Raw genomic sequence first — 192589 nt, 5'->3', positions numbered from 1 at the left:
AGCGAACATCATGTGTTCAATGGCTGCTGATTTTGAGGCTGCAAACGCAACCTACAGCAACGGACTAGAGGGTACTGCATGTGAGATCTCAGGAGAGATCGAAGCGGTAGTTGTTAAGGACTACGATGCTTGTGGCGGAACAATCACGATCACTTACAACGGTAAGGACGAGTGTGATAGAGACCTAGAGGCAGGACCATTTGTGATTACTGTGGACCCAGCACCAGAGGCTGAGGTAACGGCTCCTCAATTCCCATTGGATATTGAGTGTGTTGATGCCGAAGGATTCGAGGCTGCAAATGCAACCTATAGCAACGGTCTAGAGGAAACTGCATGTGAGATCTCAGGAGAGATTGAAGCGGTAGTTGTTAAGGACTACGATGCTTGTGGCGGAACGATCACGATCACTTACAACGGTAAGGACGAATGTGAGAGAGACTTGGAGGCAGGACCTTATACTATTGAGGTGAAGCCAGCACCAGCTCCAGTATTCGATGAAATCGATGATGATAGTATTGCATGTGAGGACCTAGCGTCTTACGTACCAGAATTCTTAGGATATTCTAACGGAATTGAAGGACCATGTGGTATTAACGGTGAAGTTCAAGGTGTGGCAGAACCATTTGATGGAAGCTGTGGTACTTTTGAAGTGAACTTCTCATATGTATCTTGTGGTGTTGAAATTACAGCTAAGCAAATTATTACTGTAATTGATGAAACTGCTCCAATGTTATTAGAGCCAGGTTCATTACCTCAAGGATTATCTGATGTTAATGCATGTTTAGCAGATGCACCAGCTCCTCCAACAGAAGAGGAAATAGAAGCATTGTATTCTGATAACTGTGGAAACGTAAATGCAACTTTAGAAATCGTTTCTCCTCAAGAGAATACAGATTGTCTATGGGCAGTATTATACAGATTTACAATTCAAGATGACTGCGGTAATTTTGCAGCACCTGTTAAGATTTACCATAATGGTGGAGACCAATCTGCACCTGAATTAGTTGGTGAATTACCAGAAGGTGTTAGTGGATTACAATGTTTAAGTGAAAACCCAGGAGCACCATCATTAGATGCTATCCAAGCGGCTTACACTGATAACTGTGGTGATGTGATTATTACGCCATACGAACCAGTTATTGAAGGTGACGATTGTGGTTGGACTGCTACTTATGAGTATGAAATTAAAGACTCTTGTGGTAATAAATTGCCTAACCTAGTAATCGAGAACAGTGGTGCAGATACTATGCCTCCAACATTAGATGGAGAAATCCCAATGGGACAAAATAGTGTTAATGCTTGTATTGATTCTGATTTAGGAGAGCCTACTGAAGAAGAAATCGCTGAGTTGTTCTCTGATAACTGTACTGAAATCACAGCTGATAATGTAACCAAAGTTGAAAAACTTGCTATTGGATCAGATTGTGAGTGGATTAGAGTATTTGAATATACTGTTGCTGATGACTGTGGTAATGAATACCCAGTATTCAAAGTGAACTATCAAGGTGGAGATACTGAAGCGCCTACGTTTGAAGTATTCCCAGAGGATATCACTATTGAGTGTTCTGAAGTTGAAAACTTAGAATTGTTCACAATCCTTCAGTATTTAGATGCAAATGAAGTACCATTCCCTGTGGCTGTAGATAACTGTTCTGTTACGTTAGAATACATGCCAGACGTAGTTGAAGGTCCACAAGAATGTCCTACTGTAGCTGTATGTACTAAGAAGTTCATTGCTACTGATGGATGTGGAAACTCTACTGAGAGAACATTAACAGTTACTATTATTGATACTGAAGGACCAATCATTGAATGTCCAGAAGATATTGACTTTGGTATTGTTGATGAAGCTCCAACTGAATTTGCTGACAAAGCAACTTGGGTAGATTGCCAAGGTTCAGGAGAAACTGCTGATTACTCAGACAGTGAAATTACTGAAACTGTAGCGTCTTCTACATCAGGTGAGTACTTGTTTACTTTTGAAGAAGGTTACATCCTTAACTTAGGAAATGGACCTACTGGAATGATGAATGATTATCCAGTATACGAAGGTGTGATTACTAGCTTAGGTGGTGATTTATTACCACAGTATGGTACATTCCAAGTGGTTTATAACCCAGGTGAAGGTCACTATGAAGTACTTCAAGACTTTGGAGACGGACCATTTGTAGCTGGTATTGCAAGTGCTGATGCATTTGAAAATTGTGATGCTCAAGGATTTGAATTCTATTCAACTGATGGTCATAACAAAGCGTTTACTTTACAGTGTCCTGTAACTTCTACAACTACAACGTATACATTTATACGTGAGTTCACTGCTACAGATGCTTGTGGAAACTCAAGTAAGTGTGATGTTACTTATACTTGGACTATTGAAGAAGGATGTGATGATGATGCTCCAGTATTAGATTGTCCTGCTGATGAAGACTTTGGAATGGTTTACTATGATCCAACATCATTTGCAACTTCTGTATCATATACAGATAATGAAGGTAGTGGTGTGACAGGAGATTACACAGATAGTGCAATCACTGAAACATATACTACATACTATGATGGAACATTGACTATCGAATGCTGGTATGCTGGTTCTGTTTTCAGTACTTGGACATATTCTAAAGTTGGAGTAGACAATGATGGATATGCTATTTACGAAGGTACCAATAGTAATACAGGATCAACTCTTTATACGATATCTTACGATAGTAATTTAGGTAGATTCTGGGGTGTTGCTAATCTTAGTTCAGGAGAGTACTTCTATGTTGAAACAACAGAGTTGGATGCTCCATGTGATGGATGGGTTGAAGAAACAACTTGTGATTCAATCAGCACTTACTGTGGTGGTATTGATGCCGTTACTAGAAGTTTCACTAGAACCTTTACTGCAGAAGATAGCTGTGGTAACGTAGGAAGCTGTTCAGTAACTTATACTTGGCATTTACCAATTCTATATAGAAACCAAGGTTCATCTATATCTGAATCAACTCCAAGTGTAAGCAACGCTGAAGAGAAAATCGACTTCAAAGCGTATCCAGTACCATTTGATACTGAAGTAACAATCTCTTACGAGTTTGACTACAGAACAGATGTAACAATCGAATTGTTCGATACTAAAGGCCTAATGGTTTCTAGTGTAACTAACGATAGATATGTTGCAGGTTCAACAGGAAGAACTAAAATAGATCTTTCTAAAACACCTAGTCAAGTATTGTATGTGAAGTTAACTACTAGTAGAGGTACGGTTACTAAGAAGATTGTGTCTTCTGGTAGATAGACTGATAAATAATTAGGGTTTTCCCTAAGGGTAATAAACAAAAGGCAGCTAGAAATAGCTGCCTTTTTTATATGTAATAAAACTTGTTTATGGCCACCAGTTATAAAAGGATTGAATGTCTAAAACTTTTACTCGAATAAAAATTGTTGGGATGTGAATAGTCTAATTAGGTTTATCCAATAATAAATCTAAACTAAAATGAGGAAATTTGTTGAGCCCAAGCTGTAGCATCCTCAATAGTATTGAAAATCTCAAAAGGTTTGTTTAGAAAGAGTTTTTCAATCTCAGCATTGCGCTTAGCTTTGTAATCTGAAGAGACTACACAAAAGCCTGCTAGATTATTAATTTTAGAAGTTTCTCTGTAAACCGCAGGATCTACGGCATAGGAATTAATGCGGTGTGTAATGTATACAAAGTCCTTGTTCTTGTAATAAGTATCAGCAACATTCAATAAAACATCGTTGTGTTTTGGAGTAACAGTGACACCTTCGTTAATAACAACTATCATATAGTTGTCATAAATATGCATAGTGCAAAAATCATATTTTAACACATCAGTCATATCTAAAGTTAATCAATAGTGCAATGAAATCAAAAAAAAGAGCCTTGAAACTTTTCAAGGCTCTTTTTTAATTCTCAAAAATGATTATGATTCTGAGTGCTTTTTAGGCTTTTCAATCTTTATGGATAACTCATTGTTTTTAGAATCTAAATCCATAATAATAGTGTCACCTTCGTGCAATTTCGAGTTAATGATTTCTTCAGCTAAAGCATCTTCAATGTATTTCTGTATAGCCCGTTTTAAAGGTCTAGCGCCATACTGTTGATCAAAACCTTTGTCAGCAATATAATCTTTCGCCTTCGATGTTAATTTGAGCTCATAGCCAAGATCCTTGATGCGGAGGATAAGTTGCTTCAATTCAATATCAATAATTTTGTTGATATCCTCTTTCTCTAAAACATTGAATACCATTACATCATCAATTCTATTTAAGAATTCTGGAGCAAATGCTTTTTTAAGAGCATTCTCAATAATACTTCTTGAATTGTCGTTAGCTTGAGCTGTTTTGGCTGCCGTTCCGAATCCAACACCTTGTCCGAAGTCCTTCAATTTTCTGGCTCCAATATTAGAGGTCATGATTATGATCGTATTTCTGAAATCGATCTTTCGTCCTAAGCTATCAGTAAGATAACCATCGTCTAAAACCTGAAGCAACATATTGAAAACATCTGGATGCGCTTTCTCAATTTCATCAAGCAATACAACTGCATAAGGCTTGCGTCTCACTTTTTCTGTAAGTTGACCACCTTCCTCATAACCAACATATCCTGGAGGTGCACCAATAAGTCTAGAGATAGCGAATTTTTCCATGTATTCACTCATGTCTATTCTTACCAAGGCATCTTCACTGTCAAATAATTCACGAGCCAACACTTTGGCTAACTGTGTTTTACCAACACCTGTTTGACCCAAAAATATAAATGAACCAATAGGTTTGTTCGGATCTTTAAGTCCGGCACGATTACGTTGGATTGCCTTAACGACTTTTGCTACTGCTTCATCTTGACCAATAACCTTACCTTTAATAAGTTCAGGTAATTGAGCCAATTTATTACTTTCAGTCTGTGCAATTTTATTCACAGGAATTCCTGTCATCATAGAAACCACATCGGCAACATTATCTTCAGTAACAACTTCACGGTGTTGTTTGGTTTCTTCTTCCCATTTTTCTTGAGCTACAGCAAGTTCTTTTTCCAAACGTTTTTCATCATCTCTTAACTTGGCTGCCTCTTCGTACTTTTGCTTTTTAACAACAGTATTTTTAGTTTCCTTAACCTTCTCAAGCTTATTTTCTAGTTCTAAAATCTGTTTTGGGACATCTATATTGGTAATGTGAACCCTTGATCCAGCTTCATCTAAAGCATCGATAGCCTTGTCTGGTAAAAAGCGTTCCGTCATATACCTACTGGTTAATTTCACACAAGCCTCAATAGCTTCTGGAGTGTAATCAACGTTGTGATGTTCTTCGTATTTTCCTTTAATATTATTAAGGATTTCTATGGTTTCCTCAATAGAAGTAGGTTCTATAATGACTTTTTGGAATCGACGCTCTAAGGCACCATCCTTTTCAATATGTTGTCTGTACTCGTCAAGAGTGGTGGCACCAATACATTGAATTTCACCTCTCGCCAACGCTGGTTTGAACATATTGGAAGCATCTAAACTACCTGTAGCACCACCAGCACCAACAATGGTGTGGATTTCATCTATGAACAAAATAATGTCATCATTCTTTTCAAGTTCGTTCATGACCGCTTTCATACGCTCTTCAAATTGACCTCTATATTTTGTGCCAGCCACCAAACTAGCCAAATCAAGAGTCACAACACGTTTGTTGAAAAGAATACGGGACACTTTTCGCTTTACAATCCTAAGTGCTAAACCTTCAGCAATGGCAGATTTACCAACACCTGGTTCACCAATTAGTAGAGGGTTGTTCTTTTTTCGTCGACTTAAAATTTGAGATACACGTTGTATTTCCTTTTCTCGTCCAACAACAGGGTCAAGCTTCCCTTCTTCGGCTAAAACCGTTAAATCCCTTCCAAAATTATCTAAAACAGGTGTTTTGGACTTTTTTGTAGGTTTAGAGCCTGATTGTCCGAAAGGATTTTGTTTTGCATCACCTTCATCGGTAGTTTCATCATCTGAAAAAGATTCAGCTTTCGGTGTATCTAGAAAATCATCTTCGTTTGTTATCATAAATTTGAATTGTTCTTTAACATTATCATAATCTACCTTTAGCTTATTTAAAAGCTTAGTTGTTGGGTCATTTTCATTTCTTAATATGCACAACAACAAATGCGCAGTGTTAATTGAAGAGCTTTGAAACAATTTAGCTTCTAAGAAAGTAGTCTTCAAAGCACGCTCAGCCTGTCTTGTTAAATGTAGGTTTTTCTTTTCGTTGGATGAGACGGTAATGTTTGGATTAGCTGGGCTCAGAATTTCTACCTTTCGTCTCAAATGGTTCAAGTCGATTTCCAGAGCACTAAGAATATCAATGGCTTTTCCGCTACCATCACGAAGTAAACCCAGCATCAAATGTTCAGTGCCAATAAAATCATGACCTAAACGCAAGGCTTCTTCTTTGCTAAAAGCAATTACATCTTTTACTCTAGGGGAAAAATTATCATCCATAAATAAACTCTTTCTGCATTAAAAATAATAAAAACTACTATACAACGACAAAAACTATACCTTAAATATATAATTACGACAATAGACAAAAAAAACTTTACAAAATCAAAATGTTTTGCAATGAACTTATTAAAAAAAACGGTTAAATCTTGTTAATAAAAAAAACTAAAAAACGATTTAAACTCATTATAAACACTAAGGAATTGGTTATCTTAGCATGTTTTGAAAACCTACAAAAAATCAAATTATTTATTTTATGGCAGAAGGAGAAAAACTGATTCCAATTAACATTGAAGATGAAATGAAATCGGCTTACATTGATTATTCAATGTCGGTCATTGTGTCACGAGCACTTCCAGATGTACGAGATGGATTAAAACCGGTTCATAGACGTGTATTGTTTGGAATGCATGAACTTGGAGTAAGGTCTAATACAGCATATAAGAAATCAGCTAGAATTGTTGGTGAGGTACTTGGAAAATATCATCCACATGGTGATACTTCAGTATACGATACAATGGTTCGTATGGCTCAAGAATGGAGTTTGCGATACATGTTGGTTGACGGTCAAGGAAACTTTGGTTCAGTTGATGGTGATAGTCCTGCAGCAATGCGTTATACAGAAGCGAGAATGCAAAAGATTTCTGAGGAAATGCTTGCCGATATTGACAAGGAAACAGTTGACCATAAATTAAATTTTGACGATACTTTACAGGAGCCTACGGTTTTACCTACTAGAATTCCAGGTTTATTGGTTAATGGTGCTTCAGGTATTGCTGTTGGTATGGCAACCAATATGCCTCCTCATAATCTTACTGAAGTTGTTAATGGAACCATTGCTTACATTGATAACAACGATATTGAGATTGATGAGTTAATGCAACATGTCAAAGCGCCAGATTTCCCAACAGGTGGAACAATCTATGGTTATGATGGCGTGAAAGAGGCTTTTCATACAGGGCGTGGACGTATAGTGATGCGAGGTAAGGCCAATGTCGAGGAAGTAGACGGAAGGGAGTGTATTATCGTGAACGAGATTCCATATCAAGTCAATAAAGCAGATATGATTAAAAAGACTGCAGACTTGATTAATGACAAAAAATTGGATGGTATTGCTTCTATACGTGATGAATCCGATAGAAATGGAATGCGAATAGTATACGTTCTGAAACGTGATGCCATCCCAAACATAGTATTAAATAAGCTTTATAAATACACTGCGCTACAATCGTCTTTCAGTGTTAATAATATTGCTTTAGTCAACGGAAGACCTCAGTTATTGAATCTTAAAGATTTGATACTTCACTTTGTTGATCACAGACATGAGGTGGTTGTGAGACGTACAACATACGAATTGCGTAAAGCTGAAGAACGCGCACATATTTTAGAAGGTCTTATTATTGCTTCAGATAATATTGATGAAGTGATTGCTTTGATCAGAGCGTCTTCAAATGCTGAAGAAGCTAGGGAAAAGTTAATTGAACGTTTTGAGCTTTCAGAGATTCAAGCGAAAGCTATTGTAGAAATGCGTCTACGTCAATTAACAGGACTGGAGCAAGATAAATTGCGTTCTGAATATGACGATTTGATGAAGACCATTGAAGACCTTAAAGACATTCTCGATAAAAAAGAACGTCGAATGGATATTATTAAAGAGGAGCTTGAGGTTGTTAAGGAAAAATACGGTGATGAAAGACGATCGGTTATAGAATATGCAGGTGGTGACTTAAGTATAGAAGATATGATTCCAGATGAAAAGGTAGTTATTACTATTTCTCATGCTGGTTATATCAAGCGTACGTCTCTTACCGAATACAAAACCCAAAATAGAGGAGGTGTTGGACAAAAAGCTTCTACTACAAGAAATGAGGATTTCTTAGAAGATCTGTTTGTAGGAACAAACCACCAATACATGCTATTCTTTACTCAAAAAGGAAAATGTTTCTGGATGCGTGTTTATGAAATTCCAGAAGGCAGTAAGACGTCTAAAGGTAGAGCCATACAGAATTTGATCAATATTGAACAAGATGATAAGGTGATGGCTTTTATCTGTACCCAAGACTTAAAAGATGAGGACTACATCAACAGTCATTTTGTCATAATGGCTACTAAGAATGGACAGGTTAAGAAAACATCTTTAGAACAGTATTCACGTCCGAGAACCAATGGAATCAATGCGATTACCATTAAAGAAAATGATGAGTTGTTGGAAGCAAAGCTTACAACTGGAGACAGCCAGGTAATGTTGGCTCTAAAATCAGGAAAGGCCATTAGATTCGAAGAAGCCAAAACGCGCCCAATGGGACGAAATGCTTCAGGTGTTAGAGGTATCACATTAGCTGATGATAAGGATGAGGTCGTTGGTATGATTGCCATTGAGAATCCACAAGAAGAATCAGTATTGGTTGTTTCTGAAAAGGGCTATGGTAAACGTACCTATATAGATGATCCTGAAGATGGAGAAGCTGTTTATAGAATTACCAATCGAGGTGGTAAAGGAGTAAAAACAATTTCCATTACAGACAAAACAGGACATTTAGTTGCCATAAAATCGGTTACAGATGAAGATGATTTGATGATTATCAATAAATCTGGTATTGCGATTAGAATGGCTGTCAATAGCTTAAGAGTTATGGGACGTGCGACCCAAGGTGTCAAACTGATTAACCTCAAAGGGAATGATTCTATCGCTGCGGTTGCTAAAGTAACTAAGGGAGAAGAAGACGATGAGGATACAATGGGTGAATCAACTGAGATTCAAAATGAAAATGAGGATGGCACAACTATTGATAACAATAACAACGAATAAAACAATTTAACACTAAAAACACTTTAAACTAATGAAAAAACAAATTGTAGTTGCTTTAGCACTTTTAGTGAGTACGTTTTCGTTTTCCCAAAAAGATGAACTAAAGGATGCTGAAAAAGCACTAAGAGACAACAATTTTGCCGATGCCAAAGCTGCTTTAAAATTAGCGGAACCTCTAATGGGTTCTGCTGACGAAAAGATGCAAGCAAAATATTACTTTTTGAAAGGACAAGCTTTATATGCTAATGGAGCTGGAAACAATGATGATGTAAATAATGCCATCAGTAACTTTAACAAAGTATTGGAAGTTGAAAAGGCTTCAGGTAAATCGAAGTACACGTCTGAGGTTGAAACGTTAAAAGAAAAAATGCTTGGTGATTTTTTAACGCAAGCACAAACTGACTTGAAAGAGAAACGTTATATCAAGTCTTCAGATGGTTTTAACAAAGCCTATCGTATGTCGCCTAAGGATACATTGTATCTTTATTATGCTGCCTCAACTGCGGTTACAGGTCAAGACTATCAAACATCTCTGAAATACTATGAAGAGTTAAGGGATCTTGGTTATAATGGTGTTCAAACAGAATACACAGCTATAAACAAAGAAACGAATGAAGAAGAGCAGTTTCCTAGTGAACAACTTAGAGATATTGCTGTTAGAGGAGGAACCCACATTGCTCCAAAAGAGACGAAAACAGATTCTAAATCTGCTGAAATCGTAAAGAATATCGCTCTTATCTACATAAGTAATGGAGAAGACGAAAAAGCGACTGAGGCTATTAAGGAAGCTCGAGCACAAAATCCTGATGATGTATCCTTGATTATTTCTGAAGCTAACATTGCTTTGAAACTAGAAGATAATGCTAGATTCAAGACCTTAATGGAAGAAGCGACTCTTAAAGATCCAAACAATCCATCATTGCGTTATAATATTGGAGTAATGACGATGAAGGAAGGGCAATACGAAGCGGCTAGAAAGTCGTTCAATAAAGCTTTAGAACTTGATCCAACTATGAGAGATGCCGCATTGAATGTTTCAACAACTTACATTGAAGAGGGCAATATGTTGGTAGAACAAATGAACAACTTAGGAACTTCAGATGCTGATTTTAAGAAGTATGATGAATTGAAAGCTCAGAAAGAAGAATTCTTTAGAATGGGAGCTAAAGTACTTGAAGACTTTTTAGTGAATAACCCAAATGGAAGCAATGATGTGTTCCAACAACTTAACAATATCTATTTGGCAATAGGAGAAGTAGATAAAGCTAAAAAGTATAAAGCGAGAATAAAAGAGTAATATGCTCTTCAAATAATTTAAATAAAAAAGCCACTTTAGAAAAAGTGGCTTTTTTTATATGATCTTTTTAATGACCCGAAGTTTATGGGTATGCATTTTTTTATCGACATTATAAATTCCACTATGGTCAATTCTATCTATACGAACTTTTCCATGTGCATGAATGATATAATTGTTTTCCATCATCAAACCTACATGAATGATATCGCCTTCACTGTTGTCAAAAAAAGCAAGATCTCCAGGTTCACTTTCTTCAATAAAACTTAATGCTTCACCTTGTGTAGCTTGTTGTGAAGCATCTCTCAATAATTCGTGACCGTTGAGTTTATAGACCATTTGTGTCAAACCAGAACAATCGATTCCAAAAGGCGTTTTTCCACCCCATAGATAGGGAGCATTAAGATAGGTGTAAGCTGTTTTTATAAGTTGATCTTTAGGTTGTTTTCCAGAAATGGAATGGCCATCAAAATCATGCTTTAATAAATTTAAAGCATTTAATGAAGCTCCCAAGGGAATGGTAAGCAATTGCTCATTTTGATCTTTAACGAATTCTACCAAATCACCGGATAGTAATCGTTCCTCTTTTGTTAATGTTTTGTAATCGTCTTCAGAGATTTCTAAATATTGCTTATTGTCAATCCAGCCTTCGTAATTGTCATAAGCCAATCGTATTCTGCTCCATGACTTACGCTGTTCCAATACCTTAAACAACTCACCGTATAATACTTGCGAAACAAGCTCAGTAGAATCACTCGGTTCAGCTCTAAGAGGAACAATGCTTAAATTACAAATTCCGTATTGCATTAAAACAGTTTAATTACGTTCAATAACCATCGCTGAAGCTCCACCACCACCATTACAAATAGCGGCTGCGCCAATTTTGGCATTGTTTTGTTCAAGAACGTTCAATAAAGTTATCAGTATTCGTACACCTGAACAGCCTAGTGGGTGCCCAAGAGATACGGCACCTCCATTGACATTAACGTTAGAATCTTTAAGACCTAATATCTTCATGTTGGCAAGTCCTACAACCGAAAACGCTTCGTTAAATTCAAAATAATCAACGTCTTCAATAGCAACACCAGCTTTATTCAAAGCTTTTGGTAAGGCTTTGGCAGGAGCCGTTGTAAACCATTTAGGTTCTTGTGCAGCATCGGCATAACTTTTTATTGTAGCTAAAGGTTTTAGACCTAATGACTCTGCTTTTTCCTTACTCATTAAAACCATAGCGCCTGCACCATCATTTATAGTTGAGGCATTAGCGGCAGTAACGGTTCCGTCTTTAGTAAATGCTGGTCTTAACGACGGAATTTTTTCCATTCTCACATTAGAGTATTCCTCATCTTTTGAAACCACAATGGCATCTCCACGTCTCTGTGGCACTTCAACAGGAACAACTTCGTTGTCAAATTTTCCAGCTTCCCAAGCAGCAGCAGAACGGTTGTAAGATTGTATAGCAAAAGCATCCTGATCTTCACGTGAGAAATTGTATTCTACAGCACAAGCATCAGCACAAACTCCCATGGCATTGTTATCATAAGCATCTACAAGTCCATCTTTTTGCATGCCATCTTCCAATGTAGCTGGACCGAATTTGGTTGCGCTTCTTGCGTGGTAATAATGAGGGATCAAACTCATGTTCTCCATTCCACCAGCAACTATAATTTCAGCATCACCTAAAGCAATAGCTTGAGCAGCTTGCATGACAGCTTTCATACCAGAAGAACATACTTTATTTACGGTAGTACATGGAACAGTGTCTGGAATCCCAGCATAAATTGCTGCTTGTCTCGCAGGAGCTTGACCAGTTCCCGCCTGAACAACATTTCCCATCAATACTTCTTCAACAAGTTCTGGATTTAGATTGATTTTATCTAATGCACCTTTAATTGCTACAGCGCCTAATCGAGGTGCTGGAACCGTTGATAAGGCACCTAAAAAACTTCCTATTGGAGTTCTTGCAGCAGATACAATAACTACTTCTTTGCTCATTTTATTTTCTTTTGGTTTACTTTCTGCAAAACTAATCATTTTTAATAGATTTTTTGCTATCAAATCAATAGTATCAAAACTTTAATCTATTATATTTTCTTACTTTTGAAAGGAATAACAATCGGTGTTAGTACATTTATAAAAGCTCACATAGGAAAACTGCAAAATGGAAGATTTAATCAATAAGTGGTATAAAAACCATTCACTTTTATATAAAGTGTTGTTGTTCTTAAGCACCACTTTTTTGATTGTTTATATGTTCCCTAAAAGTGGCAAATTCAAATATGATTTTGATAAAGGGAAACCATGGCAATCTGAAAATCTTTTAGCACCATTTGATTTTGCCATTCAAAAATCTGAGGCAGAAATCAATCAGGAAAAATTAGAGATAAAAAATGCCAGTGCTATTTATTTTGATGTTAATACGAGCGTAAAACCAGAGGTTTTATCAGCTTATGAGACGAAATTTAGTAGTGTTTTTTCTGATACGATTCAAAAGAGAAACATGGTTTTTGAATTGGGTAAATCTGCACTTCAAAACATATATGAATATGGTGTCTTAGATGAAAACTACAAATATCCTGAAGATAAAACGGTCGTCCTGTTAGAAAACCAAACACAAATAGCAAGAATTTCTTATGGTGATTTGACAAAGATAGACGGATTTAGGACCATCATTGAAGAGTCATTGAATAGTAATGCTTTACCGATTTATAAAACCAAATTTGTTTCTCTTTTCTTCGATATAGTAAAGCCTAATATAAGTTTGAATTCTTCATTAACCAATAATGCATTGCAGGAAGAACTGAATGCTATCTCGCAGGTTAGGGGAAGTATTGAAAAAGGGACTTTGATCATTTCCAAAGGAGAAATTGTTGAGGGCAGTAAGTATGATGTTTTAAGATCTTTAGAGTCTGAATACGAGTCCCAGGTTTGGAATGCCTCAGATTATACCTTGGTTATTTTTGCTTATGCTTTATTGGTTGCTTTGGCACTACTAATGTTATTGTTGTTCTTAAGAAAGTATAGAATTGAAGTTTTTTTAGACAATACTAAAGTCACTTTTATTTTTTTCAATATTCTTTTGATGATTTTATTGACCACATTAATCATCAATTACAATGCAAAGTACGTTTATGTAATACCACTTTGTATTCTTCCATTGGTTCTTAAAGCATTTTTTGATGCTAGGTTAGGTCTGTTCGCACACGTACTTACCGTTTTGCTTTTAGGTTTTATTGTACCCAATAGCTATGAGTACATGTTTTTGCAGATTATAGCTGGTATCGTAACCATTTTGACCGTTTCTGAATTGTACAAACGTGCTAATTTGTTTATCTCAGTTGGACAAATTACACTGATTTACATTATAGCCTACTTTGCTTTTTTTGTTATTCATGAAGGTAATATTTCGAATTTGAAATGGGAGACTTTCGGACTTTTCATTTTGTGTGGACTTGCAACATTGTTTGTACAACCACTCATTTATATTTATGAAAAGTTATTCGGTTTGGTTTCTGATGTCTCGTTGTTAGAGCTTTCAGACACCAATACAAAGTTACTTAAAGAGCTTTCCAATAAAGCACCAGGAACGTTTCACCACTCGCTTAATGTGGCAAATCTTGCGGAAGCTTCAGCCAATGAAGTAGGAGCAAATGCTATGTTGGTTCGGGTTGGAGCATTATACCATGACATAGGCAAAATGAAATCGCCAACGTATTTCACCGAAAACCAAGCCACTGGCATCAATCCACATGATGAATTGTCTCCAATAGAAAGCGCAAAGATCATCATTAACCATGTCATTGATGGAATTGAAATAGCCAAAAAGTATAATCTTCCAGATCGAGTCATAGATTTTATAAGATCACATCATGGCACGAGTATGGTCTATTATTTTTACAGAAAGGAACAGGAAGTCAATCAATCGGTTTCTGAAGATGAATTTAGGTATCCTGGACCAAAACCATTTAGCAAGGAAACGGCTATCTTGATGATGTGTGATAGTGTTGAAGCGGCTTCAAAAAGTTTGAAAGAACCTTCGTCAACTAAGATTGATGCATTTGTAGAATCGATTATTACCAAACAAATGGACGATGGCCAATTTTTGAATGCAAATATTACATTTAAGGAAATCCAATTAATAAAGAAAATTCTTAAAAATAAGCTGGCTAACATATTCCACCTCAGAATAGAATATCCAGAATAGCAAAATCCTTCGGAAAAAGTTATAAAAATAGTTGCGTTCTTGCTAATGAAAAGTTACATTTGCATCCGATTTTAAAAGAACGTTCTTTAAAGATAAATAGGAGAGGTGCCAGAGTGGTAATGGAGCAGATTGCTAATCTGTCAACGCGTAAGTGTTGCCCGGGTTCGAGTCCCGGTCTCTCCGCTTTTTTTATCAATTTTTTCGGAGTGTAGCGTAGCCCGGTTATCGCGCCGCGTTTGGGACGCGGAGGTCGCAGGTTCGAATCCTGCCACTCCGACTTTTATGGTCGCGTAGCTCAGCTGGATAGAGCATCTGCCTTCTAAGCAGACGGTCACAGGTTCGAATCCTGTCGCGATCACAAGAAGCCATTTCTTAACAGAAGTGGCTTTTTTGTTTTGATTAACTTATGTTTATTAAATGATTAAAAATGTATTTCGTCGAATTAAAATATCATTTAATCGATGTTTTTATTTGTTTTTATTAAATATTAATCTACATTTGTACCATAATTTTCATTAAACCCCAAAACGATGAAAAACCTACTTAAAGCATTTGCTTTTGCAATTGCGCTATCTACATGTTATAATTGTTCTGTTGAATCAGCAGAAACAAATCAAGAAAACTTAAGTGATAATACAATTGAGGAAGTGACTTCAATTACTGATACCGCTCAAACCAATTGTGTTAGTCAAGACCCACAAGCAAGACTTATAAATAATAGCCTTGTATCTGTCGATTTTGAAGTCTTTGATCAATTTGGAATTCTTATGACTCATGCTTACGGTGTGCCAGCTGGAAATGATTCTGCTACTTTGACATTTCCTGATGGGATAACGACTTTTGTTATTAGTACGTCAACAAATTCAAAATCTATTGATATTGATATGGGTGACTGTATGGTTTATGAAGTTGAAATTAACGAAAACAATCAGTTAAACACTGATGTTCCTATTCAACTTTAGAGCATAGAACTACAATTTTATTATTTTCAATACTAGTTGTAAAGAAAAGGTAAGTATTGCCACCATCTTTTATGCTGAACTTTTTTCGCAAAACCTGAACGTTTTCGGGAAAATTCCTAGTTGTGAGATTTGCCTTATTTGGTAAATTCTTTTTTAAGATTTTCTTTTGGTAAGGTAAGACAGATTCTATTTTGAATCGTCTTCCAGGGAAATCTATTAATTCATTTGAAGTATATAAATGACTATTTGGATGCAACTTGCATAAGTTGAACCTTTCAGAAATGCTTTTGAATGCTCCTGATTTGTATATAGCGACATTTGGCTCGTATAAGTAGGTTTTAGGTTCACTATATGATACTTTAGCTGAAGCCTCAGATGAAAGGTCAAATTGAAAATGATCCTGTTCTTTGTTAGTGATGTTAACGGCATGAACTGTAATTTTTTTTGTATTTTCTTTATTCAGTATCCACAAGACTTCTTTGAGTTCATTTTTAATAGCCACTATGTGTATAGTTTCTACATGCTTTAATTCAGATAAACCTGCACTGATATCCAATAGAGGAGCAGTTTTAATCATGATTTGATCGGCTTTCTCAAAAAGCAGGTCAAGATGTTGCGGAACATTCGGTTCACAATCTTTTAAGAAGAACACTTTTCCTTTGACATCATGTCTTCTCGAAGGATCGATATAAATCCAATCAAAATATTCTTCAGAATTTTTTAAAACCTCAATTCCATTGCTAGAAATAAAGTCAATATTATTGACATTTAATTGCTTGGCGTTATACTCTGCAATTTCAGAGAGATGAGGATTTTGCTCAATATGTATGACTTCAGGAGTGGTCTTTGCAAAATAATAACTATCAACTCCTAAACCTCCAGTAAGATCAATCAAACGATTACCTGAAACCAGTTTTGCTTTATAATATGCAGCTATTTCAGATGAGGTTTGCTCTATATTAAGTTTATTGGGATAATAAATTCCTTTCGTTTTAAACCAAGTAGGAAGTTTTTCCTTACACTTTCTCTTAGCTTCAATTTGCTCAACAATAACCTGTGTAGGAATTCCTTCAATGGTTTCATGACTAAGCAATAAAGAATGGATATCAGAATCTAAATGGGAATTGATAAAGGCTTGTATATCTGTATTTAGAACTTTTAAATTCAAACGAATCAAAGGTCTTTTGTCAGTCGTTTCACTACTTTGTTATCTGATAAGAATTCCTTTAGAATGACTTTTATGGCAGTATAGCTAGGAACAGCTACAATCATACCTATAATACCAAATAGCAATCCAGCAATTATAATGATGAGAAATATTTCTAAGGGATGCGATTTTACACTTTTGGAAAAAATGATAGGCTGGCTGAAAAAATTATCTACCAATTGTGCTATCACAAAACCGATCATTACATATATGGTTTTAGGTAGAATCACATCACTGAAACTTTCTCCAAGATTGCTTGACATTGACAGTACGATCATAAGTGCGCCACTAACCAACGGACCAACATAGGGAATCAAGTTTAGTAAGGCACATAAAAAAGCGATGACTATGGCATTGTCAATTCCAAAAATTAAAAGAACAATAGTATAAATCACAAATAAAATCAAGATCTGAAATATGAGTCCGACAAAATATCGTGATAATAAATCTTTGATTTTTTCTGAGGAAGCTTTCCAACGAGATTCCTTATTATCTGGTATGAAAGTCAGAATGCCGTTTTCAAAAAGTCGGCTATCCTTCAAAAAGAAAAAAGAAATAAATAAGACAGAAAACAACCCAATTATTGAACTGCCAATACCACCTAAGAACGAATTCAAAAAGTTGGGAAGTATAGAATAATCTAGCTTTGATAGCAAGCCCGAGTCTTTAATCGATTGTTCAACATCAAGTTGGCTTAAGTCAAAATACCTGATGATTTCAATGTACAGGTCTTCAGCGTTTTCCTGTAATTTATTGATATCTAAAAGTGATAAATTTTGTCCTTGCTCCACAACCAAAGGAATAAACATCCAAATAAGACCAAGAAAAAGTCCTATAAATAAAGACATGGTCATAATGACCGCAACCGTATTATTAAATTTTAGTTTTCGTCTTAAAAAAAGAACGATTGGTCTTCCTATGAGTGAAATAACCGCAGCGATGGCTATATAAACTAAAACCGATTGAATTCTGTAAAGAAAGTAGAGTATGAGCGCAACTCCCAATAGGATGGCAACTGCTCTTATAATTCCGTTGGCAATAGTTTTAGAATTCATGTTCTAAAGATATAAAAACTGTTATAACAACTGACGTGTAATTTCATATAATGCCACAGTGGTTGCCTGTACGACATTCATGCTACTATTTTGCCCATACATGTCAATGTGTATTATGGTGTCGGAAACACGCAACAAAGGTTCTGAAACACCAAAATTTTCATCACCTATTAACAATGCTACAGGTTTATTTTTAGAAATCTGAAATGTATGTATAGGTATGCTATTGTTTGTAATTTCAAGCGCCAAGATTTCATAGCCTATAGCTTTTAGGCTAGACACAACCGCTAAAGCATCATCAACAATCTCAAAATTCACAGATTTTTCAGTAGCTCTAGAAGTTTTGATCATTTTTCGACCCATTGGAATATTTTGTCCGCATAAAACTAGCTTTTCAATTCCGAAAGCATCTGCAGTTCTAAACAAGCTACCAATGTTTGGAGCATTGGATACATTTTCACACACTAATGTAATAGGAAAGGTCCGTTTTGAAAATGGTGATGAATAATGGTCGAGTTGCATCATCTAATTCTCGAAAGCAAACTTAACAATATTAGCTCCCATTTTTAAGGCTTTTTCTCTTACAGCTGGAGGATCGTTGTGAATTTCTGGGTCTTCCCAGCCATCTCCTAAATCACTTTCAAAAGTAAATAGTAGAACGAGCCTGTTCTCATGGAAAAGTCCGAAAGCTTGCGGACGTTTTCCGTCATGCTCATGTATTTTTGGAAGTCCGTCAGGAAAATCAAAGGCAGTATTAAATATTGGATGTGAAGCTGGTAACTCGATAAGTTCCTGATTGGGAAATACTTTTTTGAGTTCTTTTGTGATGTAAGGTTCCATTCCATAGTTGTCATCAATATGAATAAAACCACCGGAAATTAAATAATTTCTCAAATTTTCAGCATCCTCATCGCTAAAGAACACATTGCCATGTCCTGTCATGTGTAACATTGGAAATTGAAAAATATCAATACTTCCAATATCGACGATTTCAGGTTTTGTGTTGATTTTCGTATTGATATTTTCATTGCAATAAGCAATTAGGTTTGGTAATGCCGTCGGATTACTATACCAATCGCCACCACCTCTATATTTGGCTATTGCCAAGTCCTGTGCTGATAAAGTGTAGCAAGAGATCATGGCACAGATGGAAACTATTGATAGTATTTTTAAATGCTTTTGCATACTTCAAATGTAATCAAATGATTATTTGGGAAGAAGGTTTTAACGTTAGTTTAGATTTTTTCGAAATGTTTTTCTTCTTCTGAAAACCTCAGGTTTGAAATGCTTCCAAATCTTTTGGATGGCCTCATTCTCTTCAAGTTCAGGTGTTCTGTAGCAGTTTTCTATTTTTTTGGCTTCAAATACATCATAGTATTCATTAAAAATAACGGCATGAATTCCTTTGTTTTGGTACTCTGGATGAATTCCAATAAGGTAAAAAATAACGTCACGACTGTGTTTCTTTGCTTTTAGTATATGACTGAAACCAAAGGGAAATAGTTTGCCCTTGGCTTTTTGAAGCGCTTTTGCAAATGATGGCATAACGATAGCAAAACCAATTAAATCGTCATTTTTATCAAGTACAAATTTGATGTATTCAGGGTTGACAAAACTTACAAACTTACTTTTGAAATACTCTTTTTGTTTGTCTGTTATTTTAACAAAAGAGGCAAGAGATGCATAACTTTCATTAAACAAATCAAACATCCTATCGGCATAAGGCATGACCTCTTCGGTTTTCGTAAAACGGAGTGCTTTAAGTCCGTAACGACGTTTAATCAGTTCTTGAGCTTTTGCAAAAGACTCTGGATTTACATTTGAAAACTTAAAAGTGCTTTCTATGTAAGCTTTTTCAGGACTATAACCCAAAGCGTTGTAATGATCTACATAATAAGGATGATTATACCAAGTAATCATTGGAGCAATATGGTCATAACCTTCCGTAATGACACCTACTTTATCTAGATTGGAAAACCCAACAGGTCCTTCAGAAAACTCAAGACCTTGATCTTTGCCAATTTTTTCTACTTCTTCAATAAGTGCTTTTGAAACCGATTTGTCATCAATAAAATCAAACCATCCAAAACGCATTTTTTTGATGCCTTGTTCTTTGACTTCAAGCCAATTGATAATGGCTGCAATACGACCAACAATTTCCCCATCTTTATAAGCTAAGAAAAAATAGGCATCAGCATCATTGAAAATAGGGTTCTTGTCTTTATCGAATGTTTGTAGTTCTTGATTGATTATTGGTGGCACCCAATATTGAGAGCCTTTATAGATCTTAAACGGAAATTTCACAAATTCCTTTAAATCCTTTTTTGAATGTATTTCCCTAACTGTTACCATAAGTATAGAGCTTAAAGACTTCCATCATCATCAAAATCGATTTCATCCTTTTTCTTTTTTTTCCGTTTCTTCTTTTTTGATTTCTTTTTGCCATCATTAGCAGAATTTCCATTGTCAATTTCTTTGTCTTTATGGAAATCAAAACGATAAGAGGCTCCCAAATTTAAACTAAATACAGATGGCGTATCTTTAGTGTTTAAGGTTACCGCAGTATCTAGCTGAAAATCCTTGGTCCATAAATAAGCACCACCAAATCGGAAGAGGTTATCAGCATAATAGTCACTTTTAATGCCTTGCGTTTCAGCGAAAATAACCCATTGCGGATTAAAAGAATGGGTCAAGGTCAATATGTACTGAAAATCAGAATAGTCAGTTCCAATGCGATCTTTTATAAGGTTCATGACAAAAACCCAACCTCCAGCAAAATTATTTTGAGTGGCAATCATGATTTTCGGACTAAACCCTTCAATGCCTGGAGGTAAAAAAGAATTGTCTTTAGAATCAAAATTAGCACCAGCATAGATTGCTACTGCAGGAATAAGTGATTTTAATTTAAAGCTTCTGTTAGCGTGATAACTGTATAGGTTTGGTTTTTCATCTTCAGCATTCTTGTAAGGATCATAAACCAAATACTTAGCTCCAATAGCAAAATTCTTGAAATTTGATCGTTTGCCTTCCAACGGAACAAAACCTCTGTTATCGGTTATTTTATCGTTTTGATAAATTCCTTCGATATTGATTTCCAATTCTTCAAGTAATAGACCATACCTGGCAGAAAAATCAGCTCCAAAACCAGAAACTTCATACTTTAAAGGCGTATGTTTCTCTTTTATAATATATGGGCCAACCTCAAATTGTAACACATTGGTTCCAACAGAAAAAGCACTTCTTGAGACACCAGGTCTATTCGAATTGATTACTTCCGTGTACTGTGAAAAAGCATGATGTGAAGTCAATGCCATGAGTAACAATAAAGTAGTTTTAATAAGTTTCATAGGGTTTGTATTTGAATCAAATATAGAGATTTTATATTTTTTTTAAGTAACTATAACCGTATTTAAATACATATAATTGTATTTTTGTTTAAATATTTATTTATGCTACAAACAGCCTCATTTGTCGGTTTTGTAAGAACGATTCTAATCATCCTCTTGATCTATTATGGAATCAAGATTCTGTCGCGCATTTTTGCTCCTTATCTTCTACGATACATGTCTAGAAAAATGCAAGAAAAATACGGAGGACAGTTTTATCAGCAGAAAAATGAACCTAAGCACAAAGAAGGGGAAACGGTTATAGATAAGGTTCCTAAACGTGAGAATTCTTCAGACAAAAGTATAGGTGAGTACGTAGATTACGAAGAAATTGAGTAAATTTCGACTTCATTGATAATTTGTTTTCATGGCATTTTCTTTTAAAAAAGTACTTCCACATTTACTGATAATTGTTGGTTTTGTGGCAGTTTCCCTAGCATATTTCAGTCCGGTTCTTCAAGGTAAAAAAATCTTTCAAAGTGACATCATGCACTACATTGGGATGTCTAAACAGCAAAAGGATTTTAAGGCACAGACAGGCGAGGAAACCTATTGGACCAACAGTGCCTTTGGAGGCATGCCAACTTATCAATTAGGGGCTAAATATCCTCATAATTATATTAAAAAATTAGACCTTTCCTTACGGTTTTTACCACGACCAGCAGACTATCTGTTTATCTATTTACTTGGGTTTTATATTTTACTCTTAGCCTTAAAAGTTGAATTTAGGTTAGCGGCTTTAGGTGCCTTGGCTTTTGGCTTTTCAACCTATCTTATTATCATTCTTGGTGTTGGCCATAATAGTAAAGCTCATGCCATTGCCTATATGCCATTAGTGTTAAGTGGTATTATACTAACGTTTCAGAAACGATATATTCTCGGATTTATCTTGACCACAGTGGCTCTCGGTTTAGAGATATGTGCCAATCATTTTCAAATGACGTATTATCTATTGTTATTGGTGATCGTTCTTGGAATCGCTTATCTCATTGATGCTTATAGAAAACAGGAATTACCTCAGTTTTTTAAGGTTGTTGGTATTTTATCTATTGCAGCCATACTTTCTGTTGGATTAAATGCCACAAATGTTTTGGCAACCCAAGAATATGTAAAAGAGAGTAGTCGTGGTCCAAGTGAGTTGACCATCAATCCTGATGGGTCTGCTAGAGCGGTTACTAACGGACTTAGTAAAGACTATATCACAGAGTATAGCTACGGAATTCTGGAAACTTTCAATCTCTATATTCCACGATTTTTAGGTGGAGGAAGTGGAGAAGATGTTGGAAAGGATTCTGCGCTTTTTGAGTTCTATACAAGCTTGGGAGCCAGTCCTATTGAGGCTTTGAATGAAGCGAAGAATGTCCCGACATATTGGGGCGAGCAAACCATTGTAGAAGCGCCAGCTTATATTGGAGCAGTCGTGTTATTCTTGTTTGTCTTTGCGCTTTTTATGGTTAAAGGACGTCTAAAATGGTGGCTTGTTGGCGGAAGTTTATTGTCTTTGATTTTATCGTATGGCGATAGCCAACCTTTTGCGTTTATAACCAACTTCTTTATTGATTATGTGCCACTTTACAATAAGTTTAGAGCTGTAAGTTCTATTCAGGTTATTCTCGAATTATGTGTTCCTGTGTTAGCAATTTTCGGATTGGTAAAATTATTTGAAAGCACACAAACGGAAGATGCCAAAATTAAAACGTTAAAATACACGACGATTATTACTGGTGGTTTGGCATTAGGATTTTTAGTGTTCAGTGGTTCATTTGATTTTGTAGGTGTGAATGATGGGTATTACAGACAGGTGTATGGTCAATTTGGAGAAGCTTTTGTTGACGCTCTACGAGAAGATAGAAAATCTTTTTTCATTCAGGATACTTTGAGAACATTGATCCTTGTACTTATTTCTGCAGGAACAATTTTTATCTTTTTGAAAAGTAAGATATCCCAAAATCTAACGATTGGAGTGTTTGCTATTTTGATTCTTTTCGATTTGGTAGCTGTCGATAGACGCTATGTCAATAATGACGATTTTGTATCTGCTCTAAAGGTTGATAAGCCTTACCAGCCGAACGCAGCAGATAAGGAAATCTTAAATGATAAAGACTATTTTAGAGTTTGGGACATTTCCAATGAAGGAAGTCGAGCGCCAGCTCGTGCTGCCTATTTCCATAATTCATTAAATGGTTATCACGCAGCTAAATTGAAGCGTTTTGATGAACTTTATGATTTTCATATAGCTAAAAACAATATGAACGTTATCAACATGCTGAATTCCAAATACATTATAGCAGAGGAAGAAGGTCAAGTATTTCCATACCTGAACCAAGATGCTAATGGGAATGCATGGTTTGTTGAAGATTTAGAGAAATTAGATTCTGCTAATAATGAGATTTTAGCTTTAGATAGTTTAAATACGAAGAAGAAAGCTGTCACAACAGAAGATGTGTTATTATCTAAAAAGTTTCAGGTTGATTCAACAGCTTCCATAGAATTAACAGAATATAAGCCGAATAATTTAAAATATAAATCGGTAAATCCTAATGATGGCTTTGCTGTGTTTTCTGAAATGTATTATAGTCATGGATGGGTCGCGACCATTGATGGAAAAGCAGTTCCAATACATCGAGTGAATTACGTTTTGCGAGGTTTGGAAGTGCCATCTGGTCAGCATGATATTGAGTTTAAATTTGAACCTCAGGTTGTAAAGACAGGAAGCACTATCGCTCTGGCAAGTTCAATTCTTTTTGGTTTGATATTACTTGGCGGATTGTTCATGGAGTTTAGAAAAAACAAAGATTAAATTCGTTTTAACGCTAATCTTTTTGATGCATGGATAAAGTTCTCATCATTACGTATTATTGGCCACCAGCTGGAGGTCCAGGTGTACAACGATGGTTGAAGTTTACCAAATATTTACCAGAAAATGGCTTTGAACCGATTGTGTATTGTCCTGAAAATCCGAATTATCCTATCGTAGATGAAACACTCTTAAATGAGGTTCCAAAGGAAACAACAGTTATAAAACAACCTATCAAAGAGCCTTATCGTTTTGCAAATTTATTGTCAAAGAAAAACACAAAAGATATTAGTTCTGGTGTGATTCCTGAGCAAAAAAAACAAACCATTGCTCAAAAATTACTGCTGTATATTCGAGGAAATTTTTTCATTCCAGATGCTCGTAAAAATTGGGTCAAACCTTCGGTGAAATTTCTTTCAGAATATATTTCAGAAAACAATATAAAAACTCTTGTCACAACTGGTCCGCCACACAGTTTACATCTTATCGGACTTCAGTTAAAACAAGATTTAGGAATCAAATGGATTTCTGATTTTAGAGATCCGTGGACCACCATAGGATATCATAAAACACTGAAACTAACGAAGTCCTCAAAACAAAAACATAGTGCCTTAGAGACTAAAGTTTTAAATGCATCAGATCATATTATAGTTACTAGTAACAACACAAAAACAGAATTTTCAAATAAAACCAACAGACCAATTTCGGTAATTACCAATGGTTATGATGTCCACCACATTCAACGACCAGATAAAGATTCTAAATTTACCATGTCGCATATTGGATCGCTCTTATCGGAAAGAAACCCGAAGGCTTTGTGGCATGTGCTAAAAGAGTTAATTGATGAAGATACTTCTTTTGCAGAGCAATTTCAGCTTAACCTGATAGGTGTTGTCAGTGATGTTGTCATGCAAACCATTAGAGATCTCGGACTTTCAGATTATGTGAATTTTCAAGGTTATGTGAGTCATGAAGCGGCTGTAAAAGCCCAGATGCAATCACAAGTTTTACTATTGATTGAGATTGATTCCGAAGATACTAAAGCTATAATTCCAGGAAAACTTTTTGAGTATATGGTTTCGCAAACACCTATTTTAGGAATTGGACCAAAAGATTCAGATGTTGAATCTATTTTGAAAACCACAAATACGGGAACCTATTTTAGCTACACGGAAAAGCAAGCTCTAAAATCACAGATTTTATTGTATTTTGAAGCGTTTAAATCCGATTCATTATCAGTAAATGGTATTGGTTTGCAACAATACAGTAGAAAAGCGCTTACCAAATCTCTTGCTGAGCTACTAAAAGATTAGTTTAAATAGAAGAGGGAACTATGGGAATCGTCATTAACCAGTCATTTAAAAACACCATAACAACCTATTTGGGGTTTGGTTTAGGTGCCATAAATACACTTTTCCTTTACACCGAATTTATGAGTGACACCTATTACGGATTGGTTGCTTATATCTTATCTACTGCTAATATTATGATGCCATTGATGGCTTTCGGAGCACATAATACCTTGGTAAAATACTATTCCTCGTTTAAGTCTAAAAATTCATTGAATAGTTTTTTAACCTTGATGCTCTTTTTGCCCTTGGCATTAGCTGTTCCGGTAGGTGTACTTGGTTATTTGGGTTACGATACGATTGCATCATTGCTCTCTCAAAAAAATCCTATTGTAGGCGATTATCTTTGGTATATCTTCATTACGGCTTTATGTATGGCCTATTTTGAAGTTTTCTATGCTTGGGTAAAGGTTCAAATGCAAACGGTTTATGGAAATTTCCTTAAAGAGGTTTTTCATCGGGTTGGTGCCATGTGTTTATTATTTGCATTGTTTTTTCAGTGGATTACAATTGATCAATTTTTGATTGGACTTGTTGGCGTTTATGTTTTAAGAATGTTGCTCATGCTAACTAATGCATTTTACATCAGGCTTCCAGTGTTTAGGTTTGAAAGGATTGGAAATATAGGTTCTATTCTAAAATATTCAAGTTTAATCATTATTGCAGGTTCAATAGCGACCATGATTTTGGATATTGATAAATTTATGTTGAACAACTATATTGCTATTGAAAAAGTAGCCTATTACAGTGTAGCTGTTTTTATTGCGACTGTCATTGCGGTTCCGCAACGTGCTATGCATCAAATTATGTTGCCATTGACCGCAACCTTCATAAATGATAAAAATACAACTGAACTTAGAGATTTATATCAGCGTAGCTCTTTGACTTTGTTTGTAATTAGTGGTTTTGTTTTCTTGCTTATTGTTGTCAATATAAATCAACTTTATGAAATCATCCCATCGGAGTTTTCTGGCGGATTGGTAGTGGTGTTTTTGATAAGTATAGCAAAGCTCTATGATAATGTATTGGGAAATAATAATGCCATTCTTTTTAATAGTGATTATTATAGAATGATTTTGGTTTTTGGCGTTATCCTAGCCGTTACTGCTGTTGTTCTCAATATGATCCTGATTCCTTTGTATGGCATTAACGGATCGGCTCTTGCTACGATGATAGCCGTAGTGATTTACAATACCATAAAAATCATTTTTGTGAAGCAGAAGTTTGGAATGCTTCCTTTTACGATACAAAGTCTGAAAATCTTATTACTTATAATCCTTTGCGTGTTGGCATTTTACTTTTGGGAATTTTCATTTCATCCTATAGTGAATATTGGTTTGAAATCACTTTTATTAGGAATTATCTATGCTTTTTTGGTTACTAAGCTTAGGATTTCTGACGATATTTCAGAAGTCATTAAAAGATATACCAAGTTATTTAAAAGCTAAGGTATAAAATGGGAAAATCCCATAAGGTGCTTTGAGGCATACTGCTTATGGGAAATTCCAACTAACCAACCAAAAAATTATATATCTAAATTATCGTGTTCTTGTTCTTGATGTTCTTGAAGTCGAAGGTCTACTTGTACTTCTTGAACTTTTGCTTTTTACATTAGAGCTTTTTCTGTTGCTCTTCATTTGCTGCATCGATTTTGACGACTTTACTGTTGCTCTTTTACTAGATATACGAGTATCGGAACGGTTTGGTTTTCTAATCGATGTATTTTTTCTAACTGAACTTCTATTATTAGACACAGAAGTATTGCTTCTGGTCACATTTCTAGTTGTTGTAGCTCTATCATTGCTTCTTGAGCTTAATGCACTGGTGTTACTTCTAGTTGTATTTGATCTATTAGTACGTGCTGAGCTATTTCTATTTGTGTTTGATCTATTGATACTAGCATTAGAACGCGTGTTGTTATTTCTAGAGGTTACTGCTCTTGAATTAGAGCGTGTTGTATGAGTATTATTACCTCTAAGTGTCGCTTCCTGACGATATCTTGTATTAATACTGGTGCCTCTACGTCCATTACTAGCCACCACATCTCGTCTGCTATTAACTCTAACTGGTTGTCTTACATTGTTTCTGTAAGGTCTGTAGTAAGTATGTCTAACAGGTGTATAATACTGTCTGTAAGGTCTATTGTAAACCACACAATAACTTGCCGAAGGAATCACATAGAATCGATGCCATGGTCTGTATACATAATAACGGTTGTAAACATTGATGTATCCAGTAAAGTGAGTAAACACTCTGTTTCTGTTATAGTATACAAATAAACCTCCTACACGTGCTACTCGACCAAAGTTATTATAGTGTATGTTGATATTACCTATTTGCGTAACACGACCATAATAATCGTAAAATATAGGTGTGTTCTCTATCTGAATGATAGCTCCAAAGTCGTCATATTGTACATAAGGATTGTAATCGTATCCTGAGTTGAAACTTATAGAAACTCCAGGTGTATTGACCGCAACATTTACATTTGGACCATAGTTTTGCATATAAAAATCAAACTGTCCGTCAGCAAACACTGAAAATTCAATACCATTCTCAACAAAAATGAAAGAATTACCATAACCTCTAACATAATTGCTGGTCGTGTTGGTTAAAGCTGATACTGCATTTCCTGAAAGGAAGACTACAGATAATAAAAGAATTAATTTTTTCATAATTGTCAAGGTTTTTATTGTTACAACACATACAAATCAATTAGCGTGCCAAAAACTCAATTGTTGTTATAATAAGCTGTAATACAGTTAGTTAAATTTAGTCTTTAATCAATTTCAATAAAGGTTAAGTTTTTACTTTGTTAAAAAACAGTATTTTAGTAAATGTTAACCAACCAATCATTAACCTAATGAGTACAGCAATTTCTGAGCCGCTAGATTTACGTAATATCTTTTCATTTAAATCCATACTCTTAAAACTATTAGGCGTTATATGTGCCGTTGTAGCCATTAAAGGTTTTATGATTCCTAATCATTTTCTGGATGGTGGCTTGCTTGGGATTTCAATTTTACTACATGAGTTTTATCACATAGATGTTTGGATTCCTTTATTGCTTTTAAACATTCCTTTTGTGATTATCGGCTTTAAAAAAATAGGGAAGAACTTTGCTTTGCACTCGTTATTATCTTTAATATTTTTAGGAATAGCCCTTATTTTTTTACCGATTCCGGAAGTCACCAAAGATCATTTCTTGGTCGCTGCTTTTGGAGGTGTTTTTGTCGGACTAGGAATTGGCTTTGTTATTCGTGGTGGAGGTGTAATTGACGGTTTGGAAATTATTGCTGAGTTCACTAATAAGAAGTTTGGTTTAACAACCTCAGAAATCATCATGGCTATTAATACATCAATATTCCTAATTATAGCCATATTTCTAGGATTGGAAAAAGCGATGTATTCTATTTTGACATTTTTTACTGCTGTTAAGGTGTCTGATTATGTTGTTGATGGATTTGAAAAATTGATTTCCTTAACCATTATTTCACCGAACTCAGAATTGGTAAAATCCATGATCGTGAACGACTTCAATAAAGCCATCACAGTATATAAAGGAGAACGCGGAAACTTACCTGGTTCCTTTGGTGTGAAGCACGATTGCGATATTGTTGTTGCTGTAGTCACCAGATTGGAAGTCCATAAAATCAAAAAGGCTATAGCTGAAAAAGATCCCAAGGCATTTATGTTTGTTCAAAATATTAATGAAGTAGGAGGTGGACTGCTTAGTAAAAAACATGGGCATTGATGCGAGAGAACTTCAAAAGCATAAAAAAGCATATTCTTACAGTTCTATCTTCAGAATTACCGGAATATTTAACCTATCATAGTGTCGAGCATACCAAATATGTTTTGGAAAAAGTAATATATATTGCTTCCAAAGAAGCGGTTTCAAGACATGAATTATTTTTGCTGAAAGTTGCTGCTTTATATCATGATGTCGGATTTATCCAAACACATAACGAGCATGAAAAAATAGGTTGCGATATAGCAAGAAAAGAGTTGCCCAAGTTCGGGATTTCGAAAGAAGACGTTGAAGCTATTTGTGGAATGATCATGGCAACTAAAATTCCACAACGACCAAATACACACTTAGAGGAAATAATAGCGGATGCTGATTTGGAATATCTCGGAACAAAACATTTTGAAGCTGTGAGTGAATTATTATATGAGGAACTAAAGTATTTTAATCCCAAACTCACTAGAAAAGAATGGCATGCCATTCAAATTGATTTCATGGAAAGCCATCAGTACCATACAAAATTCTGTAAGCACTATAAGGCTTATAGAAAGAAACAACATTTGAATCATTTGAGAGAGGTATAAAAAAATCCCAAAGGCTTGGGGAAGCTCTTTGGGATTGTGTAAGCTCATGTTAGTATTTTGGGGGTGAGCTTATAATCGATTTCTTTTTTTACTTTTTTTGATTTTTCCATTCTTTCTATAGTAATAGTAGTTTTCGTCATAACTATCAATATCATTGAACCCTACGGAGTTGTGACCTCCAAATCCAGTATCTACACCACAGTTAAGTTCGGTATTATATTGGTTTACAAAACCAGACGTATGAACGATTTGTCCCCAACGATTGTAGTTAACTCGTAAACCACCAACTTGTCTTAGCATGCCATTTCTTTGGTAGCTCATATAAACAGAGCCTGCACGCTTAATTCGACCCATTCTATCATAGTTGATAAACACATTGCCTATTCGTCTCACTTTTCCAGAAGCATCATGGGTAATAATGACACCAGCTGTTTGTGGCGTGTAGTAATGTCCTCTACTGATGGTTCCCGGAGCTCCATAAGTGGTGTTAACAGAACGACTTAGTGTGTTACTTCTGTAGTAGACCTGTGAAACATTATTCGCGATTTCAGTATTGAAATCAAAACTTCCATCAGGAAAAATTAAAAATTCCACACCTCGTTCAATAAACACTACTGGTTCAGCAAAACGAAAATCGTTCATATTAAAATCTTCCCCATGTGAAACAGCATATCCTGCTGTTGTTGCTGTTGCAGATGTCAATCCTATTAACACCATCGCAATAAAAAGTACTTGCTTTTTCATAATTATAGGTTTTTAGATTTTACCGCGCTTTCAACTCGTTTGAAAACATTTCGGTTTTGTTATTTGACCTATCATAAACAATTTGCATGCCAAAACATTCAACTATTTGTTTTTCAATTAATTACATGTTTTGCAAGTAGCCTTTTGAACTAAGATTGTCATTGTTTTTATTTCAGAAATACAGATTTTGATATATAATTTTTATTACTTTTATACAAGAATAGATGCGTATGGCTAACCAATCCTTAATTCCCGAAGACGCACCTTTACAGTGTCAAAATTGTGAAAAAGAGCTCGATCAGAATTTTGAGTTTTGTCCTCATTGCGGACAAAAAACAAACGATGACCTTACCATAGGTGTGCTTTTTTATAATACGATTAGCAATTATTTCTCCTTTGACGCTAGGTTCCTAAAGAGTTTTATTCCTTTAATGATCAAGCCTGGTTACTTAGCCAAAAAGTTTTTAGAAGGGAAACGACTCCTTTATTTACATCCTGCTCAAATGTACTTGTTCGTTTCGGTGATATTCTTTTTTGTGATTTCCTTTAGCGCTAGGGAATTGGTTCAAAAAGCCGATAAGATTAATCGTGATGTGGTTCAAGCTGAGGTTGATAACGATAACCAAATACTTACTGCAACAACATTGGATTCCACAGAAGTGAATGAAGTGATGTCGCACTTGAAAGAGAATCAAAAAGCTATAGGGTTGAAAGATGAAGATTTAAAAAAAACAGATTCTATTTTAAAGACACAAGGATCTAAATCTAAAAACATTAAATCCAGTTGGGACTTCAATAAAAAGAAAGTTGATTCCTTAGTTGCAAGTGGTGCAGAAGATAGTGTAATCTATAAAGAAATGGGTATGTCTGAAGATGCTGGTTTTATAGAACGCCGTTTTTTTACTAAGATGCTTAGTTTGATAAAAGGTCAAGGAGCGGGTTCTATCATTCAAGCGTTTTTTGATAGTATTCCAATCTCTATGTTTTTTCTTTTACCCCTTTTTGCCTTGATATTAAAACTGTTTTATTACAATAAAGGCGCATATGCACATCACTTGGTGTTCAGTTTTTATTATTTTTCATTTTTGTTTACCGTTTTTTCCATTCTCTTTGCAGTGAACAGGTTTCTTTTTGAAATTCCAGATTGGCTCGATTGGCTAATTGCGTTGTCGACCTATTTCTATTTCTTGATTGCCTTGATACGTTTTTACAAGCAACACTGGTTGCTAACTTGGATTAAAAGTGGTGTGATAACTTTTGTATTCTTGCTTTTTGTAATTCCAACGGCATTTGGAATTTTATTGGCTTTCTCCTTTTTAGGAAGCTAAAGTTTTCCTTTTAAAAAGGTTCCAGTAATTGAGTTTTTATTTTCAACAATGGCTTCAGGTGTGCCAAACGCTACCAGTTCACCACCTCGTTCACCACCTTCTGGACCTAAATCGATGATGTGGTCGGCACATTTTATCAAATCAATATTGTGTTCAATCACAATTATGGAATGTCCTTTTTCAATGAGCGCTTCAAAGGAAGTTAGTAGTTTTTTGATATCATGGAAATGCAAACCAGTTGTTGGTTCATCAAAAATAAATAAAGCATTGTCACTTTTTGTTCCTTTTCCTAAGAAGGAAGCTAACTTGATACGTTGTGCTTCACCTCCTGAAAGAGTAGACGAACTTTGACCTAAGGTAACATATCCCAAACCAACATCCTGTAATGGTTGTAATTTGTTTTGAATCTTGGTTTGCTTGTGTTCTTCAAAAAACGTAATGGCATCATCAATGGTTAAATTCAAGATGTCATCAATGTTTTTTCCATTGAAATTAACTTCCAGAACCTCCTTTTTGAACCGTTTACCATTACAGGTTTCACAGGTCAAATGAACATCTGCCATGAATTGCATTTCAATGGTCACTTCACCTTCGCCTTTACAGGTTTCACAACGTCCGCCATCAACATTAAAACTAAAATGTTTGGCTTTAAAGTTCCTAATCTTACTCAGCTTTTGGTTGGCATACAAAGCGCGAATATCATCATAAGCTTTGATATAAGTTACAGGATTGGAACGTGATGAGCGACCAATAGGATTTTGATCGACAAATTCTATATGTTTGATGTTATTGAAATTCCCTTTCAATTCTGTAAACTGACCGGGCTTATCTCCAAAATCGGTAAGTTCTTTTTGAAGTGCAGGATATAGGATTTTTTTAACCAATGTACTCTTTCCGCTTCCTGAAACACCAGTAATTACGGTAAGCATATTTAAAGGAAAACTAACGTCAATATTTTTAAGATTGTTTTCACGGGCACCTACGATATCTACATGATATTTTGAAGTTCTACGTTTTTTTGGAACTTCAATTTCATATTCACCATTGAGATATTTTGCAGTTAACGAGGTTGAGGTTAAGATATCCTTATAACTTCCAGTAGCTACAACTTCACCACCAAACGTACCAGCTTCTGGACCTATATCGATGATTTCATCGGCAGCTTCCATAATATCTTGGTCGTGTTCAACAACAATTACAGTGTTGCCTAAATCACGTAATGCTTTAAGTACTTTGATAAGTTTTTCAGTATCCTTAGGATGTAATCCAATACTTGGTTCATCTAGAATATACATAGAACCTACTAAGCTGCTACCTAATGAAGTCGCTAAGTTAATACGTTGGCTTTCACCACCAGATAAGGTATTCGATTTTCGGTTAAGCGTAAGATAGTCCAAACCAACATTGGTCAAGAATGTTAATCTATTGGTGATTTCCTTTAGTAATCGCTTTGCAATGCTATAATCGTGTTCACTCAATTCGAGTTGTTTAAAGAAGCTTACTAATTTAATCAATGGCATTTCCACGAGTTCAGTAATGGTGGTATTGGCGATCTTTACATAATTGGCTTCTTTTCTTAAACGCTTTCCTTGACAAACATTACATTTGGTTTTTCCTCTATAACGTGATAGCATGACCCGATTTTGAATCTTGTAGGCTTTGGATTCGAGTTCGGCAAAGAAAGAGTCCAATCCATCAAAATGGGCATTACCTTCCCATATCAACTGCTTTTGCTCTGGAGTTAATTGAAAATAAGGTTTGTGTATTGGAAAATCAAACTTATGCGAGTTGTTTACCAATTGATCTCTATACCAACTCATGCTTTCACCTCGCCATGGAAAAATAGCATTGTCATAAACTGAAAGTCCCGTATTTGGTATCACCAAATCTTCATCAATACCTATAACATCGCCATAACCTTCACATTTAGGACAAGCGCCATAAGGATTGTTGAAACTGAATAAATGCACGTTAGGTTCTAAAAAAGTCATGCCATCAAGCTCAAACCTGTTGTTGAATTCTGTACGTTCAGTGTTGGAAAGATTTTCGATAATGCAGGTCCCTTTTCCTTCAAAAAAAGCCGTTTCAATGGCATCTGCCAGACGATTATAAAAATCTTCTTCGTGCTTTACAATGATTCTATCAACTACAAGAAAGACTTCTTTTTTAAATGTTTGTTGAAGCGCTTCATCAATTCTAAATACCTTTTCGTCATGCTGGATTCTAGAATAACCTTGTTGTTTAAGTACATTGAGCTTATCTTCCATGGTTCTGCCTTCTTCCAAAATAATGGGAGATAGCAGGAGTAATTTCTCTTTATCATCAAACGATTTCACTAAATCGAGAACATCTTTAGTGCGATGCTTTTTTACTTGATTACCAGAAATAGGAGAGTAGGTTCTCCCAATTCTAGCAAAGAGCAATTTTAAGTAATCATAAATTTCAGTAGAGGTACCAACGGTAGATCTCGGATTTGTAGAATTTACTTTTTGTTCGATTGCAATAGCTGGAGCAATGCCTTTTATGAAATCGACCTTAGGTTTGTTTAACCTGCCCATGAACTGTCTAGCGTAGCTCGAAAGGCTTTCAACATAACGTCTTTGACCTTCTGCATATAAGGTGTCAAATGCTAAGCTTGACTTTCCAGAACCCGATAATCCAGTAACGACAACGAGTTTTTGTCTAGAAATCACAACATCAATATTTTTAAGGTTATGGAGTTTTGCTCCCTTTATGATGATGTTTTCTTTAGGATTAACGTCTGAAATATTAGTATTCATAGGAGTTTGAGCAAATTAAGATGTGCAAAGATACTATAAGTATTCCATCCATTAAAATGGATTATTGTACATAAAAATGTTAAAGTTTGCTATGTTTTTTTGGATTTTCGGAATGATTGTTGTTATATTTGGAACGTAACCTATTAAAACAGAGGCGCCTATTTCATAAGATTACTTTATAAATTTTAACCCCAAGCTAAGAATCATTCTTTGCGTTAAAGTAATTATTATGAAACACGAACTTATCACAGACGCTGTTCTAATCAGAAATTATATTGATGGAGACGAGAATGCTTTATCAATTTTAATCCACAGGCACAAACAACGAGTTTACAGCTTTATTTATTCAAAAGTTTTTGATAGAGATATCACTGAAGACATCTTTCAGGACACCTTTATTAAAGTTATTAGAAACTTAAAGCTAGGAAAGTATAACGAAGAAGGTAAATTTTTGCCTTGGGTTATGCGAATAGCACATAATCTGGTAATTGATCACTTTAGAAAAAATAGCCGTATGCCTAAGTTTGACAACACAGGTGATTTCAATATTTTTTCTGTGTTAGGTGATAGTTCCTTAAATGCTGAAAAGCAACTCATTAAAGATCAGGTAGAATGTGATGTAAGACGTATTATTGAAGAATTGCCTGAAGATCAAAGAGAAGTGCTTATCATGCGTATGTACAAGGACATGAGTTTTAAGGAAATCTCAGAGCGTACAGGTGTTAGTATCAATACAGCTTTGGGAAGAATGCGTTATGCACTGATTAATTTAAGAAAGGTAATTGATAAAAATAATATCATTTTAACAAATTGACACAATAAGTAAAGTTTTATTACGTTAATTGAATTATAACAAGCAAAAAAACGTAAAATGGCAAAACTTTACTCTGAATGTCCTAAAAAGAATGAAACGCTAAACCCCAAAAAAGAAACCATTGACTTTCTTTTAAACTATTCAAAGGCTTTAAGTGTTATTAAGTGTAATAATTTGAAGTTTGAAGCACTTCAAAATTAAACCAAAAAATCCTGATTCGTTAGTCATCAGGATTTTTTCTTTTTATAATAATCATTGATGACCGATTTTCGCCCAATGGTTTTGGTGATAATATCTTTTTCCAAATCCCAACCTCTTGCTGGCGAATAGTCTCTTCCGTACCAAATAATTTGAAGATGCAAGTCATTCCATAGGTCTTTTGGGAATAAACGCTTGGCATCCTTTTCCGTTTGTACCACATTTTTTCCATTAGAAAGATTCCATCGATACATGAGTCGGTGAATATGCGTATCGACAGGAAATGCAGGTATTCCGAAAGCTTGTGACAATACCACTGCTGCGGTTTTATGTCCAACAGCAGGCAAGGCTTCCAGGTCTTCATAAGTTTTAGGGACTTGTCCGTTGTGTTTCTCTATTAAAATTTGTGATAATCCATAAATGCCTTTACTTTTCATAGGAGATAAACCTACGGGTTTAATAATGTCTCTAATCTCATCAACACTAAGTTTAATCATATCATATGGGTTGTCTGCTTTTTCAAAAAGTAATGGCGTGATTTGATTCACACGAACATCTGTACTTTGGGCAGACATTAATACGGCTATCAATAAGGTGTAAGGATCTTTATGGTTTAATGGTATAGGAATGGTTGGATACAGGTCTTTTAACGTATTAATAACAAAATCAACCTTTTCTTGCTTCGTCATATATTGTATTTTTACAAACGATAAAGTTACTAATTATGACACAATTAAAAGTAGGAGATAAAGCTCCTGAATTTTCAGCTAAAGATGAACAAGGAAACACGATTTCCTTAACTGATTATAAAGGAAAAAAACTAGTTGTTTTCTTTTATCCAAAGGCGAGTACGCCAGGTTGTACGGCTGAGGCCTGTAATCTCAATGATAATTATGAACGTTTCCAAAAGCAAGGTTATGAGATTTTAGGTGTAAGTGCCGACAGTGCTAAGCGTCAGTCTAATTTTAAGAAGAAATACGGATTTCAATATCCACTATTAGCAGATGAGGATAAATCGGTTATTGAAGCCTTTGGTGTTTGGGGACCTAAAAAATTTATGGGTAAAGAATACGATGGCATTCACAGAACGACTTTCGTTATTGATGGAAATGGCATTATTGAAGATGTCATTACAAAAGTGAAAACCAAAGCACATGCAGAACAGATTCTGTCAGAATAGAAAATGACAAATTAGATAGACAAAAAAAGCCGCTTTGAAATAAGCGGCTTTTTTGTAGATGAATCTATCGTTGATCTCCTAAATGGACTTGTTCCGATTCACATCCAAAAAGGCTTTTTTCTTTAATTAGTTTAGAAACGCCTTCAGGCAGCATGGTTTCCCAGTCATCATTTCCGCTTGCGATCTTCTTAAGAACGGTTCTAGAAAAAATAGTTAAGATCGAATCATCGTAATCTGTGATATCTACAACCTTACCATTATATTTGAAGAATTTGTATAATTCTTTCATTCTAGGATGAACTTTCAAGTTCTCACTTGTAGTAACTGTACCATCATCGTTCTGCATTGGATACAGATACACGCGAAGGTCTTTGAAGAATAGTTTTCCAAAAGCTTCAAGAATTCCTCCACTTAAATGGCGATAATACTTTTCGTCAAAAATATCAACGAGATTGTTGACACCCATAGCCAATCCCATTCTGTTCTTGGTATATTGTGAGAAGTATTCCACAAGTTTATAATACTCTTGGAAATTGGAAATCAAAACCGTTTGACCAAGTGAACAAAGTAGTCGAGCACGATCCATGAAATCCTGTTCGTCAATTTCACCTTCAGCTCTCAAATTGGATAAGGTAATTTCAAAAATAACTTGGGTATTCTTTTCATCCACTTTATTTTCCTTAATGAACATGTCAAATGATTTCTTGTACATGTCCATATTTACCTTGGTTACAGGTCTGAAGCTTCCACGTAAAGCTAAAATGTTCTTTTTGTAAAGTACTCTTGCTGGCAAGACATTGTTTCCGTCAGGAGCGAACATCACAGCGTCTGTCATGCCATTTTTCACCAGTTGCAAACTCATTAATCGGTTATCGACATCTTCAAAAACTGGACCGGCAAAATTAATGGTATCAATTTCTAGCTGATCTTTATCCAAATGATCATAGAGATAACGTAAGAGCTTTTTTGGCTCATTGTATTTGTAAAAAGCACCATAAATTAAATTCGTGCCTAAGACACCAAGAGTCTCTTGTTGAAGTCTAGCATCATTTTCCTTAAAACGAACATGAAGCACAATTTCGTTGTAATCTTGTTTGGCATCTACTTGATATTTGATACCGACCCAACCATGGCCTTTATATTTTTTTGCAAAATCAATAGTGGCAACCGTATTGGCATAAGCAAAAAACATTTTATTGGGATGTGTTTCGCGAACCAAACGTTCTTCAACCAAATTAATTTCATGGTCTAACATCTTGCGAAGGCGCGCTTCGGTAACATAACGCTTGTCATCTTCAATGCCGTAAATAGCATCACTAAAGGCTTTATCGTAAGCAGACATCGCTTTTGCAATGGTTCCAGAAGCACCACCAGCTCTAAAGAATTGACGTACAGTTTCTTGTCCTGCGCCAATCTCAGCGAAAGTCCCGTAAATATTTTCATTGAGGTTAATTCGTAAGCACTTGGTTCTTAACGAAGGAATCTCTTCAAACTCTCTATCTCCTTTTAAGGTTATTTCCATCTCTTAATCTGGGTTTTGTCAACCACACAAAGGTATTAAATTAGAAAGTATAACTAAAAAAATAAGTTTTATTTTTGCAATAAATTAGCAGTATTGAAGATTACATTTTTAGGAACAGGTACATCTCAAGGTATTCCGGTTATTGGAAGTGATCATCCAGTTTGTCTTAGTTCGAACCCTAAAGATAAGCGACTAAGAGTCTCTGTTTTGGTTGAATGGGACGACTACACTTATGTAGTGGATTGTGGACCTGATTTCCGTCAGCAAATGCTTCGTGCCAATTGCAACAAAATTGATGGTATTGTTTTTACCCATGAACATGCCGACCATACTGCTGGATTAGATGATATTAGACCATTTTATTTCAGGCAAGGAGATATTCCATTTTATGCTCATAAACGTGTGTTGGGAGAACTCAATAAGCGTTTCAATTATATTTTCACAACAGCACCAAAATATCCAGGTGTTCCGAGTGTTATTCAGCATGAAATTAAAAATAAACCTTTTGTGTTAGGAAACTTGGAAGTGATTCCAATTAACGGATACCACCATAAACTTCAGGTTTTTGGATTTCGGTTTGGAGATTTTGCTTATCTGACAGATATGAAAACGGTTGCTGATAAAGAAATCGAGAAATTAAGAGGCATAAAGGTTTTGGTGGTCAATGCTTTGAGGGAAGAAGAGCACATTTCACATTTTAATGTTTCCGAAGCGTTAGCTTTTATTGATAAAGTGAAACCAGAAAAAGCTTATTTAACCCATATTAGCCATTATCTTGGTTTTCATGACGACGTACAACAAAAATTGCCAGATAACGTTTTCTTGGCATATGATACTTTAGAATTACATATTTAAACGATAACTTATGAAACAACGCATATTCATGTACCTTTTTATTTTCACCTTATTATTGGTGTTATTTCAATATGTTAACTCTAAAAACATCATTGAAGATTACGATCAAAAGCTTACCAATTATATGGAGTCCAATACTGCATTGAGAGATTCTATTCAAATGATTAAAGATGAAGAGGTTACGAGTCTTTATACCTTTAAATTTGACACCAATGAAGACGCAATGATATATTGGGAAGATCAAGGTTTTCGTATTTCTGAGTTCGTTCCTTTTATCAAGGATGAATTGATGAGCTTGAATGTTTATGATTCTGAAGACCATCCATTAGTGCCTTATGCATCTATGTCTGGTCAAAAAATGCTAATTGACCAGATAAGAATGCTTAACCATAAATGGATTATAGCCAGCTTCACTGATGGAAAATATTGGGGAGAAATGCTTTTGGGATATGATTTGGAAACTGTTGGAAACGAGAAAAATCTAAAATTCAGAATCATAGAATCCCACTTATATACACCGCGTTAAAACTAAAGTCTTTCGACTAACCAATTTTTAAATTCGTAAAAGTTTTGTGGTGCTACACCATGGCCTACTGGAAATTCAGAATAGGTATTTTTGATGCCCATTGAATTAAGGTATTCTGGTGTTTTTCTAGCCCATTCTACAGGTATTACTTGATCTGCGCTACCATGAGAGCAGTAAAAATCCAGATGGCGATAAGCGTCGTTAGATTGTTGTTCTCCTAACATGTCTTCACTGATATAACCACTTAAAGCAATGATGTTTTTAACTTTTTCAGGATAGGTCAAGGCAACCGCATAACTCAATATAGTTCCTTGGCTGAAACCTAATAAGGTGACATTGTTTTTATCTACAGGATAAGCATTGCAGGCTTCATCTATAAAATCAGCTATAGCATCTCGAGATCCAATGGCTTGTTCAACATCGTTCCATTTGTTTTGGCTTGCATCAAAATTGATAGCATACCATGCATTTCCGAAGGGTTGCATAGCATAAGGAGCTCTCAGGGAAATGATAAATAGTTCTTCTGGAAGTTCTTGAGCAAATGAAAATAAATCATTTTCATCACTGCCATAGCCATGACACATGATAAGCAATGGTGCGTTTTCCTTCAATGAAGAAGGTTTCTTAATGTGAAAGAGCGTAGAATTCATAATGATGCAAATAACTTTTGGAAGAATGGTCCTAATATAGGTACCACATTCATTTTTTTAGTGGCTGCTCCTAAAATTCCATAGATAAACAAAACGATGAAAAATATCCAAAACGAAATGGTAACCATCCAACTGTCAAAGGCTCCTATAAATGACCCTAAAAAAAGTTGTAACAACCAAAGACCCAAAGCTTGTCTAATGTGAAACGAGACTAACGGGTTTTGTTTGTCCTTATTCATAAAGAAAGCGACTAATGTGCCGATAAGGGTTATGTAAGCCACTATGGCTAAGGAATCATTATTTGAGGCTTCAGACATGCTGTTCTAATTTGATAGTAAGATTTTATTATTGGCAATAATTCCATATACTTTTCCGTGTAGTTCGGTTCCTTCAAATATGGAATTTTTAGATCTTGAATGTATGTTTCCTTTAGAGAATACATACGAACCGGTCGGATTGAAAAGGGTTAAATCGGCTTTATTTCCCACAGAAATTGGTATAGATTCAATACCGAAGCGGTCTTTGTTTCTTGTCAATACTTCAACCGTCTTTTTTAACGTGAAAATGGATAGTAATGCACCAAAGGCTGATTCTAAACCAATGGTTCCATTTTTGGCACGATCAAATTCAATTTTTTTGTCTTCTATATCAATCGGATTATGGTCACTTGTTACCATATCAATGGTTCCATCCTTAACGGCAGAAATCAATGCTTCTACATCATTTTTGGTTCGTAGAGGAGGTAAGACCTTAAAATTGGTATTGAAAGTTTTTAAATGGTCATCAGTAAAAAAAAGATTATGTATAGCAACACTGCAGGTCACGTCTAATTTCTTTTGTTTTGCCGCTCTTATCAATTCTACAGATTTAGCGGTTGAGATGGTTGGTATATGAAGTTTACCTTCTGTGTATTCCAAAATAAACAAATCCCTAGCAACTTGAAGTTCTTCGGCTAAGGCAGGATTTCCTTTAAGTCCAAGATACGTACTGGTTACATTTTCATTCATCACGCCAAGTCCGCTAATTTTAGATTCTTGAGGAAAGGAGCAAACCAATCCGCCAAAATTACTTGCATATTGCAAGGCAAGTTTCATGAGATTTGGATTGGAAATGGGTTTTTGGTAATCGTAAAACGCGACCGCACCAGCATTTTTCATATCGAAAAGTTCGGCTAAATCTAAGCCCTCACTTTTACAAGTTAAGGCACCAATAGGATAGAGGTTGACAATATTTTTTTCTGCTTTTGATTTCATAAAGGAAATGTCAGCATTGGTGTCAACGACAGGATGTGTATTGGCATTAACCGCTACTGCTGTAAATCCTGAATACGCAGCTGTTTTAAGACCGTTTTCAATGGTTTCGCGTTCTTCATAGCCAGGTTCTCCAAAACAGACACTACTATCAAACCAGCCTTGTGATACATGAAGTTCATCAAGTTGGATTTCTTTGTAGTTGTTTGGATTACTGATGCGTTTAGAAATGTTTGAAATGACGCCCTTTTCAATTAGGATATCAACCGTCTGATTGTGGAAATCGCTTTTGGAGTCTACAATTGTGGCCGATTTTAAAAGTAAATTCATTTCAGGTATTTTAGAATGAGCATTTCAATACATAAAAAAGCTAGTGCAAAAATAACAAACCATTTCCATAGCTCGTTAACATTCGTTGCACTTTTTATTTCACTGAGTGTTTTGGAAACTGTATCATAAGATGTTACGCCTTCAAAATTGGAAATATCATAATAGTTGAGATTGCTCTCCTCTCTATTGTAATTAAAGCTCAAATGCTTTAGAAAAGTTGCTTTGTTTTGAACCGAAGCAATCCCAGAAACTTTCGGGTAATCACTTACAGTAAGTCTTACCTTATTTGTAAATGTCTGTTGTAAAGGAATCACAGAATTATCATTATAAACCAAAGTCAGAATATCATCCTGTTGAAGCGAGGTTGAAATGTCAATTTTGTTCTCTTCACCAATAGTGTAATAAAGTTGTGGCACCTTCAGACTTTGTTTCCCAATATTATAAATCACAGGAACAATTAAAGGTGAATTTTTAAAGTTGGAATTTACGTCATTTAAAGGCGCGGTAAATCGATAGGTGTTTTGTGATTCAGATAAAAAAGTGGAACCATCTTCAAAATCAAGAATTGAAGTATCAGAATGACTATTGGTTCTGTAAAATGAATTGACTTTTGGATATTGGAAATTCTGTACTTGCTTATCAAATACGTTTGTCAATAATGGATGGGAAAAGTTGATAGCAGTGATCTTCTTTTCTTGATTTACTAGCGTATTAAAATTTGATAAATAATAATTGTTAAAAAATTGATTATAAGAATTTAAGCTAATATTAATTGAAGGAATAATTAAAATGTTGCCACCATCTTTTGAGAACGCATTAAGTGCTGTATTTAAGGCTACGGGTATGTTTTCAAGTTCATTAAGTACGATTAAGTTTTGGTCGTCGATTAGATTGTAATTGAGCGTGTTAAAACTTGAAGAGGTGTAGATAAATTCATCTTCTGTAAAGATCTTTTTCAAAAACGTATCTTCATTTTCATTTATAACTAGAACTTTTATTTTTTCAGGTTTATCAATATTGAAAAAAAGTTCATTGTCATACTGTAGGTTTGGATCATCAATACTCACTTTACCATTGAACATAACATTTGCTGGTATTGTAAATACACTTTTAGCTTCAGAACCAATACTCACAGCACTTTTCGCTATGAGATTTTCATCATTGAATAATGATACTGGTAAAGTTTCAATCTCTTCTCCTTGATTTTTAATGAGAACAGTGAGCTCTAAGTTTTCAATAGTCGATTTAGAAATATAAATACTGTCGATACTAATGTTGCTTCTATTTTCAGGTTGCAACTTAACGAGTTTTAGAGATATAGTACTGTCTGTTGGAAAACCAAGATTGCCACTTTTTTGCTGAAAATCAGATATTAAAACCAAATTCTTTACTGAGCTTTGATCATCAGAAAACATGTTTTGACCTTTTAAAACCGTAGCATTATAATCTAATTGCTTTGAAGCGTATCCCAATTGTATCAGATCGTTTTTTATGGCTTTGATGCTGGTCTTCTTAAAACTCACATCATTGGTAAAAATGGAAATGCTTTCATTTTCATCAATATTTTCGATCAATTCCTGTACAGCTTTATTCAGTAAGGATCCGTTGTTGCCTTGAGCTTGCATACTATAAGAATTATCAAGATAGATAACGGTTTCGCTTTTGGTATTAAAACTTTCAGAATTGGAGATATAGGGTTGTGCAAAAGCTAAAATAATTGCAGTAAGCATCAGTAGACGTGTCAGTAATGTAAGCCATTTCTTTAATTGGGAACTTTTTCGGGTTTGTATGGTAAGTTCTTTTAGAAATTTTACATTCGTAAATGCAACTTTTTTAAATTTTCTAAGTTGGAATAAATGAACAATAATCGGAATGATAAGCAGGAGTAGAGCGTAAAGAATTTCAGGGTGTTTAAACTGCATTCCGAATGAGTGATTTTTATGGCAACGATTTCAAGCTCAAATATAGAAAATGAAAAATGATTAGTAGCTTTTGCTTTTGAGAAATTTAACGTTTGTTACTAACGTTTTAAGGTGAAATGGCCTGTAAATGTTCGTCCATCAGAAAATTTAGCCACATACCAATAATCATCACTAGGTAAGGCTTGTCCGTTTAGTTTGCCTGTCCAACCTTCACTTGTGTTTGTGAGCTGTTTGAGCAATTTTCCGTAGCGATTAAAGATACTGATTTCAATACCTAAGTTTATGCTTGAGTGCCTTCCGAAGATATGCCAGGTGTCATTGAAGCCATCTCCATTAGGTGTGAAAAATTTTGGAAAACCCAAAACTGAAAATTCTTTTTCAACAACACCACAATTATTAAGGTCTCTTACATAAACTGTGTGAACGCCAGGAGGTACGTTATTGAACACATTGCTTTCTTGGTAAACCGTACCAAAAACATCCAAAGCGTATTCATAAACGCCTTCTCCTGTAACTTCTATAACCACTGCGTTGTCTCTATAACCTTCATTTACGATGTTGATAGTATTTATTGAAGCTATATTTGAAGCCGTAACAGTGATGTTTCTGCTTGAGGAGCAGCCATTAGGATGGGTAACAATTACCGAATAATTTCCTGGCGTATTGATATCGATGAAACTTGTATCGATTCCTGTTGGTGAGCCGTTCAGAAGCCATTCGTAATAATAATTGTTAGGAAAATCGTTTAAAACACCACCTGTTAAAGTAATGGTTTCGGGAAACGAGTTTAAGCAATAAATAAGAAACTCATCGTCTTCAAGAATTGGTGTATAAAGCACTTCTAGGTCAATAGCAGCAATGGAGTAGCATTGGTTATTGGCTTCAACCTTGACATAAATGGTTTGGTTGTAAGGTATTGTGTTATTGTAAACTTGATTTAAAGGATTTATATCCAAAAATGCATCTGATTCCGATTCATAAAAATTGATGCTACTGCCATTTGGAACTTGGTTTTCAATGGTTGTAAAAGTTTCGGCTAAATCAAAAGTTGTCAAGCCATCTATAATAGTATCATCACAAGCATAAACTGTTGGTATGTTGAGGCTGTTATTGGATATCTGTAATTCGATTTCGGCTATATCAAAACAACGAAACTGATTCTCAACTCTTGCAAAAACTGTTTGGAAAGAGGTCGTGTTTTCAAAAAAATTAGCACCTGCAATGGCATTTGCATCTTGAATGGCATCGGCTTCATTGAGATAAAAATCCGTAATATAAATGGCATTGTTATTATTGGTCACACTACTTTCAGCATCAAAGAGATTATAGAATGTTAATCCGTCTTGATTTTGATCACATTCTATTAAAATAGTATCAAAAACCGTAAAACTCTCATTATATTCAATGATAATTTCGCCATAAGAGATACAGCCATTGCTTAGTGTGACCTCAACATTGTAAGTTCCAGCTTCAGTTACAGTATATGTGGAATTGGTTTCACCAGTTAATTCCAGTTCGTCTTTAAACCATTTGAAACTCTGGCTATTTGGCTGACTGGCATCCAAATCTAAATTTTCATAATGGCATAAAGCATTGTCGGTAGAAAGTAAGCGATTCGGACCTAAATCGGTAGACAGTTGAAAGCTATTGGCTTCAAGAAATACTGCAGAATCATATCTGAAATTTTGTTCATCGGCAATAACGAGCTTGACATGATAGGTTTGATTGGGAACAACATCAGCGGTTGCTGTCAGTACTTTTGTTTGTCCGTTGAAATTGATTGGTGCGCTAGAATTGTTCCAGCTTTCGAAATAAAATTCATTTTGAGCTTCGCAGCCATTTGGAATTTCAGGATGTACAGTAGTTACTTTTACAGGAGTTTGTGTATCGGGAACTAGTGCGATGTTAGTGTATTCCTGTTCATTGATTGGTCGTATTAAAAAGCCAAATAAGTCCGAAAACTCACAGGTGTTGGGATTATTTTCTTGATATTCTTCCGAAGCAAAGATGTATCTAAAACTGATTTGAGTCGCGACCGATGTGAAATCAAACTCGATAATCGTGGCATTGAGCGTATTGCTTTCATTTAGGGCAATCTCTAAATCATTATCGCCAATCCAATCTGGCGCATTATCGTCGCTCAAAGAAGTGTTTGGGCCAGGCACATTGCCCAAACGGCCAGTACTCAATACAATTCCACTTTGAAAAGGAAAAGAGGTGCCTGTGGCATCAAAATATCCATAGCTCTGGTCAGAGTTGTTGAAATCGCCACCCACGACGTTGGTTACCGATACGTTTTCAATGCAATTGCTATCGATAAGAATATCCTCAATTAATTGTTGGGCAGAAAAAGTTTGGCTATCTACCTGAATGTTTTGAGCATCAAGAGATAGACAAGTTATAAAACAAATAGCTAATATAAGTTGTCTCATTTGCAATTTTTCCGATTGCAAAGATACGTATAGTTAAGGTGTAAATTATCAAAAAAGTGTTAATTCAGAAGTCTTGGAAGCCTACAGACGTAATGTGAAGTGACCTTTGATTTCAAAGGATTCGTTTCCTTTTTTAATTTTAGCGATGTACCAATAATCAGATGCTGGCATAAGATTGCCATTGTAGTATCCATTCCAACCTGGTGTACTTGAGGTCAAGGTTTTAATGAGCTTTCCGTAGCGATCAAAAATATAGATGATGGTTCCGGGTAAATTTTCTACACCTGTAATATGCCATGTATCGAAATGACCATCGTTATTAGGTGTCATAAATTTAGGAGCATCAATCACTACAATGGTTTCTGTAATAAAATCACAACCATTTTGATCATAGATTGTCAAGGTGTGGTAACCTATTCCCACATTTGTAAAAACATTGGAGAACTGTGGTTCTCCGTCATCCAGTTGATATAGGTAATTACCAATTCCTTCAACGGTAACAATAACATTGTTTGGATCTGAAAAGTCAATGCTTTCGGTGACAACAATACTTGCCGATTCAGACTCGGAGACTTCAAAGAATTCAGTTGTTTGGCATCCTTCAGGCGTCGTTACAGTTACGGAGTAGTTGCCGATTTGCGTGATTTCTATCTCAGGTGTTGTTTCACCATTAGACCACAGATAAGAATCGCCCTCAATGTAAGTTTCTACACTTACTACCAATGGAAGGTCATCTAAACATAAGGTCTGGTTATCGATATGGACTTCCGGCTTTGGGTTTATAATTGTTTGGAATGCTGTAAGCGCATAACAATTAGAATTATTACTTTCAACACGAATAAAAATAGTTTCATTGTTACTGGCTAGATAAGAATCTTCTAGATCGTCTATGCCATCAATAGCAGAGGTAATGTTGTTGTGATAGCTAATAGAAAAGAGGTTTGAATTCTGATTTCCAAGAACAGAGGAATCTTGAATCGAAAAATCAAAATTGTAAAAACCGTCATAATCATCATCACAGGTTATTAGATCATTTACAGGATTTGCAACTGGTATCGGATTGACTAACAATGTAAATTCATGGATGTAAAAGCAATGGGTTGTTGTGAATGAGATACGAGCAAAAATCGTATCACTCATCGTTTGATATGCATAATTACTATTTAGCGCATTTGTTTGGTTGAGGGCATCAATTTCTGTAGCATAATAACTGACTATAACATTATTGGTTTGTACTAAAAGTTCAGTGGTTATGTCGTTTAAGTCAATGGCATTCACATTGGTTTCACAAACTTCTATATTTTCTAACGGATCTATCTCTGGTGGAAGATAGGCTTGAAGTTCCAATGGGACATAGGTGAAACAATTTGCTACAGAATTATAAACTTTGATAAAAACAGTTTGATGGTTGAAAAGGTTGGTGTAATTTTCAGGTGTACTGATGGCATTTGAATCGCTTAATAAATCTTCAATAGTTTCAAAATAGGAAATGCTGTTATCGGGATTGATAGTTTCAAAAAGTTCTGCTTCAGCAAGAGTTAAATCAAAGGTTGTGATCCCATCATAATCTGAATCACAGTTTGCCAAAAATGTAGGAACTTCTGGGTGCTCTAAAACAATAAGATTGAATTGAGTCAAACTATAGCATCCTGTAGTATTGTTTTCAACACGAACATAAATTGTTTCGTCTTGTTGTCCTATATGAGTGCTATTCAAAGGATTCACACCAGCCTCAGCAAAGGCTTCTGAAGCATGATAACTAAAAGTGAAAACATTCGGATTCTGATTGCCCAATACAGCACTTTCAACCAATGATAAATTGAATTCAGTAATTTGATCATTCGAACTGTCATCACAAGCTTGCAAGTCATCTGGCTGATTTGCTATAGGCCAAGGATTTACGATAAGTTGAAAAGAATACACATAGAAGCATCCTGTTGTTTGCGACTCAACTCTTGTGTAAATCGTATCATTTGTAGTTGTATAGGTGTAATCTGAGCTCAAAGGATTATTGTTGTCTTGAGCATCAGTAAATGTTTCAAAATAGTTGAGGATAACGTCAGAGGTGTCGTCAACCACAACAGCATTGATTTCATTCAAATCAAAGTAGCTTGAGTTGTTCTCACAAATGTCATAAGTATTGAAATCATTAATTGGAGGAGGTAAATTAACACTAAGGTTAATAGGTGTCAAACTGTAGCAATTAGAGATAGTGTTAAGGATTTTTAAATAGACGGTTTGTGGATTTGATAAGTTGGTGTAATTCTCAGGATCTGCTATCAAGCCCGAATTAGAATCAGCGCTTTCAACCGATTCATGATAGCTAAGACTAATATCATCAATCCTAACATCCAATACTTCGGTTTCAATAACAGTCAGATCAAAATTGGTTAAACCATCATAATCCGTATCGCACATAACGATGTCAGGTGCTGGATTGGCTTCTGGTACTTGAACGATATTCAATTCAAAATCAGCAATAGAATAGCATACTGTTCCATTTTCAATTCTAGCATAGATTTGCTGTGGATTTACAGTATTGGTATATTCAAGAGGAATTTCATTAGTATTGGCATCGGCATCCTCAAAGCTCAAATGAAATGAGATATCAAGATTTTCAGAAATGCCATTGCTTATTTCGGTCACTTTACCGTTAAGGTCAAAGGTGTCTATACCATCATTAGACGAATCGTCACAAACCGTAATATCTGTTGGTGGATTAAAAGTAGGATACTGGGTGACACTTATAACAAAAGGCTCAATTCCAAAGCAATCAATGTCTGTTACGTTTTCAATCCTTACATATACAGTTTGTGGGTTCGATAAATTTTGATAAGCAGAATTTTTATCTATGATATTGGTTCTATCAATCGCATCTTGAGCCGTTTCAAAATAAAGCGCTTCTTTTCCAGGTTGCCCATTAATGATTTCCTCATCCTTTAGATTGAAGAAAAAATCATTGATTTCATCACCATCACTTTCACAGGTTATGAATTCTGATATTGGAATAAAGACAGGCAAGGTGTTTACGATAACATCAAACTCGACGATACTGTGACAGGTGGTTATCAAGCTTTCAACCCTTACAAAGATTGTTTGGGTTGAGGTGCTGTAGCTATTCGGAGTGGTAATGGTATTGTCATTAGTATTGGCGTCTTCAAAACTGGTATGAAATGAAAAGATCAAATCTGTAGTCTCAGTTACGATTTCTGGGATGCGACTTTCTAAATCAACAATTGAAATGGCATCTTGATCATTATCACAAATAATAATATCTGAAGGTTCAGACACTACTGGAGGATCGATAACAGTAATTTCTAGAGCTGCCACATCAAAACAACTTGTTTGTGAATTGGTAACTCTTGTGTAAACCGTTAGCGGATTGGTCGTGTTAAAATAGGTAGGAGGAAGTTGGTTGTCATTATTGATGGCATCTTCTTCAGTTAGATAATACCTTACATTTGGGAAATCGACACCAGTACTTACGTATTCGTTGAAGGTTGCTAATTCTATACCTGTTAAACCATCGAAATCAGTATCGCAATATTCTACAGGATCTAAGTTAATAAGTTCAAATGCAGGATGGATAACCAAATCGATGTCAATATAAGTTTCACAACTTGGAGAATCAATAGCTATAGCAGATACATAAAGTGTTGTTACAATAGATGTAGCTGTAAAAGGTATCCCGGTATTTAAAGCGTTAATATTGTTATCACGATCTGACTCTGTTTCATAAAAACTAAGCTCATATCCTTGATAGTTGTCCAAAATGGCAATTTTCACTAGGTTTAAATTGAAATCAGCTATGCCATCGTTTGTAATATCGTCACAAATGCCATAATTAGTAGTGTCAAAACCTGTTAATACAACATTGGTGTGTAATTCTATTGGAGCAATTGATGTACATCCTGTGACATTATCGGTAACCCTTATGTAGACCATTTGAAAATCTGGTGTGATATTTTGGTAGGCGGTTGGGTTCATAATTGGGTTGATGTTATCTTGAGCATCCATTTGTGTCTCATGATAACTTACGGTTACATTATTCAAGCCTTGTAAAACATCGCCTAGAACTGAAGTGATATCAAAAATTTCAAATCCATCACCATCTGTTTCACATGCGGTAATCCACTGAGTTTCCGGATTGAGTTCTGGATTGTTTAAAATGGTTATTTGTATGGAACTGATTCCTACACAACCTGTATTATTGTCAACGACCCGAATGTAAACAGTACTTATTTGATCAAGAAAAGTGAACGTGTCTCCAGTAATAGGATTGACATACATTTCAGCTTGATTTTGTGTATAGTGAAAACTGACTGTTAGATTGGGATTTGATTCTAAAATTATTTCTTCAGCAAGCGTCAAATCTATTTGTGTATTTTCATCAGTGGCATCTTCACATAAAGAAATGTCTGGTGGATTATCATATATAGGATAATTATTGACAACCAAATCAAATGATGTATATGCTAAACATCCTGTATCAGTATCAACAATTCGCACATAAATTGTTTGAGGATTTGAAACGTTTTCATATGGTGTATTAATGACAGCGGTTTGATTTAGCGCACCTTCACTTGTTAGGTGATAAGAAATATTATAGTTGCCTTCAGGAACTGAATCCAAGGCATCGATATCTTTTGTAGATAAGTCAAAAATTTCAACACCATCATTGCTTGAGTCATCACAAAGAGTGAAATCAGGAATGATGTCAGCACTCTGAACAGAGCTTAAGTTAACAACTACCTCATCGCTAATAGTACAAGAAGAATTGTTTATTTGAAGATTGACAACCACACTATATGTTCCTGATACAGAAGTTTGGAATAGTGGATTTGTGGCACCAGGCAGTAAGGTTCCGTTCAGGTACCATTGATAAGTTGCGGTGTTGTTTTGCACATTGGCATTAAGCAAGGTCGTTTGTGCACAAATGTCAATATCTGGACCAAGATCAACAGCAGCAATGGTACTTGTGTTTTCAATTAAAACAGCAGAATCATAGTTTTGATCAGTTTGATCTGCAATGATTAGTTTGATATGGTATAATTCATAAGGTATGATACTTGCCCTAGCGGTCAAAACAGACGTTCTTCCATTAAAGTTGGTATCGCCAATATTATATCCTTCGAAATACTGTTCGTTTTCAGGTGGACAGAATCCAACAATTTCTTGTCGGATGGAAGTTGTATTTACAGGAGTTGAGGTTCCAGGTACAAGCGCAATGTTGGTGTAAGGATCACTCGTACCAGCTTTCTTAATAAGAAAAGCAAATCCGTCTGAATATTGACAAGGAAAGTTGGAATAGTATTCTTCGGAAGCTAAAACATAATTGAATGCAATTTGATTAGTAGCTGAAATAAAATCAAATTCAATAGACGTTGCATTAAGGGTTCCGGTCAAGCCAAGCGTTGTTTCTAAATCGGCATCGGTAGTCCAACTAGTCGATCCATCGTTGAGCGTTGATGTGTTTTCGGTATTTCCGCTAGAGTAGATGCTTCCTGTAGATAAAATGACACCATCAGTAAAAGGGAAGTTAGAATCAGCTCTATCGAATGTGCCATAACTGTTTATTCCTACAACTTGACCGTTTATTGAAGACGACACATTTGAAATCTCAACACAGCCTTGCCCAAAATTAGCTTGAATCATAGCTTCTAGGGAAGAGGTCTGAGTCGTTATTTGTTGTCCAGTAAGTTTGTAAACTACACTAAAGAATAGAGCAATCCACAACCACTTTATATTCTTCATTACTAGGTTAGTTATAAAAAGCTAAGCAACACTAGTAGATTTGGGTTAGGAATCTTGAATCTGTTAAAATAGAAAAAAATTACAGTTTATGAAGAAATATTAGAGTTAAAGCAAATTTTTAAGACAAAAAGCCAAATTTTACTACCTTCTCAATGCGAAATGGCCTTTAACTTCAAAAGCAATATTGTCTTTTCTAACTTTCGCTAAGAACCAATAATCATTTGCTGGCATGGCATGACCGTTATATGTTCCATCCCAACCGATTGATGATGATGAAAGCTGCGTTAACAATTTGCCATAGCGATCATAAATGTAAACTATCGTTCCAGGAAGTGTCTCAACACCTGTGATATGCCATGTATCAAAATATCCATCATTGTTTGGTGTCATGAATTTAGGCGCATCAATAACGACGATATCTTTAGTCACTTCAGCACAACCATTTAAATCTATAATGGTAATTGTGTGGTAGCCAAGGCTTACATTTTCAAATACATTAGATAGTTGTGGTTCTTCATCATCCAATTGGTATAAGTAATTGCCAATACCACTAATGGTGACTGTAATATTGTTAGGATCTGAAAAATCAATAGTTTCCGTAAGTTCAATAGTTGCTTGTTCCGATTCAGAAACATTGAAAACACGAGTGGTTTCACAACCAAAAGGAGACGTTACCGTAACCGAATAGGTCCCAACTTCAGTAATTTCAATTTCTGGAGTTGTTTCATTAGTTGACCATAAATAAGAGTCGCCAGCTTGCTCTGTATTTGCACTAACCAGTAGTGGTAAATTATTCAAGCAAATGACTTGATCTCCTATGTCAACAATTGGTTTCGGATTTACAAATGTTGAGAATTGTGTCAAAGCATAGCATCCTGTTGCATTATTTTCAACACGCACATATATTGTTTCTCCATCAAAAGCTTCATAATTTGTTGCCAAGGCTTCTGAACCGTTTTCAGCAGAGGTCAGACTATCATGATAGGTGACTGAAAACTGTAGAGGATCTTGTCCGCCAAGAACCGTTGCATTCTGCTGGTTGAATCCGAAGTTTAACAATCCGTCATAGTCATTATCACAATCTTCTAAATCTGATGGTTGATTTGCAATTGGAGAAGGGTTCACCACTAAATTGAATTCATGGATGTAGAAACAATGCGTTGTTGTAAACTCAACTCTTGCGAAAAGTGTATCGTTATTGGACTGATAGTTATAGTTGTCATTCAATGCATTCGTTTGACCTTCAGCATCTGCTAATGTTGCATAATAATTGACATCAACATTGATGGTTTGTTGTAATAGCGAACCATTTATTTCGTTAAGCGATGTAGCATTGCTTTCATTTTCACAAATTACGTATTCAGGAATGTCATTGATAGCAGGAGGAAGGTTGACCTCTAATGGCAACGGAACTGAAACGAAACAATCTGAAATGGTATTTGTAACCCTTACATAAACAGTTTGCGGATTGGAAATGTTTGAATAGTTTTCAGGATTGGCAATAGTATTGGTTTGCAAATAAGAATCTTCCAAAGTTTCATGATAAGAAATTTCAATATTGTCTTGTCGAACATCGAGAATATCAAACTCTGAAAGTGTTAAGTCAAATGTTACAATTCCGTCGTAATCAGTATCACATTGCACTAAGGTTTGCGCATCGTTTACCTCTGGAGCTGCAATGATGTTCAATACAAACGATGTATAGGATTCACAGATGGTTCCGTTGTTGATTCTCACATAAATTTGTTGCGGATTAACCGTATTGCTGAAATTTAAAGGTAAAGGATTGATATTGTTTTCAGCATTTTCAAGTGTGGTGTGAAAACTCACTTCCTGTATGTCTGAAATACCTTGAGTGATTTCAGCAATTTGAACATTGAAATCAAATTCTACAACGCCATCATTAGAAATATCATCACACACAAAAAGATCTGTAGGTTCATTGAATACAGGATTTGTGCCAACTTCTATTGAAAATGACGAAGTACTGTAACAATTAGGATCGGTTGTGTTTTCCACTCTAACATGAATTGTTTGCGGATTTGTTAAGTTGACGTAAATCTCATCTTTATCGATTGGATTGGTATTGTTTTCAGCATCAGAAGCTGTTTCAAAATAAAAGACTTCCTTGCCTGTTTGACCATTAAGGATATCCGCATCCTGTGTTGAAAATAAAAACTCCCCAAATCCATCATCTCCAGGTTCACAAAACTTGTAAAGGTCTATAGGATTGATAATAGGTAAGGTGTTTACAATAATCTCAAAGCTTTGAGTAGAATAACATCCAGTGCTATTGTTTTCAACTCTTGCAAACATCGTTTCCGTTATAGCAGGATATGCTGATGTTGTAGCAATAGGATTTGTCGCATTGTCGGCATCCGCTTGAGAGTTATGAAAAGTAATGGTTTTGTTTATTGGATTTGTAACAAGCTCAGAAATTTTAGCGTTTAAATCAATTATAGAAACACCATCCTGATCGGCATCACAAATAACTACGTCTGTAGGTTCAAAGCTTTCGGGAGCAGGAAGCACTTCAATTTCAAAAGAATTGACATCAGCGCAACCCGTTCCAGAGAATCGAATTCTGGTATAAACTGTAAATGGGTTTGTGGTATTGGTATAAATTAATGGTAATGCGTTCGAATTGGATTCGGCATCTTCCTGTGTCGCAAAATATGAGACATTAAAATCAGGTTGGTTATCTGTTACTTGTTCATCAAACTGACTTAAATCAATTGGTGTAAACCCATCTTGATCTGTGTCACATACTGAAACCGATCCAATAGGAACAAACTCAACAACCGGATTGATAATGAGATCAATTTGTTCTATTTCTTGACATGTCGGACTGGTTATAACCAAATACAATGTTTGTGGAATTGTGGTAGGCTCAAAAGGTTGAGTTACATCCAAGGCATTAATTTGATTGTTCCGGTCGTTTTCAGTAAGGTAAAAATCAATAGTGATATCAATTTCCAAAGCATCTCCAAGATCTCCTATAATAGCTGTTGCAATATTAACAAGATCAAATGCCTCAGTACCATCATTATCGGCATCACAGAGTGCAAAATCTCTAATATTTGTCGCTGTTAGCAATAAGTTGGTATGTAATTCAATAGGAGTAATGCTAGCACATCCAGTAGATTGGTTTTCTACTCTGATAAAGACAATTTGCTCATTACTTATAGTATTTTGATAGTTGGTTTCGTTTGCTATGGCATTAACCCCTAAATCTGCATCTTCCTGTGTCTCATGAAATGTCACATTAACTCCAGTCAAACCATTTAGTACGTCATCGATAATTGAAGTTAGGTCAAAAGACGCAAATCCATCGTGATCACTATCACAGGCATCGATATAATGACTGTCGGTATCGATGGAAGGATTTTCCAAAACTTCAATATCTAACGTTGTTGTTGAAGAACAACCCGTAATTGAATTCGTGACATTGACGAATAAGGTTTCTGTTGGATTGGTATTTACATAAGGTAAAGGAATGGCATTTGTGCCATTGTCAGCATCATTTTGAGTTAAGTGATAAGTTACTACAAGATCAAAATTACCATTGGTGATTTCGTCATCCTTTTGTGACAAATCAATGGTTGTTACATTGTCTGGAGTATTGTCATCACAAACAATCAATGGTGTCGGATCAGAAATGTTTGGTTGCTGATTGACCACTAAATTGAAATTTTGATATGCTAAACAACCATTAACGGTATCTTCAATCCTAACAAAAACTGGTTGCGGATTGATAATATTTTGAATAGGTGTTGTTATAGGATTGGTTCCGTTTAAAGCATCAGCAGAAGAATAGTGATATGTAACGCTATAACTAGAACCTGGTACTGACGCAATAGCTTCAGAGTCTTTTGTTGATAGGTCAAAGGTTTCTATTTGGTCTCCACTAGCATCATCGCATAAATGGTAATCTGAAATACTTTCAGCAGATTGTGTTGAACTCAAGGACACATTTATAGAGTCTTCAATAACACAAGTAGAATTGTTTAGAGGAATTTCTATGGAAACCGTATAGTTTCCAGATTGAGAGACATCTAAAGTTGTTTGGTTTTCACCAGGAATTACCACATCGTTAAATAACCAAGTATAGGTTGCTTGAGGATTCTCAATATTTCCGTCTAAAGTGACATCACTTGCACAGGTTTGAATATCATCACCTAAATCAACATTCGCGTTAAAACTATTTCCTTCAATAAAAACAGCAGAATCATAGTTTTTATCCGTTTGGTCAGCAATAACAATTTTAATAAGGTATTCGGTGTTAGGAATAATGTTAGCCGTAGCTGTTAATACAGTTGTTCTACCATTGTAATTGGTGTTACCAATATTATATCCTTGAAAGTAAGCCTCGTTTGAAGGCGCACAAAAGCCAATGATTTCATCGTGAATGGTATTGGTGTTAACAGGAATGGTTGTATCTGGAATGACAGCAATATTTGTAAATGGGTCACTGGTGCCAGCCTCTTTGATTAAAAACGCAAAACCATCTGAATATTCACAAGGGAAGTTTCCAAAATATTCTTCAGAAGCCAAGATGTAATTAAACGCAATTTGATTGGACACCGAAATAAAGTTAAACTCAATCGAGGTCGCATTCAAGGTATTGGAAATGCCCAATGCTGCTTCAAGATCAGGATCGGTTAACCAATCTGTTTGTCCTTCATTTAAAACTTGGTTGTTTTGTACGTTACCACCAGATAAAGGATTTCCAGTAGATAACATGATTCCATTTTCAAAAGGGAAATTGGATCCATCACGTTCAAAATAAGCAAAACTATTAAAGCCGTTAACAGTTCCGTTTACTGGTGAATTAATGTTTGAAGTTTCAACACATCCTTGTATAAGATGATTTTCAATAAGTTCTTGTTCTGTAAATGAGTTGTTTATACTTATTTGTTGGGCATAGAATATGCTAAAGCATAAGCAAAATAAAACACTGAGGGCAAGTTTTAAAACATTCATTATTAAGCGGTTAAGTTCATGGTACACGCCATGACACATGGGACTTTGGGGTTGTTGATTAATTTCAACAGGCGAAATATAGAACCGAATTAGACGAAATGCAAATATTTACGATGAAATACACAAAATTTTAACAATTTCAATAATTTACATATACCCAACCAACAAATGGTTTGTAGTTGGGATCGTTTAAATTTAAGATGTAGAAATAGGTTCCAACAGGAACTAATTTTCCGTGATTGTTGATGCCTCTATTGGTTCGTCCAGACCATGGCAAATCGTTATCACCTTCAAAAATTAAGGTTCCATAGCGATTGAATATTTTCAATTCGTGATCCTCAAAAATGTCATAAAGACCTTGAATGTTAAACCAATCGTTGGTGTTGTCGTTATTAGGCGAAAAGCCTTGCGGAATATGTGGTGGACAATTTTCTACTGAAAGTTCAAGAGTATAAATAACGTAGCATGGTTGATTTTCAAGTCGGACATAAACGGTTTCAGGAGAATTGGAATTGGTATAGTTGTATGGATTGAAAATATTGTTTGTGAGTGCTTCAAGGTCGGATAAATTGTTATAAAATGTAATTTCCGATGGACTTGTTGTAATGTCGTTGTCTTCTAAAATAGCGTAAAGGTCAAAAGTCGCAGAATTGTTTCCTTCATCGCAAAGTAAAGTAGGAGGTAGGGCAATTGATGGTGGAACAGTCAATAAAGTTATCGTGGTCAAATAGGTATTGTTCTCTTCATTAATTTCGTTAACAGTACCTAAACCTGATCCGTCATCATCAACAACAAGTGTAAGTGTAAAATTATTATTGATTGTTTCAGGAATAAGTAATGTCATACTGCCTGCTTCAGAATCACCAATGTCGATTGTGTTAACAGTTGCGCTTTGACCTACCAGAACATTATCAGCATAAAAAGCGATAGGCGTATTTGAAGGTAATGGATCTGTGCTATTTGAATTGAACACTGTATAGTCTAAATGGATAGCTCTACTAGTACAATCAACAATGGCATTATCTAAGGCAATAGTAGCGTCGGGCAGTTGACTATTGAGAACTGTAATGATGTTGTTGATCACTACAATATCACTTCCGGAAGTTAATTGTATCGTGGCAGTAGTATCACCAATTGAAATGTTATTCTCAATATCATAAACATCGATATCCATATTATACAAATCTGATGCTCCTGTAAAACTATTTGTGCCATTGAAGGCATTGTTAAAAGGATTTAAAGGTGGATTACCTATAAGGTTTCCATTGACGGTTAACTGTTCGTTGACGGCCAGACCTGAATCGCCTTCCCAAGCCACAAAACCAATTTTTGCACCTTCATTATCGAGTACATTTAAATTGTCTAGTGTAATGGTGATGCTATTTGGCACTCTTTGAAATCCGTCATAAACATTCACTTGATTAAGTGGTAAACTATCATCTTGATAAATAATCGTTATAGCCCAACCTCCAAAGTTGATATCTTCGATACAATAAGGTTGTATCACGTCTGAAATATCAAATTCAGAAACCGTGTAATCTGTGTTGCCTTCAGCCTGAATGATATTGGTAACATCAGCAAACGCAGCGAAGTATGAAAAGCCAAAACCAAGCAGTTCTATAAATGTGCGTTCAGCAGTGATGGGAATACCATTAAGTTCAATGTCAAAATCACCTAAACCTGATCCTGCCCAATAAATATAGGCTGCTTCAATAGTTTGATTGGGATTGAGATTTAACGTGGCAGAAGAAGAAGTTAAAATATCACAGGCTGAATCACCTTCATTTTCAACTAAGTTTAAAGTGTTGCCAATAACTGTATAATCGTATCTGCCATTGAACTGCTGAAACAATTCAATGTCCTGACCGAAGCATGTATAGGATAGTATCAGAATTAAAATAAAAACAGTTGATTGCTTAAACCGCATTGCGATAACTTTATTTCAAATTAAGCATTTTAACGCTTTAGAGCAAAATGCCCTTTAAAAACCCTTCCATCCTGGAGTGTCACAGCAAACCAATAATCACTTGAAGGCATATTGAAACCGTTATAAGTGCCATCCCAACCTGGTCCGAGAGGATCGAGTTCAACTAAAAGTTTTCCAAACCGGTCAAAAATGAGAATTTTTGAATTGGGTTGAAATTGAGTTGAAATCCCTTTCACTTGCCAAAACGGATTATACCTGTCACCATTAGGCGTAAAGAATTTTGGAAATCCTATCACCGAAACAGTTTCGTCAACAATACCACAATCGTTCTTGATATCACGAATGTAAACGGTATGGAATCCATAGTCAACATTGGTAAAGACGTTGCTTTCTTGATAAGGGCCATTGATATCATCTAAAGCGTATTCATAAATGCCATCGCCTGAAACAAAAACAGTGATGATGTTGTTAGACGAAGCATCAGTAATTCGTATATCTGTTATCGTTGCGATATCAGAAGGAACTACGGTTATGGTTCGGTCTTTGAAACAACCATCGGTATTGGTAACACGAACAGTGTAAATACCAGGTTCATTGATTTCTATTTCTGAAGTGTCTTCTCCAGTGGACCAATTGAAGTAGTAATTGTTTGGGATATCATCTATAAATCCGCCATCTAATACAATGGTTTCAGGAAAATCATTCAAACAATACAAACGTTCTTCCTCGGTAACAATATTTGGAAGCTCAAATACAGTCAATTCTATGGCGCTAATTCCAAAACAGGCATTGGCATTCTCAACTCTAGCATAAATGGTTTGGTTGTAGGCAATCGTATTGGTGAAATTTGTACTAATCGGATTGTCTTCAATTAACGCCTCTTCATAAGTTTCATAAAATGTCAAGTCTAGGTCAGGCGATAATCCTGAGAGTATGGTAGCGCTTGCTTCAGAGAGATTAAAGTTATAAAAACCATCTTCAATGCCATCATCATCACAGGCTTCCAAAAAGGTGTCATTTGTAGAAGTTAAACTTGCTTCCAAAGTAATTTCAGCAATATTTTGACATCCAGTAACCGTATTCGTAACTAAGGCATAGATGATTTGTGGATTGAAAAAATTATCAAAAGCATCAGCATTGATTTCATCTTCATCATTTTCAAGATCTTCAAGAGATTCGTAATAATTAACATTTCTGTTATTGGCACCTCCAATGATATCGTTTAGTACCTGATTTAAATCAAAAGTGGTAAAACCTTCAGGAATACCATCTTCATCACATTGTATAATGGTAACATCATTGGCTTCAGGAGCATTGTTGACTGTTAATGTAAATGAATCTGTAGTATAGCAGTCGGTATTGTCATTGTTTTCAATTCGTACAAATATTTCCTCAGTATTAGGATTGATATTGGTATACATAAGAGGAAGTGCATTTGCATTAGCATCAGCATCCTCTTGGGAAGAATGATAGCTAATAGTGAACAAGCTTTCATCTTGATTTCCTAGGATACCAGCATTGTATTCGGAAAGATCAAATGTTGTAAGTCCATCCATGCTATCTCCATTAAAGTCAGTATCACAAACGGTTATATCATTTAAAGTATCTATAAAAGGGGTTACAAAAACTTGAATTTCAAATGTCGTTGTATCAAAACAATTAGGATTGTCGTTATTTTGAACTCTTGCAACGATGGTCTGCGGATTTTCAGTATTACTGAAATCACCAAAAATCTCATTTAATCCAGAACTTGCATCATCAAGAGAGGTAAAATATCTTACCGAATAATCGTCTGGGTTTTGTGTGTCCAAAACTTGAGCATCTTGAATTGAAAAATTGAAGGATGAGGTTTCTGAAGTATCGCAAACCACAATATTGTCAGGCTGTGATGCCGTTGGAATATCAAAAATACCAACAACGGCTTCCCCTTCAATTGGGCATTCACCATTGTTTTGCTCGATAAACACTTCGTAAAACCCAGGAGTATCAACAAATAACTGGAATGTTGTTTCTGGAAGTGGATCACCATCTTTGGTCCAAAAGTAATCAGCACCAGGAACGTCTTCAGCCATTAAGGTATATGAATCTCCAGTACAAAGCTTGAGTTCTGTTGTGCTAATGCCGTTTTGAATGATATCGATTTGAGAATTGAATAAGGATTGTATGAATGGAGGTAAGCCTATCCGACTTAAATTTTGGAAATTATTATTGATATCGAGTAGCACACCATTTTCATTATAGTTGGCAGCCATACCATCGGCTTCAGGATTATTGATAACACCAAGGAAGCGACCTGAGGTATTGATGTTGGAAAAATTCACTTGAGCTCTATAAATACGTCTATCAATCCCTAACTGTAAAGCACCAGCATTAAAGGTGTTTGAAGTGTGTACTATTTGCTGGGAAGATAGTATATCTGCAGCTTCCAAGTCCCATTGAACAATGCTGCTGGCACCATTGCCTACGGCTCCTTGATTGATGGAGGCATATACTTTTCTATTTTCTGCAGAGAATTCTACACCATACGGACTGTCTCCTAACTGTGGACCATATAATTCTATTGAGTTGGATATGATTCCAGTATCGTTGTCAAAATCAAATAAATAGACTCCACCAGGCGCATTTCCAGCGGTTTGTGTAGCAAATCCAAAGTGTGCTACAGCAATCTTACTACCATCTGGAGAAGCTTTAATGTAGCCTAGAGAATTTCTTCGGTAGCCTTCCACAGGAACTTCTGGTCCGACAACAGAAACCACAGGTGTTTGGTCTACACCATTGACATCTACTTTGAAAGCATAAAATCGATCCACGAAATGCGTAATTACCCAAAAGGAAGAGCAATCATCAGCACCAACTGCCGTAATCTTTTCTGAACATTTAAAGGCTAGTTGGTTTTGGTTATTTGGATCATAGGTTACTAAAGGAACGTTTTTTTCAATTGGATCTACATCTCCAAGTCCACCATTTAAGGTGATGTCAACCAGTGAATAGGTTAAACCATTGTTGAAACCATCGTCCTGGCCAGGAACCGAGCCACCACTATCGTAGTTGCCAGTAAACTGATTAGGGAATACACTGGCATTATCGTGATGCGGTTCGTCAACCGTAAAAATATAGTATTGTGTAAGGTCTTGAGGTTTTGGAACAATAAGTCCGGAAGAGGTACTAGATGGATCTCCTAATAAACCAGTACCATTGAAATAATCGCCATTGGGCATGATTTGATGGTTTTGGTTCCAAACAGTTCGTCCATCAGTATAAAACACTAGGTTTCCTTCAGTATCTGAAATTGACGTACAGCCTTCCAAAGTATTGATTTGACCATCAGTTACAGCAGTAACAGTTCCGCTAGTAACATCAAATTGTAAACCAGCATTTTGTCCAAAATACCAAAACGACGCTTCTTCTTGGGCATAGCTGAGTAAAGTCCATAGGAAGAGTGATAAAAATAGAAGCGATTTCTTTTTCATTTCTGTAATAGCAATTTAGTCAGCTTACATTAGTATAACAATTAACTATTGAAAACTACTAACAAAACCTTATGTTTTGAAGTATTTAATGTTAAAGTTTTAGCGCAAACTAACGTCAATAAAGATATTACAAATCTCGCTTTTTTAATAATCTGTACGATAAAAAGATAAAAAGAGCGGTCCAGCCCATAACGATGACAAGCTCATACCAATGCACAGCGAAGTCGTACGCAATTTCAGATTTATCAGGCATTTTCGACATCACAATTCTTTGAATTGGTTGATCGATAAGCTTGTACATAGATTCCAAAGGTAGGAATTGTTTGACTTTAAAAGCAGATTCAGCATTATCGAATACTTTATAAGCTCCCCAAAAAACAATCCATTCCAAAATGTACAGGATGAATAAAGAACCTAAGGCAAAAGCCGATCGTTTTACCAACATACCTAAAAACAAACACAAGCTAAAGAATCCTACAAGTTTCAGGAAGTAAGCCAATAAAAACTCGGTTTCCCTAAAAATCAAGTTAAACTGATCGATACTGGAATAATAGAGTCCGATACATAAACAAATCAGGAAAATGATAATGGTAGCTACCGCAGAAAAGAAAACAATTGTATAAAACTTTGACAGTATAAATTCCTTTTTACTAAGTCCGTCAATTAGGTTCTGCTTAATGGTTTTATTACTGTATTCATTGCCAATCATACTTACCACAACGATAGCAAAGAAGAACTTGAATTGTGATGCAAAAAAGGTCGTAATATGCCAGACGATTGGAAAGTTGAAAATACCATAATGCCCTAATTCTAACACGAAAAAACCAAAGAAATTGATTCGTATGGAAGATAGAATAATGACAAAGAAAGGCAGGATAAACGATATGAAAATGAGAACTTTACTTGCCCTGTTGAGCAATAGTTTTTGAAGTTCCAATTGTAAGAGTCTTAACATGATGGGTTGGTTTTATACTGAAAAAATCAGTTGAAAGTGATTGATGATTAGTTGTCTGTTAATTGCAAGAATTGATCTTCTAGGCTTTCCTTGCGTTTCACTAGGTGTGAAAGTATAATGCCTTTATCGAACATCATTTTGTTAAAGGTAGTCGCATCCATGGGCTCGTTCAAAAAAGCGGTAATCAATTGTTCTTCAACCTTGATGTTTTTGAACAATGGATTATTTTCTAAAATTGCATAGAGCTCATCGTGCTTTTCAGCTTTCAATTCAAAGAAACCATGGCTTGAGATCATTTCGTCTACACGACCAGAATACAATTTCTCGCCTTTACGCAGTACCACCACATGAGAGCAAACTTTTTCAACTTCATCCAATAGGTGAGAAGCCAACAAAATGGTCGTGCCTTCACTAGCTATTTTTTTTATGATGGCTCTAATTTGATGAATTCCTTGAGGATCGAGTCCGTTTGTTGGCTCATCCAGAATTAAGATTTCAGGATCATTTAACAATGCAGAAGCTATTGCTAAACGCTGTTTCATTCCTAAGGAATAGGTTTTGAATTTATGCGCTTTTCTATCTAGCAGTCCGACAACCTCAAGCTTTTCATCGACCTTGCTGAAATCGACTCCTTTAATTCTACAGACCAACTTTAGATTTTGTTCTGCAGACATGTAAGGATAAAAATTGGGACGTTCGATAATGGCGCCAACTTTTTTTAGGGCATCATGCGTTGATGTGTTACCATCAAACCAATGAAAGTCTCCGGAAGTTTTATTGACGACATTTAGAACAATGCCTAAGGTTGTTGATTTTCCACTTCCATTTGGGCCTAAAATGCCATAGACATTACCCTTATTAATTGAAAATGACAAATCTTTAACCGCAGTGAGATAGCCAAACTTTTTTGTAAGATTGTTAATGGTTAGAATTGATTCCAAGTTCGAATGATTTTATGTAGACGAAAACATCTACAATGGTTGATTTTAAAGTAAGACGAACGTGAGGAGATTTTGTTACAAGGAAAATAAATTCAAAGAATCAATTCCAATTCTCATCAAAATCTAGATTGTCATAATCATCAACATCAATGTCATCATCAAATTCATCGAAGTCGTTAAAGTCTTCAGCTTCAAAATTCTTTTCTGGAGCTGCATCTGGAACTTGACCATGTACAAACATCAGGTTGGGATAATCGGCACCTTCAGCTTCCTCAACAATTTCAGCTAATTCCACTAAAAAAGTCCACATGTTAAGAAAATCGTAGATATAGATAAGTTTGGTTTGTGCTTCATGCACCACATCGTTTAAGGACGTTTCATTCATCAACCTAACCGAATCTTGACCTTCACTAACGTCAAGCATTGAGATTTCCTCGCCTTGTTCCCATTCGTCATTGCTTACATAAAAGGATGCCATTTCCAATCCGTCGAATCCAAAAGATTGCGTAATGACGTTGTGTAAATCTTCTAAGGAATCTGTTTCACGTATTTCGATATCGCGAAAAACATCTTCGTTAGTATCATTATCAAGTAAGATTCTAAATCTATATATCATAATGCAAATGTATATTATTTACTAAAACGATGCAATGTAAAAGTCATTGCCGAAAGAAGTATAAAAGCACCCACTTGATGCACCACACCCAACCAAACAGGAACGCCATAAACAATAGTTAAAACACCTAAAATAAATTGAATCACTACCATGATCATCAATGCGTTAACGCCGTGTAGTTGGTAGTTGGTTAGTATGGTTCGTTTAGCTTTATACCAAATGTAAAAAATAATGGCGACTACAAAATAGGCTAACATGCGATGAACAAATTGAACGCCGCTTTTACCTTCAATGAAGTTTTTATACAAAGGATTTTGTTCAATGTAAACCGTTTCATGCATAAATTTTCCCTTGCTCATTAATGGCCAATGATTGTGAATAAAACCAGCATCTAATCCAGCTACAAACGCACCATAAATAATTTGTAGCAACAACACTCCAAGTCCGATTCTAATAACATTTCTAACATTTTTGTCAATGTCTTTTTTCATAGGAAACATCAAATCTAAAGCCACCCAAAAGGTGTAGGCAAAAGTGACAAAGGCTGTCGTTAAATGCATCGCCAATCGGTAATGGCTCACATCAGGATTGTCAACTAAACCACTTTTTACCATGTACCAGCCTAAAAAACCTTGAAATCCTCCAAGCAATAATAGAATAATGGATTTTTTGATAGTGGGTTTGCTGAGCTGTTTCCTCACTAAGAAAAAAAGGAAAGGAATGATAAACACCACACCTATAAATCGACCTATGACACGATGGATCCATTCCCAGAAATAAATATCCTTAAAATCCTCTAGTGTGAAATGGGTGTTCAGTTTTTGGTATTCGGGATATTGTTTATATAAATCAAAAGCCTCTTGCCATTCGGTCTCATTCATGGGTGGAATGGTTCCAGAAATCAATTTATAGTTTGAAATAGATAAGCCAGAATGGGTTAATCTAGTGATACCACCAACAATCACCATTATAAAGATCAAGACACATCCCAATAACAGCCAATAAATTACGTTTTTGTTGTCTTTTTTCATTGTTTTCTTTTCTGTAGCAACTTAACTTAAGCCTTAATTTTTTTTAATATATGTCTTGCCCTTGCTTTAAAGCCAGAGCTTTGCATTTGATAGTCTTTTTCAATAATCATGACCAATTCAGGATGAATCCAGTCTAAATCCTTTCCGAATAAAAACAAGGTATTCATCGAATACGCTTTTGGAGCTATTTTTTCATCATTGATCATCCAGTCAAAACAGGTTTCTACAATACGTTCAATATGAACTTTAGTTAAAGTTGTTTTGATGGCGTTGTCTGATTTAGAATAGTAAGCATTAGCAAGGTATTCACAGACTTTAGCAACTGGTCTGACTGCTGAATCTAAATGGACTTTATGTATGTTTTTTGTGAACAGATCTAGATGTGGAATGATAGCTTCAAGTTGTTCACCACACATAAACTCAAAAACCCAAGCAGCACGACAGGAAATCTTATCGTCAACCCTAAATAGAATCTCTAATAGTTTTGGTACAAGCTCTGGTTGGGAAATGACAAGATTAGCGTAATACAAACGTTTTTCACGTGAATGGTTAACGTAATTTAATTCGTCGTAAAGTTGTGCTGTTGTCAATCCTTTTGATTACTTTTAAGACATACAAAAATAACGAAAATGAAACTCTTAAAAAAGATACTTTTAGTCTTACTTGTCCTATTTATTGTGGCTCAGTTTTTTGGTCCTGAAAAGAACCAAGGTGACATCGCATCCATTGAACCATTTCTTGAAGAAACCAAGCCTTCTCCTGAAGTGAAGGGCATTTTAAAGGAAACTTGTTTTGATTGCCACAGTAGTGTTACACGCTATCCTTGGTATAACAATATAACACCTGTGAATTATTGGTTGGCAGACCATGTGAAGCATGGTAAAGGGCATTTTGATGTATCTAAATGGAATGAATATTCAATCAAAAAGAAAGACCATAAACTGGATGAACTGATAGAAATGGTGGAAGCTAAGGAAATGCCATTGAAATCTTATACATGGACACATTCTGAAGCCAATTTAACAGACGAACAGATTAAGGCTGTTGTTGATTGGGCACAGTCGGTTAGAGCTGGCTATGCGTCTCAACTTTCAGAGTAGAATTTTTATAGAGGTTTTTCTTTGGATAAAAAATTGCTCATTATTGGTTTTGTTTGGCCTGAACCTAATAGTTCAGCGGCTGGTAGTAGAATGATGCAGTTGATAGCCTTGTTCCAACAAGAGGATTATGATATCACATTCGCTTCAGCATGTGCTAAAACAGAAAATGCTACCAATTTAAAGGCTTTAAAAATTGCTACAGAAACCATTGCGCTTAATCATTCCAGTTTTGATGATTTTGTAAAGGACTTGCAACCTGACGTGGTCATTTTTGATCGTTTTATGACTGAAGAACAATTTGGTTGGCGTGTTGCAGAGCATTGTCCGAATGCTTTACGAATCCTCGACACCGAAGATTTACATTGTTTGCGGAAAGGAAGAGAGGAAGCGTTTAAATGTAATGATTTGTTTGAAACCAAACATTTATTCAATGACGTCGCCAAAAGAGAAATTGCCAGTATTTTAAGAAGTGATTTGAGTCTGATTATTTCTGAAGCAGAGATGGACATCTTAACTCAGGTGTTTAAGATCGACCACTCGTTATTATACTATTTGCCATTTTTATTGGATGCTATTTCTGAAGATACTATTTCAACCTTACCAAAATTTGATGAACGTCATCATTTTATCACTATTGGAAACTTTTTGCATCCACCCAATTACCAATCGGTTTTATATTTAAAACAATATGTTTGGCCTAAAATCAGACAACAACTACCAAAGGCAGAGTTACATGTGTATGGTGCTTATACTTCCCAAAAAGTAAATCAGCTACACCAGGATAAAGAAGGTTTTTTTATTAAAGGTTATGCTGAAGATGTTGCAAAAGTGATGCAAAAGGCTAGAGTGTGTTTGGCACCATTGCAGTTTGGAGCTGGATTAAAAGGAAAGTTAGTTGATGCCATGCAAAACGGGACTCCTTGTGTTATGAGCTCGATTGCAGCGGAAGGAATGTTTGGTCCTCTAGATACCAACGGATTCATTGTAGACGATATTAAAGAATTTGTGACATCTGCTGTAGATTTATACACCAATGCATCGATATGGAAAGCTTTTCAGGATAACGGATTTAAGGTGATTAACTCACGATTTCAAAGAACCAATTTCCAAGATGATTTTATGCAATTGATTCAAGACTTAAGGTCTATTCTAGATTTGCATCGTCAAGGTAATTTTATGGGACAACTTCTACAGCATCATAGCTTGCAGAGCACAAAATACATGAGCAAATGGATCGAGGAGAAGAATAAAAGCTAGTTTACAGATGTTCTGTTTTGATGTCTTCAATTTCCAATCCCAAAAACAAAAACTTATGAAAAGTTGGCAATTCAGCACCAGTAGATGTTGTGGTCCAATCGCTCCACGAGGCTTCCAATCCGTCTATAGGTAAAATATCAACCCACATTTGAAAGCTTTTTGGTTTTCCATTATCGTCTAAATGCCATAAATACGAATCGCCAGGTGTAGAGCCACCAGAGGTATAGGTAACCAAAAGCGCATGATTGCCATTTTCGGTTTTTACCAAACGCCGTTCCACGCCAGGATCAAAGACTTTGTATGGTGCCACCAACCAAAAGGTATCATTATTGAAATAATCGACAGCTTTTTTGATGTAATCACTTTTCTCAGAATCAGTGTATTCGGTTTCGTTGACAAAAACTTTAGAGTTTTGGTTATTGGATAAGTCCAAATTTACTTTATTGTTTTTCCAAAACACCTCACAGGTGTTTTCTGATTTGTTCCATTTGTAATGGTGTCTGTTTTTGAATGTGAACTCAATGTAATCTGTAGCTTTATAAGCATCATGATTCAATACATTTAGCATTCGAGTTGCCAGAGCATCAGCAGTTTCACCTTGTGTTCCTGTTGGTAAGTCTTCATTGTATTTAAAATACATAAAGGCAAAAAATAGAAGGGAAGGCAAGGTGAGGAAAACAATAGCACCTCCAATGAATTTCAGAATCTTTTTAGGTTTAACGGTCATAACTCAATTTGTTTAAATGTATTTTTACAGCACTAGCTAAAACATTAGCGGCTTCTGGATGGTTTCTGAACCATAGTTCAGGTTCAATAAGTTCTAGTTCCGAAAGTGCAATATGTCCATCATTATCTTCAAAAATATCCACTCTAGCATACAGAGGCAACTCATTACAGGCTTTTACAGCAGCTTCAGCAAAACGGATTTCTTCTTCTGAAGGATTATAGTCATGAACCGTTCCACCAAAATCATCCTGAACCCTAAAATCACCTGATTTTGCTTTTTTCAAAACGGCATGTGTATAAGTTCCATTAAAAACCATCATAGAAACTTCGCCTTTAGTAACGATATTATTCTGAAAGGGTTGTAGCATCATGGCTTCTTCAGCAATCAAATCTTGAAAAATGGACTCATGGTCATCAAGATTTTTAAGGTTTAATTTATAGGTATGTCTGCCAGCTCCAGACACACAAGGTTTTAAAACGGTGTGTTGCCAATTTAAGATATCGTGTAATTGATGAAGACTCACTTTTGCACCCTTTTCAATAAAATGGCTTTCAGCAACATGAATCCCATTTTCTTGAAGATCTAATAAGTAGTGTTTGTCGATATTCCAACGAATAAGCGATTCAGAATTAATCAATGTGGTTTGTTTGGAAACCTGTTCTAGCCATTTCGAAAATTCATCAAAACGATCAAAATAGTCCCAAGTAGTTCGAAAAATAATCGATTTAGTAGTAGACCAATCAAAGAACAGGTCATCCCAAGCCAAGCGCAAGGTTTTGAGTCCGACAGCTTCCAAGGCATGATATAACAACCGATCTTCGTAATAGACATTATGCTTGTAGGCATCTGTTTTAGAATCGTTGAGATATCTATGATCAGTTAATATGATACAATCGTATAATTTCATTTTTTTCAGTTTAAAATCCGATAGCAGTATCATCACCACGATAATCGGCACCACCTTCAAGTTTTCCGTCTTCAAGTACCAAAATGGCTTCAACGCGAGCTGTTATTGGTGCTGCTTCTTCATTAATGTCATAACCTTTGGCTTCTAGTTGTTGCTTTAATTCTTCAGGAAATAAATCCACTTCCATTCTGATATTGTCTGGAAGCCATTGGTGATGCAAACGAGGTGCATCGACAGCTTCCTGTATGGTCATGTCAAATTCTACCACATTTAAAATCACTTGTAAAACCGATGTAATAATGGTCGATCCACCAGGCGTTCCTAATACCATAAAGAGTTCACCATCCTTTTCAATTATGGTTGGCGTCATGGCGCTGAGCATCCGTTTTTCTGGAGCGATACTATTAGCCTCACCACCAATAAGTCCATAAATATTAGGTTCACCAGGTTTGCTGCTAAAGTCATCCATTTCATTATTGAGGAAAAAGCCTAATTCTTCAACATATAGCTTGGAACCATAGCCACTGTTTAAGGTAGTGGTTACTGAAACGGCATTTCCGAAGGAATCTACAATGGAGTAGTGCGTGGTCTCTTCACTTTCATGCCCAAGAATTTCTCCATGGGAAATGGCTTCGGAAGGTGTTGGATGCGAGAAGGAAAAATTTCGCATTCGGTTACTCAGATAGATATCACTCATTAAGGCTTGTGTTGGAATCTTAACAAAATCAGGATCACCCAAAAAGTAGCTTCGGTCAGCATAGGCGCGACGTTCAGCCTCAACCATCACTTGAATACTTTTTAAGGAGTTGTGCCCATACGATTTCAAATCGAAAGGTTCCATCATCTTCATAATCTGTGCTAGACACAATCCGCCACTTGAAGGTGGCGACATCGAGATGATATTATAATCTTTATACTCAAATTCAACTGGATCACGCCATTTGGCCTTATAACGTTCCAAATCTTCCATGGTCATGATACTTTCTTTTTCATTTAGAAACGCAATCAATTTTTTTCCGGTTTCACCTTTATAAAACTCATCACGACCATTTTTAGCGATACGTCTTAATGTATTGGCAAGTGCTGTGTTCTTAATGGAGTCTTGAGGTTGTACATGTTTATTGAAAAGGATTTCCTTTCCATTTACGGCTCTAATAATGCTGTCATAGTCTTGAAGTTTGTCATGTTGCTTTTCAGTAACGGCAAATCCTTTTTCAGCTAAATCGATTACAGGTTGGAGTAAATCTTTAACAGCTAAGGTTCCAAATTTTTCGTGAGCGGCAAATATTCCAGCAATGGTTCCAGGAACGCCAACTGAATGCACTCCAACAGTACTTTTATCTGGAATGACATTACCATCTGCATCTAAATACATGGTTTTAGTGGAAGCCAAAGGTGCTTTTTCACGATAATCCAAAGCTCCAGTTTCGCCATCGGCTAAACGATACACCATAAATCCGCCACCACCTAAATTTCCAGCGTAAGGATAAACGACAGCCAATGCCATTTCTGTAGCAAACATGGCGTCAAAAGCATTTCCTCCCTTTTTTAGAATATCACTTCCAATTTGAGAGGCTTCCTTTCGGGCTGTAACTACCATCGCATGTTCCGTTACGAGTCCGCGTTTGGAAACTGTTTGTGCCTCTGTCTTAGGACTGTCTTTGCATGAAATAAGACCAATAGATATAAGAACAAAAAATACAATCCATCTCATAGTTCGTAAGTTTTCATTAGCTGATTCAATTTTTCATGGGAGGCTTCTTGAAGGACTTCAAAAAATGTCGTGAATTCATTTTCAAATTCATTATAAAATTCTTTTAGCTCGTTGGTCGCAGAATCCATTCCAGATTTGTATTTGGTGCGTTTATTCATACCATTGAGAACCCGTTGAATACCATCAATCTCAGCGTAGCTAAAGAGCCAATTATCAGCAATCATAAAAGGCAATAAACGCTGAAATCGTAAGGGTAGTAGATCGAAATGGTTTTTTAGACTATGATAAAAATTCTCTACATAGCGATCCAAAGGCTCGTTCGAATATTGATTCCAATTTTTTGCCAAAAAATGATCATATAAGATATCGACAATCACACCGCTGTAATGACCGTAATTTTTATGTAAACGCTTTGTGCTTTGCCTTACTATAGGATGTGCATCAGTGAAGGTGTCAATATGACGATGGAGTAGAATTCCAACTTGAAATTCCGGACTGAGTTTTTTATAGGATTTGCCTCTTATAGCATCTGCCACAAAATTACCAATGGTAACCAATTCGTTATCTCCAGAGAGGTAAATATGGGCTAAAAAATTCATTGGTGTAATTTACGAAATGTGAGTTAAGATTTACGGTTTTGAAATAGTATATTTGCTGAAAATATCAACAATCTATGACACTTATAAAATCAATTTCTGGAATACGAGGAACTATTGGAGGTTCGGTAGGAGACAATTTAACGCCTATTGATGCCGTGAAATTTGCTTCGGCTTATGGTACTTGGATCAAACAACAACGCGTAAAGGATAATTACAGAGTTGTGGTTGGTCGTGATGCGCGTATTTCTGGAGAAATGATTCAGAATTTAGTAATGAATACTTTGGTTGGATTAGGAATTCATGTAGTCGATTTAGGTTTATCAACAACACCAACGGTTGAAGTAGCGGTACCTATGGAACATGCCGATGGAGGTATTATTTTAACAGCAAGTCATAACCCAAAACAATGGAATGCTTTAAAATTATTGGACGCTAAAGGTGAATTCTTAAATGCTGAAGAAGGTGCAAAAATCTTGAAAATAGCTGAATCTGATCATATGGATTTTGCCGATGTGGACAGTTTGGGGAAAATAACCATAAACCAAGCTTACATCGATTTACATATTGACGAGGTGTTGGATTTGCCACTGGTAAACAAAAAAGCCATTGAAGATGCTAAATTTAAAGTGGTTGTAGATGGTGTAAATTCTACAGGAGGTATTGCCATTCCTTTATTATTGGAACGTTTAGGAGTTCATGCTGTAAAATTGTACTGTGAGCCGAACGGTCATTTCCCACATAATCCTGAGCCACTTAAAGAACACCTTACCGATTTATCGGAAGCTGTAGTTAAGGAACATGCTGATTTTGGAATCGTAGTTGATCCTGATGTAGATCGATTGGCATTTATGGATGAAAAAGGAAATATGTTTGGAGAGGAATATACTTTGGTCGCTTGTGCCGATTATGTGTTGAGTCAGACGCCTGGAAATACTGTAAGCAATATGAGTTCTACACGTGCTTTGCGTGATATTACTGAAAAGCATGGAGGAAACTATGAAGCTAGTGCTGTAGGAGAAGTGAATGTTGTAGCGTTGATGAAGAAAAACAATGCCATTATTGGTGGTGAAGGAAATGGAGGTATTATTTATCCTGAACTACATTATGGTCGAGATGCACTAGTTGGTGTTGCCTTGTTTTTAAGCCTATTAGCTGAAAAGAAAATGGATGTGAGCGAATTGAGAGCTTCCTATCCTAATTATTTTATGAGCAAGAAGAAAATTCAACTGACACCAGAATTGGATGTTGATGGATTGTTGACTGCTATGGAAAATAAGTATGCCAATGAAAACATCACTACTATTGATGGTGTAAAAATCGATTTTTCTGACTCTTGGGTTCATTTGAGAAAAAGTAATACTGAGCCAATTATTAGAGTCTATACAGAAGCCAAATCACAAAATGAAGCAGATGTACTTGCTGATAGAATTATTTCTGAAATCAAGGCTATTGCAAATATTTAGTAAGATGAAGCTAGTTGTATTTTTTTTGTTGTCTGTTGGATTTGGTTTTTCTCAAAATACATACATTCCAGATGATAATTTTGAACAGGCTATAATTGATTTAGGTTTTGATTCAGGACCACTAGATGATTACGTACCCACTAATGCCATAAGCTCAATTACGTTTTTGGATATAGGCGAAATGAACATTTCAGATTTAACTGGAATTGAAGATTTTACAGATTTAAATCATATTAGATGCCACTTGAATAATTTGAGTGTATTAGATTTCAGCAATAATAGCAATCTAAGAATCATAAAATGTGATCAAAATAACTTAACAGAGCTTATCTTAGGGTCTAATTCCACTTTAGAACAAATTTGGACGTACGATAATGCATTAACTACTATTGATGTAAGTCAGTTACCAAACCTCGAAATCCTTAGTATTTCAGATAATAACTTAACAGGAATCGATGTATCCAATAACCCATCACTAAGAAATTTTTGGTGTTTTAATAATGATATTCCCAGTGTAGATATTAGTAACAATGTAAATCTTGAAATTTTTTGGTGTTCTCAAAATGATTTAATCACTTTGGATGTAACCAATAATCCAAACTTAGAAACCTTTTTGTGCTATCAAAATAGCATAAGCACACTTGATTTGTCAAATAACACAGAATTAGCCTACATCGCTTGCCATTTTAATGACTTAACATATTTAAATGTTAAAAATGGAAATAATACTAATGTCACAAATTTTCAAGCTTATGGTAATGCTCAGTTAAATTGCATAGAAGTTGATGACCCAATGTACAGCGAAGCCAATTGGACTCAAGTGGATTTTGATGTTAGTTTTTATGAAGACTGTGATAATTTAAGTGTACAAGAGGTTGTATTTAATCAGATTAAGATTTTTCCTAATCCGACGTTTGATCAAATAATAATTTCAGGTATTAATGAAAGTCAATTTCATGCGATACTTTACGATATCAATGGTAAGGAAATAATGGACTCAAATTCAAACATTATAGATATATCTAACCTTGATTCAGGGGTTTATTATTTGAAGATTTCCACAAATAACGCTATATTAACAAAGAAAGTAGTAAAGCATTAAAAAAATAGGGCATTGATTATGAATGATGTAGGTGTTTCTAATAAAAAGGAATCTCAACTTGAAAACTATTTTCAACAGTTCAGACAACATATTATTGGTATAGATCAAGAGTTCGATTCGCCTTTTGGGAAACAAAAAATCATATACACCGATTGGACCGCTTCTGGTCGCCTCTACAGACCAATAGAGGAAAAGCTTTGTAATCAATTTGGACCTTTTGTGGCTAACACACATACGGAAACAACAATTTCTGGAACAGCCATGACCAAAGCTTACCATGAAGCGAAGCATATTATTAAAAAACATGTGAATTGCAGTGGTGATGATGTGCTAATTGTTTCGGGAAATGGAATGACAGGAGTCGTTAATAAATTTCAAAGAATCCTTGGGTTGAAAGTTCCTGAAAATTTGAGAAAGTTTTCTGAGATTCCAGATGAAATTCGACCAGTTGTATTTATTTCACACATGGAACATCATTCCAATCAGACTTCTTGGTTGGAAACCATAGCTAAGGTTGAAATTGTTCCTCCAGATGAAGACGGTCTGTTCAGTTTAGATAATCTGAAGACTCTTTTAAATCAGTATGAGGACAGAACCTTAAAAATAGCTTCCGTAGTTGGTGGCTCTAATGTGACAGGAATACAAACACCTTATCACCAAATTGCTGAAATCATGCATGATAATGGAGGTGTCTGTTTTGTAGACTTCGCTTGTTCGGCACCTTATGTCGATATCAATATGCATCCAGAAAACGAGAAGCAATACTTAGATGCCATTTTCTTTTCACCACATAAGTTTTTAGGCGGACCAGGAACTTCGGGTGTTTTGGTTTTCAATAAGAAATTATACCACAATATGATTCCAGATTGTCCTGGAGGTGGAACTGTAAGTTGGACCAATCCTTGGGGCGAACACAAATACATCGATAATATTGAAGATCGTGAAGATGGTGGAACTCCAGGTTTCTTGCAAACCATTAAAACAGCTTTGGCGATTAAGCTGAAGGAAAACATGGGAGTGAACAATATTTTGAAGCGGGAACACGAACTTTTAAATATTGTCTTTAAAGAATTATCTCCTGTTAAAAACATCCATATTTTAGCTGGTCAGCATCAAGATCGATTAGGTGTTGTGTCCTTTTACATAGATGACTTACATTACAATCTAGGCGTAAAGTTATTGAATGATCGTTTTGGGATTCAAACCAGAGGAGGTTGTAGTTGTGCAGGAACTTATGGCCATTTTCTTTTACATGTTGATCAGCAAACCAGTCGTGAATTAACCAGTGAAATTTCCATAGGAGAATTGGTAAGAAAACCAGGTTGGATTCGTATGTCCATACATCCCACAACAACGAATAAGGAAATGCATTTTGTTTGTGAGAGTATCAAAGCATTAGCTTTAAATCATAAGGAGTGGGCCAAAGACTACGAATACATAGGTGCTAATAATGAATTCATTCATCAAGCCTTAAAAGATTGTAAAGCACAAGATACGACTGTAGAATCTTGGTTTGAATTGTAGTTTTTATTGATATTTTTCAGGAACATCGTTTCGGTACTTCCAGCGTTTGTGTGTCCACAAGTAATATTCAGGAGCTTCATTGATTTGATTTTCAACTAGTCTTAAGAACTGCTCTGTGATATCATAATCTTTAAACTCAGTTGGTGTTTTGGTAATAACCTCAAAAGTACCTTCGTAATAACCGCGTTTCACTCGTTTTACTCCAAAGAAGACCACTGCCATATCTAGCTTTTTTGATAACATTTCGGCACCTGTGTGAACAGGAACCTTAATGCCCATAAAATCGGACCAATGGAATGCTTTTCTTCGCCTTGGAGATTGATCAGAAGCAAAACCATTGATGGTTAATTCTCCCTTTCGTTTAGATTCTATCAATGTTGGAATGGCTTCCTTATTGGTAATCAAGTAGCTATTGTATTTTGCTCTGATTCGTTTTACAAGTCGATCAAAATACTTGTTTTCTATGCGTTTGTATATGGCATATCCCTTATGTTTGATGTAAGTTTGCAAAATAAAAATCCATTCCCAACTTCCATAATGAGCCACCATCAAAACAATACTTCTGTTCTCCTTTTCCAAATCGTGAATAACCTCAAGATTTGTAAACTTGTAGTGTTTTTTCATTTCAGCTTCAGAAATAGTCAAAGATTTAATTGACTCAAGAATCATATCGCATAAATGATGGTAAAAACGTTTTGTAATCGTCTTAATCTCAGCTTCGGATTTTTCAGGAAATACCAATCTTAAATTGTTCTTTACCACTTTCTTGCGATATCCAAAAATTCTAAAAAGTAAAATGTATAATCCATCAGAAACAGCATACAGCAATCTGAAAGGTAAGATTGAAATTAACCACAGGAATGGATAAAGTAAGATGTAAATTAGAAATTGCATTAATAAATCTTAGATTTGCAAGAGCAAATATATGTAATAATTACACGTTAACGTATTATGGGTGATCTTAGTTTAGTAACTGTGATCATAATTGCTGCCAATGTCATTATTTCGTACAAAGGCTTCGGTGATTATGGTTTTTTTGAGCGCTATAAGTTCAATGTAGGAAGTATAAGACGAGGCGAACAATTTAGAATGTTCAGTTCTGGGTTTTTGCATGTAGACACAACACATTTGCTTTTGAACATGCTGACGCTTTACTTTTTTGCCGATCGCGTTATTTTTTCAGTTGGTGAGTTCAATTTTATAGTGATATATATCATTAGCCTTATTCTTGGAAGTCTGTTTTCGCTTTACTTTCATCAAGATGAGTATCAATATAGTGCTGTTGGAGCTAGTGGTGCTGTGACCGGAATATTGTATTCTGCTATTCTTTTAGATCCGAGTATGAGTCTGTATTTGTTTTTTATACCTATTCCAATTCCTGCTTATGTGTTTGGTATTGGGTATATGTTGTATTCAATTTATGGAATGAAAAATAGTATAGGAAATATTGGTCACGATGCCCATTTTGGTGGTGCTATTGGAGGCTTGGTCGTGACATTGATAATGGTACCAACATTATTCAAGACAGATTTATTAATGATTGGTTTGCTGATTATTCCAATCGTCATATTGTTTGTCATGCATAAAATGGGTAAAATATAAAATTACTCACCCAAAAGCGCTTCCAGTTTTTGATCAAGTGAGGTTCCCGTTAAGTTTTTGGCAACAATAACACCTTTATCGTCTAGTAAAAAAGAAGCTGGTAACGACTTAATACTGTAGGTTTTCGAAATGGTGTCATAAAAATAGTTGAGATTAGATACCTGAGCCCAAATAAGTTGGTCCTCCTTGATTGCATTTTTCCAATCTGATTTTGGATTTTTTTGGCCTTTATTGCCATCTAAGGACACGCCAATCATCTCAAGACCTTTATCGTGGTATTTGTTATATATTTCTACCAAACGAGCATTTTCACGTCTAGAGGCATCATACCATGACGACCAAAAGTGAACTAGAGTAGCCTTCCCTTTTATATCGCTTAATGAAATCCTTTTACCAGAAGGAGAAGGTGCAGAAAATTCAGGAGCTACCTTTCCTATATGTGTTGCAGCAATAATTTCATATTCTCTTCGTATTTTAGGAATACTTTTTGAAACCCTTTTTCCGAGATTGGTATTGATTAACTCTTCAGGTAAAGCATCAAATGAAGCAACAATTTTACCCTTATCGCCAATATTTCTTCGAATCATATAATTCAAGAGAACCAAACCGTAAGGATTGTTTGTGTGCTTGTCAATGAAATCATGAGGAAGGTCTGAAATAGTAGATTTTAAGTCACTGATTTTATCTGTCATTCCAGTAACTGGCTCTTTATTTATCAATCGCTGTCTGTATAGCTCACTAATGTTTTCTAAGGAATCGTTTAGTCGTATCGAATTGGCATTGTACTCAGCGATAGCATTGTTAAAAGCTGTTCCCTTGATCAAAGAATTCCTAATGTCTTCATTGTTGATTTCTAAATCAATAGACTCATTTGAAATCACTAGAGGGAAGGAGTGATCAAGGCTATTGATATCAAGATACCAAGCTTGAATAGAATCTGTTTTACCTTCAAAAACAAACTGTTCGTTCATGATGATGGCTGTATCTCTATTCTTCAGAAAACCTTTTTCATCTGTCGATTTTAAGTAGGCTCTCAAACCATTCACCAAGCCTTCAGCTTTACCTGTAATGACGTAACCGTCAGGTTTTACCTTTTCAGGTTTTTGCTCTTCCTTACAGGAAAGACATACAATACATAGGATGATGAGGTAGATTTGAGTTTTCATAAGGATTAGTTTAAGTATTCAGCTACTTTTTGTTCAAGAGCATCTCCTCTCAAGTTTTTAGCTACAATGGTTCCATTTTCATCTAAAAGAAATGTTGCAGGAATTGATGTGATATTATACATTTTTGCAACAGGATCATCAAAATAATTCAAATTTGATACATGGCTCCAAGTTAATTTGTCATCTTCAATAGCTTTAATCCATGCCTGTTTTGGTTCTCTTTGTGTTCGAGTGCCATCTAGTGAAACACTAATGATTTCAAGTCCTTTGTCATGGTATTTGTTATATACTTTAACCACATTTGGGTTTTCTCTACGACAAGGCTTACACCACGATGCCCAAAAATCGATTAAGGTTAATTTTCCCTTGACCTCATTTAAAGAAAGTGTTTTTCCTTCTGGAGTTGGTGCAGAGAAATTTGGTGCAACTTTTCCAATTTGCGTAGCATTTAAGGCTTCAATCTCAACTTTTTTTACTTGAAGTTTGGTTTTAAAGATACTTGCAGCTGCAGAGTTTTTAAGGTCCTCGTTCAAACTGTTGAAAGCTGATTCAATACGGGAGATATTAGGAGATTTACCTTCAATGAGGTTTTGAAGTAAGATTACCGAAAAGACATTGTCTTTATTCTTTTCGATGTATTCAAAAGGTAAATCTTCAAATGCTTTATTGATTTTATCCATTTCAGATTGTGCCTCTGTAGGTTTAGGATCATCATCAGAGTTATTTTGGCTTGCTCTTAATTGACCGTTTAATTTCAATCTTTCCCTAGAAAGCTCATCTATTTTTTCTGTGTATGACTTAAATGCAGTATTTGCTTCGGTACCTTCAATTGTGGAATTGGTAATTTGATCCTTATCAATAACAGCAGTCATGGATTTGTTTTCAAGAATCAACGGCTTACTTCCTCTAACGCTATTAACATTTAAATAAACCATTATTGGCGATTCAACCTTGCCTTCAAAAACAAAGGATTCATTCATGACAATGGCTGTATCTAATGCTACAGTTCTTCCTCTATTGGCTCTGGTTTCCAAATAAACTCTTATACCATTATAAACACCAGGAGCAGAGCCTTCAATACGATAGCCATCTTGCTTAACTTCTGTTTTTTTATCAGTATTACAAGAAGTTAGAAGTACAGTAAAAACTAGAAAAGAAATTATATGTCTCATGTTCATTTTTAATTTTATTACTACAAATATATAAAGTTCTGTTACATACAATTATTTCAATTTTATATTTAAACCCTAAAGAAGTTTTCTAAAATGTGTTTAAAAATTAAAAATCCGATATTTTTGTAAAACCAAAAAACGGTTAATGACTCATCAAGATACCATAATAGCTTTAGCAACAGCCTCTGGAAGTGGTGCCATTGCAGTTATCAGATTATCTGGTGCTGATGCCATTAATTTGGTTGATACCCATTTTAAATCGGTTACTAAAGACAAGGCTTTAAAATCACAAAAAAGCCATACCATTCATTTGGGGCACATACTCGAAGGTTCTAGAGTTCTTGACGAGGTTTTGGTTTCAGTGTTTAAGAATCCAAATTCTTACACAGGAGAAGATGTTGTTGAAATCTCTTGTCATGGTTCGAGTTATATCCAGCAGGAAATTATTCAATTGTTTTTAAGGAAAGGTTGCAGAATGGCTGATGCTGGCGAATTTACTTTACGTGCTTTTTTAAACGGAAAATTAGATTTGTCCCAAGCGGAAGCTGTAGCCGATTTGATTGCTAGCGATAATGAGGCGTCGCATCAGGTGGCTATGCAGCAAATGCGTGGCGGATTTTCATCTGAAATAGCCAAGTTAAGGGAAGAATTACTGAATTTTGCTTCCCTTATTGAGTTGGAACTTGATTTTTCTGAAGAGGATGTCGAGTTTGCCGATCGGACACAATTTAAGGAGCTGGTTGATCGTATTTCTTTTGTATTGAAACGTTTAATTGATTCGTTTGCTGTAGGAAATGTGATAAAGAATGGAATTCCTGTAGCAATTGTTGGCGAACCAAACGTAGGAAAGTCAACACTTTTAAATGCACTGCTTAACGAAGAGCGTGCTATTGTTTCTGAAATCGCGGGAACAACAAGGGATACAATAGAGGATGAGATTTCAATAGGAGGTATCGGATTCCGATTTATTGATACCGCAGGAATTCGGGAAACCAAAGACGTGGTGGAATCTATTGGTATCAAGAAAACCTTTGAAAAAATCGATCAAGCCCAAGTAGTGGTTTACTTATTTGACAGTACCCAAAGCTTAGAACAACTCGACCAAGTGAAATTGGAAATTGAAAAAATCAAAAATAAGTATCCTCAAAAACCTTTGTTGGTCATTGCCAATAAAATTGATCGATTAGCGGATACAGATCTAGCAAATTTACAACAAAGTATTGATGGTGTTCATCTCTTGTCTGCTAAAACAGGCTTTGGTGTTGAGCAACTGACCAATGCACTTTTAAAATTGATCAATACTGGAGCACTTCGAAATAACGAAACCATAGTCACCAACTCAAGACATTATAATGCCTTGCTAAAGGCTTTTGAAGAGATTCAAAAAGTGAAGGAAGGTTTGGAAACCGGACTTTCAGGTGATTTGTTGGCCATTGATATCCGACAAGCGTTATATCACTTTGGTGAAATCACTGGAGAGATTACTAACGATGACCTTCTTGGGAACATTTTTGCGAATTTCTGTATAGGGAAGTAACTTGCTTTCTTTTGTTTGTTAATGTGTTGATTTTATTGACTTTATGAGTTTTTATCTTCTCTTTTTTGTTGCTTTTTTGCTCTTTTTTAACTAAATTTGTTGTATATCTGTTGCCTTAAATATGGATTTGTTGCCCAAATCTGTTGGCTAAAAGATTGGCGAAATGATGCGCCATATTGCCCCACGTTGCACCATAACGCTACATAAAGCACCATTTATGAGCAGTAATTTATACATCCCAAAAACCTGTAAGCATTGTGGTAATGCCTTTACAGCACGCACAACAGTAACTAAATACTGTGGTGATACTTGCGCTAAAAAAGCCTATAAGGCGCGTAAGCGTAAAGAAAAAGTACAAGCTACTCTTACAATGGATATACAGCAGCAAAAAGAAGCTGTCCAAATTCCAAACCTCAACACGGTAAATAATAAAGATTTTTTAAGCGTGACAGAAGCTTCACAATTGATTGGTGTAAGTAGATGGACCATTCAAAGAATGATTCAACAAGGACGTTTAAAAGCAGTCCCTTTTGGAAGAAAACGTATTGTAGCCAGATGGCAAATAGAAAACCTCTTTAATTAGCATCCTATGAAAGTAACATTAAGACAACGCAAAAAGAATGATAAAATAAGTCTGTATTTAGATTACTATCATAAAGGAAAACGCAAAACCGAGTATTTGCGATTATACCTTACACCTAATCCTAAAACTAAAACCGAAAGAGAGGTTAACAAGAAAACCAAGCAATTAGCGGAAACCATTTGCGCACAACGTCAAATAGAAATACAAAATGGTATTTATGGCTTTCAGGATATTGAGAAATTAAAAGGAAGCTTTATTACTTATGTTACAGCTTTAGCTGAAAAGAAAAACACCAGCTCTGGCAACTATGGGAATTGGAACAGTATGCTAAAACATTTAAAAACCTTTTGTCCTACGGATGTAAGCTTTCAAGATTTGGATAAATCATTTGTAGAGCGTTTCAAAGAGTATTTGGACAAAGATGCTATGGCAAGAGCAGGTAAAAAACTGTCTCAAAACTCTAAATATTCATACTATGGTAAGTTTTGCGCAGCTTTAAAGCAAGCGGTAAAGGATGGTATTTTAAAAGTCAATCCTGCTAATGGTGTAGATTATTTCAAACAAGGAGAACCTCAACGAGAGTTTTTAACGCTTGATGAATTACAAAAAGCAGTTAACACAGAATGTGAATTACCACTATTAAAAATGCTTTTATATTTTCAGCACTTACAGGATTGCGTTGGTCAGATATTGAAAAATTGTTGTGGTCAGAAATCCAACACTCTAAAGAAATGGGTTATTACATACGCTTTAGACAAAAGAAAACCAAAGGTGCTGAAACTTTACCAATTTCAGAACAAGCAAGAGAATTATTAGGGGACGCGGGAAAACCCGAAGCAAAAGTTTTTGAAGGCTTACATTATAGTGCCTGGTCAAACCTTAAATTGCAACAATGGATGTTAAAAGCAGGCATTACAAAAGATATAACCTTTCATTGTGCGCGTCATACCTATGCCACTTTACAATTAACTTTGGGTACAGATATTTACACAGTATCAAAATTATTAGGACATAAAGAGTTGAGAACAACACAGATTTATGCCAAAGTAATTGATGATAAAAAGAAAGAAGCTGCTAACCGTATTCAATTGGATTTATAATGAAAGGAAATGTATTTGCAAGTTTGGTATCGATTACCAACGGGTTACATAGAGACAATAGATCAGAACGAGAATTTAATTTTTTGGACTCTGAATTAAAGGAACTACCAAAAGCTGATAATGCGGTTTTTAAAGTAAACTTTAAAAGACCTTTAAACAGTAAAAAAGAATATTACTTTAAGCTGATTTCAAATGACACTGAAACTGAATTAGCAGCATTAAAATCCCAATTCCCAAAAGATGCTACGGAACCCGAAAACAAGTATAACTATACCGTACAATTTAATAAGTTCAATAAGTACTTAAAGGATATTGCCACCTACATTAAAAAGCAGTCTATAAGTAACGATTTAGGCAATGATGCCGATTATATCATCAATTACTTAAAAGCATCGGCAATTCGCCTGTACATCGAATTACAAGAGCAATACGGACAATTTTCAGATACTGGGTTATTCTCAATTCAAGAAATAGCAGAAAAGTATTTTAATGATACTGATTTTGATACTTCAGTATTTGTAAAATTAGAAGCAGATAAAAAAGAGGTAGTTAAAAAGCCATCTAAACCGAAAAATAAGCCTAAAACCTCATTTGGATATTTAAAAGATGATTCCGAATGGTTGTCTAAAATATTGAGCAGGCTTCAATTAAGTATTGATTTACTTGATGCAAAAACAGATGTTAAAGACTTGCATAATTTATTAGTGGCTAAAGATTTTAAAGGTTTTCAAAAGAAAATCTATATAGATTGTAAAACAACCGAGTTTAAATATGTTATTAAACGGTTGCAGCCACATTTCAAAAATATGACACCCACTTTAATTGAATCTACGGGTTTATTTTATACAAAATTGGGTAAACCATTGACAGCTCAAAATCTTTATACCAAAAGTAAAGCACCTCTAAAAAAGGAAACCATTGATAATATCTTCAAACAAATACAATAAAAAACAATGAGATTATTTAGAAATCTCATTGTATTCTCACACTCATATAAAACTCTCACACTTTAAAAATCATTGATTTTAAACCTTTGTCCTGTTCTTGAAAACCAAGAATGACATTTGGCCAGATGTCCATTTCTATTTTAAAATTAATTAGTTATGGACGAAATATTAGAACGTCTTAAAATTATCGAAGCACACGTTTTAGACAGAAACATTATTGTTAAAAACGTATTGAGCTTTAACGAAGCCTGTAAATTTTTGGAATTGTCACAATCCCATTTATACAAGCTTACGAGTACCGGAACCATTCCACATTACAAACCGAATGGTAAGAAGATTTATTTCAACAGAGTTGAACTGGAGCAATGGTTATTAACTAACCGTGTTGATTCACAAGATGAAATCGAACAGCAAGCTGCCGATTACTTAATTAAGAAAGGAGCGGTGAAGTTATGACTGAAATAATCGATTTACTCTTGGCACTCTCACAAGAAATAAAGGACTTAAAAGCACGTATCGAGTTGTTACGACATTCGAGAGCAGAAGTACTAAAAGATAAGTGGATAGACAACCAAGACGTATTGCAGACCTTACACATCAGTAAGCGAACCTTACAGACCTTTAGAGACAACGGTACACTGCCTTATAGCAAAGTAAAGGGCAAGTTTTATTATAAGGTGTCCGATGTGGAGCAATTGCTTCAAGATAACTACTACAACCATAATTTCAAGCGAGATGGAAATAAGTAGAGAGGCAATTTTAGACAAAACACATTACGGCTTAAAAATTTATGCCCACGTGTTAAGACAGTATTATCCTGAAACAACAGTCCTTTCTGTAAAAGGAAGGGACTGCGGGATAACCCGAAACCCTTTTAATGGCGGTAAAGAAACCTTACGGATTCATATTGATGGTGTAATAGCAACACATAAAGACACAGAGCTAAAGACCTTTAGCGGTGATGTTTTCGATTTTGCACAATACCATTTCAGAATTACCGATGAAGAAGAATTGTTGCTGAAGATTAACCAAGAGTTACATCTCAATTTAGAACTCAAGGAACAAGACGAATTAGATTGGTTGAATGGTCCAGACGATACCTGGTATGGGTACTGTAGCTTTTTCAAAGCCCCAGTTCGCAATGTGTTTCCTGCGGAAACTATGCGGTTATATCAAGTATTTGCATTAATCATAAGTGATAAATACAAAAGAATTACTGAAGATTTAAGAACAATAACCGATGTAAAAGAAGCACGTAAATTCAAAGCTAATCGCTTTGATTACGTCACCTTTTCAGGAACGTTTGAAAAGCGTAATGATGGCAATTTGTTACAGCATTCCAATCTATTAACTATTGATTTCGACCATTTAGAAAATCTTCAAGAGTTAAAAAAGCAATTGCTAAACGATGAATACTTTGAAACCGAAATGCTATTCACATCACCATCAGGTGATGGCCTAAAATGGATTATCAGAATAGATGTTTCAGAAGTAACACATTCAGAGTATTTCACGGCAGTTGCGAATTACATAAAATACACATATAACATTGAGGTTGACCAGTCAGGTAAAGACGTTTCCAGAGCGTGTTTTTTACCATACGACCCAACAGCCTTTTTACATAAAAGACATCAAGCATTATGACCAAAATATTTAATCCAAAAGAATGGTTGGAAGTTCCAGAAGAACAACCGCAACCAACAAGCAACAACGCAACAACTAATGTTGTTGCTGTTGCTGATAACTACCTTGAAACCTACATTTCAGCAATTGAGCAATCAGGTATAGACATAACAGGTAATTATGCCACTTGGAGAGATTTAGGATTTGCTTTAGCTGAAGAATATGGAGAGGCAGGAAGAGATTATTTCCACAGAATAAGCAAAAACTATGTAGGTTATGATTCAAAAGAATGCGACGAACAATTCAATAAGTGCCTAAATGCAAAAGGGCACGGCATCACCATTGCAACGTTTTATCATTTTGCGCATCAGGCAGGTATAAAACCGATAAAGGAACAACACAACAACGAGGTTGCAACAAATGTTGCAACTGTTGTTGATGTCCCAGAACAAGCAATGCCAACAATACCTGATGAGGTATTTAATAGCTTACCGCAGTTTTTACAACAAGTTGTAAATCCTGCGAGCAGTCAAGAGGAAAAGGACATTTTGTTGTTAGGAGCTTTAACGGCTTTTAGTGCCTGCTTTCCTAAACTCTTTGGCATCTACGACCAACGTAAAGTCTTTGCTAATTTATATCTGTTTGTAACTGCACCTGCATCTGCAGGTAAAGGCAGGCTTAACCAAATTAAAAACTTGGTAGATCCTGTACACAAGTTAAAGCGTGAACAAGCCAAAGTACTAAAGCAACAATTTAATACTGAAATGGCTACTTACAATATGAACAAGGGTAAAGATGAAAACTTGGAGAAACCAGGTAAGCCACCTGAAAGAATGTTGTTTATCCCAGCCAATAATAGCGTAACTGGAGTATATCAACTAATATCCGATAATGAAGGTAAAGGACTGATTTTTGAAACCGAAGGCGATACATTAGCACAAGCCTTTAAAAGCGATTACGGTAATTATAGCGATGGTTTTCGTAAAGCCTTCCATCACGAAACCATTAGTTATTATCGTAGAACAGACAGAGAGTATGTAGATATTGAAAAACCGTGCCTGTCTACTGTATTGTCAGGAACACCCAAACAAGTGGCAACCTTAATACCGAATGCAGAAAATGGTTTATTCAGCCGCTTTATGTTTTATTATATGAATATAAAACCTACTTGGAAAAACGTGTTTTCAAGTAATAATAACGTTGGGTTAGATGATTATTACTCACAATTAGGAAAGGTATTTTTGGACTTGTATAAAACCCTCAAAAACAATCCCGAAATTGAAATAAGGTTAACAACACCTCAACAACAGCAATTCAATACTTTTTTTGAATCCTTACAGACCAAATACATCAACTTACAACCCGAAGAGTATATTGCAACCATTAGACGATTAGGCTTAATTGCATTTAGATTAATGATGTTATTTACAGCATTTCGCATTATGGATGATGGTGATGTTAACCAAGTAAAAGAATGTGAGGATGTCGATTTTCAAAATGCGCTAACTATCATTGCTATTTTAGTAAAGCATAGTAGTAAGGTGTTTAATGATTTGCCAATAGAACAAAAAGCAGTAAAACGCTTAAACCGAAAGGAACGCTTTTTAGAAAGCCTACCCAAGCATTTTAGCAGACAAGACTATTTAGATTTAGCAACCAAACAAAACATCCCACAAAAAACAGCAGAAGGTTACATTACAAAGTTTGTTGATGCAGGGTTAATACATAGAGAAGCTCATAATAACTATTCAAATCCTGCAAAATCATTATAAGGAAATTGAGGAAACAAAGGAATTAAAGTATAGGTTTCCTTAAATCCTTAACTTCCTCACTTTCTGTTAATAACTGTTTATATCTTTTTGGTTTCCTTTAGCTTCCTTTTCTTAAATTAGACAAAATCTGACAAGTCTAATAAATGCTATTATGGAGTTTGGAGAATACATACGCTCATTGCGCGAAAAGCGCAATTTGCTATTAAGGGAAATGGCTGCAAATATCAATATGGATGTGGCTTATTTAAGCAAGATTGAACGAGGAAACCGTATCGCAAGACGAGAGCAGGTAATAGCATTTGCAAAAGAATTAAAAGAAGATGAAAACAAATTAATTAAGCTTTGGATGTCCGAACAGATTGTACAGATGATAAAAAATGAAAAGGACAGTACGGAAATCCTCAAAATAGCTGAAGAAAAAATTAGTAAGATTGGAAAAGGAAAAGAAATCGAATAATGGCAGATTTTATTACTAAAGATCAGTTGAAATCTACTGTTGGTAAAGATGTCTATGGTTTAAAAGGAAGTATGGCTGTTCTTTTGGCTATGTCATCTAAACTTGGAAAAAAAAGAATTGACTTTGATTCAAGTGTATTCATTAGTCACAGTCATAAAAATTCAGATTTAGTAGAATATTTGGTGGCTATTTTAACAAAACTGAAAATAACAGTATACGTTGATTGGATGGATGATGAGTTAACATATCCGCCAGCAGGTAAAACAGCTATGAAAATTAAAAATATGATTTATGCTAATAAGAAGTTTATTCTTTTAGCCACAAATGAGGGTATTGAGTCAAAGTGGTGTAATTGGGAATTGGGTATAGGAGATGTTCACAAATACCTTGAACATATTGCTTTATTGCCTGTTGCTGATAACACTGGTGAATGGATTGGAAATGAGTATTTACAAATATACCCACATATAGAAAAAAAGTATAAATCTTTAGAATGGGATGATGAGTATAATGTTATATATCCCAATGGAAGGAAAGTAAATCTAATAGAGTGGCTAAAAAAGTAATATGAGTTTAATTACTAAAGATTTATTAAGTAGAGTTACAAGTTATCGGAAAGTGAATTTAAGTAAAGGTTTGGGTGCGCCTCAAATCTTAAACGAATCATTTAGTGTTGATAAGGAGTATGATATATTTTTATCACACAGTTATTTAGATAAAGAGGAAATAGCAAGTTTAAAAATTTATTTGGAAGATTTTGGTTTTACTGTTTACATAGATTGGATTGAAGATAATCAGCTTAATCGTAATTCTGTTACTAAAGAAACAGCTGAAAGAATAAGGTATAGAATGCAAAACTGTAAGTCGTTAGTATACGCTTTTTCAAGAAATAGCAGTTTGTCAAAATGGATGCCTTGGGAATTGGGGTATTTTGACGGCATCAAAGGTAGAGTTGCTGTATTGCCTATTTCAGATTATGAATCTGATAGTTTCAATGGAACAGAATATTTGGGTATTTATCCTTACATAACGCAAAATAAAATTGCTAATACTGATAACCTAAAACTGTGGGTTAGAGAAAGTGTAAATAAGTATATAATTATGGATAGTTGGATAAAAGGATATAACCCTTCAGAAAGAAATTAAAATATGAAAGAAATAAGAGTTAAACATTTAGAATTGATTCATAATGTAATTGATAGATTATCTCACAAATCATTTTTGGTTAAAAGTTGGAGTATTACAGCTATAACCGCTTTAATGGCGTTTGGTATTGATAAAGAAGATTATAAAATATTCATTATTGGGTTTCCTGTGGCACTTCTATTTTGGTATTTAGATACTCACTATTTATGGCTTGAAAAAATCTTTAGAGAATTATACAACGCTGTAATTAAAAAAGAAGCTAAATCAATGTCAATGGATATTTCTAATTATAAAAGTAAAATAAATCCTTGGAAAATAGCTTTTAGGCCAACAATATGGCCGATTTATTTATCAGAAATAATTTTACTGATTTTATGTGTAATTTATTTTAAAGCTAAATGTAATGGAATCATTGTCTCGATATAAAAGAATAATCAAGTGGGTGTTTTGGCTAACATTAGCATTAATTGTGTTCCTTACGTTTCAGGCGATATACGAAACTGAAGATTGGAAGTTTTTCGATGTTGATTTTAATACAAGAGATCATATAATTTCTGCTTATGGTTCTCTAATCGGAGGAATATTAGCTTTCCTATCCATTCTTTTTGTTCTTTATCAAGTTTATGAACAAAGAGAACAAATAATTATTGAAAGGGAAGAAGCCGCAAATGATAAGCTTCAAGATTTAAAAGACCGTCTTTTGTTGTTAACCAATTACTTACAAACATTAGAAAAAGATATAGTTAGACACGGAGAAAGAATGGATACATTTTTTAAGGCTGAAAAGGAAAATCCATCTACAATGAATACTATGTATTTTAATACAAATAAAAATTTTGAAAGAGTTATTGAAATGGATATCCTTTCGAACTTTAAGGCGTTTCAAGCATTTTTTAAAGAGGATGAAGAAGATTGGCAAAAGCAATTTGTTAACCTATACGAAATATCAGATTTTTATAATGAGGCATTTAAAGATTTAAAGAAAAAATACGCTTTACACATTGAAGATAAAGTAACAAAACAAAAGCAAATAGCAGCTGATATGATGGAACTATTAAACGCAAATGCAAGATTGGTAGATGACTATAGGATAAAGTTTGGTGTAGCTGACTATTTAACAAAACCTTGGTCAAATTTAATTAATGATTACAACCCAGCCCATTATGAGTATTTGCAAGAGGTTCAAGATGCTGGCGATGTACCTGATTTTAGGCATATATCTGATAACCTGTTATTACCATTTATAGCAGAAGCAATGGATATTAGAAGAGATGAAGGATATGATGATTTAGGTAGTCGTAATATTATAGAGTTAGCTTCTACAATTAGAAAGAAAATATGGGATGTTGAGGTTTACAGCATTCAATATGCGGGTGATATTGAGAAGCAATTCAACAATTATTTCAGTCCAGAAAATGAAAATATAAATGAACTTAAAACTATTAAATCTAAAATTGATGCTAAACTTTAATTAATCACTATATGTAAATACAAAAACACCTCATTATCTATGCAAGAACACTTAAAAACCAACATACTCAATTTTAAATGGCCAAGTAGTACACCTGTCATATATTTATCGTTAGAAGATATAGAAGGTAGCCACCCAATCCATAAATCAAAGTTTTCAAAGCAGATAAAAGAGGCGTTTCCAGATACAGATTTATCAAGTTTAGAGCATATTTTCACCACATTTACTCAAGAAATACCCAATGCCCCAAGTATCAAAATAAATTTAATAAAGGATAAAGAACTACGCATTTACAAGCAATTCCTTAAACACCAATTAAAAACTTATTTTTTAGAAAAGGGTTACATCGTGGTCAAAAACTTTGTACGTGATGTACAAGTATGGATGCCTTCAAAAAAAGGGAATACAGCAGACTATAATTTATACTATAAATTCTCATTCAAAATACAGTTTGCAACACTCACTGACTTACCAGAACTTGTAGTATCGTATGATGGTACGTCAAAAGTCCTCACAAAATCAGTTAAGGATATTGAGGAAACAGAGTATATTAAGCGTTGTGTGTATGGTCAAAAAACCTTCAATTACCAAATGAACCTCGACACAGAGGATAAGGAAGAATTTTACAACAGTATAGAATTTGCTCAAGCCTTTCCAATATTCAATTTACAATTGGCAAGAGCCTTAAACATCCCTATTGAAGAACCAGACAGACCAAAGAACAGATACCAAAAGTATGTAGCACTCATCACTACATTTGCTAAAAACTATTTGTTTACAGAAGAATTTAAAACCTTGTTTCCTTTTAAACAAGATGCCTTTATAGATGTTCCTGGCAATCGCATCAATCACATTAACCCCAACTTGGGTTTATTAGAGTTTGGTAAAGACCAATATGGTAATAAAAGAACCCATTTAGTGCCTAAAAAGGCAATGAACATTCTAAACCCTTACAGACGTCCAAGCAATCAAAATATCAAGATATTTTTCATTTGCCATACCTCTCATAAGGATTCGGTATTGTCTTTCTATCAAAATTTAAAAGAAGGTGTAAATACTGAAAAGAACTATTATAAAGGATTAGAAGCCTATGTAAATATCAAGGCTACAGCATCAAAAGAGCATTTTATTGAGTTCACCAATGAAAATGACCCAATACCTGAAATAGTTGTGCAGCTTGAAAGTTTAACTTTTGACCACGAAAATGTAAAGTATGCAGCCTTTTACATCAGTCCTTTCGATAAGTTTACACCAGATCCTGACGATAGGGAAATTTACATCCGCATTAAAGAACTGTTTTTAAATGAAGGCATTGTAACCCAAGTGGTAGATTACGAAAAGATGATTGTAAACATCCAAGACCAATACAATTTTCAGTTTTCGTTGCAAAATATGGCATTAGCAATTCACGCTAAATTAGGTGGTGCACCTTGGAAACTGGCAGTAACCGATAAGAAAGAATTGGTAATTGGAGTAGGAGCATTTACCAATCAAGGTGAAAACAGACGGTATATAGCAAGTGCATTTAGTTTTCAAAACAATGGTTTGTTTAGAAATTTTGAATATTTCAACCAAAACGAAACAAAACTATTAGCAGGTAGTATATTAAAGGCCATTAGAGATTTTACATCAGTAGCTCAAGCAGACAAAGTAGTGATTCATTTTTATAAAGAAATGAGTTACGAAGAACTTCAGCCTATTGTAGATGGGATGAACAAACTAAAATTAGGAGTGCCTTTATATATTTTGAATATAAACAAAACCGAAGCAGAAGATATGATTGCTTACGATGTAAATTGGGGAGATAAATTAATGCCTGTAAGTGGTACATACATTCGCATAGGTGTAAATAAATTTTTACTATTTAATAATGCACGTTACCCAAATGATATTCATTATGCAGATACAGATGGTTACCCATTTCCTATAAAGATAAAAATAAGCAGTCCGGATGATGATGCTTTTGAAGATGTTGAGGTGATTGAAGAATTGTTAACCCAAGTATATCAGTTCAGTAGATTATATTGGAAATCTTTACGCCAACAAAATGTACCAATTACCATAAAATATCCCGAAATGGTAGCCCAAATAGCACCTCGTTTCGAAAACGGTGTTCCAGAGGACGCTAAAGATACGTTGTGGTTTTTATAAATACTTTGCAACACCATTGCATTAAAATATTTTTATCTTTGTCTCAATGAAAGTTTTAGCACTCATATTATCTATTTATATCTTTGCGCTCAATTTAGTGCCTTGTGAAGATAATGGTATACCTGATAATGAGGTTAAAACTGAAATTTCTCAAGCGTTAGACAACGACCATCAACACCAAGGAGCAGATTTATGCTCACCATTTTGCCAATGCCACTGTTGTCATATTCACGTTACACATTTTAATGTTGTAGATTACAGTTTATCTAATACTGTTATTCCAACTCAATTATTCTACTATTTTGATGGTCTTGAAAAAGACTTCAATACTACCCTTTTACAACCACCACAGGTTTAATGAATACCTGCGTATGCAGGTATCTTATAAATTCAAGTAACCCATTTTTGTAATAGGTTGCTTATCTCTATTTATAAATTCATTATAACCATTCTTATGATTAATAAAATCATTGATTTTTCAATCAATAATAAATTCATTATTGGTTTGCTAACGCTTACCATTATTGGAGCAGGTATCTGGAGTATGACAAAAGTACCCATAGATGCCGTTCCCGATATTACCAACAACCAAGTTCAGGTAATAACGCAATCCCCAAATTTAGGTACAGAAGATATTGAGCAAATAGTTACCTATCCTGTTGAGGTGGCAATGAGCAATTTGCCCAATGTGGAAGAGATTCGCTCAATTTCACGCTTTGGTCTGTCAGTAGTAACTATTGTATTTGATGATGATATGGGTACATATCTTCCGAGACAATTGGTAGCAGAAAAACTCAACGAAGTAAAAGAACAAATTCCTGCGGGTTTTGGAGAACCTACAATGGGGCCTATATCCACAGGTCTGGGAGAGATATACCAATACACATTAAAAGTAAAACCAGAATATCAAGATAAATATTCCATTTCAGATGTGCGTACAATGCAAGACTGGATTGTACAACGCCAAATGGCAATGGTTCCTGGTGTTGTCGAGGTCAACGCTATTGGAGGTAAAATAAAACAATATGAAGTTGCTGTAGACCCTAACGAGCTTAAATCTATTGGGATTACCATTACAGATGTATTTGAAGCCCTCGAAGCCAATAACCAAAATACGGGTGGTGCTTATATCGAAAAAAACCATCAGGCTAATTTTATACGAGGGGAAGGATTGGCAAGAAGTTTAGACGACATTAAAAAAATTACGGTTAAAACCATTAATAATGTGCCTATAACCATTGGCGATATAGGAACGGTTCAATTTGGTTCAGCCATTCGTTATGGAGCATTAACTCAAGACGGAGAAGGAGAAGTTGTCGGTGGCTTGGTGATGATGCTTAAAGGTGCAAATTCCAATGATGTGATTGCCAATGTTAAAGAGCGAATGGTTCAAATTCAAAAATCGCTGCCAGAAGGTGTTATTATTGAACCACTTTTAGACAGAAGTAAGTTAATTGGTGAAACCACTTCTACAGTTGCTACAAACCTTATTGAAGGGGCTTTAATCGTTATTTTCATCCTCATTTTCTTGTTGGGTAATTGGCGAGGTGGCTTAATTGTAGCTTCAACCATTCCATTATCGTTACTGTTTGCATTTATTTTAATGAATGTATTCAACGTATGGGCAAATCTGATGAGTTTAGGAGCTATAGACTTCGGAATTATTGTAGATGGTGCAGTAATTATTGTGGAGTCTACGGTATTTCTTATCGCTTCCCAAGTACTTAAAAAGAAAAAAATAACAAACAAGGAGCGTGATGAGGTTGCTGCATCGGCTTCCAAAAAAATGATGAATGCAGCTTTCTTTGGTCAGTTGATTATACTTATTGTGTTTCTTCCCATTTTAGCCTTACAAGGCATTGAAGGGAAAATGTTCAAACCAATGGCATTGACTTTTATTTTCGCAATGATTGGAGCTATGGTTTTGTGTCTTACCTACGTACCAATGATGTCTGCTTTGGTATTGAGAACACCAAAAAATGATAAATTATCTTATGGTGATAAATTTGTGCATTGGGTTGAAAATAAGTACAAACCTTTATTGGAAAAAGCCCTTCTAAAAGGCAAATTAATTGTAGGAATTGCTGTGGCACTATTTGCGGTAACAGTCTTTATGTTTACCCGAATGGGAGGTGAGTTTATCCCACAACTCGATGAAGGTGATATAGCATTCCACGCCATTTTAAAGCCGGGTAGTTCACTGTCTGAAACCGTAGAAACTACTACCAAAATCGAGCAGATTGTTAAGGCGAAATTTCCTGAAGTCGAAAAAATTGTGAGCCGTATTGGTGTTGCAGAAATACCAACTGATCCAATGCCTATGGATATTGCCGATGTATTCGTCATACTGAAACCTAAAAATGAATGGACTACGGTAGAGACAAAAGATGAGCTTATTGAAGCAATGAAAGAAGCTGTTGAAATTATCCCTGGAGTCAATTATGAATTTACCCAACCCATAGAAATGCGTTTTAACGAGTTGCTTGAAGGAGTGCGCGAAGATATTGCTATTAAATTATATGGCGAAGACATCGAGGTCTTATCTCAAAAGGCAGAAGAAATAACAAAAATAATTGCAGGAACACCAGGTATTGGTGATATGAAAGCCGAAGCCACAACAGGTCTGCCTCAAATGACTATAAACTATAGTAGAGATAAGTTGGCCCAATATGGACTGCAAATCAACACACTTAACAAAATGGTGCAATCGGCATTTGCAGGAGGAAATGCAGGCGTTATTTTTGAAGGCGAAAAGCGGTTTGATTTGGTAGTTCGTTTAAATCAACACAACCGTAAGGATATATCAGATATTCAAAATCTGTTTATCAATTTGCCTTCAGGGGTACAAATTCCACTTCGTGAAGTAGCTGATATATCCTATAAATCAGGCCCGATGCAAATCAGTAGGGACAATACCAACCGCAGAACCTATGTAGGGATCAATGTAAGAGGACGTGATGTAAAGTCGTTGGTAGAAGAAATTAAAACCAAATTAGATGCACAATTGGAATTACCCTCTGGCTATTTTGTACGCTATGGCGGTGCTTTTGAAAATTTGGAACGAGCCAGTAACCGCTTACAAACCGTAGTACCTATTGCCTTACTACTTATTTTCGTACTGATATACTTTGCTTTAAAATCAGTACCACAAACCTTAATGATATACATTGCTATTCCAATGGCTACCATTGGTGGTGTGGTGGCGTTGTGGCTACGAGATATGCCCTTTAGCATTTCGGCAGGTGTTGGTTTTATTGTATTGTTTGGCGTGGCCGTATTAAACGGCTTGGTAATGATAAGTGGCTTAAATGAATTGAAAGAAGAAGGTGTTATCAATTTAAAAGAACGGATTTTGGAAGGCACAAAGCGAAGAATACGCCCCATTATGCTCACTGCTTTTACAGATGTATTGGGCTTTTTACCAATGGCTGTTTCAGCATCGGCAGGTGCAGAAGTACAGCGTCCGTTGGCAACGGTAGTTATTGGCGGATTATTGACTTCTACATTACTCACCTTATTTGTATTGCCTATATTATATCATTGGGTAGAGAATAAGAACTTTAGGTTAAAGCCGAACAAAAAAGTAGTGAGTGCAGCCGCAGTACTGGTTTTAATGTTTGTGTTTTCAACTCGAAGTAATGCACAACAAATCACGGATACCTTGCCTAAAATTTCGTTGAACGATGCTGTTGCTTTATCTAAAAAGAACTATCCACTATTGAAGCAAAAACAATTGGAAGTTACCAAACAAGAAAACCTAAAATCCACAGCATATGATTTTGGTTCTACTCAAATCTTTACAGGAGGTGAAGAAGTGAAAGATGGAACAGGAATCTACACAACGGTCGGTGTTGGACAATCAAATATGGATGTGTTTGGAATCGGAGCAAAACGAAAACTGCAACAACAACGCATTGAGTTGTCTCAAAAAGCATTGCAATTATCTGAATTGGAGGTAGAACTGGAAGTGAAAAAAGCGTGGGCAAAATGTTATCAGTCTATGAGAAACTTTCAGTTGTACAAAGAGCTTGATTCCATCTATGGTAATTTTGAACAAGCAGTTACGCTGAACTTTGAAGTGGAAGCCATTTCTAAATTGGAGTATTCAGCGGCAAAAAATCAAGTGTTTCAAATTCAAAATAAAAAAGTACAGGCATACAGAGATTACCTCATAGCCATACAACAGTTAAATCTTTGGTTATTTGAAGACGAAATTTATACTGTATCAGAAGAATTGGAAAACATTGCAACGATTGAAACTGATAGCTTATCAACAAATGAACATCCAATGGTTACTGTTTCAGAAAATCAATTGAATGTCGCCGAAGCAGAATTGAGGGCAGCAAAAGCTGATAATTTACCAAAATTGAACCTTCAGGGTGGTTTACAAAAAGTTAATGGTAATTCAGGTTTTTATACCTATCAAGCAGGAATTTCCATTCCATTCCTGTCAGGTTCAAACAAAGCCCGAATTAAATCAGCAAAAATTGACAATGCTATTGCAGAAAGTAATTTGTTATTCAAAAAACAAGAATTACAATCACAATATGCACAAGCAAAAGAAAATTATTTAAAATGGAAACTGTCTTGGGAATTTTACGAAACACAAGTGTTACCGTTAACCAAAGACCAGAAATCAGGAGCGTTGTTGGCGTATAAGGAAGGAGAAATAGATTATACCACCTTTACACAATTGGTAAAAGAAGCCGTACAGTCAGAACTGGAAGCTCAAAACGCTTTATTCAATTATTTAGAAAGTGCATTTCAATTACAATATTTCAATCAATAACATTATGAAAAAAACAGCATACAAATACATCGCAGTCATTTTTGCAGCACTTTTTATGGTGTCTTGTGGCAATAAAAAAGACCATTCAGAAAATGATGGACTTTCTCACGATAAAACAGAACAAACCAGTGAAAATGAAGAACACCACGAAGAAGGCGAAGTAACGCTTAATCAGCAACAGTTTGATGCCTTAAAAATGAAAATAGACACCTTGGGCTTACGCAATATGAGTGGCTATGTTGAGGCAAACGGCACATTGGAAGTACCACCCCAAAACGAAGCTGCTATTACTTCTGTTATAGGAGCAAATGTAACATTCATAAAAGTCATTGAAGGCGATAAAGTTGAAAAAGGTCAGGTAGTGGCTTATTTGTCACATCCAAATATTATAGCCTTACAGACCGATTACCTAAACGCTTATAGCAATAGCGAACTTTTAAAGAAAAATTACGAACGCCAAAAAAAATTATACGATGCAGGAGTAGGATCTGGTGCTAATTTCCAAAAGGCAGAAGCAGAATACAAAGGTTCAACTGCATTAGTAAATGGTTTGGCAGCTCAACTGAAAATTTTGAATATCAATACAGCATCAGTTCGTAATGGGAGTATCGCTCAACAAATTCCGCTACGAAGCCCCATTGAAGGTTTTGTGCAAAAAGTCGAGGTTAAGACAGGGCAATATGTAGAACCACAAACTGAACTGTTCGAGATTGTAAACACACACCACGTGCACGCAGATTTAATGGTGTTTGAAAAAGATGTCTATAAAGTAAAACAAGGGCAAAAGGTAACTTTTAGTGTGCAATCCATACCAGATGCAGAACTTACGGCCGAGATTTACTCGGTAAGCAAAACCTTTGAAGACAACCCTAAAGCGGTTCACGTGCACGCCGAAATAGAAAATAAATCAGGTAATCTCATTCCAGGTATGTACATTCAAGGAAGAATACAAACCGATAATGCTTTAACAAAGGCATTGCCTGAAAGTGCCATTGTAAAAGATGGCGATAGATTTTTTGTTTTTACGATAGAAAAAGAAGGTGAAATTTGGGCTTTTAAGCCTGTAGAAGTAATAACTGGAGAAAAAGATGGAGATTGGATTGAAGTTACTTTTTCAGAAGAAGTATCCGCTAATACCAAATTTGCTTACAATAATGCGTATTACCTTATAGCAGAAATGAAAAAAGGAGAAGCAGAACACGCTCATTAATTATGGAAACGATAGAACAAGTATTAGAGTCAAAAGATATTCGCGTAACAGCAATGCGGTTGCTAATTTATAAGTTTCTTGCGGAAAAGAATGTTGCAGTAACCTTAAGTGATATTGAAAATGCTTTTGGAAAAGCAGATAGAACAACGCTTTACAGAACAATAAAAACTTTTGAGGAAAATGATATTGTACATCAAATAGACGATGGCACAGGGATAACAAAATATGCGTTATGCGAAAAGGGATGTAATTGTGATATAAAAACCGATTTACACTTACATTTCCATTGTAACAATTGCAATGAAACGATTTGCCTAACAGAACATAAAATACCGCAAATTAAAGTACCTGATGGTTTTGTGTCAGAGAATGTAAATTTGGTGGTAAAAGGTATTTGCGATAAGTGTAGTGGCTAATAATTGCACTTCCATTGCACTTACTATTAAAGTACATTTATCCAAAATTAGTGGATATGAAGTTTAATACTAAAATACCTAAACATCTGAAACAGGCGTATAACGAAGAATTAAAACTATACAGTTTCTGTTTAGAAAATAAGCATTTTAGCAATGCTTGGTATCATTTAGAACGTAGTCATATAATAGGACAATCTTATCCTATAGAGCATACCTATTCACATTGGCTAATGCTAAAGTTTGGATTTAGACAAAAAGATACTAAAGAAGTATTCGGTCAAATTATTAGATTGCTTGTTGGTGGCTGGAAATCATTTATAAATCACGTTCCTCTTGGTAATACAGGTGGCGCAAACGTACCACCATTAAAACGTATGCCTATTCCAAATGACATTGAAAAAGTATTAGATATAGAATGAAAAATAAATTAGCGGTTACAAGTATCCTAACAGCAATCACAGCTTCATTGTGTTGCATCACACCAGTTTTGGCATTAATTGCAGGAACAAGTGGTGTAGCTTCAACTTTTTCTTGGATAGAACCATTTAGACCTTACTTAATAGGGCTAACTATATTAGTTCTTCTCTTTGCTTGGTATCAAAAATTAAAACCAGAAAAAGAAATCGACTGTGAATGTGAAACGGATAAAAAACCAAAATTTATTCAGTCAAAAACCTTTTTAGGAGTTGTAACAGTATTCGCAATAGTGATGTTGGCATTTCCATACTACTCAAGTATGTTTTATCCAAATTCAGAGAAACAAATTGTTGTCGTTGATAAATCAAATATCAAAACAACAGAGTATAAAATAAGTGGAATGACTTGTCCCAGTTGTGAAGCTCACGTAAACCACGAAGTAAATAAACTTAACGGAATTGTGAACTCAAAAACATCATACAAGAATGGTAACGCAATCATTGAGTATGACCAAACTAAAACTAATGAATTAGAAATTGAGAAAGCAATTAATTCTACAGGTTATAAAGTAACTGATAAAAATTAAAATTGATGCAAACTATATTAAAATCTGAAATCACTTGCCCAACCTGTGGTCATAAAAAGGAAGAAGATATGCCAACAAATGCCTGTCAATTCTTTTACGAGTGTGAGAAATGTAAAACAGTTTTAAAACCAAACAAAGGAGATTGTTGTGTGTATTGTTCTTATGGTACAGTTCCTTGTCCACCAATTCAACAAAACAAAAGTTGTTGTTAAAACTAACTTGATGAAAAAAAAGAAAATCAATTTAAAAGATTTAAAACCAAATTCAGAAGCACAACATTCTCACGATGATGGTCATAATCACGGTAATGGAAGTGCATTCAAAACATACATTCCTGCTATCATAAGTTTTGTTATGTTAATGGTAGGTATCGCTGTAGATTATTTTGATGCGATTCCTCAATTTCAAGGATGGATTCGAGTAGTTTGGTACACTTTAGCATATATTCCAGTTGGATTTCCTGTAATTAAAGAAGGTTGGAAAAGTCTTATAAAAGGCGATGTTTTTACCGAGTTCTTTTTAATGTCTATTGCCACCATTGGTGCGTTTATCATTGGTGAATATCCTGAAGGTGTGGCAGTAATGCTATTTTATGCAGTAGGAGAATTATTTCAAAACGCAGCAGTTAATAGAGCAAAAGGAAATATAAAAGCATTATTGGATGTTCGTCCAAAAGAAGCTAACGTTTTTCGAGATGGTGACTATAAAAGTGTTTCGCCAGATGATGTAAACATAGGAGAGAAAATTCAAATTCGTGTAGGTGAAAAAATTCCTTTAGATGGTATTCTACTATCCGACAAAGCATCACTAAATACCGCAGCATTAACAGGCGAAAGCAAACCAGATTCTATTCAGAAGGAAGCCAAGGTTTATGCAGGTAGTATTAATTTAGAAAGCGTTATTGAAGTTGAGGTAACCAATAAGTTTGAAGATAGTTCTATTGCGAGAATTTTAGACTTGGTTCAAAATGCGACAGAACGCAAATCTAAAACAGAATTATTTATTAGACAGTTTGCTCGTATCTACACACCAATTGTAGTGTTTTTAGCTATAGGTGTTACTTTTATACCTTACTTTTTTGTAGATGATTATGTATTCAGAGATTGGTTATACAGAGCATTAATTTTCTTGGTAATTTCTTGTCCCTGTGCGTTGGTAATTTCAATTCCATTAGGATATTTCGGTGGATTGGGAGCAGCTTCAAAAAATGGAATATTATTCAAAGGTGCTTCATTTTTAGACGCTATGACCAAGATAAATATATTGGTAATGGATAAAACAGGGACAGTTACCAAAGGTGTATTTAAAATCAAGGAAATAAAAACTGTTGGTTGGGATGAATCTGATTTTATGAAGTATTTAATGGCTATGGAAGAACAGTCCACACATCCCATTGCTAAAGCTATTATGGAATACCAGAAAGAAACCAACAATTTTGAAGCAAATAAGGTTTCTGAAGTTGCAGGTAAAGGATTAAAAGGTATTGTAAACGGTAAAACTGTATTAGTAGGTAACAAAGCCTTAATGATTGCCAATAGTATCAATGTTCCAACTGAAACGGAATCTATTGTAGAATCGATAGTATTAGTTGCAATCGATAATCAATTTGCAGGTTATGTAGTCATAGCAGATGAATTAAAGGAGGATGCTAAAGAAACCATATCAAGTTTACATAGGGTAGGGATTAAAAAAATAATGATGCTTTCAGGAGATAAAGATTCCATAACTCAACAAGTGGCAAAGGATTTAAAAATAGAAAATGCCAAGGGAGGTTTATTGCCAGAGGATAAATTAAATGAAGTTGAAGCATTAAAGAAAAATCCACAAAATAAAGTAGCCTTCATTGGTGATGGTATTAATGATGCACCTGTTTTAGCAGCAAGTGATGTAGGTATAGCAATGGGCGGATTAGGTAGCGATGTAGCCATAGAAACAGCCGATGTTATCATTCAAACCGACCAACCTTCAAAAGTAGTGAGAGCTATTAAAATAGGCAGTTCCACTCGAAAAATTGTATGGCAGAATATCATTTTGGCTTTTGGTATTAAAGTAATTGTACTGATTTTGGGAGCAGGAGGTTTGGCAACAATGTGGGAAGCTGTATTTGCAGACGTAGGCGTGGCTTTATTAGCAATTCTAAATGCGGTAAGGTTACAGAAAATGAAATGGAGTTGAGCATTAAACTTCTGTTAATTAAATAAGTATTTGTTAAAATTTCGTAACTTTGCAATTACAATGAAAAAAGTATTGCATAAAATAATGGCTTTCGCAATGGCTTTTGTAGTGTTATTCTCTACATTGTCATTTACGGTCAATATGCATTATTGTGGCGGTACTTTGGTTGAAACAGCATTTCTAAAAAATGTAAAAGGTTGCGGAATGGAAATGGGCAACCCTTCAACAGAAAGCTGTTCAATCACCAAGAAAAATTGTTGTGATAATAAGCAATTATCAATTGAAGGTCAAGATGAGTTACAACTTACCATTGATAAAATTTCTTTTGAGCAACAAGTATTCATTGCATCCTTTGTATATACTTACATCAACCTTTTTGAAGGTTTAGAAAAAAACGTAACGGCTTACGAAGAATACAAACCGCCACTCGTCATAAGGCGTATCTACAAGATTGACGAGACCTATTTAATTTGATTTTTAAACAATAGACTGTGTTATCCTATGACTGCAATGTCGTAAGGATAATTCGCTGTATTCGGTGTTGTCGTAACACCAATGTCTAACTGTTTAATAATCAAAGCCAATGCTCAATAAAAGCATCAAATTTTTAATAGAAAACAAACTCGTAGCAGTTCTGCTACTCGTCCTTTTTATAGGTTGGGGAACTGTTAATGCTCCATTTAATTGGGATACAGGTTTTTTACCAAGTAATCCTGTAGCTGTAGATGCCATACCAGATATAGGTGAAAACCAACAAATTGTATTCACAAAATGGGATGGTCGTTCACCACAAGATATAGAAGACCAAATTACCTATCCATTAACCACATCATTATTGGGTATTCCTGGAGTAAAAACCATTCGTAGTTCCTCTATGTTCGGTTTTTCAAGTATCTATATCATTTTTGAAGAAGACATAGAATTTTACTGGAGTAGAAGTCGTATTCTCGAAAAACTTAATTCCTTACCAAGTGGTTTATTACCAGAGGGTGTTAATCCTGCGTTGGGACCAGATGCTACAGGATTAGGTCAAATATTTTGGTACACACTCGAAGGTCGTGATGAAAATGGAAATGTAACGGGTGGTTGGGATTTGCACGAATTACGTAGTATTCAAGATTACTATGTAAAATATGCATTGTCATCTGCAAGTGGTGTATCTGAAGTTGCATCTATTGGTGGTTACGTGCAAGAATATCAAGTTGATGTAAACCCAGAGTTAATGCGTCAATATAATATTGGCTTGCACCATATTGTAAAAGCAGTTAAAGAAAGTAACCGAGATATTGGAGCACAGACTTTAGAAATCAATCAAGCCGAATATCTGGTACGTGGTTTGGGTTATGTGAAATCCATAGCAGACATCGAAAATGCAGTTGTAACTTCAGAAGATTACACAGCTATCAAAATTAAAGATGTGGCAAAAGTGTCTTTAGGTCCTGCAACAAGACGTGGAATTTTAGACAAAGAAGGTGCAGAAGTGGTTGGTGGTGTTGTAGTAGCACGTTATGGCGCTAACCCAATGGAAGTGATTAATAATGTAAAAGCCAAAATAAACGAATTAAGCGCAGGACTACCTACAAAAACGTTGGCAGATGGTAGAACATCACAAGTAACTATAGTACCATTTTACGACCGTACAGAATTGATTCAAGAAACATTGGGTACACTCAATGAAGCCTTAACTTTAGAAATACTCATTACCATTTTGGTCATTATCATAATGGTATTTAATCTTCGTGCTTCCGTATTGATTTCAGGGCTATTACCTGTTGCGGTGTTAATGGTATTTATAGCAATGAAGCTCTTTGGTGTCGATGCCAATATTGTTGCTTTATCTGGAATCGCAATTGCAATTGGTACAATGGTAGATGTTGGTGTCATACTTTCAGAAAACATTATAAGGCATTTAGACGAAAACGAAAACAAATTACCAATAAACACAGTCGTTTACAACGCAACAGCAGAAGTTTCAGGAGCAATCGTAACCGCAGTAATGACAACCATTATCAGTTTTATTCCTGTATTTACAATGATTGGTGCTGAAGGAAAATTATTTAGACCATTAGCATTCACAAAAACCTTTGCATTAACAGCTTCGATAATTGTAGCCTTATTTCTAATACCACCGTTTGCGGCCTTTTTATTCCGAAAAAAGAGCATTCAAAAACATTTTAAATATGCTTTAAACGGTGTTTTAATAGTATTAGGAATAACTGCTATTTACTTCGGGTATTGGTTAGGAATAATACTCATAGCTTTTGGTGTGACAGCTTTATTGAATCTTCAAAACAAGATTTCAGATAAACAGGCAAACTTTGCCAACATCATCATTTCGGCTTCAGCAATTGTATTCTTATTAGCAGAATATTGGCGACCGTTAGGCGTAAATAAAAGCATCTTCTTAAACCTCATTTTTGTAGCTATTATTTGTTTTGGTTTGTTAGGTGTATTTGGATTATTCATTAAATACTACACACGTATTTTAAGATGGTGTTTAGACAATAAATTATTATTTCTTTCCATACCTACAGCAATTGTCATTGCAGGATTTTTCATAATGAAAAATACAGGTAAAGAGTTTATGCCATCATTAAATGAGGGTTCTTTTCTGTTAATGCCTACCTCAATGCCACATTCGGGTGTAGAAGAAAATAAGCGCGTTTTGCAACAATTGGATATGGCAGTAGCAAGTATTCCAGAGATAAAAACTGTTGTTGGTAAAGCAGGAAGAACTGAATCTGCTTTAGATCCTGCACCATTATCAATGTATGAAAACATCATTCAATACAAACCAGAATATATGCTGAATGATAAAGGAGAACGTCAGCGTTTCAAAGTCAATGAAGACGGTGAATACATATTAAAAAATGGTATGTCATTGCGAGCGGAACACCGTGAAGCGTGGCAATCTCTAAATGCAAAAGAACAACTAATCCCAGACGATGATGGCGAGTTTTACAGAAACTGGCGACCAGAAATACAATCACCAGACGATATTTGGAACGAAATTGTAAAAGTCACCAAATTACCAGGTGTCACATCAGCACCAAAATTACAACCTATTGAAACCCGATTGATAATGCTACAAACAGGAATGCGTGCACCAATGGGAATAAAAATAAAAGGACAAGATTTAAAAGAAATTGAAGCGTTTGGAATGCGATTAGAAGATATTTTAAAACAAGCTGAAGGTGTAAAAGATGAAGCTGTTTTTGCAGACCGTATTGTAGGTAAACCCTATTTGTTAATTGATATTGATAGAGAGAAAATTGCTCGTTATGGCGTAACCATTGAGGAAGTTCAAAATGTTTTGAAAGTGGCTGTTGGTGGTATGGTATTAACACAGACAGTAGAAGGTCGTGAGCGTTATGGTGTTAGAGTTCGTTACCCAAGAGAATTAAGAGCAAATCCAACCGATTTAAAACAAATCTATGTGCCTGTTGAAAAAGGAAGCCCTATTCCTTTAAGTGAATTAGCGACTATAAAATATGAACAAGGTCCACAAGTAATTAAAAGTGAAGACACTTTTTTAGTTGGCTATGTGTTATTTGATAAAATGGATGGTTTTGCAGAAGTCAATGTGGTAGAAAATGCACAAACCTTAATTCAAGAAAAGATAGATAGTGGCGAATTGGTAGTCCCAAAAGGTATCAACTACCAATTTACGGGAACGTATGAAAACCAATTAAGAGCAGAAAAAACCTTGTCGGTTGTTGTGCCTTTAGCGTTGGCAATCATTTTCTTAATTCTGTATTTCCAATTTCGTTCAGTAGGGACATCACTAATGGTATTCACAGGTATTGCAGTTGCTTTTGCTGGTGGTTTTGTAATGATATGGCTCTATGGTCAAGATTGGTTCTTAAACTTCAATGTCTTTGGTGAAAATCTGCGCGATTTATTTCAAATGCACCCCATTAATTTAAGTGTAGCGGTTTGGGTTGGGTTTATTGCACTATTTGGTATCGCAACCGATGATGGAGTTGTAATGGCAACTTATTTAACACAAACATTTGATAGAAATACACCAGAAAATAAAAAAGAAATCAGAGCATCAGTAGTAGAAGCAGGAGAAAAACGTATTAGACCTTGTTTAATGACAACTGCTACTACCATATTGGCATTATTACCAGTATTAACATCTACAGGAAGAGGTAGTGATATTATGATACCTATGGCAATACCAAGTTTTGGTGGAATGTTAATCGCTTTAATAACACTATTTGTAGTCCCTGTTTTATATAGTTGGAAAGCAGAAGTTAAACTTAAAAGAACAGTATAATGAAACATATAAAATCACACATAAAGTCAGTCATTTTTCTTTGTTTTTTAATCTTTGTTCTCAAAGGAAATGCGCAACAATTAGATGTGCTCATTAATGAAGCATTAGATAACAATCCTGAAATTCAAAAATTTGAATTGCAATACAAAAGGGTTTCAGAAAAAGTAAATGAAGTAAATACGGTTCCTAATACAGAATTTGGAGTTGGTTATTTTGTAAGTGAACCAGAAACTCGAACAGGTGCTCAACGCTTTAAGGTGTCTGCAAAACAAATGTTACCGTGGTTTGGTAATATTTCGGCAAGAGAAAATTACGTTAGTTCGTTAGCAGATGTTAAGTATGAAGATATTGTAATTGCGAAGCGAAAACTAATGTCTTCAGTTTCACAATCTTATTATAGACTATATGCTAATAAAGCAAAACAAAAGGTATTAACAGAGAATATCAATCTGTTAGAAACTTATGAAACAATGGCTTTGACTTCTGTTGAGGTTGGTAAAGCATCAGCGGTTGATGTATTGCGTTTACAAATGCGTCAAAACGAAATGCAACAACTCAAAGATGTGTTGCAACAACAATTTTTAGCAGAACAAACTAACTTCAATAATCTATTGAATAGAGGTAATGATGTTACCGTGAATGTGGTAGATAGTTTAATGATACCTTCTGAAGACTTTGATATTACTTTTGAAAAATTAGTATTACATCCTGAATTACTAAAATTTGATAAACTCTATCAATCCATAGAGCAATCAGAATTATTGAATCAAAAAGAAAGCAGTCCAATGATTGGTTTTGGATTAGATTATATCAATGTTGCTGAAAGACCAAATATGGATTTCAGCGATAACGGAAAGGATATTGTAATGCCAATGGTTTCGGTATCTATCCCAATTTTCAATAAGAAATATAAATCCCAAACCAAACAAAATGATTTGCAACAGCAGGAAATTACTGCTCAAAAACAGGAACGTTTAAATGCATTGGAAACGCTTTTAGACAAGGCGATTAACGAACGCATTTCTGCAAGAATAAGTTATGCTACCCAAGCCAAAAACCTAAAACAGGCTAAAGATGCAGAAGACATTTTAATCAAAAGTTACGAAACAGGAACCATTGATTTTAATGATGTTTTGGATATTCAAGAGTTGCAATTAAAGTTTCAAATGAACCAGATAGAATCTGTGAAGACTTACTATGTGCAAAGTACAATCATTAATTATTTAATTAAGTAAACAATGAAAACATTTAACACAATACTTCTCTTATTCTTAACTTCAATGGCATTCGCCCAAGTTGGAACAAATGGTGAAGACAGAAAAGAAGAAGGACGCCCAATTAGAGAATATAACCTTACCATAGAAAAAAATGAAATGACGCTTGGAGGTGTCACCGCAAACGGAATGACCATTAATGATGGAATTCCAGGACCTACATTAGAATTCAAAGAAGGTGACCTCGCTATTATTAATGTAACCAATAAAATGGATGAAGAAACCTCTGTACATTGGCACGGTTTAATACTTCCTAATTTTTATGATGGTGTACCTTATTTAACTACGCCACCTATAAAAGCAAATACTACATTTCAATATAGAATACCTATAAACCAATCTGGCACATATTGGTATCATTCCCACACGATGTTGCAAGAGCAAAAAGGAGTTTATGGCTCAATAGTCATTCATCCTAAAGAAAAGACCTTGGACTATGATAAGGATTTAGTCGTAGTCCTTTCCGATTGGACAAACGAAAAGCCAATGAATGTGTTACGAAACCTTAAACGGGGAAACGAATGGTATCAGGTTAAAAAAGGGACAGCAGTACCATTAAGCAGAGTTATTAAAGAAGGTGCATTAGGCGCACAATTCAAATTTTGGCGCGATAGAATGGAAGGTGCAGACATTGCGGACGTCTATTATCCTGCGTTTTTAGCTAATGGTAAAAAACTTGCAGAATATTCAGAGTTTAAAACAGGTGAAAAAGTACGATTACGTTTTATCAACGCATCTGCTTCATCTTATTATTGGGTGGATTTTGGTGGTGGTAACCCGATGATAGTTGCGAGTGATGGTGTAGATGTAACACCAGAATATAAAAACCGATTTCTTTTTGCAATTGCCGAAACCTATGATGTTATAGTAACTATCCCAGAAGGTACATTAGAAATTACCGCAACAGCCCAAGATGGTTCTGGCAACACCTCAATCCGTTTGGGTAGCGGAAAATTGTATCCAGCTACTGTAATAGACAGACCAGATAAAGTGGCTATGATGAAGCAAATGGCAAAAATGGATATGAAGATGGGTGCACCTGCAATGGTGGGCAATCAAAAGAAAAAAACACCAGAGTTTTTGATGCAGACATATGGAATGAAGATGAAGATGGATATGAAAGACGGACAGATGAAGATGGATAATGATATGAATATGGAAATGAAAAAGGATGCGACGCCAATGAATCATATGATGTCTACAATGCAAAAGGACACCGCTTCATTTAATTATGATACACGTAAAACGTATTTCAATTATGATTTTTTAAAAGCAAAGGAAAACACCACTTTTAAGACAGATGCGCCAGTAAATGAAATTTTACTGAATCTAACTGGTAATATGCAACGCTATGTTTGGAGTATGAATGGTACACCATTGTCCGAAACAGACAAGATTAAAATTAAAAGCGATGAGGTTACAAGGATTACCCTAAATAATCTGACAATGATGCACCACCCAATGCACTTGCACGGGCATTACTTTAGGGTGATTAATGAAAATGGAGAGCGTTCGCCATTAAAACATACCGTAAATGTACCACCGATGAAAAAAGTAATTATAGAGTTCTATAATGAAGAATATGGTGATTGGTTCTTTCATTGTCACGTGCTATATCATATGATGGGTGGTATGGCAAGAGTATTTAGCTATGATACACCACGAGATGAAAGGATGAAACCTTATCCAGTACAAAACCTAATTGACGAGACAGACCATTACTATTCGTGGGGAATGCTTCGTGGAGGTTCAAACTTTAATGAACTTTTATTGATGTCAAGCAGCATCCGTAACGAATTTGCACTACGTGCCGAGTTTGATTATAACCAAAATGCCGAGATAGAAGTAAATTATAACAGATATCTCAATGATTGGGTACGCGTATATGCAGGCGTAAATACTGAAACTTCAACACCAGATTCTTATGATACATTCAATACTGTGGGATTGGTTGGAGTTAAATATTTCACGCCTTACAGATTTAATGTCGATGTGAGTATGGACCATCAACTGCGCCCAAGAATACGTTTAGACAGAGAACTATTGATTTTTCCTAGAATTTTTCTCGAAGGAGAATACGAATACAGAGCAGATTTTGGATGGGTTAATGAGTTAGAAAACAACAAATCTTATGAAGGTGAAACGCAATGGTTAATTGGAGCATCATACATCTTATCTCGAAATTTTTCAATTCAAGGGAATTATAATAACCGATATGGTTGGGGTGGCGGACTATTAGTTCGATTTTAATAATAAATAACAATTTTATATAAACAAATATTAATCTTAAAAGTAAGTCAAAATGAAAAAAGTAAAATTAGTAACAACAATTATGGTAATGGCTTTTATAAGCCTAACAACAATGTCTTGTAAAGACGCAAAAAAAGAACATAACAACGATGAAGGTCATAATACAGAAATGAATCACGACAATAGCGATGGTCATCACGATGGTAAGAAAAAGAAAATGGCAATGAATGGAGATACAAATTCTCAAACAATATTAAATGACTATTTCAACTTAAAGGATGCCTTAGTGGTAGATGATAATGCCAAAGCTAAAGAATTGGGTGCAACCCTCGCAACGTCATTAGGAAAGCTTGACATTTCAAAATTTACAGATGCCCAGCAATCAGAATTAAAGGACATTATCGAAGATGCTACGGAACACGCAGAACATATTTCAGAAAGTCCAATAGCACATCAACGTGAGCACTTTAAAGTTTTAAGTAAGGATATTACTGATATGGTAGCTATTACAGGAACACAAGTAAAACTATATGAGCAATTTTGTCCAATGTACGATGGTGGTTCAGCTTGGTTAAGTATGAGCAAGGATATTAAGAATCCCTATTATGGAAGCAAGATGTTGAACTGTGGAAAAGTCCAAAAGGAAATTAACTAAATGAAGATTTTAAAAATCATAGCAATAGTGTTGTTGGTGGCGTTTGTGGGGATTCAATTTATCCCCACAACGCGCAACCAAAGTGAAGTTGTTCCAAAAACCGACTTTATGTTGGTAAATGATGTCCCAAATGATATCAAGAACAAATTACAAGTCTCTTGCTATGATTGCCACAGTAACAATACAATATATCCTTGGTACAATAAGGTGCAACCGGTAGCCTGGTTTCTTGAAGACCATATCAAAGAAGGCAAGGCAGAATTAAATTTTAATGAATGGGATGATTATTCAAATAGAAGAAAAAACAGTAAACTAAAATCCATCATCAATCAAATTGAAAATGGCGAAATGCCCCTTTGGTCTTATACGCTAATTCACAAAAATGCCCTTTTATCGACAGGTGAAAAAGAACTTATAATTGGTTATATGAAACAAATTAAAGATAGTTTAAATTAAAATTCTGATATAAGTAGAATGGATTAGTTCATTTTTCTTTAAAGAAAAGAAAAAATAAATTCAATGAAACACACATATCACATACACGGAATGACCTGCAACGGTTGTCGCAGTCACGTTGAGGAAACACTTTCTAAAGTAGAAGGCGTTTCAAAAGCAACCGTCGATTTAGAAAAGGCAGAAGCTACCATAGAAATGGAATCGCATATTCCTATAGAAAAGTTTCAAGAAGCCTTAAAAAAGGATGGTGATAGATATAGCATTCATAAACAAGGTGAACAACATCAATATTCAAAAGATAAAAAGAAAGTGCAACCCAAAGGAAAAGGCACAGGCACATTTTATTGTCCTATGCATTGCGAAGGCGATAAAACTTATGACGAACCAGGCGATTGTCCTGTTTGCGGAATGGATTTGGTGGAAGAACAAAATCTATCCACAACTTCAGCAGAACAATGGACGTGTCCTATGCATCCAGAAATCATTAAAGACGAAGCAGGTTCGTGTCCTATTTGTGGGATGGATTTAGTACCAATGGAAGCAGATAGTTCAGCAGAGGAAAAAACGTATAAAAAACTTTTAAAGAAGTTTTGGATTGCAACCGCATTCACCTTACCAATTTTTTTAATTGCAATGAGCGAAATGCTCAATAACAATCCATTGTATGATATAATGGAACAAAAAAATTGGAATTGGATTCAGTTTGTTTTATCCATTCCAGTTGTCTTTTACGCTACGTGGATGTTCTTTGAGCGTGCTTATAGAAGCATAAAAACGTGGAATCTCAATATGTTTACACTTATTGGAATCGGTGCAGGTGTGGCTTGGTTATTTAGTGTATTTGGGATGTTGTTTCCAGATGTATTTCCTGAACAATTTAAAACTGAATCAGGCGCAGTTCACGTCTATTTTGAAGCAGCAACAGTTATTCTAACGTTAGTGCTTTTAGGTCAGTTGTTAGAAGCTCGTGCCCATAGTAAAACCAATTCGGCAGTAAAAGAACTGTTGAAATTAGCACCTAATAAGGCCATAAAAATAGTAGATGGTGAAGAAGTTGAAGTCAGTATTGACGAGATAGAACTTAATGATATTTTAAAAGTAAAACCAGGTGACAAAATTCCTGTAGATGGAATGATAACTGAAGGTGAAACAACCATTGACGAATCTATGATTACGGGAGAACCTATTCCTGTAAACAAATCTCAAGATGATAAAGTAAGTAGCGGAACAATTAATGGGAATCAATCTTTCTTGATGAAAGCGGAAAAAGTAGGAAGTGATACGTTACTCTCACAAATCATTCATATGGTTAATGATGCCAGTAGAAGTCGCGCACCTATTCAAAATTTAGCAGATAAAGTATCAGGTTATTTTGTGCCAGTTGTAGTTCTTATTTCTATTATCACATTTATTGTATGGTCTATTTGGGGACCAGAACCAGTTTATGTGTATGCGTTTGTGAATGCAATAGCAGTACTAATTATTGCGTGTCCTTGTGCTTTAGGTTTAGCAACACCAATGTCTGTAATGGTTGGTGTGGGCAAAGGTGCTCAAAATGGTGTATTGATTAAAAATGCAGAAGCTCTTGAAAAAATGGATAAGGTAAATACACTTATAGTTGATAAAACTGGAACTATTACAGAAGGAAAACCAACGGTAGAAACAGTAGGTGCTTTTAGTGATACTTTAAACAAAAATGAGCTACTTCAATACATCGTTTCATTAAATACCAATAGTGAACATCCTTTGGCAGAAGCGACAGTTAAATATGGAAAGGAACATAACGCAGAAATTTTAAATTCCGAAGATTTTAGTGCTGTCACAGGAAAAGGTGTTGAAGCTATAATAAAAGATAAAAAAGTAGCATTAGGAAATCCTAAAATGATGGAATATGCCAAAGCAGATATTACTTCTAAAATGAAAGACGAAGCAAAATCTTATCAAAAACAGGGTAAAACAGTTTCTTATTTGTCAATAGATGAAACCGTTGTAGGATATGTAGTTATAGGAGATAAAATAAAAGAAACAAGTGCCAAAGCGATTAAAGCACTTCAAGATAAAGGCATTGATGTTATAATGCTTACAGGCGATAATCACGATACTGCAAAAGCAGTAGCATCAGAACTAAATCTTGCAGATTTTAAAGCCAGTATGCTACCAGAAGACAAACTCAAAGAAGTAGAGAAACTACAAAAAAATGGAAAAGTAGTTGCTATGGCAGGTGATGGCATTAATGATGCACCAGCATTGGCAAAAAGTGATGTAGGTATTGCAATGGGTACGGGAACAGATGTAGCGATAGAAAGTGCTATGATAACACTCGTAAAAGGCGATTTACACGGTATTGTAAAAGCAAAAAATTTAAGTAATGCTGTAATGAAGAACATTAAGCAGAACCTATTTTTTGCACTTATTTATAACACTTTAGGTGTGCCTATTGCAGCAGGAGTTTTGTTTCCATTCTTTGGAATATTGCTCTCGCCAATGATAGCAGCTTTAGCAATGAGTTTTAGCTCTGTTTCAGTTATTGGAAATGCACTACGATTAAGAACAATTAAAGTTTAACTATAAAATCAAATAATTATGGAAAATTCAAAAGAACACTCAAACAAAGGAAATTACAAAACCTTCTTTATAATGTTGGCTTGCTCATTTGTAGCAATGTACATCACAATGTATCTAAACACCTATGCAATAGACCACGTGTGGTTTAGCTTAACCCGATTTTATATGACCTGTTTAGGTATTTCAGCAATGGCAGTAATAATGTGGTTTTTTATGCGAAAAATGTATAATGATAGAAAGAAAAACATAGCCATACTTGCAGGTAGTTTTATCCTGTTTGTAGGTGCATTAGGATTAGTAAGAACACAAGCACCAATCATTGGTGACGTACTATGGATGAAAGCAATGATACCACATCATTCTATCGCTATTTTAACAAGTGAAAGAGCAGATATTCAAGACCCAGAAGTTAAAAAATTAGCAGAAGACATTATAAAAGCACAACGTAAAGAAATAGAAGAAATGAAAGCAATGATAAAACGATTAGAGAATGAAAAATAATAAAATAGTCATATATATTGGCATACTCGTAGTAGGTGTGTTATTGGGTTGGTTGCTTTTTGGTGGCTCATCAAATGAAGAAATAGACCATAATCACGATGCGGTTGCAGCAACCAATCAAATGTGGACGTGTTCTATGCATCCACAGATTATGCAACCAGAGCCAGGCGACTGCCCCATTTGTGGTATGGATTTAATTCCTGCGGAAAGCGGAAGTGATGGCTTAATGGCAGACCAATTTAAACTAACAGAAAATGCGATGGCATTAGCCAATATTCAAACAACTGTTGTAGGCAAGGGAAATGTTGAAGGCAACACCATAAAGTTATCTGGTAAAATTGCTGAAAACGAAGAAGCCAATGCAGTACAGGTAAGTTATTTCGCTGGAAGAATTGAACGTTTGAATGTGAGTTTTACAGGCGAAGAAGTTCGTAAAGGTCAATTATTGGCAACCATTTATTCGCCAGAACTCTATGCAGCACAACAAGAATTAATCACAGCAGCTTCTTTAAAAGAATCTCAACCTGCTTTATACAAAGCAGTCCGTAATAAATTGAAATTATGGAAACTCTCTGAAAATCAAATCAACCAGATTGAAGAAACAGGAAAAGTAAAAGAAAACTTTCCTGTTTATGCAACCGTTTCGGGTACTGTTACAGAAAAATTGGTAGAGCAAGGCGATTACATCAAACAAGGACAACCCTTATTAAAAATTGCCAATCTCAACACAGTTTGGGGAAACTTTGATGTGTATGAAAATCAGATTGACCGCTTTAAAAAAGGACAGGAAGTGATGATAACAACCAATGCTTATCCTAATAAAGAGTTTAAAGGTAAAGTTGATTTCATTGACCCAGTTTTAAACACGAAAACAAGAACTGTAACCTTACGTGTTGTTTTAAGCAATAAGGACGATGTATTTAAACCAGGAATGTTTGTAACCGCAAATATTGAAGGCAGTACAGCTAAAAATGATGAAGTATTATCAATTCCTGCATCTTCTGTATTATGGACAGGTGAACGTTCTGTGGTGTACCTTAAAACAAATCCAGACCAACCTATTTTTGAAATGCGTGAAATTAAATTAGGCAATCAAATTGGTAATGAATATGAAGTTGTAGAAGGTTTATTTGTTGGAAATGAAATAGTGACTAACGGAACATTTACGGTTGATGCAGCAGCACAATTACAAGGCAAAAAGTCTATGATGAATAAAGATGGTGGTAAAGTAATGACTGGACACGAAGGTCATTTAGGTATGGATAACAATGCATCTAACAAAGAAAGTGACCACACTAATATGAATGAGCGTTTGGAAGTATCAGAGAAATTTCAACAACAGTTAAATAGTGTTTACAATGCGTATATCAATTTAAAAGATGCTTTAGTAAAAGAAGATTCAATAAGTACTTCAGCAAACGCAACAACTTTATTAAATAAATTGAACAAAGTAGATATGAAATTGTTGTCAGATAATAAGGCGCATAACCATTGGATGTCATTAGAAGGCGAAATAAAATCTTCTGCAACTTCAATTTCTGAAACGTCCGATATAAAATCACAAAGAGACCATTTTAAACATTTATCATCACATCTAATCAATGCTGTACAACTATTTGGTATCAATGAAAAGGTCTATGTAGAATTTTGTCCAATGGCAGATAACAATAATGGTGCTTATTGGTTAAGCAAAGAAGAAAAAGTAATCAATCCATACTTTGGCGAAGCAATGCTAACCTGTGGTGAAGTAAAACAAGTAATAGAATAATAAATCAAGTAATAACAATTAAATTTTAAACAATGAATTTTTCAAAGAAAAATCACGAACACAAAAACAAAAATGTAATCGACGTGAGTAAAAAAGTAATTTTAAGTGTAGCTGTAATAGCAGCATTAGGTTTAACAAGTTGTAAAAACGAAACCAAAAAAGAAACAGAAACCACAACTACTGAAATGTCAAAAGATATGGCAATGACAGACCTGTCTTTTGGTGTAAGAGGAAATTGCGGAATGTGTAAAAACACTATCGAAAAAGCAGCTAACGGTGTTGAAGGTGTTGCAAGTGCTAATTGGGATGTCGATAAAAAGAAGATTGATGTGTCTTTTGATGATACAAAAACCGATGCAATGGCAATCCATAAAGCAATCGCAGCTTCAGGATATGATACCGAAAAAGTAGCAGGTGATGAAGAAGCATATGATGGTTTACCAGGTTGTTGTAAATACGACCACGAAATGATGATGAATCAATCTGGTGAAGAAGAAAGTGATGACCATTCAAATCACGACCATTAAGCAATAATGAAAGAGTCTTTTTCGGAAGGCTCTTTTTTATTCCCCACAACCCAAAACCCAGTTTTTTCGCTTGCCTTGTCTTGAGCCTGTCGAAAGCTCAAAATCCTCTGTCTTTTGTGTTGTTCCGCTCACCTAACAAGTTTAGCGTTTTTTTGTCTTTAAGGTAATAGCATATTACAGCTTTGGTTTTCATAAAATCAAACCAAACTGCAATAAGCTATTCTGTTATTATTATATCATAAAACCCTAAACTCACCCAAGCTATGTTACATAATACAAGTTATAGTAGCAAAAATCCTTTCAAGGGTTTGCTATCGCAGCATTCTTATATTTTCGTAGCTATAACTGGTATTATGTAAAATATCCGAAATTCCAACGCGCACATCGGAACATATAACCACATTTTGAACAAACATTAAACATCTGAATATTTTAAGGGTTACGTTAATTGATAATAATATTCGTTATCTCATTCAAGCTGCACAAAACCATCGTTAAGTCCAAGTATTCCTTACCTCAAGTCTTTGTTTGTTTCATTTCGTTAACAAATTTAAAAGTCCACTTTTCCCCACCACCCAAGTCAGCGGTTATAAAAAAATAGGTTTATAAAGTGTAGTGCTACGCCATAGCATATTGCTTTTTCTCGTGCCTCAAAAAAGCAATAAGCTATTGTCTAAAAGTCCTGTATAAGTAGCTTGTTTAAATGCTGTTTTATCAAACAACTATTTAAAATGCTACCCATACAAACGCTTCACCCAACGCTCAGTACGGTACTAAAACCTATTTTTTTAAGTGTTAATTCCCCAGAAAAGTTAAAGGCATTTTCAATCAAGTTTAACTAATTTGAAAATTTAAAATAAAAAAGATGGCAAATATATGTGGCTACCTCTGCCAACCGCACAAGGCTATAAAGGTCAAGCCCTACGGGTTTTGAATAAAACTTTTTTCAATACCTTTTTTTTTGATTTAGTCATTCAATAAAAAAACTTTTATCCAAAAACCTTGACAGCCTTACCCACGCCACAACAACTATGGCTATCTTTTTTCTTTTCAAAAAAAAATAATGGCGCGAAGCGTAGCGAAGCAATTTTAAATTGGATAGCTATGTCAACTTTTGAACTAAAAACACACCAAGTCGGAAAAGCTTACTCAAACCCTCATTTTTTTATACTAAACAAAGGGCTAAACAGCGGAAAACCACTCTTAAAATCCTGTGCTAACTGTTTCGTTGTCACTACTACAACAGAAGAGGTAAAACACACACTTTTTAACTTATCTATGATGTTACAAATAGGCGGTTTTTACGCTTACCATTTAAAAGGAAGTGTTATTCCGTTTATTTCAATAGATGATTGCAGAAATACTCTAAAAAATAGTTTTATATCATTAATAAATAATGAATTTCAATTGCAAAAGCATATTAATATAGTGTCAGCGATTAGTAAAAAAGAAGCCGAACTTCAAAAAGTCATTTCAAAAATGGCAGATTTGAAAGTATCATACATTCAAAGTTTATTTTCTAAAATGCAAAAAGAAGCAATCTAAAGCAACAAAATCCATATCTAACGAATAGCATAAAACTTGCCATATATTCAGTCGGTAGGTACAACTTCGTGTCAAGTCCGTACCAAGTCCGAAGAAAATTATGTTTCATTAAAATTATTTATGTTATGGGTAAAATTGCTCAAGGTATTTTAGGAGGGCTTTCAGGTAAGGTTGGAAACGTTATCGGTGGAAGCTGGAAAGGAATTGATTACATTAGAATTAAACCTTCAAGTGTAGCCAATCCAAGAACTGTTGGTCAAGTAAACCAAAGAACCAAGTTTACTGCCACTTTAGAATTTTTACAGGCTGTAAAGCCTTTTATTAAGTTAGGTTATAAAGGGTTAGCTGTTAAGAAAACAGAATTTAATGCTGCGATGTCGTATGTGTTGAATAATGCGATTACAGGTACTGAACCTAACTTTGTTGTTGACTATCCGAACGCTTTAGTAAGTCGAGGAGGTTTATCTGGTGCGTTAAACCCAACGACTGATTTAGCAACTGCTGGAGAAGTAACTTTTGGGTGGGATGATAACTCTGCCGAAGGTAACGCAAATGCAACTGATAAAGCGATGTTGTTGGTTTACAACCCCTCAAAAAAGGAATCTATTTCTTTACTTGATGGAGCCGACAGAACTGTTGGTTCTCAAATTGTTCCAATCCCAACAACTTATGCAGGAGATACAGTAGAGCTATTTATGGCGTTTATTACTGCTGATGGTAGTCAAGTATCAAACAGTATTTATTTAGGCTCTGGTACAGCTAATTAATGCTTGGTGTTTTTATTTGGAAACCGCTCTAATCGAGCGGTTTTTTTTGTGCTATATTAGTAGCTCAATTTATTGATGTTTACTCTTTATTTATTCTTTTTATGTATTTTTTGCACCCTATTTGTTGCCCAAATGCCTTAACGTCAATAGACATAAGGATAGTTAAATATTGCATCGGGAAATAAATCAATTATCGAAATTCTTTATTCTTTTAATTCCTTCAAACGCTTTTCTGCATTCTCACACCAATAACAATTTTCAATTGGTCTTAAATCGATTGCCTTTTTAAAACTTAAAATAGCATTTTCCTTGTCCTTTAATAAAAAATAGCCTTCGCCCAATGAATCCCATAGATTTCCATCATTTGGAAACATTACAGTGTTCAATTTTAGGAGTTCAATTCCCCAGAGAGAATCCTTTTTTTGAGAAATTTGCTTATACCCAATTCTATTTAAGATGGCTTTGTCTTTGAAAGGCAAACCTGTTTGATTAATTATAAATTGCGGAAGTTCATTAGAATGATTTAGCTTTTTTCTACTAATAAAATCAAAAACCAATTCATAAGTATTTTTCGGAATTGCTTTAGGTTCATAGTGTTTATCAAATACCATTTTACTAATATGCCATGCGACATTTTCAGATTGACGGTTTAGTCTTACATTGGACAAAACAATAATCACCAAATCGTCTTCAATAAACCTTATGAACTCTGCGAAATAGATTCCATTGCTACCATTGTGGGTGACAATTTTTTTGTTTTGTTTGGAGTTGAATATGGCCCAACCATATCCATAAAATGAGGTGTTTTCTTCATTTTCTGCTACATGAGCTGTTTCCATAAGTAATTTTGTTTCCGCAGTCAAGACCTTGTTCTGCTCAAGAGCTTCATGCCATTTGAACAAATCCTCTGTAGTAGAGTAGAGGTCACCTTTACCTATACTGTACCAGTGATTGTTGTTTTTAGGCAAATGATCTTTGGTAGTTCCCCAATCTTTCCAATCACCATCAGCATCATCGAAATAATAACCATGAGCTAGTTGCTTACTTTCATACTTCACACTTTTATAACCTGTATGATTCATATTTATTGGGTTCCAAAAATAGTCTCTTAGAAAGCTTTCATATTCTTGTTGCGAAACGATCTCAACGATGGCAGCCAATAAAATATAATTCGCATTAGCATAGTTGTGCTTTGTTCCAGGTTTGTATAGTAAATCTGAACGATAAAAATCATTTAAAAACTGCTCTTTAGAAGCTTCATCATATCGAAATCCACCAGCTCTTGGAGATATTCCAGAGGTATGTGTAAGTAGCTGGTGGATTGTAATATCTTGTTTTTCTATAGGAGCTTGTGGAAAGTAATCTTTAAGTTTATTGGAAAGCTCTAACTTTTCAAGTTCCATAAGCTTCAGAATTGCAGCGGCAGTAAATTGTTTGGTCACGGACCCAATATTGAAAACCGTTTGAGGTGTCATTGGAATGTCTTGATCTCTATCTGCTAAACCATAGCCTTTAGACAACAATATTTCACCGTTTTTGGCTATTAATACACTTCCAGAATACCCATTCTTAGTACTGGCATTTAAGTAATTTTCAATCTTTGTTGCAATGTATTCTTCATCGGCAGACTTCTGCTCTGAACATGTATGAAAGAAGAAAATGGATAAGCTTACTATTAAGATTATTTTATTCATGTTTTATTTTTAAAGTTCTTCAATTTCAATAGGACTCCAAATTCCAGTTTTGGCAGTCTCTTCTGCGTATTGCAAGAATGACTTTGCTTTTCTTCCTAAAACCTTTTCAACACCATCTGTGATTTGCTGATTGTTAGGATTTGTAAGAACATGACTAAACAGGTATTCAATCAGCCAAACGACATCATCAGGTATTTGCATTTGCTTCATACCTTCAACATATTGTTGTAAAGAAATGTCATGGAAATTTAGTGATCTGTTACTGGTTTTTGCAATGATTTCAATGATGTCCTTAAAAGTAATCAATTCAGGTCCAGTGATCTCTATGATTTCTCCATTGTATGCATCGTCCAATAAAACCGTTGCTGCAACTTCTGCAATGTCATCGGCATCCACAAAAGGAATTACGACATCAGACATTGGTAATGCTACTTCTCCAGAAATAATGGGATCTAAAAAGAAACTTTCGCTCCAATTTTGATTAAACCATGAGGCTCTTACGATGGTATAATCTACTCCAGAGTTTATGATGATTTTTTCACAAGCTTCTGCTTCGGTTTCTCCTTTTCCTGAAAGTAAAACCAACTTCTCAACACCAAGCTCTTTTGCTAAGTATGTCAGGCTTTCAATAGCTTCTTTAGCACCAGGAACGGCTAAATCTGGATAATAAGTAATGTACATTTTTTTGATGCCTTCTATGGCTTCTATCCATGTGTCTTTGTTGTTCCAATCGAAACTTGGTGAGGCAGATCTTGAACCTAGTCTTGGTTCGATTCCTCTGTTTTGTAATTGTTTTACGACTCGGCTACCCGTTTTTCCGGTTGCTCCGATAACTAAAATGTCTGTTTTCATAATGATTTGATTTAAAATATTCTTTTGATAAAAATTGAGATTAATAATAGTGTGAACGATACCAAATTTGATAGTGTTCGTATGTTGTGATATTGATTCCAGTTGGTTTCGTAGTAAGTTCTGAAACGCTTTAATTTAGAAGCATTCAATTGATTGATATTCAAGGCATCCAATTCGTTGTTTAGAGGTACATTTCCAAAAGCGGTTACTCCAAAAGTGCCAAAGAAATATATCACTGTAGCGATTAGAATGAGCCAAAAAACCGATCTGTTATTAAACTGAAAGCAAGTATTTGCAACTAAAGCGATCAGGCTTCCGAAGAAAACGATGAAGAATACAGGATTCAAGATTTCCCGATTGATACTTTGCATCGCTTCCAAATAGGTTACATCGCCCACTTTTTTTGTCCCTAAAACAACAGAGGCAGACCAAGCAAAGAAGAATCCAGCTGAAAGAGCGTTCAATAAAACGGTGATAAAGTAAACTGTGGTTTTCATTTTTTTGAATTTAGAGTTAGGTGTTTTCCGAAGTAAAAAACAATGAAGTACAATTCGACAAGAATGATATAAAACACAGGATCTGAGAAAAACCCAAGATAGTTACCACCAGAAGGCATGACGAAAAGAGGAACTGTGATCAATGCATCTAACGCAACAGCAGTAATTGCGAAAATTAATGCCAATACTGAAGGTTTCATTTGACCCTTTCTGTAGAACAAATAAGTAGCCAAGCAAGCACTTGGAATAATTCCTAATGCAAGTATTATGTTGGCTTGTCTTTCTGGATTTTCAAGAATAGAGATTGAAAATGACAGTAAATAAAAGCTAACACCTAGTGTCCAAGTTAGGATGGCAGATACAATGCTAAATAGTCGATTGGTTATCACAATTTTTTGGTTTTTAATTATGATACAAATCTATAGCTACTGTAAATCAACAACTTATTGCAAAAGCATTTTGATTTATTCGAAAAGAATTTTATACCTGACTTGGTCTAAAACCAAACTTCTTTTCAAAAGCGTTCGAAAAGGAACCTAAGCTATCATAGCCTACTGCCCAAGCTGCTTCCTGAATGGTTTTCTTTTCATTTTTGATGAGATTGTAGGCTTTTTTCAAACGTTCGTTTTGTAGATATTTAAAGACGGGAACACCAAATTGCGCTTTAAATTCTTTTTTAAGGGTATTGGTATTTGTGCCTATTTTATGAGCGAGTTCGGTAAGGGATGGCGGATTTTCCATGTCGGATAAAAGGATGTCTTGAGCTAGGTTGATTTTTTTAAGTTGAGAGGCATTAATTTCTGTCGATTGCTCTTTAGCTAATTGTCCGAAATAATGCGACAATAGAGCTGACATATGACTTTTATAGAACATCATTTTAATGCCACCTTCATAGGTGTTGCTAAAGAATTGTTCAACCAGCAAAAACATTTCAGGATTCATTTTAAAAACAGGGCCTTCAACATAATGATCTTTGGGATGTACTAATTGGTGTAAAAACTGCTCTAAAAATTCTCCTTCTCCATTAGGCAATCGATCTAACTGTCTAATAGCGGTTGCAATGACTAAACATTGTAAGGGTTTATCTGCTGAAACATGATGTTCAAACGCAACCTGATCATCGGCATAAAACGACAACACCATTCCTTTGGTATGATGAAACTCTTTTGTTTTTCCTTTGTATTTCACTTTAAGGCCTACGTCTCCAGCACCATAAAATGCGATAGCAATAACAGGTTCGTCAAAAAAACAGGAGTCCACTATGGCTTTATCGGTAGACGCTTCTTCCAATAAAATAGTACAATCGTTTATGTCGATCATTTCGCGATTCACGTGATCAATTTATGTTTTTAAAACGCATTATGGGTACACCATCAAATATGAGGTTTAGTTTTCCATCCGCATCAAAACTGTAGGCATTTACTTTTTTCATCATGTCTAAAAAGACGTTTTCTCCTTGTCCACAATACATCATGGTTGTTGGACCAGGCTCTCCAAAGTATAGAGTGCCTTCATCAATCTTAAACTCTGCAGAATAACCATTACAACTATTGGTGCCTTCAACTTTTTTAGTGTCTTTATTAAAAGTTATGGTCGGTTTCTTTTCAGGAAATAAACCCTCAAAGGCAATTCGAGGTCCACTAATGTATTCCAATTCCCAAGTAGCATTGTAAATTAAATCACTTTTTGAGGCTTCTTTGTTAGCACAAGAGTTAATAAAAAAAGTGAGTGTTGCTATGAATACTAGAGCTCGATGTTTCATCTTTCTGTGATAAAAAATGCGGAGATTGACATTGGTAATTATAAATAATAAATAGAAACTTATGTAGTAAGTTTAAACTGTTAGTATAAAACTAGTAAAATATTAGGACTATTACTATTATATTTGTGTAGATGCTCATGAGAACTTTTCTATTTTATATTGCTTCATTTTGGTTTAGTTTCATCTCTGCCCAAGAGATTCCTCCAATAAATGTTTTTTCTGAATCAGAATATGACGCAGAAAGCCAAAACTGGTCCATTAGTCAAGATTCCCAAAAATCAATTTATGTAGCCAATAACAACGGTTTGTTAAAATTTGATGGCGAAAGATGGCATTTATATCCTTCTCCTAACAACACCATTATTCGTTCTGTAAAGGTTTTAAACGAAAGAATTTATACTGGTTGCTACATGGAATTTGGCTATTGGGAACCAAGCCAGTATGGAACTTTAGAGTACACATCACTTTCAAATAAAATTAAGGATCGTTTAATTGAAGATGAGCAGTTTTGGACCATCATAAGTATTGATAATTGGATATTGTTTCAATCTTTAAACCGCATTTATAGCTATAATGAAAAAACGGATGCGTTTAAAATTATTGAGTCAGCTACGAAATTGACTAAAATGTTTAAAGTTGATAATACGATCTATTTCCAAAAATTACATGATGGACTCTATAAAATAGAAAACGGAAAGGGTCAGTTAGTAACGAATCACAAAATTGTTCAAGATAATACAATTGTGAAAGTTTTGGAACATAACGATTTGTTTTTGGTTCAAACTCAAGAAAACGGATTCTTTATCCTTAAGGATGGTAATTTAGAGCCATGGGAGATTTCTGCAAAGTCGCTACTTTTAAAATCTAGTGTATATTCAAGTTTATTGTTGAGTGACAATAGATTTGCGTTAGGAACTATTTCCAATGGTGTTATTTTTCTGAAACCTAATGGAGATCTTGATTATACCATAAATCAGCCTTTGGGATTATCGAACAATACGGTTTTATCAATTTTTGAAGATGCAGAACATAATATATGGCTTGGATTGGACAAGGGAATAAATTGTATAAACACAAAGTCACCTTTTAAGATTTATATTGATAATGATGGAACTCTGGGAACAATTTATACTTCAGCGATTTTCAATGGAAACCTTTTCTTGGGAACCAATCAAGGACTGTTTTTTAAATCGTTTAACTCAAATGATGATTTTAGGTTAATTGAAGGTACCAAAGGTCAAGTTTGGAGTTTAGTTAAGCACGACGGACAATTATTTTGTGGTCATGATAGTGGAACGTTCTTAATCAATAATGGTAAGGCTAAAAGTATTTCCGATGTTCAAGGCACATGGAATATTTTACCTGTAAATGATGTTTTGCTACAGGGTAATTATGACGGACTTTATGTGCTTAAAAAGAAAAATGGGGAATGGCAGATGAGTCATAAAATTAAAGGCTTTGATATTTCATCTAAGCATTTTGATTTTTATAATGACCAAACGCTTTTTGTAAATCATGAATACAAAGGAGTATACAGGCTTAAATTGAATTCTGACTTAACGGAAGTTGTTGAATTAACCAATGACTTTGAAGTTAGAAAGGGCTTAAACTCTTCTCTTGTAAAATATCAAGACCATATTTGGTATGCGTATCAAGAAGGTATTTTTAAATATGATGAACCAACAGATAAATTTGAAAAGGATAGTATTTTAAGCCAAATCTATGATGATGAGTCTTATATAACTGGGAAGTTAATCTTAGATTCCAGTAAAGATGGTAGACTTTGGGGGTTTTCTAAAGACAACATTTGTTATGTGTCACAAGGACAACTTAGTAATACGCTAAAAATCAATAGCCTTTCCCTGCCTCACGAAATAGGAAAGATGATGGTAGGTTATGAGAATATTTTACCAATTGGCAATGATACATATCTATTGGGAACTTCTATGGGCTATATCATTGTTGATTTAGATAAAATTCAGCCTAAAGACTTCAGTGTAACCATAAGTTCTATCAGTAACTATGATTTAAGTTCTGAAAAACAACCTGTAGACAAAAATAATCAAGCCATATTTGAAAACAGTTTCAATAACTTTGAGTTGGTATTCAATGCTCCAGTATACGATAAGTTTAGTAAAGTTGAATATCAGTACCAGTTAGAAGGTTTGTACGATGAATGGAGTGAGTGGTCTAAAGAAGCACATGTATTGTTCAAAAACTTACCTCATGGAGAATACACTTTTAATCTAAAGGCAAGATCAGGCAAAACTCTAGCTCAAAACATGCCTAGTTATTCCTTTACAATAAAAAAACCATGGTATTTGACGAATGTGATGGTGCTCTTTTATACCATCGGTTTCATATTACTTATCATTGCTGTACATAATATTTATAAAGCTTATTATAAAAAACAGAAAAAACAATTGATGCTCCAAAATCAAAAAGATATGGAGCTCAAAGAACTTGAAAGCCAGCAACAACTGATGCATTTAAAAAATGAAAAGTTGCAACAGGATGTCGATAATAAAAACAGGGAGTTGGCGATTTCAACAATGAGTTTGATTAAGAAGAACGAGTTCTTAAGTGGTATTAAAGAGGAGTTGAAAAATGTCAATAAAAATAATACACTTAAACCCGTAATTAAGATTATTGATAAAAATCTAAATAATACAGATGATTGGAAGTTTTTTCAAGAAGCCTTCAACAATGCTGATAAAGATTTCTTAAAAAAGGTTAAGGCAAAGCACCCAAAACTTACGCCAAACGACCTTAAATTATGTGCTTATCTAAGATTAAACCTATCTTCAAAAGAAATCGCTCCACTTTTAAATATTTCCCCTAGAAGTGTAGAGGTGAAACGCTACAGGTTGCGAAAAAAAATGGATTTACCTCACGAATCTAGCTTAACAAATTATATTTTGGAAATATAATTAGCTATACAACCTTCATTTTAAACTTAACATTACCTATACAAAACTGATTTTTTAACAATTTACAACGTTGTAGTGTTAATTTTTAACATCTTGAATTACAGTCTTATTTGTTGTGTTTATTGGTGATTTGTCAAAAAAACATGGGTTTTTTTATGATGTATGTTTTTTGTTGCGGTCTTTTTTGGAATTTTAATAATCGTAAAAACTAAATTTACGATAATAGTAATTTTGACTCAATAATCAATTAGATTTTACAACCTCTTCCTCCTCAAATCTCATCTTATCGTTGTAAAGTTCATTGTTTGAGAACTAAAGTATTCAACTAAAAAGAAATAAAATGAAGAAAAACATCTTAAAATTGGTTCTTTTCTTAATCACTACATCACTTTTTGCACAAGTTGATCAAGTTCAGGTCGTAACCGATGAAAGTGGATCTAAATTAATGGTAAATGGAAAGCCTTTCATGATTAATGGAATGAACTGGGATTATGTACCAATCGGAACTAATGTTGTCAATGCAGAATTTTATAAAAAATCTGATGATATCATTAAAGCCGGTTTAGATGCAGAAATGGCACTGTTACAAAACATGAATGTTAATGTTATTCGCCAATATACTGGTGTTCCAGCAAAATGGGTGAAGTATATCTATGAAAATTATGGTATTTATACCATGTTAAACGATTCATTTGGGCGATATGGATTAACTATTGATGGGGTATGGACACCTATTACAGATTATAATGACCCTCGAACCCAGGAATTGCTGCTTTCTGAAATTACACAAATGGTTACCGAATACAAGAATACACCTGGTATTTTAATGTATCTCTTAGGGAACGAAAACAACTATGGATTGTTTTGGCAAGGTGCTGAGACAGAGGATTTTCCTGATGGCGAAGAAAAAATAAATGCGGTAGGAGAGTTGCGCGGTCGACCAATGTATAAATTGATGAATGAGGCTACTAAGGCCATGAAAGCAATTGATGCTAATCACCCTGTTGCAATTTGTAATGGCGATTTGCTGTTTTTGGAAATCATAGCTGAAGAATGTCCTGATGTTGATATCTATGGAACGAACATGTATCGTGGAGTATCATTTGGTGATGCTTTTGAACGTGTTAAAAATGAATATGGAAAACCGATTATGTTTACTGAATTTGGTTCTGATGCTTACAATGCTATTGAGAATCAAGAGGACCAAAAAATGCAGGCATATTACATGGTCAATAATTGGAAAGAAATATATGAGAATGCTGCTGGGCTAGGAAAAGCAAATAATTCCATAGGTGGTTTTACCTTCCAATTTTCAGATGGTTGGTGGAAAGCTGGTTTTGACGACAGAAAAGATGCCGATACACAACAAACCGAATCCACATGGAATGCTGGAGGATATAAATGGGATGAAGCTTACCCAGGCGCAAATAATATGAATGAGGAATGGTTTGGTATCTGTGCTAAAGGACCAACTAATCCGAGAGGACTTTATACCTTATATCCAAGGGCAGCTTATTATGCTCTAAAGGAAGCGCACCAGTTAAATCCTTATGAAGGAGACGTCGATTTGGAATTTGTTCAAAATTATTTTAAAAATATCAATTTAATGGATGCGGTCCTAAGGGCTAGAGGCGATAAAGCAGCTCTAGGAGGAGGCAGTAGTGAGAAAATTAGATTAAGTCAGCTTAGAGCTGAATTCACAACCTTCAATACTGGTGGTAACCTCATTACAACACCAGATAATCCAGATCCAGATTCAAACCAATACCCTAATCAGTTGGGCTTTGATCACATGCAGTCTTATTTCATTGGAGTAGAAGGAAGGCCAGCGCCTCAAATGAGAGCAAGTGCCACCTTTAATGTCATAGGAAAGGTTGCTGAAAATCCAATAAATGAAATTTTCTATGAGAACAGAGCAAGACCGGTTATATCCCTTGATGCCAACGATCAGCAAATTATTGAAAACGATGTCAATAGGGTAAATGTCTACCAAGCAGAGTTTGAATGGAATGCTAAAGACTTTGATCTGAGAGGATTCTATCGTACTGGTCATTATCATTGGGGCTATGAAGGAGATTTCTTCGGATTATACCCAGAAGCAAATTATGGTCCTAACCTAGATATCTATGGCGGTGAAATCCTTGGTATAGAAGTCGATGGTAAAGGTGCAGCTAAAGGGTTAAAGGCTGCTTTCGGACCGCAATTATGGTGGGGAGCAAACCCAACAATGTTATTCAAATATCGTAAAGAGTTAGGTCACTATACAGTTACAGGTATTTATCATAGAGACATCAATACGGATTTAGAGTTTGATGAATCTGGTCGACGCGTCTTGGATGCTAATCAATTACGAAGTGGTATCATACCACCTTGGCCAACAGAAAGAGCAACATTAGTTGTTGAACGAGATTTTGGCAAATTTGGAATTATGCTTGGAGGTATTTGGGGTGGAAGTCCATTAAATGGAAGTTCGTTCCAGGATATTGATAACGGTCAAGTTGTGGTCGATAAAGTTCAAAGTAAGGATAATTGGGGTGGAAAAGCTAAAATCACTTATGAAGGCGGTAAATTTAATTGGTATGCCCAAGGATCAATTATGGGTATCGTTGCCAATGGTGGCGCTGATGCAACACGTACTTTTACAGGTTGGAAATTATTAGATTCTGGAAGTGGCAATATGTCCAACTTTTTAACTGGTTTTACTTATGGTGTTGGAGATTTTCAAATTGCTCCAAATTTCAGATGGCAAATGCCTTTGGTTGATCCTATGCCTAATGGTGTAGCTTCACCTGGTCGTTTAAGAAATGTTATTGATGATCCTTTCGCTGTTAGAAATGGAAACAGAAAATCGACTTCCGGTGAATTATTGGTCACATACGATCCTACTCCAGGAACATGGATGTATGAATGGGATAATGACAGAGCTGAAGATGCAAAATTCGCGATGAACCTTGGTTTTGTTTATCATCGTATGTCATCGGCAATGGATGCACATATTGGTTTTCAGGCGGATCGTACCTTCTTTGCTTTCCCAAATTCTGCACCTCAAGAGGATTTGTGGGAAATACACTCGAGAATAGTTTCTAAGTTAAGCACTGATTGGGGAATTATTGGAAATTTCTACTATGGAAACGGACAAGGAAATGGTGATAGTGATAGATTGATTAAGCGTTTTGGTGGTGATATCAGAATGATTTATGACAACATAAAAGTTGAAACGCACCTTAAGGTGAATGATTGGGGACCTTTTGATTACCACAGGGATTTTAACTTGACGTTCCCAGTTCAATTAATGCTTGATGTATCAACAACATTAGGTAAACCAGATTGGTTTATTTTACCTAACACCCGAATTGGGATTAGAGGAACATGGAGGTCACTAGATGAATTCTCTCCAAGATACGCACCTACAAATACATTTGCACCAAATACGTTTCCACCTCAGCCATTATTAAGTCCAGAAGGATTTAAAGACGGTAATGAATGGGAAATTAGAACATACATACACATTAATATTGGAAGATAAAAATAGCTAGATATGAAAAATATTAAATTATTCAAATTAAATAAAGCACTTGCATTAGGAATGATTATGGTCCTAGTTTTTGGGTGTGAAAGAGACGTTACAGATGATGCTGTACCAGCGACATTTCCTAATACGGCTGAAGTCTTCACCGATGCTCCTGTAGGGCTTACCGATAATTTCTTTGAATCCTTCAATCCTGCAGAGGGCTATAATACACTAGATACTTTTGAAGTTGTGGATAATGAATCTTACGAAGGAACATCATCTATAAGAATTGACGTCCCGTCTCCTGATAACCCAAATGGTTTTTTAGCAGGAGGGATATTTAGGGACCGAGGAGCTGGTCGTGATTTATCAGGTTATGATGCTTTAACATTTTGGGCTAAGGCCTCAACAACTGCAACTTTGGCGAGTGTTGGCTTTGGTGCAGATTTCGAGCAAGACAAATATCCAGTTGTTGCAAATGGGATTCAACTCACAACAAATTGGACTAAATATGTTATTCCTATTCCTGATCCTTCTGTACTTGTACAAGAAAGAGGTTTGTTTTCATATATCGCGGCTCCTTTCGATGTTTTAGGAGATGGTCCTAATGGCAATGAAATTGGATGGACATTTTGGTTGGATGAAATTCGATTTGAAAACACCGGTACAATTGGTCAAGAACGTCCTCAAATATTTAATGGTCAAGATTTAGTACAAGAAGTATTTGTTGGCTCTGACATTACAATTAGTGGCCTAGGTTATACAGTCAATTTGGCTTCTGGATTGGACCAGACTGTTTTTCCATCAGTGAATTACTTTACGTTCATGTCTTCTGATACTTCCGTAGCCACAGTATCTGAATCTGGAGTGGTATCAGTTGTAGGAAATGGTACGGCAACTATTACGGCTAAGATTGGAGATGTTTCTGCAGAAGGCTCTTTGGAAATCACTGCTGAAGGAGCATTTGTAAATGCAGAAAATCCTACACTTCCTGCTTCCGAAGTTCTCTCTGTGTATAGTGATTCTTATACAAATTTAAGTGGTCTAAATGTTGGCGCATTTAATAATGGCGACATTGCTATTTCTACTCAAGTATTTGACGGGAATGAACATATCGCATACGAAAACCTTCAATTTGTTGGTGTAGGGTGGGACACACCTATTGATATATCTGGCTATACACACGTGCATGTTGATGTTCAATTAGTTTCAGCGGGTTCATCATTTATAGTTGAATTATTGGATTTTGGACCAGATGGAGTCGATAATGGATTTGGTGATGGTTCAGCAGGTGGTTTTAATGCAACAGGTCAACTAATACAAGATCAATGGGTTGGTCTGGATATACCAATAAGTTCTTTTACTAATTCTACAGGTGGAGGAGGTACAGGTTTAACAACTTTCAATAATATTGGTTACGTTATTTTCGTATCAAATAGTGGTGATGTTTTAATTGATAACATCTACTTCTTCAATAATTAAATTAACTAAAATCTTCATTTTAATATTATGGATTTCAAGTATATAAACATAAGAACTAGAACTTTAATGGTCATATGTGTTGGTGCAATTCTTTGTTCACTAAACTGTGATACAGATGAAACTCAGGAAGTAGCTCGACTGACCAATTTAGTGATGGCAGACGAGTTCAATATCGATGGCGCGCCAGATCCTTCATTATGGACATATGAAATTGGAGACGGAACAGCTCAGGGTTTGCCTGCAGGTTGGGGAAATAATGAATTGCAATATTATACAGATAGACCTGAAAATGTCAGAGTTGAAAATGGTGTTCTTATTATGACAGCTAACGAAGAGAGCTTTGCTGGGTCTAATTATACTTCTGCAAGAATAACTACACAAGGTTTATTTGAGCAACAATACGGTCGCTTCGAGGCAAGAATAAGACTGCCTTACGGAAAAGGTATATGGCCTGCATTTTGGTTGTTGGGTAATGATTGTGATCAAAATCCTTGGCCACAATGTGGTGAAATAGATATAATGGAATATTTAGGAAATCAGCCAACAGTTGTCTTCGGAACTGTTCACGGTCCAGGATATAACGCAGGTGATTCTGTTTCAAAGGAATATCAGCTTGAGAATGATAGATTTGACAACGATTTCCACGTTTTCGGAATTGAATGGGGACCTGATTATATAAATTACTACGTTGATGGTGATTTGTATCAGAAAATTACCCCTGAACTTGTTGACGAAGAAGCGGTTAAAGATGGTGATCCTGCAAATGCAGGACAATGGGTATTTAATCGTCCGTTCTATATCATTCTGAATGTTGCTGTTGGTGGGAATTTGCCTGGTGCTCCGAACACTCAGACTGTATTCCCACAGAGTATGTACGTAGATTACGTAAGAGTTTATAACTAATAAAATATTAAATCATGAGATTTTTTCAACATAAAATAAGTTTAGTTGTCGTCGTTCTAATGTCGTTTATTATCAGTAGCTGTGAAAATGATGACGATAATGTAGGTTCTCAAGTTGCCTTAAATGCATTATTTGTAAGCGATGTTAATTTAAGAACAATTACGTTTACCAATATCTCAAGTGGTGCTGAAAGCTACTCTTGGGATTTTGGTAATGGTGACACTTCTACACTAGTCAATCCCACTGTAACATACTCTGAAAATGGAACCTATACAGTTGCTCTCACAGCATTCGATGAAAATGGAAATTCCTCTACATTTGAAAAAGCCTTCATTATTGATGCTCTCATATGTGATGATGAATTGGCTGAAAATATTGATCCAGCCAATGGTGATTTGAATTGGACTTTTTTAACAACCAATGGAGATGCAACATTTGATGCTTTTGGAGATATTAGTGGTGCTATTGTCGACAATCCTGTTTTAGGTGGCGTCAATAACAGTTGTAACGTTTATAAATACGAAAAGCTAGCAGGTTGTCAAACTTGGTCTGGAGTAGGCATAGCTTTGGCATCTTCCATAGACTTTTCAGCGACATCAAACAAGACATTTAAAATGAAAGTTTTAGCCGAAAATCAGCTTACAGATGTTACACTTCGCTTAGAGTTTATGCCATTTCCAAATACAGAACCTTCACAAGAAAGAGTCGCTAGCATTACACAGTTAGGAGAATGGCAAGAGTTAACTTTTGATTTTACGGATGTACCAAGTGGAACATTTCAAAGTGTCATTGTTTACTTTGAACGTAATGCTCCATGCGATGGAGACGTATATTATTTCGACGACATAATTCAACAATAAAATAGTACGGCTTTCGCGTTTTTTATAAATGTGAAGCCGTATTGATTTTTAAGTGAATTGAGAAGCAATCAGACATTTTATTTTATTACAACAACAGTGAATAATACAGTTAATAATTTGGAAACTAATAAGGCAATGCACATTGTAGAAATTGAGAACGAAACTTTTTTTAAGATTTCAAATAGCGATTCTATGCGTCCTTTTTTGATGAGCATTGTTAGTGATTCAAACCATTGGATGTTCATTTCCAGTAATGGTGGATTAACTGCTGGACGAAAAAATAGTGAATACGCTTTCTTTCCGTATTACACTGATGATAAGCTAACAGAATCGGCTGAAATTACGGGAAGCAAATCCATTTTTAGAATTAATTCCGAAGCGCTTTGGGAACCGTTTTCAATTCGTCAGGAAGGGTTGTATAAAACCACAAGAAATCTCTATAAAAACACCTATGGCAATAAAATCATTTTTGAGGAAGTCAATCATGATTTGGAGTTAACCTTCAGGTATCAATGGAATTCCAGTAATGATTTTGGGTTTGTAAAGAAATCAAAACTCATCAATAACTCCAATACAGTTGTAAACGTTTCTGCACTTGATGGATTTCAAAATATCATGCCTTATGGTGTACCATCAGACACACAAACGAGAGTGAGCAACTTGGTCGATGCCTATAAAAAGAGTGAACTGGAAAAGGAAGTCGGATTAGGGATTTTCGCCCTTAGTGCCATTATTGTTGATAAAGCTGAACCAAGTGAAGCTCTTAAAGCGAATATCGCATGGTCGTTGGGATTGGATAATCCAAAATACCTGTTGTCATCACTTCAGTTAAATGATTTTAGAAACGGCCAACCCATAAATGAGGAAGTTGATATTAGAGCTGAGAAGGGTGCTTATTTTGTTAATACGGATTTCAAACTGCCTCCTGAAAGTTTTAAAGAATGGATGTTGATTGGTAATGTGAATCAAGATCACAATGCCGTTGCTGAAATCACTTATAAAATTAAGCACGATAAAAATTTAGCTCATGCTGTATTAGCTGATATTGAAACGGGTACCAAACGCTTGATACAGCTCAATGCTGCTTCAGATGCATTACAGTTTACAGCAGATAAGCAAAGGGATACACGTCATTTTTCAAATACGTTATTCAACATTATGCGCGGTGGCATTTTTGATGACAATTATCAAATTGAAAAATGGGACTTCAAAAATTATTTGTACAAAGCCAACCGAAATGTCTACTCTAAAACATTAGGTGTTTTTGATGATATGCCTGAGACGTTTTCTGTGTTTTATTTAAAAAAGTTAGCTTATTTAAATGAGGACAAGAATTTTAGAAGACTGTGTCTGGAATATATGCCTTTGAAATTCAGTAGGCGACATGGTGATCCTAGTCGACCTTGGAATAAATTCTCCATAAATACGAGAAGTGAGGTCGATGGTTCAAAAATTTTGGATTATGAAGGTAATTGGCGAGATATTTTCCAAAACTGGGAAGCCTTGGCTCATGCCTATCCAGAGTTTATTGAAAGCATGATCCATAAGTTTTTAAATGCGACTACGTTTGATGGTTACAATCCTTATCGGGTAACCAAGGACGGATTTGATTGGGAGACCATTGAGCCTGACGATCCATGGTCTTACATCGGATATTGGGGCGACCATCAAATTATTTATTTACTGAAATTTTTGGAATTCATTGAAGGTCACTATCCAGGACGCTTAAAAACCTATTTCAATAAAGATTTATTTGTATATGCTAATGTGCCTTATCGTATCAAGTCTTATGAGGATATTCTGAAAAATCCAAAGGATACCATCGATTTTGATGAGGCATTAGATCATAGGATCAGAGAAAACCGAAAGGAGATGGGAGCCGATGGAGCACTACTAAGAGATAAGGATGGTTCGATATGTAAGGTCAATTTTATTGAGAAAATTTTGGCTTCAGTATTGGCGAAGGTGTCAAATTTTATTCCCGAAGCAGGTATTTGGATGAATACGCAACGTCCAGAGTGGAATGATGCCAACAATGCCTTGGTTGGAAATGGTGTTTCGATGGTAACCTTATATTATTTAAGACGTTTCCTGAATTTTTTCAAAACATTGATTACAGATACAGAGGAGGAAGTAATAGAAATATCTGAAGAATTACTGCAGTGTTTCAATCAAATGTCGTCGACATTAAAAACTCATACGCATCTGCTCGAAAAATCAATTTCCGATACAGAGAGAAAAACAATTTTAGATGGCTTAGGACAAGCAGCCAGTAATTACCGAAACCACATATACAATAATGCTTTTACTGGAAATAAATCAACATTATCATTGAGTTCATTTAGCGACTTTGTTGAAACAACCTTGAATTTTCTAGAGCATAGCATTAAAGCCAATAAGCGTGCAGATAATCTCTATCATGCTTATAATTTAATGACTGTTGAAAATGAGAATGAGATTTCTATTGATTATCTCGATGAAATGTTGGAAGGACAGGTTGCTGTTTTGAGTTCTGGATACTTAAATGCTTCTGAAGTTTTGGGAGTTTTAGACGCCATGAAACAAAGTAAACTTTTCAGAGAGGATCAGTACAGTTATTTATTGTATCCTAATAAGGAGTTGCCAAGGTTTACTGAAAAAAATACAGTACCTGAAGTGGCGGTTGAAACGTCACAACTGCTTCAGCAAATGTTGAAGGATGGTAATCGTCAAATTATTTCCAAAGACATTGATGGTAATTATCACTTCAACGGAAACTTTAACAATGCCAATAGTTTAAAGACGGCATTATCAAATCTTAAGCAAACCAAATATGCTGAATTGGCAAGTCAAGAGACCAATCAATTATTAGATGTTTTTGAATCGGTATTTAATCACAAAGCCTTTACAGGTAGATCTGGAACTTTTTATGGTTATGAAGGTTTAGGCTCCATTTATTGGCATATGGTCTCGAAATTGCAATTGGCTGTCCAGGAATGTTGTTTGCAGGCTATAGAACAAAATGCTTCAGATGAAGTTATTGGAAGATTATTAGAGCATTATTATGAAATAAATGAAGGTATTGGTGCTCATAAACCTCCAAAACTGTATGGCGCATTTCCAACAGATCCATATTCGCATACTCCAGCTGGAAGAGGTGCTCAACAACCAGGAATGACTGGTCAAGTTAAAGAGGATATTCTATCGCGAATAGGTGAATTAGGAGTCTTTGTTCATGATGGACAAATCACCTTTAATCCATGTATGTTACGTAAGGATGAATTTTTATCAAAATCAGATTCATTTAATTATATCACGTTAGATAATTCACCGAATACACTAGCTCTAGAAAGTGATTCGCTCGCATTCACTTATTGCCAAGTTCCTGTCATTTATAAAATGCATTCGGATAGTCAAATAGATATTTATAAAATGGATGGTTCTGTTGAACATATTGGCGGTTTGACTTTAAACAAGTCATTAAGCTCAGAATTATTTGAGCGCAACAATACTATTGAAAAATTGATTGTTTCTGTAAATAAAACAATTTTAAAATAAGAAGCATGATCTGGAAGATGAACATAGTAGTGATAATGGTTATTTCATTGTTTATGTTGTCTTGTAAGCAAAACCCAAAATCTGATAATGAAATGCAAAAACCTAAACAAGTAACAGCTGAGGATATTTTAGGTAATCCCGATTATTTAGCAATTTCCTATGGTGGTTATCGTGCCAAGTCAAGAGACAGCCAGCCTTCAGTAAAGCAGTTGAAGGAGGATATGAAACTCTTATCAGCAATGGGAATTAAAGTGTTGCGTACTTATAACGTCCAATTGCCACATGCGTCTAATGTTTTAAAAGCAATTACAGAGCTTAAGGAAGAAGATTCTGATTTTGAAATGTATGTGATGCTCGGAGCATGGATCGATTGCTTAAACGCATGGACTGACCAACCTGTAAATCATGATATTGAAAGTCCGCAAAACGCTGGTGAGATTGAACGTGCCGTTAAGTTAGCTAATCAATATCCAGACATTGTAAAAGTGCTTGCGGTTGGTAATGAAGCAATGGTAAAATGGGCTGCGAGTTACTATGTTCAGCCTAAAGTCATCTTGAAATGGGTAAAACATCTTCAGAACTTAAAAAATGAAGGAAAGTTGCCAAAAACATTATGGATTACAAGTTCTGATGACTTTGCATCTTGGGGAGGAGGCGAAGACTCTTATCATGTGAAGGATTTAGAAGAATTGATCAAAGCGGTTGACTATATTTCCATGCATACGTATCCCTATCATAACACACATTACAACCCAGAATTTTGGGGTGTTCCAGAAAGTGAATCGAACTTACCTAACATCGAGAAGATCGATAATGCCATGCATCGTGCTTTGGAGTTTGCTAAAAAGCAATACGATAGCGTGACCAACTACATGAAAAGTTTAGGTGTCAACAAACCAATCCATATAGGAGAAACAGGTTGGGCATCTGTTTCAAAAGGATTTTACGGAGATAACGGATCAAGAGCAACAGACGAATATAAACAAGGTGTTTACTATAAATTAATGCGAGAGTGGACCAATGCCAATGGAATTTCGTGTTTTTATTTTGAAGCCTTTAACGAACAATGGAAAGATGCCGAACATCCAAATGGTTCAGAAAACCACTTCGGTTTGTTCACAATAGATGGACAGGCTAAATATCCTATTTGGAATTTAGTTGACAAAGGAGTTTTTAATGGTCTTTCCAGAGGTGGAAAATCGATTAGAAAAACCTATGGAGGTGATGTAAATGAATTAATGAAAGAAGTAAAAGTGCCACCCGCTTTAAATGAAATTATGGCCAATAGGTAATTATCAAAACTAAAGAATATGAAAACATTACAATATGTGTTCTGTTCCCTGTTTTTATTTATGATGATGAGTTGTACAGAAAAGCAAGAACAATTAAAAGTCAAGGTTGTTGAAACTTCTGCAAGTGGAAATAAGCTTGCTAAAGTTCCTCTACTGCAAACTGATGACTCGTTGATGACAATTAAAATTTCCCCAGAAATAACGTATCAAAAGATTACAGGTTTTGGAGGTGCATTTACGGAATCATCTGCCTATTTGCTGAATAAATTAAGTAAGGAAAACCGAGAAAAAATTCTGAAGGCTTATTTTTCTAAAGATGGTGCCAATTATTCTTTAACGAGAACACACATGAATTCGTGTGACTTTTCTTTGAACCAATATTCTTATGCTCCTGTAGAAGAGGATATGGATCTAGAGCACTTTTCAGTAAATGAAGATAAGGATGATTTAATTCCAATGATCAAGGACGCTATAGCAACTTCAGAAGAAGGGTTTAAAATTTTTGCTTCACCTTGGACTGCACCACCTTGGATGAAGGACAACAAGGAATGGGTAGGAGGAAAGTTATTGCCTAAATACTATGATACCTGGGCATTGTTCTTTTCAAAATACATTGATGCTTACAAATCAGAAGGAATTGATATTTGGGGATTCACTGTTGAAAATGAACCTCACGGTAATGGTAATAACTGGGAAAGTATGCATTTTACTCCAGAGGAAATGACCGATTTTGTACAGCATCATTTAGGTCCGAAATTAGAAAGGGATGGCCATGGTGATAAAATCATTTTGGGATACGATCAGAATAGGGCCGGACTTAAAGAATGGGTAGATGTCATGTATAGGGATGAAGCATCATCTAAATACTTCGATGGAACAGCTATCCATTGGTATGAAAGCACGTATGAGGTGTTTCCAGAGGCTTTACAATACGCACATCATAAAGCACCCAATAAATTTTTGATTGAAACTGAAGGTTGCGTGGATTCTGAAGTGCCAAAATGGAAAGATGATTTATGGTATTGGTCTAAGGAAGCAACAGATTGGGGCTGGGACTGGGCAGCAGAAGACGAAAAATACTTGCATCCAAAATATGCACCTGTAAACCGTTATGCACGTGATATTATAGGTTGTTTGAATAATTGGGTTGATGGTTGGGTCGATTGGAATATGGTTCTAGACCGTCAAGGTGGACCAAATTGGTTTAAGAATTGGTGTGTGGCTCCAGTTATTGTGGACCCAGAAAATGATGAGATTTATTTTACACCGTTGTATTATACAATGGCTCATTTCAGCAAGTATATTCGTCCCAATGCTGAAATTATTGATGTAAATAATCCTGATAAGGAATTATTGGTGTCAGCGGCTAAAAACCCAGACCTATCTATAGCTGTTGTAGTATTCAATGAAGGTCCTAACGAAAAATCCTTCGAGTTGGACATCGACTCAAAAAAAGCGAAAATTAAGATCAGTCCCCAAGCATTACAGACGATAATAATCCCAACTAAAACACAATAATCATGTCACATTACAAAACTGCTGCAAAAGATAAAGTGCCTATTGGACAAAAAGCTGCATTTGGTGCAGGACATTTTATTTTGAATATTCTACCTGGTACATTAGGTGTTTTTATTCAATTCTTTTTGTTAACAGCTTGGGGAGTCGATCCACTATGGGCTGGTCTTTTAGGAGGTTTACCAAGAATATTTGATGCCATCACAGATCCAATTATGGGATTCATTTCTGATAACACCAAATCGAGATGGGGAAGACGAAGACCATATATTTTCTTAGGAGCCATTATAAGCGGAATTTTATTCTTTTTAATGTGGCAACTTGATGATAATGCCTCGCAGACCTATATCATTTGGCATGTCATGATTTTACAAATCCTTTTTCTTGTTGGAAATACAATGTTTGCAACACCACTTGTAGGTTTAGGTTATGAGATGACTTCAGATTATAATGAACGTACAAGATTGATGGCATTTTCAAATACCATGGGACAAATTGCTTGGATGATTGTTCCTTGGCTATATGTTATCATTCCAGATTCTGAAACCTTCAATACGCAAACTGAAGGTGTCCGTACAATGGCGCTTATTGTTGGAGCTATGTGTGTGGTTTTTGGAGTATTACCAGCTTTGTTTTGTAAAGGGATTGATTCCGCACATATGGAAAACAGAAAGGAAATCAATTTTAAGACTTTAGCAGCTAATATGAAAGAATTGTTTTCTGGAATAGTACAAGTTTCAAAAAACAAGCCTTTTATGAAATTATGTGGTGCTACTTTTTTGGTCTTTAACGGATTTCAATTAGTGGCAGCATTTGGTGTATTTATAATCGTTTTTTATATGTATACCGGAAGCTATGAGCTTGCTGGAACTTGGCCTGCTTGGTTTAATACGATTAATGCCATGATTACGGCTTTTATTGTTATCCCTATCATATCTAAAATGGCTAATAAATGGGGAAAAAAGAGAGCGTTTATAATTTCAACAATGTTATCAATAATTGGTTATATACTGAAATGGTGGGGATTTGATAAAGACCTTAATGCCCAGTTTAACCAAACCAGTTTAGGTCAAAGTCTTAATTCAGGAGTTGGTTCAGTATTTGAATCTATTAATCCATTTTTAGATCAAGTTGGAATGTCTTGGTTCAGTATTGAACATGGAAGCGAGATTCCGTGGTTAATCTTTTTACCAATTCCTCTTTTTGCATTTGGAATGGGAGGTTTATTTACCTTAATGATGTCAATGACGGCAGATGTATGTGATTTGGATGAGTTAGAAAATGGCATGCCGAGAAAAGAAGGGACTTTTGGTGCTATCTATTGGTGGATGGTAAAATTGGGTCAAGCTATCGCTTTGGTTTTAGGTGGATTGATCTTAAAAATAGTTGGTTTCGATCCAAATATAACTGAACAGTCCGTTGAAACGATGAATAGATTACGAATAGCAGACATTATAATTCCATCATTTACAGCGGCTTTAGCAATTTGGGTCATGTGGAAATATAGCTTAACAGAAGATAGAGCTAGAAAAATTAAAAAAGAACTTGTTGAAAGACGAGGAGAACTATAAAATCAAAAAGTTAGAACATGTCGTATAGAGATCAAGATTATCATAAACATTCAGGAATCAATTTTGTTGAGCATTCCGGAATTGATTTCAGTGATTACTCATTCGAGGAATTAAAAGCTTTATGGCGTTCAACCTTAAATAAAGGGATGCATGGAATTTGCTTTAGTATGTATGAAGATGGTCAAGAACCAGGTGATGTAATTACTGAAGCTCAAGTAGAGCGTCGCATCAAAATTTTAAAGCCTTATTCAAAATGGGTGCGTTCCTTCTCTTGTATTGAAGGCAATGAACATATTCCAAGAATAGCCCATAAACATGGAATGAAAACTATGGTTGGTGCTTGGTTGGGAGATGATAAAGAGGACAATGAAAAAGAACTTGAAGGATTGATTCAATTAGCTAATGAGGGTGTTGTTGATATTGCAGCAGTAGGTAATGAAGTTTTATATCGCAACGATTTAACCTTGGAAGAACTATTAGATTATATAAGACGTGTTAAAAAGGCTATACCTCATATAGCTGTAGGTTATGTTGATGCATATTATGAATTTTCTAGACACCCAGAATTGGTTGAAGTAAGTGATGTTGTTCTTAGTAATTGTTATCCGTATTGGGAAGGTTGTCATATTGATGGTTCTCTAGCACACATGCAACAAATGTATGGCCAAGCTGTTGATGCAGCTAAAGGAAAGAAGGTTATCATTACTGAAACGGGTTGGCCAAGTCAAGGGAGTAGTCTTAAAGGAGCAGCATCTAACGAGGTCAATGCTATGAGATATTTTATCAATAGCCAAGTATGGTCTGCTAAAGCTAATATTGAAATGTTCTATTTCTCGTCTTTTGATGAATCATGGAAAACAGGTGATGAAGGTGATGTAGGTGCATTTTGGGGACTGTGGGATAAGCATGAGAAATTAAAATTTTAATGGGATGGATTGCAACATCTCATGTAGCAAATGGTTGTGTAAGGCTTTACAGAACCCATAATCAGTATGGTTCAAATTTATATAATGCAATAAAGGTCTTAACAAGTTAAAATTAAACCACAACATTACCTATACACAAGTGTAAATAACACCATTAACGTTATTTTAAGATTTGATATTTAAACCTAAAAAAGTCAGTGATAATGGTATTTTCAAGATGATTTAAATTTTTAGCGTTTTTTTTTAATCTGTATGTTTTTTGTTGAGGTTGATTTGTGGAATTCATACTTTTTTAAACCTATTTTTATGATAATAACAAAAAAACAATTTAATAATCTCTAATTCTATAATTATGAAGAAAATTACTTTTTTATCTTTTCTCTTGACATCTTTTATGATGTTCGGACAAACAACACTTTGGGATTTTGAAGATCCGGGTGTGCTACCGCAATTCCAATTTGGTAATTTAGGCTTTGGAAATATTGTGAATCCTGATACTAATGGGAATGCTTCAGCTCGTGTTCTTGAAGTCAATAAACCAGATTCAGCCGATTGGTTCGGTGGTTTTGGTTTCGAAACGCCAGGATCAGCTTTGATCGACCTTGCTAATGGTACTGAATTCACTATGCAAGTTTGGGCTCCTGTAGCTGGACAGAGTATTCGATTTCAGATTCAAATTGGTTTAAGTGGTGAGCCTACTTATAACAGAGATGTTGTTATTGCAAATGCTGGTGTTTGGACAGATGTAACTTTCGATTTTACTGACCAACCTGGTTTAACCGGTTCCGAGCAATATTCGGTATTGGTAATTCAACCAAATTATGATCCTGCTTGTGAAGGTAATCCAGCATGTACTACAGTTGGTGCTGGAAATGGTGGCATTTGGTATATAGACAATATTGTTCAAGTTGGAGATGTAGTAGATCCAAATGAAGATGCATCACTCTCTGATTTGACTTTAGATGGGATGACCGTTTCAGGCTTTTCTCCAAATACTTTGACATACGATGTTGAGTTACCTAACGGAACAACAATGGCACCAACGGTTGCTGGTGTTGCTACCCAAGCTGGTAATGGGTCTTCTAGTGTTAGTGTTACACAAGCTTCTGGTGTGCCAGGAACTGCTACTCTCGATGTAACGGCTCCTAATGGTGTAAATATGCAAACCTATACAGTTAACTTTACTGAACTTCCAGCGTTACCACCAGCTGCACCAACACCACCAAATCAAGCTGCAATTTCTATTATTAGTGATGTATACTCTAACATAAATGTTCCTCAAGTTGATACATTTGGAGGAGCCTTAACTAATTTTGACTTAAATACGGATGGAAATGATGAAGCACGCTCAATATTAGGCGGTTCTGGATTCCAATTTAACTGGTTCCCTGGAAGTGCTTTTGTCGATATTACTGCTGCAGCTATGATGCATGTTGATATTTATTGTGAAAACCTTGCAGATAACGATGTGCTAAGAATTCGATTGCTTGATCCTGATCCAGGCGCTAATGGTGCTAATATTGCAAGGGTTGAATTAGATGCTGTCGATTCAGGGACTTGGGTATCAGTAGATTTAATGTTACCTAGTGGTGGAAATTTAAACGACTTTGGAGATATTGATAGTGCTGCGTCACCAGTTGATTTATCACAATTGTCATTAGTGCAATTCAATACGCTGGATTTAGGAAGTAGTTTAGGGTCAAAAGAAGTGTTTTTAAGTAATATCTATTTTTATGGAGGTACGCTTTCAACACCAGAATCGGCATCAACCGAATTCAAAGTGTTCCCTAATCCAACACAAAATAATTGGACTGTAGTTTCTAATACAGTGGTTACACAAGTTCAGGTATTTGATATTTTAGGCAAAGAAGTATTGACTGTTAATCCAAATCAATCCGTTAGTAGAATTGATGCAACAGCCTTGAACAAAGGGGTTTACTTCGCAATCATTACTACTGATTCAGGTTCAGATACTGTAAAGTTGGTCAAAAACTAATATTTGTTTTTAAATTAAAATTAAAGAGTGTATTTTTATCAAGTACACTCTTTTTTTATTATGGTTACATTAAAGCATTTGGCAGAACAATTGAACGTCTCGGTTTCAACCGTTTCTAAAGCATTGCATGATAGCGAGGAAATCAGTCCAGAAACTATTGAACGTGTCAAGGCCTTGGCGAAACATCTTAATTATAAACCCAATAAAGTAGCCTTAAGCCTTAAGAGTAGTTCCACCAAAACTATAGGTGTATTAATACCTAATATATTGAACCATTTTTTTGCTAAAGCACTTTTTGCTATTGAAAAAGAAGCGTCCAAAAACGGTTACAATATCATCACTTGCCTCACTAATGAAGAGAAATCAAAAGAAATAAACAGCTTACAACTGCTGTCTGATGGCAGTGTTGATGGATTTATCATGTCGATTGCAGAAGAGTCCCAAAAAGCAAATCAAGTAGAGCATATAAACAGCATACTTAACCACAATATTCCAGTGGTACTTTTTGATAGGGTTTCTGATGATATCGATTGCGATAAAGTCATTATAGATGATTTTGGAGCAGCTTACAATGCTACAAAACAATTATTGTCTGAAGGGAGAAAGCACATTGTTCTTATTGGTGATATTCATAATCTTAGTGTTGGAAAGTTAAGAACCAACGGTTATAGAAAGGCTCTTGAAGAAAGCACATCGTATAAAAACCAGCCTCATATCCTTACGATTGCCAAAGATGATATGGTCGAAGATACCATTCTTACACTTTTTAAACAAAATCCATCAATTGATGGTATTGTGTCTATTGACAATACATCTGGTGTGGTTGCACTTCAGAAAGCTCTGAAGCTAAAGTATAAAATACCAGAGAAACTATCCATAATCGGTTTTTCTGATGATAATGTCCTTCAGTTTACAGATCCAAAATTATCTACAATTTCACAACACACTATTGATATCGGCCAAGCATCGGTTCGGCTTCTGTTGAATCGTTTAAAATCAAAAGATAAAGAAGCTTACCAAACGCAAACTATTAAGACAAAACTAAACTTGCGTCAGACCACAAAATAGTTTTCTCATACAATAAAGGGTTTTCAAAACCATCGAAAAAGAGTTATCTTTATAGAAAACGAAATTGCTGTTGAAACTAGTAAAATTCACAAAAAAAGGAATCTACTGTATTCCTGGTAAATTTTATTTGGATCCTTGGTATCCTGTAGATTACGCAGTTATTTCCCATGCGCATGCAGATCATGCTAAATGGGGAATGAAGCATTATCTCTGTCATGATGATTCCAAAGAAATATTAAAATACCGAATCGGTCCGCAGATTTCTATCGAAAGTTTGCCTTACAACAAATCCAAAACGATCAACGGTGTTAAGGTAAGTTTTTTTCCTGCTGGACATATCATTGGTTCGGCTCAAATCCGATTGGAATGCAAGGGCTATGTAGTGGTTTTTTCAGGTGATTATAAAGTAAAAAATGATCACCTAACAACACCGTTCGAACCTGTTAAATGTCATGAGTTTATTTCCGAAAGCACATTCGGTTTACCTATATATAATTGGTTGCCTGAAGAAACGCTTCAAAAACAAATGCACGATTGGGTCTTAAGTAATCAATCTAAAAACAGAACGAGTGTTTTTATTGGATACTCACTTGGTAAGGCGCAACGCTTAATGAAACTCATGGAAGGGCTTTCAGAAATTTATGTGCATTCAGCAATACATAACACCAATGAAGCTCTAAAGACTTCAGGAATCAAATTACCTGAAACGAGTAAATGGACAGTTGAAACTGATAAGAAAGACATCCAAAATAAAATTGTTATAGTGCCTCCAGCATTGGTAGGCTCCAATATGATTAAACGTATTCCTAATGCAGCTACTGCTATTTGCTCTGGATGGATGCAAATTCGAGGCAATAGACGTTGGCAGTCGGTTGACGCTGGGTTTCCAGTGAGTGATCACGCCGATTGGAGCGGATTGATTTCAGCCGTAAAAGCTACTGAAGCTGAAAAGGTTTATGTGACCCATGGTTCTCAAGCAACTTTTGCCAAATATCTTAATGAAATTGGAATCCATGCACAAGAAGTTAAAACGGAATATGGCAGTAATGAGGATGAAACAGAGGAGTCTTTAAATTCAAAGCAGGCCTCATGAAACACTTTTCAGAACTTATTGGACAATTGGAAACCACGAATAAGACTAACGATAAAATCGATGCTTTGGTTGATTTCTTCACAGTCGCTTCAGATAAAGATAAGCTTTGGCTCATTGCTATTTTTACCGGAAAACGTCCAAAGCGTCCAGTAAAAACTTCATTAATGAAGCAATGGTGTATGGACATGTCAGGTATTCCTGAGTGGTTGTTTTTGGAAAGTTACAGTGCTGTTGGAGACTTAGGAGAAACGATGGCATTATTGCTGCCAAACCCAACGCATCTCATAAAGAAATCTTTTAGTGAATGGATGCAAGATATCATCGATTTACGTTCAAAATCTGATGAAGAAAAAGAAACCTTTGTGCGAGATGCTTGGTCTGGACTGGAAGCTCAGGATCGACTGATTTTAAATAAGCTCATTGGTGGTAGTTTCCGAGTCGGAGTATCTAAAAAAACCTTAGTGAATGCTTTGTCTAAGTTTTCAGGTATTGATCCCAATCAGCTTATGCATAGTATTATCGGACAATGGCAAATTGACGATATAAGTTTTGAGGATTTAATTCAAGGCAAACATGTCAACTATGACAATTCCAAACCGTATCCATTTTGTTTGGCGTATCCTTTAGAAAAGGAATTGGAGGAATTAGGATCCATTTCCGATTGGCAAGCCGAATACAAATGGGATGGGATACGTGGACAAATAGTGAAGCGGAACAATGAAATTTACATTTGGTCGAGAGGCGAGGAATTAGTAACCAAACAGTTTCCTGAGTTAGTCGACGCTATTTCAACGTTGAAGGCTGATTTTGTTATTGATGGCGAAATCTTGGCTATGAAGGATAATGCTATTTTACTTTTCAACGATTTACAAAAGCGATTAAATAGAAAGAATATTTCAAAGAAACTACTTCAGGATATTCCCATTGGGTTTTATATGTATGATCTTATGGAATGGGAAGGTGAAGATGTGAGGGAAAAACCACTATCAATTAGGCGTCAACGTTTAGAAACCTTATTTTCTCAAGTATCTCCATCAAATCATACCTTGTTTCTTTCACAAAAAATAGATGCTAAATCTTGGGAGGACTTGATTCCTATTCGTAAAGAAGCACGATCAAAGGACAGTGAAGGACTCATGCTAAAACAATTAAATTCATCTTATCATACAGGTCGTAAAAAAGGCGATTGGTGGAAATGGAAAGTCGATCCGTTAACCATTGATGCCGTTATGATTTATGCTCAAAAAGGAAGCGGTCGACGCAGTGCGCATTATACCGATTACACTTTTGCGGTTAAAAAAGATGACGGATTGGTAACAGTCGCGAAAGCCTATTCGGGACTGACAAAAGAAGAAATTATAGAAGTAAGCCGCTTTGTAAAGCAAAATGCCATTGAAAAATTCGGTCCAGTGCGAACGGTTAAACCTGAATTGGTTTTTGAAATTGCTTTTGAAGGCATTGCCTTAAGCAATCGTCATAAATCTGGTGTAGCGTTACGATTTCCTAGAATTTCAAGATGGCGAAAAGACAAGCCTGTTGATGAGATTGATACCATAGAAAGTGTAAAACAATTGATCCATTCCCCAAATTGAGCAAGACGTTTTTAAATTCCGAAGGTTATAGTATTATCAAGAACTGGATGGCTTCACAAAACAATGAACCATTTAAGTTTCAAGAACAGACTTGGGCAAAATATGCTAAGGGTTACAGTGGTATGGTTGTAGCACCAACAGGTTTTGGAAAAACATTTTCGGTGTTTTTGGCTGTGGTTATTGATTATTTAAATCATCCCGAAGACTATAAAAAAGGATTGAAACTGCTCTGGGTGAGTCCGTTGCGATCTTTAGCAAAAGACTTGGCAAAAGCTATGTCTGCAGCCGTTGAAGATATCGGATTGGATTGGGAAGTGGCAGTCCGAAATGGAGATACGCCTCAAAATATACGGCGACAACAGGAACGCATGATGCCAGATATCTTAATCACGACGCCTGAAACGCTTCATTTGTTGTTTTCACAGAAAAAGAATTCGAGATGGTTTAAAACACTTAATTGTGTAGCTGTGGATGAATGGCATGAATTGTTGGGAAATAAGCGAGGTGTTTTAGTGGAACTGGCGCTATCGCGATTGTTTATGCTTTCTGAAACCTTAAAAATTTGGGGTGTCACAGCAACCATTGGAAATCTTGAAGAGGCTTTACATGTACTGATTCCATATCCTAAACTTAAAACAATAACTATAAAAGCCAAGGAAAAAAAGAAAATTAAAGTCCACCCAATCTTACCAGATGAAGTGGAGGTTTTGCCTTGGGCTGGTCATTTGGGAAAAAGTATGGCGTCTAAAATTATTCCGATAATTTATGAAAACAAAACCACGCTAATCTTCACGAATACACGTGGCCAATCGGAAATATGGTATCAAACCCTGTTGGAAGAAGATCCAAATCTCGCTGGTCAGATTGCTATTCATCATGGGTCAATAGATAAAACCCTTCGTAATTGGATTGAAGACAGTATTTCTGAAGGCATCCTGAAAGCTGTGGTCTGTACCTCTTCATTAGATTTAGGGGTCGATTTCAAACCTGTAGATTGTGTTATCCAAATTGGATCGGCAAAAGGAATTGCAAGATTCATTCAACGTGCTGGTCGTAGTGGACATTCACCTTACGAAATTTCCAAAATTTATATGGTGCCGACGCATTCTTTGGAATTGGTAGAAGCTTCCGCCTTAAAAGAAGCTGTAAAACTGCATCGTGTTGAAGCAAGGGAACCAATGGTTTTAACGTTTGACGTCATGGTTCAGTTTTTGGTCACTTTGGCAGTAGGAGAGGTTTTTTTTGCTGAAGAGGCATTTCAATTATTAAAGTCCACTCATGCATTTCAAATGCTCACTGAAGAGGAATTTGCTTGGGCGATTCAGTTTATCACTCAAGGAGGAAATACCCTGAAATCGTATGAGGAATTTCATAAAGTGGCTAAGGATGATAACGGATTATACAAAGTAAAAAGTCGTCGCATAAGCATGTTGCATCGCATGAATATTGGAACTATAGTGAGTGATGCCATGTTGCGTGTTAAGTTCATGTCTGGTGGTTATATTGGTATGATAGAAGAGTATTTCATTACAAAATTGAAACCTGGTGAAAGTTTTGTCCTGGCTGGACGTGTTTTAGAATTGGTTAAAATAAAAGAAATGACGGCTTTTGTAAAAAGAAGTCCGTCAAAAAAAGCGATTACACCAAGTTGGTTGGGAGGACGATTGCCATTAACGTCTTATATGAGCCATTTTTTAAGGAAGAAATTATCAGATGCCTTGCATCCAGGAATCAGAGAGCGTGAATTAAAATTTTTGCATCCATTGATTTCAAGGCAAAATGAGTTTTCGCATATTCCTGATGAGGACGAGTTTTTGGTGGAGTTAATTAGTACAAAGGAAGGTTTTCATCTGTTCATGTATCCTTTTGAAGGTCGATTGGTACATGAGGTTGTTTCAGCATTGATTGCTTACAGAATCAGTAAAATAAAACCTTTGACCTTTACCATTGCCATGAATGATTACGGATTTGAATTGATGAGTGATCAAGAAATCCCAATTTCAGAAGACAATATTAAAACGATTTTGAGTAAAAATAATTTAATGGACGATGTCATTGCCAGTATCAATGCTTCTGAAATGGCATCCCGAAAGTTTAGGGATATTGCCGTAATTTCAGGATTGGTTGTGCAATCGTCTCCAGGAACATTTAAAAACAACAAAAGTTTGCAATCCTCTTCAGGTTTGATATTTCGGGTTTTGGAAGATAATGAGCCAAATAATTTATTACTCAGACAAGCTTATACCGAAGTTTTTGATCAACAAATTGAAGAGGCAAGGCTTAGGGCAACCTTTGATAGAATACACAATAGCAACTTGGTTTTGAAGAAATCAAATACATTTACACCTTTAAGTTTTCCAATAAAAGTAGATCGTTTAAGGCAATCGGTTTCATCAGAGAAGTTGGATAAACGAATCCAACGCATGCAAAATGAAATTTTAAAAAGTAAACATCGATGATTTACGCCGAACAGTCTTTAAAATTAAAAGGTGAAGAACTGATTTTAAATAATTTAAGAGCTTTGTTTTGGCAACGTGAACAAGCGCTTATTGTTTCAGACATGCATATTGGAAAAACAGCGCATTTCAGAAAGCATGGCATTCCAGTTTCAGCAGATGTTCAAGATAACGACTTAAAGCGTTTGTCATTTTTATTGAAGCTCTATAAAGTAAAACAGCTAATTGTTGTTGGCGATTTATTTCATGCGGAGCGTAATTCAGATGTTGAGAAGTTTCAAGATTGGCGAAAATCTCATGAGAATATTACTATTGTTTTGGTAAAAGGGAATCACGATAAATTTCGAAACGAGTTGTTTCAACAACTGGATATTAAGGTTATAAAAGACCATTTGAACATTCATCCATTTAAATTTATTCATGAGCCAGAAGAAAAAGACGGTTTTTCAATAAGCGGACATATACATCCTGGTTATGTGGTGAAAAATAAAAATTTGCCTCGAGTAAAACTGCCTTGTTTTCAAGTGTCAAACCACAATCTTATTCTTCCTGCTTTCAGCATGTTTACCGGTTTAAATACGTCTAAAGGAGAGAACGATGTTAGCTATTATGCATTTACAGAAACAGCATTCTACAAATTCATTTAAGAAGATGAAGAACTTATTATGTCGTAAACAATGTCTATATTTAAGGGCGTAAAATTCATACTAATGCTAGAAGAGTTAAGAACATACTATGGCTATTTGTTTGAAGATGAATTGCTTCAGGAAATCAATAGTGTAGCGGTTTATAAAGATGTGCCAGAAGGAGCACAGCTAATTGAAATAGGTGATTACATCAAATCCATACCATTATTGATTAGTGGTGCCATAAAGATTTTGCGTGAAGATGACGATGGCGACGAATTGCTATTGTATTTTATTGAAAGAGGAGATACATGTGCAATGACCTTATCATGTTGTGTTGGCGACTCCAAGAGTGAGATCAGAGCTATAGCAGAAACAGACACAAAATTACTAATGGTTCCAGTTCAAAAAATGGAAGTGTGGTTAGGAAAATACAAATCTTGGCGTCAATTTATTTTGCAAAGTTATCATGATCGCATGACCGAATTGCTACAAGCGGTCGACACCATTGCCTTCTTAAAAATGGATGAGCGTTTATTTAAATACCTTAAAGATAAAGCCATGGTTAATCATGATGATGTTATTCATGTGACTCACAATGAAATAGCTCAAGACTTACACACCTCAAGAGTGGTCATTTCGAGATTGCTCAAAAAGCTCTCTTTAAGTGGTAAAATCGAACTGCATCGAAATAACATCAAGGTAATTGATCTTTAAGCGTAACAATTGTTACCAAACGTCACTTGAATTCGCTTTAGTTTTGGTGAAACAAAAAACACATGGATATTCAACAGGCTTTAGGTTATTTTGGAGCACTTCTTATTGGTATCGTTTTAGGGCTAATTGGAGGAGGAGGTTCTATTTTAACTGTTCCTATTCTTGTGTATCTGATGTATATAAACCCAGTTACGGCTACAGCATATTCTTTATTTGTAGTCGGTGTTTCTGCCTTGGTTGGCGCTTTTCGAAATATGCAAAAGGGTTTGGTAGATTTTAGAACTGCCATTGTTTTTGCTATTCCTGCTTTTATTGCTGTTTATACTACTCGTAAGTTTTTGGTTCCAGCTATTCCTGAGGAATTATTTACTATTGGAAACTTTATGCTAACAAAAAACATTGCCATTATGCTATTCTTTGCTTTGGTGATGCTTTTGGCTTCTGTGTCCATGATTAGAAATAAAAGAGATGAAGCTGATGAAAATATAATAGTAACTTATAATTACCCATTAATTGTTGTTGAAGGTCTCGTTGTTGGTGTCCTAACTGGTATAGTTGGTGCAGGAGGTGGTTTTTTAATTATACCAGCTTTGGTATTATTGGCTAAGCTTCCTATGAAAAAAGCCGTGGCAACTTCGCTTTTAATCATAGCAATCAAATCACTCATTGGTTTCATTGGTGATGTGGAAAATCTAGACATCGATTGGACATTCCTTATGACTTTTACAGCAATTTCAGTTGTTGGAATCTTTTTAGGAATCTACTTCTCAAAATTCATTGAAGGTAAAAAGCTCAAAAAAGGATTTGGTTGGTTTGTCTTGATTATGGGAGTCTACATAATCTATAAAGAATTGACCAAATAACTTCCCTATGTAACTTTGGTTACATCTTTTGCAGATTATTCACTGTATTTTTAACCTGTTTATTTAATTAATGAAATACTTATGAAAGTAGAACAAATTTATACTGGATGCTTGGCTCACGCAGCTTATTATATTGAAAGTAATGGAGAAGCAGCAATTATTGACCCACTTCGTGAGGTAGAGCCTTACATCAAAAGAGCAGAAGATGATAATGCCAAAATCAAATATGTATTCGAAACACATTTTCATGCCGATTTCGTTTCTGGGCATTTAGATTTGAAAAAGAAAACTGGAGCAGATATAGTTTACGGTCCAACCGCAAAACCTGGTTTTGATGCCATTGTTGCTGAAGACGGACAGGTATTCGAGGTTGGTGATTATAAAGTAAAAGTGATTCATACGCCAGGTCATACCATGGAAAGTACCACATACTTATTGATTGATGAAAATGGAAAAGAGCATGGGATTGCTACTGGTGATACTTTGTTTATTGGTGATGTTGGTCGTCCTGATTTAGCGCAAAAAGTGGTTGCTGAATTGACACAGGATAAATTGGCGTCTTTACTATATGATTCGCTTCGAAATAAAATCATGCCTCTAAGCGATGACTTAATTATTTATCCTAATCATGGTGCAGGATCGGCCTGTGGTAAGAATATGAGTAAGGAAACTACAGATACTTTAGGACATCAAAAGGAAGTCAATTATGCTTTAAGAGCAGATATGACCAGAGAAGAATTTATTGAGGAACTTTTAGAAGGTTTAACTGAACCACCAGGATATTTTCCTCAAAATGTCATGATGAATATTAAAGGCTACGAGAGTTTTGATAAGGTCATGACAAAATCGTTAAAACCTTTGTCGGCTAAAGCTTTTGAAGCTGCTGCCAATGAAACGGAAGCCTTGATTTTAGATGTACGTCATCAATCTGAATTTGTAAAAGGTCACATCCCTCGTTCTATTTTTATTGGAATTGATGGTTCTTTCGCGCCTTGGGTTGGAGCATTGATAGTAGATGTTAATCAACCAATTCTTTTGGTGTGTCCTGAGGATCGACTGGAAGAAGTTATTACGAGATTATCACGAGTAGGATTTGATAATGTGATTGGTTACTTAGATGGCGGATTTAACACTTGGAAATCTTCAGGAATGGAATATGATACATTAACGTCTATTTCCGCTGAAGAGTTCGCTAATCGCTATCCAGAAAATACTTCAGAAGTATTCGATGTAAGACGTGCCAGTGAATACCAAGCCGAACATATTGAAGGTGCTCATAACACACCTTTAGATTATCTTAATGATCATTTAAGTGAATTTCCTGATAACAAAACCTTCTATGTGCATTGCGCTGGGGGTTATCGTTCAGTGATTGCAGCTTCAATCTTAAAAAGTAGAGGGATTCATAACTTGATTGATGTTGCTGGCGGATTTTCTGCCATCGCAAATACCAATGTGCCTCGGACAGACTATGTGTGTCCTTCGACATTGAAATAAAAAACATGATTTTTTGGTTGGTAAAAAGCGTGTCCGAAATTTAGTAGGATGCGCTTTTTGTGTAACATAAGTTACTGACAAATGAGGCTAAAACCTGTACTTTTATCAGAAATATTTAAATAGAAAAATCATGTCGTTTATTTCTCTTCTTTTTGGTAGTAAGGCCTCAAAACATGAGGCTATAGTTGTTCTGTCTCCTCAGGAGTTTAAAGAGAAACTTAAAGAAAATCCAAAGCAGTTAATTGACGTAAGAACACCTCAGGAATTTAAATCTGGGCATATAAAAGGCGCCAAGAATATCGATTTCTTTTCGGGTCGTTTTAATTTGGAATTTGAAAAATTAGATAAAGATCAACCTGTGTTTTTGTATTGCAGAAGTGGAAATAGAAGTCGCCAAACTTCAAAACGGCTAGCAATGAATGGGTTCACAAAGATCTATGATCTTCAAGGAGGTATCATGAATTACCAATAAGATGAGATCATTTCTAATAGTACTTGTGGCATTGACTACAATCTTAGGTTGTAAAGAGTCTAAAACTCCAGAATTGATTGTTGTAAAGAGTCAATCGTCTTCAGAATCGCATCCTGGAAAGAAACTGATGGAAACCAATTGCTATGTTTGCCATAACCCAACAACAGATCACGACAGTAGAATTGGTCCTCCAATGATTGCGATTAAAAATCATTATTTCACTGAAGGTATGACTAAAGAGGAATTTGTGTCTTCAATCCAGAATTGGATAGACAACCCAACTGAGGACAATTCCAAAATGCCAGGAGCTGTGAGACGTTTCGGTTTGATGCCAAAGCAAATCTTTCCAAAGGAAACCATTCGACAGATTTCTGAATACATGTATGAAAATGATATTGAGAAACCAGAATGGTTCGATGCACACCATAAATCTGAACATGGAAATCAAAGAGGAAATGGCATGGGACATGGCAAAATGAAACATTCCAAGCAACAAGCTCAGTTAAACTCCGAAGAGAAATCTTATGGAGAACGCGGATTGGAATATGCACTATCAACGAAAGCAGTATTAGGCAAAAACCTAATGGGAACAATCCAAAAGAAAGGAACCGTTACTGCATTGGAGTTTTGTAATGAAAAGGCATATCCATTAACCGATAGCATGGCTATAGTACATAACGCTAGAATCAAGCGTTTTACAGATCAACCTAGAAATCCCGAAAACGAAATTTCTTCAGAAGACTTACAATATTTAACTACTTTTAAGCAGATGCTTAACGACAATATCGAGTTTCAGCCTATTGTTAAGGAAGATTCACAAGAAGTGAATGTCTATTATCCAATCGTGACCAATTCCATGTGCTTGCAATGCCACGGAACACCTAATGAAACCATTGAAAGTGAAACCTTGAAAACCATAGCTCGTTTATATCCAAACGATCAAGCAAAAGGATACAATATAAATCAGTTGCGAGGCATATGGAAAGTTACATTTGAAAAATAATCATGTCAGGTATGAGCAAATTTTCAGAATTAATACAACAAGATTATCCAGTTTTAGTCGATTTCTTTGCGGAATGGTGTGGACCATGCAAAATGATGACACCAATTCTTGAAGAGGTCAAAGCCGAATTAGGAGACCAAGTTAAGATCATCAAGATCGATGTCGATAAAAATCAAGCACTAGCAGCTCGATACCAAATTAGAGGTGTTCCTACTTTTTTGTTATTTTACAAAGGAAACCAGGTTTGGAGACAATCTGGAATGCTAAAGAAAGAGGATTTAGTTGAAATTATCTCAAATGCCAAATGATACATCTGAATGAAAAGTATTGGGATAATCGCTACAGAACTAATGACATTGGTTGGGATTTAGGTGAAGTGTCACCTCCTTTGAAAGCTTATTTTGATCAGCTCACCAATAAAAACCAAAAAATATTGATTCCTGGTGGTGGAAATTCCTATGAAGCCGAATATTTATTTACAAATGGGTTTAAAAATGTGTATGTTTTAGACCTTTCCGAGATAGCTCTTCATAATATAAAACAACGTGTTCCCGATTTTCCAGACGATCAATTGCTTCACATAAACTTCTTCGACTTAGAAATGCAATTTGATCTTATTATTGAACAAACTTTTTTTTGTGCCCTTAATCCAAACTTAAGGCAGAGCTATGTGTTTAAAGCATATAATTCCTTGCATGAAAATGGGAAATTGGTTGGCCTCCTGTTTAATGTACCGCTCAATGAAGATAAACCACCATTTGGAGGATCGAAGAATGAATACAAAAGGCGTTTTAATGGAAAATTTAGTATCTTAACCATGGAAGAATCTTATAACTCTCATGAGGCAAGACAGGGTAGGGAGTTGTTTTTCAGACTACAAAAAAACAGTTAACCATAAATTATTTATTATGAAAGCAAACATGGGAAAAGCTGACCGATTTATCAGAATCGCCTTGGCCATACTAGTTGTTGTATTGTATTGGAATGGGAACATTCAAGGAACTTTAGCATACGTACTTTTGGCTTTTGCGGCCATTTTTCTTCTAACGAGTTTTGTTAGTTTTTGTCCGTTGTATACATTATTGGGTATCAATACCTGTAAAACTAAGTGAATTTTGATGCATTTTGAATGGTTGTGTAACAATTGTTACATAATTTATAAGTTTAGGCTTTTATTTTTATCGAAATAACAATTTACCATTCAAAAAATTATCAAAATGAAATCTCACTATCAAATTTTAGTTATTGGAGGTGGAACAGGTGGCATCATGACCTCTGCGCATCTTCTGGCAAAAGACAAATCTCTTGACATCGGTTTAATTGAGCCATCAGATTGGCATTATTATCAGCCTGCATGGACATTAGTTGGAGCTGGAACTTTTGATTTTGAGAAAACCAAACGTCCAATGTCATCAGTAATGCCTGATGGATTGGATTGGATAAAAGACTACGCAACCGGATTTAAGCCTGAAGCTAATACGGTTTCAACCAAAGAGAATGGCGATATCACCTATGATTATTTGATCGTTTCTCCTGGATTGGTAATGGATACTTCTTTAATTGAGGGCTTGACAGAATCCTTAGGAAAGGGAGTGGTGTGTAGTAATTATACAGATCCTAAACATACTTGGGAGGTTTTAAAGAATTTTAAGGGAGGTAATGCGGTGTTTACGCAACCAACAACTCCAATTAAATGTGGTGGTGCTCCTCAAAAAATCGCCTATTTGGCAGCAGATTATTTTAAGAAAAATGGTCTAAAAAACAACACCAATGTTGTTTTTGCTACACCTGGTTCTGTCATTTTTGGTGTTAAGGAAATCCGTGAAAGTTTGATGCAGGTTATCAGTCGTTATGGCATTCACTTTAAGCCATTTTACGCACCAATAAAAATCGATGGCGAAAACCAAGTCATTACGTTTAAAGGTGTTGGAACAGGAGAGAATAAATGTGTTATTAATGAGGATAATGAACTAAGAGAGATCATGTCTGGAGAATCTATTATTGAAATGCCTTTCGATATGTTGCATTTAGCACCTCCTCAAACAGCACCTAAGTTTGTGAAGGAATCACCTTTGGTAAATGAGGCTGGATGGTTAGATGTTGATAAGCATACCCTTCAACATAATAAATATCCTAATATTTTCGGATTAGGTGATGTAGCTGCACTTCCAACAGCAAAAACTGGCGCAGCAATTAGAAAGCAAGTGCCAATTGTTTCAGATAATGTCAGACAACTCATTGCTCACAATAAAAAAGGCAATAAGTCTTACTATGGATATTCTTCTTGTCCATTGGTAACTGGCTATGGAAAAATGATTTTAGCAGAATTTGATTATGACAATAACTTTATTCCAGATCCAAAACTTAAGCAAATGTTGGTGTTCAATAGTGAAAAAGAACATTGGCGACTTTGGATGCTCAAAAAATATGGATTGCCTTATTTATACTGGAATAAGATGATGAAAGGAAAGGAAGTTTAAGACTTGACTTTTTGATTAATAGCAAGAGTATCCTAGAAATAGGATACTTTTTTTTGTGAACTGATAAATGTCATATTTATTCATGAAACCATATATTACTTTTACATTGTATTAAGGTTTTAAATTACATAGTTATGATAGCCCAAAGCATTACATTATATAACAATACCAATGGTGTTATAATGATTGCTGTTTTCGGAATAGTCTGTTTAGCATTGATAGGCTTTCTGGTAAAATTTATGGTTAGTAGTGACAGAAAGAAAAAGAAACATGACGAGGTTTGATTTTTTATCTGTCTTTATTAAAAAAGGAGTGTATGTTAAATGCGCTCCTTTTTTGATTTGTTGAAGTAATTAAGGAGATAAACGTAAACGAATTCCTACCAAAAATCATTTTGACGAATAAATAATCCGATAAGGTTTTATTTTTTTGCTTTGCTAGTAATCTTACTACATTTAATTGATTAATAGCAACATTTCATCAACCAACTAAATCATTTTAAATGTTGCGTCATTCTCAAAAAGTTAGTCTGCAAACCTTTCTGGTTTCTGTCCTGTTTCTATGTTTTTGTTTTATAGGTTTCGCTCAGTTACCATTAGGATATTCTGCTTCTCAAGTTCAAAGTGGCTATACCAACATTATGGGTGTTGTTTTTAATAATGATGGTACTAAAATGTTTGTTTGGGAAAAACGCGGACATGTGTACGTTTCTAATTGGAACGGATCAACTTATGTAAGGCAATCTACACCAGTTTTGGACATATCAGATGAAGTAGGCGATTGGAGAGATTTTGGGTTTGCAAGCTTTTGTTTGGATCCAGACTTTGATACCAATGGTTTGGTATACATGTATTATATGGTCGATAGGGAACATCTTATGAATTATGGAACTCCGAGTTATAATCCTAATGATAATGATTATTATGAAGCGAGTATCAGTCGCTTAACGCGATACCAATTAAATATTGGTAGTGATCCGTTGACAACAAATTACAGCTCTAGAACAGTATTGTTGGGTGAGTCCGTTTCAACAGGAGTGCCTCTCACACATGAATCACATGCTGGCGGAACCGTAATTTTTGCTAACGATGGCACCTTATTGGTCTCAACAGGAGATAATGCCAGTTACTCATCTACAGATGTTGGAAGCGCTAACGAAACCTATTACCAACAAGCCATTAACGATGGTATCATGCGACCAGAGGAAAATGTTGGAGCCTTTAGAAGTCAAATGATTACATCGTTGTGCGGAAAAGTTTTACGACTGGATCCTAATACTGGAGACGGCATTCCTTCTAATCCATACTACGAATTCTCTAATCCACGTTCAGCTAAATCAAGGGTTTGGGCATTGGGTTTACGCCATCCTTTTAGAATGTCTATTCAACCGAATTCAGGAAGTACTAATCCAACAGATGGAAACCCAGGAATTATTCATGTTGCTGATGTAGGTTGGGGCACTTGGGAAGACCTACACATTTTTGATAAAGGCGGACTCAATGGTGGATGGCCATTGTATGAAGGGTTAACACAACATAATGGGTATTACAATAGTGGCACAACAAATCCAGATGAAGGTGATGTGCCTTTTGTCGATAATTGTCCGCAACCAACCTCTTTTATTGATAATGCCGATCCTGCGTTGCGTCGATTCGTTCACGATAGACCTGAAGTTGCTTGGAAACATGGTGGTCAAAACGAAGCACGTGTGCCATGGTTTAGTGGGACAACACCTACAAATCCTAGAGTTGGAAGTACAGGTGCTCCAACTACTGGTATTGAATTCAGAGGAAATACAGCAATAGCTGGAGTGTATATTCAAGGCGATGCCTTGGGTAGTAGTATGAATGGCAAATATTTGTTTACGGATTATGTGCGTAATTGGATTAATATTGCAACGTTAACTGATGGTTCACAAAACTGGATTAGCGATATTTCAGCTTTGGCTCCTGTTGGATTTGGTTCGGGAATTGTGCATATGATGCAAAATCCTTTGGATGGTTTTATTTACTACGTTAATATTTTTAATGGAACCTTGTTTAAGATTTCCTTTGTTGGTCCTACTTGGACGATTGAGCCTTCAGATTTGACTATCGAATGTGGTTCAGAAGATGTGAATACAGCATATAATAATTGGCTTAATAGCTTTTCTGGAACAGTAACCTGTGGAAATGCAACTTTAACCAATAATGCATCTGGTTTATCTTTTCTCTGTGGAAGTACAGCTTCGGAAACCGTCACTTTTACCTTGTCAGATGAATGCGGAAACGAGATTTCAAAAGAAGTGACGTTTACAGTCGTAGATACACTAGCACCAAGTTTCAATGAAAGTCTTCCGATAGATATAACCGTAGATTGTGAAAATATTCCAACCGCTGAGACATTGACTGCAATTGATGCCTGTGGAAATGCAACAGTGGATTTTGATGAAGCAACAATATTGGGTTCATGTTCTGGCGATTACACCATCACAAGAACATGGACGGCAACAGATGATTGTGGCAACCAAACGTTGCATGTTCAAACTATTACGGTTGAAGATTCTGAAAATCCTGTATGGAGTACTACTCCAGCAGATATGACTGTAATGTGTTCAGGCAATAATCAAACAGAATTTGAAGATTGGTTAAATAGTTTTTCAGGGACCGATAATTGTGGAATAGCTATGGTTTCACACGATGCACCTTTAGTTGTTTCATGTCCTGATAGCATTTTGGTGACATTTGAACTTACAGATGAATGTGGTAATAGTAGTCAAGCAATGGCTACATTCACTATTGAAGATACACTTGGGGTTATTGAAAATGAAAATGCTCTAAATGTTAAAATGTATCCAAATCCAGTAAAAAACACACTTTATTTTTCTGGAATAAATGAAGACTGTAAAGTTACTATTTATAATATTCTAGGGAAGAAAACACTTGAAACCGTGTTGAGTGAATCCAAACCATTGGAAATCAACTTAAATTCAGGAATGTATATAGTGAAACTCGAAGTAGGAAGTACTTCACTAGTAAAAAAACTAATTGTTGATTAAAAAAAAGGAGAACATGATTTTGTTCTCCTTTTTTGTTCTAAAATTTGTATTGAAGAAATATTGAAAAGTTTCTTCCAGGATCTGTAATTGGGACTCTTGTAAAATCACTTTGGTTAGTGAATGAAAAATTCAAGTGATTATTATAGGCTTCATCGAAAGCATTTAGCACAGCAACACCTAAAGTGGTATTTTTTATAGGAATAACGCCCAACCTGAAATCTAAAGTTTGATACCCTTCAGTATAAGTCTCTCCAAAGCTTCTAGAAATATTGCTTTGATGGGATACTATATTATACTGTATATTAGCCCAAAATCGTTCCTTTTCCATACCAATAGCTAAACGTGTCGTTAAAGGAGGTGTTAACGGAAGTGATTCCGATAAGTCCTTATTTTTAGCATATACATAAGCAGTTTCACCTTTAACATAGTAGTCTTTCAGAACAAAGAATTGTGCCATAAGCTCAAAACCTGTTTTATAAGCTTCATCTAAATTTCTAAATACCTTCGGATTTCTTGGTTCTGACATTGGCATAAACTTCCTTGTTTGTGTTTCGTCAACAATGCCCACAATATAATTTTCCAAAAGGGAATAATAGAAAGAAGCTTGATAGTTGAGCTTTGTTATGCCTCTATTATTCGTTGCTATTCCTTTGAAACCAATTTCAAACTGATTATTAACTTCAGCCTTAAGATTAGGATTACCTATATATTCATAAGGATCTTGTCCGACATTAAAGTGATTGATAAAACGTTCAATCATATTTGCAGAGCGAACTCCTCGTCCATAAGCAGCTTCAAATGAGAATTTATCGGAAACCAATGTTTTTATGGAAACAGTTCCGCTTAGGTTATGCTCTGTGCGTTTCTCTAAATCATAGGCTTGTTCAAAATCAGTATCAGGATCTTTAATCTCTGAAACAACTTGATCATAGCGAACACCTCCTGTAATAATGGTTTTGTTGCTCAATGCATATTTTGCTTCACTAAAAACACCAATATCTGTGATGTAGGAATCTTGCCATACTTTGTCATTAAATTCCATAGGAGAAGGCAGTAAGTTGCCATTCATAACTTTCACCAATCGTGTTCTTCCACCATCTCTTGCAATACGAAGTGCATCAAGACCAGTATAAATATTCCAGTTTTTTGAGGGCTTTATATGTAATTCCAATTTGCCTCCCAAAGTTGTGGCATCCACAGCAGAAGCAGCTTCAACCATCATTGACGACGGTCTTAGATTGTTGGTCATTAAATGGTCAACATAACTATAATAGGCTTTTGCAGAGATAGCATGTAATAGTTTTCCATCGCGTTCCAGTTTATAATCTAAGGCTAAGATGCTACTATTGTCATATTCTGTATCCATGGGTAATCCAGCATGTAAAACATCACGACCAAACGATTGTCTCCAATGTGCTTGTATGCGCTGATTCTCACTCAGATTGTAACCAAATTTAACACCATAATCTGTACTTCTAAACGCTGATGGGATTTCTATGGCATTGCCATCTTCATAATTCCCAAAATCGCGATATCCAAAATTTGTCACAAGGTCATATTTTGGTTTGATGTACTGAATTTGTCCTAAGCTAACCAAACTATTCCCATTACTTTCATAACCTGAGGATACTTTCCCATGTAAACCATAATCTTGATAATCTGGTTTTTGGGTTACCAAATTGACAACACCACCAAATGTTGCGCCATACCTAACCGTATATGGTCCTTTAATGATTTCAATTTTATCGATTTCCTCAGGAATGATATGAGTCGTAATAGGATCCATTCGGTTTGGGCAAGCATGCATGGCCTTGGTGCCACCATCATACTGAATATTTAATTGCTCATATTGAGCACCTCTAAACGATGGGTCTATGGCATAGTTTCCTCTTTTAATCACCGAAAATCCATTTATGGAATTAAATAGGTCTGCCACATTTTTGGGTTGAACAATAGTTTTAGCATTGGAATTAGATACTGATGTTAACACAGGATCGGTTTTTTTTCCAGTAACGATGACTTCATCTAATGTAATAGTCTTTGTGCTGTCTTTTTGGGTTTCGTTTTCCTGACCAAAAGACACAAGTGAAATTAGCACACAGCAAAGTGCACTATAAAATGTTTTCATTTATAAGTTTTTAAGTTTAACTGATTTAATTCTGCAGAAATTTGCACTGTATGTAGTTAAACCCATTTAGGAGGATGGAAAAAATTTTGAATACTAAGGAAAGTATATAGGTTATTGTAATTATTTGGTGTAGATATGTTTTTATTTGAATAGGATAGATGGGCAACAGGTTTTTCTTGGTTAATAAAGAGGACAAGTTCTTTAAAATCCAAGATACTTTCTGGTGTTTTTTGTTCCTTGTTTTGTTGCTTGGATACTTTAGCCAAATGACATTTTCCGTTACACTGAAGTTCGGGCTGATCAACATTTTCGCATAAATTTTTGATAAATCCTACAGGATCCAATTTATAATAGGTATACGTTAAAGTGACTCGCGTACTATTATAAAACAAGAGCAGGATTAAAAAGAAGGAAAATATTTGAGAGCCTATTTTCATAGCGCAAAGATACTATTGTACAAATAAAAATTTGCTGATACTTATCATAATTAACACTCATATATCATTTCGGTTTATATGGATTGAAAACCCTTATACTGTCATTCTAAAACAATATGGTTAAGGTGACTTAGGTTACACAATCAGAAAGTGTTGATGTTTAATTTTATAACAAATTAATAAACTACAATTATGGAAAATACACAGCACACAAACACAGTCGAGTCTTCATTTGCAATGCCAAGAATTGGCGATAAGGCTCCAGAATTTAAGGCAGTTACCACACAAGGAGAGATTAACTTTCCTTCAGACTATGATGGTAAATGGGTGATCTTATTTAGTCATCCAGCAGATTTTACACCTGTTTGCACCTCTGAGTTCATGACCTTTGCACATTTAGAAGAGAAATTCAACAAAGCTAATTGTGAACTGGTTGGATTGTCTGTTGACGGGCTTTACAGTCATATTGCTTGGCTGAGAACCATCAAGGATAAAATCAGTTATAAAGGAATGAAAGATATTGAGGTGAAATTTCCTTTGATTGAAGATATTACGATGGAAGTTGCTAAAAAATATGGTATGATTCAACCTGGAGAGCATAAAACACAAGCCGTTAGAGCGGTGTTCTTTATCGATCCTCAGGGTATTGTGAGATCCATTATTTATTACCCATTGAGTTTAGGTCGTAATTTCGATGAAATTTATCGTGCGTTGATAGCCATGCAAACCTCTGATAAATTTAATGTAGCAACTCCAGCCGATTGGGAACCAGGAGATGATGTCATTATTTCGCCAGCAGGTTCTTGTGGTGTCGCTGAAGAACGTATGACAGGAACTGAGGATTTAGACTGTAAGGATTGGTTTTTCTGTACCAAGAAATTGGATAAGGATACTGTTTTAAATGAAGTTTTAAAGTCTTAATCAGTTAGTATTATATAAAGAAAAGAGAGCTATTTGCTCTCTTTTTTATGTAACATTTGTAACTGATTTCAAGGAGATTATTCAAGAAATTTATAGAAAAAAAATCTTTATAATATGAAAACACAACAATTTAGACGACTCGCTAGTGTATTGTTTTTAGCAGTATCACTCGTAATTACAAGCGCTTGTAGTGATGATGATAATAATCCTAATAACAATGGGCCATTACCAGAGCTAACAGCTACAGACGCTGATGCATTATTGTTTATGCTGGAAGAGGAAAAATTAGCAAGAGATACATATACCTCATTGAATAATTTATGGACTCTAAATCAGCTAGCGAATATTAAGGATAGCGAACAATCACACATGAATGCTATTAAGAATTTATTGAATCGCTATGAAATAGATTATGATGTTTTGCCTATAGGTGAGTTTTATAATCAAGATTTACAAGGCTTGTACAATCAGTTTATGAATGATGGTGCCGTAAGTGAAATGAATGCCTTGGTTATTGGAGCAACCATTGAGGATTTAGATATATTGGATTTAGAGGATTTTATAAATGGAACTGAAAACTCAGCATTGATATCTGTTTTTGAAAATTTACAGTGTGGTTCACGCAACCATTTAAGAAGTTTTGTGAGTGGCATTGAAAATAGAGGTGGTACTTACGCACCACAGTTTTTAAGTCAGACACAATACGAAACAATTCTTCAAGGAAACCACGAGCAATGTAATTGAAATATTTTGTAACATTTTCAAAAACCTTGCGTCAAATAGTTGTAAATCAATCAATAATTAAGATACAAGAAAATGAGACAAGATAATCAACTTATTGTTCTAACACATTTAAGTCAGTTGTTGACCTTCATTACAGGTTTTGGTGGACTGTTAGTGCCATTGATTATTTGGGCAACACAACGTCATAACGTGTATGCAATGGATGAACAAGGTAAGCGAATCGTGAACTTTCAAATAAGTATGTTTATTTACAGTTTGATTTGTATTCCGCTTATTTTAGCTCTCGGATTGGGAATCGTCGGACTACTTATTCTGTGTTTGTTATCATTTATATATCCAATTATAAATGCCGTTAGAGCCAGTCATGGTGAAACGCCAAAATATCCTTTATCTCTTAATTTTATTAGTTAGTTATTTTATACAGAGGTAATTAAAACGCGTGCTTTTAGTGCGCGTTTTTTTATGTAATAATGTTAAACCTTTGGAAAAGACAAGCTTGTATTTTATTTTTAAAATAAAAAAAGCATGTTTTCACCAACAGACATTAAAAAAGAATTGCAAAACTTCAAACTTCGGAAGTCTAATCATAAGCAATTCGTAAGTGATTTGCTAACTAGTATTTCTGATACAGTAAAGCAAGAAGAACGAATAGGAGCGTCCCTTAGTATTGGAAATGATCAAGACCAAAATAATTATAATATTGATTTACTAGAGTCTGATAAAATCTTTCATATTGATACGATCAAATCCATTTGTATTGATTTTAGATTACGTTTTTTAGACACGAAGTATTTCAAGAATGATTTTCCAGAAGAAGCAATCGAAAAGATTCGACTATTGGAAAACCAACACCAAACCAAGATTGAAGGTTTTAAAATTATGGCGCCTTCAAAATTGTTCCGTTTGGAAAACCCTGATGACCCTTTATTGTTTGCGCCAATTGGAAATGGCTATTATTACCTCATCCATAAATGGGGAAATGATCTAAGTCCGTTTAGAAAGTGGTTGGTCAAGCCCTTGAGAAATTTAGATAACGTACTGATAAGCGCCATGTGCATTAGTTTTGTCTTGGCTTATGTAGTCAATAGTTTTCTAACCGTTAAGGATAACAACTTTATCAGTAATTTCTTTTTGTTGTTCTTGTTCAATTTCAAATGGGTCGTGGCAGTGATTATGTTTTATGCCATTCCTAGGGGAAAGAATGTCAATGAAGCTATTTGGGACAGTGTTTACAATAAATAGATTTCTATAAATAAAAAAGCGTTCCAATTGGAACGCTTTTTTTTATGAATTATATTTTGAATTAACTATTCAGCATTACTGGCATTACCAACATCGTGACTTGCTCACCTTCATCCAGTCCATCAATTGGCGTTAAAATTCCTGCTCTGTTAGGCAGGCTCATTTCCAACTGAACATCATCAGCATTCAGGTTGTTCAACATTTCAGTTAAGAAACGAGAGTTGAAACCAATTTGCATATCATCACCTTGGTAATCACAAGACAAACGCTCTTCAGCTTTGTTAGAGTAATCGATGTCTTCAGCTGAAATATTCAGTTCAGCTCCAGCAATTTTTAAGCGAATTTGGTGTGTGGTCTTGTTTGAAAAGATACTCACACGACGCACAGAATTCAAAAATTGGGTTCTGTCTATGGTAAGCTTATTTGGATTCTCCTTTGGAATCACAGCTTCGTAATTTGGATATTTTCCATCAATGAGGCGACAAACCAATACCGAGTTATCAAATGTGAATTTAGCATTGGAATCGTTATATTCAATTGTAACGGCATCATCCATAGTAGCCAATATACCTTTCAACAAGTTTAGAGGTTTTTTAGGCATAATAAATTCAGCGGATTGATCTGCATTCACATCAGATCTTGAGTATTTAACAAGTTTGTGAGCATCAGTAGCCACAAATGTTAAACCTTCTGTAGAAAACTGAAAAAACACACCGCTCATCACTGGTCTCAGGTCATCATTTCCAGCCGCAAAAATCGTCTTGCTAATTGCGGTTGCTAAAATGTCGCCAGAAATGGTTGTTGTACTCGGATTGTCTAATTCAACTGCTTTTGGAAATTCATTGCCATCTGCATAAGCCAAGGCATATTTACCATGATTCGAACTGATTTCAACAGTGTTGTTGTCTTCTACAACGAACGTTAGAGGTTGCTCTGGAAAGGTTTTCAAAGTGTCTAACAACAATCGTGCTGGCAACGCAATACTACCATCTTCATCGCTTTCTACATCTAAAGTAGACGACATTGTGGTCTCCAAGTCACTTGCAGATACAGTGAGTTTGGAGTTATTGATTTCAAAAAGGAAATTATCTAAAATAGGAAGTGTGTTAGAGTTGTTGATAACACCTCCCAAAATTTGTAATTGTTTCAGTAAATAAGTACTCGATACTATGAATTTCATTTGTGTTTAATTGATTATATTCTGTTTGATTCAACAAAAAATAGTAATACAAATATATCTTAAAGGGATTGTTTTATAAAACAAACTTATTAACATTTGTGCGCTAATTCTTTCTATTGAAAAAACCACATTTTTATACTAGTTTGAATAGCGTTTCTTTCTGAAAAAAATAAAAATCAATCCAAAAAGACCAAGAATAACTAGAGGTAGAGCAATGTTGATGATTTGCCATTTCGATTTTTCCGCGGTAATTTTCTGAGGATCTAAAAATTGAATGGCCACATCCTTGGTTCGAATGTTTATAAGTCCGTCCTCTTCCAATAGATAATTCACGGCATTTTGCAAAAACTCTGTATTTCCAAATCGTCTGCCAGTCATGCGATCAAATCCCAATTCTTGTGGTTGCCCTTTGATGACATCATTTTTGATGACATCACCATCACCAATCACAATCATCTTAGTTGAAGCGCTAGAGGGTTTGTCATCATTAAGTTCAAAAGGTTTGATTCGATCTTTATAAACCGACTTAAACTCACCTTCCAATAAAACAGCTAAGGTTTGATTGGGCTGATTGTAGGTTTTTGTATCAGGTTCTCGCGTTACAATATCTAAATCCACTTCACTTGGAACACCAACCAATTTGGTTAAGTTTGAGCTTCGTAATAAAATGGTCTTTTCCACACCATTTTTTAAGGTGTCTATCTGACTCGCAAAATCAAATTTAACAGGATTGATATTGGTTGTAATTGGATGGTTCGGATTATTGCCTGCTAAAGGTGAGTATTGCCACTGCACAGGTTGAAATTGTGCATTACTGCCTTCACCAATGGCCAATGTTATGGGAGCAGAGTAAAGATCGTTTACCATAACTGGATTGATACGAACACCATATTTAAAGAAAAAATCGGTAAGGTTTAGATCTTTCATGATTGCTACAGCCTTACCAGCATTATTGTAAAGACTATCTTTATCCATGATGATTGCTTCGGTAAGCCAAAGACTTTTTCCGCCATTCATCGTGTATTGGTCCAATACATATTTTTCCTCTTCAGAAAATGGTTGCATAGGTTTTGCTGAAATAATCAAATCAAAACCTTTGAGGTCTTTTAATGTTTTTTGCGGATTGGAAGCTACGCTGTCCAAAGTGAAAGGTGCCAAGTAATAGTGTTCTCCAAGTGTACTTAAAAAATCAGCAACATAAGCATCTGATAGTTGTCCGTTACCTCTTAAAACAGCGATTTTCTTTTGCTTTGGAACCGTTAGTTTTTTAAAAGCTTCTGCAAATATGTATTCCAGATTTTGAATAGAGCCATTCACCAATTCTTGATCGGTTGCACCAATTTTGTTTTTGATTAAAGGAACGATGACCGTTTGTTCATTATAGCTTGCTAAAGCCCAAGGTATGATAACCTCTTGAGAGGTTTTTCCGTTTTCTTTAACGGTGACTTGAAACGGTCGCATGCCACGTTGCGCCAATAGCTGGATGTTTCGTTGTCGTGAGCTTTCCTCTTCAAGCGGATTGATAAATCCAAATTTCAAATTGGAGTTATGAACAGCAAACTCTTCAAGTATTTGTTGTGTTTCATTCCGAAGTCGTCTAAATTCCGAAGGAAAATCACCTTCCAAAAACACATCGACAATAATTGGAGAGTCAACATTATCAATGGTTTGGATAGCAGCTTCAGATAAAGTGTAGCGTTTGTCTTTGGTTAGGTCAAAACGTTTGTAAACATGACTTGAAATCATATTGATTGCAATAAGAATAGCAATTACAACGCTTATATAGATGATGTTCTTTTTAATCATTATCGACTTCGCTTAATATTTAATTGTGTTAGAATGATAAAAAAGGCAGCGATGCTTAAAAAGTAAATGACATCTCTTGTATCGAGTACACCTCGACTCATACTATTGAAATGAGATGACATGCCTAAGTTTTCTATATAAAATGACTCTCCAAAAAGGTTGTAATTGGACAAACCTTCAAATCCGAAATAGAAAAAGAAACAAATAAAAACGGCAATGATAAAAGCGACAATTTGATTATCGGTTAGACTAGACGAAAACACTCCAATAGAGGTGTAAGCAGCTACTAAAAATAATAACCCGAAATAAGAGCCCATGACACTTCCAACATCGAGGTTGCCTTCAGGGTTACCGAGTTTCCATAATGTAAAAATATAGAGTAACGTTGGAATTAAAGCCAGTACGATAAGTACAAATGCACCAAAATACTTTCCTAGAACAATGCTTAAATGACTGATGGGTTTTGTCAAGAGCAATTCTAAGGTGCCTTGCTTTTTTTCATCGGCAAAACTTCGCATGGTAACTGCAGGTACTAAAAACACAAGAATCCAAGGCGCTAAAAGGAAAAAGCTGGATAAATCTGCAAACCCATTATCCAAAATATTGAATTCACCTTTAAATAACCATAGAAATAATCCGTTCAATAACAAAAAAGCAGCAATGACCAAGTAACCAATTGGTGAGGCAAAGAACGTATTGATTTCTTTTTTAAGTATGGCGAGCATTTAGTTAGGGTTTGAAGCTTTAAGGACTTTATTGAATCGAATCCATTTTGTGACATAAAACACCATAAAAACAAAACAGAAAATTGAAGCAAATAAACTTGTGGTTTTAAGTGTAGGTTTTTGACTTCCGAAGTAGTAAAAATAAAATGCAATACAAAATAGAAATATATACACAATTAAAGGTGTAATTATACTTCTTCTAAGGTGTTTGTTTTCAGATGCAGTCATAAATATTTAACTTAGGCTAACAATTTTATCCACACTCCAAGCTTCAGGTTTGGCATTGAACAAAGGTTTTGTTTTTGACCACACCTGTTTAAATAGATTCGATTGTCTATAGCGTTCCAAATCATTTTCAGTATTCCAATAACTATACGTAAAAAATGTATTGGTATTGTACTTGTCTCTATACAATTCTAAAAATTCACAACCTTCAAAAGCTCGAATCTTATGTTTATTGCTTTCAAAGTTAGCAAGAAACGTATCGATATGCGAAGGTTCAAAACTCATTTTTACAATTCTTACAAACATAGTCTTAGCGTTCAATAATTTCTTTTCCTTTTGGAATAACTGGTGTCGTAACAAAATTTACGGTTACAGTATCTCTAATATCCAATCCCATCAACGAAGATGCACTGCCAACAGTATTACCATCACTTTTATAAACAGCGATTTCGAGATATCCTGAAGAATTGAAAACAACGAGACCTCTTCCAGCATCATATCTTTTTTCTTCGGGAATATCGAAATTTATGGCATCACTATATTTTTCATATATGGTTTTGAACTTGTAATTCCGTGCCGAAATTTCATAATTACGGGTTTTTTGAATAGATTCAAAAAACTTACGCTTGATATTGGTCACCACATTGCCATAGTTGTCGATGTAAATAACATTACCAATGATCTGATTTTTTTCATCATTCACAAAGGGAATCATGTTTTTGATGGGTTTGATGGTATCAATAACTTTCCCTATGACTTCAAGTGTGCCACCACGAGCAATATGGCAAGCAACATTAACAAAAACATCCAATACAGGGAAACTTGTTCCGACACGGTCATGGATGTTGATTTCCACAATTTTTTGAGGTGAAATTTCACTACAGATCATACTCATGATACCGTTATTGGCACAAATGAAATAATGATCGTCAAGCTGAACGGCAATATGCTTATTTTCAGGATTCAACTCAGAATCGATACCAATAACATGAATAGTACCTTTTGGAAAGCTACTGTAAGCATTCTGAATGATATAGGCTGCTTCAGGAATATTGAAAGGCGCAACTGAATGTGAGATATCAACAATTCTAGCATCAGGCATTTCACTGTAAATGGCACCTTTAATGGCACCAGCAAAGTGATCTTTTTCTCCAAAATCGGTTGTTAATGTGATGATTGCCATAAATGAATCCCTCTCAGTAGCTAAATGTCTAATCTCGTTGTTTAGTCGTAGATAAACTTGTTAAAAACTCATCAATATTTTAATCCTATGGTAACCTTTCGAATAAAATACTTTAGTTATTTTTGAGTAACATGAGTCTTGTTTACCTCATCACAAAACTAATAAAACAAAACAGATTAATTAATAAATAGGACAGCTTTTGAACGAACTTATTTTAGAATTAGAGGAAATCACTCCCAAAGAGTTTTTTGGTGCTCAAAATGCCAATATCAAAATCCTAAAACAATACTTTCCAAAACTTAAAATTGTAGCAAGAGGCAATAAAATTAAAGCCTATGGTGACGAAGATTTATTAGAAGAATTTGATCGCCGTATGGAAATGCTTATGGTGCATTTTGGCAAGTACAATAAAATAGACGAAAATACCATTGAGCGCGTGCTCACAAGTCAGAGTAGTGATGATTATACCACATCAGATCAAAGTGGCGAACCCATCCTTCATGGTGTTAATGGTAGAATTATCAAAGCGCAAACGGTCAATCAGCGTAAGTTGGTTGACAGTATGAAAAAAAACGATATGGTGTTTGCTATTGGTCCTGCTGGTACTGGAAAAACTTACACAGGTGTGGCCTTGGCAGTAAGGGCTTTAAAAAATAAGGAAGTAAAACGTATCATTCTAACACGTCCTGCAGTGGAAGCTGGAGAGAATCTCGGATTTCTACCAGGTGATCTCAAAGAAAAATTAGATCCATACATGCAACCACTTTATGATGCCTTACGCGATATGATTCCTCCTGAAAAGTTGGCGAGTTTTCTCGAAAATGGAACTGTTCAAATTGCGCCTTTGGCATTTATGCGCGGACGAACATTAGACAATGCTTTTGTGATTTTGGATGAAGGTCAGAATACAACCCATGCTCAAATGAAGATGTTCTTGACGAGAATGGGTAAAAATGCCAAGTTTTTGCTTACAGGAGATCCTGGTCAGGTCGATTTACCACGACGTACGATTTCTGGATTGAAAGAGGCCTTGCTGGTTTTGAAAAATGTAGAAGGGATTGGTATGGTCTATCTTGACGATAAAGACGTCATTCGCCATAAACTCGTGAAGAAAGTTATTGAGGCTTATAAAAGTATCGAAAATAGAGATTAATTTTTTGAAGCTATTCCAGCTTTCGGCAGTCGCTCTTTTCAAGGAGCTCCAACAACTGCCTTAATCTGGGCTAAAGCTATTAAACATATATTATAATTGTAGTGTCAAATCAGAATAATACCATAATTGCATCCAATTTTAAATTCCCAAACCAGAAAAGTGTCTACAAAGGAAAGGTTAGGGAAGTATATAATATTAACGACGAAGAACTGGTCATGATTGCAACCGATCGTTTATCGGCTTTTGATGTGGTCATGCCTAAAGGGATTCCGTATAAAGGACAAATACTTAACCAAATCGCTACTCGAATGATGAAGGCTACCGAAGATTTGGTGCCTAATTGGTTGACGGCAACTCCAGATCCAAATGTGGCTGTCGGACATTTATGTGAGCCTTTCAAGGTAGAAATGGTGATTCGTGGGTATTTGTCTGGGCACGCAGCTCGTGAATACAAAGTGGGAAAACGCATGTTATGTGGTGTTGCCATGCCAGAAGGTATGAAAGAAAATGATAAGTTTCCACAACCAATTATTACACCTGCAACCAAAGCAGAACAAGGCGATCATGATGAGGATATTTCTCGTGAAGATATCTTAAAACGTGGCATCGTTTCCGAAGCGGATTATGTTGTGCTGGAAGATTACACGAGAAAATTATTCCAACGTGGCTCTGAAATTGCAGCATCTCGAGGGTTGATTTTGGTCGATACCAAATACGAGTTTGGTAAAACCAAAGACGGAAAAATTGTTTTAATTGATGAAATCCATACACCAGATTCCTCACGTTATTTTTATGCTGAAGGTTATCAAGAACGTCAAGATAACAACGAACCTCAAAAGCAATTGTCTAAAGAGTTTGTGCGCCAGTGGTTAATAGCCAATAACTTTCAGGGACTTGAAGGGCAATCTGTTCCAGAAATGAGTGATGACTACATCAACTCAGTTAGTGAACGCTATATTGAACTTTATGAAAATATTACAGGAGAAACCTTTGTAAAAGCAGATGTCTCTAATATTCATGAAAGGATAGAGGCTAATGTCTTAAACTATCTTAATTCTAAGTAGTATTTTAAGGTTTCGTATTTTTAAGTTTGCTTATTAACCAAATAGGTAGTTGAAACCTTATGCAAAATCTCTATCAGTTTTCTGAAAAATTCTCATCCCTAGCTTGGGGAATGCCATTATTGCTTTTGTTGATTGGTGGTGGACTCTATCTTTTGATTCGCTCACGATTTGTTCCGTTTTGCTTTTTTGCACATGCCATTCAGGTGTTAAGAGGGAAGTATGACGACCCAAATGATCCTGGAGAAATCAGTCATTTTAAAGCCTTGACCACAGCTTTATCTTCTACAATAGGCATGGGTAACATTGCTGGTGTAGCTTTGGCGATTACAGTTGGCGGACCAGGAGCTTTGTTCTGGATGTGGATTAGCGCGATTGTTGGAATGAGTACCAAATTTTTCACCTCAACCTTAGCGGTTATGTATAGAGGAAAGGACAGTAACGGCGATTTACAAGGTGGTCCAATGTACTTTATTCGTGAAGGACTTGGTAAGCGTTGGCAGTTTTTAGCGGTTTTGTTTTCTGTTTTTGGAATGTTTGGCGCCTTACCTGTTGTGAATGTGAACCAATTAAAACAAGCCATCAACGATATTATTTTGATTCCTAATGGTGTTGAAGTTAGTTTTTACACTAACCTTATTATTGCAATTGTTTTGGTTCTTGTGACGTCAATTGTCATTTTAGGTGGCTTGAAACGAATCAGTGGTATTGCATCTAAAATGGTGCCTTCAATGGTATTGCTTTACTTTTTTCTCGTCCTTATTATTCTAGGAATTAACTATTCTGAAATTCCTAAATATGTAACCCTAATTTTTACGGACGCTTTTTCAGCAGATTATATTAATGACGAAAGTATGTATGGAGGAGTCCTTGGCGCATTGATTATTTTGGGCGTAAAGCGTGGTGCCTTTTCTAATGAAGCTGGAATCGGAACAGCGCCAATGGCTCATGGTGCTGCAAAAACGGATGAGCCAGTTCGTGAAGGTTTAGTCGCTATGCTTGGTCCAGTAATCGATACGCTAATAGTGTGCACATTAACTGGATTGACCATTTTGGTGACCGATGTTTGGCAAACAACATCAGATAATGGTGTAAGTTTAACAGCTTCAGCTTTTGAGGATGCGCTACCTGGATTTGGTCCTTATGCCCTTATGGTTTGTGTGGTGATTTTTAGCGTGTCGTCTTTGTTTTCTTATGCCTATTATGGTACTAAATGCTTGTCATTTCTTATTGGAGCGCATCGTAAACATTATTACAGTTATATTTATATTCTGAGCATTGTTCTTGCGGCAACGTTGCCATTTGCAACAGTCATTAATTTTATTGATGGCATATTTGCTTTTATGGCAATTCCTACCATGTTAGCAACTATCATTTTAGCTCCTAAAGTGGTTAAGGAAACTAAAGCTTACTTCAAGAGGCATAGAAATACTTAAGATTTTTTAATAGAAGACTTAAACTGCTGAGGTGTCATCATTTCCATTTTTTTGAATTGCCTGTTGAAATAGCTGGTATTATTAAAACCAGATTTAAAGGCGATTTCAGACATGCGATATCCTGAATGTTCTTTCATCAATTTTTTTGAAAACTTGATTTTTTCAGAATTGATATAATCTATTGGAGACACTCCAAGCGTATTTTTGAATTGTTTATGAAAATGGGAGGTACTCATGTAAGCTTTCTCAGCCAATACATCTACAGATAAATCCTTATTGGTCAAATTTTCTTTGATGTATTTAATCACTGTGCCTATTCGTGTATCGTTAAAAATTTGATGAGGATCATTAATGATCAACGATTTAGCCTTGGTTTGTAGCAATCTTACAATCAACTCCTGAATCATCAAGTCCAACAGTACGTCTTTCGACTTATTATTATTAGTAAATGTGTAGGTCAGTCGTTCTATAAGATGATTGACATCTATGTTGTTAATGAGATGAGAAGCAGTTTCATCAAGATTCCAGTTGTTGTTTTCATTTTCAATGGCAACATGGTTATTGAACTTGGCTACAACTTCATCAATTTTTGAAGCATCAATTCCTAAGGCTAGACATTGTGTTGGTTGCTCTTGGGTTGCTAGAGGGAAATCAATAACCATTTCCTTATTGGTAGGCATCACAACCGATTCACCTGGAAAAAAATCAAACGCTTCAAATCCGTCAATATGCATGATTTTCTTTCCTGTAAGCATACTGGCGATAATAGGAAAATCAAAAGTCAAGGAGACTTTTTCAGCATAGACATGGGTTTCATAAATATTAAGTTCAGCATATTCGGCATTGTAAGTTGTTCTGTTCTCGACAAGAGTCGTCAGTTTTCGATGCTTTTTATGATGACTTAGTAAGGGTTTCATATTCAATGATACAAAAAAATAACTCTAAAGAGCGTAAATAATAGATATGTTCAAAATAATAATAAATATGTTCAAGAAAATAAAGATATCATAAAATAACTTTATCCAAAATATAGATACTATAAAAATAGTATGAAAATATTATGTAATTAATAATTTAATACAAATTTAAATGAGTTATTCAAAACCAAAATTTAAAGCGTCTTACGGAAATTTTATAAACGGTAAGTTTGTGGAACCAGTAGGTGGAGCGTATTTTGAAAATACTTCTCCAATAGACAAGTCCTTAATCGCTAAATATCCAAGATCGCAAAAAGAAGATGTTGAATTGGCTTTAGATGCAGCAAATGCTGCGAAAGAGTCATGGGCAAATACTTCTGCTACAGAACGTGCGACATTATTAAACAAAGTGGCCGATATTATTGAAGAAAATTTAGAGGAATTCGCCTTGGTTGAAACCTGTGATAATGGGAAACCAATCCGTGAAACCTTAAATGCTGATGTGCCACTTTCGGTAGATCATTGGCGTTATTTTGCCTCTTGTATTCGCGCTGAGGAAGGTAGTGCTACCGAATTGGATGCCAATACCTTGTCCATGAATATCAAGGAACCGCTTGGTGTGGTCGGACAAATCATACCATGGAATTTTCCTTTATTGATGTTGTCTTGGAAATTACCACCAGCATTAGCCACTGGAAATTGTGTTGTGTTGAAACCAGCAGAGCAAACGCCATCTTCAGCAACTTTATTGATGGAGAAAATTGCGGATGTATTTCCACCAGGTGTTATCAATGTAGTTCACGGATTTGGTCCTGAAGCAGGAAAACCTTTAGCCTCAAGTTCTAGAGTGGATAAAGTTGCCTTTACAGGTGAAACGACTACAGGACAATTGATCATGCAATATGCGTCCAAAAACCTGAATCCAGTAACAATGGAGTTAGGAGGAAAGTCGCCTAATATCTTCTTCAATTCTGTAATGGATGAAGATGATGCCTTTTTAGACAAGGCCATTGAAGGTGCTGTGTTATTTGCGTTTAATCAAGGCGAAGTTTGTACGTGTCCTTCAAGAATTTTAGTCCAAGAAGATATCTACGATGCCTTTATGGAACGCGTCATAGAACGTACAAAAGCTATTGTTCAAAACAATCCTTATGATACCTCATGTATGGTTGGAGCCCAAGCGTCAAATGATCAATATGAAAAAATTCAATCCTATATCAAAATAGGGAAGGATGAAGGAGCAAAAGTACTTTGTGGAGGTGAAGCCAATAAAGAAGGCGATTTGGCTAATGGCTTTTTCATTCAACCAACAATTTTGGAAGGTCATAATAAAATGCGTGTGTTCCAAGAAGAAATCTTTGGTCCTGTCGTTTGTGTTACCAAATTTAAGGATGAAGCAGAAGCTTTGGAAATTGCCAACGATACGCTCTACGGATTGGGAGCTGGTGTATGGACAAGGGACGCACATCAATTATATCAAATTCCGAGAGCCATTAAAGCAGGTCGTGTTTGGGTGAATTGCTACCATGCCTATCCAGCTCATGCACCTTTTGGAGGTTATAAGAAATCAGGTTTTGGTAGAGAAAACCATGTTATGATGTTGAGTCATTACAGGCAAACTAAAAACATGCTCATTTCTTACGATAAGAATAAGCTAGGATTCTTTTAGAATAAAATTGTTAATCTAAGGCTGAATTTGTTCAGCCTTTTTTTATCTTGTTAAGTATGAAACGAATTGATATTACCGAAGCTGCTGCAAATGTCGTCAGGTCTTTAAAGGACAAACATGGCGAATTGATTTTCCACCAAAGTGGTGGCTGTTGTGATGGGTCTTCACCTATGATTTTTGAAAAAGAGGATATGTATCTCGATGAGAGTGATATTCTCTTGGGAGTTGTAGAAGGCGTGAACTTTTATATGAACAAAGACCAATACGAATATTGGAAGCATACACATTTGACTATTGATATCACAGAAGGTCGAGGTGCGAGTTTTTCATTGGAGATTCCTCTCGGACTTCGATTCATTATCCATTCCAGATTATTAACAGATGAGGAACAAGAGTATTTCAATAACCCAAATTGATCGATAGCAAACTATTTTTTATAGCCCTATACTGAAATATGTATAGGGTTTTTTCTTGTTGGTTTGAAAAGCTATAATTTAAAGGCATTGCATTTTTATTGCTAAATTAATATATTTATGCTAAAATAATATATATGACTATTGACTTGTGTCCAAATTGTGGATCTGATACTTATATCAAGAGCGGCATTGTAAATGGCAGGCAACGTTACAAATGTAAAAAATGCAATTATTTTTTCTCCGTAAATAAGCTAGGAAAAAAAATAGATGATTATTACGTTAATAAAGCACTTCAGTTGTATTTAGAAGGCTTGACCTATCGTGAGATTGAACGTATTTTAGGGATTTCACATGTGAGTATCATGAATTGGGTGAAGAAATACGGTGTTAAACGACCTTATAATTCAAGTTATCATCCCACTTACAAAATCCTCAATGCGGAAGAGCTTGGGAAGTACTTTCAAAATTCTGAGAATATCAAAGGTGCTGGTGTAGTTGTGACAGAACTTGGTGATAAGTTTATGTTGATTAAATGGGAACGATTTAAGGATTAGTATATATAATTAACATATAAGTATAGTTATTTTTTTTCAAGACATAGTTTTTAAGAGCTTAGTAGTGCACACAAAACCAATTATTTGCTAACTAACACTTTTAAATTATGAAGAAAACATCCCTTGTGCTGATTGGAATTTTTTTGATGTCCATTCAGCTTTGTTTTGCTCAAGGATCGCCAGATTACACTGGTGGAATGAAAGTAAAACTGAATGAAGATGGTTCGAAGTACTTCAGAATCATTTCATGGGCTCAATTCTGGGCACAACACAATTCAGACCGACCATTAGATGCTAATGGTAACGAACAAAGCGAGCTCAACTTCAGTTTGAGAAGAGCTCGTGTTCTTATGTATGCACAAATTAACAAAGATTTCCTAATTCTTACACATTTCGGATTAAACAGTCTCAATGCAGACAATATGTCTGCTATTGGAACAGGAGATCGCTCACAACTATTTTTTCATGATGTTTGGGCACAGTATAGCTTGAGTGCGAACCATGCTATTGGTGGTGGACTTCATTATTGGAATGGAATTTCCAGATTAAACAACCAAAGTACATTAAACATGATGACTTTGGACAACCAGCGTCAGGCTTGGGCAACAATTGGCCTTTCTGATCAATTTGCACGTCATATGGGTGTGTATTTGAAAGGGAAGTTCAAAAAATTGCAATACCGAGTAGCGATTAATGATGCGGTTACTAACAACCTTCAGTCTGGAACAACACCTATGAACAACGGTTCTGCTGTTTATGCTGGACGCAGACTTCTGGGCTCTAAAGATGCTGGACGAACCTATGCTGGATACTTTGATTATCATTTTTTAGATCAAGAATCTAATTTCTTGCCTTACAAGGTTGGAACGTATTTAGGAGGTAAAAAAGTTTTTAACGTTGGAGCAGGATTCTTCCTTCATCCAAATGGCTCTGTAGTTGCTGATGGCAATGGTGAGTTGTCTGGAGAAGATGTTTCTATTTTCGCTATTGATGCTTTTTATGATGCACCTCTTGGAGAAAATGGAGCAGCTATAACAGCGTATTTATTAAGTCAGTTTACAAATTATGGAGAAGATTATACTTTGGGTACAACCTATGAAACAGGATCGCTTATCCATGCGCATGTTGGTTATGTGATTGCAACAGAAGGTAAGGTGAAATTCCAGCCTTATCTGCAATTTGATAACAGACAAATTGATGCTATTGACGATAGTGCGACATCTTTTGGTGTAGGTGCTAATGCGTATATAAGTGGGCACAATTCTAAACTGACCCTTGAATATTTCAATACTAAATACGGTAACAATGATGCAATGGGTACTGTGACTTTGCAGGCTATGATTTACCTATAAAAACTAATGTTATGAGTGAAAAACAAAAACACGCGACAGCGTATTGGAAGGAAAACCTTAAATATTTGGTCATTCTATTATTTATTTGGTTTGCAGTGTCTTACGGTTGTGGAATTCTATTCAAAGAAGAACTGAATCAGTTCAGGTTGGGTGGCTTTAAGTTAGGCTTCTGGTTTGCACAACAAGGCTCAATTTATGTATTTGTAATTCTCATATTCGTATATGTGAGATTGATGAATAAACTTGATAAAAAATACGGTTTCGACGAGTAACCCTTAACTAAATTAAAATCAAAACATTATGAGTGTACAAACTTGGACATGGATATTAGTAGGGCTTACTTTCGCCTTATATTTTGGAATAGCAATTTGGGCCAGAGCAGGCTCAACAAAAGAATTTTATGTTGCTGGTGGTGGTGTTTCTCCATTAGCAAATGGTATGGCGACTGCTGCTGACTGGATGAGTGCGGCTTCGTTTATAAGTATGGCTGGATTAATCTCTTTTATGGGTTATGATGGTTCGGTGTTCCTTATGGGTTGGACAGGAGGTTATGTGCTTCTGGCACTGCTTCTGGCACCATATCTAAGGAAGTTTGGGAAGTTTACAGTGCCAGATTTTATTGGTGATCGATACTATTCAAATACCGCTAGAACAGTTGCCGTAATTTGTGCCTTAATAGTTTCCTTTACTTACGTAGCTGGACAAATGCGTGGCGTTGGTATTGTATTCTCTCAATTCTTGCAAGTAGATATCAATCTTGGTGTCGTCATAGGAATGACTGTTGTTCTTATTTTTGCCTTCTTAGGAGGAATGAAAGGAATTACCTATACGCAGGTTGCGCAATATTGTGTCTTGATCTTTGCTTTTATGGTGCCTGCATTCTTTATTTCAATGCAAATGACCGGAAACATCATTCCTCAAATTGGAATGGGAGGAACGGTTGAAGATGGTACCTTTTTACTCGATAAGTTAGATGCCTTACACACACAACTCGGATTTAACGAATATACCAGTGGCACCAAAACCACTTGGGATGTTTTTGCTATTACTTTAGCATTAATGGTAGGAACTGCAGGATTACCGCATGTGATTGTTCGCTTCTTCACAGTTCCTAAAGTAAAGGATGCTAGAAAATCTGCTGGATTGGCTTTATTGTTCATCGCTATTCTATATACAACGGCTCCGGCTATTGCTGTATTTGCAAGAACAAACTTAATCGAAACAGTAAGTAATACAGAGTATAAAGAGGTTCCAGAATGGTTTAAAAACTGGGAAAATACGGGTCTGATTGCTTGGTCTGATAAAAATGGAGATGGCAAGATTCAATATGTTGCTGGATCTGCTTTAGAAGGAAAGAAACCAGTTTATTCTGATGTTCGAGGAACGAATGGTGAACGTATGATTACTAACGCTAATGCTACAACTGAAAATGAATTATATGTAGATCGTGATATCATGGTATTGGCAAATCCTGAAATTGCTAAACTACCAAATTGGGTGATTGCTCTCGTGGCTGCTGGTGGATTGGCTGCAGCATTATCAACTGCTGCTGGATTGCTATTAGTGATCTCAACTTCGATTTCCCATGATTTAATCAAAAAGCAATTAAAGCCAGACATTTCAGAAAAAGGAGAACTTTTAGCAGCTCGTATTTCTATTTTAGTGGCTATCATTATTGCAGGGCTCTTCGGAATTTATCCGCCAGGATTTGTGGCAGCGGTTGTGGCTCTGGCCTTCGGATTGGCAGCTGCATCATTCTTCCCAGCCATTATTTTGGGAATTTTTGACAAGCGTATGAATAAACAAGGTGCTGTTGCCGGAATGATTGTAGGTATCGTCTTGATGCTGTATTATATGATCGTTTATAAAACAGGACTGATTGGTGTTATGGATCCTAAGCCAGCTACCGAATGGTGGTTTGGTACCTCACCAGAAGGCTTCGGAACAATTGCCATGCTTGTAAACGTTGTGGTGTCTGTAGTGGTTTCTAGATTAACGGCTGCTCCACCAGAAAATGTTCAGGAAATGGTAGAGAATATTAGAATACCTTCAGGAGCAGGTGAAGCTTCTAGTCATTGATGATTTAGTTCTTAATTCATTTGGAATTAAAGTTAAATTAATTAGTTAGTATGAAACAGTACTGTTACGGCAGTACTGTTTTTTTCTTATTTTTAGATTTTCAATTTCTAATGAAAAAACGCCACGAACAAAAATTGGTTGTATTGTCTATAGCATTGTTCCTCGTGTTCAATGTACCTTTCTTGCTTGTATTCAATTCTGACGGACAACTATTTGGTATTCCAGTATTTTATTTTTCGATTTTTTCCATCTGGATTTTGTCTATAGTGATTTCATACATCGTATTAAAACGCCATTATGAATAACTATTCGCTTGTCTTAATCATTATACTATATTTAGCGGTGCTTTTTTACATTGCTTTTTTTGCAGAACGGAAAAAGAAAAGCAAATGGGTTAACAATCCTTACGTATATACTTTATCTCTTGCCGTGTATTGCTCGGCTTGGACCTACTACGGAAGCATTGGGATTGCTGCAAATTCAGGTATCGATTTTTTGCCAATTTATTTGGGTCCAGTCATAGCGGCACCACTTTGGATTGTCTTGCTTCGGAAAATCATTCGGATTTCAAAACAGCATAAGATTTCCTCGATAGCAGATTTTATATCTCTGCGATACGGAAACCATCGTTTTTTAGGAGCGCTTGTGACTTTGGTCTGTCTCTTCGGAACCTTGCCTTATATATCACTTCAATTAAAAGCTGTATCTGAAACGTTTGCAATCATAGCAGATGAAACCAGTTATATTTCAACGTCAATCTTAGATGATTCCACATTTTATGTAGCTTTATTGTTAGCGGTTTTTGCTACATTTTTTGGCACACAAAACACGGATGCTTCTGAAAAACACAAAGGTATCATAGCCTCAGTTGCCTTTGAGTCGGTTTTAAAACTATTGTTCTTTTTAGTCATTGGGATATATATTACCTTCTATCTTTTTGATGGTACAACAGACATCTATTCCAAAATTTCAAACACAGAGAACTTTAATTCACTTATTAAGTTGAATGGTATTGAAGACAGTTTCAATTGGTTTTTTATGACTGGCTTATCGTTTATAGCTATTTTTCTTTTGCCTCGGCAATTCCAGGTTTCAGTTTTGGAAAATATACGAGAGAAACATCTCAAAAAAGCCATTTGGATGTTTCCACTTTACCTGTTGCTATTTAACGTTTTTGTAATTTTTATCGCTTGGGCTGGTAAGCTTACATTCGGCAATGCCGTTAATGCAGAATACTATACCTTGTTGCTTCCCTTGGAAAATGGCAATTCGTTTTTAGCGACCTTGGTTTTTCTTGGCGGATTTTCAGCAGTGATATCTATGGTTGTCGTATCAACTTTGGCATTGTCCATTATGGTGAGTAATAACTTGATCATTCCTTATGGGTTTTTAGATAAGTTCATAAAAAATCAACCCGAACGTAATTCCAAATACATTAAGAATATTCGTCGTATTTCTATTTTTACCATCATAATTACGGCATACTTTTTCTATGTGTCTTTTTCAAGAGAGTTGTCTCTATATTCCATCGGATTGATTTCCTTCGTCATCATTGCTCAATTAGCGCCATCCTTTTTTATTGGATTGTATTGGAATAGAGGCTCTTCAAAAGCAGCTATTATAGGAATCATTGTTGGGATCTTAATTGTACTTTATACCTTGGTTTTACCTTTTACAGTTCAAGCTTATACAGGAAGTGATGATTTTGTTCAGTATGGTTTGCGAGGTATTTCTGCTCTAAAACCACATGCTTTGTTCGGAATTGATTTTTTATCACCTCCAGCTCATGCATTTTTTTGGAGCATGTCTGCCAATATTTTATGTTATTTGATTTTCTCCTTAACCTCTAAAGGACATTATAGGGAACGTAATTATGCAGAAATGTTTGTCGATATAAGAAACTTCTCCACGCTTCAAGATAGTGCCTTGGTTTGGAAAGGGGAAGCTTATGTAGCTGATATAAAAAACGTATTGGTGCGATTTCTAGGGGAAACCAAAGCGAATCGTGCCTTAAGTATATTTTTCACCAAATACAAATTGTCACCAGACACACAGATTGCGGATGCGCGATTGATTAATTTTTCAGAAAAACTCTTAACGGGAAGTATTGGGAGTGCTTCAGCAAAAATACTTATTGCAAGTGTGGTTAAAGAAGAACAAATCAGTTTGGTGGAAGTTTTAAAAATCCTTGAAGAATCTAAAGAGCATATTGTGAGCAATAAAGTATTGTTGGAAAAATCGAATGAATTGGCAGAGCTCTCTTCAAAACTTAAAACTGCGAATCAAGAACTGATTACAAAAGACAAGCAAAAAGATGAGTTTTTAGATACTGTAGCCCATGAGTTGAAAACTCCTATTACAGGCATTAGGGCAGCAACTGAATTATTGATGGATGATATTGATGATATGCCGATGGAAATGAAGCAACAATTTTTAAAGAACATTCTTCAAGACTCTGATCGCTTAGGGCGTTTGATCAATAACATTCTGGATTTTGAAAAGTTGGAAACTGGCCGATTGAACCTGGATATTGAACGATACGATATTCAAAACACCATGAAGAAAGCCATGTCCAGCATATCTCATATTGCTTCCAAAAAAGAAATCAGGCTTATTAATAGAAATCCTCATAGCTTCAAGCTCAATTATGATGAGGATCGAATTCTACAAGTTCTCACAAACTTATTGTCAAATGCCATGAAATTTTGCAAGGAAAAAACAGGGGAAATAACGATTGACTATAAACTTGGAAATCAATTTGTTGAAATCTCGGTAAGTGACAATGGTAAAGGGATTCCAAGTGAAGATCATGATTTTATTTTTGAAAAATTTTACCAATCGAAACACCAAAACACCATTAAACCACATGGTAGTGGATTAGGACTTGCAATCACCAAACAAATAGTACAAAAACACAATGGAAAAATTTGGGCTGAAAAAGGGTTAAAAAAAGGCGCAAAGCTTGTTTTTACGCTGCCTTTTGAGTAAATTGTAGAAATTTTTATGAAGAGAAAGATTTTAATTGTCGACGACGAGCCCAATATTGTAATGTCGTTAGAATACACCTTTAAAAAGCAAGATTTTGAGGTGTTCATTGCAAGAGATGGAAGTGAGGCTTTGGAGATATTGGAAAGTGAAGTGCCAGATGTTGTATTGCTGGATATTATGATGCCGAACGTAGATGGCTATCAAACGTTGACACAGATAAAGAACAATGAAAAGTTAGCGGATACTAAAGTGGTATTCTTAACTGCAAAAAATAAAGCTTCAGATATTGAAAAAGGTTTAAAACTTGGAGCAGATAAATATTTAACCAAACCGTTTTCAGTAAAAAAAATAGTTTCAGAAATTCTTGAACTACTCAATTAAGTATTGGTTTTGTGTGCAAACAAACTAATGTTTAATTAAAGTTTTAAGATATGAAATTTCGCATCAATCCTTTAGCATCAGATATACTCATCTGTATATATGCTATAATAACTTTATACGTCAGATTTAAATTTGAAAACGAATCCAATGTAGATGCTGGATTGTCTATAGTCATGGGCATTTGCTTCTTGGTAATCGTTTGGGCATTGATCAAGCTGAAAGTGCTCAACCCAAATTGGTTTGGCTTGTTTAATTCGAAAAAAATAAAGTCATGAATTATCAGGAGTTTTATAAAAAAAGTATTGATCAGCCTGAACACTTTTGGAAAGCACAAGCCGATGCATTAGAATGGTTTAAATCTCCCAATGCTATTCTATCAAAAGATGAGCATGATTATTATCAGTGGTTTGAAGATGGCCAGCTCAATTTGAGTTATCTCTGTATTGATAAGCATATAAATGATGGTTTCGGTAATCAAAATGCGATCATCTATGATTCACCAGTAACAGACACAAAACAACATATTACCTTCAGTCAGCTTCATGAAGAAGTGTCTAAGTTGGCAGGTGGTTTAAAAGACTTAGGCTTACAAAAAGGTGATACTTGTATAATTTACATGCCAATGATTCCGCAAGCTATTTATGCAATGTTGGCATGTGTTCGCTTGGGCATAATACATTCAGTCGTTTTTGGAGGTTTTGCGCCTCACGAATTAGCGATTCGAATTGACGATTGTAAACCCAAAGCTATTATTACAGCTTCCAACGGAATAGAAATACAACGCATTATTCCATATAAACCATTTGTTGATGAAGCTATTGTGCAAGCAAAACACAAACCAAATCACGTTGTTGTATTCGACCGACAGTTAGGTGTTGAAATTCCTAAAGAGGATTATGATGTTGATTACAGTGATTTGGTTAGTAGTTCAAAACCAGCTGAGGCCATTCCTTTAGATTCGACACATCCTTCTTATATTCTTTATACTTCAGGCACCACAGGAACACCTAAGGGTATCATTCGAGATACTGGAGGTTATGCAACTGCATTGAAATTTTCCATGAAATATGTCTATGGAATCAATGAAGGAGATACTTACTGGGCAGCGAGTGATGTAGGTTGGGTGGTTGGGCATAGCTATATTGTCTATGCGCCTCTTTTGAATAGAAACACCACAATTTTATTTGAAGGAAAACCAATTAAAACACCTGATGCTTCAACATTTTGGAGAGTCATAAGTGAGCATGAAGTGAAAGTGATGTTTACGGCTCCTACGGCAATTCGAGCTATCAAAAAAGAAGATCCTGAGGGAAAACTGATTAATAAATTCGATTTATCTTGTTTAAAATATCAGTTCCTTGCTGGTGAACGCTGTGATGTGGCAACCTTAACTTGGACAGAGCAGCATTTGAAAGTACCTGTGATTGATCATTGGTGGCAAACCGAAAGTGGTTGGCCTATGTTGGCTAATATGGTAGGCGTAGAGTTGCAACCAGTAAAACCAGGTTCTGCTAGTTTTCCTGTAAGTGGCTATGATATCCAAATTCTTAACGAAGATGGTGAGCAGGTTTCAGATGGTATTGAAGGCTATGTGGCAGTTAAATTACCATTGCCTCCAGGTACTTTGATGAATCTTTGGGGAAATCCTGAGCGATTTAAATCAGGCTATCTTGACCGTTTTCCAGGCTACTATTTTTCTGGAGATGGTGGCTATCGTGATGAAGATGGTTATATATTCATTACAGGTCGCGTAGATGATATTATCAATGTGGCTGGTCATCGTTTATCAACTGCCGAAATGGAAGAGGTGGTGGCTTCCCACAAATCTGTAGCTGAATGTGCTGTGTTTGGAGTGCATTGCGATTTGAAGGGTCAGAAACCTTTAGGACTGGTAGTTTTAAAATCAGGAGATTTGAGTAATGAAGAAAGTATTCAGAAGGATATTATTTTAGACGTCAGAAAAGAAATTGGAGCTGTAGCATCCTTTAAGGATGTCTTGGTAGTCAATCGTTTGCCTAAGACCCGAAGTGGAAAAATTCTTCGTAAACTATTGCGCAATATAGCCGATGAACAACAGTATAATATTCCGTCAACCATTGATGACGTTACTATTATCGATGAAATTAAATCCGTATATCAAACCCATAACATTGGGATTCATAATCTAAAAATTAATTAAGCATGAGTAATTATCATATCAAACATTTAGAAGAATATTATCAAGTATATCGAAAATCGGTACGCAACCCTGAAGTATTTTGGGAGGAAATCGCTGAAGAGCATTTCATGTGGCGAAAAAAATGGGATAATGTTTTGAGCTGGGACTTTTCAAAACCTGAAATCAAATGGTTTGAAGGTGCGCAGCTTAATATCACTGAGAATTGTATTGATCGGCATTTAGCGACTCGAGGTGATAAAACGGCTATTATTTTTGAACCTAACAGTCCAGATGAGGAAGCTGAACATATAACTTACAAGCAATTACATGACCGCGTATGTAAGTTCGCCAATGTTTTGAAATCTAATGGCATTTCTAAAGGCGATCGTGTTTGTATTTATTTACCAATGATTCCAGAGTTGGCGATTTCAGTTTTGGCGTGTGCTAGAATTGGAGCCATCCATTCTGTGGTATTTGCTGGTTTCTCTTCAACAGCTTTAGCAACTCGAATTAATGATTCCGATTGTAAGATGGTCATTACCAGCGATGGGTCGTATCGTGGTGCAAAAACCATTGACCTTAAGGGGATTGTAGATGAAGCGCTTCAGGATTGTAATTGCGTGGAAACTGTTTTGGTTGCAAAACGCATTGAATCTGATATCCAGATGCAAGATGGTAGAGACTATTGGTTAGCACCATTATTGGAGAATGCAGATGCTGATTGTCCAGCTGAAACTATGAATGCTGAAGACCCATTGTTCATATTGTATACTTCGGGTTCTACAGGAAAACCTAAAGGGATGGTTCATACTACGGCTGGTTATATGGTTTATACAGCTTATACATTCAAGAATATCTTTCAGTATCGTGAAGAGGATGTTTACTGGTGTACAGCAGATATTGGATGGATTACTGGTCATAGCTACATTGTTTACGGACCATTATGTAATGGTGCTACAACCATTATGTTTGAAGGTGTGCCAAGTTATCCTGATTTCGGACGCTTCTGGGATATTGTTCAGAAGCATAAAGTGAATCAATTCTATACGGCTCCAACAGCCATTAGAGCTTTAGCTAAGGAAGGTGTGGAGCATTTGGAAAAATACGATTTGTCCACCCTTAAAGTTCTCGGAACGGTTGGAGAACCAATTAACGAAGAAGCTTGGCATTGGTATGATGATAATGTCGGTAAGAAAAAAGCGCCTATTGTCGATACCTGGTGGCAAACGGAAACTGGAGGTATCATGATTTCTCCTATTGCGTTTGCAACACCTACTAAACCAACCTACGCAACCTTGCCATTTATTGGGATACAACCAGCGTTGATGGATGAGAACGGACAAGAAATTAAGGGCAATCAAGTCGATGGCCGATTGTGCATTAAATTTCCTTGGCCAAGTATGGCAAGAACGATTTGGGGCAATCACCAACGTTATAAGGATACCTATTTTTCAGCCTATGAAAACAAATACTTTACAGGTGATGGTGCGTTAAGGGATGAAGTCGGTTATTACAGAATTACAGGTCGCGTTGATGATGTGATTATTGTTTCTGGTCATAATCTTGGAACAGCGCCTATTGAAGATGCCATCAATGAACATCCAGCAGTTGCTGAAAGTGCAATCGTCGGATTCCCACATGACATTAAAGGAAACGCATTATATGGTTATGTGACTTTAAAAGAAACTGGTGAAACCCGTAAGCATGATAATTTGAGAAAGGAGATCAACCAGATTATTACCGAGCAAATCGGACCAATAGCCAAGTTGGATAAGATTCAGTTCACCACAGGTCTTCCTAAAACACGAAGCGGTAAAATCATGCGTCGCATTCTTAGAAAGATCGCTAGCAAGGATACCAGTAATCTTGGAGATACAAGTACCTTATTGAATCCAGAAGTCGTTCAAGACATTATGGATAATGCGTTGTAATATTTTAGTAAAGAGCACCAAGGCAGCAATGTCTTGGTGTTTTTTTATTTTCTGAATTTGTTTTGAAGATCTTTAACGGCTTCAGCTATACGTTCGTCATTGATATTCGAATTGATCACTTTTGGTGGTGCTTGTCGTAAGTCACAATTTTTAATCGCACAACGTTCACAGGTCACACCAACATCAGCTTTTTGAATGGATGGATTATTGGCAAAAGCTATTTTCTTATGGCTTTGGGTATTGAGCTGTATGCCAATGCTAACACTTCTGAACCAATTAGGCTTAAAAGGGTCTGGAGTTGCTGAAGAGAGTACAAGATAGCTTGTTTTGTGATCAGGATAATTGGAGATTTGAATGTCAAACTGATGGTTTTTATCAGATTCGCTTAATGAATTTATGACTCTTAGAGAAACCCATCGTCTGCAATAATGCTCGTTGGTTTGATTGGCGTGAGGCGATTGCTTTTCAGATAAGTGCAATTCTTTATTAAGACTGTAAACCTGAGAACCTTTTTTATGTGAAAATCGAAGAAAGAACAAACTTTTTAAATTAAAATCTTTCGGTAAAATATTTGTCAGTCTTTGATAAACAGATTCAGGAGACGCATTATAGCCATTCAAAATAGTATTGAAGTCACTAGCATCGAAAGTCGTTTTGGAAAACAAATTTTTTAAATCGCTTACCAATCGCTTCCTTGGAATAATCAAAGCGCCAGCAAAATAAGAAGCATAAAAATTATTCAGCACTTGGTCAAAATTATCAAACTCTATCCAAGAAAACGTATACAATCGTTCTTCAATTTTTAGATAATTATAGGCAATTTCCTTAGCATAGATAAAGGTTTTCTGTGCATCATCTATTTGATTGGAAAGTAATAATGTTTTGGATTCTGGTACAAAAACAGAACGCAGGTTGTCCAATTCCTCGTATTCTGAAATGGCTTCCTCATTAATAGTATAACTATACTCTTCAACCAAAATATCTTCAAGTTCTTGGGAAGAAATTTTTTGCGTTAGATCTACCTGATAGGTTTTTGAAAATGTCACAACCGATTGCTCTAAATCTTCGAAAAAATTATGGTTAGCTTCTTGAAAAGACCGTACAGATGCTAAATAAAAATTCTCTCTACTGAAATTATAATTTTCAGCAATTTCAATAATTGTACTTATAAAAGCTGTTACTTTTGATGGAGCATTTGATACGATATCAATCAGAGTGCTTTCTTGAATACCGAATAACTCCAATGGGATTTCTTTCAAGATTTTAGACTGAAGAATCTCACCAATTGGAGCTAGCTTTTTATCCAATTTTAACGATACTAAATCATCGTATGAAACCTCTAAACATTCAGAAAGAATAGCAATTTTATCTGGTTTAGGATATTTTTTTCCTTTTTCAATTTCATTCAAATACGATTTTGATAGTCCGCTCAATTTCGAAAGTCCAAATAGCGATAAGCCCTTATCTGTACGGACTTGCTTAAGTTTTAAACCGAAAATTATTTTGATATAATCTTGCTCCATAAACACAAATATATAACAATTTGCGAATATCAATTTTAAGCGAATTTTATAAATTAGCGAACGTTCGCTTGTTTTTTTCAAAAATAGGTTGTAACATTGTTTCATCAAAATATTTAGGTATGGAAATCTCAACTACAACTCAGCAAAACATCAAGTTCTCACAATCGGTAAACAATGTCTATCCAGACATATTAACAGAAGATGCATTGGTGTTTTTAAATGCTTTACACGAACGATTTAATCAGAAAAGACTTGAACTACTAGAACGACGCGAAAAGCAACAGTCTATTTTTGATGCTGGCAAGTTTCCGTCCTTTCCAGTTGAGACTAAAGACATTCGTGAATCAGAATGGCAAGCAGCTGTAATTCCAGAAGATTTGTTGGACAGACGTGTCGAAATTACAGGTCCAGTAGATCGAAAAATGGTAATCAATGCCCTTAATTCTGGAGCAAAGACTTTTATGGCCGACTTTGAAGACAGTAATGCACCAAGTTGGAAAAACAATATGGAAGGTCAAATCAATTTGCGAGATGCCAATACGAAGACCATAGAGTTAATAGATGAAGCGAGAGGCAAACATTATACACTAAATGATGAGACAGCGGTACTTTTGGTAAGACCAAGAGGGTTGCATCTTAATGAAAGCCATTTATTGGTAAATAATGAAGAGATGTCTGGGAGTTTGGTCGATTTCGGACTATACGTGTTTCATAATACCAAAACATTAAAGGAAAACGGATCGGCACCTTATTTTTATTTACCAAAGTTGGA

The 192589-nt window shown here is 35.5% G+C and carries 154 protein-coding genes and 3 tRNA genes (1 of these 157 cut by a window edge); 105 read left to right on the top strand and 52 right to left on the bottom strand.

The window, feature by feature from the left end; all coding sequences use genetic code 11:
• A partial coding sequence (locus AB9K26_RS10945) for a T9SS type A sorting domain-containing protein (RefSeq protein WP_369972591.1) occupies positions 1-3274 on the top strand: 3274 nt, incomplete at its 5' end.
• Positions 3275-3467: 193 nt separating this feature from the next.
• Here the strand turns inward: AB9K26_RS10945 and AB9K26_RS10940 are convergent.
• Positions 3468-3836, bottom strand: coding sequence for a hypothetical protein (locus tag AB9K26_RS10940; protein ID WP_369972590.1), 369 nt, complete (start codon positions 3834-3836; stop codon positions 3468-3470).
• 84 nt (positions 3837-3920) lie between these two features.
• Entirely contained in the window at positions 3921-6470 is a 2550-nt protein-coding gene (locus tag AB9K26_RS10935) for an ATP-dependent Clp protease ATP-binding subunit (protein ID WP_369972589.1), read from the bottom strand.
• A 256-nt stretch (positions 6471-6726) separates the two neighbouring features.
• Here AB9K26_RS10935 and gyrA point away from each other — a divergent pair, with 256 nt between their 5' ends.
• Both gyrA and AB9K26_RS10925 read left to right on the top strand, forming a co-directional pair.
• Entirely contained in the window at positions 6727-9279 is a 2553-nt protein-coding gene (gene gyrA / locus AB9K26_RS10930; protein ID WP_369972588.1) for a DNA gyrase subunit A, read from the top strand.
• A 31-nt stretch (positions 9280-9310) separates the two neighbouring features.
• Positions 9311-10576, top strand: coding sequence for a tetratricopeptide repeat protein (locus AB9K26_RS10925; RefSeq protein WP_369972587.1), 1266 nt, complete (start codon positions 9311-9313; stop codon positions 10574-10576).
• A gap of 54 nt (positions 10577-10630) precedes the next feature.
• On the opposite strand, the gene AB9K26_RS10920 is transcribed toward AB9K26_RS10925, so the two are convergent.
• Together AB9K26_RS10920 and AB9K26_RS10915 are read right to left on the bottom strand one after the other, a co-directional pair.
• Entirely contained in the window at positions 10631-11380 is a 750-nt protein-coding gene (locus tag AB9K26_RS10920) for an NlpC/P60 family protein (protein WP_369972586.1), read from the bottom strand.
• 9 nt (positions 11381-11389) lie between these two features.
• On the bottom strand, positions 11390-12568 hold the full coding sequence (locus tag AB9K26_RS10915) for an acetyl-CoA C-acyltransferase (protein WP_369972585.1): 1179 nt from the start codon (positions 12566-12568) through the stop codon (positions 11390-11392).
• A gap of 166 nt (positions 12569-12734) precedes the next feature.
• Here AB9K26_RS10915 and AB9K26_RS10910 point away from each other — a divergent pair, with 166 nt between their 5' ends.
• The 5 genes from AB9K26_RS10910 to AB9K26_RS10890 all read left to right on the top strand — a co-directional run bounded on the left by AB9K26_RS10910 (position 12735) and on the right by AB9K26_RS10890 (position 15739).
• Positions 12735-14777: an HD family phosphohydrolase gene (locus AB9K26_RS10910; protein ID WP_369972584.1), complete on the top strand. Its 2043-nt coding sequence runs from the start codon at positions 12735-12737 to the stop codon at positions 14775-14777.
• A gap of 99 nt (positions 14778-14876) precedes the next feature.
• Positions 14877-14960, top strand: a tRNA-Ser gene (locus AB9K26_RS10905).
• A gap of 19 nt (positions 14961-14979) precedes the next feature.
• Positions 14980-15054 (top strand) — tRNA-Pro (locus tag AB9K26_RS10900).
• A 7-nt stretch (positions 15055-15061) separates the two neighbouring features.
• Positions 15062-15135: transfer RNA gene (locus AB9K26_RS10895), tRNA-Arg, on the top strand.
• Between the two features lie 172 nt (positions 15136-15307).
• Positions 15308-15739, top strand: a complete 432-nt coding sequence (locus AB9K26_RS10890; protein ID WP_369972583.1) for a hypothetical protein — start codon at positions 15308-15310, stop codon at positions 15737-15739.
• Here the strand turns inward: AB9K26_RS10890 and AB9K26_RS10885 are convergent.
• The 6 genes from AB9K26_RS10885 to AB9K26_RS10860 all read right to left on the bottom strand — a co-directional run bounded on the left by AB9K26_RS10885 (position 15726) and on the right by AB9K26_RS10860 (position 21348).
• Positions 15726-16907, bottom strand: a complete 1182-nt coding sequence (locus AB9K26_RS10885; RefSeq protein ID WP_369972582.1) for a class I SAM-dependent methyltransferase — start codon at positions 16905-16907, stop codon at positions 15726-15728. The two genes, AB9K26_RS10890 and AB9K26_RS10885, sit on opposite strands and share 14 nt — an antisense overlap.
• A gap of 5 nt (positions 16908-16912) precedes the next feature.
• Entirely contained in the window at positions 16913-18001 is a 1089-nt protein-coding gene (locus AB9K26_RS10880; RefSeq protein ID WP_369972581.1) for an AI-2E family transporter, read from the bottom strand.
• A gap of 21 nt (positions 18002-18022) precedes the next feature.
• A complete protein-coding gene (locus AB9K26_RS10875; RefSeq protein ID WP_369972580.1) occupies positions 18023-18526 on the bottom strand; it encodes a TrmH family RNA methyltransferase in 504 nt (167 codons plus the stop codon).
• Positions 18527-19141 (bottom strand): DUF4159 domain-containing protein, encoded by a 615-nt coding sequence (locus tag AB9K26_RS10870; RefSeq protein ID WP_369972596.1) that lies wholly within the window; start codon positions 19139-19141, stop codon positions 18527-18529.
• A 90-nt stretch (positions 19142-19231) separates the two neighbouring features.
• Positions 19232-20353 (bottom strand): GTP cyclohydrolase, encoded by a 1122-nt coding sequence (locus tag AB9K26_RS10865; RefSeq protein ID WP_369972579.1) that lies wholly within the window; start codon positions 20351-20353, stop codon positions 19232-19234.
• Positions 20354-20364: 11 nt separating this feature from the next.
• Positions 20365-21348 (bottom strand): transporter, encoded by a 984-nt coding sequence (locus AB9K26_RS10860; RefSeq protein ID WP_369972578.1) that lies wholly within the window; start codon positions 21346-21348, stop codon positions 20365-20367.
• A 102-nt stretch (positions 21349-21450) separates the two neighbouring features.
• On the opposite strand from AB9K26_RS10860, the gene AB9K26_RS10855 reads away from it, so the two are divergent.
• The 4 genes from AB9K26_RS10855 to AB9K26_RS10840 are packed head-to-tail and all read left to right on the top strand — an operon-like array spanning position 21451 to position 26981.
• Positions 21451-21726 carry a DUF4834 family protein gene (locus AB9K26_RS10855; protein WP_369972577.1) on the top strand — a complete coding sequence of 92 codons (276 nt, stop codon included), beginning with the start codon at positions 21451-21453 and terminating at the stop codon, positions 21724-21726.
• Positions 21727-21754: 28 nt separating this feature from the next.
• Entirely contained in the window at positions 21755-24187 is a 2433-nt protein-coding gene (locus AB9K26_RS10850) for a YfhO family protein (RefSeq protein WP_369972576.1), read from the top strand.
• A 29-nt stretch (positions 24188-24216) separates the two neighbouring features.
• Entirely contained in the window at positions 24217-25497 is a 1281-nt protein-coding gene (locus AB9K26_RS10845; RefSeq protein WP_369972575.1) for a glycosyl transferase family 1, read from the top strand.
• A 20-nt stretch (positions 25498-25517) separates the two neighbouring features.
• A complete protein-coding gene (locus AB9K26_RS10840) occupies positions 25518-26981 on the top strand; it encodes a polysaccharide biosynthesis C-terminal domain-containing protein (RefSeq protein WP_369972574.1) in 1464 nt (487 codons plus the stop codon).
• Positions 26982-27071: 90 nt separating this feature from the next.
• On the opposite strand, the gene AB9K26_RS10835 is transcribed toward AB9K26_RS10840, so the two are convergent.
• Positions 27072-28208, bottom strand: a complete 1137-nt coding sequence (locus AB9K26_RS10835) for a hypothetical protein (protein ID WP_369972573.1) — start codon at positions 28206-28208, stop codon at positions 27072-27074.
• A 188-nt stretch (positions 28209-28396) separates the two neighbouring features.
• Here AB9K26_RS10835 and AB9K26_RS10830 point away from each other — a divergent pair, with 188 nt between their 5' ends.
• Both AB9K26_RS10830 and AB9K26_RS10825 read left to right on the top strand, forming a co-directional pair.
• The gene (locus AB9K26_RS10830) at positions 28397-29287 is read left to right on the top strand and encodes a YitT family protein (protein WP_369972572.1); all 891 of its coding nucleotides are present in this window, start codon (positions 28397-28399) and stop codon (positions 29285-29287) included.
• The gene (locus tag AB9K26_RS10825; RefSeq protein WP_369972571.1) at positions 29287-29865 is read left to right on the top strand and encodes an HD domain-containing protein; all 579 of its coding nucleotides are present in this window, start codon (positions 29287-29289) and stop codon (positions 29863-29865) included. The genes AB9K26_RS10830 and AB9K26_RS10825 overlap by 1 nt, the downstream gene beginning before the upstream one ends.
• 69 nt (positions 29866-29934) lie before the next feature.
• Here the strand turns inward: AB9K26_RS10825 and AB9K26_RS10820 are convergent, their stop codons facing one another.
• On the bottom strand, positions 29935-30609 hold the full coding sequence (locus AB9K26_RS10820; protein WP_369972570.1) for a hypothetical protein: 675 nt from the start codon (positions 30607-30609) through the stop codon (positions 29935-29937).
• Positions 30610-30839: 230 nt separating this feature from the next.
• Here AB9K26_RS10820 and AB9K26_RS10815 point away from each other — a divergent pair, with 230 nt between their 5' ends.
• Complete coding sequence (locus AB9K26_RS10815) at positions 30840-31937, top strand: DUF3667 domain-containing protein (RefSeq protein WP_369972569.1); 1098 nt, start codon at positions 30840-30842, stop codon at positions 31935-31937.
• On the opposite strand, the gene uvrA is transcribed toward AB9K26_RS10815, so the two are convergent.
• A complete protein-coding gene (gene uvrA / locus AB9K26_RS10810) occupies positions 31934-34717 on the bottom strand; it encodes an excinuclease ABC subunit UvrA (RefSeq protein ID WP_369972568.1) in 2784 nt (927 codons plus the stop codon). The genes AB9K26_RS10815 and uvrA overlap by 4 nt on opposite strands.
• Positions 34718-34946: 229 nt before the next feature.
• Here uvrA and AB9K26_RS10805 point away from each other — a divergent pair, with 229 nt between their 5' ends.
• On the top strand, positions 34947-35531 hold the full coding sequence (locus AB9K26_RS10805; RefSeq protein ID WP_369972567.1) for an RNA polymerase sigma factor: 585 nt from the start codon (positions 34947-34949) through the stop codon (positions 35529-35531).
• Positions 35532-35588: 57 nt separating this feature from the next.
• The gene (locus AB9K26_RS10800) at positions 35589-35732 is read left to right on the top strand and encodes a hypothetical protein (RefSeq protein WP_369972566.1); all 144 of its coding nucleotides are present in this window, start codon (positions 35589-35591) and stop codon (positions 35730-35732) included.
• Positions 35733-35758: 26 nt separating this feature from the next.
• On the opposite strand, the gene nth is transcribed toward AB9K26_RS10800, so the two are convergent.
• Positions 35759-36418, bottom strand: coding sequence for an endonuclease III (nth, locus tag AB9K26_RS10795; RefSeq protein ID WP_369972565.1), 660 nt, complete (start codon positions 36416-36418; stop codon positions 35759-35761).
• Between the two features lie 35 nt (positions 36419-36453).
• Here nth and bcp point away from each other — a divergent pair, with 35 nt between their 5' ends.
• On the top strand, positions 36454-36909 hold the full coding sequence (bcp, locus tag AB9K26_RS10790) for a thioredoxin-dependent thiol peroxidase (protein ID WP_369972564.1): 456 nt from the start codon (positions 36454-36456) through the stop codon (positions 36907-36909).
• A gap of 64 nt (positions 36910-36973) precedes the next feature.
• Here bcp and AB9K26_RS10785 read toward each other — a convergent pair whose 3' ends face one another.
• A complete protein-coding gene (locus AB9K26_RS10785) occupies positions 36974-38431 on the bottom strand; it encodes a TonB-dependent receptor (protein ID WP_369972563.1) in 1458 nt (485 codons plus the stop codon).
• A 93-nt stretch (positions 38432-38524) separates the two neighbouring features.
• Here AB9K26_RS10785 and AB9K26_RS10780 point away from each other — a divergent pair, with 93 nt between their 5' ends.
• Positions 38525-39286 (top strand): MBL fold metallo-hydrolase, encoded by a 762-nt coding sequence (locus AB9K26_RS10780; protein ID WP_369972562.1) that lies wholly within the window; start codon positions 38525-38527, stop codon positions 39284-39286.
• A gap of 10 nt (positions 39287-39296) precedes the next feature.
• On the top strand, positions 39297-39812 hold the full coding sequence (locus AB9K26_RS10775) for a hydrolase (RefSeq protein WP_369972561.1): 516 nt from the start codon (positions 39297-39299) through the stop codon (positions 39810-39812).
• Between the two features lie 2 nt (positions 39813-39814).
• Here the strand turns inward: AB9K26_RS10775 and AB9K26_RS10770 are convergent, their stop codons facing one another.
• The 14 genes from AB9K26_RS10770 to AB9K26_RS10705 form a co-directional block, all read right to left on the bottom strand.
• The gene (locus AB9K26_RS10770; protein ID WP_369972560.1) at positions 39815-40462 is read right to left on the bottom strand and encodes an alpha/beta hydrolase; all 648 of its coding nucleotides are present in this window, start codon (positions 40460-40462) and stop codon (positions 39815-39817) included.
• The gene (locus AB9K26_RS10765) at positions 40459-40779 is read right to left on the bottom strand and encodes a hypothetical protein (protein ID WP_369972559.1); all 321 of its coding nucleotides are present in this window, start codon (positions 40777-40779) and stop codon (positions 40459-40461) included. Before AB9K26_RS10765 ends, AB9K26_RS10770 begins: the two co-directional genes overlap by 4 nt.
• Positions 40780-40785: 6 nt before the next feature.
• Positions 40786-42042 (bottom strand): dihydroorotase family protein, encoded by a 1257-nt coding sequence (locus AB9K26_RS10760; RefSeq protein WP_369972558.1) that lies wholly within the window; start codon positions 42040-42042, stop codon positions 40786-40788.
• Positions 42039-43964: a BatA domain-containing protein gene (locus AB9K26_RS10755; RefSeq protein WP_369972557.1), complete on the bottom strand. Its 1926-nt coding sequence runs from the start codon at positions 43962-43964 to the stop codon at positions 42039-42041. Before AB9K26_RS10755 ends, AB9K26_RS10760 begins: the two co-directional genes overlap by 4 nt.
• Positions 43965-44062: 98 nt before the next feature.
• On the bottom strand, positions 44063-46396 hold the full coding sequence (locus AB9K26_RS10750; protein WP_369972556.1) for a choice-of-anchor L domain-containing protein: 2334 nt from the start codon (positions 46394-46396) through the stop codon (positions 44063-44065).
• Positions 46397-46477: 81 nt separating this feature from the next.
• Positions 46478-52150 (bottom strand): choice-of-anchor L domain-containing protein, encoded by a 5673-nt coding sequence (locus AB9K26_RS10745; RefSeq protein WP_369972555.1) that lies wholly within the window; start codon positions 52148-52150, stop codon positions 46478-46480.
• A gap of 141 nt (positions 52151-52291) precedes the next feature.
• Complete coding sequence (locus AB9K26_RS10740) at positions 52292-57133, bottom strand: choice-of-anchor L domain-containing protein (RefSeq protein WP_369972554.1); 4842 nt, start codon at positions 57131-57133, stop codon at positions 52292-52294.
• A 139-nt stretch (positions 57134-57272) separates the two neighbouring features.
• Complete coding sequence (locus tag AB9K26_RS10735; RefSeq protein WP_369972553.1) at positions 57273-59060, bottom strand: gliding motility-associated C-terminal domain-containing protein; 1788 nt, start codon at positions 59058-59060, stop codon at positions 57273-57275.
• Between the two features lie 29 nt (positions 59061-59089).
• A complete protein-coding gene (locus AB9K26_RS10730) occupies positions 59090-62530 on the bottom strand; it encodes a T9SS type B sorting domain-containing protein (protein ID WP_369972552.1) in 3441 nt (1146 codons plus the stop codon).
• Between the two features lie 127 nt (positions 62531-62657).
• Positions 62658-63485: an ABC transporter permease subunit gene (locus AB9K26_RS10725; RefSeq protein WP_369972551.1), complete on the bottom strand. Its 828-nt coding sequence runs from the start codon at positions 63483-63485 to the stop codon at positions 62658-62660.
• A gap of 47 nt (positions 63486-63532) precedes the next feature.
• Positions 63533-64426, bottom strand: coding sequence for an ABC transporter ATP-binding protein (locus tag AB9K26_RS10720; protein ID WP_369972550.1), 894 nt, complete (start codon positions 64424-64426; stop codon positions 63533-63535).
• Between the two features lie 100 nt (positions 64427-64526).
• Complete coding sequence (locus AB9K26_RS10715; RefSeq protein WP_369972549.1) at positions 64527-65042, bottom strand: hypothetical protein; 516 nt, start codon at positions 65040-65042, stop codon at positions 64527-64529.
• Between the two features lie 14 nt (positions 65043-65056).
• Positions 65057-66073 carry a COX15/CtaA family protein gene (locus tag AB9K26_RS10710; RefSeq protein WP_369972548.1) on the bottom strand — a complete coding sequence of 339 codons (1017 nt, stop codon included), beginning with the start codon at positions 66071-66073 and terminating at the stop codon, positions 65057-65059.
• Between the two features lie 26 nt (positions 66074-66099).
• A complete protein-coding gene (locus tag AB9K26_RS10705; protein ID WP_369972547.1) occupies positions 66100-66663 on the bottom strand; it encodes an adenylosuccinate lyase in 564 nt (187 codons plus the stop codon).
• Between the two features lie 39 nt (positions 66664-66702).
• Between AB9K26_RS10705 and AB9K26_RS10700 the strand changes: the two genes are divergently transcribed.
• Complete coding sequence (locus tag AB9K26_RS10700) at positions 66703-67173, top strand: heme-binding domain-containing protein (RefSeq protein ID WP_369972546.1); 471 nt, start codon at positions 66703-66705, stop codon at positions 67171-67173.
• A 21-nt stretch (positions 67174-67194) separates the two neighbouring features.
• A complete protein-coding gene (locus AB9K26_RS10695; RefSeq protein ID WP_369972545.1) occupies positions 67195-68430 on the top strand; it encodes a glycosyltransferase in 1236 nt (411 codons plus the stop codon).
• A gap of 1 nt (position 68431) precedes the next feature.
• On the opposite strand, the gene AB9K26_RS10690 is transcribed toward AB9K26_RS10695, so the two are convergent.
• From AB9K26_RS10690 to AB9K26_RS10675, 4 genes are read right to left on the bottom strand one after another with little or no spacing between them, the layout of a single operon-like run.
• Positions 68432-69157 (bottom strand): hypothetical protein, encoded by a 726-nt coding sequence (locus AB9K26_RS10690; protein ID WP_369972544.1) that lies wholly within the window; start codon positions 69155-69157, stop codon positions 68432-68434.
• The gene (locus AB9K26_RS10685) at positions 69147-70064 is read right to left on the bottom strand and encodes a RimK family alpha-L-glutamate ligase (RefSeq protein WP_369972543.1); all 918 of its coding nucleotides are present in this window, start codon (positions 70062-70064) and stop codon (positions 69147-69149) included. The genes AB9K26_RS10690 and AB9K26_RS10685 overlap by 11 nt, the downstream gene beginning before the upstream one ends.
• A 10-nt stretch (positions 70065-70074) precedes the next feature.
• Entirely contained in the window at positions 70075-71778 is a 1704-nt protein-coding gene (gene ggt, locus AB9K26_RS10680; protein WP_369972542.1) for a gamma-glutamyltransferase, read from the bottom strand.
• Positions 71775-72377 (bottom strand): ACP phosphodiesterase, encoded by a 603-nt coding sequence (locus AB9K26_RS10675; protein ID WP_369972541.1) that lies wholly within the window; start codon positions 72375-72377, stop codon positions 71775-71777. The genes ggt and AB9K26_RS10675 overlap by 4 nt, the downstream gene beginning before the upstream one ends.
• 74 nt (positions 72378-72451) lie before the next feature.
• On the opposite strand from AB9K26_RS10675, the gene glmM reads away from it, so the two are divergent.
• The 3 genes from glmM to AB9K26_RS10660 are packed head-to-tail and all read left to right on the top strand — an operon-like array spanning position 72452 to position 76466.
• The gene (gene glmM / locus AB9K26_RS10670; RefSeq protein WP_369972540.1) at positions 72452-73840 is read left to right on the top strand and encodes a phosphoglucosamine mutase; all 1389 of its coding nucleotides are present in this window, start codon (positions 72452-72454) and stop codon (positions 73838-73840) included.
• 4 nt (positions 73841-73844) lie between these two features.
• Positions 73845-74942 carry a T9SS type A sorting domain-containing protein gene (locus tag AB9K26_RS10665; protein ID WP_369972539.1) on the top strand — a complete coding sequence of 366 codons (1098 nt, stop codon included), beginning with the start codon at positions 73845-73847 and terminating at the stop codon, positions 74940-74942.
• A gap of 18 nt (positions 74943-74960) precedes the next feature.
• Positions 74961-76466, top strand: a complete 1506-nt coding sequence (locus tag AB9K26_RS10660; protein ID WP_369972538.1) for an aminotransferase class V-fold PLP-dependent enzyme — start codon at positions 74961-74963, stop codon at positions 76464-76466.
• 3 nt (positions 76467-76469) lie between these two features.
• Here the strand turns inward: AB9K26_RS10660 and AB9K26_RS10655 are convergent, their stop codons facing one another.
• A complete protein-coding gene (locus tag AB9K26_RS10655; RefSeq protein WP_369972537.1) occupies positions 76470-77360 on the bottom strand; it encodes a lysophospholipid acyltransferase family protein in 891 nt (296 codons plus the stop codon).
• A gap of 57 nt (positions 77361-77417) precedes the next feature.
• Here AB9K26_RS10655 and AB9K26_RS10650 point away from each other — a divergent pair, with 57 nt between their 5' ends.
• Positions 77418-78068 carry a rhomboid family intramembrane serine protease gene (locus AB9K26_RS10650; protein ID WP_369972536.1) on the top strand — a complete coding sequence of 217 codons (651 nt, stop codon included), beginning with the start codon at positions 77418-77420 and terminating at the stop codon, positions 78066-78068.
• Between the two features lie 2 nt (positions 78069-78070).
• On the opposite strand, the gene AB9K26_RS10645 is transcribed toward AB9K26_RS10650, so the two are convergent.
• Both AB9K26_RS10645 and AB9K26_RS10640 read right to left on the bottom strand, forming a co-directional pair.
• A complete protein-coding gene (locus AB9K26_RS10645; RefSeq protein WP_369972535.1) occupies positions 78071-79234 on the bottom strand; it encodes a redoxin domain-containing protein in 1164 nt (387 codons plus the stop codon).
• Between the two features lie 5 nt (positions 79235-79239).
• A complete protein-coding gene (locus tag AB9K26_RS10640; RefSeq protein ID WP_369972534.1) occupies positions 79240-80406 on the bottom strand; it encodes a redoxin domain-containing protein in 1167 nt (388 codons plus the stop codon).
• A gap of 145 nt (positions 80407-80551) precedes the next feature.
• Between AB9K26_RS10640 and mnmE the strand changes: the two genes are divergently transcribed.
• The 35 genes from mnmE to AB9K26_RS10465 all read left to right on the top strand — a co-directional run bounded on the left by mnmE (position 80552) and on the right by AB9K26_RS10465 (position 119376).
• Positions 80552-81943, top strand: a complete 1392-nt coding sequence (gene mnmE, locus AB9K26_RS10635; protein ID WP_369972533.1) for a tRNA uridine-5-carboxymethylaminomethyl(34) synthesis GTPase MnmE — start codon at positions 80552-80554, stop codon at positions 81941-81943.
• A gap of 217 nt (positions 81944-82160) precedes the next feature.
• Positions 82161-82526 carry a helix-turn-helix domain-containing protein gene (locus tag AB9K26_RS10630; protein ID WP_243471728.1) on the top strand — a complete coding sequence of 122 codons (366 nt, stop codon included), beginning with the start codon at positions 82161-82163 and terminating at the stop codon, positions 82524-82526.
• Between the two features lie 6 nt (positions 82527-82532).
• Positions 82533-83342, top strand: coding sequence for a phage integrase SAM-like domain and Arm DNA-binding domain-containing protein (locus tag AB9K26_RS10625; protein WP_369972532.1), 810 nt, complete (start codon positions 82533-82535; stop codon positions 83340-83342).
• Positions 83225-83626, top strand: coding sequence for a site-specific integrase (locus AB9K26_RS10620; protein ID WP_369972531.1), 402 nt, complete (start codon positions 83225-83227; stop codon positions 83624-83626). Before AB9K26_RS10625 ends, AB9K26_RS10620 begins: the two co-directional genes overlap by 118 nt.
• Positions 83626-84573 carry a DUF6617 family protein gene (locus AB9K26_RS10615; protein ID WP_369972530.1) on the top strand — a complete coding sequence of 316 codons (948 nt, stop codon included), beginning with the start codon at positions 83626-83628 and terminating at the stop codon, positions 84571-84573. The genes AB9K26_RS10620 and AB9K26_RS10615 overlap by 1 nt, the downstream gene beginning before the upstream one ends.
• A 156-nt stretch (positions 84574-84729) precedes the next feature.
• Positions 84730-85029, top strand: coding sequence for a helix-turn-helix domain-containing protein (locus AB9K26_RS10610; RefSeq protein ID WP_132704074.1), 300 nt, complete (start codon positions 84730-84732; stop codon positions 85027-85029).
• Positions 85026-85322 carry a helix-turn-helix domain-containing protein gene (locus AB9K26_RS10605; RefSeq protein ID WP_369972529.1) on the top strand — a complete coding sequence of 99 codons (297 nt, stop codon included), beginning with the start codon at positions 85026-85028 and terminating at the stop codon, positions 85320-85322. The genes AB9K26_RS10610 and AB9K26_RS10605 overlap by 4 nt, the downstream gene beginning before the upstream one ends.
• Complete coding sequence (locus AB9K26_RS10600) at positions 85309-86217, top strand: BT4734/BF3469 family protein (protein ID WP_369972528.1); 909 nt, start codon at positions 85309-85311, stop codon at positions 86215-86217. The genes AB9K26_RS10605 and AB9K26_RS10600 overlap by 14 nt, the downstream gene beginning before the upstream one ends.
• Positions 86214-87968 carry a DUF3987 domain-containing protein gene (locus tag AB9K26_RS10595; RefSeq protein WP_369972527.1) on the top strand — a complete coding sequence of 585 codons (1755 nt, stop codon included), beginning with the start codon at positions 86214-86216 and terminating at the stop codon, positions 87966-87968. The genes AB9K26_RS10600 and AB9K26_RS10595 overlap by 4 nt, the downstream gene beginning before the upstream one ends.
• A gap of 151 nt (positions 87969-88119) precedes the next feature.
• Positions 88120-88425: a helix-turn-helix domain-containing protein gene (locus AB9K26_RS10590; protein ID WP_369972526.1), complete on the top strand. Its 306-nt coding sequence runs from the start codon at positions 88120-88122 to the stop codon at positions 88423-88425.
• Entirely contained in the window at positions 88425-88991 is a 567-nt protein-coding gene (locus tag AB9K26_RS10585) for a toll/interleukin-1 receptor domain-containing protein (protein ID WP_223033346.1), read from the top strand. Before AB9K26_RS10590 ends, AB9K26_RS10585 begins: the two co-directional genes overlap by 1 nt.
• A 1-nt stretch (position 88992) precedes the next feature.
• Positions 88993-89571 carry a toll/interleukin-1 receptor domain-containing protein gene (locus tag AB9K26_RS10580; protein WP_223033347.1) on the top strand — a complete coding sequence of 193 codons (579 nt, stop codon included), beginning with the start codon at positions 88993-88995 and terminating at the stop codon, positions 89569-89571.
• Between the two features lie 3 nt (positions 89572-89574).
• Entirely contained in the window at positions 89575-89997 is a 423-nt protein-coding gene (locus tag AB9K26_RS10575) for a hypothetical protein (RefSeq protein WP_223033348.1), read from the top strand.
• Entirely contained in the window at positions 89975-91042 is a 1068-nt protein-coding gene (locus AB9K26_RS10570) for a hypothetical protein (RefSeq protein ID WP_223033349.1), read from the top strand. Before AB9K26_RS10575 ends, AB9K26_RS10570 begins: the two co-directional genes overlap by 23 nt.
• 39 nt (positions 91043-91081) lie before the next feature.
• On the top strand, positions 91082-93193 hold the full coding sequence (locus AB9K26_RS10565; protein ID WP_062618762.1) for a Piwi domain-containing protein: 2112 nt from the start codon (positions 91082-91084) through the stop codon (positions 93191-93193).
• 46 nt (positions 93194-93239) lie between these two features.
• A complete protein-coding gene (locus AB9K26_RS10560) occupies positions 93240-93551 on the top strand; it encodes a DUF6660 family protein (RefSeq protein WP_062618764.1) in 312 nt (103 codons plus the stop codon).
• A gap of 96 nt (positions 93552-93647) precedes the next feature.
• A complete protein-coding gene (locus AB9K26_RS10555; RefSeq protein ID WP_062618767.1) occupies positions 93648-97982 on the top strand; it encodes a CusA/CzcA family heavy metal efflux RND transporter in 4335 nt (1444 codons plus the stop codon).
• 4 nt (positions 97983-97986) lie between these two features.
• On the top strand, positions 97987-99192 hold the full coding sequence (locus AB9K26_RS10550) for an efflux RND transporter periplasmic adaptor subunit (RefSeq protein ID WP_062619728.1): 1206 nt from the start codon (positions 97987-97989) through the stop codon (positions 99190-99192).
• 2 nt (positions 99193-99194) lie between these two features.
• Complete coding sequence (locus AB9K26_RS10545) at positions 99195-99608, top strand: Fur family transcriptional regulator (RefSeq protein ID WP_062618769.1); 414 nt, start codon at positions 99195-99197, stop codon at positions 99606-99608.
• Positions 99609-99664: 56 nt separating this feature from the next.
• On the top strand, positions 99665-100027 hold the full coding sequence (locus AB9K26_RS10540) for a DUF3703 domain-containing protein (RefSeq protein WP_369972525.1): 363 nt from the start codon (positions 99665-99667) through the stop codon (positions 100025-100027).
• Positions 100024-100611, top strand: a complete 588-nt coding sequence (merTP, locus tag AB9K26_RS10535; protein ID WP_133355506.1) for a mercuric transport protein MerTP — start codon at positions 100024-100026, stop codon at positions 100609-100611. Before AB9K26_RS10540 ends, merTP begins: the two co-directional genes overlap by 4 nt.
• 5 nt (positions 100612-100616) lie before the next feature.
• Positions 100617-100823 (top strand): GDCCVxC domain-containing (seleno)protein, encoded by a 207-nt coding sequence (locus AB9K26_RS10530; protein WP_120201171.1) that lies wholly within the window; start codon positions 100617-100619, stop codon positions 100821-100823.
• Positions 100824-100833: 10 nt separating this feature from the next.
• Entirely contained in the window at positions 100834-102786 is a 1953-nt protein-coding gene (locus AB9K26_RS10525; protein ID WP_369972524.1) for a heavy metal translocating P-type ATPase, read from the top strand.
• A gap of 60 nt (positions 102787-102846) precedes the next feature.
• Positions 102847-103260 (top strand): hypothetical protein, encoded by a 414-nt coding sequence (locus AB9K26_RS10520; RefSeq protein ID WP_250432543.1) that lies wholly within the window; start codon positions 102847-102849, stop codon positions 103258-103260.
• Positions 103261-103369: 109 nt separating this feature from the next.
• A complete protein-coding gene (locus tag AB9K26_RS10515; RefSeq protein WP_369972523.1) occupies positions 103370-107068 on the top strand; it encodes an efflux RND transporter permease subunit in 3699 nt (1232 codons plus the stop codon).
• Complete coding sequence (locus AB9K26_RS10510) at positions 107068-108303, top strand: TolC family protein (RefSeq protein ID WP_369972522.1); 1236 nt, start codon at positions 107068-107070, stop codon at positions 108301-108303. Before AB9K26_RS10515 ends, AB9K26_RS10510 begins: the two co-directional genes overlap by 1 nt.
• A gap of 3 nt (positions 108304-108306) precedes the next feature.
• Positions 108307-110592 (top strand): multicopper oxidase domain-containing protein, encoded by a 2286-nt coding sequence (locus tag AB9K26_RS10505; RefSeq protein ID WP_369972521.1) that lies wholly within the window; start codon positions 108307-108309, stop codon positions 110590-110592.
• A gap of 52 nt (positions 110593-110644) precedes the next feature.
• Positions 110645-111247: a DUF3347 domain-containing protein gene (locus AB9K26_RS10500; RefSeq protein WP_106688415.1), complete on the top strand. Its 603-nt coding sequence runs from the start codon at positions 110645-110647 to the stop codon at positions 111245-111247.
• A complete protein-coding gene (locus tag AB9K26_RS10495; RefSeq protein WP_027879800.1) occupies positions 111248-111703 on the top strand; it encodes a heme-binding domain-containing protein in 456 nt (151 codons plus the stop codon).
• 63 nt (positions 111704-111766) lie between these two features.
• Positions 111767-114268 (top strand): heavy metal translocating P-type ATPase, encoded by a 2502-nt coding sequence (locus AB9K26_RS10490; RefSeq protein WP_369972520.1) that lies wholly within the window; start codon positions 111767-111769, stop codon positions 114266-114268.
• Between the two features lie 18 nt (positions 114269-114286).
• Entirely contained in the window at positions 114287-114769 is a 483-nt protein-coding gene (locus AB9K26_RS10485) for a DUF305 domain-containing protein (RefSeq protein WP_106688417.1), read from the top strand.
• On the top strand, positions 114759-116537 hold the full coding sequence (locus AB9K26_RS10480; RefSeq protein WP_054851355.1) for an efflux RND transporter periplasmic adaptor subunit: 1779 nt from the start codon (positions 114759-114761) through the stop codon (positions 116535-116537). Before AB9K26_RS10485 ends, AB9K26_RS10480 begins: the two co-directional genes overlap by 11 nt.
• A gap of 32 nt (positions 116538-116569) precedes the next feature.
• Entirely contained in the window at positions 116570-117064 is a 495-nt protein-coding gene (locus tag AB9K26_RS10475; RefSeq protein WP_051881039.1) for a heavy-metal-associated domain-containing protein, read from the top strand.
• A gap of 1002 nt (positions 117065-118066) precedes the next feature.
• Positions 118067-118609 carry a hypothetical protein gene (locus AB9K26_RS10470; RefSeq protein WP_229730288.1) on the top strand — a complete coding sequence of 181 codons (543 nt, stop codon included), beginning with the start codon at positions 118067-118069 and terminating at the stop codon, positions 118607-118609.
• Positions 118610-118734: 125 nt separating this feature from the next.
• The gene (locus AB9K26_RS10465; protein ID WP_369972519.1) at positions 118735-119376 is read left to right on the top strand and encodes a DUF6266 family protein; all 642 of its coding nucleotides are present in this window, start codon (positions 118735-118737) and stop codon (positions 119374-119376) included.
• A 203-nt stretch (positions 119377-119579) separates the two neighbouring features.
• Here AB9K26_RS10465 and AB9K26_RS10460 read toward each other — a convergent pair whose 3' ends face one another.
• The 6 genes from AB9K26_RS10460 to AB9K26_RS10435 form a co-directional block, all read right to left on the bottom strand.
• Positions 119580-121070 carry a serine hydrolase gene (locus tag AB9K26_RS10460; protein WP_369972518.1) on the bottom strand — a complete coding sequence of 497 codons (1491 nt, stop codon included), beginning with the start codon at positions 121068-121070 and terminating at the stop codon, positions 119580-119582.
• A gap of 9 nt (positions 121071-121079) precedes the next feature.
• Positions 121080-121922, bottom strand: coding sequence for an SDR family oxidoreductase (locus AB9K26_RS10455; protein WP_369972517.1), 843 nt, complete (start codon positions 121920-121922; stop codon positions 121080-121082).
• An 11-nt stretch (positions 121923-121933) separates the two neighbouring features.
• On the bottom strand, positions 121934-122419 hold the full coding sequence (locus tag AB9K26_RS10450) for a DUF1772 domain-containing protein (RefSeq protein ID WP_369972516.1): 486 nt from the start codon (positions 122417-122419) through the stop codon (positions 121934-121936).
• Complete coding sequence (locus AB9K26_RS10445) at positions 122416-122808, bottom strand: DUF5367 family protein (protein WP_369972515.1); 393 nt, start codon at positions 122806-122808, stop codon at positions 122416-122418. The genes AB9K26_RS10450 and AB9K26_RS10445 overlap by 4 nt, the downstream gene beginning before the upstream one ends.
• A 91-nt stretch (positions 122809-122899) precedes the next feature.
• Positions 122900-123751 carry a helix-turn-helix domain-containing protein gene (locus tag AB9K26_RS10440; RefSeq protein WP_369972514.1) on the bottom strand — a complete coding sequence of 284 codons (852 nt, stop codon included), beginning with the start codon at positions 123749-123751 and terminating at the stop codon, positions 122900-122902.
• Between the two features lie 4 nt (positions 123752-123755).
• Positions 123756-124181 (bottom strand): META domain-containing protein, encoded by a 426-nt coding sequence (locus tag AB9K26_RS10435; RefSeq protein ID WP_369972513.1) that lies wholly within the window; start codon positions 124179-124181, stop codon positions 123756-123758.
• Positions 124182-124318: 137 nt separating this feature from the next.
• On the opposite strand from AB9K26_RS10435, the gene AB9K26_RS10430 reads away from it, so the two are divergent.
• From AB9K26_RS10430 to AB9K26_RS10305, 26 genes are all read left to right on the top strand, one after another.
• Positions 124319-127111: a triple tyrosine motif-containing protein gene (locus AB9K26_RS10430; RefSeq protein WP_369972512.1), complete on the top strand. Its 2793-nt coding sequence runs from the start codon at positions 124319-124321 to the stop codon at positions 127109-127111.
• A gap of 340 nt (positions 127112-127451) precedes the next feature.
• Positions 127452-130637, top strand: coding sequence for a glycoside hydrolase family 2 TIM barrel-domain containing protein (locus tag AB9K26_RS10425; RefSeq protein ID WP_369972511.1), 3186 nt, complete (start codon positions 127452-127454; stop codon positions 130635-130637).
• Between the two features lie 12 nt (positions 130638-130649).
• Positions 130650-132104 carry an Ig-like domain-containing protein gene (locus AB9K26_RS10420; protein WP_369972510.1) on the top strand — a complete coding sequence of 485 codons (1455 nt, stop codon included), beginning with the start codon at positions 130650-130652 and terminating at the stop codon, positions 132102-132104.
• 27 nt (positions 132105-132131) lie between these two features.
• Positions 132132-133007, top strand: coding sequence for a family 16 glycosylhydrolase (locus AB9K26_RS10415; RefSeq protein ID WP_369972509.1), 876 nt, complete (start codon positions 132132-132134; stop codon positions 133005-133007).
• 14 nt (positions 133008-133021) lie between these two features.
• Positions 133022-133867, top strand: a complete 846-nt coding sequence (locus tag AB9K26_RS10410) for a PKD domain-containing protein (protein ID WP_369972508.1) — start codon at positions 133022-133024, stop codon at positions 133865-133867.
• Positions 133868-134002: 135 nt separating this feature from the next.
• On the top strand, positions 134003-137404 hold the full coding sequence (locus AB9K26_RS10405) for a hypothetical protein (protein ID WP_369972595.1): 3402 nt from the start codon (positions 134003-134005) through the stop codon (positions 137402-137404).
• Positions 137405-137421: 17 nt separating this feature from the next.
• A complete protein-coding gene (locus AB9K26_RS10400) occupies positions 137422-138696 on the top strand; it encodes a glycosyl hydrolase family 17 protein (RefSeq protein WP_369972507.1) in 1275 nt (424 codons plus the stop codon).
• 18 nt (positions 138697-138714) lie between these two features.
• Positions 138715-140214 (top strand): glycoside hydrolase family 30 beta sandwich domain-containing protein, encoded by a 1500-nt coding sequence (locus tag AB9K26_RS10395; protein ID WP_369972506.1) that lies wholly within the window; start codon positions 138715-138717, stop codon positions 140212-140214.
• A 2-nt stretch (positions 140215-140216) separates the two neighbouring features.
• The gene (locus tag AB9K26_RS10390) at positions 140217-141782 is read left to right on the top strand and encodes an MFS transporter (RefSeq protein ID WP_369972505.1); all 1566 of its coding nucleotides are present in this window, start codon (positions 140217-140219) and stop codon (positions 141780-141782) included.
• A gap of 17 nt (positions 141783-141799) precedes the next feature.
• Positions 141800-142708 carry a glycosyl hydrolase family 17 protein gene (locus AB9K26_RS10385; protein ID WP_369972504.1) on the top strand — a complete coding sequence of 303 codons (909 nt, stop codon included), beginning with the start codon at positions 141800-141802 and terminating at the stop codon, positions 142706-142708.
• A gap of 352 nt (positions 142709-143060) precedes the next feature.
• Positions 143061-144704: a T9SS type A sorting domain-containing protein gene (locus AB9K26_RS10380; protein WP_369972503.1), complete on the top strand. Its 1644-nt coding sequence runs from the start codon at positions 143061-143063 to the stop codon at positions 144702-144704.
• Positions 144705-144764: 60 nt separating this feature from the next.
• Complete coding sequence (locus tag AB9K26_RS10375) at positions 144765-145772, top strand: LacI family DNA-binding transcriptional regulator (protein ID WP_369972502.1); 1008 nt, start codon at positions 144765-144767, stop codon at positions 145770-145772.
• Positions 145773-145842: 70 nt separating this feature from the next.
• Entirely contained in the window at positions 145843-146865 is a 1023-nt protein-coding gene (locus tag AB9K26_RS10370; protein ID WP_369972501.1) for a ligase-associated DNA damage response exonuclease, read from the top strand.
• Positions 146862-148457 (top strand): ATP-dependent DNA ligase, encoded by a 1596-nt coding sequence (locus AB9K26_RS10365; protein ID WP_369972500.1) that lies wholly within the window; start codon positions 146862-146864, stop codon positions 148455-148457. The genes AB9K26_RS10370 and AB9K26_RS10365 overlap by 4 nt, the downstream gene beginning before the upstream one ends.
• Positions 148454-150916 carry a ligase-associated DNA damage response DEXH box helicase gene (locus AB9K26_RS10360; RefSeq protein WP_369972499.1) on the top strand — a complete coding sequence of 821 codons (2463 nt, stop codon included), beginning with the start codon at positions 148454-148456 and terminating at the stop codon, positions 150914-150916. The genes AB9K26_RS10365 and AB9K26_RS10360 overlap by 4 nt, the downstream gene beginning before the upstream one ends.
• Positions 150913-151560 (top strand): ligase-associated DNA damage response endonuclease PdeM, encoded by a 648-nt coding sequence (gene pdeM / locus AB9K26_RS10355; RefSeq protein WP_369972498.1) that lies wholly within the window; start codon positions 150913-150915, stop codon positions 151558-151560. Before AB9K26_RS10360 ends, pdeM begins: the two co-directional genes overlap by 4 nt.
• A 63-nt stretch (positions 151561-151623) precedes the next feature.
• Positions 151624-152256 carry a Crp/Fnr family transcriptional regulator gene (locus AB9K26_RS10350; RefSeq protein WP_369972497.1) on the top strand — a complete coding sequence of 211 codons (633 nt, stop codon included), beginning with the start codon at positions 151624-151626 and terminating at the stop codon, positions 152254-152256.
• Between the two features lie 62 nt (positions 152257-152318).
• Positions 152319-153119 (top strand): sulfite exporter TauE/SafE family protein, encoded by an 801-nt coding sequence (locus AB9K26_RS10345; protein ID WP_369972496.1) that lies wholly within the window; start codon positions 152319-152321, stop codon positions 153117-153119.
• Between the two features lie 81 nt (positions 153120-153200).
• Positions 153201-154616, top strand: a complete 1416-nt coding sequence (locus tag AB9K26_RS10340) for a rhodanese-like domain-containing protein (RefSeq protein WP_369972495.1) — start codon at positions 153201-153203, stop codon at positions 154614-154616.
• A gap of 130 nt (positions 154617-154746) precedes the next feature.
• Entirely contained in the window at positions 154747-155088 is a 342-nt protein-coding gene (locus tag AB9K26_RS10335) for a rhodanese-like domain-containing protein (RefSeq protein WP_369972494.1), read from the top strand.
• A 1-nt stretch (position 155089) separates the two neighbouring features.
• The gene (locus tag AB9K26_RS10330; protein ID WP_369972493.1) at positions 155090-156091 is read left to right on the top strand and encodes a DUF3365 domain-containing protein; all 1002 of its coding nucleotides are present in this window, start codon (positions 155090-155092) and stop codon (positions 156089-156091) included.
• A gap of 11 nt (positions 156092-156102) precedes the next feature.
• A complete protein-coding gene (gene trxA / locus AB9K26_RS10325) occupies positions 156103-156399 on the top strand; it encodes a thioredoxin (protein ID WP_369972492.1) in 297 nt (98 codons plus the stop codon).
• Complete coding sequence (locus AB9K26_RS10320; protein WP_369972594.1) at positions 156399-156983, top strand: SAM-dependent methyltransferase; 585 nt, start codon at positions 156399-156401, stop codon at positions 156981-156983. Before trxA ends, AB9K26_RS10320 begins: the two co-directional genes overlap by 1 nt.
• Positions 156984-156999: 16 nt before the next feature.
• On the top strand, positions 157000-157203 hold the full coding sequence (locus tag AB9K26_RS10315; RefSeq protein WP_369972491.1) for a DUF2892 domain-containing protein: 204 nt from the start codon (positions 157000-157002) through the stop codon (positions 157201-157203).
• 105 nt (positions 157204-157308) lie between these two features.
• Complete coding sequence (locus tag AB9K26_RS10310; RefSeq protein WP_369972490.1) at positions 157309-158571, top strand: FAD/NAD(P)-binding oxidoreductase; 1263 nt, start codon at positions 157309-157311, stop codon at positions 158569-158571.
• 502 nt (positions 158572-159073) lie between these two features.
• Entirely contained in the window at positions 159074-161608 is a 2535-nt protein-coding gene (locus tag AB9K26_RS10305; protein WP_369972489.1) for a PQQ-dependent sugar dehydrogenase, read from the top strand.
• Positions 161609-161645: 37 nt separating this feature from the next.
• On the opposite strand, the gene AB9K26_RS10300 is transcribed toward AB9K26_RS10305, so the two are convergent.
• Together AB9K26_RS10300 and AB9K26_RS10295 are read right to left on the bottom strand one after the other, a co-directional pair.
• A complete protein-coding gene (locus AB9K26_RS10300) occupies positions 161646-163736 on the bottom strand; it encodes a TonB-dependent receptor domain-containing protein (RefSeq protein ID WP_369972488.1) in 2091 nt (696 codons plus the stop codon).
• Positions 163737-163792: 56 nt separating this feature from the next.
• Positions 163793-164173 (bottom strand): hypothetical protein, encoded by a 381-nt coding sequence (locus tag AB9K26_RS10295; protein ID WP_369972487.1) that lies wholly within the window; start codon positions 164171-164173, stop codon positions 163793-163795.
• Positions 164174-164365: 192 nt separating this feature from the next.
• Here AB9K26_RS10295 and AB9K26_RS10290 point away from each other — a divergent pair, with 192 nt between their 5' ends.
• From AB9K26_RS10290 to AB9K26_RS10275, 4 genes are all read left to right on the top strand, one after another.
• Complete coding sequence (locus AB9K26_RS10290; protein WP_369972486.1) at positions 164366-165094, top strand: peroxiredoxin; 729 nt, start codon at positions 164366-164368, stop codon at positions 165092-165094.
• 114 nt (positions 165095-165208) lie between these two features.
• Positions 165209-165838 carry a DUF2202 domain-containing protein gene (locus AB9K26_RS10285; protein WP_369972485.1) on the top strand — a complete coding sequence of 210 codons (630 nt, stop codon included), beginning with the start codon at positions 165209-165211 and terminating at the stop codon, positions 165836-165838.
• Positions 165839-165910: 72 nt separating this feature from the next.
• The gene (locus tag AB9K26_RS10280) at positions 165911-166249 is read left to right on the top strand and encodes a DUF4870 domain-containing protein (protein WP_369972484.1); all 339 of its coding nucleotides are present in this window, start codon (positions 165911-165913) and stop codon (positions 166247-166249) included.
• Between the two features lie 114 nt (positions 166250-166363).
• Positions 166364-167080, top strand: coding sequence for a hypothetical protein (locus tag AB9K26_RS10275; RefSeq protein WP_369972483.1), 717 nt, complete (start codon positions 166364-166366; stop codon positions 167078-167080).
• Between the two features lie 61 nt (positions 167081-167141).
• On the opposite strand, the gene dnaN is transcribed toward AB9K26_RS10275, so the two are convergent.
• The 5 genes from dnaN to AB9K26_RS10250 all read right to left on the bottom strand — a co-directional run bounded on the left by dnaN (position 167142) and on the right by AB9K26_RS10250 (position 172199).
• Complete coding sequence (gene dnaN / locus AB9K26_RS10270; protein WP_369972482.1) at positions 167142-168260, bottom strand: DNA polymerase III subunit beta; 1119 nt, start codon at positions 168258-168260, stop codon at positions 167142-167144.
• 138 nt (positions 168261-168398) lie between these two features.
• Positions 168399-170066, bottom strand: a complete 1668-nt coding sequence (gene gldG, locus AB9K26_RS10265) for a gliding motility-associated ABC transporter substrate-binding protein GldG (RefSeq protein ID WP_369972481.1) — start codon at positions 170064-170066, stop codon at positions 168399-168401.
• Positions 170066-170791, bottom strand: coding sequence for a gliding motility-associated ABC transporter permease subunit GldF (gene gldF, locus AB9K26_RS10260; protein ID WP_369972480.1), 726 nt, complete (start codon positions 170789-170791; stop codon positions 170066-170068). The genes gldG and gldF overlap by 1 nt, the downstream gene beginning before the upstream one ends.
• Before the next feature lie 234 nt (positions 170792-171025).
• Positions 171026-171322 carry a putative quinol monooxygenase gene (locus AB9K26_RS10255; protein WP_369972479.1) on the bottom strand — a complete coding sequence of 99 codons (297 nt, stop codon included), beginning with the start codon at positions 171320-171322 and terminating at the stop codon, positions 171026-171028.
• 4 nt (positions 171323-171326) lie between these two features.
• The gene (locus AB9K26_RS10250; RefSeq protein WP_369972478.1) at positions 171327-172199 is read right to left on the bottom strand and encodes an S-adenosyl-l-methionine hydroxide adenosyltransferase family protein; all 873 of its coding nucleotides are present in this window, start codon (positions 172197-172199) and stop codon (positions 171327-171329) included.
• Between the two features lie 199 nt (positions 172200-172398).
• Between AB9K26_RS10250 and AB9K26_RS10245 the strand changes: the two genes are divergently transcribed.
• From AB9K26_RS10245 to AB9K26_RS10235, 3 genes are all read left to right on the top strand, one after another.
• The gene (locus AB9K26_RS10245; RefSeq protein WP_369972477.1) at positions 172399-173352 is read left to right on the top strand and encodes a PhoH family protein; all 954 of its coding nucleotides are present in this window, start codon (positions 172399-172401) and stop codon (positions 173350-173352) included.
• Positions 173353-173453: 101 nt separating this feature from the next.
• On the top strand, positions 173454-174416 hold the full coding sequence (locus AB9K26_RS10240) for a phosphoribosylaminoimidazolesuccinocarboxamide synthase (RefSeq protein WP_369972476.1): 963 nt from the start codon (positions 173454-173456) through the stop codon (positions 174414-174416).
• A 59-nt stretch (positions 174417-174475) separates the two neighbouring features.
• Positions 174476-175849: an alanine/glycine:cation symporter family protein gene (locus AB9K26_RS10235; protein WP_369972475.1), complete on the top strand. Its 1374-nt coding sequence runs from the start codon at positions 174476-174478 to the stop codon at positions 175847-175849.
• Here AB9K26_RS10235 and AB9K26_RS10230 read toward each other — a convergent pair.
• Positions 175846-176766, bottom strand: coding sequence for an AraC family transcriptional regulator (locus AB9K26_RS10230; RefSeq protein ID WP_369972474.1), 921 nt, complete (start codon positions 176764-176766; stop codon positions 175846-175848). The genes AB9K26_RS10235 and AB9K26_RS10230 overlap by 4 nt on opposite strands.
• A 172-nt stretch (positions 176767-176938) precedes the next feature.
• Between AB9K26_RS10230 and AB9K26_RS10225 the strand changes: the two genes are divergently transcribed.
• The 8 genes from AB9K26_RS10225 to AB9K26_RS10190 all read left to right on the top strand — a co-directional run bounded on the left by AB9K26_RS10225 (position 176939) and on the right by AB9K26_RS10190 (position 186205).
• Positions 176939-178435: an aldehyde dehydrogenase family protein gene (locus AB9K26_RS10225; protein WP_369972473.1), complete on the top strand. Its 1497-nt coding sequence runs from the start codon at positions 176939-176941 to the stop codon at positions 178433-178435.
• Positions 178436-178491: 56 nt separating this feature from the next.
• A complete protein-coding gene (locus AB9K26_RS10220; protein ID WP_369972472.1) occupies positions 178492-178851 on the top strand; it encodes a DUF779 domain-containing protein in 360 nt (119 codons plus the stop codon).
• Positions 178852-178985: 134 nt separating this feature from the next.
• Positions 178986-179405, top strand: a complete 420-nt coding sequence (locus AB9K26_RS10215; RefSeq protein ID WP_369972471.1) for a hypothetical protein — start codon at positions 178986-178988, stop codon at positions 179403-179405.
• Positions 179406-179512: 107 nt separating this feature from the next.
• Positions 179513-180757 (top strand): hypothetical protein, encoded by a 1245-nt coding sequence (locus AB9K26_RS10210; RefSeq protein WP_369972470.1) that lies wholly within the window; start codon positions 179513-179515, stop codon positions 180755-180757.
• 11 nt (positions 180758-180768) lie between these two features.
• Positions 180769-181029, top strand: a complete 261-nt coding sequence (locus AB9K26_RS10205) for a DUF4212 domain-containing protein (RefSeq protein ID WP_369972469.1) — start codon at positions 180769-180771, stop codon at positions 181027-181029.
• A gap of 28 nt (positions 181030-181057) precedes the next feature.
• A complete protein-coding gene (locus tag AB9K26_RS10200) occupies positions 181058-182836 on the top strand; it encodes a sodium:solute symporter family protein (protein WP_369972468.1) in 1779 nt (592 codons plus the stop codon).
• Positions 182837-183133: 297 nt separating this feature from the next.
• Positions 183134-185824, top strand: a complete 2691-nt coding sequence (locus AB9K26_RS10195; RefSeq protein WP_369972467.1) for an ATP-binding protein — start codon at positions 183134-183136, stop codon at positions 185822-185824.
• A 15-nt stretch (positions 185825-185839) separates the two neighbouring features.
• Complete coding sequence (locus AB9K26_RS10190; protein WP_369972466.1) at positions 185840-186205, top strand: response regulator; 366 nt, start codon at positions 185840-185842, stop codon at positions 186203-186205.
• A 43-nt stretch (positions 186206-186248) separates the two neighbouring features.
• On the opposite strand, the gene AB9K26_RS10185 is transcribed toward AB9K26_RS10190, so the two are convergent.
• Positions 186249-186434: a hypothetical protein gene (locus AB9K26_RS10185; RefSeq protein ID WP_369972465.1), complete on the bottom strand. Its 186-nt coding sequence runs from the start codon at positions 186432-186434 to the stop codon at positions 186249-186251.
• Positions 186435-186476: 42 nt separating this feature from the next.
• On the opposite strand from AB9K26_RS10185, the gene AB9K26_RS10180 reads away from it, so the two are divergent.
• Both AB9K26_RS10180 and acs read left to right on the top strand, forming a co-directional pair.
• Entirely contained in the window at positions 186477-188384 is a 1908-nt protein-coding gene (locus AB9K26_RS10180; protein ID WP_369972464.1) for an acetate--CoA ligase, read from the top strand.
• 2 nt (positions 188385-188386) lie between these two features.
• A complete protein-coding gene (gene acs, locus AB9K26_RS10175; protein WP_369972463.1) occupies positions 188387-190294 on the top strand; it encodes an acetate--CoA ligase in 1908 nt (635 codons plus the stop codon).
• Positions 190295-190338: 44 nt separating this feature from the next.
• Here acs and AB9K26_RS10170 read toward each other — a convergent pair whose 3' ends face one another.
• Positions 190339-191817 (bottom strand): helix-turn-helix domain-containing protein, encoded by a 1479-nt coding sequence (locus tag AB9K26_RS10170; RefSeq protein ID WP_369972462.1) that lies wholly within the window; start codon positions 191815-191817, stop codon positions 190339-190341.
• A 119-nt stretch (positions 191818-191936) separates the two neighbouring features.
• Between AB9K26_RS10170 and aceB the strand changes: the two genes are divergently transcribed.
• Positions 191937-192589: the beginning of a malate synthase A gene (aceB, locus tag AB9K26_RS10165; protein WP_369972461.1), read on the top strand. 946 nt of this gene lie beyond the right edge of the window; only the first 653 of its 1599 coding nucleotides appear in the window; it begins with the start codon at positions 191937-191939; its stop codon lies off the right edge, out of view.

The sequence above is a fragment of the Psychroserpens sp. XS_ASV72 genome (genome assembly GCF_041224425.1).
Lineage (GTDB): Bacteria > Bacteroidota > Bacteroidia > Flavobacteriales > Flavobacteriaceae > Psychroserpens.
Note: the sequence above shows the minus strand (reverse complement) of the source record. Positions and strands in the feature narration are given on the sequence as shown.

Bases quoted from the DNA above. Each gene is read 5' to 3' on its own strand.
- AB9K26_RS10940 (WP_369972590.1), bottom strand. From the start codon at position 3,836: ATGACTGATGTGTTAAAATATGATTTTTGCACTATGCATATTTATGAC.
- AB9K26_RS10935 (WP_369972589.1), bottom strand. From the start codon at position 6,470: ATGGATGATAATTTTTCCCCTAGAGTAAAAGATGTAATTGCTTTTAGC.
- gyrA (WP_369972588.1), top strand. From the start codon at position 6,727: ATGGCAGAAGGAGAAAAACTGATTCCAATTAACATTGAAGATGAAATG.
- AB9K26_RS10925 (WP_369972587.1), top strand. From the start codon at position 9,311: ATGAAAAAACAAATTGTAGTTGCTTTAGCACTTTTAGTGAGTACGTTT.
- AB9K26_RS10920 (WP_369972586.1), bottom strand. From the start codon at position 11,380: ATGCAATACGGAATTTGTAATTTAAGCATTGTTCCTCTTAGAGCTGAA.
- AB9K26_RS10915 (WP_369972585.1), bottom strand. From the start codon at position 12,568: ATGAGCAAAGAAGTAGTTATTGTATCTGCTGCAAGAACTCCAATAGGA.
- AB9K26_RS10910 (WP_369972584.1), top strand. From the start codon at position 12,735: ATGGAAGATTTAATCAATAAGTGGTATAAAAACCATTCACTTTTATAT.
- AB9K26_RS10890 (WP_369972583.1), top strand. From the start codon at position 15,308: ATGAAAAACCTACTTAAAGCATTTGCTTTTGCAATTGCGCTATCTACA.
- AB9K26_RS10880 (WP_369972581.1), bottom strand. From the start codon at position 18,001: ATGAATTCTAAAACTATTGCCAACGGAATTATAAGAGCAGTTGCCATC.
- AB9K26_RS10875 (WP_369972580.1), bottom strand. From the start codon at position 18,526: ATGATGCAACTCGACCATTATTCATCACCATTTTCAAAACGGACCTTT.
- AB9K26_RS10870 (WP_369972596.1), bottom strand. From the start codon at position 19,141: ATGATCTCTTGCTACACTTTATCAGCACAGGACTTGGCAATAGCCAAA.
- AB9K26_RS10865 (WP_369972579.1), bottom strand. From the start codon at position 20,353: ATGGTAACAGTTAGGGAAATACATTCAAAAAAGGATTTAAAGGAATTT.
- AB9K26_RS10860 (WP_369972578.1), bottom strand. From the start codon at position 21,348: ATGAAACTTATTAAAACTACTTTATTGTTACTCATGGCATTGACTTCA.
- AB9K26_RS10855 (WP_369972577.1), top strand. From the start codon at position 21,451: ATGCTACAAACAGCCTCATTTGTCGGTTTTGTAAGAACGATTCTAATC.
- AB9K26_RS10850 (WP_369972576.1), top strand. From the start codon at position 21,755: ATGGCATTTTCTTTTAAAAAAGTACTTCCACATTTACTGATAATTGTT.
- AB9K26_RS10845 (WP_369972575.1), top strand. From the start codon at position 24,217: ATGGATAAAGTTCTCATCATTACGTATTATTGGCCACCAGCTGGAGGT.
- AB9K26_RS10840 (WP_369972574.1), top strand. From the start codon at position 25,518: ATGGGAATCGTCATTAACCAGTCATTTAAAAACACCATAACAACCTAT.
- AB9K26_RS10835 (WP_369972573.1), bottom strand. From the start codon at position 28,208: ATGAAAAAATTAATTCTTTTATTATCTGTAGTCTTCCTTTCAGGAAAT.
- AB9K26_RS10830 (WP_369972572.1), top strand. From the start codon at position 28,397: ATGAGTACAGCAATTTCTGAGCCGCTAGATTTACGTAATATCTTTTCA.
- AB9K26_RS10825 (WP_369972571.1), top strand. From the start codon at position 29,287: ATGCGAGAGAACTTCAAAAGCATAAAAAAGCATATTCTTACAGTTCTA.
- AB9K26_RS10820 (WP_369972570.1), bottom strand. From the start codon at position 30,609: ATGAAAAAGCAAGTACTTTTTATTGCGATGGTGTTAATAGGATTGACA.
- AB9K26_RS10815 (WP_369972569.1), top strand. From the start codon at position 30,840: ATGGCTAACCAATCCTTAATTCCCGAAGACGCACCTTTACAGTGTCAA.
- uvrA (WP_369972568.1), bottom strand. From the start codon at position 34,717: ATGAATACTAATATTTCAGACGTTAATCCTAAAGAAAACATCATCATA.
- AB9K26_RS10805 (WP_369972567.1), top strand. From the start codon at position 34,947: ATGAAACACGAACTTATCACAGACGCTGTTCTAATCAGAAATTATATT.
- AB9K26_RS10800 (WP_369972566.1), top strand. From the start codon at position 35,589: ATGGCAAAACTTTACTCTGAATGTCCTAAAAAGAATGAAACGCTAAAC.
- nth (WP_369972565.1), bottom strand. From the start codon at position 36,418: ATGACGAAGCAAGAAAAGGTTGATTTTGTTATTAATACGTTAAAAGAC.
- bcp (WP_369972564.1), top strand. From the start codon at position 36,454: ATGACACAATTAAAAGTAGGAGATAAAGCTCCTGAATTTTCAGCTAAA.
- AB9K26_RS10785 (WP_369972563.1), bottom strand. From the start codon at position 38,431: ATGGAAATAACCTTAAAAGGAGATAGAGAGTTTGAAGAGATTCCTTCG.
- AB9K26_RS10775 (WP_369972561.1), top strand. From the start codon at position 39,297: ATGAAACAACGCATATTCATGTACCTTTTTATTTTCACCTTATTATTG.
- AB9K26_RS10770 (WP_369972560.1), bottom strand. From the start codon at position 40,462: ATGAATTCTACGCTCTTTCACATTAAGAAACCTTCTTCATTGAAGGAA.
- AB9K26_RS10765 (WP_369972559.1), bottom strand. From the start codon at position 40,779: ATGTCTGAAGCCTCAAATAATGATTCCTTAGCCATAGTGGCTTACATA.
- AB9K26_RS10760 (WP_369972558.1), bottom strand. From the start codon at position 42,042: ATGAATTTACTTTTAAAATCGGCCACAATTGTAGACTCCAAAAGCGAT.
- AB9K26_RS10755 (WP_369972557.1), bottom strand. From the start codon at position 43,964: ATGCAGTTTAAACACCCTGAAATTCTTTACGCTCTACTCCTGCTTATC.
- AB9K26_RS10750 (WP_369972556.1), bottom strand. From the start codon at position 46,396: ATGAGACAACTTATATTAGCTATTTGTTTTATAACTTGTCTATCTCTT.
- AB9K26_RS10745 (WP_369972555.1), bottom strand. From the start codon at position 52,150: ATGAAGAATATAAAGTGGTTGTGGATTGCTCTATTCTTTAGTGTAGTT.
- AB9K26_RS10740 (WP_369972554.1), bottom strand. From the start codon at position 57,133: ATGAATGTTTTAAAACTTGCCCTCAGTGTTTTATTTTGCTTATGCTTT.
- AB9K26_RS10735 (WP_369972553.1), bottom strand. From the start codon at position 59,060: ATGCGGTTTAAGCAATCAACTGTTTTTATTTTAATTCTGATACTATCC.
- AB9K26_RS10730 (WP_369972552.1), bottom strand. From the start codon at position 62,530: ATGAAAAAGAAATCGCTTCTATTTTTATCACTCTTCCTATGGACTTTA.
- AB9K26_RS10725 (WP_369972551.1), bottom strand. From the start codon at position 63,485: ATGTTAAGACTCTTACAATTGGAACTTCAAAAACTATTGCTCAACAGG.
- AB9K26_RS10715 (WP_369972549.1), bottom strand. From the start codon at position 65,042: ATGATATATAGATTTAGAATCTTACTTGATAATGATACTAACGAAGAT.
- AB9K26_RS10710 (WP_369972548.1), bottom strand. From the start codon at position 66,073: ATGAAAAAAGACAACAAAAACGTAATTTATTGGCTGTTATTGGGATGT.
- AB9K26_RS10700 (WP_369972546.1), top strand. From the start codon at position 66,703: ATGAAACTCTTAAAAAAGATACTTTTAGTCTTACTTGTCCTATTTATT.
- AB9K26_RS10690 (WP_369972544.1), bottom strand. From the start codon at position 69,157: ATGACCGTTAAACCTAAAAAGATTCTGAAATTCATTGGAGGTGCTATT.
- AB9K26_RS10685 (WP_369972543.1), bottom strand. From the start codon at position 70,064: ATGAAATTATACGATTGTATCATATTAACTGATCATAGATATCTCAAC.
- ggt (WP_369972542.1), bottom strand. From the start codon at position 71,778: ATGAGATGGATTGTATTTTTTGTTCTTATATCTATTGGTCTTATTTCA.
- AB9K26_RS10675 (WP_369972541.1), bottom strand. From the start codon at position 72,377: ATGAATTTTTTAGCCCATATTTACCTCTCTGGAGATAACGAATTGGTT.
- glmM (WP_369972540.1), top strand. From the start codon at position 72,452: ATGACACTTATAAAATCAATTTCTGGAATACGAGGAACTATTGGAGGT.
- AB9K26_RS10665 (WP_369972539.1), top strand. From the start codon at position 73,845: ATGAAGCTAGTTGTATTTTTTTTGTTGTCTGTTGGATTTGGTTTTTCT.
- AB9K26_RS10660 (WP_369972538.1), top strand. From the start codon at position 74,961: ATGAATGATGTAGGTGTTTCTAATAAAAAGGAATCTCAACTTGAAAAC.
- AB9K26_RS10655 (WP_369972537.1), bottom strand. From the start codon at position 77,360: ATGCAATTTCTAATTTACATCTTACTTTATCCATTCCTGTGGTTAATT.
- AB9K26_RS10650 (WP_369972536.1), top strand. From the start codon at position 77,418: ATGGGTGATCTTAGTTTAGTAACTGTGATCATAATTGCTGCCAATGTC.
- AB9K26_RS10645 (WP_369972535.1), bottom strand. From the start codon at position 79,234: ATGAAAACTCAAATCTACCTCATCATCCTATGTATTGTATGTCTTTCC.
- AB9K26_RS10640 (WP_369972534.1), bottom strand. From the start codon at position 80,406: ATGAGACATATAATTTCTTTTCTAGTTTTTACTGTACTTCTAACTTCT.
- mnmE (WP_369972533.1), top strand. From the start codon at position 80,552: ATGACTCATCAAGATACCATAATAGCTTTAGCAACAGCCTCTGGAAGT.
- AB9K26_RS10630 (WP_243471728.1), top strand. From the start codon at position 82,161: ATGAGCAGTAATTTATACATCCCAAAAACCTGTAAGCATTGTGGTAAT.
- AB9K26_RS10625 (WP_369972532.1), top strand. From the start codon at position 82,533: ATGAAAGTAACATTAAGACAACGCAAAAAGAATGATAAAATAAGTCTG.
- AB9K26_RS10615 (WP_369972530.1), top strand. From the start codon at position 83,626: ATGAAAGGAAATGTATTTGCAAGTTTGGTATCGATTACCAACGGGTTA.
- AB9K26_RS10610 (WP_132704074.1), top strand. From the start codon at position 84,730: ATGGACGAAATATTAGAACGTCTTAAAATTATCGAAGCACACGTTTTA.
- AB9K26_RS10605 (WP_369972529.1), top strand. From the start codon at position 85,026: ATGACTGAAATAATCGATTTACTCTTGGCACTCTCACAAGAAATAAAG.
- AB9K26_RS10600 (WP_369972528.1), top strand. From the start codon at position 85,309: ATGGAAATAAGTAGAGAGGCAATTTTAGACAAAACACATTACGGCTTA.
- AB9K26_RS10595 (WP_369972527.1), top strand. From the start codon at position 86,214: ATGACCAAAATATTTAATCCAAAAGAATGGTTGGAAGTTCCAGAAGAA.
- AB9K26_RS10590 (WP_369972526.1), top strand. From the start codon at position 88,120: ATGGAGTTTGGAGAATACATACGCTCATTGCGCGAAAAGCGCAATTTG.
- AB9K26_RS10585 (WP_223033346.1), top strand. From the start codon at position 88,425: ATGGCAGATTTTATTACTAAAGATCAGTTGAAATCTACTGTTGGTAAA.
- AB9K26_RS10580 (WP_223033347.1), top strand. From the start codon at position 88,993: ATGAGTTTAATTACTAAAGATTTATTAAGTAGAGTTACAAGTTATCGG.
- AB9K26_RS10575 (WP_223033348.1), top strand. From the start codon at position 89,575: ATGAAAGAAATAAGAGTTAAACATTTAGAATTGATTCATAATGTAATT.
- AB9K26_RS10570 (WP_223033349.1), top strand. From the start codon at position 89,975: ATGGAATCATTGTCTCGATATAAAAGAATAATCAAGTGGGTGTTTTGG.
- AB9K26_RS10565 (WP_062618762.1), top strand. From the start codon at position 91,082: ATGCAAGAACACTTAAAAACCAACATACTCAATTTTAAATGGCCAAGT.
- AB9K26_RS10560 (WP_062618764.1), top strand. From the start codon at position 93,240: ATGAAAGTTTTAGCACTCATATTATCTATTTATATCTTTGCGCTCAAT.
- AB9K26_RS10555 (WP_062618767.1), top strand. From the start codon at position 93,648: ATGATTAATAAAATCATTGATTTTTCAATCAATAATAAATTCATTATT.
- AB9K26_RS10550 (WP_062619728.1), top strand. From the start codon at position 97,987: ATGAAAAAAACAGCATACAAATACATCGCAGTCATTTTTGCAGCACTT.
- AB9K26_RS10545 (WP_062618769.1), top strand. From the start codon at position 99,195: ATGGAAACGATAGAACAAGTATTAGAGTCAAAAGATATTCGCGTAACA.
- AB9K26_RS10540 (WP_369972525.1), top strand. From the start codon at position 99,665: ATGAAGTTTAATACTAAAATACCTAAACATCTGAAACAGGCGTATAAC.
- merTP (WP_133355506.1), top strand. From the start codon at position 100,024: ATGAAAAATAAATTAGCGGTTACAAGTATCCTAACAGCAATCACAGCT.
- AB9K26_RS10530 (WP_120201171.1), top strand. From the start codon at position 100,617: ATGCAAACTATATTAAAATCTGAAATCACTTGCCCAACCTGTGGTCAT.
- AB9K26_RS10525 (WP_369972524.1), top strand. From the start codon at position 100,834: ATGAAAAAAAAGAAAATCAATTTAAAAGATTTAAAACCAAATTCAGAA.
- AB9K26_RS10520 (WP_250432543.1), top strand. From the start codon at position 102,847: ATGAAAAAAGTATTGCATAAAATAATGGCTTTCGCAATGGCTTTTGTA.
- AB9K26_RS10515 (WP_369972523.1), top strand. From the start codon at position 103,370: ATGCTCAATAAAAGCATCAAATTTTTAATAGAAAACAAACTCGTAGCA.
- AB9K26_RS10510 (WP_369972522.1), top strand. From the start codon at position 107,068: ATGAAACATATAAAATCACACATAAAGTCAGTCATTTTTCTTTGTTTT.
- AB9K26_RS10505 (WP_369972521.1), top strand. From the start codon at position 108,307: ATGAAAACATTTAACACAATACTTCTCTTATTCTTAACTTCAATGGCA.
- AB9K26_RS10500 (WP_106688415.1), top strand. From the start codon at position 110,645: ATGAAAAAAGTAAAATTAGTAACAACAATTATGGTAATGGCTTTTATA.
- AB9K26_RS10495 (WP_027879800.1), top strand. From the start codon at position 111,248: ATGAAGATTTTAAAAATCATAGCAATAGTGTTGTTGGTGGCGTTTGTG.
- AB9K26_RS10490 (WP_369972520.1), top strand. From the start codon at position 111,767: ATGAAACACACATATCACATACACGGAATGACCTGCAACGGTTGTCGC.
- AB9K26_RS10485 (WP_106688417.1), top strand. From the start codon at position 114,287: ATGGAAAATTCAAAAGAACACTCAAACAAAGGAAATTACAAAACCTTC.
- AB9K26_RS10480 (WP_054851355.1), top strand. From the start codon at position 114,759: ATGAAAAATAATAAAATAGTCATATATATTGGCATACTCGTAGTAGGT.
- AB9K26_RS10475 (WP_051881039.1), top strand. From the start codon at position 116,570: ATGAATTTTTCAAAGAAAAATCACGAACACAAAAACAAAAATGTAATC.
- AB9K26_RS10465 (WP_369972519.1), top strand. From the start codon at position 118,735: ATGGGTAAAATTGCTCAAGGTATTTTAGGAGGGCTTTCAGGTAAGGTT.
- AB9K26_RS10460 (WP_369972518.1), bottom strand. From the start codon at position 121,070: ATGAATAAAATAATCTTAATAGTAAGCTTATCCATTTTCTTCTTTCAT.
- AB9K26_RS10455 (WP_369972517.1), bottom strand. From the start codon at position 121,922: ATGAAAACAGACATTTTAGTTATCGGAGCAACCGGAAAAACGGGTAGC.
- AB9K26_RS10450 (WP_369972516.1), bottom strand. From the start codon at position 122,419: ATGAAAACCACAGTTTACTTTATCACCGTTTTATTGAACGCTCTTTCA.
- AB9K26_RS10435 (WP_369972513.1), bottom strand. From the start codon at position 124,181: ATGAAACATCGAGCTCTAGTATTCATAGCAACACTCACTTTTTTTATT.
- AB9K26_RS10430 (WP_369972512.1), top strand. From the start codon at position 124,319: ATGAGAACTTTTCTATTTTATATTGCTTCATTTTGGTTTAGTTTCATC.
- AB9K26_RS10425 (WP_369972511.1), top strand. From the start codon at position 127,452: ATGAAGAAAAACATCTTAAAATTGGTTCTTTTCTTAATCACTACATCA.
- AB9K26_RS10420 (WP_369972510.1), top strand. From the start codon at position 130,650: ATGAAAAATATTAAATTATTCAAATTAAATAAAGCACTTGCATTAGGA.
- AB9K26_RS10415 (WP_369972509.1), top strand. From the start codon at position 132,132: ATGGATTTCAAGTATATAAACATAAGAACTAGAACTTTAATGGTCATA.
- AB9K26_RS10410 (WP_369972508.1), top strand. From the start codon at position 133,022: ATGAGATTTTTTCAACATAAAATAAGTTTAGTTGTCGTCGTTCTAATG.
- AB9K26_RS10405 (WP_369972595.1), top strand. From the start codon at position 134,003: ATGCACATTGTAGAAATTGAGAACGAAACTTTTTTTAAGATTTCAAAT.
- AB9K26_RS10400 (WP_369972507.1), top strand. From the start codon at position 137,422: ATGAACATAGTAGTGATAATGGTTATTTCATTGTTTATGTTGTCTTGT.
- AB9K26_RS10395 (WP_369972506.1), top strand. From the start codon at position 138,715: ATGAAAACATTACAATATGTGTTCTGTTCCCTGTTTTTATTTATGATG.
- AB9K26_RS10390 (WP_369972505.1), top strand. From the start codon at position 140,217: ATGTCACATTACAAAACTGCTGCAAAAGATAAAGTGCCTATTGGACAA.
- AB9K26_RS10385 (WP_369972504.1), top strand. From the start codon at position 141,800: ATGTCGTATAGAGATCAAGATTATCATAAACATTCAGGAATCAATTTT.
- AB9K26_RS10380 (WP_369972503.1), top strand. From the start codon at position 143,061: ATGAAGAAAATTACTTTTTTATCTTTTCTCTTGACATCTTTTATGATG.
- AB9K26_RS10375 (WP_369972502.1), top strand. From the start codon at position 144,765: ATGGTTACATTAAAGCATTTGGCAGAACAATTGAACGTCTCGGTTTCA.
- AB9K26_RS10365 (WP_369972500.1), top strand. From the start codon at position 146,862: ATGAAACACTTTTCAGAACTTATTGGACAATTGGAAACCACGAATAAG.
- pdeM (WP_369972498.1), top strand. From the start codon at position 150,913: ATGATTTACGCCGAACAGTCTTTAAAATTAAAAGGTGAAGAACTGATT.
- AB9K26_RS10350 (WP_369972497.1), top strand. From the start codon at position 151,624: ATGCTAGAAGAGTTAAGAACATACTATGGCTATTTGTTTGAAGATGAA.
- AB9K26_RS10345 (WP_369972496.1), top strand. From the start codon at position 152,319: ATGGATATTCAACAGGCTTTAGGTTATTTTGGAGCACTTCTTATTGGT.
- AB9K26_RS10340 (WP_369972495.1), top strand. From the start codon at position 153,201: ATGAAAGTAGAACAAATTTATACTGGATGCTTGGCTCACGCAGCTTAT.
- AB9K26_RS10335 (WP_369972494.1), top strand. From the start codon at position 154,747: ATGTCGTTTATTTCTCTTCTTTTTGGTAGTAAGGCCTCAAAACATGAG.
- AB9K26_RS10330 (WP_369972493.1), top strand. From the start codon at position 155,090: ATGAGATCATTTCTAATAGTACTTGTGGCATTGACTACAATCTTAGGT.
- trxA (WP_369972492.1), top strand. From the start codon at position 156,103: ATGAGCAAATTTTCAGAATTAATACAACAAGATTATCCAGTTTTAGTC.
- AB9K26_RS10315 (WP_369972491.1), top strand. From the start codon at position 157,000: ATGAAAGCAAACATGGGAAAAGCTGACCGATTTATCAGAATCGCCTTG.
- AB9K26_RS10310 (WP_369972490.1), top strand. From the start codon at position 157,309: ATGAAATCTCACTATCAAATTTTAGTTATTGGAGGTGGAACAGGTGGC.
- AB9K26_RS10305 (WP_369972489.1), top strand. From the start codon at position 159,074: ATGTTGCGTCATTCTCAAAAAGTTAGTCTGCAAACCTTTCTGGTTTCT.
- AB9K26_RS10300 (WP_369972488.1), bottom strand. From the start codon at position 163,736: ATGAAAACATTTTATAGTGCACTTTGCTGTGTGCTAATTTCACTTGTG.
- AB9K26_RS10295 (WP_369972487.1), bottom strand. From the start codon at position 164,173: ATGAAAATAGGCTCTCAAATATTTTCCTTCTTTTTAATCCTGCTCTTG.
- AB9K26_RS10290 (WP_369972486.1), top strand. From the start codon at position 164,366: ATGGAAAATACACAGCACACAAACACAGTCGAGTCTTCATTTGCAATG.
- AB9K26_RS10285 (WP_369972485.1), top strand. From the start codon at position 165,209: ATGAAAACACAACAATTTAGACGACTCGCTAGTGTATTGTTTTTAGCA.
- AB9K26_RS10280 (WP_369972484.1), top strand. From the start codon at position 165,911: ATGAGACAAGATAATCAACTTATTGTTCTAACACATTTAAGTCAGTTG.
- AB9K26_RS10275 (WP_369972483.1), top strand. From the start codon at position 166,364: ATGTTTTCACCAACAGACATTAAAAAAGAATTGCAAAACTTCAAACTT.
- dnaN (WP_369972482.1), bottom strand. From the start codon at position 168,260: ATGAAATTCATAGTATCGAGTACTTATTTACTGAAACAATTACAAATT.
- gldG (WP_369972481.1), bottom strand. From the start codon at position 170,066: ATGATTAAAAAGAACATCATCTATATAAGCGTTGTAATTGCTATTCTT.
- gldF (WP_369972480.1), bottom strand. From the start codon at position 170,791: ATGCTCGCCATACTTAAAAAAGAAATCAATACGTTCTTTGCCTCACCA.
- AB9K26_RS10255 (WP_369972479.1), bottom strand. From the start codon at position 171,322: ATGTTTGTAAGAATTGTAAAAATGAGTTTTGAACCTTCGCATATCGAT.
- AB9K26_RS10250 (WP_369972478.1), bottom strand. From the start codon at position 172,199: ATGGCAATCATCACATTAACAACCGATTTTGGAGAAAAAGATCACTTT.
- AB9K26_RS10235 (WP_369972475.1), top strand. From the start codon at position 174,476: ATGCAAAATCTCTATCAGTTTTCTGAAAAATTCTCATCCCTAGCTTGG.
- AB9K26_RS10230 (WP_369972474.1), bottom strand. From the start codon at position 176,766: ATGAAACCCTTACTAAGTCATCATAAAAAGCATCGAAAACTGACGACT.
- AB9K26_RS10225 (WP_369972473.1), top strand. From the start codon at position 176,939: ATGAGTTATTCAAAACCAAAATTTAAAGCGTCTTACGGAAATTTTATA.
- AB9K26_RS10220 (WP_369972472.1), top strand. From the start codon at position 178,492: ATGAAACGAATTGATATTACCGAAGCTGCTGCAAATGTCGTCAGGTCT.
- AB9K26_RS10215 (WP_369972471.1), top strand. From the start codon at position 178,986: ATGACTATTGACTTGTGTCCAAATTGTGGATCTGATACTTATATCAAG.
- AB9K26_RS10210 (WP_369972470.1), top strand. From the start codon at position 179,513: ATGAAGAAAACATCCCTTGTGCTGATTGGAATTTTTTTGATGTCCATT.
- AB9K26_RS10205 (WP_369972469.1), top strand. From the start codon at position 180,769: ATGAGTGAAAAACAAAAACACGCGACAGCGTATTGGAAGGAAAACCTT.
- AB9K26_RS10200 (WP_369972468.1), top strand. From the start codon at position 181,058: ATGAGTGTACAAACTTGGACATGGATATTAGTAGGGCTTACTTTCGCC.
- AB9K26_RS10195 (WP_369972467.1), top strand. From the start codon at position 183,134: ATGAATAACTATTCGCTTGTCTTAATCATTATACTATATTTAGCGGTG.
- AB9K26_RS10190 (WP_369972466.1), top strand. From the start codon at position 185,840: ATGAAGAGAAAGATTTTAATTGTCGACGACGAGCCCAATATTGTAATG.
- AB9K26_RS10180 (WP_369972464.1), top strand. From the start codon at position 186,477: ATGAATTATCAGGAGTTTTATAAAAAAAGTATTGATCAGCCTGAACAC.
- acs (WP_369972463.1), top strand. From the start codon at position 188,387: ATGAGTAATTATCATATCAAACATTTAGAAGAATATTATCAAGTATAT.
- AB9K26_RS10170 (WP_369972462.1), bottom strand. From the start codon at position 191,817: ATGGAGCAAGATTATATCAAAATAATTTTCGGTTTAAAACTTAAGCAA.